The 173,149-nt window shown below is 29.8% G+C and carries 174 protein-coding genes, 1 tRNA gene, 2 pseudogenes, 1 riboswitch and 1 other annotated feature (1 of these 179 running past the window's edge); of the genes and pseudogenes, 12 read left to right on the top strand and 165 right to left on the bottom strand.

The window, feature by feature from the left end; translation table 11 throughout:
* Positions 1–116: 116 nt before the first annotated feature.
* Together EK368_RS05350 and EK368_RS05345 are read right to left on the bottom strand one after the other, a co-directional pair.
* Positions 117–1,451: an MATE family efflux transporter gene (locus EK368_RS05350; protein ID WP_129597162.1), complete on the bottom strand. Its 1,335-nt coding sequence runs from the start codon at positions 1,449–1,451 to the stop codon at positions 117–119.
* A 101-nt stretch (positions 1,452–1,552) separates the two neighbouring features.
* Positions 1,553–2,380 (bottom strand): MerR family transcriptional regulator, encoded by an 828-nt coding sequence (locus tag EK368_RS05345; RefSeq protein WP_129597160.1) that lies wholly within the window; start codon positions 2,378–2,380, stop codon positions 1,553–1,555.
* Positions 2,381–2,666: 286 nt separating this feature from the next.
* Between EK368_RS05345 and tnpB the strand changes: the two genes are divergently transcribed.
* Both tnpB and EK368_RS05335 read left to right on the top strand, forming a co-directional pair.
* Positions 2,667–3,023 (top strand): IS66 family insertion sequence element accessory protein TnpB, encoded by a 357-nt coding sequence (gene tnpB / locus EK368_RS05340; protein WP_129597157.1) that lies wholly within the window; start codon positions 2,667–2,669, stop codon positions 3,021–3,023.
* A 185-nt stretch (positions 3,024–3,208) separates the two neighbouring features.
* The gene (locus EK368_RS05335) at positions 3,209–3,724 is read left to right on the top strand and encodes an IS66 family transposase (protein WP_279222262.1); all 516 of its coding nucleotides are present in this window, start codon (positions 3,209–3,211) and stop codon (positions 3,722–3,724) included.
* 61 nt (positions 3,725–3,785) lie between these two features.
* Here the strand turns inward: EK368_RS05335 and EK368_RS05330 are convergent, their stop codons facing one another.
* From EK368_RS05330 to surE, 22 genes and pseudogenes are all read right to left on the bottom strand, one after another.
* Positions 3,786–5,141, bottom strand: coding sequence for a YjiH family protein (locus EK368_RS05330; RefSeq protein ID WP_129597153.1), 1,356 nt, complete (start codon positions 5,139–5,141; stop codon positions 3,786–3,788).
* Positions 5,142–5,278: 137 nt separating this feature from the next.
* Positions 5,279–7,018, bottom strand: coding sequence for an ABC-F family ATP-binding cassette domain-containing protein (locus EK368_RS05325; RefSeq protein ID WP_129597151.1), 1,740 nt, complete (start codon positions 7,016–7,018; stop codon positions 5,279–5,281).
* A gap of 181 nt (positions 7,019–7,199) precedes the next feature.
* Positions 7,200–7,564 (bottom strand): annotated as a pseudogene (locus tag EK368_RS15355) (transposase); the annotation flags it as partial.
* Between the two features lie 774 nt (positions 7,565–8,338).
* Positions 8,339–9,631 carry a methionine gamma-lyase family protein gene (locus tag EK368_RS05315; RefSeq protein WP_129597147.1) on the bottom strand — a complete coding sequence of 431 codons (1,293 nt, stop codon included), beginning with the start codon at positions 9,629–9,631 and terminating at the stop codon, positions 8,339–8,341.
* 201 nt (positions 9,632–9,832) lie between these two features.
* Positions 9,833–10,408: a UbiA prenyltransferase family protein gene (locus EK368_RS05310; RefSeq protein ID WP_129597145.1), complete on the bottom strand. Its 576-nt coding sequence runs from the start codon at positions 10,406–10,408 to the stop codon at positions 9,833–9,835.
* A complete protein-coding gene (locus EK368_RS05305; RefSeq protein WP_129597143.1) occupies positions 10,389–10,976 on the bottom strand; it encodes a GTPase domain-containing protein in 588 nt (195 codons plus the stop codon). Before EK368_RS05305 ends, EK368_RS05310 begins: the two co-directional genes overlap by 20 nt.
* The gene (locus tag EK368_RS05300; protein WP_129597141.1) at positions 10,976–11,902 is read right to left on the bottom strand and encodes an AAA family ATPase; all 927 of its coding nucleotides are present in this window, start codon (positions 11,900–11,902) and stop codon (positions 10,976–10,978) included. Before EK368_RS05300 ends, EK368_RS05305 begins: the two co-directional genes overlap by 1 nt.
* A gap of 54 nt (positions 11,903–11,956) precedes the next feature.
* Complete coding sequence (gene hfq, locus EK368_RS05295) at positions 11,957–12,199, bottom strand: RNA chaperone Hfq (RefSeq protein WP_129597139.1); 243 nt, start codon at positions 12,197–12,199, stop codon at positions 11,957–11,959.
* Between the two features lie 40 nt (positions 12,200–12,239).
* Positions 12,240–13,178: a tRNA (adenosine(37)-N6)-dimethylallyltransferase MiaA gene (gene miaA / locus EK368_RS05290; protein ID WP_129597137.1), complete on the bottom strand. Its 939-nt coding sequence runs from the start codon at positions 13,176–13,178 to the stop codon at positions 12,240–12,242.
* Positions 13,179–13,190: 12 nt separating this feature from the next.
* A complete protein-coding gene (mutL, locus tag EK368_RS05285; protein WP_129597135.1) occupies positions 13,191–15,101 on the bottom strand; it encodes a DNA mismatch repair endonuclease MutL in 1,911 nt (636 codons plus the stop codon).
* Positions 15,102–15,114: 13 nt separating this feature from the next.
* The gene (gene mutS, locus EK368_RS05280) at positions 15,115–17,751 is read right to left on the bottom strand and encodes a DNA mismatch repair protein MutS (RefSeq protein ID WP_129597133.1); all 2,637 of its coding nucleotides are present in this window, start codon (positions 17,749–17,751) and stop codon (positions 15,115–15,117) included.
* A gap of 49 nt (positions 17,752–17,800) precedes the next feature.
* Positions 17,801–19,159 (bottom strand): tRNA (N6-isopentenyl adenosine(37)-C2)-methylthiotransferase MiaB, encoded by a 1,359-nt coding sequence (gene miaB, locus EK368_RS05275; protein WP_479722765.1) that lies wholly within the window; start codon positions 19,157–19,159, stop codon positions 17,801–17,803.
* 427 nt (positions 19,160–19,586) lie between these two features.
* Complete coding sequence (locus EK368_RS05270; protein WP_129597129.1) at positions 19,587–19,925, bottom strand: hypothetical protein; 339 nt, start codon at positions 19,923–19,925, stop codon at positions 19,587–19,589.
* A 353-nt stretch (positions 19,926–20,278) separates the two neighbouring features.
* A complete protein-coding gene (ald, locus tag EK368_RS05265) occupies positions 20,279–21,418 on the bottom strand; it encodes an alanine dehydrogenase (protein ID WP_129597127.1) in 1,140 nt (379 codons plus the stop codon).
* 167 nt (positions 21,419–21,585) lie between these two features.
* Positions 21,586–22,200 (bottom strand): MerR family transcriptional regulator, encoded by a 615-nt coding sequence (locus EK368_RS05260; protein WP_129597125.1) that lies wholly within the window; start codon positions 22,198–22,200, stop codon positions 21,586–21,588.
* Between the two features lie 329 nt (positions 22,201–22,529).
* Complete coding sequence (locus tag EK368_RS05255) at positions 22,530–23,300, bottom strand: CheR family methyltransferase (RefSeq protein ID WP_129597123.1); 771 nt, start codon at positions 23,298–23,300, stop codon at positions 22,530–22,532.
* An 88-nt stretch (positions 23,301–23,388) separates the two neighbouring features.
* Positions 23,389–25,365 (bottom strand): bifunctional 4-hydroxy-3-methylbut-2-enyl diphosphate reductase/30S ribosomal protein S1, encoded by a 1,977-nt coding sequence (locus EK368_RS05250; RefSeq protein ID WP_129597121.1) that lies wholly within the window; start codon positions 25,363–25,365, stop codon positions 23,389–23,391.
* Between the two features lie 84 nt (positions 25,366–25,449).
* Positions 25,450–26,100, bottom strand: coding sequence for a (d)CMP kinase (cmk, locus tag EK368_RS05245; protein WP_129597119.1), 651 nt, complete (start codon positions 26,098–26,100; stop codon positions 25,450–25,452).
* 18 nt (positions 26,101–26,118) lie between these two features.
* Positions 26,119–27,345 carry a BaiN/RdsA family NAD(P)/FAD-dependent oxidoreductase gene (locus tag EK368_RS05240; RefSeq protein WP_341472772.1) on the bottom strand — a complete coding sequence of 409 codons (1,227 nt, stop codon included), beginning with the start codon at positions 27,343–27,345 and terminating at the stop codon, positions 26,119–26,121.
* Between the two features lie 12 nt (positions 27,346–27,357).
* Positions 27,358–27,972, bottom strand: a complete 615-nt coding sequence (locus EK368_RS05235) for a histidine phosphatase family protein (RefSeq protein ID WP_129597115.1) — start codon at positions 27,970–27,972, stop codon at positions 27,358–27,360.
* 148 nt (positions 27,973–28,120) lie between these two features.
* The gene (locus EK368_RS05230) at positions 28,121–28,996 is read right to left on the bottom strand and encodes a MurR/RpiR family transcriptional regulator (RefSeq protein WP_129597113.1); all 876 of its coding nucleotides are present in this window, start codon (positions 28,994–28,996) and stop codon (positions 28,121–28,123) included.
* A gap of 265 nt (positions 28,997–29,261) precedes the next feature.
* Positions 29,262–30,023: a 5'/3'-nucleotidase SurE gene (gene surE, locus EK368_RS05225; RefSeq protein ID WP_129597110.1), complete on the bottom strand. Its 762-nt coding sequence runs from the start codon at positions 30,021–30,023 to the stop codon at positions 29,262–29,264.
* An 85-nt stretch (positions 30,024–30,108) separates the two neighbouring features.
* Between surE and EK368_RS05220 the strand changes: the two genes are divergently transcribed.
* Positions 30,109–30,756 carry a hypothetical protein gene (locus EK368_RS05220; RefSeq protein ID WP_243109363.1) on the top strand — a complete coding sequence of 216 codons (648 nt, stop codon included), beginning with the start codon at positions 30,109–30,111 and terminating at the stop codon, positions 30,754–30,756.
* A 3-nt stretch (positions 30,757–30,759) separates the two neighbouring features.
* Here the strand turns inward: EK368_RS05220 and mnmM are convergent, their stop codons facing one another.
* The 3 genes from mnmM to EK368_RS05205 form a co-directional block, all read right to left on the bottom strand.
* Positions 30,760–31,326, bottom strand: a complete 567-nt coding sequence (gene mnmM / locus EK368_RS05215) for a tRNA 5-(aminomethyl)-2-thiouridylate-methyltransferase MnmM (protein ID WP_129597107.1) — start codon at positions 31,324–31,326, stop codon at positions 30,760–30,762.
* Positions 31,327–31,336: 10 nt separating this feature from the next.
* A complete protein-coding gene (locus EK368_RS05210; protein WP_129597105.1) occupies positions 31,337–32,044 on the bottom strand; it encodes a pseudouridine synthase in 708 nt (235 codons plus the stop codon).
* Positions 32,045–32,201: 157 nt separating this feature from the next.
* Positions 32,202–33,053, bottom strand: a complete 852-nt coding sequence (locus EK368_RS05205) for a LysR family transcriptional regulator (protein ID WP_129597103.1) — start codon at positions 33,051–33,053, stop codon at positions 32,202–32,204.
* Positions 33,054–33,162: 109 nt separating this feature from the next.
* Between EK368_RS05205 and EK368_RS05200 the strand changes: the two genes are divergently transcribed.
* Positions 33,163–34,194 (top strand): YeiH family protein, encoded by a 1,032-nt coding sequence (locus EK368_RS05200; RefSeq protein WP_129597092.1) that lies wholly within the window; start codon positions 33,163–33,165, stop codon positions 34,192–34,194.
* Positions 34,195–34,318: 124 nt separating this feature from the next.
* Here EK368_RS05200 and EK368_RS05195 read toward each other — a convergent pair whose 3' ends face one another.
* The 100 genes from EK368_RS05195 to EK368_RS04700 form a co-directional block, all read right to left on the bottom strand.
* Complete coding sequence (locus tag EK368_RS05195; protein ID WP_129597189.1) at positions 34,319–35,935, bottom strand: ABC-F family ATP-binding cassette domain-containing protein; 1,617 nt, start codon at positions 35,933–35,935, stop codon at positions 34,319–34,321.
* A 161-nt stretch (positions 35,936–36,096) separates the two neighbouring features.
* Positions 36,097–37,347, bottom strand: coding sequence for a M16 family metallopeptidase (locus EK368_RS05190; protein ID WP_129597090.1), 1,251 nt, complete (start codon positions 37,345–37,347; stop codon positions 36,097–36,099).
* 46 nt (positions 37,348–37,393) lie between these two features.
* On the bottom strand, positions 37,394–39,577 hold the full coding sequence (locus EK368_RS05185; protein WP_129597088.1) for a DNA topoisomerase III: 2,184 nt from the start codon (positions 39,575–39,577) through the stop codon (positions 37,394–37,396).
* 137 nt (positions 39,578–39,714) lie between these two features.
* Entirely contained in the window at positions 39,715–40,326 is a 612-nt protein-coding gene (locus tag EK368_RS15240; RefSeq protein ID WP_129597086.1) for a methyl-accepting chemotaxis protein, read from the bottom strand.
* A 263-nt stretch (positions 40,327–40,589) separates the two neighbouring features.
* Positions 40,590–41,135, bottom strand: coding sequence for an SMC-Scp complex subunit ScpB (gene scpB, locus EK368_RS05175; protein ID WP_129597084.1), 546 nt, complete (start codon positions 41,133–41,135; stop codon positions 40,590–40,592).
* Between the two features lies 1 nt (position 41,136).
* Positions 41,137–41,889, bottom strand: coding sequence for a segregation/condensation protein A (locus EK368_RS05170; RefSeq protein ID WP_129597082.1), 753 nt, complete (start codon positions 41,887–41,889; stop codon positions 41,137–41,139).
* Positions 41,890–42,009: 120 nt separating this feature from the next.
* A complete protein-coding gene (locus tag EK368_RS05165) occupies positions 42,010–43,173 on the bottom strand; it encodes a D-alanyl-D-alanine carboxypeptidase family protein (protein WP_129597080.1) in 1,164 nt (387 codons plus the stop codon).
* 76 nt (positions 43,174–43,249) lie between these two features.
* Entirely contained in the window at positions 43,250–44,131 is an 882-nt protein-coding gene (gene xerD, locus EK368_RS05160) for a site-specific tyrosine recombinase XerD (RefSeq protein ID WP_129597078.1), read from the bottom strand.
* 52 nt (positions 44,132–44,183) lie between these two features.
* The gene (locus EK368_RS05155) at positions 44,184–44,402 is read right to left on the bottom strand and encodes a hypothetical protein (RefSeq protein WP_129597076.1); all 219 of its coding nucleotides are present in this window, start codon (positions 44,400–44,402) and stop codon (positions 44,184–44,186) included.
* A 13-nt stretch (positions 44,403–44,415) separates the two neighbouring features.
* Positions 44,416–45,054 carry a stage II sporulation protein M gene (gene spoIIM, locus EK368_RS05150; protein WP_129597074.1) on the bottom strand — a complete coding sequence of 213 codons (639 nt, stop codon included), beginning with the start codon at positions 45,052–45,054 and terminating at the stop codon, positions 44,416–44,418.
* Positions 45,055–45,136: 82 nt separating this feature from the next.
* Positions 45,137–45,676, bottom strand: coding sequence for an NUDIX domain-containing protein (locus EK368_RS05145; protein WP_129597072.1), 540 nt, complete (start codon positions 45,674–45,676; stop codon positions 45,137–45,139).
* 168 nt (positions 45,677–45,844) lie between these two features.
* Positions 45,845–46,942, bottom strand: coding sequence for a DUF3866 family protein (locus EK368_RS05140; protein ID WP_129597070.1), 1,098 nt, complete (start codon positions 46,940–46,942; stop codon positions 45,845–45,847).
* 41 nt (positions 46,943–46,983) lie between these two features.
* Entirely contained in the window at positions 46,984–47,787 is an 804-nt protein-coding gene (locus tag EK368_RS05135; protein WP_129597068.1) for an MraY family glycosyltransferase, read from the bottom strand.
* The gene (locus EK368_RS05130; RefSeq protein WP_129597066.1) at positions 47,787–48,473 is read right to left on the bottom strand and encodes a glycosyltransferase family 2 protein; all 687 of its coding nucleotides are present in this window, start codon (positions 48,471–48,473) and stop codon (positions 47,787–47,789) included. Before EK368_RS05130 ends, EK368_RS05135 begins: the two co-directional genes overlap by 1 nt.
* Positions 48,474–48,484: 11 nt before the next feature.
* Positions 48,485–49,372, bottom strand: coding sequence for a copper transporter (locus EK368_RS05125; protein ID WP_165000328.1), 888 nt, complete (start codon positions 49,370–49,372; stop codon positions 48,485–48,487).
* On the bottom strand, positions 49,366–50,514 hold the full coding sequence (gene steA / locus EK368_RS05120) for a putative cytokinetic ring protein SteA (protein ID WP_129597062.1): 1,149 nt from the start codon (positions 50,512–50,514) through the stop codon (positions 49,366–49,368). Before steA ends, EK368_RS05125 begins: the two co-directional genes overlap by 7 nt.
* 172 nt (positions 50,515–50,686) lie before the next feature.
* Complete coding sequence (proB, locus tag EK368_RS05115; RefSeq protein WP_129597060.1) at positions 50,687–51,478, bottom strand: glutamate 5-kinase; 792 nt, start codon at positions 51,476–51,478, stop codon at positions 50,687–50,689.
* A gap of 10 nt (positions 51,479–51,488) precedes the next feature.
* A complete protein-coding gene (locus EK368_RS05110; protein WP_129597057.1) occupies positions 51,489–52,727 on the bottom strand; it encodes a glutamate-5-semialdehyde dehydrogenase in 1,239 nt (412 codons plus the stop codon).
* A 40-nt stretch (positions 52,728–52,767) separates the two neighbouring features.
* Positions 52,768–52,971 (bottom strand) — a binding site (T-box leader).
* Positions 52,972–53,023: 52 nt separating this feature from the next.
* A complete protein-coding gene (purB, locus tag EK368_RS05105) occupies positions 53,024–54,454 on the bottom strand; it encodes an adenylosuccinate lyase (RefSeq protein WP_129597056.1) in 1,431 nt (476 codons plus the stop codon).
* Between the two features lie 57 nt (positions 54,455–54,511).
* Positions 54,512–55,327 carry a PHP domain-containing protein gene (locus EK368_RS05100; protein WP_165000327.1) on the bottom strand — a complete coding sequence of 272 codons (816 nt, stop codon included), beginning with the start codon at positions 55,325–55,327 and terminating at the stop codon, positions 54,512–54,514.
* 141 nt (positions 55,328–55,468) lie between these two features.
* The gene (gene spoVS / locus EK368_RS05095) at positions 55,469–55,729 is read right to left on the bottom strand and encodes a stage V sporulation protein SpoVS (RefSeq protein WP_053957377.1); all 261 of its coding nucleotides are present in this window, start codon (positions 55,727–55,729) and stop codon (positions 55,469–55,471) included.
* Positions 55,730–55,874: 145 nt separating this feature from the next.
* Positions 55,875–57,443, bottom strand: a complete 1,569-nt coding sequence (gene rny, locus EK368_RS05090) for a ribonuclease Y (RefSeq protein WP_129597187.1) — start codon at positions 57,441–57,443, stop codon at positions 55,875–55,877.
* A 247-nt stretch (positions 57,444–57,690) separates the two neighbouring features.
* Positions 57,691–58,761 (bottom strand): recombinase RecA, encoded by a 1,071-nt coding sequence (gene recA, locus EK368_RS05085; RefSeq protein WP_129597052.1) that lies wholly within the window; start codon positions 58,759–58,761, stop codon positions 57,691–57,693.
* Between the two features lie 107 nt (positions 58,762–58,868).
* Positions 58,869–60,098, bottom strand: a complete 1,230-nt coding sequence (locus EK368_RS05080) for a competence/damage-inducible protein A (RefSeq protein WP_129597050.1) — start codon at positions 60,096–60,098, stop codon at positions 58,869–58,871.
* Between the two features lie 48 nt (positions 60,099–60,146).
* Complete coding sequence (gene pgsA / locus EK368_RS05075; RefSeq protein WP_129597048.1) at positions 60,147–60,683, bottom strand: CDP-diacylglycerol--glycerol-3-phosphate 3-phosphatidyltransferase; 537 nt, start codon at positions 60,681–60,683, stop codon at positions 60,147–60,149.
* Entirely contained in the window at positions 60,667–62,010 is a 1,344-nt protein-coding gene (gene rimO / locus EK368_RS05070; protein ID WP_129597046.1) for a 30S ribosomal protein S12 methylthiotransferase RimO, read from the bottom strand. The genes pgsA and rimO overlap by 17 nt, the downstream gene beginning before the upstream one ends.
* 14 nt (positions 62,011–62,024) lie before the next feature.
* Entirely contained in the window at positions 62,025–63,071 is a 1,047-nt protein-coding gene (gene mnmH / locus EK368_RS05065) for a tRNA 2-selenouridine(34) synthase MnmH (RefSeq protein WP_165000326.1), read from the bottom strand.
* 16 nt (positions 63,072–63,087) lie between these two features.
* Positions 63,088–65,370: an FtsK/SpoIIIE family DNA translocase gene (locus tag EK368_RS05060; RefSeq protein ID WP_129597042.1), complete on the bottom strand. Its 2,283-nt coding sequence runs from the start codon at positions 65,368–65,370 to the stop codon at positions 63,088–63,090.
* A gap of 156 nt (positions 65,371–65,526) precedes the next feature.
* Complete coding sequence (locus EK368_RS05055; RefSeq protein WP_279222260.1) at positions 65,527–66,297, bottom strand: ClpP family protease; 771 nt, start codon at positions 66,295–66,297, stop codon at positions 65,527–65,529.
* A 92-nt stretch (positions 66,298–66,389) separates the two neighbouring features.
* Positions 66,390–67,610: an aspartate kinase gene (dapG, locus tag EK368_RS05050; RefSeq protein ID WP_129597040.1), complete on the bottom strand. Its 1,221-nt coding sequence runs from the start codon at positions 67,608–67,610 to the stop codon at positions 66,390–66,392.
* A 140-nt stretch (positions 67,611–67,750) separates the two neighbouring features.
* Positions 67,751–68,020 (bottom strand): YlmC/YmxH family sporulation protein, encoded by a 270-nt coding sequence (locus EK368_RS05045; protein WP_129597038.1) that lies wholly within the window; start codon positions 68,018–68,020, stop codon positions 67,751–67,753.
* Positions 68,021–68,130: 110 nt separating this feature from the next.
* Positions 68,131–68,574, bottom strand: coding sequence for a dUTP diphosphatase (gene dut / locus EK368_RS05040; protein WP_129597036.1), 444 nt, complete (start codon positions 68,572–68,574; stop codon positions 68,131–68,133).
* Positions 68,575–68,615: 41 nt separating this feature from the next.
* Positions 68,616–69,872: a M16 family metallopeptidase gene (locus tag EK368_RS05035; RefSeq protein ID WP_129597034.1), complete on the bottom strand. Its 1,257-nt coding sequence runs from the start codon at positions 69,870–69,872 to the stop codon at positions 68,616–68,618.
* A 78-nt stretch (positions 69,873–69,950) separates the two neighbouring features.
* Positions 69,951–70,670 carry a polysaccharide deacetylase family protein gene (locus EK368_RS05030; RefSeq protein ID WP_129597032.1) on the bottom strand — a complete coding sequence of 240 codons (720 nt, stop codon included), beginning with the start codon at positions 70,668–70,670 and terminating at the stop codon, positions 69,951–69,953.
* A 106-nt stretch (positions 70,671–70,776) separates the two neighbouring features.
* Positions 70,777–72,894 (bottom strand): polyribonucleotide nucleotidyltransferase, encoded by a 2,118-nt coding sequence (pnp, locus tag EK368_RS05025; protein WP_129597030.1) that lies wholly within the window; start codon positions 72,892–72,894, stop codon positions 70,777–70,779.
* A gap of 119 nt (positions 72,895–73,013) precedes the next feature.
* On the bottom strand, positions 73,014–73,277 hold the full coding sequence (rpsO, locus tag EK368_RS05020; RefSeq protein ID WP_129597028.1) for a 30S ribosomal protein S15: 264 nt from the start codon (positions 73,275–73,277) through the stop codon (positions 73,014–73,016).
* A 139-nt stretch (positions 73,278–73,416) separates the two neighbouring features.
* On the bottom strand, positions 73,417–74,340 hold the full coding sequence (locus tag EK368_RS05015) for a bifunctional riboflavin kinase/FAD synthetase (protein ID WP_129597026.1): 924 nt from the start codon (positions 74,338–74,340) through the stop codon (positions 73,417–73,419).
* A 12-nt stretch (positions 74,341–74,352) separates the two neighbouring features.
* Positions 74,353–75,246, bottom strand: a complete 894-nt coding sequence (truB, locus tag EK368_RS05010) for a tRNA pseudouridine(55) synthase TruB (RefSeq protein ID WP_129597024.1) — start codon at positions 75,244–75,246, stop codon at positions 74,353–74,355.
* A gap of 8 nt (positions 75,247–75,254) precedes the next feature.
* Positions 75,255–76,220 (bottom strand): DHH family phosphoesterase, encoded by a 966-nt coding sequence (locus tag EK368_RS05005; protein ID WP_129597022.1) that lies wholly within the window; start codon positions 76,218–76,220, stop codon positions 75,255–75,257.
* On the bottom strand, positions 76,213–76,575 hold the full coding sequence (gene rbfA / locus EK368_RS05000; RefSeq protein WP_129597020.1) for a 30S ribosome-binding factor RbfA: 363 nt from the start codon (positions 76,573–76,575) through the stop codon (positions 76,213–76,215). The genes EK368_RS05005 and rbfA overlap by 8 nt, the downstream gene beginning before the upstream one ends.
* An 11-nt stretch (positions 76,576–76,586) precedes the next feature.
* Positions 76,587–78,599 carry a translation initiation factor IF-2 gene (gene infB, locus EK368_RS04995; RefSeq protein WP_202976430.1) on the bottom strand — a complete coding sequence of 671 codons (2,013 nt, stop codon included), beginning with the start codon at positions 78,597–78,599 and terminating at the stop codon, positions 76,587–76,589.
* A gap of 1 nt (position 78,600) precedes the next feature.
* Positions 78,601–78,936 carry a L7Ae/L30e/S12e/Gadd45 family ribosomal protein gene (locus tag EK368_RS04990; protein ID WP_129597018.1) on the bottom strand — a complete coding sequence of 112 codons (336 nt, stop codon included), beginning with the start codon at positions 78,934–78,936 and terminating at the stop codon, positions 78,601–78,603.
* Positions 78,926–79,198 (bottom strand): RNase P modulator RnpM, encoded by a 273-nt coding sequence (gene rnpM / locus EK368_RS04985; protein ID WP_129597016.1) that lies wholly within the window; start codon positions 79,196–79,198, stop codon positions 78,926–78,928. Before rnpM ends, EK368_RS04990 begins: the two co-directional genes overlap by 11 nt.
* A gap of 14 nt (positions 79,199–79,212) precedes the next feature.
* The gene (gene nusA / locus EK368_RS04980; protein WP_129597013.1) at positions 79,213–80,271 is read right to left on the bottom strand and encodes a transcription termination factor NusA; all 1,059 of its coding nucleotides are present in this window, start codon (positions 80,269–80,271) and stop codon (positions 79,213–79,215) included.
* 16 nt (positions 80,272–80,287) lie between these two features.
* A complete protein-coding gene (rimP, locus tag EK368_RS04975) occupies positions 80,288–80,752 on the bottom strand; it encodes a ribosome maturation factor RimP (protein WP_129597011.1) in 465 nt (154 codons plus the stop codon).
* A gap of 219 nt (positions 80,753–80,971) precedes the next feature.
* Positions 80,972–85,237, bottom strand: coding sequence for a PolC-type DNA polymerase III (locus EK368_RS04970; protein ID WP_129597009.1), 4,266 nt, complete (start codon positions 85,235–85,237; stop codon positions 80,972–80,974).
* Positions 85,238–85,285: 48 nt separating this feature from the next.
* On the bottom strand, positions 85,286–86,335 hold the full coding sequence (gene ispG, locus EK368_RS04965; protein WP_341472774.1) for a flavodoxin-dependent (E)-4-hydroxy-3-methylbut-2-enyl-diphosphate synthase: 1,050 nt from the start codon (positions 86,333–86,335) through the stop codon (positions 85,286–85,288).
* A gap of 19 nt (positions 86,336–86,354) precedes the next feature.
* Entirely contained in the window at positions 86,355–87,389 is a 1,035-nt protein-coding gene (gene rseP, locus EK368_RS04960) for an RIP metalloprotease RseP (RefSeq protein ID WP_129597005.1), read from the bottom strand.
* Between the two features lie 104 nt (positions 87,390–87,493).
* A complete protein-coding gene (locus EK368_RS04955; protein ID WP_129597003.1) occupies positions 87,494–88,639 on the bottom strand; it encodes a 1-deoxy-D-xylulose-5-phosphate reductoisomerase in 1,146 nt (381 codons plus the stop codon).
* Between the two features lie 171 nt (positions 88,640–88,810).
* A complete protein-coding gene (locus tag EK368_RS04950) occupies positions 88,811–89,593 on the bottom strand; it encodes a phosphatidate cytidylyltransferase (RefSeq protein ID WP_129597001.1) in 783 nt (260 codons plus the stop codon).
* A 17-nt stretch (positions 89,594–89,610) separates the two neighbouring features.
* Entirely contained in the window at positions 89,611–90,366 is a 756-nt protein-coding gene (locus EK368_RS04945) for an isoprenyl transferase (RefSeq protein WP_423243536.1), read from the bottom strand.
* 74 nt (positions 90,367–90,440) lie between these two features.
* Complete coding sequence (locus EK368_RS04940) at positions 90,441–90,626, bottom strand: hypothetical protein (RefSeq protein WP_129596999.1); 186 nt, start codon at positions 90,624–90,626, stop codon at positions 90,441–90,443.
* A gap of 3 nt (positions 90,627–90,629) precedes the next feature.
* On the bottom strand, positions 90,630–91,187 hold the full coding sequence (gene frr / locus EK368_RS04935; RefSeq protein ID WP_129596997.1) for a ribosome recycling factor: 558 nt from the start codon (positions 91,185–91,187) through the stop codon (positions 90,630–90,632).
* A gap of 2 nt (positions 91,188–91,189) precedes the next feature.
* Positions 91,190–91,900, bottom strand: coding sequence for a UMP kinase (gene pyrH / locus EK368_RS04930; protein ID WP_129596995.1), 711 nt, complete (start codon positions 91,898–91,900; stop codon positions 91,190–91,192).
* A 115-nt stretch (positions 91,901–92,015) separates the two neighbouring features.
* Positions 92,016–92,663: a translation elongation factor Ts gene (tsf, locus tag EK368_RS04925; RefSeq protein ID WP_129596993.1), complete on the bottom strand. Its 648-nt coding sequence runs from the start codon at positions 92,661–92,663 to the stop codon at positions 92,016–92,018.
* 88 nt (positions 92,664–92,751) lie between these two features.
* Positions 92,752–93,450, bottom strand: a complete 699-nt coding sequence (gene rpsB, locus EK368_RS04920; RefSeq protein ID WP_129596991.1) for a 30S ribosomal protein S2 — start codon at positions 93,448–93,450, stop codon at positions 92,752–92,754.
* A 202-nt stretch (positions 93,451–93,652) separates the two neighbouring features.
* Positions 93,653–94,102 carry a DUF6115 domain-containing protein gene (locus tag EK368_RS04915; RefSeq protein ID WP_129596989.1) on the bottom strand — a complete coding sequence of 150 codons (450 nt, stop codon included), beginning with the start codon at positions 94,100–94,102 and terminating at the stop codon, positions 93,653–93,655.
* Between the two features lie 17 nt (positions 94,103–94,119).
* Positions 94,120–94,443: a hypothetical protein gene (locus EK368_RS04910; RefSeq protein WP_129596987.1), complete on the bottom strand. Its 324-nt coding sequence runs from the start codon at positions 94,441–94,443 to the stop codon at positions 94,120–94,122.
* A 4-nt stretch (positions 94,444–94,447) separates the two neighbouring features.
* On the bottom strand, positions 94,448–95,929 hold the full coding sequence (locus tag EK368_RS04905; protein ID WP_129596985.1) for a DUF342 domain-containing protein: 1,482 nt from the start codon (positions 95,927–95,929) through the stop codon (positions 94,448–94,450).
* Between the two features lie 23 nt (positions 95,930–95,952).
* A complete protein-coding gene (locus EK368_RS04900; protein ID WP_129596983.1) occupies positions 95,953–96,687 on the bottom strand; it encodes a FliA/WhiG family RNA polymerase sigma factor in 735 nt (244 codons plus the stop codon).
* A 14-nt stretch (positions 96,688–96,701) separates the two neighbouring features.
* Positions 96,702–97,049 carry a hypothetical protein gene (locus tag EK368_RS04895; RefSeq protein WP_129596981.1) on the bottom strand — a complete coding sequence of 116 codons (348 nt, stop codon included), beginning with the start codon at positions 97,047–97,049 and terminating at the stop codon, positions 96,702–96,704.
* Positions 97,046–97,531, bottom strand: coding sequence for a chemotaxis protein CheD (locus EK368_RS04890; RefSeq protein ID WP_202976428.1), 486 nt, complete (start codon positions 97,529–97,531; stop codon positions 97,046–97,048). Before EK368_RS04890 ends, EK368_RS04895 begins: the two co-directional genes overlap by 4 nt.
* Positions 97,531–98,148, bottom strand: coding sequence for a chemotaxis protein CheC (locus EK368_RS04885; RefSeq protein WP_129596977.1), 618 nt, complete (start codon positions 98,146–98,148; stop codon positions 97,531–97,533). The genes EK368_RS04890 and EK368_RS04885 overlap by 1 nt, the downstream gene beginning before the upstream one ends.
* Before the next feature lie 30 nt (positions 98,149–98,178).
* Entirely contained in the window at positions 98,179–98,631 is a 453-nt protein-coding gene (locus EK368_RS04880) for a chemotaxis protein CheW (RefSeq protein WP_129596975.1), read from the bottom strand.
* Between the two features lie 55 nt (positions 98,632–98,686).
* Positions 98,687–100,693 (bottom strand): chemotaxis protein CheA, encoded by a 2,007-nt coding sequence (locus EK368_RS04875; RefSeq protein ID WP_129596973.1) that lies wholly within the window; start codon positions 100,691–100,693, stop codon positions 98,687–98,689.
* 3 nt (positions 100,694–100,696) lie between these two features.
* Positions 100,697–101,749, bottom strand: a complete 1,053-nt coding sequence (locus EK368_RS04870; RefSeq protein ID WP_129596971.1) for a protein-glutamate methylesterase/protein-glutamine glutaminase — start codon at positions 101,747–101,749, stop codon at positions 100,697–100,699.
* Positions 101,742–102,413, bottom strand: coding sequence for a flagellar brake protein (locus EK368_RS04865; protein ID WP_129596969.1), 672 nt, complete (start codon positions 102,411–102,413; stop codon positions 101,742–101,744). The genes EK368_RS04870 and EK368_RS04865 overlap by 8 nt, the downstream gene beginning before the upstream one ends.
* 20 nt (positions 102,414–102,433) lie before the next feature.
* A complete protein-coding gene (locus EK368_RS04860; protein ID WP_129596967.1) occupies positions 102,434–103,345 on the bottom strand; it encodes a MinD/ParA family protein in 912 nt (303 codons plus the stop codon).
* Positions 103,338–104,468, bottom strand: a complete 1,131-nt coding sequence (gene flhF / locus EK368_RS04855) for a flagellar biosynthesis GTPase FlhF (RefSeq protein WP_129596965.1) — start codon at positions 104,466–104,468, stop codon at positions 103,338–103,340. Before flhF ends, EK368_RS04860 begins: the two co-directional genes overlap by 8 nt.
* 1 nt (position 104,469) lies before the next feature.
* Positions 104,470–106,497 (bottom strand): flagellar biosynthesis protein FlhA, encoded by a 2,028-nt coding sequence (gene flhA / locus EK368_RS04850; RefSeq protein WP_129596963.1) that lies wholly within the window; start codon positions 106,495–106,497, stop codon positions 104,470–104,472.
* Positions 106,498–106,513: 16 nt separating this feature from the next.
* The gene (flhB, locus tag EK368_RS04845; RefSeq protein WP_129596961.1) at positions 106,514–107,599 is read right to left on the bottom strand and encodes a flagellar biosynthesis protein FlhB; all 1,086 of its coding nucleotides are present in this window, start codon (positions 107,597–107,599) and stop codon (positions 106,514–106,516) included.
* A 4-nt stretch (positions 107,600–107,603) separates the two neighbouring features.
* Positions 107,604–108,389: a flagellar biosynthetic protein FliR gene (gene fliR, locus EK368_RS04840; protein ID WP_165000325.1), complete on the bottom strand. Its 786-nt coding sequence runs from the start codon at positions 108,387–108,389 to the stop codon at positions 107,604–107,606.
* A gap of 15 nt (positions 108,390–108,404) precedes the next feature.
* Complete coding sequence (gene fliQ / locus EK368_RS04835; RefSeq protein ID WP_129596957.1) at positions 108,405–108,674, bottom strand: flagellar biosynthesis protein FliQ; 270 nt, start codon at positions 108,672–108,674, stop codon at positions 108,405–108,407.
* A gap of 11 nt (positions 108,675–108,685) precedes the next feature.
* Positions 108,686–109,459, bottom strand: a complete 774-nt coding sequence (fliP, locus tag EK368_RS04830) for a flagellar type III secretion system pore protein FliP (RefSeq protein ID WP_129596955.1) — start codon at positions 109,457–109,459, stop codon at positions 108,686–108,688.
* Complete coding sequence (locus EK368_RS04825) at positions 109,456–109,905, bottom strand: flagellar biosynthetic protein FliO (protein WP_129596953.1); 450 nt, start codon at positions 109,903–109,905, stop codon at positions 109,456–109,458. Before EK368_RS04825 ends, fliP begins: the two co-directional genes overlap by 4 nt.
* An 18-nt stretch (positions 109,906–109,923) precedes the next feature.
* Positions 109,924–110,286, bottom strand: a complete 363-nt coding sequence (locus EK368_RS04820) for a response regulator (protein ID WP_129596951.1) — start codon at positions 110,284–110,286, stop codon at positions 109,924–109,926.
* A gap of 15 nt (positions 110,287–110,301) precedes the next feature.
* Positions 110,302–111,459: a flagellar motor switch phosphatase FliY gene (fliY, locus tag EK368_RS04815; RefSeq protein ID WP_129596949.1), complete on the bottom strand. Its 1,158-nt coding sequence runs from the start codon at positions 111,457–111,459 to the stop codon at positions 110,302–110,304.
* A gap of 1 nt (position 111,460) precedes the next feature.
* Positions 111,461–112,447, bottom strand: coding sequence for a flagellar motor switch protein FliM (gene fliM / locus EK368_RS04810; RefSeq protein WP_129596947.1), 987 nt, complete (start codon positions 112,445–112,447; stop codon positions 111,461–111,463).
* An 18-nt stretch (positions 112,448–112,465) separates the two neighbouring features.
* Entirely contained in the window at positions 112,466–112,888 is a 423-nt protein-coding gene (locus EK368_RS04805; protein WP_129596945.1) for a flagellar basal body-associated FliL family protein, read from the bottom strand.
* A 24-nt stretch (positions 112,889–112,912) separates the two neighbouring features.
* On the bottom strand, positions 112,913–113,656 hold the full coding sequence (locus EK368_RS04800; protein WP_129596943.1) for a flagellar motor protein MotB: 744 nt from the start codon (positions 113,654–113,656) through the stop codon (positions 112,913–112,915).
* Positions 113,657–114,439: a motility protein A gene (locus EK368_RS04795; protein ID WP_129596941.1), complete on the bottom strand. Its 783-nt coding sequence runs from the start codon at positions 114,437–114,439 to the stop codon at positions 113,657–113,659. It lies immediately after the preceding gene.
* A gap of 3 nt (positions 114,440–114,442) precedes the next feature.
* A complete protein-coding gene (locus EK368_RS04790) occupies positions 114,443–114,664 on the bottom strand; it encodes a flagellar FlbD family protein (RefSeq protein WP_129596939.1) in 222 nt (73 codons plus the stop codon).
* Positions 114,665–114,708: 44 nt separating this feature from the next.
* Positions 114,709–116,184 (bottom strand): flagellar hook protein FlgE, encoded by a 1,476-nt coding sequence (locus tag EK368_RS04785; protein ID WP_129596937.1) that lies wholly within the window; start codon positions 116,182–116,184, stop codon positions 114,709–114,711.
* Positions 116,185–116,260: 76 nt separating this feature from the next.
* A complete protein-coding gene (locus EK368_RS04780; RefSeq protein ID WP_129596935.1) occupies positions 116,261–116,623 on the bottom strand; it encodes a TIGR02530 family flagellar biosynthesis protein in 363 nt (120 codons plus the stop codon).
* 2 nt (positions 116,624–116,625) lie between these two features.
* A complete protein-coding gene (locus EK368_RS15350) occupies positions 116,626–117,072 on the bottom strand; it encodes a flagellar hook assembly protein FlgD (RefSeq protein WP_129596933.1) in 447 nt (148 codons plus the stop codon).
* Between the two features lie 11 nt (positions 117,073–117,083).
* Entirely contained in the window at positions 117,084–118,469 is a 1,386-nt protein-coding gene (locus EK368_RS04770) for a flagellar hook-length control protein FliK (RefSeq protein WP_129596931.1), read from the bottom strand.
* Between the two features lie 25 nt (positions 118,470–118,494).
* Complete coding sequence (locus EK368_RS04765) at positions 118,495–119,745, bottom strand: hypothetical protein (RefSeq protein ID WP_129596929.1); 1,251 nt, start codon at positions 119,743–119,745, stop codon at positions 118,495–118,497.
* Between the two features lie 9 nt (positions 119,746–119,754).
* A complete protein-coding gene (gene fliJ / locus EK368_RS04760) occupies positions 119,755–120,198 on the bottom strand; it encodes a flagellar export protein FliJ (RefSeq protein WP_165000324.1) in 444 nt (147 codons plus the stop codon).
* A 12-nt stretch (positions 120,199–120,210) separates the two neighbouring features.
* Positions 120,211–121,518: a flagellar protein export ATPase FliI gene (gene fliI / locus EK368_RS04755; protein ID WP_129596925.1), complete on the bottom strand. Its 1,308-nt coding sequence runs from the start codon at positions 121,516–121,518 to the stop codon at positions 120,211–120,213.
* Positions 121,519–121,526: 8 nt separating this feature from the next.
* Positions 121,527–122,288, bottom strand: a complete 762-nt coding sequence (locus tag EK368_RS04750) for a FliH/SctL family protein (RefSeq protein ID WP_165000323.1) — start codon at positions 122,286–122,288, stop codon at positions 121,527–121,529.
* Positions 122,281–123,291 (bottom strand): flagellar motor switch protein FliG, encoded by a 1,011-nt coding sequence (gene fliG, locus EK368_RS04745; protein ID WP_129596922.1) that lies wholly within the window; start codon positions 123,289–123,291, stop codon positions 122,281–122,283. Before fliG ends, EK368_RS04750 begins: the two co-directional genes overlap by 8 nt.
* An 11-nt stretch (positions 123,292–123,302) precedes the next feature.
* Positions 123,303–124,844: a flagellar basal-body MS-ring/collar protein FliF gene (gene fliF / locus EK368_RS04740; RefSeq protein ID WP_129596920.1), complete on the bottom strand. Its 1,542-nt coding sequence runs from the start codon at positions 124,842–124,844 to the stop codon at positions 123,303–123,305.
* Positions 124,845–124,878: 34 nt separating this feature from the next.
* The gene (gene fliE, locus EK368_RS04735) at positions 124,879–125,169 is read right to left on the bottom strand and encodes a flagellar hook-basal body complex protein FliE (RefSeq protein WP_129596918.1); all 291 of its coding nucleotides are present in this window, start codon (positions 125,167–125,169) and stop codon (positions 124,879–124,881) included.
* A gap of 20 nt (positions 125,170–125,189) precedes the next feature.
* The gene (flgC, locus tag EK368_RS04730; RefSeq protein WP_129596916.1) at positions 125,190–125,627 is read right to left on the bottom strand and encodes a flagellar basal body rod protein FlgC; all 438 of its coding nucleotides are present in this window, start codon (positions 125,625–125,627) and stop codon (positions 125,190–125,192) included.
* 6 nt (positions 125,628–125,633) lie between these two features.
* Positions 125,634–126,047, bottom strand: a complete 414-nt coding sequence (gene flgB / locus EK368_RS04725; RefSeq protein WP_129596914.1) for a flagellar basal body rod protein FlgB — start codon at positions 126,045–126,047, stop codon at positions 125,634–125,636.
* Positions 126,048–126,444: 397 nt separating this feature from the next.
* On the bottom strand, positions 126,445–127,224 hold the full coding sequence (codY, locus tag EK368_RS04720) for a GTP-sensing pleiotropic transcriptional regulator CodY (protein ID WP_129596912.1): 780 nt from the start codon (positions 127,222–127,224) through the stop codon (positions 126,445–126,447).
* A gap of 351 nt (positions 127,225–127,575) precedes the next feature.
* Positions 127,576–129,651 carry a type I DNA topoisomerase gene (gene topA, locus EK368_RS04715; protein ID WP_129596910.1) on the bottom strand — a complete coding sequence of 692 codons (2,076 nt, stop codon included), beginning with the start codon at positions 129,649–129,651 and terminating at the stop codon, positions 127,576–127,578.
* A 76-nt stretch (positions 129,652–129,727) separates the two neighbouring features.
* Complete coding sequence (gene dprA, locus EK368_RS04710; RefSeq protein ID WP_165000322.1) at positions 129,728–130,807, bottom strand: DNA-processing protein DprA; 1,080 nt, start codon at positions 130,805–130,807, stop codon at positions 129,728–129,730.
* Between the two features lie 15 nt (positions 130,808–130,822).
* A complete protein-coding gene (locus EK368_RS04705) occupies positions 130,823–132,352 on the bottom strand; it encodes a YifB family Mg chelatase-like AAA ATPase (protein ID WP_129596907.1) in 1,530 nt (509 codons plus the stop codon).
* Positions 132,353–132,403: 51 nt separating this feature from the next.
* Positions 132,404–132,757, bottom strand: a complete 354-nt coding sequence (locus EK368_RS04700; RefSeq protein ID WP_129596905.1) for a YraN family protein — start codon at positions 132,755–132,757, stop codon at positions 132,404–132,406.
* A gap of 1,028 nt (positions 132,758–133,785) precedes the next feature.
* On the opposite strand from EK368_RS04700, the gene EK368_RS04695 reads away from it, so the two are divergent.
* The 7 genes and pseudogenes from EK368_RS04695 to EK368_RS15235 all read left to right on the top strand — a co-directional run bounded on the left by EK368_RS04695 (position 133,786) and on the right by EK368_RS15235 (position 138,464).
* Complete coding sequence (locus tag EK368_RS04695) at positions 133,786–134,361, top strand: DNA-3-methyladenine glycosylase I (protein WP_129596903.1); 576 nt, start codon at positions 133,786–133,788, stop codon at positions 134,359–134,361.
* A 352-nt stretch (positions 134,362–134,713) separates the two neighbouring features.
* Complete coding sequence (locus EK368_RS04690; protein WP_243109362.1) at positions 134,714–134,860, top strand: hypothetical protein; 147 nt, start codon at positions 134,714–134,716, stop codon at positions 134,858–134,860.
* Positions 134,861–135,153: 293 nt separating this feature from the next.
* A pseudogene (locus EK368_RS15165) lies at positions 135,154–135,243 on the top strand (GNAT family N-acetyltransferase); the annotation flags it as partial.
* A gap of 101 nt (positions 135,244–135,344) precedes the next feature.
* A complete protein-coding gene (locus tag EK368_RS04680; protein ID WP_129596900.1) occupies positions 135,345–136,199 on the top strand; it encodes a GNAT family N-acetyltransferase in 855 nt (284 codons plus the stop codon).
* A gap of 272 nt (positions 136,200–136,471) precedes the next feature.
* Positions 136,472–137,278: an MBL fold metallo-hydrolase gene (locus tag EK368_RS04675; RefSeq protein WP_129596898.1), complete on the top strand. Its 807-nt coding sequence runs from the start codon at positions 136,472–136,474 to the stop codon at positions 137,276–137,278.
* 119 nt (positions 137,279–137,397) lie between these two features.
* Positions 137,398–137,511: riboswitch (FMN riboswitch) on the top strand.
* 139 nt (positions 137,512–137,650) lie between these two features.
* On the top strand, positions 137,651–138,289 hold the full coding sequence (gene ribB, locus EK368_RS04670; RefSeq protein ID WP_129596896.1) for a 3,4-dihydroxy-2-butanone-4-phosphate synthase: 639 nt from the start codon (positions 137,651–137,653) through the stop codon (positions 138,287–138,289).
* 49 nt (positions 138,290–138,338) lie between these two features.
* Positions 138,339–138,464, top strand: coding sequence for a hypothetical protein (locus EK368_RS15235; protein ID WP_279222259.1), 126 nt, complete (start codon positions 138,339–138,341; stop codon positions 138,462–138,464).
* 101 nt (positions 138,465–138,565) lie between these two features.
* On the opposite strand, the gene mutT is transcribed toward EK368_RS15235, so the two are convergent.
* From mutT to EK368_RS04510, 32 genes are all read right to left on the bottom strand, one after another.
* On the bottom strand, positions 138,566–138,955 hold the full coding sequence (gene mutT / locus EK368_RS04665; RefSeq protein ID WP_129596894.1) for an 8-oxo-dGTP diphosphatase MutT: 390 nt from the start codon (positions 138,953–138,955) through the stop codon (positions 138,566–138,568).
* 198 nt (positions 138,956–139,153) lie between these two features.
* Complete coding sequence (locus tag EK368_RS04660) at positions 139,154–139,423, bottom strand: EscU/YscU/HrcU family type III secretion system export apparatus switch protein (RefSeq protein ID WP_129596892.1); 270 nt, start codon at positions 139,421–139,423, stop codon at positions 139,154–139,156.
* 2 nt (positions 139,424–139,425) lie between these two features.
* Entirely contained in the window at positions 139,426–140,916 is a 1,491-nt protein-coding gene (locus EK368_RS04655) for a hypothetical protein (RefSeq protein ID WP_129596890.1), read from the bottom strand.
* Positions 140,917–140,919: 3 nt separating this feature from the next.
* Positions 140,920–141,690 carry a ribonuclease HII gene (locus tag EK368_RS04650; protein WP_129596888.1) on the bottom strand — a complete coding sequence of 257 codons (771 nt, stop codon included), beginning with the start codon at positions 141,688–141,690 and terminating at the stop codon, positions 140,920–140,922.
* 149 nt (positions 141,691–141,839) lie between these two features.
* The gene (ylqF, locus tag EK368_RS04645; RefSeq protein WP_129596886.1) at positions 141,840–142,709 is read right to left on the bottom strand and encodes a ribosome biogenesis GTPase YlqF; all 870 of its coding nucleotides are present in this window, start codon (positions 142,707–142,709) and stop codon (positions 141,840–141,842) included.
* A gap of 143 nt (positions 142,710–142,852) precedes the next feature.
* Positions 142,853–143,197 (bottom strand): 50S ribosomal protein L19, encoded by a 345-nt coding sequence (gene rplS, locus EK368_RS04640; RefSeq protein WP_129596884.1) that lies wholly within the window; start codon positions 143,195–143,197, stop codon positions 142,853–142,855.
* A gap of 122 nt (positions 143,198–143,319) precedes the next feature.
* The gene (locus tag EK368_RS04635) at positions 143,320–144,798 is read right to left on the bottom strand and encodes an Rne/Rng family ribonuclease (protein WP_129596882.1); all 1,479 of its coding nucleotides are present in this window, start codon (positions 144,796–144,798) and stop codon (positions 143,320–143,322) included.
* 22 nt (positions 144,799–144,820) lie between these two features.
* Positions 144,821–145,528, bottom strand: coding sequence for a TIGR03936 family radical SAM-associated protein (locus EK368_RS04630; RefSeq protein WP_129596880.1), 708 nt, complete (start codon positions 145,526–145,528; stop codon positions 144,821–144,823).
* A complete protein-coding gene (locus EK368_RS04625; RefSeq protein ID WP_129596879.1) occupies positions 145,521–147,365 on the bottom strand; it encodes a TIGR03960 family B12-binding radical SAM protein in 1,845 nt (614 codons plus the stop codon). Before EK368_RS04625 ends, EK368_RS04630 begins: the two co-directional genes overlap by 8 nt.
* A 91-nt stretch (positions 147,366–147,456) precedes the next feature.
* Positions 147,457–148,335, bottom strand: a complete 879-nt coding sequence (locus EK368_RS04620) for a M50 family metallopeptidase (RefSeq protein WP_129596877.1) — start codon at positions 148,333–148,335, stop codon at positions 147,457–147,459.
* 15 nt (positions 148,336–148,350) lie between these two features.
* A complete protein-coding gene (locus EK368_RS04615) occupies positions 148,351–149,079 on the bottom strand; it encodes a M23 family metallopeptidase (RefSeq protein ID WP_129596875.1) in 729 nt (242 codons plus the stop codon).
* Between the two features lie 87 nt (positions 149,080–149,166).
* Positions 149,167–150,201: an FAD:protein FMN transferase gene (locus EK368_RS04610; protein ID WP_129596873.1), complete on the bottom strand. Its 1,035-nt coding sequence runs from the start codon at positions 150,199–150,201 to the stop codon at positions 149,167–149,169.
* 73 nt (positions 150,202–150,274) lie between these two features.
* Positions 150,275–150,679: a methylglyoxal synthase gene (gene mgsA / locus EK368_RS04605; RefSeq protein WP_129596871.1), complete on the bottom strand. Its 405-nt coding sequence runs from the start codon at positions 150,677–150,679 to the stop codon at positions 150,275–150,277.
* A 22-nt stretch (positions 150,680–150,701) separates the two neighbouring features.
* Complete coding sequence (gene rodA, locus EK368_RS04600) at positions 150,702–151,808, bottom strand: rod shape-determining protein RodA (RefSeq protein ID WP_202976427.1); 1,107 nt, start codon at positions 151,806–151,808, stop codon at positions 150,702–150,704.
* Positions 151,809–152,037: 229 nt separating this feature from the next.
* Positions 152,038–152,313, bottom strand: a complete 276-nt coding sequence (minE, locus tag EK368_RS04595) for a cell division topological specificity factor MinE (protein ID WP_129596868.1) — start codon at positions 152,311–152,313, stop codon at positions 152,038–152,040.
* Positions 152,314–152,331: 18 nt separating this feature from the next.
* A complete protein-coding gene (gene minD / locus EK368_RS04590) occupies positions 152,332–153,126 on the bottom strand; it encodes a septum site-determining protein MinD (RefSeq protein ID WP_129596866.1) in 795 nt (264 codons plus the stop codon).
* A 21-nt stretch (positions 153,127–153,147) separates the two neighbouring features.
* Entirely contained in the window at positions 153,148–153,783 is a 636-nt protein-coding gene (minC, locus tag EK368_RS04585) for a septum site-determining protein MinC (protein ID WP_129596864.1), read from the bottom strand.
* A gap of 156 nt (positions 153,784–153,939) precedes the next feature.
* Positions 153,940–156,684 carry a penicillin-binding transpeptidase domain-containing protein gene (locus EK368_RS04580; protein ID WP_129596862.1) on the bottom strand — a complete coding sequence of 915 codons (2,745 nt, stop codon included), beginning with the start codon at positions 156,682–156,684 and terminating at the stop codon, positions 153,940–153,942.
* A gap of 4 nt (positions 156,685–156,688) precedes the next feature.
* A complete protein-coding gene (gene mreD, locus EK368_RS04575; protein WP_129596859.1) occupies positions 156,689–157,189 on the bottom strand; it encodes a rod shape-determining protein MreD in 501 nt (166 codons plus the stop codon).
* Between the two features lie 20 nt (positions 157,190–157,209).
* On the bottom strand, positions 157,210–158,004 hold the full coding sequence (mreC, locus tag EK368_RS04570; protein WP_243109361.1) for a rod shape-determining protein MreC: 795 nt from the start codon (positions 158,002–158,004) through the stop codon (positions 157,210–157,212).
* A 44-nt stretch (positions 158,005–158,048) separates the two neighbouring features.
* Positions 158,049–159,077 carry a rod shape-determining protein gene (locus EK368_RS04565; RefSeq protein ID WP_129597176.1) on the bottom strand — a complete coding sequence of 343 codons (1,029 nt, stop codon included), beginning with the start codon at positions 159,075–159,077 and terminating at the stop codon, positions 158,049–158,051.
* Between the two features lie 31 nt (positions 159,078–159,108).
* A complete protein-coding gene (radC, locus tag EK368_RS04560) occupies positions 159,109–159,798 on the bottom strand; it encodes a RadC family protein (RefSeq protein WP_129596855.1) in 690 nt (229 codons plus the stop codon).
* A 13-nt stretch (positions 159,799–159,811) separates the two neighbouring features.
* Positions 159,812–160,399, bottom strand: a complete 588-nt coding sequence (locus EK368_RS04555; RefSeq protein WP_279222257.1) for a Maf family protein — start codon at positions 160,397–160,399, stop codon at positions 159,812–159,814.
* A 35-nt stretch (positions 160,400–160,434) separates the two neighbouring features.
* The gene (locus EK368_RS04550; RefSeq protein WP_129596853.1) at positions 160,435–160,965 is read right to left on the bottom strand and encodes a Gx transporter family protein; all 531 of its coding nucleotides are present in this window, start codon (positions 160,963–160,965) and stop codon (positions 160,435–160,437) included.
* A gap of 15 nt (positions 160,966–160,980) precedes the next feature.
* A complete protein-coding gene (locus tag EK368_RS04545; RefSeq protein ID WP_129596851.1) occupies positions 160,981–161,358 on the bottom strand; it encodes a NusG domain II-containing protein in 378 nt (125 codons plus the stop codon).
* A gap of 226 nt (positions 161,359–161,584) precedes the next feature.
* Positions 161,585–162,562: an RnfABCDGE type electron transport complex subunit B gene (gene rnfB, locus EK368_RS04540; RefSeq protein ID WP_423243535.1), complete on the bottom strand. Its 978-nt coding sequence runs from the start codon at positions 162,560–162,562 to the stop codon at positions 161,585–161,587.
* 19 nt (positions 162,563–162,581) lie between these two features.
* Positions 162,582–163,163 carry an electron transport complex subunit RsxA gene (rsxA, locus tag EK368_RS04535; RefSeq protein ID WP_202976426.1) on the bottom strand — a complete coding sequence of 194 codons (582 nt, stop codon included), beginning with the start codon at positions 163,161–163,163 and terminating at the stop codon, positions 162,582–162,584.
* Between the two features lie 14 nt (positions 163,164–163,177).
* Positions 163,178–163,780, bottom strand: a complete 603-nt coding sequence (gene rsxE, locus EK368_RS04530; protein WP_129596847.1) for an electron transport complex subunit RsxE — start codon at positions 163,778–163,780, stop codon at positions 163,178–163,180.
* Positions 163,781–163,796: 16 nt separating this feature from the next.
* On the bottom strand, positions 163,797–164,357 hold the full coding sequence (locus EK368_RS04525; protein ID WP_129596845.1) for an RnfABCDGE type electron transport complex subunit G: 561 nt from the start codon (positions 164,355–164,357) through the stop codon (positions 163,797–163,799).
* Entirely contained in the window at positions 164,358–165,293 is a 936-nt protein-coding gene (locus tag EK368_RS04520; RefSeq protein WP_129596844.1) for an RnfABCDGE type electron transport complex subunit D, read from the bottom strand.
* Between the two features lie 17 nt (positions 165,294–165,310).
* Positions 165,311–166,633 carry an electron transport complex subunit RsxC gene (rsxC, locus tag EK368_RS04515; protein ID WP_129596842.1) on the bottom strand — a complete coding sequence of 441 codons (1,323 nt, stop codon included), beginning with the start codon at positions 166,631–166,633 and terminating at the stop codon, positions 165,311–165,313.
* Between the two features lie 227 nt (positions 166,634–166,860).
* A complete protein-coding gene (locus EK368_RS04510; protein WP_129596840.1) occupies positions 166,861–167,709 on the bottom strand; it encodes an SPOR domain-containing protein in 849 nt (282 codons plus the stop codon).
* Between the two features lie 194 nt (positions 167,710–167,903).
* Between EK368_RS04510 and EK368_RS15230 the strand changes: the two genes are divergently transcribed.
* Positions 167,904–168,458 (top strand): lytic transglycosylase domain-containing protein, encoded by a 555-nt coding sequence (locus EK368_RS15230; RefSeq protein ID WP_129596838.1) that lies wholly within the window; start codon positions 167,904–167,906, stop codon positions 168,456–168,458.
* Between the two features lie 59 nt (positions 168,459–168,517).
* Here the strand turns inward: EK368_RS15230 and EK368_RS04500 are convergent, their stop codons facing one another.
* From EK368_RS04500 to EK368_RS04475, 6 genes are all read right to left on the bottom strand, one after another.
* The gene (locus EK368_RS04500; RefSeq protein ID WP_129596836.1) at positions 168,518–169,387 is read right to left on the bottom strand and encodes a C40 family peptidase; all 870 of its coding nucleotides are present in this window, start codon (positions 169,385–169,387) and stop codon (positions 168,518–168,520) included.
* A gap of 130 nt (positions 169,388–169,517) precedes the next feature.
* Positions 169,518–169,602: transfer RNA gene (locus EK368_RS04495), tRNA-Leu, on the bottom strand.
* 114 nt (positions 169,603–169,716) lie between these two features.
* The gene (locus EK368_RS04490) at positions 169,717–171,324 is read right to left on the bottom strand and encodes a peptide ABC transporter substrate-binding protein (protein WP_129596834.1); all 1,608 of its coding nucleotides are present in this window, start codon (positions 171,322–171,324) and stop codon (positions 169,717–169,719) included.
* A gap of 22 nt (positions 171,325–171,346) precedes the next feature.
* Complete coding sequence (locus EK368_RS04485) at positions 171,347–172,381, bottom strand: nicotinate phosphoribosyltransferase (RefSeq protein ID WP_129596832.1); 1,035 nt, start codon at positions 172,379–172,381, stop codon at positions 171,347–171,349.
* Between the two features lie 15 nt (positions 172,382–172,396).
* Positions 172,397–172,894 carry a DUF441 domain-containing protein gene (locus EK368_RS04480; RefSeq protein WP_129596830.1) on the bottom strand — a complete coding sequence of 166 codons (498 nt, stop codon included), beginning with the start codon at positions 172,892–172,894 and terminating at the stop codon, positions 172,397–172,399.
* A gap of 160 nt (positions 172,895–173,054) precedes the next feature.
* Positions 173,055–173,149 carry the end of a lytic transglycosylase domain-containing protein gene (locus EK368_RS04475; protein WP_243109360.1) on the bottom strand. It continues 478 nt past the right edge of the window, so 95 of the gene's 573 nt are visible here — the last part of the coding sequence; its start codon lies off the right edge, out of view; it ends in the stop codon at positions 173,055–173,057.

Below are 173,149 nucleotides of genomic sequence, written 5' to 3'. Positions count from 1 at the left end.
ATTTTTTTGCAAAAAATTAAATGTTGGAGTTATTCACCCCAACATTTATTATAGAACCTTAAAAAAAATTAATCCTAATAAAGAGTTATCCATTTTATAATTTATAGTTTGAAAATTTAAGCTACTTTTACACATAAAGTATAATTTTTTTTAACTAAATACATACCTATAATAAATGTCATACATTCAGCAAATGGAACTGTAAGCCATACTCCGTTCATTCCTATCGTCATAGGAAGTATATTTATTCCTAAAATTATAAATACAATCCCTCTACTTGCTGATATTATAATAGATGCCTTCGCATCCCCTATTGCTGTAAAATATCCTGAATTAATGATATTAAATCCACACAGTAAAAAGGAAAATGCATATATTTTAGATCCCCTTGCTGCTAAATTTAAAATCTCTTTATTGCCATTTGTAAATAATCCTATTAATTGTTCTCCTAATACAAATACGATAAACAATAAAACTACTCCAACAACTACATTTACCTTTGATGCTAACTTTAACGTATGATTCAACCGATCATGTTTTTTATATCCATAGTTATAGCTCAGTATAGGTCCTATTCCATCTGATATACCAAACATTATAAGTATTCCAAATTGAGATATATAATTTATAATTGTAAATGCTGCAACACCAGATTCACCAGCTATTTTCATGAATGTCATATTAAACAAATATGAAGTTGTAACTGCTGAAATTGCAATGACTCCTTCTGATGAACCATTATATGCTATCGGTAATATGGTTGATTGATCAAATTTTCCACTAAATATATTTACTATATTATTTTTACTTAACATAGGAGGTACTACTATGAAAAATGCTGCTACATATGCTGTTCCTGTAGCAAATGCTGCCCCTCTTATTCCTAAGCTTAACTCTTTTATAAGTATATAATCTAAACCTATATTTACAATCACACTTAAGACCATACCCCTTAAATATAATTCTGGCTTTCCTACAACCCTATTAATAAATCCAAATAAAAACATCCAAGACATCAGTGGCGCAAATATACATATAGTTTCTATATATATTGATACACCTTCTAATAATACTTCATTTGCCCCTAATAATACTGCAATTTCTCCATTAAATAACCTTCCAACTAATAATATAGCTAAAGATATTATTGTAATAAATACACCTGCTGTTTTAAGTATATTTTGTGCCTCTTCTTTGTTACCTTCTCCCAAACATCTTCCCATGAAGCTTAAAGAACCTACACTTATGATCATACTAAAACCTATTATTACTTGCATAAATGGTTGGACTATATTTACACTAGCCAGTGCATTTTGCCCAACAAAATTCCCTAAAAATATTCCATCTATGATAATTTGTGCACCTGCTATGACCATAGCGATGATTGCTGGGATTGAATATTTAATAAATAATTTAGATATTTTCTCTTTTCCTAATATATTTTCTCTCATTTATTCTACCTCCAAAAAACATAACAAAACATACCGTAACCATCTAATAAGTATGTTTTGTTCTAATGGAATCCATTATAAACCTTTGTGTAACACAGAGGTCAATGCTTTTTTATAGGTATTTGTATTTCGAATAATACTTCATCCCTTTTATCTGTAACACTAATGTCTATTTGATCAATTTGAAGGATATCACCACATATGCTATATCCCTCTTTCTCAATATATGCAATCATTTTCTTTAAATGCACTTCTATATCCCAAATACTCCCTTTCCCATACAAGCAAGCATAAGTCCCTTTTTCTATCTTTTTAATATGCTTTTCATCAATATTTTCTTTATCTTTAATAAAAAGAAACATTACAATTGATTCTTTGTACTTATTTAACGCTATATCCTTTTGTTTTCTAATTGCTCCAAAGCGATTACTTGCAAGTATCGGTGCTATTTCTTTTAATGTATTCTCTAATTCAAGACATGCATAGCTTAAATCAATTTCATTTTTTATAGATTTATCAAATGTAATGATTTCTCTTTCTTCAATTTCTTTAATCACTATACCTTCAAAATCTGATACTTGAGAAATATCTTCTAAGTGTTTTATTTTTTTACTTATATTTTTTTCTAATTCTTGTAATTCCTTTATTTTCTTTATAAGTTTATCATGTTTATCCTTTAATATATGAACAGATTGTTTTAAATTTCTATTATTAAAGTACTTCTTAATTTCATCAATACTCATCCCTAGTTGGCGAAGCTCTTTAATAGTTCCTAATTGTTCATATTGTAAAATAGAATAGTATCTATATCCAGTTTTAGGATCTACTTTCATAGGCTTAAGTAAACCTATTCGATCATAGTGTCTTAATGTTTCAGTGGTAATATTTCTTAATCTTGCAAATTCACCAATTGACAATTTATCTTTCACTTTTTTTCCTCATCTCCTAACTATATATAGTATACTATCATTTTTAATAGCAAACGCAAAAAGAACTTCTAGTTTTATTAATACTTAGAAGTTCTTTCGCATCCGTCAAATAGGACACGTATAGATTCCATTAAATTGTCATGAGATAATACACCAAAGATAATAAATATCGGAGGTGTTTCTTTTTTATGAACAAAAATGAAAACAAAGAAATGTGGATTAATCGTGTAAATGATGATTATGATGAGATGCTTTTAATTAAGTTAATAAAGACATTAAAGATGCTATGATAAAACAAATTTCTATTGAAAAGGTTCATTTAGCACTTGGTGCAACTGATCTTAGAAAATCTGTAGATGGACTTTCTTTGATTGTTGAGCATGTTTTAAAAATGGACCCTTTTTCCACTCATCTTTTTGCATTTTGCAACAAAAGACAAAATCTCATCAAAATTTTAGTTTGGGACAACAATGGATTTTGGATACACTACAAAAGATTGGAAAGTGAATCCTTCAAATGGCCTCAAAAAGGAAGCTCCTTTTCTTTATCCATTAATGAGAGACAGTTCAGATGGCTTTTAGATGGACTTAGTGTTGAGCAAGAAGATGCTCACAAACCATCTCCTCAAAGGATTTTAATTTAAAATAATATTATGTCTTAAGATATTAAAGCTTTTTTGAATCTTAAAAGATGATATAATATTCCTATGATAAATACAGCTGATACTAAAGATATAAAACTAAATAAAGAATCAGTAGATGATCTTAAAAACGAGAATGCAAAGCTTCAACATGAGCTGGAGATAGCAAATGCCAAAATAAGCCTGTAATAAAGGGTAGTTTTGCTTCGCCTATTTTGATTTCATATCTTATGTATCAAAAGTATTCGGCTGCTCTTCCTCTTGATAGGCAAGAGAGAATATTTAAAGATTTCGGTATAGAGCTTTCAAAGCAAAATATGGCTAACTGGATAATAAAAACTTCAGAGCTTTGGCTTGAGCCATTTTTTGAAAGGCTTAAGCGTGAGCTTTTAAAAGAAACCTTTATCCAAGCTGATGAGAACCCTCTTAGAGTTCTAACAAAGGACGGGAAAGATTCTAATAGCAAGTCATATATGTGGCTTTACAAAAGCGGCAGCTTTGGAAAAAAGATTGTACTTTATGAGTATACTCCATCAAGATCTGGAAAAAATGCTAAGAAATTTCTTGAAGGATTTAAGGGATTCTTGCAGACAGATGACTATAGTGGATATAACTCAGTGGAAAATGTAACGAGAGTAGGTTGCTTCGCACATGCTAGACGTTACTATACGATAGGACTTGTGTTATATATGGGCTGTATTTGACGGATACATACATTTAAAAGGGACAAAGAGACAATGTATCTGTCCCTTCATCCCTTGATTTTTAAAATGCAATTATACCTATTGCTACCAATAATCTTGTAATAATTATTAATATAGGTACAGAAATTAACGTTCTAAATATAAAAATCTTAATAACATCAAACATATTTACACCAATTTTTGTCTTTACTAAAACCATTCCTGTCTCAGACATAAATATTAATTGTGTAAATGCTAATACACCTATAAAAAATCTAGAAGATTCGGATGGTGACTCTCCTATAAATAAAGACGGCAAGTACATATCTGCAAATCCACATACAGAAGCTGGTGCCATCATCATAGCTACATCCTTGCTATAACCTGCAGTCGTATAGATATAGACTAAAGGTGAACTAATGATTGTAAAAAATGATGTATATTCTGCAATGATCAACGATAGCGTTCCTACAAACATAATCACAGGTAAAAATCCAACATATATATTTAGTATGCTTTTAATAGAGCCTTTAAAAACATCTATCAAGTTTGTTTCTTCTGCTTGTTTCTCAGCAGCAGCATAAGCATGTTGAAAAATACTTTTATCTTTAGACATATGGATTTTATTTGGCGTTACACCTTCATAATAATCATTACTGAATTTTTTAAGTGGCATTCTTGCTGTAATAAATGCAATAATCATCGTTACTAAAGCAATCGCACCATAAAAAACAGGAAATATATGACCAAAAGATAATTCTTCAGCAACAGCTGAAGCAAAGGCAATTCCTACAATAGAAAAACTAGTTGCAATAATATATGCCTCTCTCTTTGTATAATATCCCCTCTGATACTGAGTATCTGTTACAACGATTCCGATTGTACCATCTCCTACAAAAGAAGCAATAGCATCTACTGTTGCATAGCCTGGAACCTTAAACCATTTTTCCATAAAAGATCCTAATAAAACACCTAAAAATTCAACTGCCCCAAAATGTGTTAACATTGGTAGCGCTAAAATACCTACAAAAAAAGTAATATACAAAGTAGTCAACAATCCACCATCTCCAGCCATAAGACCACCTGTATTAGGATCTAAAATCATATTCCCTATCGCTGTATCTGAAAACCAACCATTAATAACCACCAAATATAGAAAAGAACCTACAATTCTTAAAAATACATTTAATGGTGATGCTTTAAATACCTCATTTACAGCTTTATGTTTTGATTCATAGAATAAAAACACAGCTGTACTAATCAATACACCCCACGCACAAATTACTGTAAAGCTAATAAATAAATTAAGATAATTCCCTGTAATAAAACTCACAATATGTGATATAGCTATTTTTTCTTCGCCTCTGAACTGGAAAGGCATTAGAAAAAATAAAAAACCTAAAATAGATAATAATATAAATTTCAATTTGTTCTTCATGACAATTCCCTCCATAAAAATCTCATTTGCTTAACACGAATTATTATACTATGAAATCTATATTTATTCAATCTATTTTTGAAATCATAAATTTAGCCTATAATCAACGTTATTATTTCCTTCTACACATATACCATTTAAAGTAACTTAATCAGCGATTCTAACTCTTCAGATAAAATTTTTGCACGCTCAAAATCAGTATCTTTTAAAGCCAATGCTATTTTTATTTCAACTGATTTTTTCTTTTGTTCAATTTCTAAATAGTCTTTATCAAAATGATTAGCATAAATCATCTTTCTAAATTTTCGCATACTCATTTTTCTAATTGCCTTATCTTCAATGATTAAAACATAATCCATACAGTTTATTATAGAATAGTAATCATGAGAAATCATTAGAATCGCACCCTTATAGTTTTCTATGGCTGTCTCAAGTGCTATTTGCGAATAGATATCTAAATGACTTGTAGGTTCATCGAGAAGCAACATGTTTGCTTTACTAGCAGAAACTTTAGCCAATTGAAGGATATTCTTTTCTCCACCAGATAAAAATTCTATCTTTTGATTCATAACTTCTTCGTCAAAACCATAGTTTGAAATATAGGATCGAACCTGCCCAGTAGTTTCAAATCCAACATCTAAAAATTCTTCAAGTATGGTATTCGACTCATTTAGTACGTCTCCTTGCATCTGAGATAAATAAGCCACTTCTACGTCATCATTGATTTCAATGGAATCATGATTATTTTTAAAGATTTCTCTCAACAAAGTCGTTTTTCCGGTACCGTTTGAACCGATAAGTGCTACTTTATCAGTAGATTTAATCTCAAAGTTAACATTCTCTAAAAGCACCTCATCAAAGGCAACACTGTAATCATTAACTTTTAAAGCAATAGTTCCTTCGATTTTATTATCACTAGCTAAACTGATATTGGGTTGTTTAATATCTACAAATGGCGCTTTAATTCTACGCTCTTCTAATCTTTCTTGAATTTTAACTCTAGCTTTTAAAGATTTCCCTTTAGCAGCATCTGCGTTATTCGTTGCGATAAATCTTAGTTTATTAATTAAGATCTCATTTCTCTCAATTTCCTCATTATCAGCAACAGCGAGTTCTTGTAACTCAATTTTAGTTTGAAGTAATGAAAAGTTATAATCAATATATCTTCCATCAAACTCTTGGAGCTCCATGTTTTCAAGGTGCAAAATTTTGTTAAAACAATGATTCAATAGATATCTGTTGTGCGTAATAATTAACAGAATTCCTTTGTGAGAATTAATTAAATTTTTAAGAGAATTGAGGTTTTCAAAGTCTAAAAACACATCTGGTTCATCCATAATCATTAAGTTTGGACTAGTAAGCATTTCCTTAATCACTTGAACAAGTTTGAATTCCCCACCACTAAGTTCAGATATCATTAGATCTTTATGCTTGATTAGGTTTGCAAGATTTAGTTTCTTATTAATGTTGCTTTCGAAATCATCTCCACCAATTGCATCAAATGCGTCTAACGTTTGTTGGTACTTTTCTAGTAAAATATCAATATCCGAAGATGTTTCCATTTCAGTACAAATAGATGTCATTTCATTTTGTAGCTTAATAAATTCTTCCCCTATATATTCGAAAACAGTAGTTTCTTTTGTTTTGTCTAGTTGTGAGAACTGACTTACATACCCAATTCTACAATTTGGGTCTATCTCTAATTTACCATCGAACATATATCTTTCTGGATCCATAATTATATCTATCAATGTACTTTTTCCACTGCCACTTGTTCCTATAAAAGCGCAGTGTTGACCTTCTTCTAATGTAAATGAAATTTTATTATATAGATCTTTTTGCGGAAACGAGTACGACAAATTATCAATTTTTAGCATATTATTACCTCTCTTTATCAATTGAAAAGAGCTTATAAAAATAAGCTCTTTAATATATAATAATCAATTGCAATTTTGCAATTGATTATTATGCAGTAACGACATTTTTTTGTTTACCGTTGATAGCATAACACTTTTTACGACTAATTTCAATCATTTCATATTAAAGTTTTTCGTGACATCAGTCAATTCTAATACATGAAGAAATAGTAACAATAAGTCTATAAAACTTTATAAAAACTAACAAATTTATAGACTTAACTGCGTATGTAGAGAAATCTGCATATCTTCTGCTCCATTTTTTGATATTTCCCTAGTAGCTAAATACAACATCTTTTCCAAGGATTCATCTGTAGGAAATACAGATTTAGTATTGGTTACTTTTCTATACTGTCTATGAAGAGATTCTATTACGTTAGTAGTATAGATTATTTTTCTAATCGGAGCTGAGTATTTAAAGAAAGTGCTTAAGGTGTCCCAGTTGTTTTCCCAACTGTTTATAGCATTAGGATACTTACTACTCCAAGTTTCTTTAACCTCCTGCAAGGCTTCATAGCCAGCCCTTTGATCCCAGCCTATTTCTGTGAGTTTAAAATAAACCTTTTCATTTTCACCCCTCTCAACCCCTCATTCTTTCATTCGATTTTAAAATAAACATTTTCATCTGTGGTTATCTATCTCTTTTATTTTCCATTTTCTTTTCCATTAAAAAAAGGAAAAGGTTCAAGGCTTAAACCATGATTCTTTCCCCTTATTTATCAACGTATATTTTCTATTTTCACTTCTATTTTTTTGCCCCTATATCGAACAAACTCTTTCATTACAAGACTTTATTTTAAAAATGCAAAGAGTTTATTTTAAAATGAAGAACTTTATTTTAATTAGACAATTTCTTCTCTATCCTTACTACGCACTCGACATGAGTGGTATGCGGGAATATACTTTCTGTAATATAGTAGTTTATGATATGATTCAACAAGCCTACTATAACTTTTAATAAATTCCAATAAATATTTAACATTTATACTAGATTCATTCAACTTCCCATTATAAACATTAGTTTCATTCCAAAAATTATCTCTCAATATACATGATCAGTGAACCTTTCAATCTCCCAACTCTAAAATCCCACCAGTATGAAATAATTTTTGATTGCTATAATACGTTTATTATCCATATTATAACATAATTGTTAATATTATTTCATATTTCAAGGCACTTCGACTCTCTTTTTCTACATTAAATTGAAGCACAAAAAAACTTGCAAAACACTTTTAGGTTTGCAAGTTTTTTTCACACCTTTATTTAACAACTACACTTCTATAACTCTATACACCCTTTATCAATAAGGTATTGAAGTCCCTTTAATGCTCCAAACTTAGCATGATCATAAGTAAGTCCACCTTGGAAATAAACAGCATATGGTTCTTTGATAGGGGCATCTGCACTAAGCTCTATAGATGATCCTTGAACAAAAGCTCCAGCTGCCATAATTACAGGACTATCATATCCTGGCATATCCCAAGGAACAGGAGTTACAAATCCATCTACTGGAGCTGCTGCTTGTATTCCTTCACAAAATGCAACTACAGCCTCAGGACTTCTAAGCTTGATAGCTTGTATAATATCACTTCTTTTTTCATCAAAGCTTGGAGATACTTCATATCCTAAATGATCAAATAATTTTGCACAAAATATTGCTCCCTTTATAGCTTCACTTACAACGTGAGGCGCTAAGAACAATCCTTGGAACATACTTCTTGTCATTCCAAAGGTTAGTCCACATTCTTTTCCTATTCCAGGAGATGTCATACGATAAGAAATCATTTCAACCAAATCTTTTCTTCCTACAATATATCCTCCTGTAAGAGCTAATCCTCCACCTGGATTTTTAATTAAAGATCCTGCTAATACATCTACTCCTACTTCTGTAGGCTCTACAGTATCTAAAAATTCTCCATAGCAATTGTCTACCATGCAAATAATGTTTGGATTTATTTTTTTTGCTTCTTCAACAACTTTTTTCATATCCTCTACTTGTACAGCTTTTCTAAAGCTATATCCAGTAGATCTTTGCATGTATACCATCTTCGTTTTAGGAGTGATACTTTGTTTCATCTTTTCTATGTCTATACTTCCATCTTCTAAAAATCCGATCTCTTTATATGTAACACCAAATTCTTTTAAAGAACCACTATATTCTCCTCTGATTCCTATTACTTCTTCTAATGTATCATAAGGTCTTCCTGTAACAGAAAGCATTTCATCATTTGGTCTTAGTATTCCTGTTAAACATAAAGTAAGTGCATGAGTACCATTTACAATAGTAGGTCGTACTATAGCATCTTCTGCTTTAAAAAGTGCTGCATATACTTCCTCTATTTTTTCTCTTCCAGGATCATTGTACCCATATCCAGTATTCCATTGAAAGTGCATATCACTTACTCTCATATCCTGCATAACCTTTAGAACTTTATATTGATTTAGTTCTCTAATATCATTAATTTTTTCAAATTGATCTTTTACTTCTTTTTCTATTTTTTCTGCTAGATCTACTACTTTTTCACTAATGTTCATGTGTTTTTTCAAAAATTCTTTTGTATAAATTCCCATAAATTCACCTTCTCCTTAGTTGTCTTTTTGTATTGTAACATATTCCATCTATTCAATCAATTTCATCGTATTGTTCTTTTTTTATCTTTAAAGGAGCATATAAAACACCTTTTTCATATCCTTCTTTGATCCCGATCCTTCTCCCTATCGCATAGCCTAATAAGAATATTATTAAAAATATCATTACGCATAGTAGATAATTCACTTTAGTTCACCTGCCTTTAAAAGCTTTGTAATTTTTATATATATCCACTCACCACATAAATAGCTTAGTAATATGATAAATATCTTTAATGGATCTAATAATATAAGTCCTATTCCTAAAATAAAACATGTAAGTAAAACCTCTACTTTTCCAAATTCGTTTGCAAAGTTTTTATAGCCATATTTATGATCATATTCTTGATCACATAAATCATCTATCAATTGAATCAAAAGGATACTAAAAAAAGAAGTTACGGTGAATAAAAAAGAAAATAATAAGCTATTGATCAAAAATAAAAATATGTTTTCTTGATAAGCTTTTAATTTTGTAGGTAAAAAAGTATTCAAATCATGAAACATTCCAACCATATAAGCTGAGCTTAATAAAGTTACTGCATAAGAGGTATTAAATCCCGTAGCCAATGAAAAAATAATAAGTCCATAAGAAAGTATAGCCCCTGTATGTATATCTTTTAACTCTTCATCTATAGAATCATCTAATAACTTAATGACCAATCCACACAAAATACATGAAATTATTTTTGCAAAATTACTATAACCTGCGACAAACATAGCTTTTCACCTCCCTAAATCCCTCTTTTGTACGAGCTGATATAGGAATTACATAGTGATTGATAAATTTTCTTTGAAATTTTATGATCTCATCTTTTCTATCTAATAAATCTATTTTATTTGCTAATATCACATATCCACTTTGGGTCATACCATACTTTGCCAACTGCTCATCTACTTGTTCAATGTGATCATCTGTAATATCAAATAAATGAAAAATCACATGCCTATTTTGAATTTGTTCTAGTGTTTGTGCCATAGCTCTTCTGATCTGTACATCTTTATGAATCCCATCTGTAAAACCACTACTATCCATCATTGTAATTTCTTTTTTTCCTTTAATCATGGGAATATTAAGTTTTATAGATTGTAAACATGTGGTTTTGTAAGGAATTTCTGACGATAAAATTTTTTTTGCTTCATCTAAATCATATTCTTTTGTATAAGTCTTATTATTTATTCTATTAAATTCAATATTTACTTTTTTAAGTCCTATATATTCTGCGAAGCTTAATAAAAATAAGGTTTTGCCAGCATTGGGTTTTCCAATGATCAAGCATGTTTTCATCAATCATCCTCCTCGGTGATATCTTCTCTTTTTAAAATCATCAAATCTTCTTTAGAAAAGGTTTTAGATTTTTTGAGTCTTACTGCTTGTTTTCTTATAGCTCTTTCTACTATATTTCTTACAAGTCTTGCATTTCCACTGTTTAAAGAATCTTCTATTCTTTTTTGAGAGATAATTTTAGATATTTTAGCTTTACTTGGCATAGACAATTCATATTGTCTTTTTTGAACCATAATTTCTCCGATTTGTAGTAGTTCTTCCAACGTATAATCTGGAAAGTCTATATGAATAGGAAATCTAGATTTAAGTCCTGGATTGACCTTTAAAAATCTATCCATTTCTTCTTTATAACCTGCAAGGATTAATATAAAATCATCTTTGTGATCCTCCATACCTTTTACTAGTGCATCTACTGCTTCTTTTCCAAAATCTTTTTCTCCTCCTCTTGCTAAAGAATATGCTTCATCAATAAACAAAATACCTCCTAAAGCTTTTCTGATATGATCTCTTACTTTTACTGCTGTATGGCCTATGTATTCTCCTACCAAATCTGCTCTTTCTACTTCTATCATATGTCCTTTTTCTAAAACTCCCATTGTAGCAAATATCTTCCCCAGAAGTCTTGCTACTGTAGTTTTTCCAGTCCCAGGATTTCCTTTGAAAATCATATGTAAAACTAAAGGATTTGCTGTTAGGCCTTCTTCTTTTCTCTTTTTTTGAATATAGATATAAGCTTGGAGTTCTTTTGTCAATTTTTTCACCTTATTTAGTCCAATTAAACTATCTAACTCCTTCATTAAAGCTTCTAGATCTTTTTCATCTTCTTGATCATTTTTATTTTGTATCATTTTTTGAATGGCATATTCTGTTGGAATCTTTCCTTCTTCTAAAAGCTCAAATACGTAGGAACTTTCTTTATCATACATTCTTATCACCTCAAAACTACTATATGCTCAAAATAGAAAAAAGAGTAACTTTCGTTACTCTTCATCTTGCTTTTTTCCTAATGTCAAATTCATTGATTTTAAAGGTGTAATCGTAGATATAGCATGTTTATAGATCATATGCTGTTTTCCTTCACTATCTAATACTACTGTATAACTGTCAAATCCTTTAACCGTCCCTTTTATTTGAAATCCATTTACCAAATATACGGTAATGGGAACGCGTTCTTTTCTTGCTTGATTTAAAAATACATCTTGTATGTTAATCACATTCTTCATAAATAATACCCCTCTCCTATATGTCATTAATTAACATATTCTATATAAGTTTCAATTTTCCTTCTATGTATTTTAGAATCTCGTTTTCCAATTCATATGTTGAAGTATCTTCATTTATGAAAAACCACTTAATTTGATCATATCTTTTAAACCAAGTAATTTGCCTTTTTGCAAATCTTCTAGTATCTCTTTTAATAATTCTTATAGCTTCCTCTAAATCATATTCTTTTTTTAAGTATTTTATGATTTCTTTATATCCTAATCCTTTCATAGAAATATCTTCTTCATCAAGTCCTAGATCTACTAAGCTTTTTACTTCATCTACAAGTCCCATCTCAAACAATAAATCTACTCTTTTGTTAATTCTTTCATATAATTTTTCTCGGTCTCTCATAAGTCCTATGAGTACATATTCATATTCTTCATTTTCAACTAAGTTAGATTGAAAATCTTTTATTTTTTCTCCACTCTCTATAACCTCTAGGGCTCTTATGACTCTTTTTACATTATTAGGATGAATACGGTTTGCAGCTTCAGGATCTTTTTCAGATAATTTTTTATGCAAATATTCATTCCCAAATTCTTCTGCTTGCTTTTCTAATGATTCTCTATACTCCCAATTTCCACTGGTTTGTGTAAAATCAATATTATAAATAATAGAGTTTACATAAAGCCCTGTTCCTCCTACAATCATAGGTAATTTGTTTTTATCAATAATCATATCTATATATTCTTTTGCTTTTTTTTGAAATTCTGCTACTGAAAAATTTTCTCTAGGATCTATTTCATCCATTAAATAATGGGCAATCCCTTGTCTTTCTTCTAAAGTAGGCTTTGCACTTCCTATATTCATACCTTTATAGACCTGCATAGAATCTGCTGAAATAATTTCTCCGTTTAATTTTTTAGCAAGTTCTATTGCCACCTCTGTTTTCCCCACAGCAGTAGGTCCAACCATAATAAAAAGAGGTTTTTTCATGATACTCCTCCTTTATGTTCTTTTAAATTTTCTCTCTAGTTCATATTGTGTCATCTTAACAATAACTGGTCTTCCATGAGGACAAGTATATGGATTTTCAAGCTCTGATAATTGTTTCATCAAGCTATCTATTTCTAATTTATCTAGTTTGTCATGAGCTTTTATAGCTTTTTTACAAGACATAGAAATAATTTTTTCGGCTTTTAAGTCATAACTATTTTGAATAGAATCTTTTAATTGATCTAGTGCTTCCATAAAAAATTTTTTTGCTTCTGGCTCTCCAAACACCATAGGAACCCCTCGAATCATAAAAGTATTCACTCCAAATTCTTCTATTTCAAACCCTAAATTTACAAAAAAGTTTATATTATTTTTTACTCTTTCATATTCTATGTAGGATAATTCCAATACAATAGGAACTAGTAGCTTTTGACTCATAACCGATTTATATTTGTAATGATTTGTAAGATATTCATACATAATTCTTTCATGGGCAGCATGTTGATCTATCAAATACATAGTTTCCTCATATTGTCCAATCAAATAAGTATTAAATATCTGTCCTATAATTTGAATGTTTTTAATTTCTGAGTGTACTTTTATTTCTTTTGGTTTAGTATCTTCTTGAACTTTTATAGACTCTTCTTTCACTTTATTATTTGTAATATAATTAGGTTTATCCTCTATAACAACAGGATGCTCTATATCTTTTGTAGCATCCTCTATCTTTATATCTTCTTTTTTATCTTGTTTGATATCTTCTTTAATAGGATTCTCTAGTTTTTTAAAAGGATTTATAAAATTTTCTTTAACAGGTATCTCTTTAATAGGTAATTCATTTTTTTCTTTTTGAATAGGAATATCTAATATTCTTTCTTGATGACCTTCTTCTTTCTTTACCTTTTTTTCAAAAGAAACTGGTGGAATCAAATCTTCATGAAGTAAAGCATCTTTTAAAACTTTTATGATAAACTTTTTTATTTTTTCTGGATCATCAAATCGAATTTCTATTTTTGTAGGATGGATATTTACATCAATAGAATTTGGATCTACCTGAATATATAAAAAGCATATAGGAAATCTATTGATCATAGTTAAAGTCTTATAGGCTTCTTCTATGGCTTCACTGATCATTTTATTTTTTACATATCTTCCGTTTACAAAAAATACTTGTAGCTTTTTATTTCCTCTTGATATATTTGGCTTTGAAATATAAGCTTGAAGGGTTACTCCACTCTCTTTTTCATTTGCAAATAACATATTTTGAGCAATTTCTTTCCCGTATATACTAAAAATATTATCTATGACTTTTCCATTTCCTGATGTAGTAAATACAATGGTTCCATTATTAATAAATCGGAAAGATATATTAGGATAAGCTAGTGAAAATTTAGTAACCAAATCACTAATATAAGCAGTTTCTGTAGTATTAGCCTTTAAAAACTTAAGTCTTGCAGGTACATTATAAAATAAATTTTTCACAATAAAAGTAGTTCCCTTGGGACAACCTACCTCTTTTTTATAAATTACCTCTCCCCCATGAATTTGAATCTGAGTTCCTACATAAGAGTCTTCTACTTTTGTAATAAGTTCTACCTGTGATACAGAAACAATACTTGCAAGTGCCTCTCCTCTAAACCCTAAAGACATGACTCTATTTAAATCTTCAATATCTCTTATTTTGCTAGTAGCATGTCTTTCAAAAGCTACCTCTATATCTGAAGGATGAATACCACTTCCATCGTCTGTAATTCTTATGTAGCTTTTCCCTCCTTCTTTGATTTCAACAGTAATTTTTTCAGCTCCTGCATCAATAGCATTTTCCATCAATTCTTTGACTACAGAGGAAGGCCTATCCACTACCTCTCCAGCTGCAATTTTATTTGCAATATGCTTTTTGAGCTTATAAATTCTTTTGGTCACTTCTTACCCCCCTTTACTCTTTTGCTAATTTAGCCAAACGATACAAATGGTTCATAGCATCCATAGGTGTAAGATTTAAAATGTCAATTTTCTTTAGTTCTTCTATAACATTATTTTTTCCTTCATTTAAAAAATTCATCTGTACATTTTCTTCTTTTATAGCGTCTTCTTGTATCTCTTCTTTTTCTATCTCCGTTGTTATTTTTTTATGATGAATATCATTTTCTTCTAATTCTATTAAAATTTCTTTTGCTCGATCAATGACTTCATCTCTTACTCCTGCAAGCTTTGCTACTTGTATTCCATAGCTTTGATCAATCGTTCCTCTTATAATCTTTCTTAAGAAAATAATATCATCATTACTTTCCTTTACTGAAATACAATAATTTTTTACACCTTTTAATATTCCTTCAAGCTCTGTAAGCTCATGATAGTGGGTAGCAAATAATGTTTTGGCTCCTATTTTATTATTTGAACTAATATATTCTACTACTGCCCAAGCAATGCTTAGTCCATCATAGGTACTTGTTCCTCGTCCGATCTCATCTAATATAATCAAGCTATTTTTTGTAGCATGATTTAATATATTGGAAAGCTCACTCATCTCTACCATAAAAGTACTTTGTCCTTGTGCCAAATCGTCAGAAGCTCCTACCCTTGTAAAAATTCGATCTACAACTCCTATTTTTGCATCTGTTGCAGGAACAAAGCATCCTATTTGAGCCATTAAAACAATGAGTGCTACTTGTCTCATATAAGTAGATTTTCCAGCCATATTAGGTCCTGTAATAATAGAAAATCTATTTTCTTCTCCATCTAATAGAGTATCATTTCCTACAAATAAATCTACATCCATGGTTCTTTCCACTACTGGATGACGCCCTTCATAAATTTCAAGCTCTAGGTTATCTGAAACTACAGGCTTTGTATATCCAAATCTATCACTCACCTCAGCAAATGATAACAATACATCTAAAGATGCTACGGCATGAGCCGTATCTTGAATTTGTTTTGTAAATCTTTTGATTTCATCTCTCACACGAATAAAAATTTCATATTCTAATTCTATAATTTTATCCTCTGCTCCTAATACTTTTGATTCTACTTCCTTAAGCTCTGGAGTAATATATCTTTCTGCATTGGCAAGAGTTTGTTTTCTAATAAAGTAATCTGGAACCAAATGTAGATTTGATTTTGTTACCTCTAGGTAATATCCAAATACTTTATTAAATCCTACTTTTAAAGATTTAATTCCCGTACTATTTTTTTGATCATTTTCAAGATTTGCAATCCACTGTTTACTATTTCTTACTATATCCCTTAATTCATCTAATTCTTTATCATATCCATCTTTTATGATTCCTCCTTCTTTTAATGCCAAAGAAGGTTCCTCCATAATAGACATATCAATTAATTCTCTTACTTCTTCTACAAGATGCATTTGATCCATTAATTTTTTTAGGAGTGATGCATCTATATCCTTTAAAATATTTTTAATTTTAGGAAGAGCTCCTAAGGACGATTTTAAATTAATCAAATCCCTTGCATTGGCATTTCCATAAGATATTCTTACTACCAATCTTTCTAGATCATATACATTTTTTAATGCTTCTTTTAATTCTTCACGAATGATTAAATTATCCTTTAGTGAATCTACCCCATCTAGTCTAGCACAAATTGCACTTACCTCTTTTAATGGCTCTTCAATCCATTTTCGTAGCATTCTTGCTCCCATAGCTGTACTAGTTTTATCTAGTACCCAAAGAAGAGATCCTTTTCTTTTTTTATCTCTCATGGTTTCTGTCAGTTCTAAATTTCGTCTTGTAGATTTATCTAAAATCATAAAAGACTCTGTTGCATAAGCTTCTATATTGTTCATATGAGATAGAGCATTTTTTTGTGTATCTTGTAAATATTCAATTAATGCTCCTGTAGCACAAATACTTTTGTCTTTATGATTTAATCCAAAACCATCTAAGGAAGCTACTTTAAAATGATCTTTTATTTTTTGTTCCCCATATTCTTTTTCAAAAGCCCACTCATCAAATTCATTGATATAAGAAGTAGTAATCAAAGAAATCTCTTTTTCTATATTTACTCTAGCATAGGTTAAGGTATTTATAATAATTTCTTTAGGATTTACTTTTGCAATTTCATCTAAAAGCTTTATAAAAAATTGATCCTCTATAAACTGAGTAGTTTTTAATTCTCCTGTTGAAACATCAGAATAAGAAATTCCTGCTCCACTTTTGTCTATGTAAATAGACATAATATAATTATTTTGCGTCTCCTCTAGCATATGGGCGTCCATTATTGTTCCTGGTGTAATAATTTTTACTACATCTCTTTTTACGATTCCTTTTGCTTGTGAAGGATCCTCAACTTGTTCACAAATAGCTACTTTAAATCCTCTATCTACTAATTTTGCAATATAACTTTCCGATGAATGATGAGGTACTCCACACATAGGAGCTCTTTCCTTCATTCCACAATCTCTACCTGTTAGTGTAATTTCTAGTTCCTTAGAAGCAAGAAGTGCATCTTCAAAGAACATTTCATAAAAATCGCCTAAGCGAAAAAACAAAATACAATCCTTATACTTTTCTTTTAATTCCATATATTGCTGCATCATTGGAGTTAATTTAGCCATATTAGTCCCCCTTTCACAATAAAGCCAGGGATCTCCCTGGCTATTAGGTCTACTTTTCTTCTACAAAGATACCGTTTAAACTAAAAGTCTTAGGCTCTGTGATTTTAACATGAACAAGTTTTCCCATTAAATTATCAGGTCCTGTAAAGTTTACAAGTTTACTTGTTCTTGTACGCCCCATCCATTTTGTTTCATCTGTTTTGCTTTTTCCTTCTACCAATACTTCTAATATTTCATCTTTAAACTCCATATTTTTTCTTTCTATAATAGGATTTAAAGCATTTAACAACCGATCAAATCGATCATGCTTAACATTTTCTAAAACTTGCTCTGTATATTTTTCAGCAGGTGTTCCTTTTCTTATAGAATAAAGGAAAGTAAAGGCTGCATCATATTCTACTTTTTTAACTAAATCTAGTGTTTCTTCAAAATCTTCTTCTGTTTCTCCTGGAAATCCTACGATCATATCTGTAGTAATTGCAATACCTGGAATTTCTCTTTTTATAGTTTCTACCAATTGCAAATAATCTTCTTTTGTATAATGTCTATTCATTTTCTTTAAAATGTTTGTACTTCCAGATTGAACAGGTAGATGAATGTGTTCACATATTTTATCACAATCTCTCATAGCTTCTATTAATCTATAAGATAAATCCTTAGGATGTGAAGTCATAAACCTTATTCTTTCTATTCCATCTATTTCATTGATTTTGTATAAAAGATCAGCAAAATCCATTTTTTCTTCTAAAGTCTTTCCATATGAATTTACATTTTGACCTAAAAGTGTAATTTCTTTTGTACCATTTTGAGCAAGTTCCTTAATTTCTTTTATAATATCTTCTGGATCTCTACTTTTTTCTCTCCCTCTTGTATAAGGTACAATACAATAGGTACAAAAATTATTACATCCATACATAATCGTTACAAATGCCTTTAAATCAAATTTTCTAATGGAAGGAACTCCTTCTATGATTTCTCCTTCTTCCCATATATCTACAATCATTTCATTTGCTCGTTTTCTTTCTGTTAACAATTGAGGAAATTTATGAAGATTATGAGTTCCAAATATTAAATCTACATGATTGTATTTCTTTTTAATAGCTTGTACCACATGAGGTTGCTGCATCATACAACCACATACTGCAATAATCATATCTTTCTTTTTCTTTTTTAAAGGCTTTAATTTTCCTAAATTTCCATACACTTTAAATTCTGCGTTTTCTCTTACACAACATGTATTATAAATGATAAGATCTGTATCTTCCATAGAAGTAGTCTCTTCATATCCCATATTATCAATCATTCCTAATAGTTTTTCAGAATCGTGCTCATTCATCTGACAACCATAGGTCACGATCATAGCTTTTTTTCTTCGTCCTTTTTTTTCAAAGAATATTTCATTTTCCATTCTCATCATTTCTATATATTCATTTTGTAGTGCTATTTCTTTTAAAGAAACATTCACTTCTTTTCTTTCGCTCATTCAATTATCGCTCCTTCATACTGAATAACTTTTTAAAATATAACTTGTTTTATATCATAACATATTATATCAGTTTGGTGTAATTGTATTCAAGGTTATACTATTGGTTTTGGCAATACAGTTATAAATTTTGCAGTAAAAATATAATTATTCATGATCTTAAATCTCTAAAATGGTAAATATAATATGATCATATTTTGTAATAAATATAAGTTTATCAATGAATATTTATATATAATTTTCTTCTAAGCTTGTGAAAATTTCCAATACTTATACAACAGTTCTTTAGCAAAAAACAAAGGAGCTCTATAGCTCCTACCAAGTAATAATATCAAATGATTTTTTACTCTTCCTATTCATGTTCACAGGGTTTATGATTATCTTCATGTCCCTCAATATGGCATTGATGATGTAAGAAACAATCTTCACATTTCTTTTTGGTCATATCTGGAACTGTAGACATTTTCATTAGAATCAATTCGTCTGGTTTATCTGTATATCGATTCAATTCTTGTATTAGATAATATTCATTTTTATAAATTATCATATCTCTACTAAAATTAAACTTTTTATTCCAAGCTCTTCCTAATAAATAGCCAGTATTATCAAATATTAATGTACCTACTACCTCTTCATTTGGTACGTGTGAATATTCTTTATCTTTTAATAAAAGTTCATCTAATATAATCATACTATTTACCTCCATTTACAAAATTATTATTTAATAATAATTGATTTCTCTAATACCATATAAGTACTATTTTCTATTTAGATATTTTTTTAATAAAGACTTCCACACATTAACGATATCTCAACCTATATGATGTTACTTTATCATTTAATATATTCATTTTACATTAGAACATATGTATAACTCCATCACTTTTTAGGTTTACTTAATACCAATTTATGTAGGGATATGAAGTCCTAGCTACTTAAAATTATAACACTTTTTACTAATATTTAAATTAAGTAACTATTATTTTATCATAAAAAAAGAAGCCACTAAAATAGCAGCTTCTCCCTGTTTATAAATTCAATCTACTAAATAGTAGCTTCCACTTCGCAACCTAGAATTTCTTCAATAGGTGTATATTCTAAATTATGAACTTTTGCTACAGATTCATAAGTAATTTTTCCATCAATTGTATTTAAACCTTTTGCTAGAGCAGGATCTTCACGAAGAGCAGCAACATATCCTTTATTTGCAATTTTTAGTCCATAAGGTATAGTTGAATTAGTAAGAGCAAAAGTAGCAGTTCTAGCTACTGCACCTGGCATATTTGCAACAGCATAATGAAGCACCCCATGTTTTTCATAAGTTGGATTATCATGAGTTGAAATTCTATCAATTGTTTCAATAGAACCCCCTTGGTCAATAGCTACGTCTACTATAACAGAACCTGGCTCCATAGTTTTTACCATTTCTTCTGTTACAAGTGTAGGAGCTTTTGCACCAGGAATCAATACAGATCCAATCAATAAATCTGCTTTTTGAACAGCTTTTGCTATGTTATAACTATTAGACATAATTGTATTTACTCTACCTTCAAATAAATCATCTAAATATAGCAGCCTTGCTGGATTAATATCCAAAATCGTAACATTTGCACCTAAACCTACTGCCATTTTAGCTGCATTTGTTCCAACAATTCCTCCGCCGATTACTACAACTTCTGCAGGAGCAACTCCAGGAACTCCCCCTAATAACATCCCTTTGCCGCCTTCATGCTTTTCTAAAAATTGTGCCCCTACTTGTGTAGCCATTCTTCCAGCAATCATACTCATCGGAGTAAGAAGTGGTAAAGATTTATCAGCTAATTGAACGGTTTCATAAGCAATACCAACTACTTTTTTCTCTAAAAGAGCTTTTGTAAGTTCTGGTTCTGGTGCTAAATGTAGATATGTATATAAAATTTGTCCTTCTCTAAAATATTCATATTCTTCTTTTAATGGTTCTTTTACCTTTATAATCATATCTGCTTGATCAAATACTTCTTTTGCAGTAGGTATAATTTCAGCTCCTGCACTTTTAAAAGCCTCGTCATCTATCCCTATTCCCATCCCTGCATTATGTTCAATGATTACCTTGTGTCCATTTTTCACAAAAGATTCTACTCCTGCCGGTGTAATGGCTACTCTGTTTTCATTGTTTTTAATCTCCTTTGGAACTCCAATAATCATGTTAATCCCCCCATTTAGTTTTTATGTACACTATATATAATACAATAGTATATGTCCTAAAATAATTATAACATATAAAACATTTTTAATATATAGAATTTTATTTATTATTTAAAATTTTCAAATAAACGATTCACATTTTATTACAAATTTCATCATTCTATCAATTAAGAACTCTTGAAAAATATTTTTTTCCAAAAAGGTTTATTTTTTTCTTCTAATCTTTTCATTTTCTCTCTTAATTGAGCCATCTCATAAGACTTCTCTTTCACTTTCATCTTAAGCCTTGCATTTTCACAAATCAAAACGTCTTTTTCCTTACGAATTCCATCTGTATTTTCAAGCTCTTCTTCCTCTTTTTTCATAGAATTAAAATAATCAATAATTTCATCCTTTGTTTCTTCTAGCTTATTACCTATATTAAATCCAATAGTCTCTTTAACTTCATTACAAATTTTTTGAATCATATCCTTTGTAGAATCATTTCTTACAATACACAACTCTTGTGATTCTGAGGTTACAGCTACTTGACTAGTTGAAGGAATCACTAACTCTGGTGCTTCTAAAATCAATTTGATTTGTTTATTCGTAAGCCCTCTTTCTTGAAGCTCTTTAATATAAAATAGTCTTTCTATTTCTTTATAAGTATAATATCTGCGATTTGTATTTGTTCTAGGAATCTCTAAGTCAAAATCACTCTCATAATATCTTAGCACATGGGTTTCATACCCTGTTAATTTACTTACTTCTGAAATAGAATATCTTTTTTCTTTATCGATCACGTTCATCACTCCTTCAATGTAAATATTCTTTTATATATTTATAATTCCTGCAATTTTGTATTAAATTTAGAATATTAATTTTAGTCAAGCTTTAACAACAAATAGATGTTTACATCAAAAAAAGCTACCTTTTTACAAATTTCATTGTAAAAAAAGTAGCTTTTTTCATAATACGTAGGAAATTATATACTTGATACACTTTTGAATAACACTATAATTTCCGTTACGTATTTCAAAAATGTACTTATAAATCTTCCAAGATAAGACTTTTTTATATTTTAAAAAGAAAAACTATATATTCAAAGAAATATGATACATGTTTTATATCATTATATTCTCTTATAAAAAAAAGTTTTTGCAGAATCCAATTGGTATCTTGTAGGCAATATAATTTGTTCTGTACTTCCTACAAATAATATTCCATTCTCTTTTAATGCATCGCGAAATTTTTTATACATGATTTCTTTAGATTCCTCTGTGAAATAAATCATTACATTTCTACATACAATCAAATCACATTGATCTGGATAAGGATCTTTTAGTAAATTGTGTTGTTTAAATTGTACACAATTTTTAATTTCATCTTTTATTTTAAAAGATTCTCCTATTTTTTCAAAATATTTACTTGCCAAATGCTTAGGAACATTTTCAATACTTTTAGCAGAATAAATACCTGACTTCGCTTTATTAATCACTTCTTTATCAATATCTGTAGCCAAGATTTTAATATTACTTAAAGGTACTAATTCACTTAAAGCCATCACCAATGAATAAGGTTCATCTCCTGTAGAACATGCAGCACTCCATATTTTCAAACTTCTACTCTTCTTTAAAAGATCCGGAAAAATATCCTTTTGTAAAATACTCCATTGACTAGGATTTCTAAAAAACTCTGAAACATTGATGGTAAGATAATTAATAAATTCTTCAAAAATCTTTGAATCTTTATTCATAGCATTAAAATAATCATCATAATTCGAAAAGTTATTTCTTTTCATCAAAGAATCAATTCTTCTTTTCATCTGTCTTTCTTTATAATAAGATAAATTAATCCCTGTTTTTTTATGGATTTTTTCTTTAAATAACTCATAATTATTCATAGCTTGCCCCCTTTAATCATGATTCATTTTCATATCAAGCTTATATATACCCCCTAAATTTAGAAAAGAATAAGAAAGATGATCTTCCTTATTCTTTAGATCCTAGTATTTCTCCTATAGTAGTAGATTCATATTTATTAATTTCTTCTAGATTAGGTTCATTAGCATCTTCAATAGCTTCTTTTATACTTAAGCTCATTCTTTTATTTTCTTTATTTACATCAAGTATTTTAACGTTTACCTTTTGACCTACATGGATTTCTTCCGATGGCTTTGCAATGTGTCGATCACAAATTTGAGAAATATGAACCAATCCATCAATGCCTGTTTCTACTTCAACAAAAGCACCAAAATCGACAAGCTTTAATACTTTCCCCTCAACAATATCTCCAATATGATATCTTTCTTCCACTGTATCCCATGGTTCTTTTGTAATTTGTTTCATCCCTAATGATATTCTTTCTTTTTCTTTATCAAAGTCCAATACAATTACTTTTACTTGTTGTCCTACTTTAACTACTTCTGTAGGATGTTTGATTCTCCCCCAAGAAAGATCAGAAATATGAATAAGCCCATCTATGCCTCCTAAATCTACGAATGCACCGAAATCTACAATTCTTCTTACTTGTCCTTCGATAATTTTATCTTTTGAAATATTCTCCCATAACATGCGACGCTTGATTTGATTTTCTTCTTCCATTACTACTTTACGAGAAAATACAATTTTTTTCTTTCTTTGATCAAACTCAATCACTCGCACATATAATTCTTTACCTATAAAGCTTTTCATATCTTCTACATAACTAGTTGATAATTGAGATGCTGGAATAAATCCTCTAATTTCTTTATATCCAGCAATAACCCCACCTTTTACGACTTCTAAAACCTTTACAGAAATCACATTGTTTTTTTCTTGTGACTCTTTTAATTCTTCCCAATCTTTTCTTGCATCTACTCTTTTTTTAGATAAAAGAAGATTTCCTTCTCCATCATCTGTACTTACTATATATACTTCAATTTCATCCCCTTCTTTTACTAGTTCACGAGGATTTACTAAAGCATCATTAGTGATTTCATTTTTAGGAACAATTCCATCTGATTTATATCCTACATTTACCATAATTTCTTTATCTGTAACAAGAATAACAGTTCCTTTTAGAATATCTCCTCTTCTAAGAACTTTAAAACTTTTTTCATATTCTTCCATTAAACTCATCATATCATTATTTTCTGTATTACTCATTTTATTAATAGCCTCCTTAATAATCCAGTCCGGTGTTGAAGCTCCGGCCGTTACTCCAATTTTATCAAATTTTTTTATTTTTTCTATTGGTAACTCTTCAGCAGTTTCTATATGATAAGTATTCTTACAATATTTTTTACTGATTTGTACCAATTTTTGAGTATTAGAACTATGATATCCACCAATTACAATCATAGCATCTACCATCTTAGATACTTGAGCACATGACTTTTGCCTTTCTATTGTAGCTGTACAAATAGTATTAAATGTTTTTAATGTAGCAGATTTTTTTTCTAACTTCTCTACTACATCATTCCACAAACCTTGAGTAATAGTCGTCTGTGCTACTACACAAATTTTATTTAAAGATTCTAATTTAGAAACATCTTCTAAAGTTTCTACAATATAAGCTTGATTGTTACACCATCCATTAATCCCTATAACTTCAGGATGTTTTGGATTTCCTACAATGATCACATCATATCCTTTATCATAATACTCTTTGGCAATTTTTTGTACTTTTCTTACAAAAGGACACGTCGCATCAATTAATTCTATATCATATTCATGAGTAGAATCATAAAAATTAAGAGCAACTCCATGAGAACGTATAATCAAAGTTTTATGTTGTGCTCTTTTTATATCTTCAATTGCATAAACTCCCATAGACTCTAGTTTATGTATTACTTGATGATTATGAATCAGTGGCCCATAGGTATATATTTTTTCATTTTGATCCTTATCAATAGCATCTATTGTTTGATTCATAGCTTGTTTTACCCCAAAGCAAAAACCTGCATTATTGGCAACAACAATTTTCAATATAATCATCCCTCCTACAGGCACATTTATTTTAAATTCTACATATTCTTACAAACTCCTTCTTTAAAATTATAAAAGTTGCTTTTATTCTTTCAAACATTTTAATATCTCCATGATTACTTGTTCAATTCCTTTTCCAGTAGTATCTATTTCAATAGCATCTTTAGCCTTTTTAAGTGGTGCAATTTCTCTTTCCATATCCATTTTATCTCTTTTTTGAATCTCATCTTTAATTTCTTCTAAAGTCACTTCAAAACCTTTTTCTTTTAATTCTACATATCTTCTTTTTGCTCTTTCTTCTATAGATGCAGTTAAGTAAAATTTATAAGTTGCATTTGGAAGAACAAACGTACCAATATCTCTGCCATCCATAATTACATCTTGATAAGATGCATTTTTTCTTTGTAAATAAGTCATTTTTTCTCTAACCTCTAAAATTTTAGCTACATGTGAAACCATTTTGTTCACATTAGGATTTCTGATCTCATCTGTGACGATTTGATCATCTAATAATATATCGTTTCCTTTTATATCAATTTGGGTACCCAATAACATTTTTTTGATATCATCTTGATTTTTTATATCTATATTTTCTTTAATTACTTTTAAAGCAATTGCTCTATACATAGCACCTGTATCAATATAAGTAATATTTTTAATTTCTGATATTTTTTTTGCAATAGTACTTTTCCCAGCTCCTGCAGGTCCATCTAATGCAATACTCATAAAATCCATCTTATTTTCCCCCGTTCTTTATACATTACTTCCTGCTAAAAAACCAGTAGAAAAAGCAATTTGAAGATTGTATCCTCCTGTTAGTGCATCTACATCAATTACTTCTCCTGCAAAATAAAGACCTTTTATTTTTTTAGATTCCATAGTAGAAGGATTAATTTCTTTTGTATTAATTCCCCCTGAAGTTATAATAGCCTCTTGGATAGGTCTTATCTTTTTTACTGTCATTTTTATATTTTGCAATAAATGTAGAAGATTGATTCTTTCATCTTTTGTAATTTGGTTTACATATTTTTCTTCTGGTATACCTGATATAGAAATAACAATCGGAATTAACTTTAAAGGAAGTAAATCCTTCAAAGCATTTTTAAATTGTTTTTTTGAATATTTTTCAAAATCTTTAATGATTCTTTTATCCAATTGTTCTGAACTTAAAGCTGGCTTTAAATTTAAAACAATTTCTATTTTCCCTTTTTCTAGATAATTTTTAATATAATTACTCATACTAAGAACAACGGGACCAGAAATACCAAAATGAGTAAATATCATTTCTCCAAATTCCTCATAAATGACTTTTCCCTTAAAACTAGCTTGTAAAGACACATTTTTAAGCGATAGTCCTTGTAATTCTTTTACCCAATCTTCTTGAATCTCTAATGGAGCTAAAGATGGTTTTATAGGAACAATATCATGATCAAAGGCTTTTGCAAATTTGTATCCATCTCCTGTAGATCCTGTAGTTGGATAACTCATACCTCCTGTAGCTACTATAACTTTATTTCCTAACACTTTCTGTCCATCTGTTAATCTTACTCCTATGACTTGCCCCTTTTCTTGAAGTATTTCACTTACTTGTCTTTGAAGTCTTATATCTACATTATATTCTCTCATATAGCTTTCAAATGCTTTTATAACATCACTTGATTTATCCGACTTTGGAAATACACGATTTCCTCTTTCTACTTTCGTAAAAACACTATATTTATGCATAAGATTGATTAAATCTTCATTTGTAAAAGTATAAAAAGCACTATATAAAAAATTTTTATTTGTCGTTATATGATTTAATAAATCCTCTATATCTCCATTGTTTGTAACATTGCATCTTCCTTTTCCAGTAATATAAATCTTTTTTCCAAGCTTTTCATTTTTTTCAAGTAAAATAACTTGATTTCCTTTGGCTGCAGCAGTGCCTGCTGCCATCATTCCTGCAGCTCCACCTCCGATAACAATAACAGTTTCCAATATGATCATCCTCTACTTTATATTTTCTAAGTGACTTGTATCATTAAGTGATACAAGTACAGGTCCATAATCTTTAAAATCAATAATATTGATACAAGTATTATCTAAGCTTATTTTATAAAAATTAGAAAGATCTATATCCATAATACCAAGTAAAATAGACTTAATGGCTACTCCATGAGAAACGATTACAATATTTTTACCTTCATTTTCTTTGATAATATCATGTACTGCCTCTAAAGCTCTTTTTTGTACATCTACTAATGTTTCTCCTCCAGGGATTTGTGCTTGATGAGGTTGATCTCTCCAAACTGTATAATGACTTTCATAAGTTTTTTGAATTTCATTCATGGTAAGTCCTTCCCAATCTCCAAAAGACATTTCTCTTAAATCATCTATTTTAGAAACAGGTATACCTACTTTTTCTCCTAAAGTTAAAGCAGTCTCATAAGCTCTATCTAAATTGCTACTATAGATGCAATCAATTTTATATTTGTTCATTTTTTCTGCCAAAAGAGATGCTTGTAATTTTCCTTTTTCTGTTAATTCTATATTTTTAGACCCTTGCGCTCTAAATTCTAAATTCCACTTTGTTTGTCCATGTCTTACTAAATATAATCTAGTCATTTTTGCTCCCCCTTTAAAATATCAAATTTATTATACCATTAAATAAGTATATTTCTTAGTATTTTTCCCTATTTATCAAAAAAATTCTCATATTCTTATTTAAACTACTATAAAATAAAAAGCTACGAATTTTACGTAGCTTTTTATTTTATAGTATAGTATTTTTATCATTATATACATTATGTTTTTCCCAAATGCGCTCTAGAGTGCTAAATGTATTGGCTATCTCTGATTTTTCCCTCATTCCTACTGCAACAACTAAAGCATTAATTAAACTTAAAGGTGCCACTAAAGAGTCTACAAAAGAAGCCATATTGCTTCTAGCAATAAGTGTATAATCTGAAATAGCTGAAATAGGAGAACCCTTACTATCTGTAATCCCTATAACTAAAGCTCCTTGCTCCTTTGTAAAATTTAATGCATTCAATGTATTAGCAGAATACCTTGGAAAACTCATACCTATTACTACATCATCTTTTCCTATTCTTATCATTTGTTCAAATACATCACTTACTCCAGGTGTAACAATCTTTACATTGTCTAATATAAGGTTTAAATAAAATCCTAAATATTCAGCTAATGTACTTGAACTTCTAAGTCCTATAATATAAATTCTCTTTGCATTAAAGATACTATCTATAACTTTTTGAAAAACAACATCATCCATCTCTTCAATAGTAGCTTTAATATTATCCATATCTGCTTTTAAAACTTTTTTAAGCACTGCTCCTTCATTTGTATAATCATTAGACATTTCAAGTCTTTGTACTGTAGTAAGTTTTGTCTTAATCAGTTCTTGTAGTTCCTGTTGAAGTTGTGGATACCCTTCATATCCCAATGCATTTGCAAAGCGTACAACTGTAGACTCACTTACTCCTACTTTAATACCTAATTTAGATGCAGTCATAAAAGCAGCTTTGTCATAATTATTCATAATGAATTGTGCAATTAATTTTTGACCTTTACTCAGTCTTGAATAACTTTTTTGTATTATTTTGATTAGATCTACACGGTCATCCCTCATGAAAATTTTCCTTTCTTGGGCAAATTCACACACATATTCTATAGCCCTGCTACCAGCTTTTTGCAATATCCTTTTCATTTTTATTGGGGATTTTATTCTTCCAATTTTTGAAAGATAATGTTTTCCTCATATTCATAATAACAAAAAAAAATATGAAATGCAATTTATATTTCATATTTTTAAAAAACTTATAAAACGATGCAATTTCATATTCAAATTCCATACAAGTTTGTCATTATTATTGCATATATTTAATATGACTTTTTCACACTTGGATATCCCACCCTTTAACTTTTTCTATCAAATCAAATCTTGTTAAATCAAAGTGAATAGGCGTAATCGCTATATAATTGTTTTCTATACTATATGTATCTGTTCCTTCTTCTTTTTTTTCATCTACTAACTCTCCACCTAACCAAAAATATGTTTCTCCCCAAGGATCTTTTCTTTCTATAAATGTATTATTGTATTTTCTAGCTCCTAGTGTAGAAATATGAACTCCCTGAATTTCCTCTTTTCTACAATTCGGAACATTTACATTGAGCAATGTATCTAGTGGTAGTTCATTTTCTATTAATTTTTTTGCTATTTGGATAGAAAATTCAGCAGCACCATCATAATAAAGATTTCTAAAAGATGCCAAAGATATAGCAACAGAAGGATACCCAAGAATTGCTCCTTCAATAGCTGCAGATACCGTTCCAGAATACAAAACATCTGTTCCTAAATTAGGACCTTTATTAATTCCTGAAAAAACCATATCAATTTTTTCTTTAATAAGTCCTTGTATTCCAATTTTAACACAATCTGCTGGTGTTCCACTTACTGCCCAAGCATCAAAATCTTTATCAAAGAATTTGACTTTTTCTGCTCGAATAGGTTCATGCATAGTAATGGCATGCCCTGTCGCACTTCTTTGTCTATTCGGAGCTACTACATATACTTTTCCTATTTTTGATAATGCACAAGCTAAACTATAAATTCCTGGTGCAAAAATACCATCATCGTTGGTCACTAATATATTCAAATTTATTCCCTCCATTTACATAGAATTCTTATTATAGTAATTTGCCATATAACCAATACTATTATTATAACATCTTTCATAAGGAGTGATTCTATTGATTCAAATTGATGACTCAGGAAGCGGAAGTTTAATTGGTGGTACTTGTATTGGTGCCATGCGTAGAGAAACAAAAGAATATGCTTATGATATTATTCCCCTACATTTTTATCATGATCATGCTTTTGAAAAAAAATTATATTTAAATCATGTAATAACCATCATCAAAAATTTATTCCATAGGCTAGGAGTAAATAAAGATGAAAAAATAGAAGTATGTAGAGGATATATGTTTGATGAACTTAGGCTATATTTAAAAGAAGAAGGTTATCATTTTTATAATACGGTTATTGAAGATCCTCTGCAATCAAAAATTGAAAAAACCTTTGAAGAATATACTATTTCTTTAGGACTTCCTAGAGAATTTCTAAATTATACAAAATATCCTTTTCATTTTCATCGTCTTTTAAGATGGGTTTATGCAGATTATGAAAATCGATCTTGTCTTTGCAAAACAGGTTGGAAGAGTTGGAAAAAATATGGAAATTTAAATCTTCAAATAGAGGAATCTTGCTTAAATCATTCTAAATATAAATGCTTAAAATGTTTTGAAAAAATAGAGAATAACACCAATGTAAAAGTATTAAAATATCATAGCAACAAACCAAATATCATCTACCTTCATATGAATTGCTAAAATTTATTTTTTTACAATCCCTAAGAGCATTGGAGGCTTTTTATTTTGATTTGTATAATTTATTTCAAATACATGATAAGTTATAGAATCAAGGTTTTGGGTAAATTCTATTATTTCTTTTTTTTCTTGCTCTCCTTCTTTATGCCCTGGATAAATAACCATCATAATAAGTCCTTCTTTTTTTAATAATTGCAAAGACTTTTGAAGAGCTACGATGGTTGTATTGGCCTTTGTAACAATTTTATGGTCTCCTTTTGGAAGATACCCTAAATTAAAAATAATAGCAGAAACCTCTTTCTCTATATATCGATCCATGTTTTCATGTCCATCTTTAATCATACACACATTTTCAATTTTATTTTCTTGTAACAATTTTTTTGTATTCTCAATAGCCAAATCTTGTATATCAAAAGAAAATACACGCCCATCTACGCCTACCATATTCGCTAAAAAGAGAGTGTCATGTCCATTTCCCATAGTAGCGTCTACTACTACATCTCCTTTATAAATCATATTTTTTAAAATTTCTTGTCCAAAAGTTGTTGGTCTTGTAAGTGTTTTAATATTCATTTTGTCACCTCTAACTATTTCTTAAATAATCCACTTCTTCTTTTGTAAGTCTTCTCCATTTCCCCTCTTCTAAATCATTTATTTTAATTTTTCCTATAGAAATTCTTTTTAAATCTACAACAGGATGATTGATTTGGTCAAACATTCTTCTGATTTGTCTATTCTTCCCTTCGTGAATGATGACTTTTGTTATACAAAATCCTCTACCTTGTTTTATAATTTCAATATGAGCAGGGGCTGTTATATACTCTCCTATATCTACACCATTTTTAAATTTTTGTAATTCTTCTTTTGTAGGTACTCCTTTTATTTTAGCCATATATGTTTTTTTTACTTCATGCTTTGGATGAGTAAGATGATAAGTAAAATCTCCATCATTAGTTAAAAGTAAAAGTCCTGAAGTATCAAAATCAAGTCTTCCTACGGGATATATCCTTTCTTCTATATCTTTTAATAAGTCCAGTACTGTAGGTCTATGAAATTCATCAGATACAGTGGTTATATATCCCTTTGGTTTATTAAGCATAATGTATACATTTTTTTGTTCTAGCTCAATAAAATTACCATCTACATATATTTTATCTTTCGTAAGATCAATCTCAACTCCCATGTCTTTAATTACCTGATCATTTACTTTCACTCTTCCTTCTTTGATCATTTCTTCTGCTTTTCTTCTAGATGCAATTCCTGCATGAGCAATATATTTTTGTAATCTCATTTTAAATCTCCTTTATCGTATGTATATGTCTATTATATATTCTATACCATATCTTGTTCAAATATATTTGATATTTATATCTATACGAAAAAGCTAAAAATTTTTTTAAAAATAAGTAGATTTATACTAAATTAGATGATATATCAATACTATTTCATTATATAATTTCAAAAAAATCAGTAAATTTATCTGCACCAGTATTTTTCAGGTAAACAAAGTTAAATTCTCTTGTTACTTCAATATGTTTGATTGTAAAAACACCAAGGTTTTTATTACTTTTGGCAATAGCATCATATACAAACGAAATTCCGCAGTAATTTAAAACAAGCTCTTTAATTAATTCGAAGCTGCTAATGCACGTTAAACGTGTAAAACAATCAAGAGAATAATTCTGTTCAAGCAAAAGTTGTTCAAAAATTGCTCTTGTACCCGAGCCTTGCTCTCTAATAATAATGTTTTCCTTAAATAATTCTTGTAACGGCACAGCTTTTCCTGCAAAGGGATGTTCCTTTGCACAGATCCCTACAAAAAGCTCTTTTTTGAATAGCTTGTAGTCATAACTTCGCTTATCAAAAAAGCCTTCGATTAATGCAATGTCCAACTCCTTGTGGTTCAATTGATTTAATAAGTGCTCTGTATTATCAACAATAAGCGAAAGTTCAATATCCCCTCGTTGTAATAATCTCAAAACCTGTTTGTTAATCACATAGTCACCTATTGTTTTCGTTGCTCCTACGCTGATTTTTACTTTATTTGGAACAGATAGCTTTTTTCGTATAGAATTTTCATTATAATCAGCTGATCTTGCATAATTTTCAAGTATCTTTCCAGCTTCGGTTTTGGAGAGTTTTTTTCCATTATAAGAAAACAACTTGCAACCATATTCCTGCTCTAAAAACTGTATATGTTGCGTTACCGCTGGCTGTGTCATATTTAATTGTTTTGCAGTCACTCTATAATTCATAACATCACACAACTTTAAAAAAGTAAATATTCTATAATCAAGCATAAGTCACCTCGATAAATATATCTTATCATTTGATAAATAATAATAATTTGATATTATCACGTTCACATGTTAAAATCAAATTTATAAAATTGAAATAGAGGGTGATGAAATGAAAAGTAAAATCAAATCAATAATAGGAATTGTTCCTGGCTTACTTATTGCATTGTCAATTGCAGTTGTTGCAAAGTTTTTGGAGAGCTTACTCCCCATTCATCTTATAGGCGCTTCTGTTATTTCATTATTTATCGGAATGATAGTTAACAGTTTTTGGAATCCTGCATTTTTAAAAGCAGGATTGAAATTTACATCTAAAAAAGTATTAAAATTTGCGATTATTCTTTTAGGAGCCTCTTTAAGTATAGGAACAGTCTTAACAGTGGGAAAAATGTCACTTATGGTTATGTTCTTTACACTTCTAACTTGTTTTGGAGGCGGATATATTATAGGAAAAATGTTAAAATTAAATTGGAAACTATCCAATCTTATCTCAGCAGGAACCGGTATTTGTGGTGGATCTGCCATTGCAGCCATTGCACCTGTGATTGATGCTGAAGATAGAGATATTGCGTATGCAATGTCAGCAACCTTTTTGTTTGATATGGCAATGATTGTACTATTTCCCTTTATGGGAAGATGGATGGGCCTTAGTGATATGGCATATGGCTTATGGGCAGGAACAGCTGTAAATGATACCTCAAGTGTTGTTGCAGCAGGCTTTGCATTCAGCGAAGCCGCTGGTGATTTTGCAACTATGGTAAAATTGACAAGAACACTTTCAATTATTCCAGTAGTAGTGATTTTTGCTCTAATTAACATTCACATCAAGAGCAAAGAAACAGTAGGAACCACCGAAACATTGCGCAATAAAGTAAATTTCTGGTCATTATTTCCTTGGTTTATCGTTGGCTTTGTAGTACTTGCAATCATAAATAGTTTTAATATAATTCCTGTAGCTATTTCTAGTGCTGCAAAGGAATTGAGTAAGTTTCTTATGGTAGCAGCTCTTGCGTCAATCGGGTTAAACACAAGTTTTAAAGAAATGCGTAAATCAGGAATTGCTCCAATGGTACATGGTTTTATTATATCTGCGTTGGTTGTTGTTGTAGCAATCTCTGTAGAATATTTTATGGGTATTGTGTGATACAGCGAATACGAAATCAAAAGTCCCCATAATAAAAGAGCTAACCTCTATCGGTTAGCTCTTTTATTATGGGGACTTTTTGTTGTGTTCATTTTATAGAGTATTGATTCATTTACTCATGCTTTTATTCATACATTTTATCTATTCTATTTTGAACTTCTTCATCTTCTAGGAATTCATCAAAAGTTACTTGTTTGTCAAAAATTCCTGCTGGCGTAATCTCAATAACTCTATTTGCAATAGTTTCTATAAACTTATGGTCATGAGATGTAAAGATCATACTTCCTTTAAATGCAATCAATCCATCATTTACTGCTTGAATAGATTCTAAGTCTAAATGGTTTGTTGGTTCATCTAGCAATAATACATTGGCACCAGAAAGCATTAATTTAGAAAACATACATCTTACTTTTTCTCCTCCAGATAAAACCTTTGACATTTTCAAAGGCTCTTCTCCAGAAAATAACATTTTCCCTAAAAATCCTCTAATAAAGGATTCTGATTTTTCTTCTGAATATTGCCTTAACCAATCTATTAAGTTAAGATCTATATCTTCAAAATACTCAGCGTTATCCTTTGGTAGATAAGCTTGAGTAGTAGTAATACCCCATTTGAATGTTCCTTCATCTGGCTCCATCTGACCCATTAAGATCTCCATTAAAGCAGTCTTTGCCATTTCATTTCTTCCAAGAAGAATAATTTTATCTCCTTTGTTCACAACAAATGAAATATTATTTAATACTTTGACTCCATCAATAGTTTTACTAATTCCTTCTACTGTTAAGATATCTTTTCCTGCTTCTCTTTCTGGAGTAAATCCAACAAATGGATATCTTCTTGAAGAAGGCTCAATATCTTCTACATTAATTTTATCTAATAATTTCTTTCTTGAAGTAGCTTGTCTTGCTTTAGAAGCATTAGAGCTAAATCTTGCAATAAAGGTTTGTAATTCTTTTATTTTTTCTTCTTTTTTCTTATTTTGATCCTTCATAAGCTTTAATGCCAATTGACTAGATTCATACCAAAAATCATAGTTTCCTACAAATAATTTAGCTTTTCCAAAATCAATATCTAGCATATGTGTACATATTTTGTTTAAGAAATGTCTATCATGGGATACCACAATAACTGTATTTGGATACTCTATTAAAAATTCTTCTAACCAATTGATTGCTTTAAAATCCAAGTGATTGGTAGGCTCGTCCAATAAAAGAATATCAGGATTTCCAAAAAGAGATTGAGCAAGTAATACCTTTACCTTTTCGCTTCCTTCTAATTCTTCCATCTTTTTATAATGAATATCTTTTGTAATGCCAAGTCCCATTAATAATTTTTCTGCATTAGTTTCTGCATCCCATCCATCTAATTCTGCAAATTCACCTTCAAGCTCAGATGCTTTTATACCATCTTCTTCTGTAAAATCTTCTTTTTGATAAAGAGCATCTTTTTCCTGCATAATTTCATAAAGTCTTTTATGTCCCATAATAACTGTATCTAAAACAACATATTCATCAAATTCAAAGTGATCTTGCTTTAAAACTGCTAATCTTTCACCTGGTGTAATAGATACAGATCCTGTATTTGGTTCAATTTGACCAGATAATATTTTTAAAAATGTTGATTTTCCTGCACCATTTGCTCCTATTACTCCATAGCAATTTCCTGGAGTAAACTTTAAATTTACATCTTCAAATAATTTTTTATCTCCATATCTTAATCCTACGCCTGTAACTGTAATCAAATTTGTGTTGTTATACAACGATCTTGTATAACGTCCTCCTTTCAATTTTACATAGAAAAAATTGCACAAAATGTGCAATTTTAAAAACTATCTTTATTATACACGTTTTTACATCATTATGAAATACTTTTCCTCAATATTTATAAGTGATTATAATTTATCTATTCATTTTCTTCATTTAGTAGTATATGTATTGTTGGTTTATAGAATATCTTTTGTGCTACTTTGTAGATATCTTCTTCGTTAATATCCTCTAAATCTTTTAGATCCTCCATAAATGCATCTATCTTTTTTGACATTAACTTTTGATGTAGTATATAATTTCCTAGTCCTTGGGAATCTTCTAATATAGAAGCGATCCCTGTTTTTAGAACCTTTTTCATATGCATAATATTTTTATCATTAAAAGAAATCTGTTTATGAATAATCTTTTGGATACAATTTTGTATTACTTCTTTTGCTTCATCAATATGTTCTTTAGAAGTTGCTGTGTAAATAGCTAATGTTTTAATAAAATTTGTAGGATCCATTTCTGAATAAACATCATATGCAAATCCTCTTTCTTCTCTAAGTTCTCTAAATAAAATAGAATTTGCACTTTCTCCTAGCTTGTAGTTTAGTATTTCTAAAGCTAATTCTTCTTTTCGAGTCAAACCATGAAAAGTATATAAAAATAAAATAGTACTCTGCTCTATATTTTTTTTATATGTTATTTTTTCTATATCCTTATTTTTTTCTACATGTACCGATCTAGTTTGTTGTTCTTTTTTGTTCCAATGTCCAAAATATTTTTCTATTATATTTTTGACTTGATCATGTTCATAAGAAGACACAACGCTCATTACACATTGATTTGGAATATAATTTTTATGATAAAAATCAATTAAATCTTCTTTTGTAAATGCTTTTACCGTCTTTTGTTTTCCTAAAATAGAATGCTTTAAAGGACTCTTTGAAAAAGCAATGTCATGAGCTTTGATAAAACTAAATTCTTCTACATCATCTAAATCTGTTTTAAGTTCTGATAAAATTACCTTTTTTTCTTTTTCCATTTCATCTTTTGGAAAAGTTGAATGAATAATCATATCTGATAAAAGCTCTATAGATATTTCAAATTCTTCTTTTAATGCATGAATAGAAAAAACTGTAGAAGTATAATCTGTATATGCATCATAAGAGCCTGCTCTTTCTTCAAAGTCTTGATTGATTTTGTGATTATCTCTTTTATGAGTTCCTTTAAAAAGCATATGCTCAATAAAATGGCAAATTCCTCTTTCACTCTCTTTTTCATAAATGGGTCCTACTTTTAATCCTATATGAATGGAAAATAATTGTGTATCTTTTTTTATGGTTACAAGGTCTATTCCATTTTTCAATTTAAATTCTCCACTATTAAAAATCTTATTTGTCATCCTATCTCCCTCTAATTAATCTTTTATTTTTAATAAATATCACTTTTTAAAATTTCAAATTTTTTAATGCATCTGCTAAAGCAGTATTGATTGGTTCATCATTTTTCTTCTTTTGGTTTTTAAGGTACTTATTTACTTCATTTTTTGATGGTTTTCCTTTTGCTTGTTTTTTTCTTTCATTAAAGGCAGAAAGTTTTTCTCTATGTCCACATGAACATACAAATATTTTTCCCTCTCCTTCTCCACGAAGCTCTAATTTCTTATGACAATTAGGACATCTTGCATTAGTCGTTTGAGAAATATTTTTTTTATGTCCACATTCTCGATCTTGGCAAATAAGCATTTTCCCCTTCTTACCATTTACTTCTAACATGTATTTACCGCACTCTGGACATTTTGTTCTTGTCAAATTATCATGCTTAAATTTTTCTTGACTATTTTTGATTTCATGGACAATTGATCGTGTATACTCTTTCATATGACCAACAAATTCATCTTTATTAAGTTTTCCTTTTGAAATTCCATCAAGCTTTTGCTCCCATTTTGCGGTTAAAGTAGGTGATGTTAGATCCTTAGGAGCCAAGTCAAGGAGCTGCTTTCCTTTTGAAGTAATCAAAATATCTTTTCCTTTTTTTTCAATTAGAAAAGTATTAAATAACTTTTCAATAATATCTGCTCTTGTAGCTACTGTTCCTAATCCCCCTGTTTTTTCTATGGTTTTAACTAAGTCTTTATTTTCTGTATGCATATATTTTGCTGGATTTTCCATAGCTGAAAGTAAACTTCCTTCATTAAAAGGTGATGGAGGCTTTGTCTTCCCCTCTGTCATACTAACTTTTAATATATTTATTAAATCTCCTTTGTTTATAGAAGGTAATATTTGATCTGTTAAAGATTCTTCATCTTCTTCCTCAAAATGATTTTGATAGACTTCTTTCCACCCTTGTTTTATAATTCTTTTTCCTTTGGCGATAAAAATTTCATCCTCTATTTTTGCTTTTATAGTAGTTTGTTCATATTCAAAAGGAGGATATAAAACAGCTAAAAATCTTTTTACAACTAAATCATATATTTTCCTTTCTTTGTCACTTAAACTACTTAAAAATACTCTTTGTTCTGTTGGAATAATGGCATGATGATCTGTTACTTTTATATTATCTACAAAATGTTTACTAACTTTAATATCATTTTTTAATATTTTACCACCTATTTTTGAATACTCAGAAATTGCACAAGCTTTGATTCTGTCCTTTAAAGTATCTACTATATCTAAAGATAAATGCCTAGAATCTGTTCTAGGATATGTTAATAATTTATGACTTTCATAAAGTCTTTGCATAATAGATAATGTTTCTTTTGCAGAGTATCCAAATATTTTATTCGCATCTCTTTGAAGCTCTGTCAAATTGTATAGTTGAGGAGCATAAGTTTTTTTATAAACTTTGTCTACTTCTATAACCTTTGCATTTTTATTTTGAACAGAATCTATTATTTTTTCACATTTATTTTTGTCAAAAGTTTTTATATCTTTTGAATGATGATCCTGCCATACAAGCTTTAAGTCCTTTGCCTGGATAGTAATTCCATAAAATGCTCTTGGAATGAAATTTTGAATTTCTGCTTCTCTTTTTGCTATCATAGCTAGTGTTGGAGTCTGTACCCTTCCACAAGACAATTGAGCATTGTATTTACAAGTAAGTGCACGTGTAGCATTCATTCCAACAAACCAATCTGCCTCAGAACGAGCAACAGCACAATGATAAAGATTTTCATATTCTTTGGCTGTTCTTAATTTAGAAAATCCATCCTTTATAGCTTTTTCTGTAACAGAAGAAATCCAAAGTCTTTTCATTGGCTTTCTCACATGTGCTTTTTCTATGATCCATCTTGCTACAAGTTCTCCTTCTCTTCCTGCATCTGTAGCTATTACAATTTCTCCTACATCTTTTCTATTCATTTGTGCCTTTACAGTATAAAATTGTTTGCTTGTTTTTTTAATCACAACTAAATCAAGATGTGATGGTAGCATAGGTAAATCTTCTATTCTCCATGTCTTATACTTTTCATCATATTTTTCAGGATCTGCTAATGTCACTAGATGCCCTAATGCCCATGTTACAACATATTTTTCACCTTCTAAATAACCATTTCCTTTTTTATTGCAATGTAAAGCTTTTGCTATATCTCTTCCTACAGAAGGTTTTTCTGCAAGTACTAATATTTTATTCATTTTAACAATCCCTTCAAGATTAATATATCTAATGTTATCATAATTTTATAAATAAGACTACAAAAGGATATTATATAAAAAGATACCTACAAATATATGTAGATATCTTCTTATAAATATCTTTATTCTATCTAAAATCAGTTAGAATTCTTTTTTAACTTTTGAACAATAGGATCTAGTCGACTTAATGTCTCATGCGTTTGATTTAATACTTTATTTGAATTTTCTGCTAATTTATTAACCTCTTGAGCTACTACTGCAAATCCTCTTCCCTGCTCTCCTGCTCTTGCTGCTTCGATGGATGCATTCAGAGATAGCATTTTAGTTTGAGAAGTAATACTTGATAAACCACTTAAATTTTGCTTTAAATCATCATTAATTTTTAGTAGTTCATTAATTGCCTCTAAATTAGAATTTTCTACACCTGTTGAAATTCCAATACCAATAGCACCTATCACCTTGTCTTTTAAAATAACAGGGATACATATAGCTTTAAATGCATATCCATAAACATGAGATGGTACTTCCACAGTAATCACCTTGTTCGTTTTCATTGCTGTAATTAGTGGATCATCCTTTGGTATCTCTTGTCCTATCACTGTAGATGTATCAATTGTTTTTCCTTTTTTATATGCTAAAAATTTTGTTTGATCTGTCAAACACATCATAGCATCTAAATTGAACAAACCAGCAGCAACCTCTACTGTAAACTTAAGCTTTTCCAAATCTTCAATCTGATTAATTTGCATGCAAATATCTCCTCTCTCGTTGATCTATTTTTTGCTTTTGGAATATATATCCCTTTCTTGCATAAATTACTCATACAATTTATTTTGTCAAAAGTCATCGAGTATATTTTATATTGTAACATTTTCATCCATCCTCATCTAGTCTTTTTATTTGACGAAATCAACAAATCAAAAAATTTAATATATGCAGTAAATTCTTGTATTTTTAAGAATTATAGGATTTTATATAAAAAACTCCAATCATAAAAATAATTGGAGTCTTATTATTCATCAGATAGATCTGTCATTGTTAAGCCCTCAAATTTCTCAAGTTTTGGTAAATCATTTAATTGATTAAATCCAAAAGCTTTTAAAAATACATCTGTAGTTTTGTAAAGAATAGGTCTTCCTGTTTTCTCTAATCTTCCACTTTCTTCTATTAACTCTTTTTCTAAAAGCGTATTCATAGCTTTATCACTTTTTACTCCACGAATTCCTTCTACTTCTGGTCTTGTGATAGGTTGATTGTATGCAATAATGGCTAAAACTTCTAATGCTGCTTGAGTCAGTCCCTTGTTTTGTGATGGAGTACACAGTTTTTGAATATAATCAAAATATTTACTATTTGTACATAATTGAAAATTGTTATTGACTTCTATGATTTGAATCCCTCTATTTTCTTTTTCATATGTTTTTTTCAAATCTATTAAACATTTCCTTATATATTCTTCAGATAAATCCAATGTATCTGATATATTTTTAATAGAAAGTGGTTCTCCCCATACAAATAGCATAGATTCTATAATTGACTTTACTTCTTTTTCTTCCATTTTAATCCACCTCATTTATCACTTTTATTTGAATCATAATCTTTCCAAATACTCTATCTTGTTGGACAAAAATAAATTTTAATTTTATAAGTTCTAGTAGTGCTAAAAAAGTTACTACCATTTCACTTTTATTATATGGTTCATGAAATAAATCTTCAAATTCCACAGCATTTCTAAGTATAACAATTTCTTTGATGGACTTTATTTTTTCTTCTAAGCTATATTCATCTCTTTGAATAGAATGAAATTTCATATTTTTTTCGGATAATTTTCTTCTTTTTTTCAATAACTTTTCAAAAGCATCTATTAAGTCTTTCATATCGATATTTTCTATTTCTTTTGAATCTGTCTGAATATATTCATCCAATTGTTCTGGATTTTTATAAAAAATTTTGGTATACAACTCTTCTCTATTTTTTAGTTCTGTAGCTACATGTTTATATTTTTTATATTCAATTAATCTTTTTACTAATTCTTTACGAGGATCTTCTTCCTCTATATCCATTTCAATTTGATTTTCTTCTTCATTTGGAAGAAGCATCTTAGATTTTATTTCTATTAATGTAGCTGCCATAACTAAAAACTCACTAGCTATTTCTAGATCAAATTTTTTCATATTTTCTATATACTCCATATATTGTTCTGTAATCTGAGCAATAGGAATATTATAAATATCTACTTTTGCCTTTTCAATTAAGTGGAATAATAAATCAAAAGGTCCTTCAAATTCTTTTAATTTTATATTATAAGACATGTTTTCACCTGCTTTTCGGGAATTTCTACATTATTATATCATAAGTATACAAACAAAAGAAAAAAGTAATCACACAAATTTGTGTAACTACTTTTTTCTTAGGAATATAAGAACTTTTTATTATTGTACAGTTTTTAATATTATCTTTTTAAATATATTTCCAAATGAAGCTTGTTTTATATCTTCTTTAGCAACCAAATCTGCTCTACCCATTTCTTCTCCCTCTTTGGTAAGAATAATTTCTCCAATTTTTTGATTTTTTTTCACAGGAGCTTTTATACTTTTAGGTACTATAATTTCTTTTTGTATTTTATTTTCCTCTCCTTTTTTTACTAGTATACTCACTTGATCTTTTGTTATCACTGTTAATTTTTCCTTTGTTCCTTTCTCAATAAGTACTTCATCCATGCTCTGATTTTTTTTCGCTATAGATACACTACTATAAGAAGCAAATCCATAATTTAAAAGTTTCTTAGCTTCTTCAAATCTTATAGGAGAAGTTTCACATCCCAGCACTACAGCAATTAAAGTTAATCCATTTTTAGTAGCTGAACCAGATAAACAATACTTGGCATCTGATGTAAAGCCTGTCTTAATTCCATTCGCTCCTGGATAGCTTCTAATTAATTTATTTGTATTTGTAAGTTGAAGATTTGTTTCTTTCTTATTTGGCAATCCTACTTTCATAGTAGACATCCAAATAGTTAAATATTCATGTATTTTAGGATATTTTAATAACTCTCTTGACATAATAGAAATATCATAAGCACTCGTGTAATGTCCTTCTTGAGGCAATCCATTTGTATTCATAAATTGTGTATCATTCATTCCTAATTCTTTGGCCCTTGCATTCATTTTTTGTACAAAAGTCTCTTCAGTTCCACTAATATATTCTGCTAATCCTACACAAGCATCATTTGCAGAAGCTACGGCAATCCCTTTTAAAAGCTGATCTACACTTTTTGACTCTCCTGGTTCTAAATAAAGTTGACTTCCTCCCATAGAAGAAGCTCTCTCACTAATTGTAATATCATCTTTAAGTGAAATCTTTCCTTGGTCTATGGCTTCCATAGCAAGTAACATGGTCATTATTTTTGTTACACTAGCAGGTGGAAGTTTATCATGAGAATTTTTTTCATAAATAATTTTCCCACTTCCTGCATCTATTAAAATAGCTGATTTAGCATCTACATGAAATTCCTCTGCATTTGCTATAAATAGTCCGTTGTTTAAGATTAAAATAAAGCATATAAAAAAAATAATACTTTTATTTTTTACTTTCATCTATTGTCCTCCTTAACTTTGTATTTAATCTTATCTTTTCCATTCATGACTTTTGTTATACAAAAAAAGAACCTATTTAGGCTCTCGGATGTGTTTTTTCATAAACTTCTTTTATTTTGTTTTTTATAAGAAGAGTATATACTTGTGTGGTAGATATATCTGAGTGTCCAAGCATTTCTTGAACAGATTTCAAATCTGCTCCATTCTGAATCAAATGTGTAGCAAAAGAATGTCTTAATGTATGAGGTGTAATTTTTTTATCGATTTTAGCCTTTTGAGTATATTTCTTTATAATCTTCCAAAAACCTTGTCTTGTCAATCTATTTCCTTGATAATTTACAAATAAAGACTCTTCGTTTTGTGTAACAAGATAATCCCTTACATTGACTATATATTTTTCTAAAGTTTTTTTTGCAATAGTTCCTATAGGAATAATTCTTTCCTTAGTTTGTGTATGGCAACACTTTATATAGTCCATTTCAATATTTATATCAGAAATATTTAAAGCTACTAATTCAGAAACTCTTATCCCTGTTGCGTATAAAAGTTCTAACATAGCTTTATCTCTGATTCCTTTTTGAGTATGATCAGGTTGAGATAATAAAAGTTCTATCTCCTTTAATGTAAGAACTTGTGGAAGCCTTTTTTGTGTTTTAGGAGATTCAAGCTGAAATGTAGGATCTTGATCCATGTATTTTTCATATACAAGATATTGACAAAAAGACCGAATAGCTGCTAGACTCCTAGATATAGTAGAAGTTGCTTTTCCTTTTTTTTGAAGATATAATAAATATGTGATGACTATTGTTTTATTTACTTGATTGATTTTTATAATTTCTTTTTCTTTTAAAAAATCTATAAATTGATGAATATCTCTTTTATAAGACTCTAAAGTATTATTAGATAGTTCTCTTTCATATTTTAAATATCTAGTAAAACCATCCAAGTAAGTATCCATAAGCTTTATCCCCTTTGTTCTATACGTTTTCATCTAATGGTTAATATATTTTTTACCTCAATAAACATTCTATCATAAAATATAGATTTTCTTTAAAATTTTTTTCTTGGGTATGTGAACTAGATACAAAGGTACTATTTCCACTAGGAGGTCCTCCTCTTTTTTCTATGGTCCATAATTTTGCTAGTTGATCTATAAGTTGAGGTAATAACAATGAAAATATAATCAAAATCAATAATATTTTTACAAAAAGTCCTATATATCTATTCATATTCTCCTCCTAATTACATATATCCTGCAATTACCTTCATAAATATAGGTGTGATATAAGCTTCAATTACACATCCTAAAATCACAACTATAAATATAGCTCCATTAATGGTGCTATACAATACAAACTGCTTAAACGTATTATTATGTAATGAATGAGACTTATTGAATTTAAGTCTAAGAAGCATCTTTGAAAAACTAATTGCAATAACACCTATGGTAATAATACTAGGAATAATAAATAAATTTTGAGGTAATACTGAAGCCAGTGCAAAAACCATTCCCTTCCACCCAAGTTGTTCTATAAAAAACCCTACAGTAAAACCAATAATCAGACCTCTTATACCTACTAAAATCAATATAAGGGGCATACCTATTACTGTAACTCCTAAAATCCAAATAAGAATTACTGTTTGTAAATTATTACTTAAAGATTGATTAAGTATAGCAAGTGATTCAATAGAGTCTTTATTTAAAATTTGAAAAAAGCTCTTCATATATTGAATCAATTCTTGTTTTTGAAGATCTGTTAATGCCTTCACAGTAAAAGCTCCAGATGAAATACCTATAATAAAAAACATACATACCAAAAAATAAATCATGGCATTTCCTTGTATATGCTTTAAAACAATATTATTAAATCTTTTAAGCAAATAAAAACCCCCTTCCTCAGCAATGTATATAAAATATTATGCATATGAAAGAGAGAATATGACTTGTCTATTTAAATTTGTCCTATTTTTTTAACAAACTATCTTTTACAGCTAAGATACCCATTATTGTTTTAGAATCTTTAATCTTTCCATTGTAAATCATCTCCAAAAGATCCTCTATAGAATATTCCTCTATTTCTATGTACTCTCCTTCATCAGGATTTGCATCTCCTAAAGTTAAGTCTTTTGCTACATATAAATAAATTACTTCATCAGAAAATCCTGCTGATGTATAAAATTGAAATAAATATTCTACATTTTGGGCTATATATCCTGTTTCTTCTTTTAATTCTCTTATAGCACAATCATAAGGATCTTCTCCTTTATCTAATTTTCCAGCCGGAATCTCAATTAAAATATCTTCTATAGGTTTTCTAAATTGTTTTACCATAATAATTTTTTTGTCTTTTGTAATAGGCACAATGCAACTTGCCCCAGGATGTTCTACGATTTCTCTAGTTCCTAACTTTTTCTCTGGTAATTGTACTGTATCTACTCTGAGATTGATCATTTTTCCTTTGAAAATCATTTCAGTCTTTATAGTTTCCTCTTTGGGTATCATTTTTATCCTCCTTTAGGAATATTGTGGGACAACTTTTCATATACTGAATCAAATTCTATTGTAAAGGATTTGATAAAATGTATAAAATTATTTTTGACAATCATCTTTTTTGTGTGGGTAAAGTTTACGAATTACTAGAAGTTTTAGAAGATCTGTCCAACAAGTATACTAATCTAGAAGATTTGATTGAGGATCATCTAAAAGTTTCAAAGCAATCTTTGCAGAAAGTCCACAGGTCATAAAATATTCTTTTTCTTCTTCAAAGCTTCTTCCCATAGTTCTCATATTTAAATTTGAATCTCTTAAAATATGGTAAATTTCTTTACAATCTTTATAAACAATTTTATGTTTGGATAAAATAAAAGTATTTTTTAATTGTTCTTTTATATATTCTTGTTTTTCTTGTTCTAATTGTGGAAATCCCACAATGGCTTTTGTTTTGGCAATGGTATCTAAAACTGTAAGGGTATGATGACTGATCCCTTGATGTCTTTTTCTTTGATCTGCAAAGCTCATTCTAGGAACTGCAATAGGTACTCCTCCTAAATCACTAACTGCATCAATAATATTTCCTTGTTCAATTCCAGTAAAACCAAATTTTGTTCCTGTCCCTACAATTCCAGGTCCCATTGTAACTACTGCTATATCACATTTTGTAATTTCCTTTGAAGCAATCAAACCATTATAAATATTTACACAATCTAAATCTCCACCAAATGCATTTCCTATCGTAATAGTCTTATGAATCATTTTCTTTTCTTTTAGATTTGTTACCATATTGCTTAAATCAATAGGTAGTGCTGCTGCATCTGTCATAATATAACTAATTTTTATATCTGGTTTTAATTTCTTTAAAACTTCTATAATAGGAGGAAGCATACTATGTAATGTACCTACAATCACAGGCATTCCTTCTAAAGATTTAAATTTGTTAAAACAATCATGATCTTTACTATCTTGCTCTTCTGATGCAAAAACTTTTAGTTGATAAGGAGAATATCTTAATTTCACAATATGTCCACCCTGGCTTAAATCTTTATTTGGATGATTTAAATTAGAGATGACAAAGTGATATCCTCCTGTTCCTAAACTTAAATCAAGTGCAGTAGTATTTAAAATCAGCTCATCCTCTAAATTGATTTTTCCTGTTAATCTATTGTAATTGATAGCTTTATATTCTTTATCTTTTATTTTTACCAATACTTCTGTTTTATTTTCATCTTCTTTTAAAATTTTAATAACTTTTCCTAATTTTATCCCAATCATTTTATTCCCTTCTTTCTATATATATTAAAAAAGGCAGATTTTCATCTACCTAATTCATCTAAAAACTTTAATATCTTTACTTTTTCAATAGTTTTTGTTAAAGAATATTTTTCTGTATAAATATGAATACCAATTAAAAATATTAATGCTATGATTCTTATTTTAAAACTTAAAGTTGCACATGTAATTCCTAGAGAAATACCTAAGATATTTGATCCTACATCTCCCATCATCGTCTTTGCTTTTAGATCATAAGGAATATATGCACAAGACGCTCCCATAACTCCTAATAAAAGCATTCTAAATATTTGCGCCATAGGCTGTATGAGTAAAATAACTCCACTCAATAAAAATCCTTTTACAGCTCTTCCAGGACGTAAATCTAACAAATTTATAAAATTTGTAAATAAAGCAATCAAAATAGTATTGATCAATATATTAGTATAATCTTTTGAAAGAATCATACTAACAGTAAGAGCAATCAATCCTCCAAAAGCTGCTTTAAATCCTCCTGTAGTTAATTTTCCCTTAAACATCATTTTGATATGTCCTTTAAGACCTGTAACGTTTCTATTTCCTAAAAGATCATCCATAAGTCCTGCTAATCCCATTCCTAAAGTCCCTGATAAAAATAAAAAAGAAAATAATATTGATTCAAAAAACAAAGAAAATATAGTTAAAATCACAACTACAGGTATAAATACAATTCCTGCACTAACAGGAATATCTTCTCCTTTGTAATTTTTTCTAATACATTCTCCTTCATAAAGTAAATGTAAACACATAGGAGTTAAAAATATAGTGCTCACAAAACCTAAAATCATAAAAATAGAATTCATCCACATTACTGCTTCACCTCTTTATTTTTTTTGAGTAACGTAGATAATATTTGATAAAATTGCTTTCCTCTATGAATGAATCCTTTTAAATCTCTTCCTGTTTCTCTATGAGTCATATCTACATCTACTTCTTTGATCCTATAACCCATATTTAAGATATCAATAGTCATTCCTACTTCTACTCCATAATCAGAAGGAATAGGCCCTAATTTTTTTAGAACCTCACTTTTAAAGCCACGCTGCCCCGATAAAGAAGTATATATTGTTTGTCCCGTATAATATTTTACTCCATATCTAGCAAGATTTTTAACAAGTCCAAAACCACCTTTTTTCTTAGCTGATGGAAACCTTGCAATTGTTACATCTGCTATTTCTTCTAAAATAGGCAGTACCAATTTGTCTACTTCTATAGTGCTTGCGCCTAGATCTCCATCTAAAAATACGATGATCTTACTCTCATCTATTACCTTTTGTATTCCATAGGTAAGAGCAGCTCCTTTTCCTTGATTTTTATCTAAGATATAAACTTCTGCTTTTGTATCCTTTGCTACTTTTACAGTTTGATCTAATGATCCATCGTCTATGATTACAATCTTGTCTATATACATAGATTTTTGAATCCCTTCAATTGTTTCTTTGATTTTATCTTCTTCATTATATGTTGGTACTAAAGCCGTAATCCACTGAGACACTTAATCATCTCCTATTCCTTTATCCTAAATCCTTCCGGAATAAAACTTTCTGCTGTTTCTTTTTCCCCAAAATGTCCTTCTTGTCCACTTACTACCATAAGCATAGAAATTTTTCCAATTAAAGTATCTACATTATCTACAGTAGATATTCTCAATTTTTTATACTCTAAAACATTAGAGTATGCTACATCTAATCTTTCTACAGCAATGGTAGGAATATTAGAATTTTTTAAAAAGTTGATCATTGGAGTATCTATATCTTGTAAAACATTTCTTTGTTCATCTACGCTTCCTCCTCCAATCACAACATATCCAGGATGAGGAATAATTTCTCCTGTATAATCAATCATTTTTTTCTCTTTAAGTTTATTTATAAAATCCATATCATTCCCTAAAGCAAAAGCATTACATAGTCTTTTTGTCAATTGAGCTTGTAAAGATTCCTCTGAATCTTTTGTAAAATTAAATTCATTAATTAAATCTGATGAATCCTCTATTTTTCCTATCATAAAAGAATCATTAATTAAAATATTTGTTACATGATTTGCTCCTGCTTTATAAAAAGCCTCTGTCAAAGTAGAATAATCATAATGCTCTGTTGTCTCTACAATGACAACATTTAGTCCTTTTAATTGATCTTTTGCGATTACAGGATATATGTTATTTAAAAATTTTTCGTTGTTTTCTTTATTTTTATTTAAAACATCAATTTTTTCTTGTAACGCATCTTGTTTGACTTTGAATTCATCAAATTTTTTTTCAAGTTGGGACACCATTTGTTGTTGCTGATCTACAATTAAATCTTGTCCATCTAGCATAATTCCTATAAATAATCCTATTCCTAAGGCTAAAAATATAGCCACGATAGTAATTACATAATATTTTAAGTTGATTACCAAATGTGATACCTCCCTAAAAATTCGATTGGAAAAACAAATTTTAATTTAATAATGAGTAGCTTAAAAAGTTGTTGAACCGATGGAGATAAAGCAGCTACAATAAAAATAGGAATCATAGCTCCAAAAGCCAATCCAACAAAATGTTTCATTTTTACACTTTCTCTATATAACTTATTGACACCTTTGGCATCAATTAGCTTAGATCCCACTTTTAATCGAACTAAAAATGTACTAGCCATTCCTCTTCTACCCTTGTCTAAGAAATCTATCATATTAGAATGAGACCCTACAGCTACAATAAGTTCTGTTTGATTTTCAAATGCAAGTAGCATAGCAATATCCTCACTAGTTCCTGGTGCTGGAAAAACAACAGCTTCAAGACCTAACTCTGTCACTCTCTGAAGTCCTGGGGCTTTTCCATTGGTATAAGCATGTACTACAATTTCTTTACATACTTTTAAACATTCATCAGATACACTATCCATATCTCCTACAATCATATCTGGCACATACCCAAACTCTAAAAGAGCATCTCCGCCTCCATCTACTCCAATTAAAATAGGACTAAATTCTTCAATATAAGATTTTATAGCATGTAGATCCTCTTTATAGTTTTGACCTCTCACCACTACTAAAGTATGTCTTTCCTTAAATTTTGTCTTTACTTTTGGAATTATTAAATTTCCAAGTAAAATATCCTTTTCTTTTTTTGCATACTCTAATGTATTTTCTATAAACTTATCTAATTCATGTTCAAAATTTTCATTTGTTTCTTCTAATCTTTTTTTTATCAGTTCCTTTGTAAGCAAAGTTCCTCTGCCAATCAATTGATTATTTAAATAAATTTTATTATCTTCAATACCTAAAAGATCACCCTCATTAATTTTATCAAAAACTTCTTCTCCTACATAATCTAATATAGGAATACCTGCTTTTTCTAAAATTTCAGGGCCTAAATTAGGATATCGTCCACTAATAGATTCTGCTGCATTGATAACCATACGAGGTTTACACATAACTAAAGAATTTGCAGCTACTTCATCTAGATCTTTATGATCAATGACTGCTATTTCACCTGAGTTTAATCTATTTACAAGTTCTTTTGTTCTTTTATCTATCCTTGCAATGGATGTAGTTAACATATATTTCCTCCGATTGCTTTTTCATTAGTATTACTCTCTTTTTATAAATAATACCAATAAATATATTTTCTACACAAAGCATATTATACCATAATGAACACATAGAATATATAGTTTTACAAAATTAATGCCGTTCCTCTATTTAAAATAGAGGAACAGCATAGTTTTTTATCTATTTGGCAGTAAATAATGTTGCCTTTTGTTTTCCTTCTAATAAATTTTTTAGTACATCTTCATGTTGTCCATTTGTCAAAATCATAGGAATGCCATATTGATTAACTTTTCTGGCTGCTTCAATTTTTGTAGCAATTCCTCCTGTTCCAAATGGGTTTTCCTCTCCCATCTGAATATTTTTTACTAAATGATCAATATTTATGACCTTCTCTAAAAGAACAGCATCTTTATATTCCTTTGGATTTTTATCATATACTCCATCTATATCACTAAACATAATGAGTAAATCTGCATCCCAAAGGTTTGCAGCTAGTGCAGACAATGTATCATTATCTCCAATTTTGATTTCATCTACACTCACTGTATCATTTTCATTAATAATTGGAACTACACCTTCATCTACTAGTGTAAACAAAGTATTTCTTATATTAAGTGTTCTATGCTTATCTGTCAAATCTCCTTTTGTAAGAAGTATCTGGCCAATATGAATATCATATCCTGCAAAAGCTTTTCGGTAAGAATCCATAAGCTCTACCTGACCAATGGCACATAGAGCTTGTTTGTAATGAATATCGCTTTTTCTTTTCCATTTTCCTATGGTTGCAACTCCTGCAATTCTTGCTCCTGAAGATACAATAACTATTTGTTTTCCCAAACCTCTTAAATAATGAATTTGTTCACATAATTTTTTTAAAAAGTTCTTATTAATTGTACCATCTTCATTAGATATGGTATTGCTTCCAATTTTGATGACAATCTTTCTGGCTTCCTTCATGATTTTATTAATCATAACTATCCCTCTATTCTCTGATTTGTCCATTCCCTAAAATGGTATACTTTACGGTTACCAATTCATTGAGTCCCATAGGTCCGCGAGCATGCATTTTTTGAGTACTAATACCCATTTCTGCTCCAAATCCAAATTCTCCTCCATCTGTAAATCTTGTAGAAGCATTTACATATACAGCAGCAGCATCTACTTTTCTTAAGAAATCATTGGCATTTTGTAACTTCTCTGTTAAAATAGATTCTGAATGCTTTGTTCCATATTTTCTAATATGGTCAATCGCTTCGTCTATATCTTTTACTACTTTTACTGCTAATATATAATCTAAATACTCCTCCGACCAATCTTCATCACTTGCAGGATTTACTGAAATAATATTTTGAGTATTTGTACATCCTCTTAATTCTACTTTTTCATGTAACCTATCATGAAGCTTTGGTAAAATTTGATCTGCAATATTTTTATGAATTAAAACACTCTCACAAGCATTACATACTCCAGGTCTTTGTACTTTTGCATTTTCAATAATATCTACAGCTTTTTCTAAATTAGCACTTTCATCTACAAAAATATGACAATTTCCAACTCCAGTTTCAATGGTTGGTACCGTAGCATTTTTTACAACCATATCAATAAGAGATTTTCCTCCTCTAGGAATAATTAAATCAATATATTCATTTAAAGTTAACATCTCATTTACAAGGGCACGATCTGGACTATCTACTAAAGCTACTACTTCATGAGATATTTTACTTTTTTTAAGACCTTCTTGTATCGCATAAACTAAAGCTTTGTTAGAATGAAGAGATGTAGAACTACCTCTTAATAAAATACAATTTCCACTTTTAAGTGCCAAAGCAAAAGCATCTACTGTTACATTTGGTCTTGATTCATAAATGATTCCTATTACACCTAATGGAACAGCCATTTTACTAATTGTAAGTCCATTTTCTAATGTCCATACTTCATTACTTTTCCATACTGGATCTTTTAATTCTATAATTTGATGAATTCCTTCAATCATTGCATCTATTCTCTCTTCATTTAGACGAAGTCTGTCAATTAAACTTTCTTTTGTATTCTTTTTTACAGCATTATCTACATCTTTTTGATTTTCTTTTAAAATATAATCTTGATGTTCCTTTAAGGTTTTTGCTACTTCTTTTAATGCATCATTTTTCACCTTTGTATTTATGATCCCTAAATTTTCTGATTGTTTTTTTAATATTTTACATTTTTCTAAAAAAGACATTTCATACACTCCTTTTTTCCATATAAAAAACCCTCATCCCAAAAGGGACGAGAGTTTACCCGCGGTACCACCCTAATTAGCCAATAATCTTCTGGCTCATCTTTTAGATCGTAACGTGATCTACTCGTAATGGTTTTTCCATATGCTCCAGAGTGGGTTCAAAGAATTTAGCTATAAGACTCTCACCATCGTCTTACTCTCTGTGCAACTGCTTTCTTTTACTATTCTCCTTCAATGCATCAAAGTATTTATATTTAAAAATAATTATATCCAATAATATAATTTATGTCAATAGATTATACTTTTAAATCCACTTCTATTCCTAAAAAGTTTTTGTACTTTTCTAAAATAGGTTTGATATTTTCTTCTATAAACTCAGAGACTTGTTCTGGTGCTCTTCCTATAAATAATTTAGGATCCATCAATTTGTTTATGTCCTCATGAGATAAATTAAATGCTTGATCCCCTGCAATTCTTGTTAATAAATCATTTTCTCTTCCTTTTTCTTTTACTTCTCTTCCTGCATCCATAGAGTGCATTCTTATTTTTTCATGAAGCTCTTGTCGATCTCCGCCTTTTTTTACAGCTTCCATTAAAATATTTTCTGTAGCCATAAATGGAAGTTCGTTCATAATATGTTGATGAATCACTTTTTCATACACTACTAATCCTGAACAAATATTAATACAAATTTCTAAAATTGCATCTACCGCTAAGAAACTCTCTGGAATAGAAATTCTTCTGTTGGCAGAATCGTCTAGTGTTCTTTCAAACCATTGAGTAGATGTAGTCATAGCTGGATTCATTATATTTGCCATTACATATCTAGATAAAGATGCAACCCTTTCACTTCTCATAGGATTTCTTTTATATGCCATAGCTGAAGATCCTATTTGTGTAGATTCGAACGGTTCTTCAATTTCTTTTAAGTGTTGTAATAATCTTATATCATTTGTCATTTTATGTGTACTTTGAGCAATTCCACTTAAAACAGATAATATTTTATAATCTAATTTTCTTGAATAAGTTTGTCCAGTTACAGGAAATGTATCTGCAAATCCAAGTTTTTTTGCTACTAATTTGTCTAGTTTTTTTACTTTTTCATGATCTTTATCAAATAATTCTAAAAAGCTAGCTTGCGTTCCAGTTGTTCCTTTTACCCCTCTTAATTTAATATCATCTATTATACGTTCAACGTCTTCATAATCCATCAATAAATCCATAAGCCATAGAGTTGCTCTTTTTCCTACTGTAGTAAGCTGTGCAGGTTGAAAATGAGTAAATCCTAAAGTTGGTACATCTTTTTGATCCAGTGCAAATTGTGACAATTTATGTATTAAATTGATAAGTTTCTTTTTTACTAAAATCATTGCTTGTTTCATATTAATAATATCCGTATTGTCTCCTACATAAGCACTTGTTGCTCCTAGATGAATAATAGGTTTTGCTTTAGGACATTGTTCTCCAAACGCATATACATGTGCCATTACATCATGTCTTGTCTCTTTTTCTCTTTTTATTGCTACATCATAATTGATTTGATTTTGGTATTTTTTCATTTCTTCTATTTGTTCATCTGTAATTTTAATCCCTAGTTCTTTTTCTGATTCTGCAAGAGCAATCCAAAGCTTTCTCCACGTACTAAATTTTTCATCAGAAGAAAATATTTTTGACATTTCTTTGCTTGCATATCTTGTAATTAGTGGATTTTCGTAAGTTTGTGTCAATTTTGTTTCCCCTTTCTAATATCTTAGACTATCTTTATTCTATATTCTTTTTTACAATCATTCAATACTATTTTTCATATTTATAACAGATTCATAAGAAATACCTACACTTCCTACAGTAGGAACACCTTCCTTTTGATCATCATGATAATCAGAACCTCCTGTTACAAAAAGATTATACTCTTTTGCTTTTTTAAAAAATATTTCTTCATGTTGTGAATCATGTTCTCTATGATATACTTCTATCCCTAAAAATCCTTTTTTTATTAAATCATCTATAAAAATTGATTCATCTAATAACCCTGGATGTGCCAAGGTAGGGATTCCTCCTGATTTTTTTATGATATCAATAGCTTCTTCTACAGATAATTTAAATCTTTCTACAAAAGCTTCTCTTCCTCTTGTTAAAAACTTTTCAAAGGCATCTGAAATTGAATCTGCATATCCTTTTTGAACAAGTATTTTGGCAACATGAGGTCTTCCAAAAGATCCATCTTTTACTATGTTTTTTACTTCATCAAAGTCTATAGAAATATTTATTTCTTGTAATTTTTGTATCATTTTTTTTATTCTTTTTAATCGATAATCTTTTATTTCTTTTGTAATATTTATAAGTTCTTGGTGGGTATAATCTATAAAATATCCTAAAATATGTACTTCTTTTCCATCATATATACAGCTAAATTCTATTCCTGGAACAAGTAAAAAACCACCATATTTTTTAGATGTATATACTGCTTCTACAATACCATCTACTGTATCATGATCCGTAATAGCAATTCCTCTTAATCCTTTTTTGTAAGCCCACTCTACAATTTGTGTAGGTGAAAAAATTCCATCTGAAGCATTTGTATGAACATGCATATCTATCATAAAATACATTCTCCTTTTTATTATATCTATTTATATTATAACTCAAGGATTAAAACTTTATAATAACATTTACTTTTTAAGAAAATATAAGATAATATAAAGCACAAAAACCTGCTTATAAGCAGGTTTTTTGAGTTTATACTATCTTGGTTCTACAATCAATTTGATTGCTGTTCTTTCTTCACCATCAATTAAAATATCTGTAAAAGCAGGAACACAAATTAAGTCAACACCACTAGGAGCAACGAATCCTCTAGCAATAGCTACTGCCTTTACTGCTTGATTTAGAGCACCTGCACCAATAGCTTGAATTTCGGCTCCTCCACGTTCTCTTAAAACCCCAGCTAATGCTCCTGCAACAGAGTTTGGACTGGATTTTGCTGACACTTTTAATACTTCCATGATTATAGCCCCCTTATTTGGTTATATTTAACATATTTCTCTTAATATATTCTACATTTGTTAATGAAATCCTTTTTTTTATTTAATAAATTTAAAAATTTTTCAAAAAATTTTATGCAAAATAAAAAGAAGCTCTCGCTTCTTTTTATTTTGCATATTCAATAGCTCTTGTTTCTCTAATCACATTTACTTTAATTTGACCTGGATACTCTAACTCATCTTCTATTTTTTTAGTAATTTCTCTTGCCAAATAAATAATATCTTCATCTACCATTTCTTCTGGTTTTACCATAATTCTAATCTCTCTACCTGCTTGAATGGCAAAAGATTTGTCTACTCCATCATAATCATTTGCAATTTCTTCAAGCTTTTGTAGACGTTTAATATATGTCTCTAATGTCTCTCTTCTTGCTCCTGGTCTTGCTGCTGAAACTGCATCTGCTGCTGTTACTAACACAGCTTCAACCGTTTCGGGTTCATAATCCCCATGATGAGTAGACATAGCATGAATGACTTCATTAGATTCTTTATATTTTTTAAGTAGTTCCATTCCAATATCCACATGAGTTCCTTCTACTTCATGGTCTACCGCTTTTCCAATATCATGAAGAAGTCCTGCTCTTTTTGCTAGTTTCACATCTACCCCTAGCTCAGAGGCCATTACTCCTGCTAAATGAGCTACCTCTATAGAATGTTTTAACACATTTTGGCCATAACTAGTCCTATATTTTAATCTGCCTAGTAATTTAACCAATTCTGGATGAAGGCTATGAACACCAGTTTCAAAAGTAGCTTGTTCTCCCTCTTCTTTTATAATATTATTCACTTCTTTTTTAGCTTTTTCTACCATTTCTTCAATTCTAGCAGGATGAATTCTACCATCTACAATTAATTTTTCTAATGCAATTCTAGCTACTTCTCTTCTAATAGGATCAAATCCTGATAAAATAACTGCTTCTGGTGTATCATCAATGATAAGATCAATTCCTGTTAACGTTTCTAATGTTCTTATATTTCTTCCTTCTCGACCGATAATTCTTCCTTTCATTTCATCGTTCGGAAGACTTACTACAGAAACAGTAGTCTCTGCCACATGATCTGCTGCACATTTTTGTATTGCATATGCTATAATTTCTTTCGCTTTCTTTTCTCCATCTTCTTTTGCTCTTTGTTCAATATCTTTAATCATCATAGCAGCTTCATGTTTCACTTCTTTTTGAGTATCACTTAAAAGCAATTCTCTGGCTTGTTCTCTTGTAAGCCCTGATATTCTTTCTAATTCTTCAAGCTGCTTTTGATAGGCTTGTTCTATTTGTTCTTGTTTTTCAACTGCTTCTTTTATTTTTTTATTTAATAGTTCATCTTTTTTCTCTAAGTTATCAGATTTTCTATCTAATGTTTCTTCTTTTTGTAACAATCTTCTTTCAAGTCTTTGAATTTCATTTCTTCTTTCTCTACTTTCCCTTTCAAGTTCATTTCTTAATCTATGAACTTCTTCCTTTGCTTCTAGTAAAATCTCTTTTTTAGAAGTTTCAGCTTGTTTTTCTGCTTCTACAACGATTTCTTTTGCTTTCTCTTCTGCATTATTTATTTTACCTTCTGCAATATTTTTACGAACAAAATATCCTGCTCCTATCCCTGCTGCTAAAGCTACTACAATAAAAATGAACGTATATATTGGATTAATATTAAAACACCTCCCCTGCTTAAACATAAACAAATAACAAAACCGAGAAACCTCGGCTTTTAAATCTTCCACTATGTGATTATAGGGCAAAAAATTTAAAATACTAGCTAGGCCTCTTTTTTATTCATGTACAGATACACCAATATCTGTTATAATTGTATATCTTTTTTTAGAGACTGTCAAGTTGATTATTCTTCTTAATGTTGTAAGTAGCTTTATTATCCTACCAATTTTACATAAATTATACATAAAAATAAAACCCTTCAAAAGGGTTTTATTTTTTGCCTTCTACTTTTTCTTGTTTAATTTCCTTCTTTTCTTCTTTAGTTTCTATTTTTGCTTCTTTACTTTTAATAGTAGATAAATTATTAGCTTTTCTGATTTTATTTTCAAGTTCTAAACAAAGCTCTTTGTTGTCTATTAAAAATTGCTTTGCATTTTCTCTTCCTTGTCCTAAGCGATGTTCTTCATAACTATACCAAGAACCTGCTTTTTTAACAACATCCATTTTTACAGCACAATCTAGCACACTACCTTCTCGTGAAATCCCTGTCCCATACATAATGTCAAATTCTGCTACCTTAAATGGGGGTGCCACTTTATTTTTTACGACTTTGACTCTTGTTCGATTTCCAATCATATCATCCCCTTGTTTTAAGGTTTCAATTCTTCTTACATCTAACCTTACGGATGCATAAAATTTAAGAGCTCTTCCTCCTGTTGTAGTCTCTGGATTCCCAAACATAATTCCTACTTTTTCTCTTAATTGATTGATAAATATAGCTGAAGTATTAGACTTATTAATAGCTCCTGCTAATTTTCTTAGTGCTTGAGACATAAGTCTTGCCTGTAAACCTACATGAGAATCTCCCATTTCTCCTTGTATTTCAGCTTTAGGAACCAATGCAGCTACAGAATCTACTACAATAACATCAATGGCTCCACTTCTTACTAATGCCTCACAAATTTCTAATCCTTGCTCTCCTGTATCTGGTTGAGAAACGACTAATTCATCTATATTAACTCCTAAATTTTTTGCATAAACAGGATCAAGAGCATGCTCTGCATCTATAAAAGCAGCAACGCCTCCTGCCTTTTGAGCTTCTGCAATAATATGTAGGGCAACAGTAGTTTTTCCTGAAGATTCCGGTCCATATATTTCTATAATTCTTCCTCTAGGAATCCCTCCTATTCCTATAGCAATATCTAAATCTAGTGATCCAGTAGAAATAGATTCTACATTTAAATGAGTGGTATCCTCTCCTAGCTTCATAATAGATCCTTTACCAAATTGTTTTTCTATTTGCCCCATAGCCATTTCTAATGCTTTTTTCTTTTCATCCATATATATCCAGATTTTTAAAATCTGGTTTCACCTACCTTTCAACATTGTCGAACTTATGTTCTAGGTCTATTATATACGATGACTCTTTTATGGTCAATAGTATATTTTCAAGAAATGGTTTTTCTAATTAGATTCAAAGCGAGCATGCTTGTATAATTTCTTACTCTATTTCTATCTCCTGAAATATTATGTTTTTCACAAATAAATGAATCTTTATAACAAAGTCCAATATATACAAGTCCCACAGGTTTATCTTTAGTTCCTCCAGTAGGTCCTGCAATTCCTGTTATAGATAAACATAAATCACTACCTGTTCTTTGTTTTAATCCTAGAACCATTTCTTTTGCTGTTTGCTCACTCACAGCTCCATATTTTTGTAGAGTTTCCTTTTTTACACCTAGCTCATCTATCTTTGCTTGATTACTATATGTGATTACACTTGTTTCCAAAGAGCTAGATATTCCTGAAATATCTGTAAGTTTTGCTGCCATTAAGCCTCCTGTACAAGATTCTGCAAAAGAAATTGTTATTTTTTCTTCTATCAATTTCTTTGCAACAACTTCTACTAATTCTTCATCTTCACAACTATATAAATAATTTCCTAGTTTATTTTTAATAATACAAATCATAGGATCGATCAATTGAATAGCTTTTTCTATACTATTTTCTTTCGCTGTAACTCTTAAGCTTACTTCTCCATCTTTTGCGTAAGTTGCCAAAGTAGGATTGGTTTGATTAGATATCAAATCTAACAATTCAGTTTCTAGGGCAGATTCTCCTATTCCAAAAAATTTTAATATTTTAGAATGAATAACATCACAAGATCTTTCTTTCAAATAAGGGATTACATAATTTTGAAACATACATTTCATTTCCTTAGGAGGCCCTGGTAGACATGCTATAGTTTTTTGATCTTTAGATAAAATAAACCCTGGAGCTGTTCCGCAATCATTATCTAAAATAAGACTTCCCTTTGGTAAGTATACCTGTTTTAAATTGTTTTCATTCATGATCTTATTAGATCTTTTAAAATAATTTATAAGACTTTCATAAGAAGGTTCATGTTTAAAAAGGCTTGTTCCCATAACCTTTGCAATCGTTTCTTTTGTTAAATCATCTTGAGTAGGTCCAAGCCCTCCAGTTGTAATAATTAGATCAGATTTTTCTAATGCATAATTTAATATTTCCTCAAGCCTTATCTGGTTATCTCCCACAGTAAAATGATAATATACATCTATTCCTAATCCATTTAACTCCTTCGTTAAATATTGCGTGTTGGTATTTAATATTTGTCCAAATAAAATTTCTGTTCCTACACTAATAATAGATGCTTTCATATGATCTGCCCCCTCTTCAAATAAACAATAAAAAGCAGCTACGCTGCTTTATTGTTTTAATACATGTCTATTTAGATATAGATAGTCTATACCTGATACAATAGTAAGAATCACTGCAACCCATAGCATAATAGTGCTAAATGGAAAATTAATCAAACTAAAAGGATAATTTTCTAATAATATAGCAATAATTGCAATAATTTGAGTAAGTGTCTTCGCTTTTCCCCACCAGCTTGCTGCAATAACAATTCCCTCTGACGCTGCTACAGCTCTTAATATACTTATAGTATATTCTCTGGAAATAATCACAACTACAATCCATGCAGGTAATTTATGCATTTGTACAAGACAGACTAAAGCCGCAGTAACTAATAGTTTGTCAGCTAAAGGATCCATAAATTTACCGAATTTTGTAACTTGATTCCTGCTTCTAGCAATATATCCATCTAGTGTGTCTGTAATAGCAGCAATAGTAAATATACCTGCAGCAATATACATTCCATAAGGAATTTTATTCAAAAGCACAACCATAAATAAAGGAACCAAAAAAATTCTAGCAATTGTTAATTTATTTGCAAGATTCATTTATGATCTCTCCTAATAAATCATATTCTAATGTATCTGTTATTTTTACTTTCACAAATTCTCCTTTTTCTAACTCTTCATTACATGTAAAATAAACAACTCCATCTACTTCTGGTACATCATATTCTGTTCTTCCTATATATACATTTTCTTCTTCTACCTTTTCTTCTACAAGTATATCATAAATATTTCCTGTTTTATTACTATTTTTTTGAAATGAAATATCTTTTTGTATATTCATAATTTCATCTATTCTTTGTTCTTTTATTTGTTCATCTATTTGATCATTTAGTTTTGCTGCTGGTGTATCTTCCTCTTGAGAATATGTAAACACTCCTAATCTATCAAATTCTATATTTTGTACAAATTCTTTTAATTCTTCAAACTGTTCTTTTGTCTCCCCTGGAAAACCTACAATTAAAGAAGTACGTATATGGATGTCTTTTATATTGTTTCTTAATTTCCCTATAACCTTTAGAATATGTTCTTTATTGGTTTTTCTATTCATTTTCTTTAAAATATCATCGCTACAATGTTGTATAGGAATATCTAAATATTTGCATATTTTATCTTCTCTTGCAATCACATCTATTAATTCATCTGTAATTTTATCTGGATAACAATATAATACTCTGATCCATTTTAACTTTTCTATTTTACACAATTCTGTTAGTAATTGAGGCAATCTATATTCTTTGTATAAATCTATTCCATAACAAGAAGTATCTTGAGCAATTAAAATAATCTCTTTCACACCCTTTTGAACCATATCATGAGCTTCCTTTACAATATCCTCAATTTTTCTGCTTCTATATTTTCCTCTTAGCTTAGGAATAATACAATACGTACATAAATTGTCACAGCCTTCTGCTATTTTTAAATACCCAGTATAAGATGGGGTACTTAAAATTCTAGGAAGATCTTCTGAAATAGCAATATTAATATTTCCTGATTTTGAAACTCTCTCTCCTTTTAAAGCTTCATGAATAACTTTTATAATTTCTGGGTAATTTCCTGTCCCTATGACAGCATCGGCTTCTGGAATTTCTGCTAATAAATCTTTTGGATATCTTTCTGCTAAACATCCTGCTATAACTAATGCTTTACAATTTCCTTCTTTTTTTAGAGTTCCTAATTCTATAATTGTATCAATAGATTCTTTTTTTGCTGCATCAATAAATCCGCAAGTATTGACAATAATAACATCTGCTTCATAAGCATCACTTGTTAATATAAACTTATACTCTTTTAATAACCCCATCATCACTTCTGAATCTACTAAATTTTTAGAACATCCTAAGGACTCTATAAACACTTTTAAATCCATTTTCATACTCCCTTCTAATAGTCCAATCTATTTTTTATAAATTCTTTTAATTTTGTTACCGCTTCTTCTATATGTTTATATTCTATAACTAGATCATATTCATATTTATAAATAGAATATTGATAAAATGGATCGTAATAATACTTCATTAAATATTCAATCACATAAGAGTAATTTTTTTCATCAATCTTTTGAATCAATATATCTACTGCACTATTTCCTAGTCTTTTTCTTAAATAATGAAGAGATTTTTTTATTTTTTCATAATTTCGATCTAGATGATGTACATAATCTTTTAAAATCACATTTACTCTATTTTCTATAGTAGTTTGAATGAGAATATGATGCTTTTGCATCATGTAATGATATAAAGTATCAGGTATTTGCACATTTCCTATTCTCTTACTTTCACTCTCAATAAAAATATAAGATTCTTTCATACAATACATTTTATGAAACAATAAGGATTCAAAGTTTTTTTGTGTTGGAGGTTTTTTCTCAAAGACCATATCTCCAAAAACAGAACCACTATTTTGCGCCATTTCTTCAATATTTAATATAGGAACATCTATTTTCTTTAATTCCTGTAAAATATGTGTTTTTCCAACACCTGTCATTCCATGAAGTACGATAAAATCATATTTTAAAATATCAGTTTCTAAATAATTGATTACATATCTTCTATACCCTTTATATCCATCTTTCAATTGATAAATATTAGGAATATCTAGCATACTTAATAAATTACATACAGATTTACTTCTCATTCCACCTCTCCAGCAAAATATGATAATATGATCATATTCTTTGCTATACCCTTTTATAGTTTCATAAAGGTTAGGAATCTTGTATGATACTAGATTAAGTCCTGTAAGTGTTGCTTTGTCTTTGTTTTCTTTTCTATAAATAGTTCCTACAATAGCTCTTTCTGAGTCATCTAATATAGGTATATTGATTGAGTCTAAAATGGTTCCCTCTTCATATTCAGCTGGAGAACGAACATCTATAAATATTGTTTTCTCTAATGTTAGTGCTTTTTTTATGTCTATTACTTTAAACAAATTGATCCCTCTATTTCTATGATATAGATTGACTTTTTATTTCTTCAAATTCTTCTTTAGATAACAAAACATCTCTAGGCTTACTTCCTACATGTTCTCCTACAATACCCCTCTCCTCCATAGCATCAATTAATCTTGCCGCCCTATTATATCCTATTCTAAACCTTCTTTGAAGCATAGAGATAGAAGCTTGTTGCGTACCTATAATCAATTCTATTGCATCTGTTAATAATTCATCTACATCCTCTTCACTCATCATATTATTTTCTAGTTTCTCAATAATATCATCTTCATATTCATGAGCTTTTGTTTGTCCTTTTACAAATTCTACTATTCTTTCTACTTCATGATCTGAAATAAAAGCTCCTTGTACTCTTACAGGTTTTGCCTCTCCTACTGGATAAAAAAGCATATCTCCTTTTCCTAAAAGCTTTTCTGCCCCTCCCATATCTAATATGGTTCTTGAATCTGCTTGAGAAGAAACTGCAAAGGCAATACGAGATGGAATATTCGCTTTAATTACGCCCGTAATTACATCTACAGAAGGCCTTTGAGTTGCAACAATCAAATGAATTCCAGCCGCTCTAGCCATTTGAGCCAATCTACAAATAGAATCCTCTACTTGTCCTGGAGCCACCATCATAAGATCTGCTAATTCATCAATAATAATTACGATTTTAGGTAGCAAATCTCTACATTCATTTTTCATTTTATCATTATAACTATTAATATCACGTACATTATTTTCTGCAAATTGTTTATATCTGTTGGTCATCTCCCCAACTGCCCAGTTTAGGGCGCTAGATGCCTTTTTAGGATCTGTTACAACAGGAATTAACAGATGAGGAATTCCATTATAATTATTTAATTCTACTACTTTTGGATCTACTAATAAAAGTTTTACTTCATCAGGAGTAGCTTTATAAAGTATACTCGTAATTAAAGTATTGATACAAACACTTTTTCCAGAACCTGTTGCTCCAGCTATAAGCATATGGGGCATTTTAGACAAATCCGCTGTAATAGGATTGCCTGCAATATCCTTTCCTAAAACAAAGGTAAGTTTAGACTCATTATTTTGAAATTTTTCACTTTCTAATACTTCCCTTATAGTTACAGGAGATACTTCTTCATTTGGAATTTCTATTCCTACAGCAGCTTTTCCTGGAATAGGAGCTTCAATTCGAATATGAGATGCTGCTAGATTTAGGGCAATATCATCAGATAAATTCACAATTCTACTTACCTTCACTCCTGGACTTGGTTGTATTTCGTATCTAGTAATGGTAGGTCCTTTGCTTACCTGCACCACATTGGCTTCTACTCCAAAGTTTTCAAGTGTTTCTTCTAGTGTCTTTGCCTTATGAAGGATCTCTTTTTTATCATTTTTATTGTTAGCAATAATAGGATCATTTAACAAATCAAAAGAAGGTATTTCATATTCAACATCTGTTTTTTCAGTATTTTGAATATGAATATGAATTTCTTGTTCATCATTTTTACTTTCTTTTTTAGGAAGATCTTCTACTTGTATATCTTCCTTTTGTATATCTACATGATCTGGTGATTCTCTTGTAAAATCTAATATTTTTATTTTTTCATCTAAATTGACATTTTGTTGTGCCAAATTTTTAGTATCATCTTGTATTTTTTTTGTAGGTTTGTCTTTTTTCTTATATTGTTTTTCCTCTTTATTAGGTACTTGAATAAATTCTAAAACAGTTTGTCCTATGAGAAAAATCATCTTCGTAAGTACTTGTTTAATATTTTTAAGTAAATGTACTAAAGACATTTTTGTCATAACCATAAAAGCTATGATCATAATAGTAAGCACAACTACATAACTTCCATTTACTCCTAAAAGCTTAATTCCTATATATGCAAATACACTGCCAATAACTCCTCCTCCACTTCCCATGACTCCTCTTTCATAAAACAACTTCATACTATCTAGCCCAATTTGAGTAGGTAATTGATCTAACCCATAAATTCCATAAAGAATTACATACCCTAAGTATAAAACAAATGCAGAACATTTTGATCTTTGGTCAAAATGAATAGATTTTCCAATCATAGAAAATACACCTAAAAATACAATAAAATAAGGTAATATGTAGGCAGGAAAAGATAATAAGCCCTTTAAAACAGATTCTATCAACTTTCCTAATTTTCCTGTTGATTCTGTCTGTAAACTAATCATCATGAGTATCCCTATAGAAATAGTAAATAAAGATATAATTTCATTTTTTAAAATAGACTTCTCAACAGTTTTCTTACTTGTTCTCTTTCTCTTTCCCATTTTTCCCCTCCCCCATTCATATATGATTAGAAAAAGCACAGATGAACTGTGCCTTAGAGAACTTCATGTAATAATAAAGACAATGATCAAATAAAGTTTTAATACTTATTATTAACACTTTAACATTGATATTATAACATATGCTTTTAAATTATTCTATTGCAATTTCTTTTGAATCCCTTCTCTTTGTGTTTTGTTGATTTTTATTAATTCTTTTAATTTTTCCATTGCATCATATAATCCTCCTATTTCATCAATCAAGCCTACCTCTACTGCTTCTTTTCCAATGAGAATAGTACCTACATCATTTGCAATTTCATCTGTCTCATTCATCAAATCTAGGACTTTTTCTCTAGGTACTTTAGATGTCCTAGTAATAAACTGAATAATTCTTTCTTGCATTTTTTGAAAATATTTAAAGGTTTGAGGTACTCCAATAACAAGTCCATTCATTCGAATAGGATGTATAGTCATAGTAGCCGTTTGAGCAATAAATGAATAATTACTTGCTGTAGCTAAGGGTACTCCTATACTATGTCCACCTCCTAGTACTAATGATACAGTAGGTTTTGACATAGTAGAAATCATCTCAGAAATGGCAAGTCCTGCTTCTACATCTCCTCCTACTGTATTTAAAACTGTAATCATTCCTTCAACATTAGGATTTTCCTCTACTGCTATAAGTTGAGGAATGATGTGTTCATATTTTGTAGCTTTTGTTTGAGGGGGAGAAACAGCATGTCCTTCAATTTGACCAATTATAGTTAAATAATGAATATTATTTGGAATACTAGGAATTTCATGGGTTCCTACATTTTTGATATTCTCAAGCTTAGGATCTATAGTAATTTTTGGACTTATATCAGGTAATATACTAGGCTTAGTTTCAATAGGAGGCATTTCTGTTCCGCTATATATGTTTTCCATTTTTTCACACCTTTCATAATAGTAGTTATTTTCTTTTATTATTTTTTCCAATAAAAAAACTACTATACATTTCATATAGTAGTTTCTTTCCTCTATTCAAAAAGATGAAATTCCTTATGCAAAGCATTTACTGCCTTTTGAGTATCTAAATCTTTTATTAAACAAGATATAGTAGTGTGTGAATCAGAAGTTTGTAAAATTTTTATATTATGAGAAGATAAGGCTTTTACAATTTTACCCATAACTCCAGGTACACCTCTCATTTTATGACCTACAGCTGTAATTTTACTGCAATTTTTTTCAATATAAAAATCAAATTGATTGCCCTTAAGAATTTTTTCTATTTTTTCAAGATTTTTCTCTTCAATGGTAAATACCTTTTTATCAATAAAAAAATTAATCAAATCTATACTAATATGATGGTTTGTCAATTCATTCATAAGTATTTCATTTTTTTCCATACAGTCCTCTACATATACATTCACTTGTGCAATATTATTTTTATGTGCAATGGCAGTCAAAATCTTATCTTCTAAAATATTTTTATTGTATGGATTGGTATACCTTTCATTGTTAAAAATAATAGTTCCTGGTTCATTAGACAATGTGCTTTTAATTTTCAGTGGAATATTTCCTCTCTTTGCAATCATTACAGCTTTTGGATGAACTACTTTCGCACCATATTCTGCCATTTGATAAATTTCATCATATCCTATTTCTTCAATAACTTTCGCTTCTGATACAAGTCTTGGATCAGCAGTCATAACACCATCTACATCTGTATAAATTTCTACAACCTCAGCATGAAAAGCTTCTCCTAAAATAGCAGCTGTAGTGTCACTGCCTCCTCTTCCTAATGTAGTAATATCCCCCACCTCTGTGGCTCCTTGAAAACCTGTTACCACTGGAATATAATCATTTTTTAATAATTCATAGATACGATGTGTATCTACTTTTAATACTTGTGCATCTCCATAATGGTTGTCTGTAATAATACCAGCTTGATACCCAGTAAGCGCAATCCCCTTATATCCCATAGCCTTAATAGTATTTGCCATAATTACAGAAGATATAATCTCTCCACAAGCCATTAAAAGATCTAATTCTCTACTCTCTTCTTCATAATACGTAGATCGAGCAAACTCAAGTAGTGTATCTGTTGCATAAGGATCTTTATTTCTGCCTATGGCAGATACTACAACAATCGGATATTTCCCTTTATTTTTTGTTTCAATTACTTTTTTTGCTACTGTTTCTCTTAATTCTTTTGTTGCTACAGAAGTGCCTCCAAATTTTTGTATGATAATGTCCATATTTTTCCCTCCAACCATATATCCACCTATATATTAGCACAAATTGATAATACTTTCTATACATTTTGATCCACTATTCTATTTTATATTATGATATGAATGGTTTTTTGGGAATAATTTTATCAAAAGTTATAAAAATACTAAAGAGAAAATCTCCGCTTGGATAGATGTTCCTCCTCCATTTCAATAATAACCATATCACTACCAATTTTTCTTACACAATCCCAAGGAATTTCCAAAAAATTTTTATCATGAAAAATAGAAAATTGGTTTTTAAAATCTGGTACCAATACAGCTTTGATCTTTCCATTTCTTTCATCTATTAATAGATCTGATTCTGCCAAAATCCCTAATCTTCCCCCATCATTTAAATTTACAATCTCTTTTCCTCCTAATTTACTAAGCCTCATTTTTATTCTCCTTTCACTTTAATCATCTAATCTTATACGTTAAGATTTTAATCTGTTAACAACCCCATCTAAACTGAGTCTTAGTTTATATTATTTTATAAAAAGATATATTATTCCTGTGAAGTGCCTGTATGTCCAAAGCCTCCTGAGCCTCTTTGTGTCTTCTCTAATACATCTACTTCCTCCCATGAAATTTGTTCATATTTACAAATGACAAGTTGTGCAATTCTATCCTCAGGATCAATATGAAAATTTTCCTCTCCCCAGTTGATCAGCAAAACTTTAATTTCTCCTCGATAGTCGCTATCTATAGTCCCTATTCCATTGACTAAACCTATGCCATATTTTACAGCTAGTCCACTTCTTGCACGAACTTGGGCTTCTAACCCTTTAGGCAACTCTATAGATATACCCGTTGGAACAAGCATTCTTTGTCCTGGTTTTATGGTAATCGTCTCTTTTATATCTGCGTGTAAATCCATTCCTGCTGATCCTTGTGTTTCATATTTAGGCAATAAACTTTTATCTTCAAGTTTTATTTTAATTTTATACATTAGTTCTCCTCCTCTATAAATGAAAAGATATTAGCATAACGCTAACATCTTAAATTTTTCAAATTTTCATTTTTATTCATATTCCCAATCATAGAAACAGCAACTTCATCAAAGGAAAACACCTTATCTATGACTCTTTTTATATCTTGAATACTCACCTTATCTATTTTTTGCATAATTTCTTTAGGTGAATAAATTTTATTTAAAAACAATTCAGATTTTCCTATAGATAACATTCTACTACTCGTACTTTCTAATCCTAAAATATAATTTCCTTTTAATTGCTCCTTGGACTTTTGAAGTTCTTCCTCTGTCAAACCAATTTTTCTCATATTATTTCCTTCTTCTTGAATCAATCTTAAGACTTCATCAAATTGTGATGGACTCACTCCTGAATAAATAGTAAATAACCCTATATCCTTATAAGATGAAAGATAAGAATATACAGAATAAGCTAATCCCTTATCTTCTCTAATGTTTTGGAAAAGTCTAGAACTCATACTTCCTCCAAAAACTGTATTAACTAAAAGTAGAGGATAATGATCCTTGCTATTTATAGGTACTCCCTCTACACCCATACATATATGAACTTGTTCAATATCTTTATGCTTGATAAATTTGTTTTTTATAAACTTAGCAGGCTCTATTATACCAGATGAAGGAAAAGTATTTTTAAAATCTTTACATTTTTCTTCTAATAGGTATAAAATTTCTTCTTCCTTGAAATTTCCAACTATAGAAATTACTATATTTTCAGGCGTATAATGCTCCTTCATATATTTTATAAGCATATTTCTATGAAAACTATTAACAGTTTTTTGAGTTCCCAAAACTGGAAATCCTAAAGAATGTCCTTGAAATACTGCCTTAGATAATAAATCATGTACATCATCTTCTGGAGAATCTTCATACATATTGATTTCCTCTAAAACTACACTTTGTTCTTTTTTTATTTCTTCAGGGTCAAATAAAGAATAAAACAACATATCTGTGAGTACATCTATAGCAATATCCATATGGGTATCTAAAACTTTTGCATAATAACAAGTACATTCCTTACTTGTAAATGCATTAAGTTGTCCGCCTATATCATCAATGGCCTTGGCGATATCTTTTGCTGTTCTATTTTTTGTTCCTTTAAAAAGCATATGCTCAATAAAATGCGTAATTCCATTATTTTCAACATTTTCGTCTATAGATCCAGTCTTTACCCAAAATCCTATAGATACAGAACGCACATGGGAAATTTTTTCTAAAACAACTCTTACACCGTTGCTTAATTTGTATTTTTGATACATTTTATCCTCCTGTTTATATTAGTGAACGACATATAGTTATTATAATGTAGCGAGAAGGAATAATCAAGAACAACACTCTTACTCTTGTTTTAATAGTTGTGATATCGTTCCTATTTTTATTCCTTCTTTCTTAATATTTTCAATCAAATATGGTAGTGCTTCTACCGTCGCTGGTTTTGGATGCATCAGTAAAATAGCTCCTTTATGGGGTTTTTTCATAACTCTGTCAATAATTACATCTTTTGTAGATCCCTCTTTCCAATCAATTGTATCTACACTCCACAAAATCGTTTGATACCCAAGTTCTTTTGCTACTTTTAAAGTAGTTTCATTATAATCTCCTGATGGAGGTGCAAAATAGATAGGTTTTTTCCCTAATACATTCAAAATCACATCTTCTGTTTTTTTAATTTCTCTATAATTTTCTTCTTTGCTTATTTTACTATGCATTTTATGACTATAAGCATGGCTTCCTATTTCATGTCCTTTTTCATGCATAAGTTTAAGCATTTCGGGATTGTTATCTGCCCATCTTCCAGATACAAAAAAAGTAATGTATATTTGTTCTTTTTCACAGATCTCTAATATTTTTGGAATTTCTTCTGTCCCCCAATCTACATTACAGGTAAATGCCATCTTTGTACTGTCTTTATATCCACTTCGAATAGGTTCTTCCACATTGGGTATCGTAAATGTATCTATATTCTTATGTAAATAAAAAAATGAAAAGATCATCAATACCAATAAAACAAAAATAAAAGTTATACTTTTTTTTCTAGACAGTATGTATATTCTCATATGCTTCTACCCCCTTTTTCAATAGAAGCATATTCAATTTTTAAAAATTTATTCAATAATCTTTAGGAAAATTTAAAAAAACATAAACCTTTCTGGTTTATGCTTTCTAATCTTGTTTTTGTTCTTGTTGTTCTTCTTTAGCTTCTTCATCTTGTAATAAAACTTTTCTAGATAAATTAATTCTTCCTTGTTTGTCAATTTCTATTACTTTAACTTGTACTTCATCTCCTACTTTTAAAACATCTTCAACTTTAGGAATTTTTTCTTTAGCAATTTGAGAAATATGAAGTAACCCTTCTTTTCCTGGAAGAATTTCCACAAAAGCACCAAAATTTAAAATCTTGATTACTTTTCCTTGATAAACTTCTCCAACTTCTGCTTCTTTTACAATACCTTCAATGATTTGTACTGCTTTATTTCCATCTTCCATATTAGATGCTGTAATAAACACTCTTCCATCATCTTCAATATCTATTTTTACACCAGTTTCTTCTATGATCTTACTAATTACTTTTCCACCTGCTCCAATTACAGCTCTTATTTTTTCAGGATCAATGTTAATGTGAATAATTCTTGGAGCATAAGGAGAAAGTTCTTTTCTTGGTGTAGTAATTGCTTCACTCATTTTATCTAAAATATGTAATCTTCCTTTTCTAGCTTGCTCTAGTGCTTTTTGAAGAACTTCTTTATCAATTCCATGAATTTTTATATCCATTTGAATAGCAGTTACTCCATCTTTTGTTCCTGCTACTTTAAAATCCATATCTCCTAAAAAGTCTTCCATTCCTTGTATATCACTTAAAATAGCTAGATTATCATCTTCCTTGATCAGTCCCATTGCAATGCCTGCTACAGGTGCTGAAATAGGTACGCCTGCATCTAATAAAGCTAAAGTACTTCCGCATACAGATGCTTGAGATGTACTTCCATTAGAACTTAATACCTCAGATACAAGTCTTATTGTATAAGGAAAATCTTGCTCTGATGGAATTACAGGCTCTAATGCTCTCTCAGCTAGTGCTCCATGACCTATCTCTCTTCTTCCTGGACCTCTTAAAAATCTTGCTTCTCCTACACTATAAGGTGGAAAATTATAATGATGCATATATCTTTTAGATTCCTCTACGCCAAGTCCATCTATTACTTGAGCATCTCCTATAGCACCAAGTGTAGCTACTGTTAATACTTGAGTTTGTCCTCTTGTGAAAAGTCCTGTTCCATGAGTTCTTGGAAGAATGGAAACTTCAGAAGATATCGGTCGTATTTCTTGTGCACTACGATTGTCTGGTCGTATTCCATCTTTTGTAATCATTGCTCTTACTTGTTCTTTTGTAATTTGATACAAAGTTTCTGCTACATCCTTTAAATAATCTGGATACTTTTCTTCAAAATACTCTATAGTCTCTGCCTTCACTGCATCCATCTTTTCATTTCTCTCTAACTTATCTACTGTTTTAATAGCAGTAAGCATTTTTTGTGTAGCAAATTCTCTTACTTCTTTTTCTATTTCTTCATCTACTTTATATAACTGCACTTCTAATTTTTCTTTTCCAACTTCTTTTACAATATCTTCAATAAAAGCTACAATTTTTTTAATTTCTTCATGGGCAAATAAAATTCCGTCTAACATCGTTTCTTCTGGAATAATATTAGCTCCCGCTTCTACCATCATAATCGCATCTTTTGTTCCTGAAACGACCAAATGCATTTGGCTTTTTTCCCTTTGTTCTAATGTAGGATTGATGATAAATTCTCCATCTATTAATCCTACTACTACAGAGGCTGTAGGTCCATCAAAAGGAATATCGGATATAGATAAAGCTACTGAAGATCCAATCATAGCTACCACATCTGGTGTAGAGTCTTGATCTACAGATAAAACTGTAGCTACTACTTGTACATCATTTCTAAAGCCTTTAGGAAATAATGGTCTAATCGGTCTATCTATCAATCTTGATGTTAAAATAGCCTTTTCTGTAGGTCTTCCTTCTCTTTTAATAAATCCTCCTGGAATCTTTCCAACAGAATATAGTCTTTCTTCATAATCTACACTTAATGGGAAAAAGTCTATTCCAGTCTTTGGTTCAGATGAAGCAACTGCTGTTACTAAAACTACTGTATCTCCATATCTAAGTATAGCTGATCCATTTGCAAGTTGTGCAACTTTTCCCACTTCTACCGTTAAAGTACGATTTCCTATGATGGTTTGAAATTTTTTTTCCATATTATCCCTCCTCTTTATTTATTATTATTCTACACAATTACATTATTCCCTACACATTAAAGAAAAATTCTTTTATTGGTACATAAAACAATTGAGCGGGAATACCCGCTCAATAATGATTACTTTCTTAGACCTAGCTTTTGAATGATACTTCTGTATCTTTCAATATCTTTGTCTGTAAGATAGTTTAATAAATTTCTTCTTTTACCTACCATCTTTAAAAGTCCACGACGTGAATGATGATCTTTTTTATGGATTTTTAAGTGTTCGTTTAATTCATTGATTCTGTTTGTAAGTAATGCAATTTGCACTTCTGGAGAACCTGTATCTGTTTCATGTACTTTGTATTCTCCAATGATTGTTTGTTTTTGCTCTGTATTCATTGTTAAGTTACACCTCCATTATTTTTAAATCCCCATAAGCCAAGTACTACGTAGGAGAATCGTACTACATAGCATATGGTTCTTACAATTTTAAATTGTATCATAATATTAAATACTTGTAAAGAATAACGTCGTCTTTCTATATGTTAAAAAATTTTTGAGCTTCCTCTATATCTTTGTTCACTTGAGTAATCAAATCGTCAACACTTGTGTAACATACTTCGTCCCTAGCCTTTTGAAAAAATAAAATCTCTATTTTTTTTTCATATAGATCTCCATCAAAATTTATAATATGTGTTTCTATGCCAATAGGATTTTTTCCTAATGTAGGTTTAGATCCTACATTGGTAATACTATTATAAATTTTATCCTGTACAATGGTTTTGGTAAAATAAACACCAGGGTTAGGAATTACAAATCCTTCTTCAGGAGCTATATTTGCTGTTGGAAACCCAAATTTCTTTCCATTATTCTTTCCATGAATTACTTTTCCTAAAATAGAATAATTTCTCCCTAAAAACAAATTTGCTTTTCCTATATTTCCATATTTTATATATTCTCTAATTTTGGTACTGCTTAAAACTTCATTTTGTATTTCTACAGCATTTACAACCATTAAATCATAATCATATTGATCTTTTAATTGATGAAGAAGGTTCACATCTCCTTGAGCTTTATATCCAAAATGATAATCAAAACCTACAACTGCATAAGACATTTTTAGTTGATCTTTTAATATTTCTTTTATAAACTTCTCAGGTAGTAAACTCCTTTGATATTCATCAAATTTTACACAAACTGTATAGTCCACACCAAGTTCAGATAAAATCATAAATTTTTTGTCATCTGGCATAATTCTTTTCGGCGAACCTACTTTTTGTGTTAAATTTCTTGGATGATTTTGAAAAGTATACACCACACTTTTAAATCCATTTTTTTTACAAATATCCACCAAATTCACAATTAAAGCTCGATGACCTATATGTACTCCATCAAAACTTCCTAGTGCAACTCCAGTATTAAAATCTATATGAAAATTCTTTAGTGAATCAATTATTTTCATAGTATTTCCCCTTTAGTTAAAAACTCTATGAACACGAATATAAAAATTAGCTTCGTTTTTAATTTCTCCTAATCCTACAAATTTATTTTCAACATATAATCTTACCATTTCATCACTAGATAAGGAATCATATGAAAGTATATTTTTCATGTACAAATCATTTCCATTCATCAAATATTTTTTAGATTCTTCACGAATATCAATTCTTGGTAGATTTGTCAATGGTTCATCTAACGGAACTACAACTTTAGATTCTATCTCATCTAAAGACATATTCCCTAACTCTTCTAATGAAAAAGCCTGATTTAAATGAAATTTTCCACTTTGTGTTCTAAGAAGAAAAGACATATATGCCCCGCATCCTAGCAGATTTCCAATATCTTCACACAAAGTTCTTACATATGTTCCTTTAGAACATAATACATCAAACAAAATAACATTTTCATCTATATTCAAAATATCTAATTCGTAAATTATTACTTTTCTTTCTTTTCTTTCTACTTCTTTTCCTTCTCTTGCCAACTCATATAATTTTTTACCTTTATGTTTAAGGGCAGAATACATAGGGGGTATTTGATGAATCTCTCCTTGAAAAGACGAAAATATTTTTAGAATCTCTTCCTTCGACACTTTTACTGGTCTTTGATGAATGATTTCTCCCCATCTATCTTGAGTATCTGTATTTTTCCCTAATGTCATTTCACATCTATATTTTTTCGTATCATTTAAAAGATATTGACTAATCTTTGTAGCCTCTCCTATACAAATAGGTAATACTCCTGCTGCCATAGGATCTAATGTTCCTGTATGTCCTACTTTTTTTATATTCAATCTTTTTTTTATAAAATATACAACATCATGAGATGTCATATGAGGTGGTTTTAAAACATTGATAATTCCTTTCAATTCATCACCTACAAATAGTTTTTAATGACTTCTATTACTTGTTGTTTTGCACCATCTATATGATCATAAATGGTACATCCTGAAGCTTTTTTATGTCCGCCACCATGAAATTTTTGCGCAATTTCACTAACATCCACATTGTATTTTGCTCGAAATCCAACTTTGATTTCACATTCATTCATTTCCTTAAGTAAAATACCAACTTCTACGCCCTTAATATCTCTAGCATATTCAATAAACCCCTCTACATCTCCTACTTTTGCATTATGCTTTTTAAGCAAATCCTCTGTAATAGATAATATAGCTACTTGATTATTAAAGTGAAAAGATAAAGTATTTAAAACATCGCCTAAAAGATTTACTTTATATAGAGGTTTGTTTTGATAAAGTTGTGTATTAATAAAATTCAAATCAATATCACTCTCTAACAATAAAGCAGCTATATGATGAGTTTGAGAAGAAGTATTGTCATACTTAAAACTTCCTGTATCCGTAGATAATCCCGTATATAGACATGTGGCAATTTCTTTTGTCATAGAAATTTTAAGGCTTTTTATCAAATTATAAATTACTTCTGCAGTTGCTGCTGCATCTGAATTTACAATATTGTATCTAGCAAAATAAGTATTAGTAAGATGGTGATCTATATTTAAACTATTTATATCATCTTTAATACATTTAGCTCTTTCCCCTAGTCTATCTACATCACTACAATCTACAGTAATGATAAGATCATATTGAAAATGAGCAGGTATATTTTTATCAATTTTTATATAATTTAAAAATTGAATATTACTTGGAACTTCTTCATCTAATAGAATATGTGCATCTTTTTTGATCTTTCTTAAAGCTAAACAAAGAGCCATAGAAGAACCTATTGTATCTCCATCCGGAAGAATGTGTGGAAGAATGATAATCTTTTCAGATTTTTCAATCACATCTACCACACAATTAAGATCATTATTTTTATTCATTTTCTTCTTCCTTCTTATTTATTTTATGAATTAAATCAGATATATACAGTCCTTTTTGTATAGATTCATCTAATTGAAATACAGGTTCTGGTGTATATCTTAATTTTAAATTTTTTCCAATCTCTTTGCGCACAAATCCTGCAGCACTTTTTAATGCTTTTATAGTATCTTGTTTTTCTTGTTCTGAACCATATACACTAATAAAAATATTAGCATATCTTAAATCTCTTGTTACATCTACTTCTACTACGCTTGTTAACTTTGATATTCGAGGATCTTTTAATTCATGCATTAACATACCACTTACTATTTTTCTTACTTCTTCATTGATTCTGCTTACTCTTGGATATCCCATATAAACACCCTCTATCCTCTTTTTACTTCTTCTATGATATATGGTTCGATGATATCTCCTTCTTTGAGGTCATTATAATTCTCAAGACCTACTCCGCATTCATATCCTGTTGCTACTTCTTTTGCATCGTCTTTAAAACGTTTTAAAGAGCTAATTACACCTTCAAAGATAATAATACCATCTCTTAAAAGTCTTACTTTTGCATTTCTTGTAATTTTTCCTTCTTGCACATATGCTCCTGCAATCGTTCCTATTCCAGGAACTTTAAAAGTAGCTCTTACTTCTACTTTTCCTAAAACTACTTCTTTATATTCAGGATCAAGCATACCTTTCATAGCTGCTTCTATATCTTCAATCGCTTCATAAATGATTCTATAGGTTCTAAGATCCACATTTTCATTTTTTGCTAAATGCTCTAATGCTGAAGATGGTCTTACATTAAATCCAATAATAATAGCATTTGAAGCAGATGCAAGCATAATATCAGATTCCGTAATAGTTCCTACTCCACCATGAATCATTTTTACTTTTACTTCGTCATTACTTAACTTCAGTAATGATTGTTTTACAGCCTCAACAGATCCTTGTACATCTGCTTTTACAATGACATTTAACTCTTTTACATTTCCTTCTTGAATTTGTTTAAATAAATCTTCTAAGGAAACTTTTGCAGTAGCATTTAAATTTTCTTCTCTTATTTTTGCACGTCTTTTTTCTACAATTTGACGTGCTATTTTATCTTCTTTGACTGCATGGAATAGATCTCCTGCTTTTGGTACATCTGCAAGTCCTAAGATTTCTACTGGAGTTGCAGGTCCTGCTTTTTTGATGTTTTTTCCTTTATCATTGATCATGGCTCTAATTCTTCCATAAGAAGCTCCTGCAACAACTGAATCTCCGACCTTTAATGTTCCATTTTGTACGAGAATGGTAGCTACAGGTCCACGACTTTTATCTAGTTTCGCTTCGATAACTGTTCCAGATGATAATTTTTTTGGATTTGCCTTTAATTCTAGCATTTCTGCTACAAGAAGAATCATCTCTAATATATTATCAATACCTTCTCCATTTTTAGCTGAAACTGGTACAGAGATCACATCTCCACCCCATTCTTCAATTAAAATTCCATTTTCAGACAATTCCTGTTTTACTCGATCTGGATTCGCTCCTGGTTTATCCATTTTATTAACAGCCACAATGATTGGAACACCAGCAGCTTTGGCATGGCTAATCGCTTCTACTGTTTGAGGCATTACTCCATCATCTGCTGCAACTACTAAAATTGCAATATCTGTGATACTCGCTCCTCTGGCTCTCATAGATGTAAATGCCTCATGTCCTGGTGTATCTAAAAATACTATTTTTTTGCCATTTACTTCTACCTCTGAAGCTCCTATATGTTGTGTAATTCCACCTGCTTCTCTATCTGTTACATGAGTATTTCTAATAGCATCTAAAAGAGAAGTTTTACCATGGTCAACATGTCCCATTACAGTAATAACTGGTGGTCTTTCTTTTAAATCTTCTGGTCGATCTGGCGTTTCTTCTAATTCAAATTCTAATACTTCTTCTTTTTCTTCTTTTTGAACTTCTATTCCAAATTCTAATGCAATAGAGGCTGCTGAATCAAAATCAATTTGTTGATTGGCAGAAGCAAAAACTCCCATACCAATTAATTTTGTGATGACTTCTGAAACATTTTTTCCTATTTGATCTGCAAATTCCTTTACAATAATCGTTTCTGGAATCTGAATTTTGGTTTCATCTATTTCTTTTATTTCTTCTTTTTTAACTTCTTTTTCTTCTTTTGGTTTTTCAATGGTTTTATTTTTCACAGTTATGTTTACCTTTTCACTTTCTTTTTTTGAATCGTCATAAAATTCTTTCATAACATCTACTACATCTTCCTCTAATGTGCTCATATGATTTGTAATTGTAATATCGAGTTCCTCCAATTTATGAATTAATTCTTTACTTGAAATTCCTAATTCTTTAGCCAATTGATATACTCTCATTTTTGACAATCTATTCACCCCCCAAGTGATTTGGACATTCCTTTTCGTCTTGAACAAGGGAAAGAATCTTAGTAGCAAATCCTTTATCTTTTATACCATATACGGTCCTGTTTGATTTTCCAACAGCATTGGATAGGCTTTCTCTATTTGCATAGATGAGAAATGGAATGTTTCTATGGTTTGCCATATCTTTAAACTTCTTTTTTGTATTCTCTGATGCATCTTGTGGAACAATAATTAATTGTATAACTTTTTTTTTTGCATACAATGTGCAAGTATCTTCCCCAGTTACTAGTTGACCTGAACGCTGAGCTAGACCTAAAAAAGAAAAAACTTTATTTTCCATCCGTAGATAACTCCTCATACAATCTTTCATAGATTTGTGCATTAACTTCCTGTTCAAATGCCTTATTTAATGCTTTTTTCTTATGCATTTTTTTTAGACACTCTATATCATTGCAGACATAAGCACCTCTTCCAGCAACTTTCCCTGTTTTGTCTAAGTTTATTTCTCCATCTTTGGACTTAACTACACGAATCAACTCTTTTTTTGGTTTAGATATCATGCAACCAATACATTTTCTTAGGGGTATCTTTTTTACTTTCATCTTAAAAGTACCTCCTATTCTTCTACTGTATTTCCCATTTCTTTATATTGGGATTCGCTTTTAATATCAATTTTCCATCCAGTTAATTTAGCTGCTAGTCTTGCATTTTGACCTTCTTTTCCTATAGCCAGTGACAATTGATAATCAGGTACTACAACTAAAGCAGTTTTTTCATTTTCACTAGGTATAACTTTTACTACTTTTGATGGACTTAATGCACTTGCAATTAATTCTTTAGGGTCATCATTCCATTTAATAATATCTATTTTTTCTCCCTTTAATTCATCTACAATGGTCTGAACCCTTACTCCTTTATGTCCAACACAAGCTCCTACAGGATCTACATTTTCATCTACAGAATGTACAGCAAGTTTTGTTCTAGATCCAGCTTCTCTTGAAATACTTTTAATTTCTACTATGCCATCATGAATTTCAGGCACTTCTAACTCAAAAAGTCTTTTTACAAGCCCTGGATGAGTTCTAGATACTAAAATTTGAGGTCCTTTTGTTGTCTTTTTCACCTCAATAATATAAGTTTTGATTCTATCATTTTGATTGTATACTTCTTGTGTAATCTGTTCTGTAGGTGTTAGTACTGCTTCTGTTTTACCTAAATTAATAAATACATTTCCTTTGCTGATTCTTTCAACAGTCCCTGTTACAATTTCACTTTCTCTATTCACAAACTCATCATAGATAATGCCTCTCTCAGCTTCTCGAATTCTTTGCACTACTACTTGCTTTGCAGTTTGTGCAGCAATTCTACCAAAGTTTCTAGGAGTTACTTCAGTTTCTACTGTATCTCCTGCTTCATAACGAACATCTATTTCTTTTGCTTCTTCAACACTAATATCAAGTAGCTCATCTTCGATTTCTTCTACTACATTTTTAAGTGAAAATACACGTACTTCTCCACTTTCTCTATCAATATACACTTTTACATTTTGTGATGTTCCATAATTCCTTTTGTACCCAGAAATAAGTGCTGCTTCAATAGCTTCAATTAATATATCTTTTGAAACTCCTTTTTCTTTTTCAATTTGATCCAATGCTTCAATAAACTCTCCATTCATCTTTCACACCTCCTTATCAAATCACAACAGCTAATTTTACTTTTGCTGCTTTTTCTTTTGGTATAGAAATGATTTGATCTTTATTCATTTTTACATGAATATGTCCATTCTCTAATGCTACTAACTCAGCTTCTATAACTTTTTGTCCTTCTATAGGCTCATATAAATGAATTTCAATCATTCTTCCTTTGTATTTTTCAAAATCTTTGTCTGCTTTAAGTGGTCGATCTAGTCCTGGAGAAGATACTTCTAAATAATAATTTTGTTCAATAGGATCTGTTTCATCTAATTTTTCACTTAGAAATTCACTCACCATTTGACAATCATCTAAACTTACTCCATCTAATTTGTCTATGTATACTCTTAAAAACCAATTTTGACCTTCTTTTACAAACTCAACATCTACTAATTCTATTTGCTTTTCATTTGTAAAAGGCAAAATTAATTCTTCTACAATTTCAACAACACGTTTTTTAGACATTTTTTCCCTCCTTCTGACTAAAATCTTATATATTATTATATATACATATTTTTTCGAAAATGCATATATATTATTCTTTAATTAAAAATTATCATATTCCTATATATGATAAAAAATAAGTGAAATAGCACGAAAGAGTGGGTAACTTCCCACTCTTTATGGTAATCACCTATTTATCTATCATTCAGATTATAGCATAACCTTTACAAATATGCAACTCTAAAATAGGGATAGCTGATTGGTATCAGGTAGATTGAATAGGCATCCATGATTTTTAAGAGTCTCAATAACCGTTTTGGTAACTTTTGTTCTTTCTCTTATATCTTCAATAGAAATAAATTCACCATTTTCCCTAGCCTCACAAATACTTTTTGCTGCATTTTCTCCAACTCCTTGTAGTGCACGAAGAGGAGGAAGTAATTTGTTATCTACAATTTGAAATTTATCTGAATCAGACTTGTATAGATCTACTGGCAAAAATTCAAAATCTCTACAATACATTTCATAAACTACTTCAAGAACCGTAAGCAAATCTTTTTCTTTTTGTGTTAATTGATTATTAGGATCTTCTAATTCCTTTATTTTAGCTTTGACTATTTCTTTGCCCTTTATTACTAATTCTGCATCAAAATCTGCAGCTTTTGTAGTGAAATAAGTAGCATAAAATGCTAGTGGATAATGAACTTTAAAATATGCAATTCTAAAAGACATCATTACATAAGCTACAGCATGTGCCTTTGGAAACATATATTTTATTTTATTACAAGAGTCAATATACCATTTTGGTACATTATTTTCTTTCATCAAAGCCTCATCTTCAGGTGTAAGTCCTTTTCCTTTTCTTACTTTTTCCATAATTTTAAAAGATGATTTAGGGGGTAACCCCTTTAAAATTAAATAGTTCATAATATCATCACGAGTTGAAATTACATCTTTTAAAGTTGCAATATTTTGCCTTACTAAATCTTGTGCATTATTTACCCATACATCTGTTCCATGTGATAATCCACTAATACGTACTAACTCTGCAAAAGTTGTAGGTTTTGTGTCCATAAGCATTTGTCTTACAAACTTTGTTCCAAATTCAGGAATTCCCAAGCTTCCTACTTCACATTTAAAATCTTCATCTATAATTTTCAAAGGCTTCGGACTTACAAAAATCTCAACAGTCTCTGGATCATCTAGTGCAATCTGCGTCGGATCTACTCCTGTAATATCTTGAAGCATTCTAATAATAGTAGGTACATCATGCCCTAATATATCTAGTTTTAACAATCTCCCACTAATAGAATGATAGTCAAAATGTGTAGTAATAACTCCTGATGATCCGTCATTGGCAGGATATTGAATAGGTGTAAAATCAAAGATATCCTTATAGTTAGGAACTACCATAACTCCTCCTGGATGTTGTCCTGTAGTTCTTTTTACGCCTGTACATCCATGAGATAGTCTTTCTATTTCTCTATTATTGATCGTAAGTTCTCTTTCTTCAAAATATTTTTTTACAAATCCATAAGCTGTTTTATCTGCAATCGTTCCAATTGTTCCTGCACGAAATACATATCCTTTTCCAAATAACTCTTCTGTATACTTATGAGCATTAGGTTGATACTCCCCTGCAAAGTTAAGATCTATATCTGGTTCTTTATCTCCTTCAAATCCTAAAAAGACTTCAAAAGGAATATCATGTCCATCTTTTAAATAATCCTCACCACATACTGGACATTTTTTATCTGGTAAATCTGCTCCACTTCCTATAGATCCATCTGTAATAAATTCTGAACGCTTACATTGTTTACATATATAATGAGGAGGCAGAGGATTTACTTCTGTAATATCACTCATGGTAGCTACAAAAGAAGATCCTACCGAACCTCTAGATCCTACTAAATATCCATCTTGTAACGATTTTGTTACAAGCTTTTGTGCAATAATATACATCACCGCATACCCATTGCTAATAATAGAATTTAATTCTCTATCTAATCTCTTTTTTACAATTTCAGGGATGGGCTCTCCATAAATACGAATGGCCTTTTCATAACACATATTTCTTAAATCTTCTTCTGAACCTTCTATAATAGGTGGATACGTGTCTTGTGGAATAGGAATTATATCTTCTACTAAGTCAGCAATTAAATTAGGCCCATTGATTACTACATCTTTTGCTACCTCTTCTCCTAAATACTTAAATTCTTCTAACATTTCATCGGTGGTTTTAAAATATAAAGGAGCTTGATTATCCGCATCACTAAATCCTTGTCCACTCATTAAAATTCTTCTGTACACTTCATCATGTGGATCTAAAAAATGAACATCTCCTGTTGCAACAACTGGTTTTTTATGTTTTTTCCCTAAATCTACAACCTTTTTATTGATTTCCTTTAATTCATCTGTATTTTTGACAAGTCCTTTCTGAATCAAAAATTGATTATTCTCTATAGGTTGAATCTCTAAATAATCATAATATTTTGCAATATTATCTATTTCTCTTTGTGATTTATTTCCAATTAAACTTTTATATAACTCCCCTGCTTCACAAGCTGTTCCTATAATAAGCCCTTCTCTATATTGAGACAAAAGAGATTTAGGAATCCTTGGCCTTTTATAAAAATAGTCCATATGAGATGTAGAGATGATTTTATATAGATTTTTAAGTCCTGTATAATTTTTAACAAGTATAATAATATGAAAAGTGTCTAATTTTTTTACATCTACTGACTTTTGATACAAATCATTTACTTCATTTAATTTTTCTATCCCTTTTTCTTTTAATAAATCTAAAAACTTTATAAAAATTTCTGCTGTAGCTTGTGCATCATCTACTGCTCTATGGTGATTCTCTAAAGTTACATTCAACTCTTTTGCAATAATATTTAACTTATATCTTTTTAAATGGGGAAGTAAAATTTTAGAAAGTCTTAGTGTATCTATAATGGAATTGTGAAATTCTAATTTCATTCTTCTACAATTTTCTTTTATAAAACCTGTATCAAACGAAGCATTGTGAGCCACTATAGGATCATTTTTTATAAAATCTAAAAATTCTGGTAACATCTCCTCAACCGTAGGTTCATTTTTCACCATATCATCTGTGATTCCTGTAAGTTCTACTATTTTAGGTGGTATTGGAATTTTAGGATTAATCAAAACATTAAATCTTTCAACAATCTGTCCATTTGTTATTCTTACAGCTCCTATTTCAGTAATTTTATCATTTTTGCTTGAAAGACCTGTAGTTTCAATATCAAACACTATATAAGATTGATCTAAAGGCTTTTGATTGTCTCCAATAACAATAGGTTCTCCATCATTGACAAGGTAGCCTTCCACTCCATAAAGTACTTTTATATCATTCTTTTTTGCAGCTTCCATAGCTTCTGGAAAAGCTTGTACCACCCCATGATCTGTAATAGCAATAGCTTTGTGTCCCCAATCTTTTGCTCTCTTTACAATACTGGAAGTAGAAGATACTGCATCCATAGCACTCATTTGTGTATGAACATGAAGTTCTACTCTTTTTTTGTCTGCATAGTCTTGTCTTACTTTCTTTTGTCCCTTTAAAATATCCTTTGCCATAATAACAATCTCTCTAGAAAAAGTATCATATCTAGCTTCTCCTCTTACTTTTACATACTTACCTTTTTCTAGTCCGCTTACCAGTCCATCTAATTCTTCTTTTTTTACAAATAATTTCACTGCAATAGAACCCTTATAATCTGTAATACTAATTATCCCTAAACTTTTTCCGTTTTTTAATTCTCTCCACTCTGCATCAAATATTTCTCCTTCTATAGAAACAATACCTGATTCTTCATTGAGAGTAGGTATATATACAATAAGATCATTAAATTTTTTTCCTAAAATGACAGATTCATCTGATATAGATTTCTTTGTTCCTCTTGTAGGAGCTTTTTCTACTTCATTTATGATATTTTCAATAAAAACTTTAGTTTCTTGTTCCTTTTCCTTAATATAATCATTCAACTTTTCATTTTGAGATTCAAGACTTTTTCTAAATAGCACTTGCACTTTTTGATGAAGTTCTGAATCAATCAATTGTTGAATAAACGCATCTATCTTTTTTTCTCTTAAAGTCTCTATACCTATTTCATCATATATATCTATTATTAATGAATCTTTATTCCAATGAAACTTTGCTTCCTTTAACCATCCTAATGCACATGGATTTCTTTTTTGTATCTGATAAATAATATTTTTCCAATATATATTGATATTGCTTTGATCTACTTTTATATCTCTATAAGACATATTCAATTGAATTTCTTTTATAAAAGGAATATTTTGTTTTATATTTTTTTTAACATTTTCTAACGTAGATTGATCAATCAGGTGATCTGAATATAGTAAAAAAATAAGAGTTTTCTCTTCTTTATGATACTGTATTTTTTCTACATACGGATTGTCCTTTAATCTAACATTAAATGCAATCTGACGAATTGCTTCACTTAAAAGCTTACTCATTTTTATCCTCCTTCACAAAATCTATATCTTATTCACCTGAAAGAGGAATTACATCTTCATAATTTCTTCCATAAATACTTTTTCAATTTCACTTTCTTCAATTTTTTTTATAATTTCTCCTTTTTTAAATAAAAGAGCAGATGACTTTCCTCCTGCAATCCCTATATCTGCATCTTTGGCTTCTCCAGGTCCATTGACAGCACATCCCATAATGGCAACAGTTATATTTTTATTGATATTTTCTAATCTTTTTTCTATTTTATTTGCTAGAGAAATTAAATCAATTTGGCATCTTCCACAAGTAGGACAAGATATGATTTTAACTCCAAAGTCTCTTGATCCTATTGTTTTTAAAATTTCTTTTCCTACCTTTATTTCTTCTGTAGGATCTCCTGTCAATGAAATTCTTAACGTATCTCCAATGCCATCTAATAATAATGCTCCTACTCCAATAGCTGATTTTATGGTTCCACTTTTTATAGTTCCTGATTCAGTCACTCCTATATGTAGCGGATAGTCTATTCTTTGTGACATCAAACGATAAGCTTCCAACGTTAATTTTAGATCAGAAGCTTTTAAAGAAACTACGGTATCATAAAAATTTAATTTTTCTAATATATGAATATGTTCTAAGGCACTTTCTACCATAGTCTTAGGTGTTACTTTTCCGTATTTTTCAACAATCTTTTTATCAATAGATCCTGCATTAACTCCAATTCTAATAGGAATATTTCTTTCTTTTGCCGCTTGTGTAACTTTTTTAACTCTTTCTATATCTCCAATATTACCTGGATTAATTCTTAATTTGTCTACTCCATTTTTTATACATTCAATAGCCAATCTATAGTCAAAATGGATATCTGCAACAATAGGAATATTAATCTTTTTTTTGATATGAGCTATTGCATCAGCAGCTTCTAGATCTAAAATTGCAACTCTTATGATCTCACATCCTGCTTCTTCTAATCTTTTTATTTGATCTATTGTACTTTTTGTATCTCTTGTATCTGTATTGGTCATAGATTGAATAGAAATAGGAGCATCTCCTCCTATTTCTATTCCTCCACAAATAACTTTTTTAGTTTTTTTTCTGTTTATATTCATTTTCCCCACCAACCTAATAAAATCTCATAATATCTTTATAAATCATAAATACCATCAGTCCCATCAAAAGAACAAATGCTGTAAAATGAATAAATCCTTCTTTTTCAGGGTTTAAAGGTCTTCCAACAATTCCCTCTACTAATAAAAATACTATTCTGCCTCCATCTAATGCTGGAATCGGTAATAAATTGACAACTCCTAAGTTCACACTAATCAAAGCTGCTAGATGTAGTACATTGTAAATATTAGTTTTCGCTGCTTCTCCTACTAAATAAATAATTCCTACTGGTCCTACCATGTCTTGAGACGAAACTTTTCCTTTAAATAATTGACCAAAAAATCCTATCATCTCTTGAATGACAAAAAACATTCTATTCCATCCTGCTTTTATGGATAGCAAAAAAGATTTTTCAGCTGTAGGTACAATTCCAATAGCTCCTTTTTTAGTTTTTTCATCTATTTGTGGAATGATAGAAACACTTTTTTCATGGCCTTCTCTTGATATTTTCATATCTATAGAAGAACCCTTATGATCTTGAATCGTTTTTTGTACTTCTTCCCAGCTCTTCATTTCTTTTTCATTAATAGACAAAATTTGATATCCTGCTTGTATTCCTGCTCTTTGTGCAGGAGAATCATCCATTACACGTTGTATGGTTGTAGTAGGAAAACCTATCATATAAAATATAGTACTAAACAATATCACAGCCAGAAAAAAATTCATTAGTGGCCCTGCTAAAATTACTGATATCCTTGCCCAGAGGGGTTTATTATTAAAACTTCTCTCATCATTAGATTTTTCATCTTCCCCTTCCATTTTTACATAACCACCTAGAGGAAGAATTCTTATAGAATATTCTGTTTCCTGTCCTCTCTTTTTTAAAATTCTAGGTCCCATTCCAATGGCAAATTCGTGTACCTTAATGCCTACAAGCTTTGCAACAGAAAAATGCCCAAATTCATGAAACACTACTAATACTCCAAATACAACAATGGCTACAAATCCTATAAATATTTTCTCTGTAATTAAATTGAGTAATGTTTCCATCATCCCACCACCTTACAAAATTTCGAATGTTACGATCTTAGCTTTTCATAGGATCAAACAAAAGTATTAATCCAATTACTCATTTAAAGTAAATTTTTTGTTTTTCAAAAAATATTTTTTACAAATTCTCTTGTATATTGATCTATCTCTATGATTTTATGAACATCCAAATTATGTATTACATTATGCTTTTCCATAGCCTTTTTTATTCCTTTAGGAATATCATAAAATCCTATTTTCTCTTGTAAAAATAATTCTACTAATACTTCATTTGCTGCATTTAAAACAGTAGGCAAACTTCCCCCTATTTTTAAAGCTTCATAAGCAAGATTTAAACATGGAAATGTATCTAAATCTGGTTTTTCAAAAGTCAAATTCCCAATTTCAAAAAAATCAAGTTTTTTTCCATTACGTTCTACGCGATCAGGATAAGTAAGAGCAAATTGAATAGGAACACGCATATCAGGGTGCCCCATTTGAGCAAGTATTGAGCTATCTTTGTATTCTATCATAGAATGAATAATACTTTGTGGATGCACAACTACATCGATTTGTTCTAAATCTACATCAAATAACCATTTTGCTTCAATGACTTCTAAACCTTTATTCATAAGCGTAGCTGAATCAATACTAATCTTTTTACCCATATTCCATTTAGGATGCTTTAGAGCCTCCTTTACTGAAACATTTTCTAGATCACTTTTATGTAATCCTCTAAAGGGACCTCCAGAAGCTGTAAGGATCACTCTTTTTATATCTTTTAAATCATATCCCTTTAAGCACTGAAATATCGCACTATGTTCACTATCTACTGGAAGAATAGCTACATTATTTTTTTTCGCTTCTTCCATAACTATTTTCCCAGCTGTTACTAACGTTTCTTTATTTGCAAGTGCAATATCTTTTTTGCTTTTTATGGCCTCTATGGTAGGAATCAATCCTATCATTCCTACCACAGAAGTCACAACTAAATGAGTTTGACTTAAGGTAGCTATAGAAACAAATCCTTCTATTCCATGTAAAACTTCAGTTTTTGTATCTTTGAGTCTTTTTTTTAATTCTATTGCTTTTTCTTCGTTCATCACAGCTACAGCTATAGGATGGAATTCTTCAATCTGTTTTTCCAATAAATCAATATTAGTGTTTGCACTTAATCCTAAAATATTAAACTTTTCTTTGTTATTTCTTACTACATCTAAGGTTTGTGTACCTATGGAACCTGTAGATCCTAGTATGCTGATATTTTTCATTTCCTCATCCTTCCTTATTCTATATCTGTATTTAAATAGATATTCATAATATAAATATCCTCAGACTCTTAACAAAGTCCTAAAAATAAGGAATAATTATTAAGAATATCCTTTATTGTATCATAAAATTTATTTTATTAAACTACATACACACTATTTATTACAAAGAAATTATAGAAAAAATATCATATAATAATATACTACTGGTCCAGTAAAAAGTATACTATCAAATCGATCGAGTACCCCTCCATGTCCAGGCATAAGTTTTCCATAATCTTTGATTCCTGTATATCTTTTAAATATAGAAGCTGTTAAATCTCCGATTTGTCCTAAAATACTACCTATAAACCCTATTATAATACAATGAATAAAAATCTGAGGAATAACATAATAACCAAACCACGCACTTATGATTACACTTCCTAATACTCCTCCTATAGCACCTTCTATTGTTTTTTTAGGACTGATGGTTGGACAAAGCTTTTTAGATCCAAGTAAATACCCACTAAAATATGCAAATGTATCTGTAGAAAATGCTACAATAAAAATCATCCATATAAGATCATTATATTTAGATAAGTGTGCTACAAATACAATATGATACATAAAAAAAACAATATAGAAAATTCCAACAGCAGTAATCGCCGACGCTATTATATCCAGTGATTTACTAAATAAAATTTTCATTAAAATCATCAAAGTACATATAAAAAACCATAACATAATCCATTTCAAGCTCATTTCTTGAAAAGTAATAAAACTCATCAAAACAATACTCAAAAATCCTATTTTTTTACAAGGAAAGATTTGAATATTTCGAAAAGCATTAAAAAATTCATGAATTGCAATCAAACTTAATATGAGTACAGAAAAATCAAGAATTATTCCTTTGTTTATAATTACAAATAAAAATAAAGGGATTGCCACTAATGCAGATATAATTCTTATACCCATTTATCTCACCATCCTTATTAAATTCCTCCAAATCTTCTATCTCTTTTTTGATAATCCAAAAGTGCCTTCATAAGGGCATCTTTATTAAAATCAGGCCAAAAAATATTTGAAAACCAAAATTCACTATAAGCAATTTGCCATAATAAAAAATTACTAATTCTTAATTCTCCACTAGGACGAATTAAAAGATCTGGATCGGGTAAGCCTTTTGTGTATAAGAACTTTTCTAACATATATTCATCAATTTCTTCAATTTCAATCCTATTTTCTTTTACTTCTTCACAAAGCTTCTTCACAGCATGAATAATTTCATCCCTACCTCCATAATTTAAAGCAATATTTACTACTAATCCTGTATTATTTTGGGTAAGCTCTATAGAAGCCTCTATTTCTTCTATGGCAGCTTTAGGAAGCTTTTGAATATCTCCTATGGTTTTAATTTTTACATTGTTTTTATGTAAGTCACTTACTTCTTGTTTTAAATAATAAATTAAGAGTTGCATAAGAGCAGATACTTCTTCTTTCGGTCTTTTCCAATTTTCTGTAGAAAAAGCATATAAAGTTAAATACTGAATATGTAAATTAGAACACGTTTTGATAATTTCTCTTAATGCTTCTACACCTGCTTTATGTCCAGCACTTCTAGGTAATCCTCTTTTTTTAGCCCATCTTCCATTTCCATCCATTATAACAGCTATATGCTTTGGCAAATGATTCATATCCACCTGTACTTCTTTATTTTGTAGTTGATGCTTCAAAAAAAATTTTTTTATCCATTTCATCATACAATTCCTCCAATTAAACTAAACTCAAGAAAATATTTTTAAACCCCCTAGTAACTGGGGGCTTAAAAATAACTTACGGTTAATTCTAAATATTGATGAATGTATTTTTGCCTAATTACTCTACATTCTCCTATTTCTTCTTTCATTTTAGGGGAATTGGTTTTTACAATAGATATTTTAAATTCCGATCCAAGGAGATCAATAGCCTTTTGCAATGGAAATCCTACTACATCAGATACCTTATCCAAAGTTTATACCTCCATTAATTCCTTTTCTTTCTTATCTACCAATTCATCTATTGATTTAATTGCTTTATCTGTGATTTTTTGAACTTCATCTTCAGCTTTTTTAAAATCATCTTCTGAAATCTCAGCATTTTTCTCCATCTTTTTTAGTTGTTCATTTGCATCTCTTCTTTGATTTCTAATGGCAACTTTTGCTGCTTCTCCAGTTTTTTTAACTACTTTAGTCATTTCTTTTCTTCTTTCTTCTGTTAGCTGCGGAATTGCTAAGCGAATAATTTTTCCGTCATTGGAAGGATTAATGCCCAAATCTGATTGCATAATAGCCTTCTCAATCAATTGCATTACACTTTTATCATATGGCTGTACCACTAAAAGGCGAGGTTCAGGTGCTGAAACACTAGCCACTTGTTTAAGTGGAGTAGCAGTTCCATAGTAATCTATCATTATTTTATCTAACAATGCTGGATTGGCTCTTCCTGCTCTTAATGCATTTAAATCTTCTTTTAGTACTTGAATCGTTTTATTCATCTTTCCTTCTAATTCTTTATGTAATCCTAAACTCATATTTATTCCTCCTTTACAAATGTACCTATTTTTTCACCTAAAATAACTTTTTTAATATTTTCAGGCTCATTTAAGCCAAATACTACTATAGGAATTTTATTATCCATACAAAGAGAAGTTGCAGTAGAATCCATTACTCCTAATCCTCTACTTAATACATCAATATATTTTAATTCAGTAAGCTTTTGTGCATTTGGATTGATATTTGGATCTGAATCATATACACCATCTACCTTTTTTGCAAGTAAAATGATTTCTGCTTCTATTTCTGCTGCCCGTAATGCAGCTGTAGTATCTGTAGAAAAATAAGGGTTTCCTGTTCCAGCAGCAAAAATAACTACTCTTGCTTTTTGTAAATGTCTTACTGCTTTTCTTCTAATATAAGGTTCTGCAATTTGTCTCATTTCTATTGCTGTTTGCACTCTAGTAGAAACACCAATACTTTCAAGGGCATCTTGAAGTGCTAATGCATTGATCACAGTTGCTAACATTCCCATATAATCAGCTGTTGTACGATCCATTCCTTCTCCAGTACGACCTCTCCAAAAGTTTCCTCCTCCAACTACAATAGCTACTTCTACTCCTAATTCTGAGATTTCTTGAACTTGTGTAGCAATTGCATCAAGAGTCTTCTCATCTAATCCAAAACCTTTTTCTCCAGCTAAAGCTTCTCCGCTTAATTTTAATATGACTCTTTTATATTTAGGACTCACCTTATACAACCTCCGTTTATAGTATTCTACATTTCCTATAAAAAACCTTTTACATTATGATTTTATCTTAAAAAAGAGAACACGAACTGTGTTCTCTATCTTTAATTTTTAACGATTAATTATTCATTTGTTTTGCTACTTCTTCTGCAAAATTTTCTTCTTTCTTTTCGATTCCTTCTCCAACTTCAAATCTAGAAAATCTTCTAATAGATAAATTTTCTCCGATTTTAGAGATTTTTTCATTTAACAGATCTTGGATTGTCACATCTGGATCTTTAATGAAAGGTTGTTCTAAAAGACATACTTCTTTATAATATTTTTCTATTCTTCCTTCAACCATTTTATCTATAATTTTTTCAGGTTTTCCTTCGTTTAATGCTTGATGTCTTAAAATTTCTTTTTCTTTTTCTATAGCTTCTTGAGGAACTTCTTCTCTTTTAATGTACTGCGGATTAGAAGCTGCAATTTGCATTGCTATATCTTTTACAAAAGTTTTAAATTCATCATTTTTAGCAACAAAATCTGTTTCACTATTTACTTCAACTAATACGCCTATTCTTCCTCCATGAATATAAGCTTCTACAAGCCCTTCTGCTGCAATTCTTCCAGATTTTTTAGCTACTTTTGCTAAGCCTTTTTCTCTTAAAATTTCAACAGCTTTTTCCATATCTCCATCAGCTTCCATTAAAGCTTTTTTACAATCCATCATTCCAGCACTTGTTTTTTCTCTTAACTCTTTAACCATTGCTGCTGTTACAGCCATATAAATGCCTCCTTATGTATATAAAATATATTAGAATGGGTAAGAGAAGCAAGGAATTTTATTCCTTCTTAACCCTTACCCTTCAAAATTATTCTTCCATTTGTTCCCCTTGTTTTCCTTCTATAATTGCATCTGCCATTTTTGCAGTAATTAATTTTACTGCTCTAATTGCGTCATCATTAGCAGGAATTACATAATCTACTTCTTCTGGGTCACAGTTTGTATCTACAATACCTACAACAGGTATTCCTAATATTTGAGCTTCTCTTACTGCTATTCTTTCTTTTCTTGGGTCTACTACAAAAAGTGCTCCTGGAAGATCTACCATGTCTTTAATTCCACCTAAGAATTTTTCAAGTTTTTCTTGTTCATTTTTCAATTGAAAAACTTCTTTTTTAGGAAGAACATCAAAAGTTCCTTCTTCTTCCATTTTGATTAATTCCTTTAAGCGGTTAATTCTTCTTTGGATTGTCTTGAAGTTTGTAAGCATACCTCCAAGCCATCTTTGATTTACATAAAACATTCCACTTCTTTTTGCTTCTTGCTCAATAGATTCTTGAGCTTGTTTTTTTGTACCTACAAATAAAACAGTTTTATTATTTGTTGCTACTTCTTTAATGAAGTCATAAGCTTCCTCTACTTTTTTAACTGTTTTTTGTAAATCAATAATATAAATTCCGTTTCTTTCTGTGAAAATGTACTCAGCCATTTTAGGGTTCCATCTTCTTGTTTGATGTCCAAAGTGTACCCCTGCTTCCAATAATTGTTTCATTGAAATAACTGACATTTTCTTCACCTCCCTGGTTTTTTTTCCTCCACTTTGTTCATCTTTTCAAACGACCTTACGGCACCAATTTGAAAATTCCAAAGTGTGTGTGTTTGTCACCTTAAGTAGTATACCACAAGCTACATTCTTTTTGCAACAGTAAAATATGTTTTCGATTCATTAACTCACAAAATTATTTTTTCCACTTTTATAACGAAATATACTATTCTTCTATTTTATTCAAATTATAAATAAGCTGTATCTCTCCTATTCCTTTGTTTAATTTCTTGGCAATTTGTGAAGGGGTATATCCTTTTTTCATTAAGATAAAAATTTCTGTAGAATCCTTTTCCTCTACTTGGTCTTGGCTTTCTTTATTATATTTGTTATCTTCATCTATGTTTAAGGTTTTATTTCCCATATTTTCATCTATACTCTTTAATATATTATAAAGATCTTTTGTCTTTTTTTCTAAATCCAATACAATATTTTTATGAATATTTTCTAGTTCATTCATAATATTTTGAGCTAAGTGTATGTTTTTTAATAATTTATTTTCCTTGCTTTCTATATTTTTATACAATTGTTGTTCTTCTTTTTCACTTTTTTTTATCCATATAAATGAAACTATAATAATACCTATCCCTATAACAAAAAGTATATAATCAATCATCTTTTCTCCTTATGATTTTATATTTTAATATCAATATTAAATCCAATTTTGGTGTCCTTTATATCCTTTTGCTCATTTTTTTCTTGATCTTTCTTTTTTTTATTTTTTCTAGAATGATTTTTATTTTTTCCTTTATTTTTTTCTTGATCATTTTTAATGTTTGGATGATCTTTACTTTCCGAGTCATTTACTTTTTTGAGTTGATGTTCTATATTTTTTTTATCCTGCTGTGCTAAAAGTTCATGTTCTGTTTTTGATTTATTAAGCTTAGTTTGATTTTCTTCAGATTGTTGTTGAGTTTTAGGAATCATTACTCTAAAGTCAATAGGTCTTATGCTCATTTTATCAGCTCCTAGACTCTGTATAAGAATTTATTTTTATTTCTCCATCCTCTCTTACAATAGTAGCACTATGAATATCATCTCTTATATAATATAAAGAATTACCAATGGTTATTTTTACTCCTGGATGTATGATAGATGAAACATTTACCTTTCCCGTAGACAGATCTTGAACTACATTTTGTAATCGAAGCAAATCATAATTAACTGTCTCTATTTTTTCATTTAAATAACCTTCTGTATGAATAGATTTTGATAATAAATCTTGTTTTTCTTTAGGAAGTGGTACATTTTTAGAAATTCTCGTCAAAAGCTCAATTGCTTTTCTTACATTTTCTTTGTTTTTATATAAAAGTTCTAATTCTTGTTTTAAGCTTTCATATTTTTCTTTTATTTCAGGATCTATTCCTACATCTATTTTCGTATTCGTCGCCATAGATGATCCTATAGTCTTAGCATTTACTTCATAATTTGCTCTAATTTGCCCTCCCACAATCAATCCTTTTTTACCAATAGCACTCACTGATCCTTTAGCTTCTAAATTACAATGCATGATAGCTTCTGCAGAAATATTCCCATCTGCTTTTACATAACAATTCTCCATATACTTAGCAACAATGTCCCTTTTACTAATTAATTTTCCACAATTGTAACCTTGAATACCCTTATGAAGTATAATATTGCCCTCTGTAATGATTGTAGCTCCTTCTACTACTCCATAAACTTCCACATCATCTGTACATTCTATTTTAAATCCGGTGCGAACATTTCCCTTTATAGCTACTTTTCCATTAAAATAAATATTGCCTGTAGAATTGTCTACATTCCCTTTTACTTCGTATACTTGAAGTACAGTAATTTTATCATCAACTAATTTCACTTGTCCGTCTTGTATAGCAACTAAACTTAATCCATCTTGAGTTTCTATTACATTTTTTCCTTTTTTAAAATGAATTTCTTTTCCATTTTTGGCTCTTATTATTTTTCCAGTGACTGTAATTCCATCTACACCTTCTGTAGGTAAGGTTCTTTTGGCTAGAATAATTCCTTTTTGCACACACTGAATCAAATTTAGTTCTTTAAAATCAACTTTTCCGTCTTCATCCATTTTAGGTTGGAATTTTGTATTCACATCAAATAAATATTCAAGTTTTCCGTCTATTCCATCAATTACTTCTCTTCCTTTTGCAATGACTTTTTCTATGACAAAAATATTTTCTTCAATCATACGATTGATCATTGAATGATCAATGCCATAAACAATTTTTTGTTCTTTTAGAATATGATCTACATCTTCTTTTGTAATCATTTTTCCACCTTTAGGAGAATCTATACTAAGATAAGCATACATTTCATCTTTTGAAATTCTAATATTTACTTTTGCATCTATAGGTTCTTCTTCATTTATAGATTCATCTTTTATGTCTATATCATATTCTTCTAGTTGTTTAAACATCTCCTTTTCAATTATAGACTCATTCCCCACTAAACATCACCATCCCATTGTCATTATAAAAGCTTTTTCATTTTCCCCTTTAATTTTAAAATCGCCTTTGTGTGTAATTGTGAAATTCTCGATTCAGATACTCCTAAAATATTAGAAATTTCTTTATAAGTCAATTCAGAATAATAATATAGTTGAATAATTTTTTGTTCTCTCTCAGGTAACTCTTCTAAAGCTCCTAACAATATATTTTTCATCTCTTGCTGCTCAAAATGCTTTTGTGGCTCATAGTCTATATCTTCGTCTACAATAGTGAAGTTAGAATGATTATTCATCTTTTCTTCTAGTGACACCACTGAAAAAGAATGTACTTCAGAAAGCATCTTATTAAGCTCTTGTGATGAAATATTTAACTCACATGCTAATTCTTCTTCATTTGCACTTTTACCTAATTTATTTTCAATTGATTTGTATGCATCTTCAATTTTTTTATATTTTTGCCTTATAGATCTTGGTACCCAATCTAATAGCCTTAGTTGATCAATAATAGCTCCTCGAATTCTAATATATGCATAAGTTTCAAATTTAGTATTTTTGGATGGATCATATTTATCAATAGCATCTAACAACCCAAATATTCCATAGCTTACTAAATCTTCAAAATCTGTATGATTTCCATATCTAATATATAGCCTTCCTGAGATAATTTTTACCAAATCAATATATTTTATAATTAATTCATCCTTAATTTTTTTATCTTTAGTTTGAATATAATTCTCCCATAATTGTTGATCTTCCACTTTTTATACCCCCCTTAAGATTCGGTGGTAGTATTATCTTCTTTATGAAAATTTTTTATTTCATCATTCTCTAAATTTAAGGGGATAAATTCATCATCTCCATCATCAAGTGATTCATCTATCATATCCTCTGTTGGAATCACTAAATCTATTGTATTTTTATCTTCTTTCTTCTCTAGGGTTTTCATCATATTTTTTATAAAAATTTTCGAACTAATAAATATAATAATATAAAATATACTTGTCCTCTTTATAAAAACTTCAAAACTCATATGATGAATCCCTGCAATCAAAGTACTTGTAAACAAACACACTAAAGTTACAATATAAGGGATATAATCAATTTTTTTAAAATTATTCATATCTGTTTCATTCCTTGGCCTATAGTTTTTATAAGTAAAATTCCTGTATCTCCATAAATTTCTATGGTTCTACCATAGTTTCCTCCTGTATCTTCTGCAATAATAGGTATATTTAACTGCTTTAATATTTCTTTTGATGCTAATGTATTTCTTTCTCCTATCTTCATAATATCATTTTTATTAGCAAAAGCAAACATTTGTGCTCCCCCCGCCAATTTACTTACTAATCTTCTTTGATTGGCTCCTAATTTTAGTACTTTCTCTAACAAAAGTACAATAGCAGTATCTGCAAATTTTGCAGGATTTGTATTATTTCTAATAGTTTTGCTTGAGGGCAACATAACATGTGCTAAACCTACTACTTTTGTAATAGGATCATACAATGTAACTCCTACGCATGATCCTAATCCTAATGTTGTTAAGCCTGCATCTCCCTTTGTAACATTTAAATCCGCCATACCTACCTTAATCATCTCTTTCATTATTCTAAGACTCCTAAACTTTTTAATAGAATTTCAAAGGAATCAACATCTGGCACTAAAAAGAAATATCCTTTTATATTGTCATCTCCTTCATTAAATTCAGTTTCAATTAATAATACCTTATCTCCTACTTGACCATATTGAATAATAGGTACACTTAAAATGGCTCCTGCCATGTCTAACGATAGAGAAGGTATGGAAATTTTTAAATTGAGTCCTGTTAATGCTGTTAAAGATGATATATAAGCACCAGAAAGTATATTTCCTATTTCTTGTAGGGCTGACTGATCTATTTCATCTAAGATCTCAGAGTTATCTTCTTTATAAAGAAGCATATTTGCTAATATTCTAGAAGATTTCATAGTTAATAAAAACATAATATTTCCTGTAAGATCTCCATCCACATCAAAATATATACCGCATACTGGTATCTCTGCTCCTCCTAAAAGTTCTGTTACTTCTTTAAACTCTAGTACTTCTACCTTAGGAACGTTCATATCTATTTTTCTATTTACCATCTTTGCCAATGCAGTTGCTGCATTTCCAGCACCAATATTTCCAATTTCCTTTAAAACGTCTAACTGCATATTATTCATTTCTTCAATGGAAATTCCCATATTTATCCCACCTTCAATCTAATGATTATATTAGCTTTCTTCTCCCTTATCTAAGATTTTAGATAAGTCTAATAATATAATAATTCTCTCTTGATTTTTTCCAATTCCCTTTACATAATCATTTTTGAGGTTATCTGACATATTTGGAACATCATCAATATCTGACACATCTAAATGTAACACTTCTGAAGAAGAATCTACTAATAATCCAATAATCATTTCATCTATGGTTACAATGATAATTCTAGACTCTTCATTTATTTCTCCATGGGGTAAACTAAATCTCTTTCTCAAATGAATAACTGGTACAACTTCACCCCTTAAATTAATGACTCCTTCTACAAAATCAGGTGCATAAGGAACTCTTGTAATATCCATAACTTTTTCAATGGTTTGAACATTTAAGATATCTATTCCATAATATTCATCATTTAATTTAAATAATACATATTGATTTTCTGTTGCAACTAATTTCTCACTCATATTTTCCCCTCCTTCATTTACTTCTTCAAATCTACAATTTTTATATAAATTTTATTTAAAAAAGAGAGTTTGTATCTACAATCAAAGCAACTTGTCCATTTCCTAAAATAGTAGCTCCTGCAATACAATGAATACCTGCTAAAAATTTTCCTAAGGATTTTATTACAATTTCTTGTTGGCCGATTAAATGATCTACCACAAAACCTGCTGTTTTATCTCCTTTTCTGGCTACTACTACAGTTAAATCTCCTTCATAAGAGTGGTTCGTCTCAACGTTTAATATCTGATTCATTCTTAAAATAGGTAATGTTGTATTTCTATATAATACTACTTCTTGATCTTGTATTTTTCTTATTTTACTTGAATCTATTGTAATAATTTCTTTTATTGAATTAAGTGGAATAGCATATTTTTCTTCTCCAATCATAACAAGTAAAGCTTGAATAATAGCTAAAGTAAGGGGTAATCGAATAATAAATATAGTTCCTGCACTAGAAGTTTTTACCTCTACTACTCCTCCTAAAGATTCGATTTTTGTCTTTACAACATCTAGTCCTACACCTCTACCCGAAATATCTGATATTTTATCCGCTGTACTAAATCCTGACTTAAATAATAAATTTACTGCTTCTTTATCATCCATCATTTCTGCTTGTTCTTTTGTAATAAGTCCTTTGTCTATAGCCTTTTTCTTTACTTTTTCAATATTTACTCCTTGTCCATCATCTTCAACTTCAATCACTACACTATTTCCATCTGGATAAGCATTTAATTTTAATGTTCCAATTTCTGATTTTCCATGTTGTTTACGAGTTTCTGGATCTTCTATCCCATGATCTATAGAATTTCTAATCAAATGAATTAGTGGATCTCCTATCTCATCAATAACGGTTCTATCTACTTCTGTATCTTCTCCTAACATGACAAGAGAAATTTCTTTTCCCACTTCTTTTGAAAGGTCTCTTACCATTCTTGGAAATCTATTAAACACTCTATCAATAGAAACCATTCTTACCTTCATTACTGCATCATGAAGATTGGTAGTAATTCTTTCAAGATACTCAATAGCTTCATTCATATTTTGTTTTTTTCCTGACTCATCTATTTCCTCAAGTCTTGATCTTGTAATAATCAATTCACTTACAAGATTCATAAGATTATCTAGTCTATCGATATCTACTCTTACAGTTTTTCCTACCTTTGGTTTCTTTGTTTGCGAAGTAGAATTTTCAGTTTTGTCTTCTGTTTTTGTTTCTTTTTGTTCTTCTACCTTGTTTTTTAGATTTACATCTTCAATTGAAAAATTGATATCTACTTTTTCCATTAATACATTTTCTATCTCTGATATACTACTAATTTTTTGTTGTATAATATCTTGCTCTACTGCTGATATAATAATTAACTCAAAGCTTGATTCAAATTTTTCATCTTCAATATCTTCTACAGGAGGATTTGATTTTAAGATTTCACAATCTTGTTCTAGTGTATTAAAAATAATAAAAGCTCTTGCCGCTTTTAGCATACAATTAGGATTTAATTCTATTTGCATTTTGTAGCAATGATATCCTTCTTGTATTGCCTTTTGAGCAATTTCCTTTGAAAACTCTTCTATTTCTATAGAAATATTATCTACTTCTTGAGAAGAAACTTTTAAATTTTCTTTAACTGCATCTTCGCTTTTTCCATGAATAATTTCATGCAGCTTTTTTACTAAATAATCTGAATCCATATCTCCTTCTGTTCCTGAATTGCTGACTTCATTAATATAACCTTCTAGTGTATCTAAGCATTCAAATAATATATCTACAATTTTTTCTGATAATTCCATTTCATTACTTCTTAAAAGTTGTAATACATTTTCCATTTCATGTGTAAGATTCGCTACTTTTGTATAGCCCATAGTAGCTGACATACCTTTTAATGTATGGGCAATTCTAAAAATTTCATTTACTAATCCTATATCTTTATGATTATTCTCTAACTCTAGCAAACTTTGGTTCATATTTTGCAAATGTTCTTTTGACTCTTCAATAAAAATATCTAAATATTGGTTCATATCCATTTTTTACACCCCCACAATTTTAGTTATGGTTGTAGCTATATCTTGTAATGATACGATTTGATCAATACAACCTAGATTCACAGCTGATTTAGGCATTCCATATACTACACATGTTGATTCATCTTGTGCAATGGTATATCCATTTTGCTCCTTTATATTTTTCATTCCCTCAGCTCCATCAGAACCCATGCCTGTCATAATCACTCCTACTAAATTATTTAACTTTATCTGTGCTAAAGAATTCATCATAGCATTGACAGAGGGTCTATGTCCTGATACAAGCTCATCTTTTGAGAGATGAATTTTCAAATTTCCTTGATCTTTTATGACTCTTAAATGATATGCTCCTGGTGCAATATACGCACATCCTGGTTGCAAGATCTCTTCATTTTCAGCTTCTTTTACATGAATTTCTGACAAATTATTTAATCTATCTGCTAAAGATTTTGTAAATCCTGCTGGCATATGTTGTACAATCAAAATACTCGCTGGAATATTTTTAGGTAAATAAGGAATTACATCTTGTAATGCTCTTGGTCCACCTGTAGATGTTCCAATAGCTACAATTTTTTTTATATTTTTATTTTGTGGAATCCATAATTTTTTTTCTGTGTTTTTTATTTTTAATGGTTGATTATTTATTCTTGTTGTTACTTTTGCTTTTGCTGCTATTTTGATTTTTTCTGTTAATAAAGATTTCATATCACCTGTATTCATTTTAAATATATTTGTAGGCTTCGTAATAAAATCCACTGCTCCTAATTCTAATGCTTTTAAAGTAGCTTCAGCACCTTCCATAGTAACACTACTCACCATTATTACAGGTAAAGGATGATCTTTCATAATTTCTTTGAGTGTAGTAATCCCATCTAAAATTGGCATCTCTACATCCATAGTTACAATATCTGGAGAAAATTCTTTAATCTTTTCTATTGCTTCTTTTCCATTTCGAGCTGTTGCCACTACATTTAGGTCTTGATCTAAATTAATAATATCCGAAACAATTTTTCTCATAAAAGCAGAATCATCTACTACTAAAACTTTTATTTTATTCATTTAAACCAATCCCCCGTTTCCTCATTTTTCTTTCAGATTCAAAAATAAAGGAGATGATTTGTTCTCTATCTTTTTCATCGATATTTTTAAAAGTAATACCTATATCATAATCACCTTTTGATTCTTGCGAAGGGATGGATCTTATTATTTCTCCCCTTGCAAAAACTATCTTTTTATCAATCACAAGGTCAATGTCTACTATACTTCCTTTTTCTATTTTTTCTTTTATAATTGCTCTTAGTCCACCACCACTGATATCTTTTGTAAGAAAAGAAATTTCTTCCCCATTTCCTTTTTCTCTGATTGTTAATTTCCCACTCAAAACAATAGATAATCTGTAAAAATCCCTTCTTTGTATCTTAAAAATATCTCCTATTCTTTTTACTTTTAAGTAAGACATTCCTTCAGCGTTTTTTCTTTCTATTACCTTTGCTTGAAATCCATAGATTCCTAAATCTTGTTTAAAATAACTAATTTTTATCTGTCCATCAACTGGAATAGGTGCAGATACATTTTTATGAGTAGGTGTTGCTATAATCAATGTATCTTCATCTATCATATCCATAATCTTACTTGTCAAATATTTCATATCGTTATATTTTTGAACATCTATCCATTTTATTTGAATTTTAGTTCCAACTTTAGGAAAAAAATTTTTTTTCATATCTCATCCTACTTTCACTTCTACACTGGTCTTTTACAGCTATCTAAAAATTTATATATGAATCTTTTTAACCCGCCTACCTCTTTTACTTCTTCATTAGGTTCATAAACCAATTTAGAGGCTATAGCTTCTATGCTTTTACTAATTAAACTATTGGGAAAACTGAGTAAAAAAGGCTTTTGAAGTTTTACTGATTTAGATACTAAAGGATCATCATATAGATATCCTAATCTTTCTAGTGGTATATTTAAAAATTTTTGAGAAACCATATTTAATTTATTAAAAATTTCTATTCCTTCTTTAGGAGTTTCTGCTCTATTGATTAAAACCCGAATGATTTTATCTTTATCTTTTAATACAAGGTTTTTTAATACTGCATAAGCATCTGTAATAGATGTGGGCTCAGGAGTAGTCACCAAAATCACTTCACTAGCAGCTTCTATAAAAGATAATACCGAATCATTAATTCCTGCACCTGTATCAATCAATATAAAATCCATATCTTTTCCTAGATGTCTTAAACCGTCAATGACACTACCTATCTGTTCTTCATTTAAATTTACCAGTTCTTTTAGTCCAGAACCTCCTGATATAAATTGAATTCCCCCTGGACCCTTTACTACAATTTCATGAAGTTCCTTTTCTGATGTAATCATATGTGCCAAAGTATATTTAGGAATCACTCCTAAAATCACATCAATATTTGCAAGTCCTAAATCTGCATCTAAAATCGTTACTTTATATCCTAATTTAATTAAAGCTAATCCCAAATTAATCGTAAAATTAGATTTACCTACCCCACCTTTTCCACTAGTAATGGTAATTACTCTTGTATTTATGTTTTCTTCTTCCATCTCACTCATTCTATCTTGATCATTTTGTTTTTTAATTTTATAAATCATCTCTCTTAATTTTTTTGCTTGATCATTCATCTAATTTACCAACGATTGCATTTGCAATTTTTTCAGGATCTGCAATTTCTATATCATCTGGAACACTTTGCCCCACCGTAACATAAGAGAGATTCTTTCCTGTAAATATTTTAGTATTTAATATATTTCCAAAACCATCTGATTCATCTAATTTTGTAAATAGTAATCGATAATCATCTAAAAATTCATATCCATTTACAATGTTTATTATATCTTTATACCCAGTTGTAGCACTTATTACTAAAAAAATTTCTGGATTTTTAATATATTGAATCAACTCTTTGATTTCTTCTAGTTGTGTGCTGCTTTTATGATTTCTGCCTGCTGTATCTATTAAAATCACATCTTTATCTGCGTAATCTTTTATAGCTTCTTCTATTTCTTGTGATTCATAAATGACCTTAACTGGTATTCCTAGTATTTCCCCATAAGTTCTTAATTGCTCTACAGCAGCAATTCTATAGGTATCTGAGGTAATAAATCCTATAGATTTATTTTGTCCAATAGAAAGTTTTGCCGCTAGTTTTGCTAAAGTAGTAGTTTTTCCTACCCCTGTAGGTCCTACAAATAATATAATCTTTTGATGAGCTTCTTCTTTCATAGGCTCGGGTTCACCTAAATACTCTTTCATAACCATTTTGATTGTTTTACAAATTGCATCTTCATGATCTTCTGAAAAACTAATTCTTTTTTTTGAAATATTGAGTATTTTTTCTATAATATTTTTTTCAACATTTTTTTCTAAGAGTAAATTATAATATTTTTCAGATACAGTAGGATTTTTAGCTGTATCCCTTTGAGGATTCTTTTCTACCTTATCTATAAAATTATTCAACAAATCCTCAATATTTCCTACTTGTTTTTGTAATTGTTCCATTTTTTTAGATTCTTCTTTTGGCTTTATACTTTTTTCCTCATTCGATATGTTCTTATACTCTATTTTCTTTTTTTGATCATCTTCTATAGCTGCTACCATTTCTATCAAAGGTTTTTTAAAAAAACCAGAAATTCCTGGTCTTTTTATTTTTCTTGAATGCAATATAACTGCATTTACTCCTAATTCCGTTTTTACTTTTAGCATAGCTTCCTGTGCATTACTTGCAATATATCTTTTTACTTTCATGTTATAAACTCACCATCCCAACAGACTGTACTTCAACTTTTGAGTCTAATTCATTATAAGATAAAACAATTAATTCCGGAGCTAACTGTTCTGTCAATCTCTTAAAGTATACCCTTACAATAGGTGAAGTCAATATAATGGGTTGCTCTCCAATAGACATTAATTTTTCTACTTGTTTTGCAAGGCTGTTTAAAATACTTTGTGCTGTATTTGGATCTAAATTTAAATATGAACCATGCTCTGTTTGCTGAATAGACTCCATTACCTTTTGTTCTAATTCTTTTTCTAAAGTAATAACTTTTGCACTATTTCCTTGTATAAACTGCTTTGTAATGGCTCTAAATAAGGATTGTCTTACATATTCTGTAAGCATATCTGTATCTCTTGTCATAGCTCCATAATCTGCTAAAGTTTCTAATATACTTACCATATCTCGAATAGAAATACCTTCTTTTAATAGATTAGATAATACTTTTTGTACTTCTCCAATAGATAAAATCTTAGGAACTAATTCTTCTACCAATGCCCCATGATGCTCTTTTAAGTTATCTAATAAAGCTTTTACTTCTTGTCTTCCTAATAGTTCATGAGAATATCTTTTTACAATTTCAGTCAAATGAGTTGACACGACCGAAGAAGGATCTACTACAGTATATCCAAATATTTCTGCTTTTTCTCTTTCTTCTTCTCCTATCCATTTGGCTGGTAGTCCAAAAGCTGGTTCTACTGTATCAATCCCTTGAATATCCCCTTGAGCTCCCCCTGGATTCATAGCTAAATAATGATCAAATACAATATCTCCATTTGCTACTTCTACACCTTTTATTTTAATTACATATTGATTAGATTCTAATTGAATATTGTCTCTTAAACGAATCATAGGTACAACAATTCCTAGTTCTAATGCACATTGCCTTCTGATCATTACAAGTCTATCAAATAAATCTCCCCCTTGATGAGGATCTGCTAGAGGAATAATTCCATATCCAAACTCAAGTTCAATTGGATCTACTTGAAGAAGTGGTAATACATTTTCAGGTTTTTTGATTTCTTCTACTTGATCATCTGCTACATCAGTTTCTTCTTCTGTTATATTTTCTTTGATAGATTTTCTAAGAATAAATCCTAAATATAAAAATACTCCACTTAAAAGAAAATACGGAATTGTAGGTAATGGTGTTAATCCTAAAAAGAATAATACCCCGGATATAATAAACATAATTTTAGGCTCTCTAAATAATTGCCTTAATACATCATTTCCTAAGTCTGAATCAGATGCAGCTCTTGTTACTACAATACCAGTAGCTGTTGAAATTAACAGTGCTGGTATTTGGCTTACCAATCCGTCTCCAACTGTAAGCAGTGTATATTTTTGTAAAGCTTCACTAAAGCCTAATCCTTTTCCCATCATCCCTAAAACAAACCCTGCTGTAATGTTGATAATGGTAATAATGATTCCGGCAATTGCATCTCCCTTTACAAATTTACTAGCTCCATCCATAGCTCCATAAAAATCTGCTTCCTTTTGTATTCTGATTCTTCTTTCACGTGCCTGCATTTCATCAATCAAACCAGAGTTTAGATCTGCATCAATAGCCATTTGCTTTCCTGGCATTGCATCTAATGTAAATCTTGCAGCCACTTCTGATACCCTTTCTGCACCTTTTGTAATAACCATGAACTGAATAATAATAATAATTAAGAAAATAATAAACCCTACAATCGCATCTCCACCAATTACAAATTCTCCAAAAGCTTCAATAACACTACCTGCATTTCCTTTTGAAAGAATATATCTCGTTGTAGAAATATTTAAAGACAATCGAAATAAAGTAGTAAGTAAAAGCATTGATGGAAAAATAGCAAATTGTAAAGGTTCTTTATTATACACAGAAATCAAAAGGATCAGTAAAGATAATGATATATTCAAACTCAATAATACATCTAAAAACGGAAGAGGGACAGGTATAATAATCAGTAAAACAACAGCTATAATAGCCAGTGATACAACAATATCACCAAATTTCATTTTTTATTCCTCCTAATTACATATTTTTCACTTTATATACATAAGCTAGAACCTCTGCAACTGCTTGATAAAGATCTGGAGGAATAAAATCTCCTATCTCCACAGTAGAATAAAGAGTACGAGCTAATATTCTATTTTCAACCATAATAATATCATTTTCAGAAGCAATTTGTTTAATTTTTTGTGCTATTAAATCTTTCCCTTTTGCAAGTACAACAGGTGCTTCCTCAAGAGTACTATCGTATCTTATAGCAATTGCATAATGGGTTGGATTCGTAATAATTACATCCGCTTTTGGAACGTCTTGCATCATTCTATTCATCGCCATTTGTCTTTGTCTTTCTTTAATTTTTCCTTTTATCTGAGGATCTCCTTCTATTTGTTTGTATTCTTCTTTTATTTCTTGCTTTGACATTTTTAATTCTTTTTCATATTCAAACTTTTGATAATAATAATCAAGTACAGCTAAAATCATTAAAACAATAGCAGCTCGAAATCCTATTCCTACAGTAACTTTTCCTAAATATCCTATAATCTGGATTATTTCCATATCTATCAAATCAACCATATTGTTAGATTGTTTCAATACATAACTAAAAGTAATATATCCTACTGCAAATAACTTAATTATAGATTTAAAAAACTCCACTATAGGTTTAGGAGAAAAAAACTTTTTCATTCCATTAATTGGATTTATTCTACTCAATTTAGGTGTCAGTGGTTTTGTAGTAAATAAAAAGCCTACTTGCATATAACTACAAATAACTCCTATTACCAACGCTGTTCCCACAACAGGTACTACAATTTTGATTGTTAATAAAGCACTATTTAAAAAAAGTTTATGGATTCCATTTGTATTAAATAAACCTTCCACATCTTTCATATCTACAAAAAGATTCTTTGTAAAGATCATAAAGTTGTTGTAAATAAAATTTCCCATTAAACTTAAAACAAAGAATGTGCATAATAAAATAAGTGCTGAGTTAATCTCTTTGCTCTGTAAAATTTGTCCTTCTTCTCTTGCTTCTTTTCTTTTTTTGGGTGTAGCTTTTTCTGTTTTTTCTCCAGTGAAAAGCTGTAAATCTATCGGAAACAAATACATGGATTCATCCTCTTATTACCAAATTTAAAAAACTATAAAGATTTTCAAACATATGTGTGAAAATATTCTCAAAGAAACCTACATATAAAGGCATCATGAGCAAAATCATCAAAAGTCCCACAAATATTTTCATAGGCATTCCTACTATAAAAACATTCATTTGAGGCATAGTACGAGCTAGTACTCCTAATACTACATTACAAATAAAAACTGTAACTAAAATAGGTGCACTCATTTTAAAAGCTATAATAAATGTACTTCTCATGATTTCTATTATTTTTTCAATCATACTCTCATGAATCACTAAACTATTTAACGGAACACTCGTAAAACTGTATTTTAAAGCATAAATGAGTGTATGATGTCCGTTCATAGAAAGAAAGATCAGTATTGCCATAATATAGAATAAATTTCCCATCAACGGTATTTGAGTATCATCTTGGGGATTCATTACTTCTGCCATTGAAAAACCTATCTGCATATCAATAATACTTCCTACTAAATAGATACAACTAAAAAACAAATAGCAAACAAATCCAATCATAAGCCCAGTTACTATTTCCTTAAAGCTTATAAAAAGCAAGCTATAAAAGCTTCCTATTATAAAGTTTTGTGGAACTTGTACAAATGGAAAAATAACCAACGATACAATAAACGAAAATCCTATTTTAATATGAGGAGGTATATTATTATGACTAAATACAGGTGCTGCTACAAAAATTCCTATTACTCTTGCAAATACCAACAAAACTATATCTATTTGATCTAGAATACTTTGTATGATTTCCACTATGCTTCATCCAATCTATTTTATAAAATGATTAAGATTTATAAATAAACTCTCTGTATAATCTACAATTCGATTTAAAATCCAAGGTCCAAAAACTATAATAGCAACTAATACAGATAATATTTTAGGTACAAATGCTAATGTTTGTTCTTGTATCTGGGTAGTTGCTTGAAACACACTGACTGCTAAGCCAACAATCAGCCCCAATAAAAGCATAGGAGCTGATAGCAATATAACATTTAGCATAGCTTCTTGCATTAAATCAATAATTTGACCTTCATTCATTCTATTCACCTCTACTTAAATCCCATAATTAAAGACTTAATAATAAGATTCCACCCATCTACCAATATAAATAATAAAATCTTAAACGGCATAGAAATCATGACAGGAGGAAGCATCATCATCCCCATAGACATAAGTGTACTTGATACGACCATATCTATTACTATAAAAGGAATAAATAATACATATCCTATTTGAAAACCAGTTTTTAATTCACTAATAATAAATGCTGGAATTAGTGCTTTCGTAGGAATATCTTCAAGCTTTTTAGGTTTTTCACTTCCTGAAATGTCAATAAAAAGAGATAAATCTTTTTCTCGTGTTTGCTTAAACATAAAACCTCTTACTGGCTTTAATGCATTATCTAGTGCAACTTCTTCTGAAATTTCTTGATTTAAATATGGCTGTATAGCTTTTTCATTAATCTCAGAACCTATAGGTGCCATAATAAAAAAAGTAAGAAATAATGCGAGTCCAATCAATACCTGATTTGGTGGTGTAGTTTGAGTGGCAATAGCTTTTCTGATAAATGACAATACAATAATAATTCTTGTAAAACAAGTCATCATCATCAAAATAGATGGTGCTAAAGCCAAAATAGTCAATATAAATAAAATTTGTATACTATTTGCTACTTCTTGAGGATTCTTTGCTTCATCTACAGTAAATCCCATTTTAGGAATAGGAATCTGAGGCTCTGCAAAAGATATATGAAATGAAGAAATTATAAAAATTATGATGACAAAAATAATAATCCATGTTTTTTTTGTGTGTTTTCTCTTCATTCTTTTTCGTCCTTATCTATATAATCTTTAGAATGTTGAGTTCTATTTTTTATATCTTTTAATTTTTCTACTATAAAACTTTTTACATCCTTATTAGGATCTTCTTCATAAAGGGAATGGTTTTTTTCATATATATCCAAAAAAGAATCAAACGAATTACTCTTTTGTGTATCTGAAATAATATTAATTTCATCCTCATTGATCTTATCTAATACATGGATATTTTGCTTTGTAGTAGCAATTAAATAATAAACATTCCCTACATGAATCATATAAATAGATTTATCTATTCCTAAAGAAATTTTTTCAATAATTTTTATATTTCTACTCTTCAAAAATGTATTCCCATTTTTAGCAATTAATCTCGTTACATAATATGCTCCAGCAATAATGAAACAAAAAATTATTAATACACTTAGCAAGTACTTGACATCTCCGAAAGTCATCTTTCTTCCTTCTTGTCTTTAGCCTAGCACTTTTTTTACAGCTTCTACAACTCTATCTGCTTGGAAAGGCTTTACAATAAAATCTGCAGCACCTGCTTGTATTGCTTCTATTACCATAGCTTGTTGTCCCATAGCAGAACACATAATAATCTTTGATCCTGGATTGATTTTTTTGATTTCTTTTACTGCTTGTATACCATCTACTTCTGGCATAGTAATATCCATAATCACCAACTCTGGATCTAATTCTTTATATTTTTCAATGGCTTTTGCACCATTTTCAGCTTCTCCTACTACATCAAATCCATACTTTATTAATACATCTTTAACCATCATTCTCATAAATGCAGCATCATCCACTACTAAAATTCCCTTTGACATCTTTATTCCTCCTTTTTATTTAATCTTACTTATTCTCTTTGTAGGATGTACCATATCTGTAATTCTAACTCCATAGTTTTCATCTATAACTACTACTTCTCCTTTAGCCATAAATTGACCATTTACCAATATATCTAAAGGTTCTCCTACTAACTTGTCTAATTCTATCACAGTTCCTTGTGCAAAAGATAAAATTTCACTAATTTTTCTAGAAGTTCTTCCTAATTCTACAGTAATTTCTAAAGGTACATCTCTAATCAAACTAATATTTTCTTTTTCTGCACTACTAAATCCTTCATCAAAAGATGGAAACTGTGCAGGTTGAACATTAACTGATTCCCTTCTATTCATATTTGTTTGCTGAGGTGCTTGATTGTAATGATATCCTACATCTGATTCTTGAGTAGGCATATTATATTGTGATGGTACGGATGAAGAAGATACATTTTTCTCATAAGAAGAATTTGTATTATTTTGCTCATTTGTTTCAATATTTGTAGAAGTCCCACTTAATAAATTATGCACCAAATCCTTTGCAAAATCAATAGGGATAATCTGCATGATTTCACTATCAATCAAATCTCCTACTACCATTCTAAATGCTACTTTTACGATTCTGTCAATATGACTAATAGATTCAAAATGTCCTGCTCCTGATGAAAAGTTTACAGACATTGCCTTAGGAGGATGAATGTCTATCTTACTACCAAACATTTCCGATAAAGAAGTAGATGCTGAACCTACCATTTGATTCATAGCTTCCCCTATAGCACTTAAATGAAGTTCTGTTAAATCTCCTGAAATATTTGTTCCATTCCCACCCATCATTAAATCTGTAATAACTTTTACATCATCTTCTTGTAGTACTAAAAGATTTGTTCCCTCTATTCCTTCTTTATATTTAACCTCTACAACAACAAATGGAAGAGGATACTGCTGTGCTAATTCATCCATTGTGAGTACTGAAACCTTTGGTGTTGTAATGGTAACTTTCTGTCCTAATAAAGTAAACAAAGTAGTTGCTGAAGTCCCCATGCTAATATTTCCAATTTCACCTAATGCATCTTTTTCATCCTCTGATAAATCTTCTTGTGAAGATTCTTCTGATTCGGACTCTGAAGACGTTCCCTTTAGCAACGCATCTATTTCCTCTTGTGAAAGCATATCTCCCATTCTAGTCATCTCCCTTCTCTATAACATCTTCTATTTGTATAGCCATTTTTTTCTTTTTACTACCTGGTTTTCCATAATATTTTAGTTTATTTCCTACCAAAATTTTTACAGGTTCTTGAATCAGTGTGTCTAATTCAATAACATCTCCTATTTGAAGATCTAAAAATTCACTTACAGTGATATGGGTGCTGCCTAGAACAGCTCTAATTGATGTTTGAGTTTTTTCTATTCTATGAACCAATATTTCTTCATCTTCTATGGTTCTTTCTTTATTTGTATTTGTAAACCAAAGTCTTGTATTTAACTTTGGTAATATGGGTTCAATCACCAAATGAGGAATACATAAATTGACCATTCCTTCTACTTCTCCAATTTTAATACTTAAAGTAACCAAAGCAATTGTTTCACTAGGTGATACAATTTGTGCAAATTGAGAATTTGTTTCAATTTTTTCAAGTTTAGGTTTTAACTCTATTACATTCTCCCAAGGTTCTTGGAAAAGTTTTAAAATTTGTTTTACCAATTTTTTCAATAAAGAAATTTCTATTTCTGTAAAACTCCTTGTTTCTTCTATAGGTTTTCCATTGCCTCCTAATATTCTATCAATAATCACAAAGGCAACCTCTGCTGTAATATCTAAAATGATTTGTCCTTCTAAGGGTGCAAACTCAATAATTGATAAAACAGCTGGATTAGACACTGAGTTAATAAATTCATGACTAGATAATTGTTCTACACTTAATACCTCAACTTGTGCTAAACTTCTTAAGTATCCAGACAAAAAAGTATTTAATAATCTTGCAAAATTTTCATGAATAATTTGTAGTGTACGCAATTGGTCTTTTGCAAATTTATCAGGTCTTCTAAAATCATATTTTTTCACTTTTGCTTCTTGTGTTTCTGCTGTAATTTCTTGGGCATCTACTTCCCCACTACTTAAAGCTTGTATTAGGGCATCGATTTCACTTTGTGACAATACATCTGACAATTACTATCCCCCCTTTTTTTATTGGACAATAAATTCTACAAAGAAAACATCCATGATTTCATCAGAGGGTATAACTTGTTTTATGGACTTTAAAACTTGTTGTCTTAGAGCTTTTTGTCCTTTTTCCCCAGATAATTCTTCTTCTGTCTTATTTCTTAATAATTCTAATATAGAATTCGTCATTTTAGGACGCTTCTCATCAAAAGTTTCTTTTAACTTTTCATTAATCGTTTCCACTTCTATATTTACTTTTAGTATCTTTCTACTATCTTTTACATTCGCATACATCTCTCCTATAGAATATGTGTAAGTTTTCATAGGTTTTACTGCTGTTTGTTGTTCTCCTCTTTGCTGTGTAGCAAAGTAAAATGTAGCACCCATTACCATAGCCATTAAAAGAAAGCCTACTATACTAAATAACATAATTTTTTTTGTTGTCATTTTCCTACGCCCCTTCTGAGCATTTTAGTAATATGATTTTGAAAAATCAGAACGAAGTATTACAATATCTACTCTTCTATTTTTTCCTTTGTTTTCTAGTGTGTCATTCGGTGCAACAGGATGATACTCACTGTATCCTGATGCTGAGAGCCTACCTGGATCTAATTCTGCTCCTTCAATAAAATATCTTACTACATTAGAAGATCTAGTTACTGATAATTCCCAATTAGTAGGGAACTTTTTTGAATAAAGAATTGGATCAGAATCTGTATGTCCTTCTACCCTTATATACTTCTCAACAAATTCTTCTTTTTTTAATAAATCAGATAAAAAAGACAAAGTTTGTATAGCAATAGGTTTTAATTCTGCACGCCCTGAATCAAATAATACATTATCCTTAAATCTAAGAAGTAATCCTTTAGCATTCAAATCTACAAGAATTTGATCCTTCATTCCTTCTCTTTCCAAATAAGCATCTAACTCTTCTTTTAATTTTTTAAAATCCTCTAATTCTTCTAATTGTTTTGTAGTTTTATCATCATCTAAAGCATCATTAACATAAGGTGAAGTCTCAATAGTTTTTCCACCTTTTAGCACTCCCAAAGACCCTTGAACAGATTGCATTACTGCTTCAAATTTTTGAACATCAATACTTGAGAAAGCAAATAGAAGAACGAAAAAGCAAAGGAGTAAGGTCATCATGTCGCTAAAGGTTGTCATCCATTCAGGAGCACCCATTTTAACCTCTTGCTGTTTCTTTTTAGCCATCTATCCCTCCACTCCCTCTTTTTGAACAGACTCTTTTCTTTCTTTTGGTGGTAAAAATGATTTTAACTTTATTTCTATAATTCTAGGATTTTCTCCAGCTTGAATAGATAAAAGTCCTTCTACCATTACTTCTTTAATCATGATTTCTTCTCTACTTCTAAGTTTTAACTTTGCTGCCATAGGTATAAAAATTAAATTTGCAAATAAAGCTCCATAAAAAGTAGTGATGAGTGCAACCGCCATACTTGGTCCTACTGATGAAGGGTCTTCTAGTGTCTTTAACATATTAATAAGTCCAATAAGTGTTCCTATCATCCCAAAAGCTGGTGCTAGACTTCCTAATGTATCAAAAATACTCCTTCCATCACCATGTCTTTCTTCTAAAAAAGCTAGTTCTGTCTCTAATATATTTCTTACCAATTCAGGATCTGTTCCATCTACGATGAGCATAACTCCTTTTTTTAAGAAATCATCATCTATTTTATCTGATGCTTCCTCTAGTGCTAGTAGTCCTTCTCTTCTTGCAATATTGGCAATATCAATGATTTTTCCAATAACGTCTGAAGCATTCATGTTTTTAGTAGCAAAAGCTTTTTTGGCTACTACTACAGCATCTTTAACTTTGTTAAGAGGATAGGCTACCAAGCAACCTGCAATAGTTCCTCCTAAAACAATTACAATAGATGTAATATCAACAAAGGATGAGAGCTCTCCACTTAATAAAATTCCCCACACTACTAATCCTAATCCTGCAACAATCCCTAATATCGTAGCTAAATCCAAAGCCTACACCTCGTTTCTTAAGGAATTAAACTTTATGTCTATTTGTGAAAAAATCTTTTGTTTATACTTTATAATTTTATCAATCATTTGATCAACATCTTCTAATACTACAATTTTTTTTCCTGTTGTAAGAGTAATCACCGTATCTGGTGTAGACTCAATAGATTCTATTAAATCACAATTGATCATATATTTTTTTCCGCTTAATCTAGTTACTTTAATCATACGCATCTTCCTTTAAGTTTCCGGGCTATAAAAGCCCGGAAAGATTATCTTTTAATATTTACTAATTCTTGTAACATTTCATCTGTTGTAGTGATTACTCTAGAGTTTGCTTGAAAACCTCTTTGAGTCGTAATCATGTCTGTAAATTCTTTTCCTAAATCTACATTAGACATTTCTAAACGTCCTGGGGCTATAGCTGCAAAACCACTTTCTCCTGGTTTTCCTACAATAGCAGTTCCAGAGTTTTCTGTGTCTTTAAACAAATTATCAGAAGTTTTTAAGAGTCCAGAGGGATTTTTAAATTTAGCAATCGCTACTCTTCCTATTACGCTTCTTTGACCATTTGTAAATGACCCTTCAATACTTCCATCAGATCCTATACTAAATTCATCTAAGCTTCCTTGTTTGTATCCAGTCTTTCTTGTAGCAGTTAGAGTAGATTCATTGGAAAATTGAGTCACTGCTGCTTTTCCATTTTCATCTTGAAAAGATAAATTGAAATTAAATCCTTCTGCACCTGTTATAAATTTATTATTTGGATCTTTACCTGCTGGTGGATATACTCCTATGTTTACTTGAGGTAAAACAATGTTTCCATCTGCAAAAGTACAATCTATCGGTGCATTTGCCGCACTATTAATTTCTATGGTTTCACTACCTACTGGAGTTATGACAACTTCCCACTCATTCGGTTTGATAAGATCTTCTATTTTAGGATCTTCTGTGCCTGTCCATGCCACTTTTCCATCTGGATCATTCCAATAATTATTATCTTCCATTTTTCTTCTAAATTCAATTTTTACTTCATGAGCTCCTCCTAGTTGATCATATACAACTGTAGTAGTGGATTTTCCAATTAATTGTTCTTTAGAAATAAAATATTCTGTAGCTCCTGCATTATCCTTTTTAACTACTTCTGCTTTAAGTCCTGTATCAGCATTTATATTTCCTTCTAGTAATACATCTTTTGTTTTAGACAGTTCATTTCCATCTGCTGATGTAGCTCCTGTTACTTTAGCTGGAAAAGTCATGGCTTTAGAAATCACCAATCCCTCTAAAGTAGATTTTAATTCAGACTTTTCTCCTATACTTTCTGCTCTATAACCTAAAACTTTAAGACCTTCTGATGTAACTAAATTTCCATCTCTGTCTAATCCAAAATTACCTGCTCTTGTATAGCTTTTATTTAAAAAGTTTACATCATCAGATACCATGAAAAATCCATCTCCACTAATCATCAAATCTGTAGCACTACCAGTTGTTTCTGGAGTTCCTGTAGTATGTATAGTATTCATAGCTCCTATACTAACTCCTAGACCTATTTGCTGAGGATTTGTACCTCCTCTTCCTTCTTGTGGAGCAGATCCTCCTCGAAGAGTTTGATTAAAAGCTTCTTTAAATGTCATTGTTCCTTTTTTAAACCCTACTGTATTAACATTTGCAATATTGTTACCAATCACGTCCATCTTTGATTGATGTACACCAAGACCTGATACTGCTGAATACATAGAACGCATCATTTTGACATAACCTCCTTTTGCTGTATTATACCTTCTCTATCATTTAAAGGTACATAGCCTCCTTGTTCAGGTCCAGCTATATAATTACAGCACCATCTATATTTGTAAATACATTTTCTTTTAGTTGTTCATTTGTTGCTACTGTAATAATTGTTTTATTTTTTACACTGGCAACAAATGCTTTATTGTCCATAAGAATCAAGGCTTCTTTAATTCCTTTTTGATCTGCTTTTGAAACAGCTTCATTAATTTTTGTCATTTCCTTTGAATTAATATGAATATTTCTAGCTTCTAATCTTTCTGTTGCATGTTTTGAAAATTTTACTTCTTTGTCTATAGTTTGTTGAAAAACCTGTTCAAATCCTATAGGCTGTGTCTGTCTTTTAGGCGATAAAATTTGTCCCTGAGGTTTTATATGATGAATCATGATTTTATTCATCTTTATTTCCCTCCATTATCAGTTTCTTTGCTTGGTTGATCTTCTTTTGGAACCTCTTCTTTAGGAGGAACTGGATCTGTAGTAGGAGGCTTAATTCCATATTGTTCTAATGCTTTGTTTAATTTGATCATCTCTTGTAGCATTTCTTTACTAAGATTATAATTTAGCTTATTCACCTCTAAATTCAAATCATTTCCATATTTCATTTCTTCTTTTAATTCATTCATACTTGTATTTAGATTTTGCATTTGCTCTAAACTACTAAATTGTGCCATTTGTGCAAGCATTTCCTTATCCTCTACAGGATTTAATGGATCTTGATATTTAAGTTGAGTAACTAACAAATGTAAGAAATCATCTTTTTCTACAATATTTTTTTTCTTTTGATCCTTTGTAGGTTGCGTATTATTATTCATCACACTATCTACTTTTGCAGAAATTTTCTCCATATTCTCACCTCCTAAGCTAAACCATCTATTTGCATGGTATTCTCTGATCGAATTATATTTTGCACTTCCTCTATTGCTGGTTCATACGAAGATCTTTCATTGCCTCTTTTATTATTTTTTTTCTTTGAATTCATAAAATTTTGTTGTTGCTCAAAACTCGAATTTTCTCCGATGCTTACATTAAGCTGTTCAATTCCAAATCCTTTGGCATTTAATGAATCTCTTAACGCATTAAAATTAGATTCTAACACTTCTTTTACGGCTTGATTTTCAGCTACAATATTAGCTACCACAATACCTCTTTCAACTTCTATCTTCATAGATAATTTCCCTAAATGATCTGGTTTTAGTTGGAGTGTCATTTCTGAAGCATTTTCTTTTAAAATAACCTCTCCTTTGTCTACAATTTGTTCTAATATATTTTGAAAATTTGTTCTTTGTATAGTGTTTTCTATTGCATTAGAATTTGTGTGTATAGTTTCTTGATCTATCATAACTGGATTTGAAATGTTTTGTATCATTTGATCATTAATTTCAATTTTTTGTGCTTTATGAGCAAAAAAAACCATATTATTTTCTTGTTTTTTAGGATCAAGTGATACCAACTCTTTTGATGAATCTTTGCTCTCTTTTTTATTGATTTTAGATTCTAAGTTTTCAAAGTCATTTACATTTAGATGTTCTTCCTCTAAAACTTCATACTCTTGTTTTATTTTTTCAGATACATAAGTATTTTTCATTGCTCTTACGTCTGCAACTACAACTTCTTTTAATTGGAATAATTTTTCCGCATATTTAGGATCTATTTCTTCTTCATATTCTTTTAGCATAGTTTGAATTTGACTTATCAACTTATTCACTTGATTGTTTATTTCTATTTTATCCATCATATTAGTAGCTTCATCATCTATATTGCTAATTATTTGTGCTGTATCTAATTGTATTTCTTTTATGTTTCCTAATAAATCAGAACTATTTTCTTCTTTGATTTCTTTGGATGCAATAAAAGCTGCCATTTCAGCTAGTACATCTAGTAGCTCCATCATATCTTTTTTTGTAGATTCTTTTGATTTGTTATCTATTATTTTGTCTGTATCAACTACTTTATCTTTTTTATCAGTTTTGTCTGCTTGATCTACTTTATCTGTTGTACATACTGTTTTATCATTATCTTGTATAGATGTAGTAGGTAGAGTATCATCTTTCTTATTTTTTGCTGTGTCTTGTTGTTGTATTTTTTTAGTGCTTTTATCTTTCATTTGAGAGTTATGTTTGTCTACCTTTTGAGTAAATATAGTATCAAATTTTTCGCAATTTGTGTTTTTCTCTTTTTTAACTGATTTATAATCTGTTGATGCAGCTTTATTTACATTTAAATTTATCATTCCTTTATCCATTGTTTTCACCCCCTTTCTTATTTCTCTATGGTAATGTTAATTTTTTAGATATTTCAGATGCTAATTTTTGATCTATTGTCATAAGCATTTGAGCTACAGTTTTATCTTTAAGTCTTTTTAATATCTCTATAGCAATTTGTTGATCTGTGATTACAATATCTTCTTTGTTCTCAAAAGTATATCTTTGAGTAGTGTTTTTACTTTTAAATAATTTCTCAATCATTATCCCTATTTCTTGAGGCTCCATTTTGTTATAGATCTTTACTAAATTATCAATTTTTTTATCAAATTCTGTATAAATTTGAATAGCATTTATAATGTCTTTTGTTAGTGTATCTGTTCCTTTTTCTAAAATTTCATCTACCTTTATTTGCTCAAATAACTCATACATAAACTCTTTATCTTCTACTTGAGATAATACTTTGGCTACTTGAGTCATATTCATATTTCTATAGATAGTAGATAAATCTTCTATAGTGTATTTTTGGCTATTTCCGATATTTTCCACTAGTTTTTCTGGTTGTTCTTCATTATAGATGCTTGCTGTATTGATTAGTTCCTTTTCTTTATCTTTGATTTGATTTAAAAGTTCTTTTGCTTGTTTTTGTTTCTTATTAGAACTATAATTAGAAATGAGTCTATATGACATTTCTTCATCTAAAAAATTAAGTGTAGTTGCAGCTTTTTTTTCATTAATTTGTTCTAAAATCAAACCTAGTTCTTTATAAGAAATCCATTCATTCATCAAATTGTCTTGTATTTCTTGTACAATATTAAGTATAGATAATCCTTCGTAATATTTTGCCTTTTCCTTGATTTGTTCTTTTCTATCCTTTTCAATTTGATCTAAAGTAGCTGTTAATATATCTTTTTTCATAGAATTTTGTCTAATTCTTTCTAAAATAACTTCTGTTTTTCTATTGTCCATTTGAGTCATCATTTTTACAAGCTCTGTATATAATTTTTCATCATCTTTTTGTATAATCAGTAATTTATCAGAAGCACTTTCTTCATCTAGATTTACAAAATATCTCGCAACGTCTCTTTTTTGTTCTTCTCTTTCCTCTTTCGTTGGAAAGCTTTCAAAATACGAGCCTATAAAAGGTGCCTTTGTCAAATATTTATTTGCAGTATATTGAAAATTATCATTTGTAAAATAGACGACTATGCTAATGACAATAGGAACCATAATAAATGCGAGAATAATCTTTATAATCAATTTTCCTATTCCCATTTCTTTTGATTCTTCTTGTTCCATTTCTTTGTCCTTTGCCATTTTCTCCCCCTAATTACTACTAAAATTTTTAAAAGTAACTAATTGATCAATAAAATTTGCTTCTTCTTTTTTTTGTTCTTCATAAAAAGTTTCTTTTGCTTTTTCTTTTAGTTTTTCAAATGTCTTTTTTTCTTTGGAAGCTTGGATCAATTCATTTCTACATGTTATAATTTCATTATTGCATTTTTCAATTTTCACCATTTGATTGTCTATTGTTTTTTTTAAACCAGCTAAATACGTATGATAACTTTTTAAATGTCCCACATTTACACCCATCTCCATTTTGGAAGCAACATGAAGATGACAATTTGTTTGATCCATTTCTAAATTTGTTAAATATATTTTTTCACTTTCAAGCTTAGATTGCGCTTGATTGAGTTTTCCCTTTTTTACATCTTCATATTTTTGTTTTACTTCTAATAAATTTTCATACCTAAATTTAAAACCGTGCAACCAAATCACTCCCTACTTTAGAAGGTTTTTCATTTGTAAAAGAGATTCTTGATAATCTATTTTTTCATGAATTCCTTGCTTTAAATAATCATTGAGTGGATCAATCATTTCTATAGCATGATCAATTTTAGGATTGGTCCCTTTTACATATGCACCTATATTAATTAAGTCTTCCGCTTCTTTATAGACAGCTAATATATTTTTAAATTCATCAGAAAGCTTTTGATGATCCTCATCTACAATATTAGGCATTACCCGACTTACACTTGCTAAAAGATCTATGGCTGGATAATGATTTTTATTGGCTAATTTCCTGGACAAAACAATATGTCCATCTAATATTCCTCTGGCTGTATCTGTAATTGGTTCTGTTAAGTCATCTCCATCTACTAAAACCGTATATAAAGCTGTAATAGATCCTTTGTCAGAATTTCCTGATCTTTCCAAGAGTTTAGGTAGAGCTGCAAATACCGAAGGGGTATATCCTTTTGTTACAGGAGGCTCTCCTACAGCTAATCCTACCTCTCGTTGTGCCATTGAAAAACGAGTTAATGAGTCCATTAAAAGCATTACATTTTTACCTGTATCTCTAAAATACTCAGCAATAGAAGTAGCAAGTAAAGCCCCTTTTAATCTTACTAAGGCTGGCTGATCTGATGTTGCAATCACCAATACAGATCTTTTTAATCCTTCCTCTTGTAGATCATTTTCAATAAATTCTCTTACTTCTCTCCCTCTTTCTCCAATAAGAGCAATCACATTTACATCGGCTTGTGTATTTCTTGCAATCATTCCCATTAAAGTACTTTTTCCTACTCCACTACCTGCAAAGATTCCTATCCTTTGTCCTTCTCCACAAGTTAATAATCCATCTATGACTCTAACCCCTAATGACAAAACTTTTTCGATTTTTTTTCTTTGCAATGGGTTTGGGGGTTGATTGTTAACTGGATATTTCTTTGTACTATTGATTCTTCCTTGATCGTCTATCGGATTTCCTAAGCCATCTAAAACACGTCCTAAAAGATCCTCTCCTACATTGACTGTTAAAGTATCTCCTGTTGCTAGTACTTTACTTCCAGGTCCTATTCCATCCATTTCACCTAATGGCATTAAGAGAACTTTTTCATCTTTAAAGCCTACTACCTCTGCTTGAATAGGTGTGTCTTGTTTTAATGGATAAATAAGACACAATTCCCCTAGTTTTACTGCAGGTCCTAAAGATTCTATAGTAAGTCCTACAACACGTGAAACCTTTCCACTATATTTGATAAAGTTGCCAGTTTCCACAGCATATTTGTACTTATTTAGGCTTATCATAGATCTTTTCACTCGCTCTCTAATAATTCATAAAATAATGATTTTACTTGTTCAAACTGTGTTTGTATACTTGCATCTACACTTCCAGAAATAGTATCAATCATGCAGCTTCCTTTTGTCAAAGTAGCATCTTGTTTGATCATGATATCATCAATATTTTCTGCTAAACATAGTATTTTATCTTTTGCACCATTTACATATTCATAATCTTTTGGACTTACTCTTAAAGTTATAGTTTCTGTATAAGCACATTTATTGAGTCCTGATTGAATAAGTCCTATAATAACTTCATGAGAATTTTCTACTTTGTCATTAAGTATTTTCTCTACAGTTTGAATGACTAAATCAATCATTTCTTTCTCTAAGTTTTTTACTAAATTTTCTTTTGTCTTCAATATTTCTTTTTTAATCTGTAGAGCTTCTTCAATAAGATTTTGTGCTTCCTCTTTGCCTTTTATATACCCCTCAACATGTCCTTTTTCACACCCATTTTTATACCCATCTTCTTGTGCTTGTTCATGTATTTTTTTTGCATCCTCTTGAGCATCCTTTATAATTTGCTCTGCATAATTTTTAGACTCATTTATTTTTTCTTGTATAAGCAGTTCAATTTCTTCCATTTTTTGTTTGTGTATTTTTTCATAATCAATATCTTCATAAGGATTTTTAACAGGACTTTCTTCTTGATCTTCATCTTTTGAAATATTTTCTGGCACAATTTGTTTTTTCTCGCCTAGAATCACATAAGAGGACTTAAAAATTTTAGACAATGATTTCATCTCCTCCTCCACGAGATATTATAATTTCTCCAGCTTCTTCAAGTTTTCTAATAGCATTTACGATTTTTTGTTGTGCTTCCTCTACATCTTTTAATCGAACTGGTCCCATAAATTCCATATCTTCTTTGATCATTTCTGCCATACGTTTAGACATGTTGTTAAAGATAACTTCTTGTACTTCCTCCGTAGAACCTTTTAATGCAACTGCAAGTTCATTATTGTCTACATCACGTATAAATCTTTGAATAGATGTACTATCTAATGTAATAATATCTTCAAATACAAACATTCTCTTTTTAATTTCTTCTGCCAATTCAACATCTTCAATTTCAAGTGATTCCATAATAAACTTCTCTGTTCCTCGATCTACAGCATTTAATAAATCCACAATTGCTTGTATTCCTCCAGCAGATGTGTAGTCTTGTGTAACCATAGAAGATAATTTGCTTTCTAATACAGCTTCCACTTCTTTAATAATTTCAGGTGTAGTTCTATCCATAGTTGCAATACGTTTTGCAACTTCTGCTTGTTTATTTTGAGGAAGAGCTGAAACAATTTGTCCTGCCTGTTGTGGTCCTAAGTAAGATAAAATCAATGCAATTGTTTGCGGATGCTCGTTTTGAATAAAGTTTAACAATTGACTAGCATCTGCTTTTCTTACAAAGTCAAAAGGTCTTACTTGTAAAGAAGCCGTAAGCTTATTTACAATATCAAATGCTTTTTCTGAACCTAGTGCTTTTTCTAAGATCTCTTTTGCATAATTGATTCCACCCTCAGAAATATATTCTTGTGCCAAACAAATTTGATAAAATTCTTCCAACACCTTCTCTTTTTCTTCAGGAGAAATTCTTCTCATGTTTGCAATTTCTAAAGTTAATTCTTCTATTTCCTCTTCTTGAAGATGTTTAAAAATCTTTGCTGACTTATCAGGTCCTAAAGAGATTAATAGTACAGCTGCTTTTTCTTTCCCTGTCAATCCTGTTTTTTTAGCCATCCCCTACACCTCTAATCTTCGTTAATCCAATTTTTAAGCAGTTGTGCTGTAGCTTCTGGATTTTTATCAATAAATTTGTCAATCTGTTTTTTATACTCTGATTTTTCGCTTACTTCTATTTCGATTTCACTTGCCTCTTCTTCTAATGTTGGAATAGGAGTCTCTAGTATCTCCTCCATTTCCTCTTTTCTTTTTCTTACTCTATATACGGTATATCCTAAGGCTCCTATTAACAATGCACCTAATATAGCCATAGCCCATAATGGAATTGCTTCTAACCCTTTAGGTTCTTTTTGCATATTTGCAAGTTCATCTGCTAAGGTATTATCGAAATCTTTTGCCATTACTTCTACAACTTTGGTGTCTATTCCTGTAGATGCAGATACAATATTCATTACTTTTTTGCGTTCTTCATCTGTAAGTTCCTGGTTAGGAAGTGTTTGCTTATTTAAAACTACCGCAACTGTAATATCTTTCACTTGCCCTTTAGCTTTTACAAGCTTTTTATTCATCTCATTTAATTCATAATTAATAATCTCATTAGATTTTTTATATTTCGAATGATTATTTTCAGTTTCTTCATATTGTACAATATCTTCTGAGTTTGTATCTGTTCCTGGAACTCCACCTTCCATACCATTGACTACTTCTTCTTTTAGATCATTCATACTTCTAACAAGTCCTGTTGTTTCATCTTTAATTGGTGGTGCGAACTCTTTTACATCTGTTACTTCACTATCAAAATCAAGTTTTACATTGACCATAACCGCCACGTTTTCAGGACCATATATAGTAGCTAAAAATTCTGTTAAGCTATTTTGCATTTTATTTTGTACTTGATGTTGAAGGTTTAATTGGGTAGATGCCTCAAAAGCTTCATCTTCAGTATCTTTATTTAAAACCTGTCCACGATTATCTACCACAGTTACATTTTCTGAGTCTAAATCTTTTACTGCATTAGAAACAATCATTATAATTCCATTGACTTGATCTTTAGATAACTGAACTTTAGGCTCTAGTTCTACAAATACAGATGCTTTTGATTTTTTATCTTGCATTAAAAAATTTGTATCTTCTGCTACAGTTAAATTAACTTTTGCATTTTTCACTCCTTGAATTTCTCTAATAACATTAGATAATTCATTTTTTTGGGCAATTAAAAATCTTTTGCCTCTCTCTTCATTTGTCATGGTTAAACTACTATTGTCTAGCATTTGTTCATATGAAAAATCTTCTTTTGGAAGACCTTCTACTGCTAAATTTGCTTGTGCTTTGTTTTTATCTTCTTTTTTTACTAAAATACTACTTCCTGTATCATTCGTTTTCCAAGGTATAGACATTTCGTCAAGCTTTTGGGTTATTTCTCCTCGATCTTTTGGTGTAATATCATTAAATAAAGTTTCATATTCAGGTTTTAAAGTAAGATGAAATAATAATGCCATACTCACAATTACTAATAATCCGCTAATGCCAATTTTAATTTTTTGTGCTTTACTCAACTGTTTATAAAAATCATTTAACTGTTCTTTTATTTGTTCTAGCCCACTGCCCATCAATCCACCTCATTTCTTATGGATAAAATCATTTTTAAACTTGTAATCTCATAATTTCTTTATAGGCATCTAGAACTTTATTTTTGACTTCTACAGTGAATTGTAAAGCAATTTCAGATTTTTCAGCGGCTATCATAACTTCATGAATATTATCAATTTCTCCTAAGGCTGCTAGGGTATCCATTTTTTCTGATTCTACTTGATAATCATTGACTTTGTCTAGTGCATCCTTTAAAAAACTCGAAAAGTTTTCTGATTGATCTATTTTCCTTGAATTATAAGAAGTATCTTTTGTAGCTATATTCATAATACTATTTATATTCATTTTAAAATCCTCCATTTTCACTATCTACCAATTTCTAATGCCTTCATTGCCATACTTTTTGTAGAATTCATAGCTGTTACATTTGCCTCATAAGATCTCGTAGCAGAAATCATGTTCACCATTTCAGTAACAATATCCACATTAGGCATTTGTACATATCCTTCCTTGTCTGCATCAGGATGTCCTGGATTATAAACTTTTTTAAATGGACTTTTATCTTCTTTAATACCAATAACTTCCACTCCATTACCCACAGGTTCTCCATTTTTTACTTGGCTTAACACTTGTGAAAAAGATGCATCTACTTGCTTAAATACTGGGACTTGCCTTCGATACGGAGTTCCACTGCTAGTCCTTGTGGTATTTGCATTTGCTATATTTTTTGAAATGATATCCATCCTTAATCTTTCTGCTGTCAATCCTGATGCATTTATATTAATAGAATGAAACATTCCCATAAAAAGTTACCTCCCATCTTTTATTATCATTTTTAATTTTTTAAAATTAGAATTTATTCTCTGTGAAACCATATTGAATCGAATTGTATTTTTGGCCAATTCTGCCATTTCTACATCTACATCTACATTGTTTCCATCTTTTCTGTATTTGCTGTTTAAATCTTTTGTCTTCATAGGTTTGATATCCTCTATATTTTGCTTTCCTATAAATAAGTGTTTCTCATGGGTTCGTGCTCCTTGTATAGACGAAGTAGCCAAATTTTCTTTTAAAATAGATTCAAATTGAACCATATTTCTTTTATATTTAGGTGTATTTGCATTTGCAATATTATTGGATATGGCTTCATCTCTCATCCAAGAAGCATCTAATGATTTTTTCAAAACATTTATATTTCCAAAAGATTTGTTAAAAATATCCATTTTTTTCCCCCTACTATTCTATTACATATTCTATAATTATCCTATCTTATTTTTGTTTTATGCAATTATTATATTTCGACATAAATTGCATTTTCCCTTCATTTTTCCCATGCCATTTTATTACAAAGTTCTTCTTTTCTCATCTCATTATACTACATTTATACATAATTTGTTATGAATCTGCCTAAAATAGGAAATAGGAACTATATGTGTGGAATTTCCAATATTTAAAATCTATATTTATCAAATACAGCATTTATTATATAATAAAAAAAAAATTTTTGGGAAAATTTATCAATAGATTTTTTAAAATATCCGAATAGAAAAAATGGATATTTTCTCAATTTTATCAAAAGTATTTTTTTCAAAATAAAAAAACAACCTTTAGGTTGTTTTTTTATCTCTTTAACTTTTCTAATTCTTCTGTTAGTTTATCATTTAAAATTTTAATATGTGTCCCTTTCATACCTAATGATCTAGATTCAATCACTCCTGCACTTTCAAATTTTCTCAGTGCATTCACAATAACAGATCTTGTAATTCCTACTCTATCTGCAATTTTACTAGCTACTAAAAGTCCTTCGCTACCTTCTAATTCGTCAAAGATATGCTCAACAGCTTCAAGTTCTGAATAAGAAAGAGTACCAATTGCCATTTGTACAACAGCTTTTTTTCTTGCCTCTTCTTCAATTTCTTCACTTTTTGCTCTTAAAATTTCCATACCTACCACTGTAGCACTATATTCTGCTAAGATCAAATCTTCATCTATAAACATCTTATCATGTCTTGATAAAATTAATGTACCTAATCTTTGTCCACTTCCATTAATAGGAACAACTGTTACAAGCTTATCAGTGCTTTCTACATCATACTTGAAGATTTCTAATAGTTCATCTCCAGTTACATTGTATCTAGTTTCTGTTATTTTCATAAATTGTTCATTGTATTCATCTGGGAATTTTTGTCTTCCTGTATCAGAATCTGTAATAATAGGATTTTCTGAATCATCTATTAAATTTACTCCTAATACTTTCCCTTTCTTGCTACTTACATACACATTAGCATCTAGTACTTGACTTAAAGTTTTACATAATTCCGAAAATGAAACAGGTATATTTCCTGATTGTTGAAGTATTTTGTTGAGTTTTCTTGTTTTTTCTAATAATGTCTTACTCATTTGAATCCTCCTTGTAATATTTTTCTTATAGTATCGTGTATGAGTTATTCATCAAACTCTTATTTTTAGTTTGCTCTTTTATACAAAAATAATTTTTTATAATACATAGAAAATTATGTATTGAATAAGATTATTATTCAAAATACTTTTAATCATTTCTGTTTTTAAAATCTTCTTAAAATTCAAGCCTTGCCAATCCCTATTCCATTTAGCATGGATTCTTTTGAGATTGGTTGCCATCACAATCATTATTTTTCATGTTAAGTATTCTCTGAACAAACCACAAGCAATGGTATCACATTTTTGTAATTTATTCAACATATAATTTTAAAATTATTCAATTTTTTCGATTTATTCATTAGGTTCTTCAACTCTTTTATATTTGCATTCTTTATTAGAACATTGAATTAAAATATCTTTTTTTCTGATTTTTTTGATCAAAATAGCTTCACACTCTGGACATTTTTCATTAATAGGTCTACCCCATGTCATAAAATTACAATTTGGAAAACTTCCACATCCATAAAATAGCCTTCCCTTTTTCGATCTTCTTTCTACTAGTTCTCCCTCACATTTAGGACACTCTACTCCTATTTTTTTTAAAAAAGGCCTTGTATGTTCACATTCCGGATATGAAGAACATGCTAAAAACTTTCCATACTTTCCATATTTAATCACCATATTTTTACCACAAACTTCACAAATTTCATCAGTCTCTTCTTCAATCAATTCTATTTTTTTTATTTCTTCTTCTGCATATTTTAGAGTTTTTTCAAAAGGCTTATAAAATTCGTCAATTACCTTCATCCACTCTACTTGATCTTCTTCAATTTTATCTAATTGTTCTTCTAACTCTGCAGTAAAATATTCATCTAAAATATCTGGAAAATATGATCTCAATAAATCGGTAACAACAATTCCCAATTCTGTAGGTTTCAATGCTTTACTTTCTCTTTCTACATACCCTCGACTCAATATAGTAGATATAATCGGAGCATATGTACTAGGTCTTCCTATATTTTTTTCTTCTAATTCTTTTACCAAGGAAGCCTCTGTAAATCTTGCTGGTGGTTGAGTAAAATGTTGTTTAGGATCTAACTTTTTTAATATCATCTCTTGATCTTTTAGAACTTCTGGAATTTCATTATCTGAAATAGCACCATAAGTATATACCTTCAAAAATCCATCAAATACTAATTTTGATCCATTTGCTTTTAGTAAATATTCCTGATTTACAATATCCACTGCATAAGTTTGATAAAGAGCATATTTCATTTGACTTGCTACAAATCTTTCCCAAATGAGTTTATATAGTTGATATTGTTCTTTACTAAGGGAAGATTTAATTTTTTCAGGTGATCTTTCTACATCAGTAGGTCTTATCGCTTCATGAGCATCTTGTGCATCTTTTTTTGTTTTATATTTTTTTTCTTCTTCTGGTATATATTCCATTCCATAATTTTCTATAATATATTTTTTAGATCCTTCCTGTGCTTCATTAGAAACTCGTGTAGAATCCGTTCTAATATAAGTAATTAAACCTACACTACCTTCTCCCTCTACATCTACTCCTTCATACAACTGCTGTGCTACAATCATGGTTTTTTTAGTAGTATATCCTAATCTATTTGCAGCTTCTTGTTGCAAACTACTAGTGGTAAAAGGAGGATATGGATTTCTCTTTTTTTCTTTTCTTTTTACTTCATTTACACAAAATTTTCCTTTTTCAAGATCTTTGATCACTTTTTCTACTTCATCTTTATTTCCTAGTTCCATTTTTTCTTTAATAGTTCCATAAAACTTTGCATCAAAGCTTTCATGAGTACTATCATTTATAAAACTACCTACAATACTCCAATATTCCTTAGGTACAAAACCTTCAATTGCTTTTTCTCTATCACATATAATCTTTGTCGCAACAGATTGTACTCTTCCTGCACTCAAACCTTTTCTAATTTTTCTCCATAAAAGTGGACTAATGCTATATCCTACCAATCGATCTAAAATACGTCTTGCTTGTTGTGCATCTACTAAAGTTTTGTTAATTTTTCTAGGATTTTTCACTGCATTTTTAATAGCATTTTTTGTGATTTCATTAAATTCAATCCTACATTTTTCATTTTCATCAATATCTAGTATATGAGCTAAATGCCATGAAATAGCTTCTCCCTCTCTATCTGGGTCAGTTGCCAGTAAAACTTTTTTGGCTTTTTTAACCTCTTTTTTTAATTCCTTAATCACAGGACCTTTTCCTCTGATGGTTATATAGTGAGGTTCATAACTATTTTCAATATCTATACCCATTTTACTTTTAGGTAGATCTCTCACATGACCAACGGAAGCAGCCACTTTATAGTTTTTCCCCAAAAACTTTCCAATCGTTTTAGCTTTTGCTGGAGATTCTACAATCACTAAAGATTTTGCCACAACTTCACCCCCACTTGTTAAAGCAATAGTAATTATATCAAAAACCTTTCCAAATTTCAAAACATTATCTGAATAGTCATTTTACCATAAATAAATTTCCTGGCAACTGTTGAATTATATCTTTTAATTCCAAAATTGTAAGAATCCCATTGATTTGATCTATTCTTAATTTTAATTGTCGACAAATTAATTCCAAATGAATAGGTTGACTTTTCATAATGATATAATAAATTTCTTTCTCAACTTCACTCAGGTACATTAAGTTTTTCATTTGATCTGGATTTTTTCCAATATTTAATTCTTCTAATACATCTTCTATATTGATTACTAATTTTGCACCTTGTTGAATCAATTTATTTGTTCCTTCACTTAAAGGATTATTGATATTTCCAGGTACTGCAAACACCTCTTTTCCTTGTTCTAATGCAAGCTCGGCACTAATTAAGGAACCACTTTTTATTCCTGCTTCTACTACAATGAGTCCCTTAGAAATACCACTAATAATTCTATTTCTAGCAGGAAAATGTTGCGAAAGTGGCTCTGTATCTACTACATATTCAGATAAGACTGCTCCATTTTTCTCAATTTCTAGCATTAATTTTTGATTTGTCTTAGGATAACATATATTCAACCCACATCCTAATACAGCGATTGTTCTGCCTCCATGCTCTAAGGCTCCTTTATGAGCCATTGTATCCACTCCATAAGCCATACCACTTACTACAGTAATTTTCCTTTTAGCAAGCTCTTTTGCAAGATGATAAGCTACATATTTTCCATAAGCTGAAGCTTTTCTAGCTCCTACTATGGCTACTGCATTTGTATCTTCATCTAAAATATTTCCTCTTTTAAATAGTAAGTATGGAGCATTGTAAATATATTTTAGATCTTTTGGATATTCCTTATCATTTTTAATTATAACATCTATTTTATATTGTTCCATTTTTTCTCTCCACTGAGAAATCATAGATAAATCTTTATTTTCTATTATGTTATGAATAACACTTTTATTTATTCCACTTAGCTTTTTTATATCCTCTATAGAAGCATTGTAAATATTTTTTGCATTTCCAAATTTTTTAATTAAGTACTCTATAGTTTGGTTTCCTACCCCATGGATACTATGTAACCATAATAAATAATCTTTTTCATTCATTCTACCCATCCTTTGTTATGCTCCCCAAAACTTCCGATCTAAACTTCTATATTGAATTGCCTCTGCAATATGATTTGTTTTAATTTCTTGACTTCCATCTAAATCCGCTATAGTACGACTTAATTTAATAATTCGAGTATAAGCTCTAGCACTAAGTCCTAGTTTGTCAAATGCATTTTCCATTAATTTTTTCTCTTGCTCTTCTAGTTTGCAGTACTTTTTCATTTGATTCCCATTTAATTGAGAATTAAACAATATACGATCACTTTTGTATCTTGTTAATTGACTTTTTCTTGCTTTTTCTACACTTTGCCTCATTTGAGTAGAACTTTTGCCTTCTCTTTCTTTTGATAATTCTTCGTAAGAAATAGGAGAAACCTCTATATGCATATCTATACGATCTAGTAATGGTCCCGAAATTTTTGATAAATATTTTTTAATTTGTGTTGGTGTACAAGTACATTCATGAGATGAATCTCCATAATAACCACAAGGGCATGGATTCATACTTGCTAACAAAATAAATTTAGAAGGATATGTAAAATTTCCATATAATCTTGCAACGGTAACCTCTTCATCTTCAATGGGTTGACGTAACATTTCTAAAACTCTTCTCTCAAATTCAGGAAGTTCATCTAAAAATAAAACACCATAATGAGATAGGGAAACTTCTCCAGGTTTTGGTTTTCTTCCTCCTCCTACTAGTGCTGTACTAGAAATTGTGTGATGTGGTGCTCTAAAAGGTCTTTTTTGAATTAAAGATAAATGATTCGAAAGCTCTCCTGCCACACTATAAATTTTAGTAACTTCTAAACACTCTTCATAAGTCATTTCAGGAAGAATACTTGGAAAACATCTTGCTAACATAGTTTTTCCAGATCCAGGAGGCCCTATCATCAGGATGTTGTGTCCTCCTGCTGCTGCAATTTCAAATGCTCTTTTAATCAATTCCTGACCACGTACATTTGAGAAATCTTCTTTTGGATCATATTCTTTTGTTATATGTATATTGGCTTTATAAGGGTCAATACCTACTTCTCCCTTTAGATATTCAATCACATTTGATAAATGATCACAAGGATAGATCTCTACATCTTCAATCATAGCTCCTTCATCAGCATTTTCTATAGGTAATATAATTTTTTTAATTCCTTGATTTCTAAGTCCAATCACAAGGGGAAGAGCCCCTGTTATTTTATTTAGTTTTCCATTTAAAGATAACTCTCCAATAAAAGCAAATTTTTCTATGTCTGCATTTTCTAATTGTTCAGATGCTTGTAAAATTCCTAAAGCCATAGATAAATCAAAATGAGTTCCTTCTTTTTTTGTATTGGCTGGAGCCAAATTTATTGTAATCCTCTTTAGCGGAAAATCAAATCCTGAATTTTTAATAGCAGCTCTAATTCTCTCTTTTGATTCTTTTACAGCCACATCCGGAAGTCCTACAATATTCAAAGCAGGAAGACCATTAGAAATATCTACTTCTACCTCTGTGATATCTCCATCTAAACCATTTAAAACACAACTATAAGCTCTTGATAACAATTTAAAAGCCTCCTTGATTCAATAAATATACTTTTAATTATTACATATTCATCAAATTATATTCACAATATGATGAATCAAAGGATTTTTAGAATTGTTCATAATAATTTCTATTCCATCAAAACGAAAATCGCAGTCTTTGATATTCTTTGTCTGTAAATAATACTCTCCTGTATGTAATAAATGCATTTTCTTTTTTTGATTGATAGCTTCTATAGGTCTTCCATAGGATAAATCTTTCCTTGTTTTTACTTCTACAAATACATATGTATTGTTTTTATAAGCAATAATATCTATCTCTCCAAAATAACATCTATAATTTATAGTGATAACCTTATATTTTGATTTTTTTAAATGCTTTACTGCAATTTCCTCTCCTAATCTACCCAACTCTTTTGGATTCATGAAAAATTACTTCCTTTTATATATATTCTCCCCTTTGATGTAAACACTGTTAAAATTTATGTTATTCATTTTTAAAAACATTTATTCACATACATTTTTTGTAAAATGTCTTTTATATATTCACTATTTTTCTGAATATTTAATTATTTTTTATATGTAAAAAGATAGCTCATGCCCTCTTCATTGATTCTCCAGTATTTTCTCTACTATATTTTAGACCATCTTCTTAGTAAAAAAAGAAAAACACTACATCAAATTTAATAAATAGTTATTGTAACTACCATGCTTTTTATTTTATATATTTTTAAAATACCAAAATTAATTTAAAAAGTAGTTCACCTAACTTCAAAAAAATTAATGCTTAAAACCCTTTAGCCACTCTTACGTTTCTTTTAATCTATAGGAATTCCATTCATATCTACAATAAATGATTTTCTTCTATCTTTTCCTATCAGTTGTTTTTACTCCTTTTAAATTAGATGATATTTTATTATATAATTTTAATATATCCATCGATTTTTCAAAAGTTTTAGAGCTTTTTCTCTATAATAATTTAAATCATATGTATTATCTGATCTCTTACAACATAAATATTAAATTTTATCAAAGTTAATATCATCATTGATCAAATATGTAGGTATATTGGGGATAGGATATATCATAGCTAGAAGTCACAGGAAAAGCCCTTGGATCATATTTAGGTTGTAAATTATCAACAGGTATATTTAACAAAACCATATAATAAAGAATCTACAACATATTATTTTTTCTTATATTTCTCCTCCTACTATGCTACAATATACTCAAACACGTGTTCTTTAGAAAAGAAACTTATTCCTATAGCTACATTTATGCAAGAAAATCACAAGTAACTGAAAAAGGTCAATATTTATAGACTCAAATACTTGGTGCTACAAAATTATATCCGTTTCAAGAATAAAAGTAGACTATCTATAATAACTTTCATAGGTCAAAAAAACTTGAAAAACCTAAAAAGAAATTGTTGATGATAAGGGAGAGATTGAATAATGAAAAGGTGTTCTTGGTGTAAAAATGATAAAATATATATTAAATACCATGACGAAGAATGGGGTGTACCAGTATTTGATGATAATAAACATTTTGAGTTTCTGATACTGGAATCTGCACAGGCAGGTTTAAACTGGTTAACGATTTTAAAGAAAAGAGAAAATTATAAGAAAGCATATGAAAATTTTAATCCTGTTACAGTAGCTAATTTTAATAATAAAAAATTTGAAGAACTAATTCAATACGAAGGAATCATTAAAAACAAAAAAAAAATCAAAGCATCCATAAATAATGCTCAAAAATTTATCGAAATTCAGACGGAATTTGGCAGTTTTAATCATTATATATGGAAGTTTGTTAATTACCAACCTATTAATAATTTATGGAATAATGAATCAGAAATTCCTTCAAAAACCAAGCTATCTGAAGTAATCAGTAAAGATTTAAAAAAGAGAGGTTTCAAATTTATTGGACCAGTTATAATATATTCTTATTTACAAGCTATGGGGTTAGTTAACGATCATATAGTAGCTTGTTTTAGACATAAACAAATTAAAAATTTAGATTTTAAATAGGAGAAATATATTTGATGAATACAGATGAACAAAAACTATATAAGATTTATGAAGTGGGCAAAAAATCCTTTATCCAATATTCATTGGAATTTAAGCACTTTTTAAAAATTTATCTAATAATTCTTGTTCTTTAAATGCCATATCCATTCCTATCATAGCTATACAAGTCATTGAATTCTCCATTTTCCGTACCTATTTCACACCTACATTGATCCTTAACAGTACTTTTTACATCTGATTTAAAATACTTTTATTTTCTAATTGTACCACCAAAAATTTTGTAACTAAATCGTCACCCTTGTCCCCATATGAACATACATTATATCGATCTAAAAGACAGGAGGTGACTTAAATGACTATAAATACAAATCAAATAAATGAATATCCTAACTTACCTGGAACTGTCCTTCGTATCAACAATATTCCTACTGATACTGTTGTTAATCTTATCAATCTTATAGAAATCACTTCTCCAAGTGGTATTTGTTTAATTAATTAGACCATCAATTTTGAGTAGAAGTTTTAATTTAAACTAGATTGTACAATCAATAAAAGAAGCTGGAGAATCTGTTGAATTTCAACAATATCAATATTTAATTTTAAGTGGCTCATAAAAGAGTCACTTTTTAAAATATAAAATATTTAATTTAAAATAGTACTCCAATTATTTTTTAAAATCTTTTGATTATCACATGGAAAATATTGTATAATAACAAAGAAGGTTATTTATATTTTTCATTGATTGGAGGGGTATACATATGGATCTCATCTTTGATTTAGGAAAATCAAATGAAATGTGGTTTTAAATATATTGATATCATTGACTTAGGACTTGGAAACTATGGATTAACTTGGTTTATACTATATGAAAAATTACTATGAAATAATTAATTACTCTTATATAGCATTTATTGCTTAATCTTCTTATAGTACACAATAGTAAAAAATACGTCACAAAAAACTAAAGGTAGGGGGAGATAAATATGTTTATTTATAAAACGCTTAAACATACAAATATTGAAATACTACATCAAACATTCTTAAGTGCATTTTCTGATTATCAAGTTAAAACCGATTTGTCCCTTTGGAAGTTTCAACAAATGCTTCAAAGAAGAGGTTATGTTTCATGCCTTTCAATAGGTGCATTTAAAAATAATGAGTTAGTGGGATTTGTTCTGAATGGATTTCGAAACTGGAATGGGAATCCAACTGTGTATGACATTGGAACAGGTGTTATAGGTGAATATAGAAAACAAGGGATAACAAGTACTATGCTTTTAAGTGTTAGAGAGTTGATTAAAGAAAAAAAAGTGGAGCAATATTTACTTGAAGTAATTCAATCCAATTCATCTGCAATTCAACTTTACAAAAAACAAGGATTTGAGATTACAAGAAATTTCGGATGTTTTCAGTTAGATAAGAATAAATATAAACCAATAACAACCTATAAAGTTGAACATATGGATAAAATTAATTCAACTAATTGGAAACAGTTAACGGAATTTTGGGATTTCACGCCATCTTGGCAAAATTCTATTGACTCAATCAACACTGTATCAGATACGTTTATACATTCTATTATACATTTTGACGATACCATTGTAGGCTATGGCATTATTAATAAGAAAACAGGAGATATTCCTCAAATAGCAGTAAATAAGAATTATAGACGTAAAGGAATTGCAAGAAGTATCGTTACGGATTTACTAAAAAATACAAAATCTTGTAGAGTTGGTGTTCTTAATGTAGACGACGAGTCTAAATCGACAAAAGAATTTTTACTTAAGTTAGGATTTGAATATACAATTGGCCAATATGAAATGATTTCAAGATTATAAATTTTTTTGGTGAAATAGACTATCACTTATAAAATATTTGAATTGTATACTATTTTATAGTAGCCATCTATCTTGTCTCGTTGTAATTCTATACTTCTAATATATTGATTGATATTTTTTAGATCCATAAAATTCCCCCCTAAAAGCATACTCATATACTCCATTTATATTATAATACCTTCTTTAATTAATGTACAAATAATTTGTAATTTCATATATATATATAGTACAATATTGTAAAGCTTATTCTATCAATAAGAGGAGGCAAAGATGTGAAACTAAAAGTTTTAGTAGATAACAATACATATATTGATCAATATTATTGTGGAGAACCTGCTGTTTCGTATTATATTGAAGATGAAGATATTAGCTTATTATTAGATGTAGGATATTCTGATTTATTTATAAAAAACTCAACTATATTAGGTGTAGATTTAAAAAATATAAACTCTATTGTTATTTCCCACGGTCATGATGACCACACACGAGGGTTACAATACTATTTTGAACAAAATTATAAAACTAATATCTCTATTATCTCTCATCCAGATGCATTTAAAGAAAAAGTCATAGACAATTTAAAAATTTGTTCTCCTATTTTACAAGAAGAACTACAAGAAAAATGTAATTTAATTCTTTCAAAAGAACCTATTCAAGTTAGTAAACATATAACTTTTTTAGGTGAAATACCTCAAATAAACGACTTCGAAAATAGAAAGCCTATTGGTAAACAAGTTATTGGTGAAACTTCAATTGATGATTATGTGCTAGATGATACAGCCCTTGTATACAAAAGTGAAAATGGTATTTATATTATTACAGGATGTTCCCATAGCGGAATATGCAATATAATAGAATATGCAAAAGAAGTATGTAAAGATCATAGAATATTGGGAATTATAGGAGGGTTTCATTTATTTGAAGTAAACAGCCAGGTTAAAGAAACTATCAATTATCTAAAACAAAATAATGTAAGAGATTTATATCCTTGCCATTGTACTTCATTTGCTGTTAAATCAGAAATACATAAAATTTTGCCTGTAAAAGAAGTGGGAGTAGGCTTAGAAATAGTTTGGTAACAGTATATGCTATGATTGATACAATTCTACAGGATATATATACCTTATTTGGATATAAATTTATTTTTTGTTTGACAAAGGAATCTAAAAAATGTTATATTAATAATACAATTATATAAAGTATCCTTCAGGGTTGGGTGAAATTCCCTATCGGCGGTATAGCCCGCGAGCCGTAAGGCAGATTCGGTTAAATTCCGAAGCCGACAGTATAGTCTGGATGAAAGAAGGTGAATACAATCATACATATTTTTATTATGTATAATTATTGTGTTTTCAAATCCCCTTAAGGTTACTTAAGGGGATTTTTTATGTATAGTTTAGAAAAATAGAGGTGCTTTATATAAAATTTATTATAATTTGGAGGAAATTTTAATGAATAAACCATTATTAGCTCAATTTGGAAATTCTAGAACACGTGTAGAAAAAGCATTGGACAATCTTAAACAAGGCAAGGGAATCCTTCTTGTAGATGATGAAAATCGTGAAAATGAAGGAGACCTTATTTTTCCTGCTGAAACTATTACAATACCTCAGATGGCTATGCTAATTAGGGAATGTAGTGGTATTGTTTGTCTTTGTCTCACAGAAGAAAAAGTTAACAAATTAGATTTGCCTCAAATGGTGCCTAATAACACATGTAAATATGAAACTGCATTCACGATCTCAATCGAAGCTAAGGAAGGGGTTACTACTGGAGTTTCCGCTTCTGATCGAGTTACTACCATTCTTACTGCTGTAAAAGATAACTGCAAACCTGGAGATTTGTCTCATCCTGGTCACGTTTTTCCTCTCTGTGCCCGTAGGGGTGGCGTTTTAGCTAGACGTGGTCATACAGAAGGTACGGTTGATCTTATGCATTTAGCAGGATATAAACCAACAGGAGTTTTATGTGAACTTACAAATCCTGATGGAACTATGGCTCGCCTACCACAGATCGTTAACTTTTCTAAAAAACATAATATGACCGTTGTTTCTATTGAAGATATTGTAGAATATATACAGAATATGTAAGAAATCAAAATAGAAAATATATACCGATAATACTATGGGGGATGAAAATATGAAATTAAATTCTATTGCTCATCATAGTACTATCACTAATAATATTGAAAAGATTCATTCTATGAATAAAATATCAACTACAAAAACAAATAATTTTGAAAAAACTCATTTACAAGTATGTTAAATAAGATACACTTCCTCATTTTAAAAATATGGAAGTGTGTTTTTATTTAGACTTAGAAATCTTTCTGAAGCAGAAATACATTTTTCCTTTGTAGTAAACTATCAACATTTATCCATCTCCTTTAATCTACATACAACTGGTATATCCGCTGGTGCAAAATCATATTCATCTAATTCATCTACTTTTACCCATTTAATTTCTTCATGAACAGTAGTTTTTAATTCTCCACAATCCCATCTCGCCCAGTATGCTAATAATTGAATCGATCCATGCTCATAATCATATATACTTTCTCCAAAAAACTTTCCTACAGAAATATGAATTTGAAGTTCTTCTAATATTTCTCTTTTTAAACACTCCTCTGGAGTTTCTCCTTTTTCTATTTTTCCTCCTGGAAATTCCCATTTATTTGCTAACTTATCATTTTTATTTCTCTTTGCGATGAGTACTCTATCATTTTTTACCAAAAGAGCTGCTATTACTTTTTTCATCTGTTTTCTCCTTGTCAATATATCTTTATATACCTATTATTATTTGTCTATCTTGTAGAGAAATTCATACTTTGATCAAAACTATAATTTTTATCATTCTATTTATCCAGATAAAAAAGGCCTCTCTATGAAACTTTAATATCTCAGTAGAAGCCCTCCTATCTATTTAAAAATATTCCCAGGGAAATGAAATACATCTTACTTTTCATTTTTTTTATCCAAATCAATAATAAAAGCTAAAATTTCTGCTACTACTTGATAAAGCTCTGGAGGAATTTCTTCTCCAATAGATAAATGATTCAACTGACGTGCTAATTTTTCATCCTCATAAGTAGGAATATTCTCATCTTGTGCTCTTTCTTTGATTTTTTGTGCAACATATCCTTCTCCCTTTGCAAGAACCAAGGGAGCTACATTTTTATCTTGTTCATATTTTAAAGCTACTGCAATTTCTTTTTTTTTATCCATATTTACACCTTCATATCAATAAAGTTTGTAAATTTCTTTGATGGAGTTGAATCTCCTACAATACTTTCTTCATTTAAAATTCCGTATTGTACATAAATACTATGATACCCTAATGTTTTTAAAGATTCTTTTAGTTGATCTTCATTTTTAAAAAATATTTCTTTCATTTTCTCTTCTATTAATTTAAAATTACATGTAATATTTTTTTCTTTAATATCAATAAGTGTACGAACTTGTCCCATATTTTTTGTATCTAAAGAGATTAATAATTTTACATGATTGGGATCAATCTTTTTTTTGCTTTTATTATCTTTTACAATTAGTAAGTCTATATTTTGATATTCTTTATCTATAGGAATAGGAATTTGCATATAAGTTTGAGATTGATTGAGTTTATTCATAAAATCTAATCCATCTTTAATTTGATCTATTTGATTTAAAATCCCTTCCTTCTTATCAAAACCCTCTACTGTACTTTTTATAGATTCTAATTTTACGTACAATTCTTTTAATATTTCTTGAGGTTTAAAGTCCTTTGTTTCAACCATATTTTTTATTTTTCCTAATATATTTTCTATCTCCTTAGCCAAAGGAGTTGTTTTCTCATTTTCATAAAGATTCTTTATTAAATCATTTATTTGTTTTCCCATAGGATTATCTTTATAAAGAATACGATTTAATTGAATAGCATTTCCCAAATTTATATCTAAATTATTTTTAGATATAAAAACAATTTTTTCATCATTCATATTCTTAATCCCTATATCTTTATACTTTATACTTTCTTCATTCTGTAATAAATTTTTCGGAGTGTCTTGCTTTTGTAGAGATGCTTTATGATCTGTATTTTCTTTATTTTCCATAAAATTTTTATTTCCTATGGAATCTTTATTTTCTATGAAACTATTATTCTCTAGTATCTCTTTATTTTCTATCAAATTTTTAGTATTACTTTGTTCTAAAGAATCATTTTGTGATTTTATGATATTTTTAAATACTTCTAAAATAGGTTCCTCTATATTTAAATCTTTACTAAACAGATCAATAGGCATCTGCTCCATTTTTTGAAAAGCACCTTTCATCTGCATAAAACTTGTTACATTTTCCTTTGTTACAGGAATTTCATTTTTTATAAGAGTTTGAATAAGTGATATTTCTTCTTTTGTAGCTTTCATTCCAAAACTTTTTAATACATCCATTATTTTATTTTCTGTTTCATTCTCTATATTATTTTGTCCTTCTACAATAGGCTTTAATAGTATTTGATTTTCATTTGCTTCTTTTACTTGAAATTTTAATAATTCTTCTACTTCTACACTAAGTCCCACCTCTAGCTTTGCTGATAACATTTTACCATTACTCATTTTAAGCATAATCATATCTTCAAGGATTTCACATATTTTTCCTTGAATGATTTGTCCTACTTTTAATTGTACTTCCTTAGATATTTCTCCTACATTAGAAGAATTAGGAGTCATTCCATTAATTTTCATAATCTAATCACCCATTATATTTTTTAAAAAGCTTTTTCTATGAATAGATAGAATTCCATATTTTTGAATATTTTCATAATGCTCTTTCGTTCCATATCCTTTATGATGAATAAATCCATATTGTGGATACTGCTTATGAAAATCATCCATGATTCTATCCCTTGTAACTTTTGCAATAATAGAGGCTGCTGCAATAGAGATACTTTTTGCATCTCCTTTTTCTATACTCATTTGATTTATATGTATATCGGTTAATTTTACTGCATCAATTAATAAATATTCTGGAGAAGGATTAAGTTTTTCAACAGCAATTTTCATAGCTAATTTAGTAGCTTCAAATATATTTATTTTATCAATCATCTTTTCATCTACAATCCCTACCCCTATGCTTATTGCTTCTTTTGTAATTACATCAAAGATCTGCTCTCTTTTTTTTGCTGATATTTTTTTAGAATCATTGATTCCTTCTATAAATAAATCATGTGGCAGAATTACTGCTGCCGCTACAACGGGTCCTGCTAATGGGCCCCTTCCTGCTTCGTCAATACCTGCTATTAAATGACAACCTATTTTTTTTTCATAATTCCAAAGTTTTTTTACTCTTTCTTTTTCATCTAAATAGTTTTTATATTGCTTATTTATCTTTTGTGCAATTTTTTGAACAGATGATCTTTTATCTTCTTTTAATTGATTCATTTCTTTTATAGCCTCTTCAATAGGTAAACTATTTATAAAGTCATTAATTTCTTTTACACTCATATTACTAAATTCCATATTTATACCCCTCTTTCATTCTATTGACAGATTATATTTTAGCAAAATCATAAAATGATGAACATTTATTGAAAATTTAGTGAAGAATTTTATGATTTTGTCTATAATTTAAAGAAAGGTACTTATTTAATAGTACCTTTTTTACAAACTTATTCAATAGTTTCTATAAAATCATTAGGAGTTTCTAAAGTAATTCTTCCAATTTTTCCTTCTCTAAATTCATCTATAACAATATTGGCAACTCTCGTATAGTCAATTCTTCCACCTGAAATAATACATCCTCTTTTTTTAGCTATTTTATCCATATTATCGATTCCTTGCTCATCTAATTTCTCTAATTTATATCTTTCCTTTAAATCATCAGTATAGTTTTCAGATAAAAATTCAATGAGTCTTAACGCAATAGTTTCTATGTCTAATATATCGTCTTTGATTGCACCTGTAAATGCTAACTTCAAACCTACATTTTGATCTTCAAACTTTGGCCATAATATTCCTGGTGTATCTAAAAGTTCAATATTTCCCTTTAATCTTACCCACTGCTTTCCTCTTGTGACTCCTGGCTTATTTCCAGTCTTGGCACTTTTTTTACCTGTTAATCTATTGATCAAAGAAGATTTTCCTACATTAGGTACTCCAACAATCATAACTCTTACTGGCCTGATTCTCATGCCTTTTTCTATCATTTTATCTGTTTTTTCTTTAAAAGCATCATGAATCGATTGTGTCAATTCATTAAATCCTGATCCATTCATAGTATTTACAGCAATAGCACAAAGTCCTTTGCTTTTAAAATATTCCATCCATTTACGTGTTTGATTTGGATTTGCCAAGTCGCTTTTATTTAATATGATTACTCTAGGTTTTGTAGAGACAATATCATCAATCTGAGGGTTTCTACTACTTAAAGGAATTCTTGCATCCAAAAGCTCTACCACTACATCTACAAGCTTTAGATTTTGTTGAATTAATTCTTTTGTTTTTTTCATATGCCCTGGGTACCAATTAATTTGTTCCATTTATAACCCCTTCTTCTACACTTTATTTTTTATTTCAATTTCTACAAATTTATATATTATTTTTTATTTATTGATCATATAAATTTAAAAAATACCTTTTTATTTTTAAATAGTAATAAAGGGACTGTATACAGTCCCCTTTACTAAAATCTTTTTTCTTTAATTTTCGCAGCTTTTCCTCTTAACTCACGGATATAGTTAAGTTTTGCTCTTCTTACTTTACCTCTTCTCACTACTTCGATTTTTTCGATTTTAGGAGAATGTAATGGTAAAGTTCTTTCTACTCCAACTCCGTAAGAAATTCTTCTTACTGTAAATGTTTCTCTTAATCCACCATTTTGTCTTTTTAAAACAAAACCTTCAAAAACCTGGATTCTTTCTCTAGTTCCTTCTTTAATTTTCAAGTGTACTTTTACTGTATCACCTACATTAAATTGAGGAATGTCTGATTTGATTTGTTCTTGCTCTAATGCTTTAATGATATCCATGGTTGTCCCTCCTTCCTTCCTAGACGTTCATATTATCTTTTGTTACAACAGAGGAACGTCCGTATTGCCAAAATGATTATAACATACTATAAGAAACAATACAACAAAAATATATTATAACTCTATTCTTTTAGCATATTTTGTATTTTTTCTATTTTGCCCATGGTTTTTACTACATATTCATCATCATGAACTTGTATATTTTTTTGAATAAATATTTTTATATTTGTTAAATCCTCTAGTTCAATAATAAATCCCTTTGCATCTGTAGAAAGAATTTTTTCTAAAGTAGGTGATACCTCAACAAGAACTCCTTCTGAATTTGTATGTATAGCAATTCTTTTTACTTCTTTTTCTATCTTTTGCATTACTATATATTCAGATAAAATTCTTCCAGTTCCTTCACAATAAGGACATTGTTTTTGCATGATAGAGCTAATTCTTCCTCTTATTTTCTTTCTAGTCATTTCTACAAGACCAAGCTGTGTAATTCCTAATACGTTTGTTTTTGTTCGATCTTTTAAAAGAGCCTTTTGCAAAATTTCTAAAACTTCTTTTTGCGTATCTTCATGATTCATATCAATAAAGTCCACAATAATAATTCCACCAATATCTCTAAGTTTTAATTGTTTTGCAATCTCTTGTGCAGCTTCTTTATTCGTCTTTGTAATGGTATCTTCTAAATCTAGACTTCCTACATATTTTCCTGTATTTACATCTATTACTGTTAAAGCCTCTGTTTGATCTATCACTAAATATCCTCCACTTTTTAGCCATACCTTTCTAGCAATGGCATCAGAAATCATGGACTCAATTTTATAATGATCAAAAATATTCATATCTATATTCAAATATTTTACTCTATCTTTTAAATTAGGATCAATTAACTCTACTAACTCTAAAATACTTTTATACTTTTCTTTATCATTAATTACAAATCGGTCTATATCTTGAGTAAATAAATCCCTTACAGTTCTATGTAATAGATCCATATCTTTATAAATAACTCTTGGAGCAAACCCTAGTTTTTTTTCTTTATCAATTTTTTGCCATAATTTTAATAAAAATTTTAAATCATCTTTTATTTCTTTTTCTTCTTTTCCTTCTCCAGCAGTCCTTATTATAATGCCTACATTTTGTGGTCTAATTTGTTCTATTATTTTTCTAAGTCTTTCTCTTTCATCTTCTTTTTCTATTCTTCTAGAAATTCCAACATAATTAGTTCCTGGCATTAAAACCAAATATCTTCCTGGAAGAGTCAAGTGAGTCGTAACTCGCGCTCCTTTTGTTCCCATAGGTTCTTTGGTTACTTGAACAACAATCTCTTCTCCGTTTTTGACAACATCTTTAATAGGTACACCTTTCTTTCCTTGTGAATAAGGAACTGCATCTTTCACATATAAAAATCCATTTTTTTCAAGTCCCATATCTACAAATGCTGCCTGCATCCCTGGAAGTACATTGGTCACTCTTCCTTTATAAATATTTCCTACTACTCTTTTATAATGATCCATTTCAATATATATTTCCGCTAACTGCTGATTTTCTAAAAGAGCAACTCTTATCTGCTTTAAACTAACATCTACAATAATTTCCTTCATTTTACTAAACCCCCTACAGTACTCATACAGTTACATCTAAGGGTGTAACTACTCTTTCATCCTCTAAACCGTATAATTCTAATCTATGAATGCGTATCTTTGTTAGATCTATAGATATATCTCCTAATTTTTCAATGACTATATCTGGTTTTATATTCCCTTGACTTCCTGTCTTTAGCATCATCTTTAAAACACAATTATCTTCTTCATAGTTTGCTAGTTCTATTTTTTCTATGAGAGGTCTTATATTTACAGATTTGTTTTGTTTTCTTCCTTTTTTATTAATTATCTTTTCTATCCATATTTCTTCTTCATTCATAAAGTTTTCAATTCTCTTCTTTATGTCATCCTCTTCTATTTTTTGTATAAGAGGACATCTTACCCTATACGTAGAGTACTCTACAAAAGCCATTAAAGCTTTGCTTTTGATAGGTATATATTTGCATCCTAATACTTCAATACCTTCTGGTAATTCTTCATTCATTGTTTTTTTTAACCATTGTAAATCTATTTCTTCTTCTACTTCTATATCCATATATTCTCCATCACTAGATACTCCTAAAGCTAAGGCTGTAGCAAAAGAAATCTTTGGATGAGGATTAAATCCTTGGGAAAAAGATAAAGAAACTTTAGCTCTTCTTAAAGCTCTTTCTATAAGTCTTAAAAGATCCAAATGAGAAATAAAAATCATCCATTCTTTTTTTGTAAACCGAATTCTAATTTTATACATTACATACACCCCCTAGACTTCCTTCATTAATACCACAGGCACTACATCCTTTTCTACAATCAGGGGTTAAGATTCCCTTTTTCGATTTTTCATTTTCCTTTTTTAAGTACTCTTTACTCACACCAATATCAATAAAATCCCATGGAAAAACTTCCTCATAATTTCTTTGTCTATTTGCATAAAAATGAGGGTCTATATTACAATCTTCAAAAGCTTGCATCCATTTCTCATAATCAAAATAATCTCCCCAACCATCAAATTTACATCCAGATTCCCAAGCTTTCATTAAAACCTTTCCAACTTTTCTATCTCCTCTTGCAAATACTCCTTCTAAAAAGCTAGTTTTCGTTTCATGGTAATTATATTTTATGTTTTTATGTCTTAATTTTTCTTTTAAATAGTATTGTTTTTCTTTTAGAGTTTCAATAGAGTCTTGGCCATGCCATTGAAAAGGAGTACATGCCTTTGGAACAAAAGAAGATGTACTAATCGTTACTTTCAGTCCCTTTCCTCTTTTTTCTTTTGGAGTATCATAATAAAGATTTATTACTTTATAAGCTAAATCCACAATTCCATCTAAATCTTCATAAGTTTCTGTAGGAAGGCCAATCATAAAATAAAGCTTAATACTATTCCAACCAAGAGAAAAAGCATCCTTCATAGCATCTATTAAATCTTTTTCTGTAATCCCTTTATTAATAACATCTCTTAGTCTTTGGGTTCCTGCCTCTGGTGCAAATGTAAGTCCTGTTTTTCTAACCTTTTGTATTTGCTCAATAACTTCTAACGGAAATTTATCTAGTCTTAAAGATGGTAAAGATAATCCTACTTTGTCTTTTTCATTTTCATTCATAAGATGCTCAATAAGTGGTTCTATTTGAGAATAGTCACTTGTACTTAAAGATGATAAAGATAATTCTTCATATCCTGTATTGTCTAAAAGATTTGTTGCTAAAGTCTTTACTTTATCTAAGCTTCTTTCTCTTACAGGTCTATAAATCATTCCTGCTTGACAAAATCTACATCCTCTTGTACATCCTCTAAAAATCTCTACCATAGCTCTATTATGCACAATATCTGTAAAGGGAACAATTACCTCTTCTGGGTAATAAACATCGTCTAAATTTTTTATAATCCTTTTTGTTATTTTTTTAGGATATCTTTCGTCTTTGGGTATAAACTTTTCAATGGTACCATCTTCATGATAATTTACATCATAAAACTTTGGAACATATACACCTTTGATTTGTGAGATCTGTTCTAAAAATTCTTCTTTAGAAGTGTTTCTTTTTTTCCACTCTTTATATTTTTCTAGTATCTCAAGATTCACTTCTTCTCCTTCTCCTAATACAAAAAAATCTATAATCTCTGCTAAAGGTTCTGGATTATAGGCACAAGGTCCTCCTGCCATAATAAAAGGATAATCTTTTTGTCTATCTTCACTTTTAATAGGAATCTGTCCTAAATCCAATATATTTAATATATTACTATAGCTTAATTCATATTGAAGTGTAAAAGCGATCATATCTAAATCTTTAATAGGGCTGTGACTTTCTAATGTAAATAGAGGAATATTTTCTTTCCTTAAAAGATTTTCTAAATCCATCCATGGTGCAAATATTCTTTCACAAAAAATATCTTTTTGTTTGTTTTTTAAATTGTATAAAATATGCATTCCTAAATGAGACATACCTACCTCATAAACATCCGGAAAAGAAAATCCAAATCTTATAGAAACATCCTCTAAGGATTTATTAGCTGAATTTATTTCTTGCCCTATATATCTTGCTGGCTTTTCTACTTGTAACAGTAATTCTTCTAATTTGGGTCTATTCATCTTTTTCCTCCTAAAAATATCTTCTCTTTTGTATTATCTCTACTTTTGTATTCTTTGATACTCAATGTTTTTGTATTACTATTTTATCATTTTACTTATGTATTAACAACTTTTCTAGTGGGGTATTTACACCATATTTTATCATACCTTCAAATAAATCATTCTCTGTTAGCATCCCTATCATATTGCATTTTTCATCCATAACAATAACCATATAATACTTTCTTGGAATAAACTCATTCATTACTTCTTGAATAGGAGTATTTTTTAAAGCCGTCAAATGTTTTGTATGTACTATACCTCTTTGGAGAAGGTGTTGTTTTTTCAAACTAATTTCTTTCATAAAAATAAAAGCTGCCATCTTATATTCTTTACATGCAGCAATATATAAAAAGACAGCCAAACAAGATATATAAATATTAAATGGATTATATCTATATAATAAAATCCCTATAATAAAAAATATAACACTTATACTCTTAGATAAAAGTGCTACTAATTTAGTAGCTTTTTTAATTCCTATAAAATAAGCACAATAAGCTCTTACGATGCGTCCTCCATCTAATGGTAATATAGGAATCAAATTAAATGTACCAATTATAAAGTTCGATAAAATAAAAAAAACAAATAATTCATGAGTATACTTTCCTATATCATACAATTCATACCCTAGTAAAGCCATTAATAAATTTAAAAAAGGGCCTGCTGATGCAATAAATATTTCATGGGCTGGGTGTATAGCCACCTCTCCTTCTACTTTTGCCACTCCTCCAAAAGGAAAAAGTTCAATGCTACTTAATTCATATCCAAATTTTTTTGCAACCATCATATGGGCACTTTCATGCAATAAAACAATAAATAAAGATATAATTAAGTTTTCAATGTATCCCAATAAAAAAAATACAAAAAAAACAATAGATAATAAAGGATTGATCTTAATATCTACTCCGAATATTCTTATAATCCTCATTCATATACCACCTTATTAGAGCATCTTTTTGTCAAACGGGATATACGTAGTTGGATCTACTACTTTTCCATCCACCCAAAGTTCAAAATGCAAATAAGTATTCTCTACTTCTTTTGGTTTATGAATGATTCCAATGATCTGTCCCTTTTGTATTTTTTCACCTTTTTTTGCATAAACCTCTGAACAATTTCCATATAAAGAAAATATATTCGTATTATGTTTTATTTTTATATATTTACCCAAACTCTCTCCTTCTTTAACTTCTACAACCTCTCCATCTCCTATACATACAATATCCTCTTTCTCTTTAACCGCTACATCCACTCCTCTTTGAAATGTTTTCGTATTCAAAACAGGTTCTATATTTTCTCCATAATTAGAAATAATATTGCCCTTTACAGGAACTACAAAATTATATTTTGAATTTTCACTTTTGGACAAATTATCAAAAACACTTACTACTTTATCTGGTACTTTAGGTATTTTTTTTGTATAAATTACTACTTTTTTTGCCGCATTTTTTATATTTATTTCATGATTAAGAGAAGTTTTAATTATATCTGTTACCTTGTTTGTAAGAGGTGTATTCATATTCTTAATACATATAATAAGTAACACAATAATAATAGATAATATTATTTTTTTTAAAATTCTACTATAAAAATTTTTTGGTTGATCTTTTTTTTTCATATAAGGCATATTCTTTTGCCTATTGAAATTCCTAGGCTCATATAATGGATTCATAATTTCCCTCCTTATGTTGATGATACTATCATTGTATTTTAAAAGGAGAGGAAATATTACAAAAATAAAAAGACTAAAACTTTTGGTTTAGTCCTTTAAGTGAAATTTTTCATTGATAATATTGAATTTTTTTTTCAATCCAGATGATACATATACCTCTTGACTTTGCGTAACGAGTATACATTCTACATTCTCTAGGCTTTCTATAAGCTTCATTCCTTCATCTACCCCTAATATATAAGTGGCTGTAGATAATGCATCTGCATCCATAGATTTGTCTGTAACAATAGTAGCGCTAATGACTCCATTTTTTGCTGGATATCCTTTATGTGGATCTATGATATGATGATATCTTTCATTATTTTGAACAAAAAATCTTTCATAATTTCCTGACGTTACAACAGATTGATTAGATACTTCTAAATATCCCATATGTGTACCTGTTTTTTGTAGTGGATCTTGTATTCCAATCTTCCAAGAAGATCCGTCTAGTTTATTCCCTACTGCATATATATTTCCACCTAAATTAATCATTGCATGTTCTATTTTTTTTTCTTTTAATATTTTATATACTTCATCCGCGGCATATCCTTTTGCAATCCCTCCTAGATCAAGACGCATTCCTTTGTTTTGCAATTGAAAACTATCATCATTCTTTTCCTTAATCCTATGAAAATTCACATATTTTAATGCATTTTCTATTTCTTCCCGAGAAGGAACTCTTTCACTGTCGGTTCCAATTCCCCATAATTGTACTAATTTACCAATGGTTGGATCAAATGCTCCCCTTGATATTTTTGCATAACTTAGTGACTTTTTTAAAACTTCACTTGTATCTTTACTTACCTTTATAAAATCTTCTCCTGATGCATGATTGATTTTATTAATTTCACTATCTTCTAGATTTACACTCATTTTTTTTTCTATTTCTTGGATTCTATCAAAAGATTTTTTTATGATCTCCTTGCCTTCTTCTTCATGATCTGTCCAAAGTTTAATCGTCAAATAAGTTCCTAGCATATAACTAGATTCTTCAACAGGTTTTAATTCTTTACTACATCCAGATAAAAAAATTAAAGTAGTAAGAATATATAAAATCCCTATAACAATTTTTTTATTCATCTTCTTCACTCCATATTTTATTTCAAAAATTTTTTGAACTCCTAATACAATAGTATTGGGAGTTACAAGGTTATTACTCATATTTTGGAATAATTTCTCTCCAATGGAATTCTCCTCTTTCCATAGCTCGAAGGAGTATTTCTGCTGTTGCAATATTGGTTGCTACTGGAATTTTATAAACATCGCATAATCTTAGTAAAGCTAATATATCTGGCTCATGAGGTTGAGCAGTAAGAGGATCTCTTAAGAAAATTACCAAATCTACTTTATTTTGAGCAATTTCTGCTCCTACTTGTTGGTCTCCTCCTAAAGGTCCTGAATTAAATCTTGTGAGTTTTAATCCTGTAGCCTCTTGGATTTTTTTCCCTGTAGTACCTGTAGATACTAAATCATACTTTTTAAAAGTATCTTGATAGGCTATAGTAAAATTGACCATACTTTCTTTTTTCTTGTCATGTGCAACTAATGCAATTTTCATGTTTATCTTCTCCTCACCCATTTTAAAAATTTATTTTTTGCCTTCTCATGCCTATATTTAAGACAATTCCAATTGCAATCATATTTGTCATCAAGGAACTTCCTCCATAGCTTAAAAAAGGAAGAGTTACTCCTGTAACAGGCATGACTCCCATAGTCATTCCTATATTTTCAAAAATTTGAAAAGCAAACATAGATGTGATTCCTACAACAATTAAACACCCATATAAATCTTTTGCATTTTTTGCAATCTTAATCATTTTATATAAAAATAAAAAATAAATAATAAGAATAATAAATCCTCCTATGAATCCAAATTCTTCTCCTAAAACTGCAAAAATAAAATCAGATTCTTGTACAGGTAAAAAATTATAATTATTTTGAGTTCCCTGATACAATCCTTTCCCTATCATTTGTCCTGATCCAATAGCTATTTTAGATTGTATAACATGATAATTCCCTGGAAGACTTAGATCAGTAGGATTTAAAAAAGCATCAATTCTAACCCTTTGATGAGGTTTCATTAATTTATAAACTAGTGGTAGTGAAATAGTACCTGCTAATATTCCTTTCCCAATTAGTTTATAATCTAAGCCTGAAATAAATGTCATTCCAAATATAATAATCATAATTACTAAAGCATTTCCTAAATCTGGTTCTTTTAAAATTAACAGCAAGGGTATAGCTGCATATGCACCTACTGGAAGTAAATCTTTTATGGTATCTAGTCTATTTTGTTTATCCTCTAAAAATTTTGCAAAAGAAAGAATAAATCCTATTTTTACCACTTCAGAAGGTTGAAAATCTATAGGTCCTAAATTAATCCAGCTTCTTGCTCCAAACTGTTCTTTTCCAATTCCAGGTACATATACTAATAACAGTAATAGTATACAAGCAATATAAATATGCTTTTGAAAATTTGAAAAAGTATTATAATCCACAAACAAAATAAGCAATACCACAATAATACCTAAACAAAAGGAAATAGATTGTACTCTCATTTGTCTTGTAATTCCATTTTGTATAACATGTGTTGCACTACTAATCATCATTAAACTAATACAAAATAACAATACAACAAGAATAATAACTCCTACATCAATATGCTTGATTAATTTTTTATCTATCATTGTACACCTCTTTTAACATACTTCATTATGATTATATCACATTCGTCTTTTTTTACTCAACATAAATCTCATTTTATGACAAATATCGTAATAAAATTTTTCACATATGAATATTTACTATACTGATTTAAAGCTTCTGAAACTATCTATCCTTTTATATTTCTATACTTTATTACAAAATAAAAAAGTCTTTCATTGAAATTTTTTCAATGTAGACTTTTTAAAGTATTTATTTTGTCTTCATTTTTTTGATAGGAATATTTGCAATGAGTGCAGGAATCATTGCATTGTCTATACTTCTCTTTGTCTTTGTAATCTTTATATCCAGCCCCACTTCATCAATTTCTATATAATCAGAAATTACATTTAATATATCTCCTTTAATCATTTCTAAAAAATGAGGAGAACAATGTGTTCGGTCATGTACTAGTACTAATTTTAGTCTTTCTTTTGCAACATTTTTGCTGGAAGAGCTATCTCTACTAAAAAGTTTAAAAACGTCCATTCTTTTCTCTCCCCTTTCTTATTTCATTCCAAATAACTTTCTTATTTTTGACAAGAAAGTTTCTTGTCCTTCCAGTTCAAGAAATGGTATATCTTCCCCTAAAATACGTTGTGTAATATTTCTATAAGCTTGTCCTGCCATATTATTAGAATCCGTTACAGCAGGTTCGCCTTTATTTGTAGATATTACAATGTATTCATCATCAGGAACAACTCCTAATAGATCAATGGCCAATATATCAATCATATCCTCAATATTCATCATATCTCCCTTTTTTACCATATCAATTCTTAGTCGATTAATAACCAATTGAGGATTTCTTAATTCAGCTGCTTCTAACAATCCTATAATTCGATCTGCATCTCTTACAGCTGATATTTCAGGAGTAGTAATTACCAAAGCTTTATTGGCTCCTGCAATAGCATTTTTAAATCCTTGTTCAATCCCTGCAGGACAATCTACTAAAACAAAATCAAAAATTTCTTTTAATTCATTACAAAGATTTTGCATTTGTTCAGGTTTAAGAGCATTTTTATCTTTTGTTTGAGCTGCAGGAAGCAAAAATAATCCATCGTATCTTTTATCTTTAATCAATGCTTGTCTTAACCTACATACACCCTCTACTACATCTACAATATCATATACAATTCTATTTTCAAGTCCCATTACTACATCTAAATTTCTAAGCCCAATATCTGCATCTACTACTACCACTTTTTTGCCTTCCAAAGCTAGTCCTGTTCCAATATTAGCAGTAGTAGTTGTTTTTCCAACTCCACCTTTTCCTGATGTTATAACAATTACTTCACCCATTTTCATTCCCTCCATAACTTCTTACTTGTTTGGTAAATAAGGTTCAATAACAACACCACCATTTTTAATCATTGCAAGTTCAGGACCCATAGGCTTTACTTTTTCATGATCTGGTGATCTTGCGATTTTTTTAGAAATTCTTAATTGTGTTGGTTGTAAACTATATGCTGCAACAAAAGCTCTCTCATTTCCGCTAATGCCTGCATGGGCTACTCCTCTTAAAGATCCCATAACCATAATATTTCCTTCTGCTATAATTTCTGCCCCTGGATTGACATCTCCAATAATTACTAGATTTCCTGAAAATCTAATTCTTTGTCCTGAACGGATGGTCGCACGAATAAATTTTGTATTTCCTTCTTCTATTCCTTCAAAGACTTTCTTTGATGTCTTTATATTTTTAATATTTGTTTGTTCTTTTTCAACTACAATCATTCCATATCTTGAATGAATGATTTCTTTTATTTCTTTTTTTTCATCTTCTGTCAAAACTTTTCCTTGAATACTAATAACTTTAGCACCCTTAAAAAATTTTTTGGCAGATTCAAGCTTTTTAATTAATTGATCTTTTACTTTGGTATAATCTGCATCCTTTTTAAAATAAATAATAATACCTTCTTTACTTCCTTTGAATGCAACATAATTTCCTTCGTACATCCAGTGACTACCTCCAAATTCGTGCAAGTAAATCTACAACATGAATAAGTAATTCTTCAAAATATATTCAAATCCTCTTTTTTTGTAAAAAAATTCGTATATTCTTATGAAAATTGCTTATAACTCATAAAAATACAACTCATAAAAATACACTTACTAATTAGTAAGTGTATTTCCTAACTGAATTTTATCATATTCATCTGAATTAAGTCCAAAGTATTCTGCAATAATCTCTCTTGCTATAGGAGAAGCATATCCTCCATGTCCTCCCTGAAAAAGAAGAGATACTACTGCAATCTGAGGATGATCACTAGGTGCATAAGAAACAAACCATGCAAAATTGTCATAATCTGGCTTGTATTGATCAAGTGTAGCATCTGTAATCCTCCCATTACTTAAATCTTTAATGGCTTTTCTCATAGCCATTCCCTCATTTTTATATTTTTTCATATATTCTTTTGTTTTTTCTTTAATAGAACTCATAGGAATCCCTGGAGCAATACGTCCTATATATTTTTCTAAATATGCCACTTCATCTTTTGGTTGAATCTTTCCTGATTTCTGAGCCGTTCCTGTTTTTGCAGATACTTTAATAGGAAATCTTTGAAAGGTCCTACTACTTGTACCTTGATCTTGTTGTGTTACTCGATCCATTCCTACTTTTACATGACGTAAATTATCATTATTTTTAAGAGGTATTTTTTCTTTATTATGATTTATTTCTTTAGATGTTTCACTATTACCTATTTTATTTACAAGATGAACCTCATTTTTATATCCCCCATTAGAGAGTGTCGCAATATAATTAGCAATCTGTAAAGGAGTATAAGCATGCTGTCCTTGTCCAATAGATAGATTAAAAGTATCCCCCTTTGTCCAGGTTGCTTGAATATAATAATTAAATTTTGCTAAGTCTGCTAAAGGTTCTACTTGATCTTTTTTTACATCTAACTTGCCTATTCTATTTATAAGCTCTCCTCTAGATGGATTTTCATCCGTCCAATCTACAATTTGTTGAATTTGTTTCTCTAATTTTTTTTCATCTTTTATTACTGTTTCTTCAAAATATTTTTTAGCATTAGATGTAACATCTCTCTTTAAAAGAATTTTAGTATTGGTTAATTTCTGTTTAGGATTTGGAAGACCATAAGCACTTTCATTGATTTCAATGCCTGTAGATTGTCCCAGACCAAACATTTTAGAATATTCTAAAACCTTTTCTGGTCCCATATCAATTCCTAAAGACTTATTTTTATAATGATCCCATCCAGTAGATACATTGTAAAAGTAATAATTACAAGAAACCTCTAAAGCTTTATAAAGATCTACATACCCGTGTTTTCTATGATAACCATTCCATAACCAGCATCCAAAACTTCTTCCTCCTAATTTTATATAACCATCATCATATAGCTGTAATTTTGGATCTAGTCCTTGTTCTATAGCAGCAAGCCCTGTAATCATCTTAAAAATTGATCCAGGCTGTACTGCTGTTTTAGTAGCAATATTATAAAGAGGAAGAGGAGATAGTGGATCTCTTGGATTTTGATCTTGTACTAATTTCCAAGCTTCTGAAGATATACCTGTTGCAAAAAGATTTGGATCAAAAGATGGATAATTAGCAAGTGCCAATACTTCCCCTGTATTTACATCTAATGCTACTACTGCACCAGAAGTAGCATTAGGATATACCCCATACTTATAATCTCCCCATTTACTTTTAAAAGTTCCCCCTACTTGAATTTGTTTTAAAGCTTGTTCTAAAGCCTCTTCTGCTATCTTTTGAAGATTTGAATCTATAGATAAATATAGTGTTTCTCCCTTTTGAGGCTGTTCTTCTCTTAATACATTGACAAGTCTTCCTATTACATCTACTTCTACATATTTGGCTCCATCTTTTCCTTTTAGTTTTTCTTCATATACTCTTTCTAATCCATCTTTTCCAATAAGAGAATTTGGAGTATATCCTTTCGCTGAGGTAAATGTTGTTTGTTCTTGATCTGAAATCCTTCCTAAATATCCTATAATATGAGATGCTAATTTACCATTAGGATAGTATCTGATAGGGTCTACTTCTATATTTACTCCTGGAAGATCCATACTTGCTTCTTCTATAATAGATACAGTTTGTGCAGAAACATTTAATGCAATTTTTACTGGCTGATATTGTCTATATCCTTGTTCTCTTAATTCATGTCTAATGACTAATATCTTTCTTACATCTTCATCTGAATATTGATCTTCTATTTTAAACTTTTCTCTTAAAGCAATAAAAGCATCTTTTGCTTTCATATTTTCTTTCAAATGATATTTTTGTAAAAAGTTTTCTTTTTTCATTTCGGGTATAAATTTCATGGTTTTAACAGAAATTGGAGGATATATACCATGAGATGTCTGGATTTCACTTTGGGCTTCATAATCATTTAACTTTGGATCAATACCTAATTGTTGTCTTAACAACTTAAAAGCATCCTTTGCATCTCTTACATTTGTAAGTCCTTGAGAAGCAAGCCATTCGTCTATCTCTTTGTCAAAAGTATAATAAAAATAATCATTTTCTAAGATAATAGGAAAATTGTCTTGATATTTTTCTCCATTTACAATAAAAATATTTAATAATTTTATTGCTACCTCATTAATTTTTTCATCTATTAATTCGTTTTTCATAATTTGAACTGTAAAGCTCGGCTCACTGGTAGCTAACAATCTTCCATATCGATCTCTTATTTCTCCTCTAGGAGCAGAAATAGGGATTTTTTTAATTCGAATATCTTCTGCCATTTTTTTATACTTTTCTCCTTGTACAATCGTAAGAGTAAAAAGTCTAATTAGAAGAATCAATATGAATATTGTAAAAAATAAAATCACTTGGTTATGCCTATCTTTTAATTTTTCTATCATTTTATCACCTTATTTTCGCCTTCATATAAGGATATTTAGTAATTTTATAGATCCATCTATAAATAAAAATAGATAAGATACTATTATAAATTATTTCTATCAATACAACTTTTCTAAAAATAAAAATAAAATCAAAGGTATGTCTTGTAAGATACATAATAACATAATACAACAAATGATAAGAAATGGTCCCTACAATCGTAAATAAAACAGGTGTAATATGATTATCTTTATAGATATTTTTTTCAAAAATGCCAATATTATATCCAACCAACATATAAGCTAAAGCATTTGCACCGATCATGGTTCCTAATAAGATATCTTGAAGAATTCCTGAAATAAATCCAATAGTAGCCCCTTTTTTCTTTCCCCATAAAATAGAGAATATCACTACAATAATCAAGGTAGTATTAGGCATAATGTCTAAAAGCCTAAAATGTTGTAACCAAGTAGATTGTATAAAAAAATTAACAATCATAATCATAAAAACTGTAAACAGTTTCATTTTTGATAACCCCTTTAATCTTATTGTGGCATAATAATAAACACTTTGTCAATCTTTCTAAGATTTACTTCTGGTTCTACTAAAATAGTTTTTAAAAGCTCATTTTCCTTCTTTACTACCTTCTTAATTTGTCCAATAGGAATTCCTTTTTCATACATGCTAAGTCCTGAAGTAATCAACTTATCTCCTACTAATACTTCTGCCTGAGGGTCAATTAAATACCCTGTAAGTTCTCCATGTACACTACCTCTTACAACTCCAATATATTGACTATTCCTAAGAACCTGAAAACTTACAGAACTTTTATTATCAACAATCGTAACCACCTTTGACCAATTATCTCCTACCTCAAATACTCTTCCTATTAATCCTTCTCCATTCATCACTGTACTATCTTTTGCAACTCCTTGATTTAATCCTACATCAATCGTAAAAACATTAAACCAATTTCCCAAATCCTTTCCCGTTACACTAGCAGATATATAATTATACTTTTCATTTTCTTTTGCATAATTAAGAGCCTTTTGAAGACTTTTGAGTTCATCTAATTCATCTTTTGTAAGGGATAGTTGAATTACCTTTTGATTTAGCTTTTCTACTTCTTTTTTCAATACTTTATTTTCCTTTGAAATTTCTCTAAAAGAAAATAAAGAACCTACTCCATCTCCAATGACTTTTCCAGTACTATAAAGTATTTTTTGAACAGGTGTAATGATTTTTCCAATCATATTCTCAGGTGTAGATACTCTTTGTCTTCCACCTAGTGTTATGCCTATTATAATAATGAGAATGATAGTAACTAGTGTTACTATCATTATAGTTCCCCTTTTTATCCAATTACCCATAAATACTCACCACTTTATCTATGTCTTTTAGAAGAAATTAATACTCTTTTTAAAGTTTCAATTTCTTCAATGGTTTTTCCCGTTCCTAAAGCCACACAATCTAGAGCTTCCTCTGCAATGTGAACAGGCATTCCTGTTTCTTTACGAACAAGCTTATCAAATCCATCTAGCATAGCGCCTCCACCAGTAAGCGTAATTCCTTGTTCCATAATATCTGATGCTAATTCTGGTGGAGTCTTTTCAAGTGTATATTTTATTGCTTCTATAATTGAATTAATAGGCTCATGAAGTGCTTCTAAAATTTCAGTTGAAGATATAGTAAGTGTTTTAGGGAGTCCTGAAACTAAATCCCTTCCTCTAATAGCCATTTTATCTTCTTTTAATTTCGGAAAAGCTGATCCTACTGTTACTTTTATTTCTTCTGCTGTTCTTTCTCCAATCATTAAACTATACTCTTTTTTGATATATTGTACAATAGATTCGTCAAACTCATCTCCACCGATTCTTACAGATCTACTTGTTACAATTCCTCCTAATGAAATAATAGCAATCTCTGTAGTTCCTCCTCCAATGTCTACTACCATGCTTCCTGTAGGCTCCTCCACTGGAAGTCCTGCTCCAATAGCTGCAGCCATTGGTTCTTCAATTAAATAAGCTTCTCTTGCTCCTGCTTGAATGGCTGCTTCTTCTACAGATCTTCTTTCTACTTCTGTTACTCCTGATGGAACTCCTACTACTACTCTTGGTGCAAATAAAATAGACTTGTTAGGATATGCTCTTTTTATAAAATATTTTAACATACTTTGTGTAATATCAAAATCAGCAATAACACCATCTTTTAGAGGTCTAATTGCAATAATATTTCCAGGAGTTCTCCCTATCATTTGTTTTGCCTCTTGCCCTACAGCTAAAACTTCCTTTGTATCTTCTTGTATAGCAACTACAGAAGGTTCTCTTACTACTATTCCTCTTCCTCTTACATATACAAGTGTATTTGCTGTTCCTAGATCTATTCCCATGTCCTTTGAAAAGAATTTAAACATTGCCATACATACTGCTCCTCCCTATCATGCTTTATATCATATTAATTTCTTTTAAGCTGGTATATTTTCCATCTCCAATTATGATATGATCTAAAATTTCAATACCTATAATTTTTCCTGCTTCCATCAGTCTTTTTGTAACCTTTATGTCTTCACTACTAGGTTTTGGATTCCCACTAGGATGATTATGAACTAATATAATGGATGCAACACTTTTTTTAATAGCATTTACAAATACCTCTCTTGGATGCACTAAGGAACTATTCAGACTTCCTATAGAAATATTTTCTATACTTAATATTTCATTCTTTGTATTCAAAAGAATCGTTTTAAAATATTCCTTTTTATAGTATCTCATCTCTTCCATAAGTATATTGGAAACATCTTTTGGTGATATGATACTATATTTTTCTTTTGAACTCATTTGTGCAATTCTTTTTCCAATTTCAATAGAAGCTATCATTTGACATGCTTTTGCTACTCCAATTCCTTTAATACCACTTAATTCTTCTATAGTACAATTTTTAAGATATCGTAGACCTTCTTGATCTATAGATAATACCTTTTGTGCTAAATCAATAGCAGATAAATCCTTTGTACCTGTTCGAATCAAAATAGCTAAAAGTTCTGCATTGGATAACGATCTTACTCCCCATTTTAATAATTTTTCTCTAGGGCGTTCTGTTTCAGCCATTTGCTTAATAGAAATATGATCCTCCATACTTAGTCACATCCTATATGAGTTCTATATTAAAATATGTGCTTAATATGCTTTGAAGCTTTCCTATTGGAAGTCCAACTACATTAAAATAATCACCTTCAATCCATTCTATCAATACAGAGCCTTTGCCTTGTATTCCATAAGCCCCTGCCTTATCCCATACTTCTCCTGTATCAATATACCTTTTAATAATCCCATCTGTCAACTCTTTCATTTTTACTTTTGTTTGATCATAAGCTACAAATTTATTATAAGTATGTGCTTGTATAACTGCAATACCTGTAATCACAAAATGTATATTATTTTGTAAATTTTTTAACATACGAAAAGCTTCATCATAATTTTTAGGTTTGCCTAATATATGATTTTTTACTACTATAGTATCTGCAGCAATAACAATATCTCCCACTTCACAAGTTTTAGAAACTTCTATGGCTTTTTCAAAAGCTAAACTCATAGCAACTTGTTTTGGTGTGTCTCCTATATGTATCTTTTCTTCTATTTGTGCAACTTTTACTTCAAAAGGAATTTCAAACCTATTAAGAATCTCTTTTCTTCTCGGAGAAGATGAAGCTAATACAATTTTATTCAATCTTTTCACCTACAATCTCTTCTATGAAAAATAAGCAATAAAACCTACATTTCTTTTGTTTCATAGTTATTATTTCCCAAAATATTTTTTAAATGATTTGAAATATAGTTAGAACTAAGACCTATAAAATATCCAGTAAATAAACTCATAAGCATCATAAGTGGTAAATATGTAAATATGAGTACATTATGAATCATCACACTTGCTACACTAAGTTGTGCTATATTATGAGCTAATGCTCCAAAAATACTTACACCAATTAAACTAAATTTTTTAGAAAAAAAATTATAAACAATCCACATAACTATTGTACTTACAATAGCTCCTGATAAGCTATAAAAAAGCCCTGTCACCGCACCTGTTCCTAATGTCGCTAAAATACTTCGTAGTATTCCTACAATCAGTCCATACTTTAGACCAAATACAACCAAAGCCACTAGATTTACAATATTTGCAAGTCCAAGTTTCGCTCCAGGAACTCCTGAAATAGGAAGTGGAATAAAAGATTCTAAAATATTTAAAGCGGTTCCAATAGTCGTAATCAGTGACAAATATACCAGCTTTTTTGTCTTCATGGTAAAATCCTTTCCTTAATAACTAATTCCATCTATTTCTGGTTCCTTTTTAGATATTAACTTGATAGATATTCTATTGGGTAAACAAATAGTTGTTTGATTAGGTTTTGTAATTTTTCCCATTTTTATACATAATTGATCCTTGCAATCAGACTCTATAAATTTTGCTCCCTGTTGATCTACTTCAACCTTGCTGTTTCCATAAGGTGTATGGATATGAAATGTTTGTGTTTCTCCATTAGGATCTAGTGCAATTTTTTTATATTCTTTTCCATCTACTTCAACGACTACATATAACTGACCTTCATTAAAACTTATAGATTTAACCAATATTATTCCTATGATGGCAAAAAAAATAACTAATATTATTAATATTCTATCCCATCTTGTCATTTTATCAACTCTCGCTATCTACATTTTAGAGTTTACATATTTATATTATAATTTTACATGATTTTACACAGATTGATCCATTATTGAATATAGTTTAAGTTTAACATTTTGATATCTTCTTTACAAGTAGCAAATGTAGATTGAAAAAACACAAAATCTTCCTTGTATATAAAGATAATTTTTTTGTTCATATACATAAAAAAAGTATGCCAAAAGGCATACTTTTTTATTTCATAACAATTGTTTTTTTAGGACACTTGGCTGCACAGGCACCACAACCAATACATTTATCTTCTAATACTTTATGAACCTTCTTTAATTCTCCTTCAATCGCATCTACTGGACATTGTTTTGCACAAATAGTACATCCTATACAATTCTCAGCAATAATTTCAGCTTTTTTTCTTTGTTCAAAGTTTGCATAAATAGCTCCTGTTGGACATTTTTCAGCACAAATCATACAATTTTTACATTTTGAATAATCAATTTTTGCAAGATTATTTTCAAATGTAATCGCTTCGAATGGACAAGATCTTACACAAAGCTGACAACCAATACATCCTACAGAACAATTGTCTTTTACTGTTTTACCTCTCTCTTTGTTGTTGCAATCTACAACTACATTTTGTTCATACGGTACTAAATCAATGACACTTTTAGGGCATGCTTCTATACATTTTCCACATGAAGTACATTTTTCTGGATCCACCTTTGCAACACCATCTTTTGTAATGTGAATGGCATCAAAAGGACATACATTTACACACGTTCCTAGTCCTAAACATCCATAAGCACAGCTTTTACTTCCACCGCTCACCATTGCAGCTGCCTTACAGTCCTGAATTCCTGAGTAGTCAAATTTTTCCTTGCAATTTTCATGAGTGCCATTGCAAATCACTCTAGCAACTTGTTTTACATTATCTCCTGCAGATACTCCCATAATTTCTGCAATTTTAGCAGCACATTCGCTTCCTCCCACAGGACAAGCACTTACTGGTGCTTTTCCTTCAACGATAGCACTTGCAAGTCCTCCACATCCTGGGTATCCACATCCTCCACAATTTGCTCCTGGAAGTACTTCTCCAATTGCAGTTATTCTTGGATCTACTTCTACAGCAAACTTCTGAGAAGCATATGCAAGTCCTGCTCCGAACAATAAACCCATTCCACCTAAACTGACTACAGGGCCTACTAATGTTGAAATATCCATATTTTACCCCTCCTTATACAAGTCCTGCGAAACCTAAAAAGGCAATAGACATCAAGCTTGCAGTAATTAATGCAATTGGAAATCCTTGAAATATTTCAGGCACATCTGAAATTTCAAGTTTTTCTCTGATTCCTGCAAATAAAATAATTGCAAGAGAAAATCCAATGGCAGCTCCAACAGCATTTACAATAGTTTCTATTAAATTATAATCAGATTGAATATTTAAAATTGCAACCCCAAGTACAGCACAGTTTGTAGTAATCAGGGGTAAATATACTCCCAATGCTTGATATAGAGTTGGACTTACCTTTTGAATAACCATCTCTACAAATTGAACCAATGCTGCAATAACTAATATAAAAGCTATTGTTTGTAAAAACTCTAATCCATAATTAACTAATATAAATTTTTGAATAATCCATGTAATAATAGATGCAATCGTCATAACAAAAGTAACCGCCATTCCCATTCCTGTAGCAGTTTCAACTTGTTTAGATACTCCTAAAAAAGGGCAAATCCCTAAAAATTTTGAAAGTACAAAGTTATTTACAAGTATACTACTTACGAGTATAACAAATAATCCCTGTATAGACATATTATTTTCCTCCTTTAATTTTGAGTTGTTTTCTTAGATTGAATAAATCTTAAAAGAACAAGTAGTAAAGCTAAAGCAAGAAATGCACCAGGAGGAAGAATCATAATTAAAGCTGGTTGATAAGAAGCTCCAAATATAGAGTGTCCAAATATAGCACCTGCTCCTAATATTTCTCTTACACTTCCTAAAATAGTAAGGGATATAGTAAATCCAAGTCCCATACCAATACCATCTATCGATGAAGCTATTACAGAGTTTTTAGAAGCAAAAGCCTCTGCTCTTCCTAAGATTACACAGTTTACAACGATTAATGGAATAAATAATCCTAATTGTGCATCTAATGCTGGTAAAAATGCTTTTAGCATCAAACCTACTACTGTAACAAAGGTTGCAATAACAACAACAAATGCTGGTATACGAATTTTACTAGGTATAACCTTTTTAAGCAATGAAATTACTGTATTTGATCCTAATAATACAGCTGTTGTGGCAAGTCCCATTCCTAAACCATTTTCAGCTGAAGTGGTAACCGCTAGTGTTGGGCACATTCCTAGCATTTGTATAAAAATTGGATTTTCAAATAAAATCCCCGCCATAAATATTTTTCCTAAATTCATATCGTCACCTCCAAAACTACTTTAATTTTTCATTAAATAATTTAATGGCACTATTTACACCTGTGTTGACTGCTTTTGATGTAATAGTAGCTCCTGAAATTGCCATCACTTCGTTATCTTTAGGTGCTCCTGCTTTAATCACTTTTAATTCGTTTTCTACACTTTTTTCTTTATATTGATCTTTAAATTCTCCATCTGCTTTTGCTCCAAGCCCTGGTGTTTCTTGATGGTTTCCTATATTTACTCCACTAATTACACTATCACCTGTAATTCCTACCATTACTTCTACTTCCCCACCATATCCTTTTGGATTGGTTTTTACAGTATATCCTACTACTTCTCCGTCTTTCATTCCTTTATATACTTCAATAATATTTTCATATCCTTCAAATTCACTCTGATCCACTTCCTCAAAATCAGTAGCATCTGATAAAACTGTTTGACGAGCTAAAATATTTGCTTGTAAAGTTTGTTGTGCAATAGGCTCTTTTGTAATTTCATTTGTATAAGTTAATACTACAGAAGCCACCACAGTAATGATTAATAAAATAATTCCTAATTTCATAATTTCTTTCATTTATTTCACCTCCCCAAATACTCTAGGGCTTGTATATTTGTCAATAAGTGGTGCAGCTACGTTCATTAAAAGAATAGAGTAAGATACACCTTCTGGATATCCTCCATATATTCTTATAACACTTGTTAGCACCCCACATCCTAATGCAAAGATCATTTGACCTTTTGGTGTTACAGGAGATGAAGCATAATCTGTTGCCATATAAATTGCTCCTAACATTAATCCTCCTGCAAAGATTTGATAAACCATAAATTGTGCATCAAATCCTCCAAAAATAAAAGTAAGTACTGCTACTGTTACAATATACACAACTGGAATTTTAGGTGCAATAACACCTCTATATACAAGATAAATTCCTCCAAGTATAAGTAAAATAGCAGAAGTTTCTCCAATACATCCACCAACATTTCCAATTATTAAATCTGCTAATGATGGTAATGATTCTGTTGCTTCTCCTCCTAAAATTGCTAATGGAGTTGCTGTACTTACAGCATCAGCTCCTGGCTTTACCCACGCTGTCATTTGTACTGGCCAAGAAGCAAGTAACATAGCACGAGCAGCTAGTGCTGGATTCATAAAATTATGTCCTAATCCTCCGAATACTTGCTTTACAATAGCTATAGCAAATATCGAACCTATTACCGGAAGCCACCAAGGCGCACTTGCCGGAATATTAAACGCTAATAATAAGCCAGTTACAACAGCACTATAATCATTTATTGTAACTGGTTTATTACAAATTTTTTGTATGAAAGCTTCTGTTAATACAGCTGCAATCACAGCTGCTAAAATCACTTTTACTGCTCCCATTCTAAAAAAGTATACACCTGCTAACGTTGCAGGTAATAGTGCGATGACAACATCTCTCATAATCTTACTTGTAGTCTCATTAGATCTTATATGAGGAGATGAAGATACAATAAGTCGATTCTCCATATTCCTATTCCCTCCCATTACTTACTCTTTTTCTTTTTGGCTACAATTTCTCGTTTAGCTACGCGAATCGATTGAAGTAGCGGTCTCTTTGATGGACAAATAAATGAACAAGAACCACATTCTATACAATCAAGCGCTCTATATTTCTCAGCTGTATCATGCATATCTTTTAGAGAATAAGCACTTATATATAATGGTTGTAAGAAAGCTGGACAAATATCGACACACTTTCCACATTTAATACATGATGTAGGTTCAGGAAGTCTTGCCTCCTCTGGACTAAATACTAATATACCAGATGTTCCTTTTATTGCAGGAATTTCATCTGTATGCTGTGCAAGGCCCATCATAGGTCCTCCCATGATTAATTTTCCTACAGTTCCATTGTATCCTCCACATTGTTCAACAATTTCTTTAAAAGGTGTACCTATTTTTATTAATAAGTTTTTAGGCTCTTTAATACCTTTTCCTGTAATTGTTGCAATTCTTTGGATCAAAGGCATTCCAGTTTGGATTGCATCAGCAACTGCTGATGCAGTTCCTACGTTATTTACAATAACTCCAGCATCCATTGGAAGTCCTCCAGATGGAATTTCTCTTTGTGTACAGGCATAAATTAATTGTTTTTCAGCTCCTTGAGGATATTTTGTTCTAAGACCAACAACCTCAATAGATGTTTCATCTTTTGCTGCATTTTTCATACTTTCTATAGCATCAGGTTTATTATCTTCTATACCTATATATGCTTTAGAAACATTTGTCGCTTTCATCATTGCTTTTAAGCCGTAAATAATACTTTGCGGATTTTCTAACATCAATCTATGGTCAGCTGTTAAATATGGTTCACATTCTGCACCATTTAAAATAATTGTATCAATTTTTTTATCCGGTGGTGGAGATAATTTTACATGAGTTGGGAAAGCTGCTCCTCCCATCCCTACAATACCTGATTCTTTAATAATCTCTAAAATTTCTTTTCCAGATAAGGTATTAATATCTCCTTTGGATATAATGCTTTCATGAACTTCATTCAAACCATCAGATTCAATTACAATACACTGAGCTTCTCCTGTGGGTGTAAGCATTTTTGTAATTTGTTTTACTTGACCTGATATACTACTGTGAATTGGTGCAGAAACAAAAGCTTTTGCTTCTCCTATTTTTTGCCCTACTTTGACTTTGTCTCCAACCTTTACTAAAGCTTCACAAGGAGCTCCTATATGTTGTTGCAGCGGGATTGCTACACGAGTTGGTTCTTTTGCTTTTTCTACCTTGATTTTTTCTGTTGCTTCCTTGTAGTGAGGAGGATGTACCCCTCCTCTGAAGGATAAAAGATTCATTTATGTTCACCCCTTATTTTATAAAATTAATTTTAAACATTTATAACCACAGGCAATAATGATTTAGCATGCTAATTATATATTAACTTTTCTATCTAAAAAAGTCAATGAAGCTTAGAATTCATGTCTTTATTTGTAATTTACAAAATATAATTAAGATTTAAATTTATTGATATTTTTATTCTTTTTCTATTGTTCTTTTGAAATATTTTTGCTTACAATTTATTTTAATGCTCATTGTTCGTCATAAACTTTGAATATTGGTATACTTTCTTTATGAAAATATTTTCTATCTCAAATAATGGATTTTCTTGATTTTTCAACGCTGTTGTTAACTCTTTTGAAAAATCTTTTAAAATGTTTATCCATTCATTTTGAACAGTTTTTAAATCTTGAGAAGTTTGATGTTGGTTTACTTTCTTTTCTATTTCATTTAAAGCATCTATATCTACTTGAAAAGATTGTATATTCCCTAGATTTTTTTCTTGTTGTATTTTTTTTCCAATTGTTTTTAATATTTCTATAAATTTTTTATTTTCATCTTTAAAAATATGTATATATTTTTCATCTTCATTATGATACTGAATCATTTTATCAGGTATCCTTTTACTCAATACAAAAGCTTCTTCATACTCTGATTTGATCGTTTTCATAAAAACATCTGCACTATTTCGATCTAGCATTACTGCTGTAATTACTTTGTATCCATTTTCGTCCACTATGAATGCAGGTATTTTTCTTTCATATAAGTTATCTACCATATTTTGTGCATTTTCACTTGTAGAAAAACTCCCTATTTGAATACTAAACATATCCAACCCATTTAAGCTTAATGTGTTTTTAGTATCTATACGAGATTGTTCATTTTCTTTTTTTTCTTGTGTTTTTTTTCGTTCTTCTTGTTTAACTATATTTTTTTGTTCTATCTGATGATTTAAAAAAGAAGGTATGATAATATGTTGAGTTAATAAAAAACCACATCCAACAGATAAAAAAATTAATATCCCTAACAAAAAAATAATCCCTATTTTTTTTCCTTCACTTTCTTTTCTTATTCTATTTCTTTTTAATCTCATTTCCCACTCCCCTTTTAACAATCTTATGCATTCTATTTTCTACATATCTATTGTATTTTCCTTTTGTATATAAAAACAATTCTTATCCTTTTTATATTAATCTATAATTTTTTCATCTTTTTCTAAATATATTTTACAAAATATCCGATATATAATATAAAGAAATCATAGTCGTGTTAAAAGGAGTCTTTATCATGAAAATTAATTCTGTACAATCTATATGGAATCAAAAATTGAGTGAGGTACAAAGTCGATTGCCATCTGGTGTTACTTTAAGCCGTAATCATATTACTCAGAATCATTCTTTTAATGATTTTGATATCCTATTCAATCAAGAAATAGAAAAAGAAAGTTCAAAAATCGATCACGAAAAATACGAAACAATTATAGACACAGTAGCAAAAAAATATAATATAGATTCTAGTTTAATCAAAGCAGTTATTCATGCTGAATCATCTTTTAATCCATATGCTAAATCCCATGCAGGTGCACAAGGACTTATGCAACTTATGCCTGATACTGCAAAAGGACTTGGCGTTTCTAATCCGTGGGATCCTGTACAAAATATACATGGAGGAGCTAAATATCTTAAGAATCTTTTAGATAGATATAATGGAAATACAACGCTTGCTTTAGCTGCATACAATGCTGGTCCTTCTAATGTAGAAAAATATAATGGTATCCCACCATTTAACGAGACACAAAATTACGTCAAAAAAGTTTTAAGTCTTAAAAATATATACAAATAAACGAATTAGAAGTTTATATAAACTAATAAAAAATCCTACTTAAATAAGTAGGATTTTTTTTAGTCTAAAATTCTTCTAGCTGTTATGTATCTATTTTTATAAAAGGCTTCATTTAAAGCAGATATAGTTACAGATCCTGCTTTTCCAGATGATGAATGGATGAAATTTCCATTTCCTATATAGATTCCTACATGATTGATACTACCATTATCTGATGTATCAAAAAATACTAAATCTCCTTTTTTAAGCTCATCTTTTGATACCTTTGTTCCTTGAATAGATTGACTTCTTGAATCTCTATTTATTGGAACTCCTATTTGTCTATATACATAAGATGTAAATCCTGAACAGTCAAATGAATTTGGTCCATTTGATCCATAAGAATATGGTGTTCCTCTTAAACCCATAGCTGTTTTAAGAAGATTGTCTACTTGAGCATTTTTACTTCCTCTTGATACTACATGTTCATTTTTTATTTCTCCTACATATTTACTATGGACCCATCCAACTTGTCGATCTTCTGTTTGTACTGCATACCAATCTTTTTCTACACTTTTTACTTCTACAATAGTTCCTACACTTAAAGATTCTAATACCTCACAATCAGTAGAAGGTGCTACTCTTAAATTTACACCATTTCCTGTTATTTGCATTTTAGAAGTATCTTTTTTTACATAATCTTTATGAATCCAACCCTCTTGATCATCAAAAGAGATTTGATACCAATCTTCTTTATCCTCAATAATCTGAACATTATCTCCATTATTTAAACTAGTAATCTTATATGCATCTGCACTGGGTTTTTGTCTCACATTAACAGATGTTGCTGTAACTGTTCCCACTGCCTGTCCATAAGAAAAAGATCCCATTCCAAAGGTAAAAGCCCCAATCATCATACTAACAGCTACAGGTTTTATCCATTTTTTCATTTTTCGCCCCCCTATTATTTATTGTCTATACATTTTACTTTTATTACATTCTACATATTATATAAAAATCCTTCTTTTTTTTAAAAAAACACGCAAAAAAACTACTCTTTTGGAGTAGTTGTATACTTATTGGTGCGAGAGACGGGACTTGAACCCGTACGCCATAAGACACACGCCCCTCAAACGTGCCTGTCTGCCGATTCCAGCACTCTCGCCTTTTTATAATAATGTTACTTAGATAGTATAATCAAATTTTTACAGATTGTCAATATTTTTTAACAAAGTCTCTATGTTCCTATAAGCACTAATCATAAGACTAACAAACTTCTTTATTTATTTTGAGGAATATACCAATTTTCAATATTATTATAAATATTTGAATTTGTTGGTAAAATATCTCCTTTTACTCCACCTCGTACAATAATAGAACTATTTTTAAAATACAAACTCAAATAAGGTATTTCTTCTATAAATAATTTTTGAAACTTCTCATATTTTTTTCGTCTTAAAGCTTCATCTTGTATCCCTGTCATTTCATTTAAAATTTGATCCATATTAGGATTTGCATATTGTATGAAATTTGTACTTTTTATATACTTTGAATGAAATAGAAAGCTTAAATCTTCATTTTCTATAAGTTTCCATCCTCCTAATAATAAATCAAATTGGCCAGTATAAATTCTTCTTTCATATTCTTTAAAGTTCACCATATGAATAGAAACCTCTATACCTACCTCCTTTAAATCAGATGCTATCGATTCTGCTGATTTTACTCTTTGTGCATTTTCTTCATTTACCAGTAGCGAAATTTTTATTTTTTGTCCAGATTCATTTTCTAAATACGGATCATTATCCTTTTTGATCCATCCTAATTCTTTTAATAGTTTTTTTGCTTTTACAAGATCTTTTCCATATCTTTTTTGTTCTTCTTGATACAAATATGAAGAAGGAGAAATTGGTACATCTACCAAAGTTGCATGTCCTAGATATACTTCATCTATCAAATTATGTCTATCAATTGTATACGCAAAAACTTTTCTCATTTTTGCATCAGAAAGAAGAGTATTTCTAAAATTAAATCCTAAAAATTCATATTCTTGAGTAACATACTCATAAATCTTTAAATCTTTATTTTCACTATATTTTTCCCAGTCAAAATCCATAGCACTTGCTACATCTACTTTATTTACCTCTACCGTAGTTAGTGCTGCTTCATTATCAGGTAATTTTTTTACTAAAACAGATGATATATAAGGCTTTTTACCCCAATAATAGTCATTGATAACTAATTCTATATCTTTATATTCATTATACTTTTGTATCTTATAAGAACCTGTTCCAATAGGGGTTATGTTTTTGAATTCATATACATTTTTAGAATCTTTAAACTGATGCTTTGGAATAATAGGAAAAATAAAATCTTCAATAGCAGCATAAGTAGGATCATCAAAATTAATACTTACTCTATAATTATCTAATATCTGAACGTTCTGTATGTGATTTGTATAAACTTTATAGATAGATAGTCCTCCTGCTAATTTTAGTGTATCTATAGTAAATTTTACATCTTCTGCAGAAAAGGCTTCTCCATCATGCCAAACTACATCATCTCTTAATTCAAATATCAAAGTAGTTCCATCTGACACATACCAGTTTTTAGCCAATGCAGGTTGGGGTCTTCCATTTTGATCTAATGTAACAAGCCCCTCGTAAATTAAATTACTAAGATGGTATATACTCTCATTATCATTTATAATAGGATTTAAAGTAGAAAACCCGATAGCAGGAATTCTTAATTGTCCTCCTGCTACTGGCTCGCTACTTTTTATAATTTCTTCTTCACCAAATGGTTGATCGTCACTTTTCTTTGCACATGCAGATAACATCACAATACAAATTAAAAGAAAGCAACAAAAAAAAATTTTAATATACTTCACTCAATTACCTCCATTACTACCATTAAAAAATTCTTTTTAATTTATCATTTTCTATAATTCCAGGAATTCTACCTCTCTTTGCCACAGGTCTTCCTCCTACTTCTTTGATATCCATAGTCATATCAATCGCAGCAGCTCCTGAAATATAACTTCCCACTCCAAAAGAATCTGCCCCTGCATCAGATAATAATCTTATTTTTTCAGGAGTCAGTCCTCCAGATACAAAGATCTTTACATGATTATAACCATTGATATCTAATTTTGCACGAAGCTCTCTTACAAGATTCGGAGTAACTCCTCCTCTTTCACTAGGAGTATCTAGACGAATTCCAAACAAGTCATCTCCTAACTCTTTTGCAATTCTTAAACTCTCTTCTACTTCGTCTTTAAAAGTATCTACCAATACAATTCTTTTATGAGACTTTGGTGTTGCCTTATTATAAACTTTTGCAACCTCTAGTGTATCTCCAGCAATCAACATAGCTGCATGAGGCAATGTTCCTGAAGCTTCCATATTTAATAATTTTGCAGCCAACACACAACTTGCTCCATTTGCCCCTCCAATCACAGCTGCTCTTTCCATCACTGGAGCTACAGAAGGATGTACATGTCTTGCTCCAAAACATAGAAATGGTTTTTCTCCACAAGCTTCCCTTACTTGTTTTGAAGCTGTAGCCCAACCACTTCCACTAGCTAAGCTTCCAAGCATAGCTGTTTCAAAAACTCCAAACTCGCTATATGGCCCTTTTATTCTTACTAGAGTTTCTTTTGCATCAAATTCTTCGCCTTCTTCTAATGCCCACACTTCTATATTTTTGTCTTTTAACATACTTTTTAATTCTTCAATTCCCACAAATACTCCAGGTCTTCTTGCAAAGATCTCCGCAGTTACCGTCTCTTGATCTAAATTCATATGCCTTAAAATATCTAAAGTCCTTAAAAAATAAACATCTGTTGTAAGCCCTGTTAATATTTCATCGTGATTGCTTGAGTGCATGCACCTCTCCTTGCTGATTTCTATCTTCTTCATGTCCTCAAGGCTTGTCATATGTTTCATAAATCACATTCCTTTCTATTTTTTCATAAATATTTCTACTATGTAAATCATGCAATATGCAATTCCAGAACCAATCAAAGGTCCTACAGGATATCCTTTAAATGCTAACATCCCTATTATGGTACCCACAACAACAGAGGTTACTGTAGAAGGTTCTATTTCTAGAAGGTATCCTCCTTTTGCTCCAAAGATAGCTACTAATAATCCTGCTAAAATACCTATAAATCCTTTATACGTTTTAAAAGTCATAAGCATAGATACTACATCTAATTCTCCTAGTGCAAAAGGTGTCAATGTTCCTATCATCAATAAAATAAGACCTATATCGAATCCATATTGATCTAAAAAAACAAGAATAGTATTAGAAAAACTTTGAATTTCTCCTCCCATTTGACCAAGAAACATCAAAAAAATCAAACCACTTGCAGCTAAAGCTAAAGCATTATTTTTGCCAATCATAGCCAAAATCAATAAAACTAATAAAGTAATACCACCTAAATATTCTTGATTCATAATCTAACTCCTATATATTTTTTAGTCATAACCTTCGTATGAAACCTTATCGTTCTTAATATTATATAGGATTATATTTCCCCTAATTATTATAAATGACTTATCTACTTTATTCAATAATATCCTTATGGATGTACTAAATATATAAATAATATAATTTTTATTTTGTATATAGTATTTTATATATTTTATAACTTCTCTTTACTTTTTTTACATAATTCTTTGTTTCCGGAAATGGAATATCTTCTAAAGTTT

It is taken from the genome of Anaerophilus nitritigenes, assembly GCF_004138215.1.
Taxonomy (GTDB): Bacteria; Bacillota; Clostridia; order Peptostreptococcales; family Thermotaleaceae; genus Anaerophilus; species Anaerophilus nitritogenes.
This window is presented reverse-complemented; position numbering and strand designations above follow the sequence as displayed.

Excerpts from the sequence above, each read along its gene's own strand:
- EK368_RS05350 (WP_129597162.1), bottom strand. The coding sequence starts at position 1,451 with ATGAGAGAAAATATATTAGGAAAAGAGAAAATATCTAAATTATTTATT.
- tnpB (WP_129597157.1), top strand. The coding sequence starts at position 2,667 with ATGATAAAACAAATTTCTATTGAAAAGGTTCATTTAGCACTTGGTGCA.
- EK368_RS05330 (WP_129597153.1), bottom strand. The coding sequence starts at position 5,141 with ATGAAGAACAAATTGAAATTTATATTATTATCTATTTTAGGTTTTTTA.
- EK368_RS05325 (WP_129597151.1), bottom strand. The coding sequence starts at position 7,018 with ATGCTAAAAATTGATAATTTGTCGTACTCGTTTCCGCAAAAAGATCTA.
- EK368_RS05315 (WP_129597147.1), bottom strand. The coding sequence starts at position 9,631 with ATGGGAATTTATACAAAAGAATTTTTGAAAAAACACATGAACATTAGT.
- EK368_RS05310 (WP_129597145.1), bottom strand. The coding sequence starts at position 10,408 with ATGTTTGTCGCAGGTTATAGTAATTTTGCAAAAATAATTTCATGTATT.
- EK368_RS05305 (WP_129597143.1), bottom strand. The coding sequence starts at position 10,976 with ATGAAAACATGCTTGATCATTGGAAAACCCAATGCTGGCAAAACCTTA.
- EK368_RS05300 (WP_129597141.1), bottom strand. The coding sequence starts at position 11,902 with ATGTATGATAAAGAAAGTTCCTACGTATTTGAGCTTTTAGAAGAAGGA.
- hfq (WP_129597139.1), bottom strand. The coding sequence starts at position 12,199 with ATGAAGAATGTGATTAACATACAAGATGTATTTTTAAATCAAGCAAGA.
- miaA (WP_129597137.1), bottom strand. The coding sequence starts at position 13,178 with ATGAAAAAACCTCTTTTTATTATGGTTGGACCTACTGCTGTGGGGAAA.
- mutS (WP_129597133.1), bottom strand. The coding sequence starts at position 17,751 with ATGGCTAAATTAACTCCAATGATGCAGCAATATATGGAATTAAAAGAA.
- miaB (WP_479722765.1), bottom strand. The coding sequence starts at position 19,159 with ATGGAAAATGAAATATTCTTTGAAAAAAAAGGACGAAGAAAAAAAGCT.
- EK368_RS05270 (WP_129597129.1), bottom strand. The coding sequence starts at position 19,925 with ATGATTATATTAGATGAACTTTTATTAAAAGATAAAGAATATTCACAC.
- ald (WP_129597127.1), bottom strand. The coding sequence starts at position 21,418 with ATGATTATTGGAGTTCCAAAGGAGATTAAAAACAATGAAAACAGAGTA.
- EK368_RS05255 (WP_129597123.1), bottom strand. The coding sequence starts at position 23,300 with ATGAATAATTATGAGTTATTTAAAGAAAAAATCCATAAAAAAACAGGG.
- cmk (WP_129597119.1), bottom strand. The coding sequence starts at position 26,100 with ATGGATTTTATGAGTATTGCATTAGATGGACCTGCAGGAGCTGGGAAA.
- EK368_RS05235 (WP_129597115.1), bottom strand. The coding sequence starts at position 27,972 with ATGACTAGATTATATTTAGTAAGACATGGACAAACAAAGTGGAATTTA.
- EK368_RS05230 (WP_129597113.1), bottom strand. The coding sequence starts at position 28,996 with ATGAGGGATGACCGTGTAGATCTAATCAAAATAATACAAAAAAGTTAT.
- mnmM (WP_129597107.1), bottom strand. The coding sequence starts at position 31,326 with ATGAATATTAAAACACTTACAAGACCAACAACTTTTGGACAAGAAATT.
- EK368_RS05210 (WP_129597105.1), bottom strand. The coding sequence starts at position 32,044 with ATGAGATTACAAAAATATATTGCTCATGCAGGAATTGCATCTAGAAGA.
- EK368_RS05205 (WP_129597103.1), bottom strand. The coding sequence starts at position 33,053 with ATGCTTGATTATAGAATATTTACTTTTTTAAAGTTGTGTGATGTTATG.
- EK368_RS05200 (WP_129597092.1), top strand. The coding sequence starts at position 33,163 with ATGAAAAGTAAAATCAAATCAATAATAGGAATTGTTCCTGGCTTACTT.
- EK368_RS05190 (WP_129597090.1), bottom strand. The coding sequence starts at position 37,347 with ATGACAAATAAGATTTTTAATAGTGGAGAATTTAAATTGAAAAATGGA.
- EK368_RS05185 (WP_129597088.1), bottom strand. The coding sequence starts at position 39,577 with ATGAATAAAATATTAGTACTTGCAGAAAAACCTTCTGTAGGAAGAGAT.
- EK368_RS15240 (WP_129597086.1), bottom strand. The coding sequence starts at position 40,326 with ATGCAAATTAATCAGATTGAAGATTTGGAAAAGCTTAAGTTTACAGTA.
- scpB (WP_129597084.1), bottom strand. The coding sequence starts at position 41,135 with ATGGAAGAAAAAGAAGTAAAGTCAATTATAGAATCTATGCTATTTGTA.
- EK368_RS05170 (WP_129597082.1), bottom strand. The coding sequence starts at position 41,889 with ATGTCTTATAATATAAAATTAAAAGAATTTGAAGGACCTTTTGATTTA.
- EK368_RS05165 (WP_129597080.1), bottom strand. The coding sequence starts at position 43,173 with ATGAAAGTAAAAAATAAAAGTATTATTTTTTTTATATGCTTTATTTTA.
- xerD (WP_129597078.1), bottom strand. The coding sequence starts at position 44,131 with ATGGATACTTACTTGGATGGTTTTACTAGATATTTAAAATATGAAAGA.
- EK368_RS05155 (WP_129597076.1), bottom strand. The coding sequence starts at position 44,402 with ATGAATAGATATATAGGACTTTTTGTAAAAATATTATTGATTTTGATT.
- EK368_RS05145 (WP_129597072.1), bottom strand. The coding sequence starts at position 45,676 with ATGATACCCAAAGAGGAAACTATAAAGACTGAAATGATTTTCAAAGGA.
- EK368_RS05140 (WP_129597070.1), bottom strand. The coding sequence starts at position 46,942 with ATGATTGGGATAAAATTAGGAAAAGTTATTAAAATTTTAAAAGAAGAT.
- EK368_RS05135 (WP_129597068.1), bottom strand. The coding sequence starts at position 47,787 with ATGTGGATGAATTCTATTTTTATGATTTTAGGTTTTGTGAGCACTATA.
- steA (WP_129597062.1), bottom strand. The coding sequence starts at position 50,514 with ATGTTAACTACATCCATTGCAAGGATAGATAAAAGAACAAAAGAACTT.
- proB (WP_129597060.1), bottom strand. The coding sequence starts at position 51,478 with ATGATTAATAAAATCATGAAGGAAGCCAGAAAGATTGTCATCAAAATT.
- EK368_RS05110 (WP_129597057.1), bottom strand. The coding sequence starts at position 52,727 with ATGTCTTTTTTAGAAAAATGTAAAATATTAAAAAAACAATCAGAAAAT.
- EK368_RS05100 (WP_165000327.1), bottom strand. The coding sequence starts at position 55,327 with ATGATAGATATGCATGTTCATACAAATGCTTCAGATGGAATTTTTTCA.
- spoVS (WP_053957377.1), bottom strand. The coding sequence starts at position 55,729 with ATGGAAGTATTAAAAGTGTCAGCAAAATCCAGTCCAAACTCTGTTGCA.
- rny (WP_129597187.1), bottom strand. The coding sequence starts at position 57,443 with ATGTTTAAGCAGGGGAGGTGTTTTAATATTAATCCAATATATACGTTC.
- recA (WP_129597052.1), bottom strand. The coding sequence starts at position 58,761 with ATGGATGAAAAGAAAAAAGCATTAGAAATGGCTATGGGGCAAATAGAA.
- EK368_RS05080 (WP_129597050.1), bottom strand. The coding sequence starts at position 60,098 with ATGAAAGCATCTATTATTAGTGTAGGAACAGAAATTTTATTTGGACAA.
- pgsA (WP_129597048.1), bottom strand. The coding sequence starts at position 60,683 with ATGAATCTTGCAAATAAATTAACAATTGCTAGAATTTTTTTGGTTCCT.
- rimO (WP_129597046.1), bottom strand. The coding sequence starts at position 62,010 with ATGGATTTAAAAGTGTTTATAGAGTCCTTAGGATGTTCTAAAAATTTA.
- EK368_RS05060 (WP_129597042.1), bottom strand. The coding sequence starts at position 65,370 with ATGGGAAAGAGAAAGAGAACAAGTAAGAAAACTGTTGAGAAGTCTATT.
- EK368_RS05055 (WP_279222260.1), bottom strand. The coding sequence starts at position 66,297 with ATGGAAAACATATATAGCGGAACAGAAATGCCTCCTATTGAAACTAAG.
- dapG (WP_129597040.1), bottom strand. The coding sequence starts at position 67,610 with ATGGACATTATCATACAAAAATTTGGAGGCACTTCTGTAGCAACAAAA.
- EK368_RS05045 (WP_129597038.1), bottom strand. The coding sequence starts at position 68,020 with ATGAGGCTTAGTAAATTAGGAGGAAAAGAGATTGTAAATTTAAATGAT.
- dut (WP_129597036.1), bottom strand. The coding sequence starts at position 68,574 with ATGTATAAAATTAAAATAAAACTTGAAGATAAAAGTTTATTGCCTAAA.
- EK368_RS05035 (WP_129597034.1), bottom strand. The coding sequence starts at position 69,872 with ATGTATCAAAAATACAAATTAAGCAACGGTGTAAGAGTTGTTTTAGAA.
- EK368_RS05030 (WP_129597032.1), bottom strand. The coding sequence starts at position 70,670 with ATGAGAATATACATACTGTCTAGAAAAAAAAGTATAACTTTTATTTTT.
- pnp (WP_129597030.1), bottom strand. The coding sequence starts at position 72,894 with ATGGAAAAAAAATTTCAAACCATCATAGGAAATCGTACTTTAACGGTA.
- rpsO (WP_129597028.1), bottom strand. The coding sequence starts at position 73,277 with ATGAATACAGAGCAAAAACAAACAATCATTGGAGAATACAAAGTACAT.
- EK368_RS05015 (WP_129597026.1), bottom strand. The coding sequence starts at position 74,340 with ATGAAAATAATTGATTCACTAAAGAATTTTCATATAGATTTTAATACT.
- EK368_RS05005 (WP_129597022.1), bottom strand. The coding sequence starts at position 76,220 with ATGAATAAAAATAATGATCTTAATTGTGTGGTAGATGTGATTGAAAAA.
- rbfA (WP_129597020.1), bottom strand. The coding sequence starts at position 76,575 with ATGGGATATCCAAGAGTAAGCAGAATCAATGAAGAAGTAAGAAAAATA.
- EK368_RS04990 (WP_129597018.1), bottom strand. The coding sequence starts at position 78,936 with ATGGAAAATAAAGTTTTTTCTTTTTTAGGTCTAGCTCAGCGTTCAGGT.
- rnpM (WP_129597016.1), bottom strand. The coding sequence starts at position 79,198 with ATGAAAGTAAAAAAGATACCCCTAAGAAAATGTATTGGTTGCATGATA.
- nusA (WP_129597013.1), bottom strand. The coding sequence starts at position 80,271 with ATGAATGGAGAGTTTATTGAAGCATTGGATCAAATTGAAAAAGAAAAA.
- rimP (WP_129597011.1), bottom strand. The coding sequence starts at position 80,752 with ATGTCTAAAAAACGTGTTGTTGAAATTGTAGAAGAATTAATTTTGCCT.
- EK368_RS04970 (WP_129597009.1), bottom strand. The coding sequence starts at position 85,237 with ATGAGTAAGCTTTTAAGTGAAGCAATTCGTCAGATTGCATTTAATGTT.
- rseP (WP_129597005.1), bottom strand. The coding sequence starts at position 87,389 with ATGGAAACATTACTCAATTTAATTACAGAGAAAATATTTATAGGATTT.
- EK368_RS04955 (WP_129597003.1), bottom strand. The coding sequence starts at position 88,639 with ATGAAAAATATCAGCATACTAGGATCTACAGGTTCCATAGGTACACAA.
- EK368_RS04950 (WP_129597001.1), bottom strand. The coding sequence starts at position 89,593 with ATGGGTATAAGAATTATATCTGCATTAGTGGCAATCCCTTTATTTTTA.
- frr (WP_129596997.1), bottom strand. The coding sequence starts at position 91,187 with ATGAGTTTAGGATTACATAAAGAATTAGAAGGAAAGATGAATAAAACG.
- tsf (WP_129596993.1), bottom strand. The coding sequence starts at position 92,663 with ATGGCTGTAACAGCAGCAATGGTTAAAGAGTTAAGAGAAAAAACAAGT.
- rpsB (WP_129596991.1), bottom strand. The coding sequence starts at position 93,450 with ATGTCAGTTATTTCAATGAAACAATTATTGGAAGCAGGGGTACACTTT.
- EK368_RS04915 (WP_129596989.1), bottom strand. The coding sequence starts at position 94,102 with ATGATTGATTATATACTTTTTGTTATAGGGATAGGTATTATTATAGTT.
- EK368_RS04910 (WP_129596987.1), bottom strand. The coding sequence starts at position 94,443 with ATGAGCATAAGACCTATTGACTTTAGAGTAATGATTCCTAAAACTCAA.
- EK368_RS04895 (WP_129596981.1), bottom strand. The coding sequence starts at position 97,049 with ATGAATAATTTTAAAAAAATTGATTATATCCCTTATATTGTAACTTTA.
- EK368_RS04890 (WP_202976428.1), bottom strand. The coding sequence starts at position 97,531 with ATGAAAGAGATGATTAAGGTAGGTATGGCGGATTTAAATGTTACAAAG.
- EK368_RS04885 (WP_129596977.1), bottom strand. The coding sequence starts at position 98,148 with ATGGGAATTTCCATTGAAGAAATGAATAATATGCAGTTAGACGTTTTA.
- EK368_RS04880 (WP_129596975.1), bottom strand. The coding sequence starts at position 98,631 with ATGAGTGAGAAATTAGTTGCAACAGAAAATCAATATGTATTATTTAAA.
- EK368_RS04875 (WP_129596973.1), bottom strand. The coding sequence starts at position 100,693 with ATGGATATGAACCAATATTTAGATATTTTTATTGAAGAGTCAAAAGAA.
- EK368_RS04870 (WP_129596971.1), bottom strand. The coding sequence starts at position 101,749 with ATGAATAAAATAAAAGTTTTAGTAGTAGATGATTCTGCTTTTATGAGA.
- EK368_RS04865 (WP_129596969.1), bottom strand. The coding sequence starts at position 102,413 with ATGAAAAAAAATTTTTTTCCTAAAGTTGGAACTAAAATTCAAATAAAA.
- EK368_RS04860 (WP_129596967.1), bottom strand. The coding sequence starts at position 103,345 with ATGAATGATCAAGCAAAAAAATTAAGAGAGATGATTTATAAAATTAAA.
- flhF (WP_129596965.1), bottom strand. The coding sequence starts at position 104,468 with ATGAAAGTAAAAAGATATATTGCAAGTAATGCACAGGAAGCTATGCTA.
- flhA (WP_129596963.1), bottom strand. The coding sequence starts at position 106,497 with ATGAAATTTGGTGATATTGTTGTATCACTGGCTATTATAGCTGTTGTT.
- flhB (WP_129596961.1), bottom strand. The coding sequence starts at position 107,599 with ATGTATTTGTTTCCGATAGATTTACAGCTTTTCACTGGAGAAAAAACA.
- fliQ (WP_129596957.1), bottom strand. The coding sequence starts at position 108,674 with ATGAATGAAGGTCAAATTATTGATTTAATGCAAGAAGCTATGCTAAAT.
- fliP (WP_129596955.1), bottom strand. The coding sequence starts at position 109,459 with ATGAAGAGAAAACACACAAAAAAAACATGGATTATTATTTTTGTCATC.
- EK368_RS04825 (WP_129596953.1), bottom strand. The coding sequence starts at position 109,905 with ATGACTTTCGGAGATGTCAAGTACTTGCTAAGTGTATTAATAATTTTT.
- EK368_RS04820 (WP_129596951.1), bottom strand. The coding sequence starts at position 110,286 with ATGTCAAAGGGAATTTTAGTAGTGGATGATGCTGCATTTATGAGAATG.
- fliY (WP_129596949.1), bottom strand. The coding sequence starts at position 111,459 with ATGGGAGATATGCTTTCACAAGAGGAAATAGATGCGTTGCTAAAGGGA.
- EK368_RS04805 (WP_129596945.1), bottom strand. The coding sequence starts at position 112,888 with ATGACAACAAAAAAAATTATGTTATTTAGTATAGTAGGCTTTCTTTTA.
- EK368_RS04800 (WP_129596943.1), bottom strand. The coding sequence starts at position 113,656 with ATGGCTAAAAAGAAACAGCAAGAGGTTAAAATGGGTGCTCCTGAATGG.
- EK368_RS04790 (WP_129596939.1), bottom strand. The coding sequence starts at position 114,664 with ATGATTAAAGTAACTAGATTAAGCGGAAAAAAATATATGATCAATTGT.
- EK368_RS04785 (WP_129596937.1), bottom strand. The coding sequence starts at position 116,184 with ATGATGCGTTCTATGTATTCAGCAGTATCAGGTCTTGGTGTACATCAA.
- EK368_RS04780 (WP_129596935.1), bottom strand. The coding sequence starts at position 116,623 with ATGAATAAAATCATGATTCATCATATAAAACCTCAGGGACAAATTTTA.
- EK368_RS15350 (WP_129596933.1), bottom strand. The coding sequence starts at position 117,072 with ATGGAGAAAATTTCTGCAAAAGTAGATAGTGTGATGAATAATAATACG.
- EK368_RS04770 (WP_129596931.1), bottom strand. The coding sequence starts at position 118,469 with ATGGATAAAGGAATGATAAATTTAAATGTAAATAAAGCTGCATCAACA.
- EK368_RS04765 (WP_129596929.1), bottom strand. The coding sequence starts at position 119,745 with ATGGCAAAGGACAAAGAAATGGAACAAGAAGAATCAAAAGAAATGGGA.
- fliI (WP_129596925.1), bottom strand. The coding sequence starts at position 121,518 with ATGATAAGCCTAAATAAGTACAAATATGCTGTGGAAACTGGCAACTTT.
- fliG (WP_129596922.1), bottom strand. The coding sequence starts at position 123,291 with ATGGCTAAAAAAACAGGATTGACAGGGAAAGAAAAAGCAGCTGTACTA.
- fliF (WP_129596920.1), bottom strand. The coding sequence starts at position 124,844 with ATGGGCAGTGGGCTAGAACAAATAAAAGAACAGTTAAATGATTTTTAT.
- fliE (WP_129596918.1), bottom strand. The coding sequence starts at position 125,169 with ATGAATATAAATAGTATTATGAATATAGCTACAAAAGATACTTCTTAT.
- flgC (WP_129596916.1), bottom strand. The coding sequence starts at position 125,627 with ATGGGAATGTTTCATTCTATTAATATAAATGCATCAGGATTGACAGCA.
- flgB (WP_129596914.1), bottom strand. The coding sequence starts at position 126,047 with ATGGATATTTTTAACAAATCTTTTGGAAATATAAATGTTTTGAAAAAA.
- codY (WP_129596912.1), bottom strand. The coding sequence starts at position 127,224 with ATGAGTAAGACATTATTAGAAAAAACAAGAAAACTCAACAAAATACTT.
- dprA (WP_165000322.1), bottom strand. The coding sequence starts at position 130,807 with ATGAATGAAAAAGATTATTTATTATGGTTACATAGTATCCATGGGGTA.
- EK368_RS04700 (WP_129596905.1), bottom strand. The coding sequence starts at position 132,757 with ATGAATCCAAAAGAGTTGGGTAGATTAGGAGAGGAAATTGCAGTAAAG.
- EK368_RS04695 (WP_129596903.1), top strand. The coding sequence starts at position 133,786 with ATGAAAAGGTGTTCTTGGTGTAAAAATGATAAAATATATATTAAATAC.
- EK368_RS04690 (WP_243109362.1), top strand. The coding sequence starts at position 134,714 with ATGACTATAAATACAAATCAAATAAATGAATATCCTAACTTACCTGGA.
- EK368_RS04680 (WP_129596900.1), top strand. The coding sequence starts at position 135,345 with ATGTTTATTTATAAAACGCTTAAACATACAAATATTGAAATACTACAT.
- ribB (WP_129596896.1), top strand. The coding sequence starts at position 137,651 with ATGAATAAACCATTATTAGCTCAATTTGGAAATTCTAGAACACGTGTA.
- EK368_RS15235 (WP_279222259.1), top strand. The coding sequence starts at position 138,339 with ATGAAATTAAATTCTATTGCTCATCATAGTACTATCACTAATAATATT.
- mutT (WP_129596894.1), bottom strand. The coding sequence starts at position 138,955 with ATGAAAAAAGTAATAGCAGCTCTTTTGGTAAAAAATGATAGAGTACTC.
- EK368_RS04660 (WP_129596892.1), bottom strand. The coding sequence starts at position 139,423 with ATGGATAAAAAAAAAGAAATTGCAGTAGCTTTAAAATATGAACAAGAT.
- EK368_RS04655 (WP_129596890.1), bottom strand. The coding sequence starts at position 140,916 with ATGAAAATTAATGGAATGACTCCTAATTCTTCTAATGTAGGAGAAATA.
- EK368_RS04650 (WP_129596888.1), bottom strand. The coding sequence starts at position 141,690 with ATGGAATTTAGTAATATGAGTGTAAAAGAAATTAATGACTTTATAAAT.
- ylqF (WP_129596886.1), bottom strand. The coding sequence starts at position 142,709 with ATGGAACAAATTAATTGGTACCCAGGGCATATGAAAAAAACAAAAGAA.
- rplS (WP_129596884.1), bottom strand. The coding sequence starts at position 143,197 with ATGGATATCATTAAAGCATTAGAGCAAGAACAAATCAAATCAGACATT.
- EK368_RS04635 (WP_129596882.1), bottom strand. The coding sequence starts at position 144,798 with ATGAAGGAAATTATTGTAGATGTTAGTTTAAAGCAGATAAGAGTTGCT.
- EK368_RS04630 (WP_129596880.1), bottom strand. The coding sequence starts at position 145,528 with ATGTATAAAATTAGAATTCGGTTTACAAAAAAAGAATGGATGATTTTT.
- EK368_RS04625 (WP_129596879.1), bottom strand. The coding sequence starts at position 147,365 with ATGAATAGACCCAAATTAGAAGAATTACTGTTACAAGTAGAAAAGCCA.
- EK368_RS04620 (WP_129596877.1), bottom strand. The coding sequence starts at position 148,335 with ATGAGGATTATAAGAATATTCGGAGTAGATATTAAGATCAATCCTTTA.
- EK368_RS04615 (WP_129596875.1), bottom strand. The coding sequence starts at position 149,079 with ATGAATCCATTATATGAGCCTAGGAATTTCAATAGGCAAAAGAATATG.
- EK368_RS04610 (WP_129596873.1), bottom strand. The coding sequence starts at position 150,201 with ATGAATAAAAAAATTGTTATAGGGATTTTATATATTCTTACTACTTTA.
- mgsA (WP_129596871.1), bottom strand. The coding sequence starts at position 150,679 with ATGAAAATTGCATTAGTTGCACATGACAAGAAAAAAGAAAGTATGGTC.
- rodA (WP_202976427.1), bottom strand. The coding sequence starts at position 151,808 with ATGATAGATAAAAAATTAATCAAGCATATTGATGTAGGAGTTATTATT.
- minE (WP_129596868.1), bottom strand. The coding sequence starts at position 152,313 with ATGGACGTTTTTAAACTTTTTAGTAGAGATAGCTCTTCCAGCAAAAAT.
- minD (WP_129596866.1), bottom strand. The coding sequence starts at position 153,126 with ATGGGTGAAGTAATTGTTATAACATCAGGAAAAGGTGGAGTTGGAAAA.
- minC (WP_129596864.1), bottom strand. The coding sequence starts at position 153,783 with ATGTACGAAGGAAATTATGTTGCATTCAAAGGAAGTAAAGAAGGTATT.
- EK368_RS04580 (WP_129596862.1), bottom strand. The coding sequence starts at position 156,684 with ATGATAGAAAAATTAAAAGATAGGCATAACCAAGTGATTTTATTTTTT.
- mreD (WP_129596859.1), bottom strand. The coding sequence starts at position 157,189 with ATGAAACTGTTTACAGTTTTTATGATTATGATTGTTAATTTTTTTATA.
- mreC (WP_243109361.1), bottom strand. The coding sequence starts at position 158,004 with ATGATAGTAACACTAGTTACTATCATTCTCATTATTATAATAGGCATA.
- EK368_RS04565 (WP_129597176.1), bottom strand. The coding sequence starts at position 159,077 with ATGTTTAAATTCTTTTCAAAGGACATGGGAATAGATCTAGGAACAGCA.
- radC (WP_129596855.1), bottom strand. The coding sequence starts at position 159,798 with ATGGAGGATCATATTTCTATTAAGCAAATGGCTGAAACAGAACGCCCT.
- EK368_RS04550 (WP_129596853.1), bottom strand. The coding sequence starts at position 160,965 with ATGAAGACAAAAAAGCTGGTATATTTGTCACTGATTACGACTATTGGA.
- EK368_RS04545 (WP_129596851.1), bottom strand. The coding sequence starts at position 161,358 with ATGACAAGATGGGATAGAATATTAATAATATTAGTTATTTTTTTTGCC.
- rsxA (WP_202976426.1), bottom strand. The coding sequence starts at position 163,163 with ATGTCTATACAGGGATTATTTGTTATACTCGTAAGTAGTATACTTGTA.
- rsxE (WP_129596847.1), bottom strand. The coding sequence starts at position 163,780 with ATGAATTTAGGAAAAATATTTATGGCGGGGATTTTATTTGAAAATCCA.
- EK368_RS04525 (WP_129596845.1), bottom strand. The coding sequence starts at position 164,357 with ATGAAAGAAATTATGAAATTAGGAATTATTTTATTAATCATTACTGTG.
- EK368_RS04520 (WP_129596844.1), bottom strand. The coding sequence starts at position 165,293 with ATGGAGAATCGACTTATTGTATCTTCATCTCCTCATATAAGATCTAAT.
- rsxC (WP_129596842.1), bottom strand. The coding sequence starts at position 166,633 with ATGAATCTTTTATCCTTCAGAGGAGGGGTACATCCTCCTCACTACAAG.
- EK368_RS04510 (WP_129596840.1), bottom strand. The coding sequence starts at position 167,709 with ATGAGATTAAAAAGAAATAGAATAAGAAAAGAAAGTGAAGGAAAAAAA.
- EK368_RS15230 (WP_129596838.1), top strand. The coding sequence starts at position 167,904 with ATGAAAATTAATTCTGTACAATCTATATGGAATCAAAAATTGAGTGAG.
- EK368_RS04500 (WP_129596836.1), bottom strand. The coding sequence starts at position 169,387 with ATGAAAAAATGGATAAAACCTGTAGCTGTTAGTATGATGATTGGGGCT.
- EK368_RS04485 (WP_129596832.1), bottom strand. The coding sequence starts at position 172,381 with ATGAAACATATGACAAGCCTTGAGGACATGAAGAAGATAGAAATCAGC.
- EK368_RS04480 (WP_129596830.1), bottom strand. The coding sequence starts at position 172,894 with ATGAATCAAGAATATTTAGGTGGTATTACTTTATTAGTTTTATTGATT.